At 74.9% G+C, this 224560-nt stretch carries 225 protein-coding genes, 4 tRNA genes, 1 pseudogene and 1 riboswitch; of the genes and pseudogenes, 119 read left to right on the top strand and 111 right to left on the bottom strand.

The annotated features are described in order from the left end of the window. Nucleotides 1-131: 131 nt before the first annotated feature. From ACI79W_RS09065 to ACI79W_RS09050, 4 genes are read right to left on the bottom strand one after another with little or no spacing between them, the layout of a single operon-like run. Nucleotides 132-764, bottom strand: coding sequence for a response regulator (locus tag ACI79W_RS09065; RefSeq protein ID WP_456561747.1), 633 nt, complete (start codon nt 762-764; stop codon nt 132-134). Continuing rightward, complete coding sequence (locus tag ACI79W_RS09060) at nt 761-2011, bottom strand: sensor histidine kinase (RefSeq protein WP_456561746.1); 1251 nt, start codon at nt 2009-2011, stop codon at nt 761-763. Before ACI79W_RS09060 ends, ACI79W_RS09065 begins: the two co-directional genes overlap by 4 nt. Then, nucleotides 2008-2850, bottom strand: coding sequence for an ABC transporter permease (locus ACI79W_RS09055; RefSeq protein WP_456561745.1), 843 nt, complete (start codon nt 2848-2850; stop codon nt 2008-2010). Before ACI79W_RS09055 ends, ACI79W_RS09060 begins: the two co-directional genes overlap by 4 nt. Beyond that, complete coding sequence (locus ACI79W_RS09050; protein WP_456561744.1) at nt 2847-3755, bottom strand: ABC transporter ATP-binding protein; 909 nt, start codon at nt 3753-3755, stop codon at nt 2847-2849. The genes ACI79W_RS09055 and ACI79W_RS09050 overlap by 4 nt, the downstream gene beginning before the upstream one ends. A gap of 154 nt (nt 3756-3909) precedes the next feature. Between ACI79W_RS09050 and ACI79W_RS09045 the strand changes: the two genes are divergently transcribed. The 4 genes from ACI79W_RS09045 to ACI79W_RS09030 all read left to right on the top strand — a co-directional run bounded on the left by ACI79W_RS09045 (nt 3910) and on the right by ACI79W_RS09030 (nt 7985). Next, the gene (locus ACI79W_RS09045) at nt 3910-5388 is read left to right on the top strand and encodes an AlkA N-terminal domain-containing protein (protein WP_456561743.1); all 1479 of its coding nucleotides are present in this window, start codon (nt 3910-3912) and stop codon (nt 5386-5388) included. Continuing rightward, nucleotides 5388-5921: a methylated-DNA--[protein]-cysteine S-methyltransferase gene (locus tag ACI79W_RS09040; RefSeq protein WP_456561742.1), complete on the top strand. Its 534-nt coding sequence runs from the start codon at nt 5388-5390 to the stop codon at nt 5919-5921. The genes ACI79W_RS09045 and ACI79W_RS09040 overlap by 1 nt, the downstream gene beginning before the upstream one ends. A 118-nt stretch (nt 5922-6039) precedes the next feature. Continuing rightward, a complete protein-coding gene (locus tag ACI79W_RS09035) occupies nt 6040-7122 on the top strand; it encodes a DNA recombination protein RmuC (RefSeq protein ID WP_456561741.1) in 1083 nt (360 codons plus the stop codon). A gap of 188 nt (nt 7123-7310) precedes the next feature. Then, nucleotides 7311-7985 carry a DUF6542 domain-containing protein gene (locus tag ACI79W_RS09030; protein ID WP_456561740.1) on the top strand — a complete coding sequence of 225 codons (675 nt, stop codon included), beginning with the start codon at nt 7311-7313 and terminating at the stop codon, nt 7983-7985. Between the two features lie 64 nt (nt 7986-8049). Here the strand turns inward: ACI79W_RS09030 and ACI79W_RS09025 are convergent, their stop codons facing one another. After that, the gene (locus ACI79W_RS09025; RefSeq protein WP_456561739.1) at nt 8050-9021 is read right to left on the bottom strand and encodes a 4-hydroxy-3-methylbut-2-enyl diphosphate reductase; all 972 of its coding nucleotides are present in this window, start codon (nt 9019-9021) and stop codon (nt 8050-8052) included. 128 nt (nt 9022-9149) lie between these two features. Here ACI79W_RS09025 and ACI79W_RS09020 point away from each other — a divergent pair, with 128 nt between their 5' ends. From ACI79W_RS09020 to ACI79W_RS09010, 3 genes are all read left to right on the top strand, one after another. Continuing rightward, nucleotides 9150-10394: a lipid droplet-associated protein gene (locus tag ACI79W_RS09020; protein ID WP_456561738.1), complete on the top strand. Its 1245-nt coding sequence runs from the start codon at nt 9150-9152 to the stop codon at nt 10392-10394. Between the two features lie 154 nt (nt 10395-10548). After that, complete coding sequence (gene xseA, locus ACI79W_RS09015) at nt 10549-11811, top strand: exodeoxyribonuclease VII large subunit (RefSeq protein ID WP_456561737.1); 1263 nt, start codon at nt 10549-10551, stop codon at nt 11809-11811. Continuing rightward, on the top strand, nt 11808-12026 hold the full coding sequence (locus tag ACI79W_RS09010; protein ID WP_091930682.1) for an exodeoxyribonuclease VII small subunit: 219 nt from the start codon (nt 11808-11810) through the stop codon (nt 12024-12026). The genes xseA and ACI79W_RS09010 overlap by 4 nt, the downstream gene beginning before the upstream one ends. A gap of 27 nt (nt 12027-12053) precedes the next feature. Here ACI79W_RS09010 and ACI79W_RS09005 read toward each other — a convergent pair whose 3' ends face one another. Together ACI79W_RS09005 and ACI79W_RS09000 are read right to left on the bottom strand one after the other, a co-directional pair. Beyond that, nucleotides 12054-12341 carry a hypothetical protein gene (locus ACI79W_RS09005; protein WP_456561736.1) on the bottom strand — a complete coding sequence of 96 codons (288 nt, stop codon included), beginning with the start codon at nt 12339-12341 and terminating at the stop codon, nt 12054-12056. A gap of 115 nt (nt 12342-12456) precedes the next feature. Then, the gene (locus tag ACI79W_RS09000) at nt 12457-13083 is read right to left on the bottom strand and encodes a DUF4245 domain-containing protein (protein WP_456561735.1); all 627 of its coding nucleotides are present in this window, start codon (nt 13081-13083) and stop codon (nt 12457-12459) included. Between the two features lie 101 nt (nt 13084-13184). On the opposite strand from ACI79W_RS09000, the gene glpX reads away from it, so the two are divergent. After that, complete coding sequence (gene glpX, locus ACI79W_RS08995; protein ID WP_456561734.1) at nt 13185-14237, top strand: class II fructose-bisphosphatase; 1053 nt, start codon at nt 13185-13187, stop codon at nt 14235-14237. Here glpX and ACI79W_RS08990 read toward each other — a convergent pair. Both ACI79W_RS08990 and ACI79W_RS08985 read right to left on the bottom strand, forming a co-directional pair. Then, nucleotides 14204-14848: a DUF1707 domain-containing protein gene (locus ACI79W_RS08990; protein ID WP_456561733.1), complete on the bottom strand. Its 645-nt coding sequence runs from the start codon at nt 14846-14848 to the stop codon at nt 14204-14206. The genes glpX and ACI79W_RS08990 overlap by 34 nt on opposite strands. Before the next feature lie 45 nt (nt 14849-14893). After that, entirely contained in the window at nt 14894-15556 is a 663-nt protein-coding gene (locus ACI79W_RS08985) for a hypothetical protein (RefSeq protein ID WP_456561732.1), read from the bottom strand. A gap of 172 nt (nt 15557-15728) precedes the next feature. Between ACI79W_RS08985 and ACI79W_RS08980 the strand changes: the two genes are divergently transcribed. The 4 genes from ACI79W_RS08980 (at nt 15729) to ACI79W_RS08965 (ending at nt 21106) form a co-directional block, all read left to right on the top strand. Then, entirely contained in the window at nt 15729-17144 is a 1416-nt protein-coding gene (locus tag ACI79W_RS08980) for a class II fumarate hydratase (RefSeq protein WP_456561731.1), read from the top strand. A 94-nt stretch (nt 17145-17238) separates the two neighbouring features. Then, nucleotides 17239-18528: a citrate synthase gene (locus ACI79W_RS08975; protein ID WP_456561730.1), complete on the top strand. Its 1290-nt coding sequence runs from the start codon at nt 17239-17241 to the stop codon at nt 18526-18528. Nucleotides 18529-18644: 116 nt separating this feature from the next. Next, nucleotides 18645-18836 carry a hypothetical protein gene (locus tag ACI79W_RS08970; RefSeq protein ID WP_091930692.1) on the top strand — a complete coding sequence of 64 codons (192 nt, stop codon included), beginning with the start codon at nt 18645-18647 and terminating at the stop codon, nt 18834-18836. 170 nt (nt 18837-19006) lie between these two features. Continuing rightward, nucleotides 19007-21106, top strand: a complete 2100-nt coding sequence (locus ACI79W_RS08965; protein WP_456561729.1) for an NlpC/P60 family protein — start codon at nt 19007-19009, stop codon at nt 21104-21106. Between the two features lie 19 nt (nt 21107-21125). Here the strand turns inward: ACI79W_RS08965 and ACI79W_RS08960 are convergent, their stop codons facing one another. From ACI79W_RS08960 to ACI79W_RS08920, 9 genes are all read right to left on the bottom strand, one after another. After that, nucleotides 21126-21896: a hypothetical protein gene (locus tag ACI79W_RS08960; RefSeq protein WP_456561728.1), complete on the bottom strand. Its 771-nt coding sequence runs from the start codon at nt 21894-21896 to the stop codon at nt 21126-21128. Further along, nucleotides 21893-22240: a hypothetical protein gene (locus tag ACI79W_RS08955; protein WP_456561727.1), complete on the bottom strand. Its 348-nt coding sequence runs from the start codon at nt 22238-22240 to the stop codon at nt 21893-21895. Before ACI79W_RS08955 ends, ACI79W_RS08960 begins: the two co-directional genes overlap by 4 nt. A 309-nt stretch (nt 22241-22549) precedes the next feature. Further along, complete coding sequence (locus ACI79W_RS08950) at nt 22550-23653, bottom strand: flagellar biosynthesis protein FliA (RefSeq protein ID WP_456561726.1); 1104 nt, start codon at nt 23651-23653, stop codon at nt 22550-22552. Between the two features lie 70 nt (nt 23654-23723). After that, nucleotides 23724-24230 (bottom strand): hypothetical protein, encoded by a 507-nt coding sequence (locus tag ACI79W_RS08945; protein WP_456561725.1) that lies wholly within the window; start codon nt 24228-24230, stop codon nt 23724-23726. Nucleotides 24231-24434: 204 nt separating this feature from the next. Next, nucleotides 24435-24737, bottom strand: a complete 303-nt coding sequence (gene csrA, locus ACI79W_RS08940; protein ID WP_456561724.1) for a carbon storage regulator CsrA — start codon at nt 24735-24737, stop codon at nt 24435-24437. Nucleotides 24738-24827: 90 nt separating this feature from the next. After that, nucleotides 24828-25268: a flagellar assembly protein FliW gene (gene fliW, locus ACI79W_RS08935; protein WP_456561723.1), complete on the bottom strand. Its 441-nt coding sequence runs from the start codon at nt 25266-25268 to the stop codon at nt 24828-24830. Beyond that, nucleotides 25268-26155: a flagellar hook-associated protein FlgL gene (flgL, locus tag ACI79W_RS08930; RefSeq protein WP_456561722.1), complete on the bottom strand. Its 888-nt coding sequence runs from the start codon at nt 26153-26155 to the stop codon at nt 25268-25270. Before flgL ends, fliW begins: the two co-directional genes overlap by 1 nt. A 5-nt stretch (nt 26156-26160) precedes the next feature. Further along, nucleotides 26161-27561, bottom strand: coding sequence for a flagellar hook-associated protein FlgK (flgK, locus tag ACI79W_RS08925; RefSeq protein WP_456561721.1), 1401 nt, complete (start codon nt 27559-27561; stop codon nt 26161-26163). Next, nucleotides 27558-28043 carry a flagellar protein FlgN gene (locus ACI79W_RS08920; RefSeq protein WP_456561720.1) on the bottom strand — a complete coding sequence of 162 codons (486 nt, stop codon included), beginning with the start codon at nt 28041-28043 and terminating at the stop codon, nt 27558-27560. The genes flgK and ACI79W_RS08920 overlap by 4 nt, the downstream gene beginning before the upstream one ends. Nucleotides 28044-28299: 256 nt before the next feature. Between ACI79W_RS08920 and ACI79W_RS08915 the strand changes: the two genes are divergently transcribed. From ACI79W_RS08915 to ACI79W_RS08765, 31 genes are all read left to right on the top strand, one after another. After that, a complete protein-coding gene (locus ACI79W_RS08915; protein ID WP_456561719.1) occupies nt 28300-29217 on the top strand; it encodes a sigma-70 family RNA polymerase sigma factor in 918 nt (305 codons plus the stop codon). 139 nt (nt 29218-29356) lie between these two features. Further along, a complete protein-coding gene (locus tag ACI79W_RS08910) occupies nt 29357-30541 on the top strand; it encodes a flagellin N-terminal helical domain-containing protein (protein WP_456561718.1) in 1185 nt (394 codons plus the stop codon). A gap of 108 nt (nt 30542-30649) precedes the next feature. Further along, nucleotides 30650-32047 carry a flagellar filament capping protein FliD gene (gene fliD, locus ACI79W_RS08905; RefSeq protein WP_456561717.1) on the top strand — a complete coding sequence of 466 codons (1398 nt, stop codon included), beginning with the start codon at nt 30650-30652 and terminating at the stop codon, nt 32045-32047. Nucleotides 32048-32087: 40 nt separating this feature from the next. Beyond that, entirely contained in the window at nt 32088-32480 is a 393-nt protein-coding gene (gene fliS, locus ACI79W_RS08900; RefSeq protein WP_456561716.1) for a flagellar export chaperone FliS, read from the top strand. Continuing rightward, a complete protein-coding gene (locus ACI79W_RS08895) occupies nt 32477-32827 on the top strand; it encodes a hypothetical protein (RefSeq protein ID WP_456561715.1) in 351 nt (116 codons plus the stop codon). Before fliS ends, ACI79W_RS08895 begins: the two co-directional genes overlap by 4 nt. A 315-nt stretch (nt 32828-33142) precedes the next feature. Then, on the top strand, nt 33143-33490 hold the full coding sequence (flgB, locus tag ACI79W_RS08890; protein WP_456561714.1) for a flagellar basal body rod protein FlgB: 348 nt from the start codon (nt 33143-33145) through the stop codon (nt 33488-33490). 2 nt (nt 33491-33492) lie between these two features. Further along, nucleotides 33493-33897, top strand: coding sequence for a flagellar basal body rod protein FlgC (locus tag ACI79W_RS08885; RefSeq protein ID WP_456561713.1), 405 nt, complete (start codon nt 33493-33495; stop codon nt 33895-33897). After that, nucleotides 33897-34211, top strand: coding sequence for a flagellar hook-basal body complex protein FliE (gene fliE, locus ACI79W_RS08880; RefSeq protein WP_456561712.1), 315 nt, complete (start codon nt 33897-33899; stop codon nt 34209-34211). Before ACI79W_RS08885 ends, fliE begins: the two co-directional genes overlap by 1 nt. Further along, on the top strand, nt 34211-35800 hold the full coding sequence (fliF, locus tag ACI79W_RS08875) for a flagellar basal-body MS-ring/collar protein FliF (RefSeq protein ID WP_456561711.1): 1590 nt from the start codon (nt 34211-34213) through the stop codon (nt 35798-35800). Before fliE ends, fliF begins: the two co-directional genes overlap by 1 nt. After that, nucleotides 35797-36846 (top strand): flagellar motor switch protein FliG, encoded by a 1050-nt coding sequence (gene fliG / locus ACI79W_RS08870; protein WP_456561710.1) that lies wholly within the window; start codon nt 35797-35799, stop codon nt 36844-36846. Before fliF ends, fliG begins: the two co-directional genes overlap by 4 nt. Next, the gene (locus tag ACI79W_RS08865) at nt 36830-37702 is read left to right on the top strand and encodes a FliH/SctL family protein (protein WP_456561709.1); all 873 of its coding nucleotides are present in this window, start codon (nt 36830-36832) and stop codon (nt 37700-37702) included. The genes fliG and ACI79W_RS08865 overlap by 17 nt, the downstream gene beginning before the upstream one ends. Beyond that, on the top strand, nt 37699-39009 hold the full coding sequence (locus ACI79W_RS08860; protein ID WP_456561708.1) for a FliI/YscN family ATPase: 1311 nt from the start codon (nt 37699-37701) through the stop codon (nt 39007-39009). Before ACI79W_RS08865 ends, ACI79W_RS08860 begins: the two co-directional genes overlap by 4 nt. Next, a complete protein-coding gene (locus ACI79W_RS08855) occupies nt 39006-39470 on the top strand; it encodes a flagellar FliJ family protein (RefSeq protein WP_456561707.1) in 465 nt (154 codons plus the stop codon). The genes ACI79W_RS08860 and ACI79W_RS08855 overlap by 4 nt, the downstream gene beginning before the upstream one ends. Then, entirely contained in the window at nt 39458-40414 is a 957-nt protein-coding gene (locus ACI79W_RS08850; protein ID WP_456561706.1) for a transglycosylase SLT domain-containing protein, read from the top strand. The genes ACI79W_RS08855 and ACI79W_RS08850 overlap by 13 nt, the downstream gene beginning before the upstream one ends. After that, nucleotides 40411-41757 (top strand): flagellar hook-length control protein FliK, encoded by a 1347-nt coding sequence (locus ACI79W_RS08845; RefSeq protein ID WP_456561705.1) that lies wholly within the window; start codon nt 40411-40413, stop codon nt 41755-41757. The genes ACI79W_RS08850 and ACI79W_RS08845 overlap by 4 nt, the downstream gene beginning before the upstream one ends. Nucleotides 41758-41772: 15 nt before the next feature. Continuing rightward, entirely contained in the window at nt 41773-42195 is a 423-nt protein-coding gene (locus tag ACI79W_RS08840; RefSeq protein WP_456561704.1) for a flagellar hook assembly protein FlgD, read from the top strand. A gap of 67 nt (nt 42196-42262) precedes the next feature. Then, nucleotides 42263-43489, top strand: a complete 1227-nt coding sequence (locus ACI79W_RS08835; protein WP_456561703.1) for a flagellar hook protein FlgE — start codon at nt 42263-42265, stop codon at nt 43487-43489. 164 nt (nt 43490-43653) lie between these two features. Beyond that, nucleotides 43654-43935 carry a flagellar FlbD family protein gene (locus ACI79W_RS08830; RefSeq protein WP_456561702.1) on the top strand — a complete coding sequence of 94 codons (282 nt, stop codon included), beginning with the start codon at nt 43654-43656 and terminating at the stop codon, nt 43933-43935. Between the two features lie 3 nt (nt 43936-43938). After that, complete coding sequence (locus ACI79W_RS08825; protein ID WP_456561701.1) at nt 43939-44709, top strand: motility protein A; 771 nt, start codon at nt 43939-43941, stop codon at nt 44707-44709. Nucleotides 44710-44713: 4 nt separating this feature from the next. Further along, entirely contained in the window at nt 44714-45616 is a 903-nt protein-coding gene (locus tag ACI79W_RS08820; RefSeq protein ID WP_456561700.1) for a flagellar motor protein MotB, read from the top strand. Next, nucleotides 45613-46086: a flagellar basal body-associated FliL family protein gene (locus tag ACI79W_RS08815; protein WP_456561699.1), complete on the top strand. Its 474-nt coding sequence runs from the start codon at nt 45613-45615 to the stop codon at nt 46084-46086. The genes ACI79W_RS08820 and ACI79W_RS08815 overlap by 4 nt, the downstream gene beginning before the upstream one ends. A 155-nt stretch (nt 46087-46241) precedes the next feature. Beyond that, nucleotides 46242-47243 (top strand): flagellar motor switch protein FliM, encoded by a 1002-nt coding sequence (locus tag ACI79W_RS08810; RefSeq protein ID WP_456561698.1) that lies wholly within the window; start codon nt 46242-46244, stop codon nt 47241-47243. Continuing rightward, nucleotides 47240-47980, top strand: a complete 741-nt coding sequence (gene fliN, locus ACI79W_RS08805; protein ID WP_456561697.1) for a flagellar motor switch protein FliN — start codon at nt 47240-47242, stop codon at nt 47978-47980. Before ACI79W_RS08810 ends, fliN begins: the two co-directional genes overlap by 4 nt. Further along, nucleotides 47977-48408, top strand: coding sequence for a FliO/MopB family protein (locus ACI79W_RS08800; RefSeq protein ID WP_456561696.1), 432 nt, complete (start codon nt 47977-47979; stop codon nt 48406-48408). Before fliN ends, ACI79W_RS08800 begins: the two co-directional genes overlap by 4 nt. Continuing rightward, on the top strand, nt 48405-49250 hold the full coding sequence (gene fliP / locus ACI79W_RS08795) for a flagellar type III secretion system pore protein FliP (protein ID WP_456561695.1): 846 nt from the start codon (nt 48405-48407) through the stop codon (nt 49248-49250). The genes ACI79W_RS08800 and fliP overlap by 4 nt, the downstream gene beginning before the upstream one ends. Nucleotides 49251-49332: 82 nt before the next feature. Continuing rightward, complete coding sequence (gene fliQ, locus ACI79W_RS08790) at nt 49333-49608, top strand: flagellar biosynthesis protein FliQ (protein ID WP_456561694.1); 276 nt, start codon at nt 49333-49335, stop codon at nt 49606-49608. Nucleotides 49609-49612: 4 nt separating this feature from the next. Beyond that, nucleotides 49613-50377, top strand: a complete 765-nt coding sequence (gene fliR, locus ACI79W_RS08785) for a flagellar biosynthetic protein FliR (RefSeq protein WP_456561693.1) — start codon at nt 49613-49615, stop codon at nt 50375-50377. An 11-nt stretch (nt 50378-50388) separates the two neighbouring features. Continuing rightward, nucleotides 50389-51534, top strand: coding sequence for an EscU/YscU/HrcU family type III secretion system export apparatus switch protein (locus ACI79W_RS08780; RefSeq protein ID WP_456561692.1), 1146 nt, complete (start codon nt 50389-50391; stop codon nt 51532-51534). 162 nt (nt 51535-51696) lie between these two features. Further along, nucleotides 51697-53742, top strand: a complete 2046-nt coding sequence (gene flhA / locus ACI79W_RS08775) for a flagellar biosynthesis protein FlhA (protein WP_456561691.1) — start codon at nt 51697-51699, stop codon at nt 53740-53742. Beyond that, nucleotides 53723-56617 (top strand): hypothetical protein, encoded by a 2895-nt coding sequence (locus ACI79W_RS08770; RefSeq protein ID WP_456561690.1) that lies wholly within the window; start codon nt 53723-53725, stop codon nt 56615-56617. Before flhA ends, ACI79W_RS08770 begins: the two co-directional genes overlap by 20 nt. After that, nucleotides 56614-56862: a hypothetical protein gene (locus tag ACI79W_RS08765; RefSeq protein WP_456561689.1), complete on the top strand. Its 249-nt coding sequence runs from the start codon at nt 56614-56616 to the stop codon at nt 56860-56862. Before ACI79W_RS08770 ends, ACI79W_RS08765 begins: the two co-directional genes overlap by 4 nt. Nucleotides 56863-57277: 415 nt before the next feature. On the opposite strand, the gene ACI79W_RS08760 is transcribed toward ACI79W_RS08765, so the two are convergent. The 6 genes from ACI79W_RS08760 to ACI79W_RS08735 all read right to left on the bottom strand — a co-directional run bounded on the left by ACI79W_RS08760 (nt 57278) and on the right by ACI79W_RS08735 (nt 63145). Next, nucleotides 57278-58570 carry a PhoH family protein gene (locus tag ACI79W_RS08760; RefSeq protein ID WP_456561688.1) on the bottom strand — a complete coding sequence of 431 codons (1293 nt, stop codon included), beginning with the start codon at nt 58568-58570 and terminating at the stop codon, nt 57278-57280. Nucleotides 58571-58894: 324 nt separating this feature from the next. Next, entirely contained in the window at nt 58895-59653 is a 759-nt protein-coding gene (locus ACI79W_RS08755) for an ABC transporter permease (protein WP_456561687.1), read from the bottom strand. Beyond that, complete coding sequence (locus ACI79W_RS08750; RefSeq protein WP_456561686.1) at nt 59650-60651, bottom strand: ATP-binding cassette domain-containing protein; 1002 nt, start codon at nt 60649-60651, stop codon at nt 59650-59652. The genes ACI79W_RS08755 and ACI79W_RS08750 overlap by 4 nt, the downstream gene beginning before the upstream one ends. Nucleotides 60652-60707: 56 nt before the next feature. Continuing rightward, nucleotides 60708-61121, bottom strand: coding sequence for a hypothetical protein (locus ACI79W_RS08745; RefSeq protein ID WP_456561685.1), 414 nt, complete (start codon nt 61119-61121; stop codon nt 60708-60710). A 3-nt stretch (nt 61122-61124) separates the two neighbouring features. Continuing rightward, nucleotides 61125-62342, bottom strand: a complete 1218-nt coding sequence (locus ACI79W_RS08740) for a DUF885 domain-containing protein (protein WP_456561684.1) — start codon at nt 62340-62342, stop codon at nt 61125-61127. 23 nt (nt 62343-62365) lie between these two features. Further along, a complete protein-coding gene (locus tag ACI79W_RS08735) occupies nt 62366-63145 on the bottom strand; it encodes an isoprenyl transferase (protein ID WP_456561683.1) in 780 nt (259 codons plus the stop codon). 129 nt (nt 63146-63274) lie between these two features. Here ACI79W_RS08735 and trhA point away from each other — a divergent pair, with 129 nt between their 5' ends. Continuing rightward, the gene (gene trhA, locus ACI79W_RS08730; RefSeq protein WP_456561682.1) at nt 63275-64087 is read left to right on the top strand and encodes a PAQR family membrane homeostasis protein TrhA; all 813 of its coding nucleotides are present in this window, start codon (nt 63275-63277) and stop codon (nt 64085-64087) included. Nucleotides 64088-64174: 87 nt separating this feature from the next. Here trhA and ACI79W_RS08725 read toward each other — a convergent pair whose 3' ends face one another. Then, the gene (locus ACI79W_RS08725) at nt 64175-65425 is read right to left on the bottom strand and encodes a geranylgeranyl reductase family protein (protein WP_456561681.1); all 1251 of its coding nucleotides are present in this window, start codon (nt 65423-65425) and stop codon (nt 64175-64177) included. 46 nt (nt 65426-65471) lie between these two features. Beyond that, the gene (locus ACI79W_RS08720; RefSeq protein WP_456561680.1) at nt 65472-66059 is read right to left on the bottom strand and encodes a hypothetical protein; all 588 of its coding nucleotides are present in this window, start codon (nt 66057-66059) and stop codon (nt 65472-65474) included. A gap of 162 nt (nt 66060-66221) precedes the next feature. On the opposite strand from ACI79W_RS08720, the gene ACI79W_RS08715 reads away from it, so the two are divergent. Together ACI79W_RS08715 and katG are read left to right on the top strand one after the other, a co-directional pair. Next, the gene (locus tag ACI79W_RS08715) at nt 66222-66686 is read left to right on the top strand and encodes a Fur family transcriptional regulator (protein WP_456561679.1); all 465 of its coding nucleotides are present in this window, start codon (nt 66222-66224) and stop codon (nt 66684-66686) included. Continuing rightward, entirely contained in the window at nt 66683-68902 is a 2220-nt protein-coding gene (gene katG / locus ACI79W_RS08710; RefSeq protein WP_456561678.1) for a catalase/peroxidase HPI, read from the top strand. The genes ACI79W_RS08715 and katG overlap by 4 nt, the downstream gene beginning before the upstream one ends. Nucleotides 68903-69137: 235 nt before the next feature. Here the strand turns inward: katG and ACI79W_RS08705 are convergent, their stop codons facing one another. Genes ACI79W_RS08705 through mca form a run of 3 tightly spaced genes read right to left on the bottom strand, consistent with a single transcriptional unit; the run spans nt 69138 to nt 71015 of the window. Continuing rightward, a complete protein-coding gene (locus ACI79W_RS08705; protein ID WP_456561677.1) occupies nt 69138-69758 on the bottom strand; it encodes a fibronectin type III domain-containing protein in 621 nt (206 codons plus the stop codon). A gap of 55 nt (nt 69759-69813) precedes the next feature. Continuing rightward, nucleotides 69814-70131: a hypothetical protein gene (locus ACI79W_RS08700; RefSeq protein WP_456561676.1), complete on the bottom strand. Its 318-nt coding sequence runs from the start codon at nt 70129-70131 to the stop codon at nt 69814-69816. Further along, entirely contained in the window at nt 70128-71015 is an 888-nt protein-coding gene (gene mca / locus ACI79W_RS08695; RefSeq protein WP_456561675.1) for a mycothiol conjugate amidase Mca, read from the bottom strand. Before mca ends, ACI79W_RS08700 begins: the two co-directional genes overlap by 4 nt. 247 nt (nt 71016-71262) lie before the next feature. Between mca and greA the strand changes: the two genes are divergently transcribed. Both greA and ACI79W_RS08685 read left to right on the top strand, forming a co-directional pair. Continuing rightward, nucleotides 71263-71766: a transcription elongation factor GreA gene (greA, locus tag ACI79W_RS08690; RefSeq protein ID WP_456561674.1), complete on the top strand. Its 504-nt coding sequence runs from the start codon at nt 71263-71265 to the stop codon at nt 71764-71766. A gap of 7 nt (nt 71767-71773) precedes the next feature. After that, a complete protein-coding gene (locus ACI79W_RS08685; protein ID WP_456561673.1) occupies nt 71774-72106 on the top strand; it encodes an RNHCP domain-containing protein in 333 nt (110 codons plus the stop codon). Between the two features lie 120 nt (nt 72107-72226). Here the strand turns inward: ACI79W_RS08685 and ACI79W_RS08680 are convergent, their stop codons facing one another. The 5 genes from ACI79W_RS08680 to ACI79W_RS08660 all read right to left on the bottom strand — a co-directional run bounded on the left by ACI79W_RS08680 (nt 72227) and on the right by ACI79W_RS08660 (nt 77043). Next, entirely contained in the window at nt 72227-74278 is a 2052-nt protein-coding gene (locus tag ACI79W_RS08680) for a M3 family metallopeptidase (RefSeq protein WP_456561672.1), read from the bottom strand. A 196-nt stretch (nt 74279-74474) separates the two neighbouring features. After that, the gene (locus ACI79W_RS08675; RefSeq protein ID WP_456561671.1) at nt 74475-75281 is read right to left on the bottom strand and encodes an ABC transporter permease; all 807 of its coding nucleotides are present in this window, start codon (nt 75279-75281) and stop codon (nt 74475-74477) included. Then, nucleotides 75278-76276, bottom strand: a complete 999-nt coding sequence (locus tag ACI79W_RS08670; RefSeq protein ID WP_456561670.1) for an ATP-binding cassette domain-containing protein — start codon at nt 76274-76276, stop codon at nt 75278-75280. The genes ACI79W_RS08675 and ACI79W_RS08670 overlap by 4 nt, the downstream gene beginning before the upstream one ends. Before the next feature lie 147 nt (nt 76277-76423). After that, the gene (locus ACI79W_RS08665; protein ID WP_456561669.1) at nt 76424-76738 is read right to left on the bottom strand and encodes an ACT domain-containing protein; all 315 of its coding nucleotides are present in this window, start codon (nt 76736-76738) and stop codon (nt 76424-76426) included. Then, nucleotides 76735-77043, bottom strand: a complete 309-nt coding sequence (locus ACI79W_RS08660; protein ID WP_456561668.1) for a pyridoxal-phosphate dependent enzyme — start codon at nt 77041-77043, stop codon at nt 76735-76737. The genes ACI79W_RS08665 and ACI79W_RS08660 overlap by 4 nt, the downstream gene beginning before the upstream one ends. 169 nt (nt 77044-77212) lie before the next feature. Here ACI79W_RS08660 and ACI79W_RS08655 point away from each other — a divergent pair, with 169 nt between their 5' ends. Together ACI79W_RS08655 and ACI79W_RS08650 are read left to right on the top strand one after the other, a co-directional pair. After that, nucleotides 77213-78679 (top strand): sigma 54-interacting transcriptional regulator, encoded by a 1467-nt coding sequence (locus ACI79W_RS08655; protein WP_456561667.1) that lies wholly within the window; start codon nt 77213-77215, stop codon nt 78677-78679. 1 nt (nt 78680) lies between these two features. After that, nucleotides 78681-80660 carry a VWA domain-containing protein gene (locus ACI79W_RS08650; RefSeq protein ID WP_456561666.1) on the top strand — a complete coding sequence of 660 codons (1980 nt, stop codon included), beginning with the start codon at nt 78681-78683 and terminating at the stop codon, nt 80658-80660. Between the two features lie 91 nt (nt 80661-80751). On the opposite strand, the gene ACI79W_RS08645 is transcribed toward ACI79W_RS08650, so the two are convergent. Then, nucleotides 80752-82077 carry a DUF2252 domain-containing protein gene (locus ACI79W_RS08645; RefSeq protein ID WP_456561665.1) on the bottom strand — a complete coding sequence of 442 codons (1326 nt, stop codon included), beginning with the start codon at nt 82075-82077 and terminating at the stop codon, nt 80752-80754. A 95-nt stretch (nt 82078-82172) separates the two neighbouring features. Here ACI79W_RS08645 and ACI79W_RS08640 point away from each other — a divergent pair, with 95 nt between their 5' ends. Next, nucleotides 82173-83213 (top strand): SGNH/GDSL hydrolase family protein, encoded by a 1041-nt coding sequence (locus tag ACI79W_RS08640; RefSeq protein WP_456561664.1) that lies wholly within the window; start codon nt 82173-82175, stop codon nt 83211-83213. Nucleotides 83214-83335: 122 nt separating this feature from the next. After that, complete coding sequence (locus tag ACI79W_RS08635; RefSeq protein WP_456561663.1) at nt 83336-84556, top strand: acetyl-CoA C-acetyltransferase; 1221 nt, start codon at nt 83336-83338, stop codon at nt 84554-84556. Nucleotides 84557-84757: 201 nt separating this feature from the next. On the opposite strand, the gene ACI79W_RS08630 is transcribed toward ACI79W_RS08635, so the two are convergent. Further along, nucleotides 84758-85603 (bottom strand): Bax inhibitor-1/YccA family membrane protein, encoded by an 846-nt coding sequence (locus tag ACI79W_RS08630; protein ID WP_456561662.1) that lies wholly within the window; start codon nt 85601-85603, stop codon nt 84758-84760. Nucleotides 85604-85882: 279 nt separating this feature from the next. Between ACI79W_RS08630 and ACI79W_RS08625 the strand changes: the two genes are divergently transcribed. Continuing rightward, nucleotides 85883-87118 carry a MalY/PatB family protein gene (locus ACI79W_RS08625; protein ID WP_456561661.1) on the top strand — a complete coding sequence of 412 codons (1236 nt, stop codon included), beginning with the start codon at nt 85883-85885 and terminating at the stop codon, nt 87116-87118. Nucleotides 87119-87129: 11 nt separating this feature from the next. On the opposite strand, the gene ACI79W_RS08620 is transcribed toward ACI79W_RS08625, so the two are convergent. From ACI79W_RS08620 to ACI79W_RS08570, 11 genes are all read right to left on the bottom strand, one after another. After that, nucleotides 87130-87203: transfer RNA gene (locus ACI79W_RS08620), tRNA-Leu, on the bottom strand. 44 nt (nt 87204-87247) lie between these two features. Beyond that, nucleotides 87248-88012 (bottom strand): uracil-DNA glycosylase, encoded by a 765-nt coding sequence (locus tag ACI79W_RS08615; RefSeq protein WP_456561660.1) that lies wholly within the window; start codon nt 88010-88012, stop codon nt 87248-87250. Between the two features lie 75 nt (nt 88013-88087). Beyond that, nucleotides 88088-89038 (bottom strand): Ppx/GppA phosphatase family protein, encoded by a 951-nt coding sequence (locus ACI79W_RS08610; protein WP_456561659.1) that lies wholly within the window; start codon nt 89036-89038, stop codon nt 88088-88090. Continuing rightward, the gene (locus tag ACI79W_RS08605) at nt 89035-89595 is read right to left on the bottom strand and encodes a DUF501 domain-containing protein (protein WP_456561658.1); all 561 of its coding nucleotides are present in this window, start codon (nt 89593-89595) and stop codon (nt 89035-89037) included. The genes ACI79W_RS08610 and ACI79W_RS08605 overlap by 4 nt, the downstream gene beginning before the upstream one ends. Then, entirely contained in the window at nt 89595-90182 is a 588-nt protein-coding gene (locus ACI79W_RS08600) for a septum formation initiator family protein (RefSeq protein ID WP_456561657.1), read from the bottom strand. The genes ACI79W_RS08605 and ACI79W_RS08600 overlap by 1 nt, the downstream gene beginning before the upstream one ends. Before the next feature lie 10 nt (nt 90183-90192). Beyond that, complete coding sequence (gene eno, locus ACI79W_RS08595; protein WP_456561656.1) at nt 90193-91470, bottom strand: phosphopyruvate hydratase; 1278 nt, start codon at nt 91468-91470, stop codon at nt 90193-90195. 62 nt (nt 91471-91532) lie between these two features. Further along, nucleotides 91533-92684 (bottom strand): mechanosensitive ion channel family protein, encoded by a 1152-nt coding sequence (locus ACI79W_RS08590; RefSeq protein WP_456561655.1) that lies wholly within the window; start codon nt 92682-92684, stop codon nt 91533-91535. A 259-nt stretch (nt 92685-92943) separates the two neighbouring features. After that, a complete protein-coding gene (locus ACI79W_RS08585) occupies nt 92944-93879 on the bottom strand; it encodes a MazG family protein (RefSeq protein ID WP_456561654.1) in 936 nt (311 codons plus the stop codon). A 31-nt stretch (nt 93880-93910) separates the two neighbouring features. After that, on the bottom strand, nt 93911-94888 hold the full coding sequence (locus tag ACI79W_RS08580; RefSeq protein ID WP_456561653.1) for a SurA N-terminal domain-containing protein: 978 nt from the start codon (nt 94886-94888) through the stop codon (nt 93911-93913). A gap of 109 nt (nt 94889-94997) precedes the next feature. Next, complete coding sequence (mfd, locus tag ACI79W_RS08575; RefSeq protein ID WP_456561652.1) at nt 94998-98531, bottom strand: transcription-repair coupling factor; 3534 nt, start codon at nt 98529-98531, stop codon at nt 94998-95000. Between the two features lie 158 nt (nt 98532-98689). Beyond that, nucleotides 98690-99370: a hypothetical protein gene (locus ACI79W_RS08570; RefSeq protein WP_456561651.1), complete on the bottom strand. Its 681-nt coding sequence runs from the start codon at nt 99368-99370 to the stop codon at nt 98690-98692. 204 nt (nt 99371-99574) lie between these two features. Between ACI79W_RS08570 and ACI79W_RS08565 the strand changes: the two genes are divergently transcribed. Further along, nucleotides 99575-100615 carry a sulfite exporter TauE/SafE family protein gene (locus ACI79W_RS08565; RefSeq protein WP_456561650.1) on the top strand — a complete coding sequence of 347 codons (1041 nt, stop codon included), beginning with the start codon at nt 99575-99577 and terminating at the stop codon, nt 100613-100615. A gap of 275 nt (nt 100616-100890) precedes the next feature. Here the strand turns inward: ACI79W_RS08565 and pth are convergent, their stop codons facing one another. From pth to ACI79W_RS08535, 6 genes are all read right to left on the bottom strand, one after another. After that, nucleotides 100891-101460 carry an aminoacyl-tRNA hydrolase gene (gene pth, locus ACI79W_RS08560; RefSeq protein WP_456561816.1) on the bottom strand — a complete coding sequence of 190 codons (570 nt, stop codon included), beginning with the start codon at nt 101458-101460 and terminating at the stop codon, nt 100891-100893. A gap of 86 nt (nt 101461-101546) precedes the next feature. Then, the gene (locus tag ACI79W_RS08555; RefSeq protein ID WP_456561649.1) at nt 101547-102260 is read right to left on the bottom strand and encodes a 50S ribosomal protein L25/general stress protein Ctc; all 714 of its coding nucleotides are present in this window, start codon (nt 102258-102260) and stop codon (nt 101547-101549) included. A 144-nt stretch (nt 102261-102404) separates the two neighbouring features. Further along, nucleotides 102405-103433 (bottom strand): adenylyl-sulfate kinase, encoded by a 1029-nt coding sequence (gene cysC, locus ACI79W_RS08550; RefSeq protein WP_456561648.1) that lies wholly within the window; start codon nt 103431-103433, stop codon nt 102405-102407. Between the two features lie 62 nt (nt 103434-103495). Next, nucleotides 103496-104476 (bottom strand): ribose-phosphate diphosphokinase, encoded by a 981-nt coding sequence (locus tag ACI79W_RS08545; RefSeq protein ID WP_456561647.1) that lies wholly within the window; start codon nt 104474-104476, stop codon nt 103496-103498. A 13-nt stretch (nt 104477-104489) separates the two neighbouring features. Then, the gene (gene glmU / locus ACI79W_RS08540; protein ID WP_456561646.1) at nt 104490-105998 is read right to left on the bottom strand and encodes a bifunctional UDP-N-acetylglucosamine diphosphorylase/glucosamine-1-phosphate N-acetyltransferase GlmU; all 1509 of its coding nucleotides are present in this window, start codon (nt 105996-105998) and stop codon (nt 104490-104492) included. Between the two features lie 31 nt (nt 105999-106029). Further along, nucleotides 106030-106102 (bottom strand) — tRNA-Gln (locus ACI79W_RS08535). A gap of 233 nt (nt 106103-106335) precedes the next feature. On the opposite strand from ACI79W_RS08535, the gene ACI79W_RS08530 reads away from it, so the two are divergent. Further along, nucleotides 106336-107301 carry an acyl-CoA desaturase gene (locus ACI79W_RS08530; protein WP_456561645.1) on the top strand — a complete coding sequence of 322 codons (966 nt, stop codon included), beginning with the start codon at nt 106336-106338 and terminating at the stop codon, nt 107299-107301. A gap of 27 nt (nt 107302-107328) precedes the next feature. Here the strand turns inward: ACI79W_RS08530 and ACI79W_RS08525 are convergent, their stop codons facing one another. From ACI79W_RS08525 to ACI79W_RS08495, 7 genes are all read right to left on the bottom strand, one after another. Further along, nucleotides 107329-108255, bottom strand: coding sequence for a 4-(cytidine 5'-diphospho)-2-C-methyl-D-erythritol kinase (locus ACI79W_RS08525; protein ID WP_456561644.1), 927 nt, complete (start codon nt 108253-108255; stop codon nt 107329-107331). Then, nucleotides 108252-109163 (bottom strand): 16S rRNA (adenine(1518)-N(6)/adenine(1519)-N(6))-dimethyltransferase RsmA, encoded by a 912-nt coding sequence (gene rsmA / locus ACI79W_RS08520; protein WP_456561643.1) that lies wholly within the window; start codon nt 109161-109163, stop codon nt 108252-108254. The genes ACI79W_RS08525 and rsmA overlap by 4 nt, the downstream gene beginning before the upstream one ends. Beyond that, nucleotides 109130-110221, bottom strand: a complete 1092-nt coding sequence (locus ACI79W_RS08515; RefSeq protein ID WP_456561642.1) for a ubiquitin-like domain-containing protein — start codon at nt 110219-110221, stop codon at nt 109130-109132. Before ACI79W_RS08515 ends, rsmA begins: the two co-directional genes overlap by 34 nt. Nucleotides 110222-110567: 346 nt before the next feature. Further along, entirely contained in the window at nt 110568-111407 is an 840-nt protein-coding gene (locus ACI79W_RS08510; RefSeq protein ID WP_456561641.1) for a hypothetical protein, read from the bottom strand. A 181-nt stretch (nt 111408-111588) separates the two neighbouring features. After that, entirely contained in the window at nt 111589-112467 is an 879-nt protein-coding gene (locus ACI79W_RS08505; protein ID WP_456561640.1) for a TatD family hydrolase, read from the bottom strand. Further along, entirely contained in the window at nt 112464-114260 is a 1797-nt protein-coding gene (gene metG / locus ACI79W_RS08500) for a methionine--tRNA ligase (protein ID WP_456561639.1), read from the bottom strand. Before metG ends, ACI79W_RS08505 begins: the two co-directional genes overlap by 4 nt. Before the next feature lie 47 nt (nt 114261-114307). Continuing rightward, a complete protein-coding gene (locus tag ACI79W_RS08495; protein ID WP_456561638.1) occupies nt 114308-114976 on the bottom strand; it encodes a hypothetical protein in 669 nt (222 codons plus the stop codon). 174 nt (nt 114977-115150) lie between these two features. Between ACI79W_RS08495 and corA the strand changes: the two genes are divergently transcribed. Both corA and ACI79W_RS08485 read left to right on the top strand, forming a co-directional pair. Continuing rightward, nucleotides 115151-116254, top strand: a complete 1104-nt coding sequence (gene corA / locus ACI79W_RS08490; RefSeq protein ID WP_456561637.1) for a magnesium/cobalt transporter CorA — start codon at nt 115151-115153, stop codon at nt 116252-116254. A 160-nt stretch (nt 116255-116414) separates the two neighbouring features. Next, nucleotides 116415-117338: a DUF559 domain-containing protein gene (locus ACI79W_RS08485; protein WP_456561636.1), complete on the top strand. Its 924-nt coding sequence runs from the start codon at nt 116415-116417 to the stop codon at nt 117336-117338. Between the two features lie 78 nt (nt 117339-117416). Here ACI79W_RS08485 and rsmI read toward each other — a convergent pair whose 3' ends face one another. Then, nucleotides 117417-118256 (bottom strand): 16S rRNA (cytidine(1402)-2'-O)-methyltransferase, encoded by an 840-nt coding sequence (gene rsmI / locus ACI79W_RS08480; protein WP_456561635.1) that lies wholly within the window; start codon nt 118254-118256, stop codon nt 117417-117419. Between the two features lie 101 nt (nt 118257-118357). On the opposite strand from rsmI, the gene ACI79W_RS08475 reads away from it, so the two are divergent. Then, nucleotides 118358-119893 (top strand): dolichyl-phosphate-mannose--protein mannosyltransferase, encoded by a 1536-nt coding sequence (locus tag ACI79W_RS08475; protein ID WP_456561634.1) that lies wholly within the window; start codon nt 118358-118360, stop codon nt 119891-119893. 16 nt (nt 119894-119909) lie between these two features. Here ACI79W_RS08475 and ACI79W_RS08470 read toward each other — a convergent pair whose 3' ends face one another. The 7 genes from ACI79W_RS08470 to galU all read right to left on the bottom strand — a co-directional run bounded on the left by ACI79W_RS08470 (nt 119910) and on the right by galU (nt 125527). Continuing rightward, on the bottom strand, nt 119910-120434 hold the full coding sequence (locus ACI79W_RS08470; protein ID WP_456561633.1) for a DUF4396 domain-containing protein: 525 nt from the start codon (nt 120432-120434) through the stop codon (nt 119910-119912). Nucleotides 120435-120748: 314 nt separating this feature from the next. Continuing rightward, nucleotides 120749-121198 carry a TetR family transcriptional regulator gene (locus ACI79W_RS08465; RefSeq protein ID WP_456561632.1) on the bottom strand — a complete coding sequence of 150 codons (450 nt, stop codon included), beginning with the start codon at nt 121196-121198 and terminating at the stop codon, nt 120749-120751. A 134-nt stretch (nt 121199-121332) separates the two neighbouring features. Further along, a tRNA-Ala gene (locus tag ACI79W_RS08460) sits at nt 121333-121409 on the bottom strand. Nucleotides 121410-121518: 109 nt separating this feature from the next. Next, nucleotides 121519-122235, bottom strand: a complete 717-nt coding sequence (gene sepX / locus ACI79W_RS08455) for a divisome protein SepX/GlpR (protein ID WP_456561631.1) — start codon at nt 122233-122235, stop codon at nt 121519-121521. A gap of 178 nt (nt 122236-122413) precedes the next feature. Continuing rightward, a complete protein-coding gene (locus ACI79W_RS08450) occupies nt 122414-123046 on the bottom strand; it encodes a GNAT family N-acetyltransferase (RefSeq protein ID WP_456561630.1) in 633 nt (210 codons plus the stop codon). A gap of 11 nt (nt 123047-123057) precedes the next feature. Next, the gene (glp, locus tag ACI79W_RS08445; RefSeq protein WP_456561629.1) at nt 123058-124491 is read right to left on the bottom strand and encodes a molybdotransferase-like divisome protein Glp; all 1434 of its coding nucleotides are present in this window, start codon (nt 124489-124491) and stop codon (nt 123058-123060) included. A gap of 115 nt (nt 124492-124606) precedes the next feature. Continuing rightward, nucleotides 124607-125527, bottom strand: coding sequence for a UTP--glucose-1-phosphate uridylyltransferase GalU (gene galU, locus ACI79W_RS08440; RefSeq protein ID WP_456561628.1), 921 nt, complete (start codon nt 125525-125527; stop codon nt 124607-124609). Nucleotides 125528-125554: 27 nt separating this feature from the next. Here galU and ACI79W_RS08435 point away from each other — a divergent pair, with 27 nt between their 5' ends. The 18 genes from ACI79W_RS08435 to mscL all read left to right on the top strand — a co-directional run bounded on the left by ACI79W_RS08435 (nt 125555) and on the right by mscL (nt 141404). Next, the gene (locus ACI79W_RS08435; protein WP_456561627.1) at nt 125555-126148 is read left to right on the top strand and encodes a 5-formyltetrahydrofolate cyclo-ligase; all 594 of its coding nucleotides are present in this window, start codon (nt 125555-125557) and stop codon (nt 126146-126148) included. Nucleotides 126149-126190: 42 nt separating this feature from the next. Beyond that, complete coding sequence (locus tag ACI79W_RS08430) at nt 126191-127528, top strand: SLC13 family permease (RefSeq protein WP_456561626.1); 1338 nt, start codon at nt 126191-126193, stop codon at nt 127526-127528. Nucleotides 127529-127613: 85 nt separating this feature from the next. Next, entirely contained in the window at nt 127614-128801 is a 1188-nt protein-coding gene (locus tag ACI79W_RS08425; protein ID WP_456561625.1) for a CaiB/BaiF CoA transferase family protein, read from the top strand. Beyond that, the gene (locus ACI79W_RS08420; RefSeq protein WP_456561624.1) at nt 128798-130318 is read left to right on the top strand and encodes a carboxyl transferase domain-containing protein; all 1521 of its coding nucleotides are present in this window, start codon (nt 128798-128800) and stop codon (nt 130316-130318) included. The genes ACI79W_RS08425 and ACI79W_RS08420 overlap by 4 nt, the downstream gene beginning before the upstream one ends. A 79-nt stretch (nt 130319-130397) precedes the next feature. After that, a complete protein-coding gene (locus ACI79W_RS08415; RefSeq protein WP_456561623.1) occupies nt 130398-131117 on the top strand; it encodes an AAA family ATPase in 720 nt (239 codons plus the stop codon). 37 nt (nt 131118-131154) lie between these two features. Further along, nucleotides 131155-131604, top strand: coding sequence for a DUF5313 family protein (locus ACI79W_RS08410; protein WP_456561622.1), 450 nt, complete (start codon nt 131155-131157; stop codon nt 131602-131604). A 32-nt stretch (nt 131605-131636) separates the two neighbouring features. After that, a complete protein-coding gene (locus ACI79W_RS08405) occupies nt 131637-132086 on the top strand; it encodes a helix-turn-helix transcriptional regulator (RefSeq protein WP_456561621.1) in 450 nt (149 codons plus the stop codon). Between the two features lie 5 nt (nt 132087-132091). Then, nucleotides 132092-132502: a VOC family protein gene (locus ACI79W_RS08400; RefSeq protein WP_456561620.1), complete on the top strand. Its 411-nt coding sequence runs from the start codon at nt 132092-132094 to the stop codon at nt 132500-132502. A gap of 95 nt (nt 132503-132597) precedes the next feature. Continuing rightward, nucleotides 132598-134973: an ATP-binding cassette domain-containing protein gene (locus tag ACI79W_RS08395; protein ID WP_456561619.1), complete on the top strand. Its 2376-nt coding sequence runs from the start codon at nt 132598-132600 to the stop codon at nt 134971-134973. A gap of 38 nt (nt 134974-135011) precedes the next feature. After that, a complete protein-coding gene (locus ACI79W_RS08390; RefSeq protein WP_456561815.1) occupies nt 135012-135380 on the top strand; it encodes an ArsR/SmtB family transcription factor in 369 nt (122 codons plus the stop codon). Next, nucleotides 135377-136072 (top strand): cation diffusion facilitator family transporter, encoded by a 696-nt coding sequence (locus ACI79W_RS08385; protein WP_456561618.1) that lies wholly within the window; start codon nt 135377-135379, stop codon nt 136070-136072. Before ACI79W_RS08390 ends, ACI79W_RS08385 begins: the two co-directional genes overlap by 4 nt. Then, nucleotides 136069-136992: a cation diffusion facilitator family transporter gene (locus ACI79W_RS08380; protein ID WP_456561617.1), complete on the top strand. Its 924-nt coding sequence runs from the start codon at nt 136069-136071 to the stop codon at nt 136990-136992. Before ACI79W_RS08385 ends, ACI79W_RS08380 begins: the two co-directional genes overlap by 4 nt. Nucleotides 136993-137033: 41 nt before the next feature. Further along, nucleotides 137034-138290: an APC family permease gene (locus ACI79W_RS08375; RefSeq protein WP_456561616.1), complete on the top strand. Its 1257-nt coding sequence runs from the start codon at nt 137034-137036 to the stop codon at nt 138288-138290. 116 nt (nt 138291-138406) lie between these two features. Next, on the top strand, nt 138407-138910 hold the full coding sequence (locus tag ACI79W_RS08370) for a DUF2243 domain-containing protein (protein ID WP_456561615.1): 504 nt from the start codon (nt 138407-138409) through the stop codon (nt 138908-138910). 1 nt (nt 138911) lies between these two features. After that, on the top strand, nt 138912-139757 hold the full coding sequence (locus ACI79W_RS08365) for a cytochrome c oxidase assembly protein (protein ID WP_456561614.1): 846 nt from the start codon (nt 138912-138914) through the stop codon (nt 139755-139757). A 112-nt stretch (nt 139758-139869) separates the two neighbouring features. Continuing rightward, complete coding sequence (locus ACI79W_RS08360) at nt 139870-140193, top strand: FmdB family zinc ribbon protein (protein ID WP_456561613.1); 324 nt, start codon at nt 139870-139872, stop codon at nt 140191-140193. 96 nt (nt 140194-140289) lie between these two features. Continuing rightward, on the top strand, nt 140290-140958 hold the full coding sequence (gene cpaB / locus ACI79W_RS08355) for a Flp pilus assembly protein CpaB (protein WP_456561612.1): 669 nt from the start codon (nt 140290-140292) through the stop codon (nt 140956-140958). Next, a complete protein-coding gene (mscL, locus tag ACI79W_RS08350; RefSeq protein WP_456561611.1) occupies nt 140955-141404 on the top strand; it encodes a large conductance mechanosensitive channel protein MscL in 450 nt (149 codons plus the stop codon). Before cpaB ends, mscL begins: the two co-directional genes overlap by 4 nt. Here the strand turns inward: mscL and ACI79W_RS08345 are convergent. After that, nucleotides 141401-142102, bottom strand: coding sequence for a YbaK/EbsC family protein (locus ACI79W_RS08345; RefSeq protein WP_456561610.1), 702 nt, complete (start codon nt 142100-142102; stop codon nt 141401-141403). The genes mscL and ACI79W_RS08345 overlap by 4 nt on opposite strands. A gap of 107 nt (nt 142103-142209) precedes the next feature. On the opposite strand from ACI79W_RS08345, the gene ACI79W_RS08340 reads away from it, so the two are divergent. Together ACI79W_RS08340 and ACI79W_RS08335 are read left to right on the top strand one after the other, a co-directional pair. Then, on the top strand, nt 142210-142569 hold the full coding sequence (locus tag ACI79W_RS08340) for a VOC family protein (protein ID WP_456561609.1): 360 nt from the start codon (nt 142210-142212) through the stop codon (nt 142567-142569). After that, complete coding sequence (locus ACI79W_RS08335) at nt 142566-142970, top strand: PaaI family thioesterase (RefSeq protein ID WP_456561608.1); 405 nt, start codon at nt 142566-142568, stop codon at nt 142968-142970. The genes ACI79W_RS08340 and ACI79W_RS08335 overlap by 4 nt, the downstream gene beginning before the upstream one ends. On the opposite strand, the gene ACI79W_RS08330 is transcribed toward ACI79W_RS08335, so the two are convergent. Genes ACI79W_RS08330 through ACI79W_RS08320 form a run of 3 tightly spaced genes read right to left on the bottom strand, consistent with a single transcriptional unit; the run spans nt 142967 to nt 145054 of the window. After that, nucleotides 142967-143881: an MSMEG_6728 family protein gene (locus tag ACI79W_RS08330; protein WP_456561607.1), complete on the bottom strand. Its 915-nt coding sequence runs from the start codon at nt 143879-143881 to the stop codon at nt 142967-142969. The genes ACI79W_RS08335 and ACI79W_RS08330 overlap by 4 nt on opposite strands. A 31-nt stretch (nt 143882-143912) precedes the next feature. Next, nucleotides 143913-144212: a biopolymer transporter Tol gene (locus ACI79W_RS08325; RefSeq protein WP_456561606.1), complete on the bottom strand. Its 300-nt coding sequence runs from the start codon at nt 144210-144212 to the stop codon at nt 143913-143915. After that, the gene (locus ACI79W_RS08320) at nt 144209-145054 is read right to left on the bottom strand and encodes an NAD-dependent protein deacetylase (RefSeq protein WP_456561605.1); all 846 of its coding nucleotides are present in this window, start codon (nt 145052-145054) and stop codon (nt 144209-144211) included. The genes ACI79W_RS08325 and ACI79W_RS08320 overlap by 4 nt, the downstream gene beginning before the upstream one ends. A gap of 147 nt (nt 145055-145201) precedes the next feature. Between ACI79W_RS08320 and ACI79W_RS08315 the strand changes: the two genes are divergently transcribed. Next, nucleotides 145202-146218 (top strand): hypothetical protein, encoded by a 1017-nt coding sequence (locus tag ACI79W_RS08315; RefSeq protein WP_456561604.1) that lies wholly within the window; start codon nt 145202-145204, stop codon nt 146216-146218. Between the two features lie 12 nt (nt 146219-146230). Here the strand turns inward: ACI79W_RS08315 and ACI79W_RS08310 are convergent, their stop codons facing one another. From ACI79W_RS08310 to ACI79W_RS08295, 4 genes are all read right to left on the bottom strand, one after another. Then, on the bottom strand, nt 146231-146677 hold the full coding sequence (locus ACI79W_RS08310; protein ID WP_456561603.1) for an SRPBCC family protein: 447 nt from the start codon (nt 146675-146677) through the stop codon (nt 146231-146233). A gap of 29 nt (nt 146678-146706) precedes the next feature. Continuing rightward, the gene (locus tag ACI79W_RS08305; protein WP_456561602.1) at nt 146707-147063 is read right to left on the bottom strand and encodes a hypothetical protein; all 357 of its coding nucleotides are present in this window, start codon (nt 147061-147063) and stop codon (nt 146707-146709) included. Nucleotides 147064-147105: 42 nt separating this feature from the next. Next, on the bottom strand, nt 147106-147801 hold the full coding sequence (locus ACI79W_RS08300) for a LuxR C-terminal-related transcriptional regulator (RefSeq protein WP_456561601.1): 696 nt from the start codon (nt 147799-147801) through the stop codon (nt 147106-147108). 305 nt (nt 147802-148106) lie between these two features. Further along, nucleotides 148107-148179, bottom strand: a tRNA-Arg gene (locus ACI79W_RS08295). 181 nt (nt 148180-148360) lie between these two features. Here ACI79W_RS08295 and ACI79W_RS08290 point away from each other — a divergent pair. The 3 genes from ACI79W_RS08290 to ACI79W_RS08280 are packed head-to-tail and all read left to right on the top strand — an operon-like array spanning nt 148361 to nt 150432. Beyond that, nucleotides 148361-148681: a GNAT family N-acetyltransferase gene (locus ACI79W_RS08290; protein WP_456561600.1), complete on the top strand. Its 321-nt coding sequence runs from the start codon at nt 148361-148363 to the stop codon at nt 148679-148681. Between the two features lie 49 nt (nt 148682-148730). After that, nucleotides 148731-149540: an Fpg/Nei family DNA glycosylase gene (locus ACI79W_RS08285; RefSeq protein ID WP_456561599.1), complete on the top strand. Its 810-nt coding sequence runs from the start codon at nt 148731-148733 to the stop codon at nt 149538-149540. Between the two features lie 43 nt (nt 149541-149583). Beyond that, nucleotides 149584-150432 carry a hypothetical protein gene (locus tag ACI79W_RS08280; RefSeq protein ID WP_456561598.1) on the top strand — a complete coding sequence of 283 codons (849 nt, stop codon included), beginning with the start codon at nt 149584-149586 and terminating at the stop codon, nt 150430-150432. Here ACI79W_RS08280 and ACI79W_RS08275 read toward each other — a convergent pair. Beyond that, on the bottom strand, nt 150429-150737 hold the full coding sequence (locus ACI79W_RS08275; protein WP_456561597.1) for a putative quinol monooxygenase: 309 nt from the start codon (nt 150735-150737) through the stop codon (nt 150429-150431). The two genes, ACI79W_RS08280 and ACI79W_RS08275, sit on opposite strands and share 4 nt — an antisense overlap. Nucleotides 150738-150819: 82 nt before the next feature. On the opposite strand from ACI79W_RS08275, the gene ACI79W_RS08270 reads away from it, so the two are divergent. Beyond that, nucleotides 150820-152229, top strand: coding sequence for an FAD-dependent oxidoreductase (locus tag ACI79W_RS08270; protein ID WP_456561596.1), 1410 nt, complete (start codon nt 150820-150822; stop codon nt 152227-152229). A 1-nt stretch (nt 152230) separates the two neighbouring features. On the opposite strand, the gene ACI79W_RS08265 is transcribed toward ACI79W_RS08270, so the two are convergent. From ACI79W_RS08265 to ACI79W_RS08240, 6 genes are all read right to left on the bottom strand, one after another. Continuing rightward, the gene (locus tag ACI79W_RS08265) at nt 152231-153304 is read right to left on the bottom strand and encodes an inositol monophosphatase family protein (protein WP_456561595.1); all 1074 of its coding nucleotides are present in this window, start codon (nt 153302-153304) and stop codon (nt 152231-152233) included. Then, nucleotides 153297-156101, bottom strand: coding sequence for a phosphoenolpyruvate carboxylase (gene ppc, locus ACI79W_RS08260; protein ID WP_456561594.1), 2805 nt, complete (start codon nt 156099-156101; stop codon nt 153297-153299). Before ppc ends, ACI79W_RS08265 begins: the two co-directional genes overlap by 8 nt. Nucleotides 156102-156207: 106 nt before the next feature. Continuing rightward, entirely contained in the window at nt 156208-157065 is an 858-nt protein-coding gene (locus ACI79W_RS08255) for a tetratricopeptide repeat protein (protein WP_456561593.1), read from the bottom strand. 114 nt (nt 157066-157179) lie between these two features. Continuing rightward, nucleotides 157180-158160: a TIGR03557 family F420-dependent LLM class oxidoreductase gene (locus ACI79W_RS08250; protein WP_456561592.1), complete on the bottom strand. Its 981-nt coding sequence runs from the start codon at nt 158158-158160 to the stop codon at nt 157180-157182. Between the two features lie 38 nt (nt 158161-158198). Further along, a complete protein-coding gene (locus ACI79W_RS08245) occupies nt 158199-159383 on the bottom strand; it encodes an ABC transporter permease (RefSeq protein WP_456561591.1) in 1185 nt (394 codons plus the stop codon). After that, complete coding sequence (locus ACI79W_RS08240) at nt 159380-160294, bottom strand: ABC transporter ATP-binding protein (RefSeq protein WP_456561590.1); 915 nt, start codon at nt 160292-160294, stop codon at nt 159380-159382. The genes ACI79W_RS08245 and ACI79W_RS08240 overlap by 4 nt, the downstream gene beginning before the upstream one ends. A 138-nt stretch (nt 160295-160432) precedes the next feature. Here ACI79W_RS08240 and ACI79W_RS08235 point away from each other — a divergent pair, with 138 nt between their 5' ends. Further along, the gene (locus ACI79W_RS08235) at nt 160433-161101 is read left to right on the top strand and encodes a UdgX family uracil-DNA binding protein (protein WP_456561589.1); all 669 of its coding nucleotides are present in this window, start codon (nt 160433-160435) and stop codon (nt 161099-161101) included. 114 nt (nt 161102-161215) lie between these two features. Here ACI79W_RS08235 and ACI79W_RS08230 read toward each other — a convergent pair whose 3' ends face one another. Together ACI79W_RS08230 and pdxH are read right to left on the bottom strand one after the other, a co-directional pair. Then, nucleotides 161216-162541, bottom strand: a complete 1326-nt coding sequence (locus ACI79W_RS08230; protein WP_456561588.1) for an MFS transporter — start codon at nt 162539-162541, stop codon at nt 161216-161218. Nucleotides 162542-162557: 16 nt separating this feature from the next. Then, entirely contained in the window at nt 162558-163205 is a 648-nt protein-coding gene (pdxH, locus tag ACI79W_RS08225; RefSeq protein ID WP_456561587.1) for a pyridoxamine 5'-phosphate oxidase, read from the bottom strand. A gap of 153 nt (nt 163206-163358) precedes the next feature. On the opposite strand from pdxH, the gene ACI79W_RS08220 reads away from it, so the two are divergent. The 3 genes from ACI79W_RS08220 (at nt 163359) to ACI79W_RS08210 (ending at nt 168446) form a co-directional block, all read left to right on the top strand. Then, entirely contained in the window at nt 163359-164480 is a 1122-nt protein-coding gene (locus ACI79W_RS08220; protein ID WP_456561586.1) for a citrate synthase 2, read from the top strand. Nucleotides 164481-164578: 98 nt separating this feature from the next. Continuing rightward, nucleotides 164579-165691 carry a phosphoserine transaminase gene (gene serC, locus ACI79W_RS08215; RefSeq protein ID WP_456561585.1) on the top strand — a complete coding sequence of 371 codons (1113 nt, stop codon included), beginning with the start codon at nt 164579-164581 and terminating at the stop codon, nt 165689-165691. Between the two features lie 70 nt (nt 165692-165761). Next, nucleotides 165762-168446, top strand: a complete 2685-nt coding sequence (locus ACI79W_RS08210; RefSeq protein WP_456561584.1) for an ATP-binding protein — start codon at nt 165762-165764, stop codon at nt 168444-168446. Nucleotides 168447-168458: 12 nt separating this feature from the next. On the opposite strand, the gene ACI79W_RS08205 is transcribed toward ACI79W_RS08210, so the two are convergent. Beyond that, complete coding sequence (locus ACI79W_RS08205; RefSeq protein ID WP_456561583.1) at nt 168459-169907, bottom strand: circularly permuted type 2 ATP-grasp protein; 1449 nt, start codon at nt 169905-169907, stop codon at nt 168459-168461. Further along, nucleotides 169904-171802, bottom strand: a complete 1899-nt coding sequence (locus tag ACI79W_RS08200) for a prolyl oligopeptidase family serine peptidase (protein WP_456561582.1) — start codon at nt 171800-171802, stop codon at nt 169904-169906. The genes ACI79W_RS08205 and ACI79W_RS08200 overlap by 4 nt, the downstream gene beginning before the upstream one ends. Before the next feature lie 249 nt (nt 171803-172051). Between ACI79W_RS08200 and sepH the strand changes: the two genes are divergently transcribed. Both sepH and ACI79W_RS08190 read left to right on the top strand, forming a co-directional pair. Then, the gene (gene sepH / locus ACI79W_RS08195) at nt 172052-172954 is read left to right on the top strand and encodes a septation protein SepH (protein WP_456561581.1); all 903 of its coding nucleotides are present in this window, start codon (nt 172052-172054) and stop codon (nt 172952-172954) included. Between the two features lie 46 nt (nt 172955-173000). After that, nucleotides 173001-173474, top strand: a complete 474-nt coding sequence (locus ACI79W_RS08190) for a general stress protein (RefSeq protein WP_456561580.1) — start codon at nt 173001-173003, stop codon at nt 173472-173474. A gap of 3 nt (nt 173475-173477) precedes the next feature. On the opposite strand, the gene ACI79W_RS08185 is transcribed toward ACI79W_RS08190, so the two are convergent. After that, nucleotides 173478-174278: a TrmH family RNA methyltransferase gene (locus ACI79W_RS08185; protein WP_456561579.1), complete on the bottom strand. Its 801-nt coding sequence runs from the start codon at nt 174276-174278 to the stop codon at nt 173478-173480. Between the two features lie 53 nt (nt 174279-174331). Between ACI79W_RS08185 and ACI79W_RS08180 the strand changes: the two genes are divergently transcribed. From ACI79W_RS08180 to ACI79W_RS08165, 4 genes are all read left to right on the top strand, one after another. After that, complete coding sequence (locus ACI79W_RS08180; protein WP_456561578.1) at nt 174332-174703, top strand: FAD-dependent oxidoreductase; 372 nt, start codon at nt 174332-174334, stop codon at nt 174701-174703. 420 nt (nt 174704-175123) lie between these two features. Continuing rightward, nucleotides 175124-175846: an ABC transporter ATP-binding protein gene (locus ACI79W_RS08175; RefSeq protein ID WP_456561577.1), complete on the top strand. Its 723-nt coding sequence runs from the start codon at nt 175124-175126 to the stop codon at nt 175844-175846. Continuing rightward, a complete protein-coding gene (locus ACI79W_RS08170; protein WP_456561576.1) occupies nt 175843-176634 on the top strand; it encodes an ABC transporter permease in 792 nt (263 codons plus the stop codon). The genes ACI79W_RS08175 and ACI79W_RS08170 overlap by 4 nt, the downstream gene beginning before the upstream one ends. A 59-nt stretch (nt 176635-176693) precedes the next feature. Then, complete coding sequence (locus ACI79W_RS08165; RefSeq protein WP_456561575.1) at nt 176694-177248, top strand: TetR/AcrR family transcriptional regulator; 555 nt, start codon at nt 176694-176696, stop codon at nt 177246-177248. Between the two features lie 99 nt (nt 177249-177347). On the opposite strand, the gene ACI79W_RS08160 is transcribed toward ACI79W_RS08165, so the two are convergent. Then, complete coding sequence (locus ACI79W_RS08160; protein WP_456561574.1) at nt 177348-178175, bottom strand: thioesterase family protein; 828 nt, start codon at nt 178173-178175, stop codon at nt 177348-177350. Between the two features lie 27 nt (nt 178176-178202). On the opposite strand from ACI79W_RS08160, the gene ACI79W_RS08155 reads away from it, so the two are divergent. Then, nucleotides 178203-179171: an aldo/keto reductase gene (locus ACI79W_RS08155; RefSeq protein WP_456561573.1), complete on the top strand. Its 969-nt coding sequence runs from the start codon at nt 178203-178205 to the stop codon at nt 179169-179171. Nucleotides 179172-179248: 77 nt separating this feature from the next. Here the strand turns inward: ACI79W_RS08155 and thpR are convergent, their stop codons facing one another. From thpR to ACI79W_RS08130, 5 genes are read right to left on the bottom strand one after another with little or no spacing between them, the layout of a single operon-like run. After that, nucleotides 179249-179794, bottom strand: coding sequence for an RNA 2',3'-cyclic phosphodiesterase (gene thpR, locus ACI79W_RS08150; RefSeq protein WP_456561814.1), 546 nt, complete (start codon nt 179792-179794; stop codon nt 179249-179251). A 20-nt stretch (nt 179795-179814) separates the two neighbouring features. Beyond that, nucleotides 179815-180198 (bottom strand): hypothetical protein, encoded by a 384-nt coding sequence (locus ACI79W_RS08145; protein ID WP_456561818.1) that lies wholly within the window; start codon nt 180196-180198, stop codon nt 179815-179817. Nucleotides 180199-180253: 55 nt separating this feature from the next. Next, nucleotides 180254-181573, bottom strand: coding sequence for an MFS transporter (locus ACI79W_RS08140; protein WP_456561572.1), 1320 nt, complete (start codon nt 181571-181573; stop codon nt 180254-180256). Between the two features lie 47 nt (nt 181574-181620). After that, nucleotides 181621-182055 carry a MarR family winged helix-turn-helix transcriptional regulator gene (locus ACI79W_RS08135; protein ID WP_456561571.1) on the bottom strand — a complete coding sequence of 145 codons (435 nt, stop codon included), beginning with the start codon at nt 182053-182055 and terminating at the stop codon, nt 181621-181623. 26 nt (nt 182056-182081) lie between these two features. After that, the gene (locus ACI79W_RS08130) at nt 182082-183641 is read right to left on the bottom strand and encodes an NCS2 family permease (protein ID WP_456561570.1); all 1560 of its coding nucleotides are present in this window, start codon (nt 183639-183641) and stop codon (nt 182082-182084) included. A 105-nt stretch (nt 183642-183746) separates the two neighbouring features. On the opposite strand from ACI79W_RS08130, the gene ACI79W_RS08125 reads away from it, so the two are divergent. After that, on the top strand, nt 183747-183971 hold the full coding sequence (locus tag ACI79W_RS08125; protein WP_456561569.1) for a DUF2530 domain-containing protein: 225 nt from the start codon (nt 183747-183749) through the stop codon (nt 183969-183971). Between the two features lie 7 nt (nt 183972-183978). On the opposite strand, the gene ACI79W_RS08120 is transcribed toward ACI79W_RS08125, so the two are convergent. Then, on the bottom strand, nt 183979-184770 hold the full coding sequence (locus ACI79W_RS08120) for a DUF3027 domain-containing protein (RefSeq protein ID WP_456561568.1): 792 nt from the start codon (nt 184768-184770) through the stop codon (nt 183979-183981). A 205-nt stretch (nt 184771-184975) separates the two neighbouring features. Between ACI79W_RS08120 and ACI79W_RS08115 the strand changes: the two genes are divergently transcribed. After that, on the top strand, nt 184976-186352 hold the full coding sequence (locus ACI79W_RS08115; RefSeq protein ID WP_456561567.1) for an MFS transporter: 1377 nt from the start codon (nt 184976-184978) through the stop codon (nt 186350-186352). Continuing rightward, nucleotides 186349-186813 (top strand): DUF2771 family protein, encoded by a 465-nt coding sequence (locus ACI79W_RS08110; protein WP_456561566.1) that lies wholly within the window; start codon nt 186349-186351, stop codon nt 186811-186813. The genes ACI79W_RS08115 and ACI79W_RS08110 overlap by 4 nt, the downstream gene beginning before the upstream one ends. A 6-nt stretch (nt 186814-186819) precedes the next feature. Here the strand turns inward: ACI79W_RS08110 and ACI79W_RS08105 are convergent, their stop codons facing one another. Continuing rightward, nucleotides 186820-187212, bottom strand: coding sequence for a cold-shock protein (locus tag ACI79W_RS08105; protein ID WP_091929399.1), 393 nt, complete (start codon nt 187210-187212; stop codon nt 186820-186822). A gap of 138 nt (nt 187213-187350) precedes the next feature. Here ACI79W_RS08105 and ACI79W_RS08100 point away from each other — a divergent pair, with 138 nt between their 5' ends. Beyond that, a complete protein-coding gene (locus tag ACI79W_RS08100; RefSeq protein WP_456561565.1) occupies nt 187351-187692 on the top strand; it encodes a YidH family protein in 342 nt (113 codons plus the stop codon). Beyond that, nucleotides 187689-188009 carry a DUF202 domain-containing protein gene (locus ACI79W_RS08095; protein ID WP_456561564.1) on the top strand — a complete coding sequence of 107 codons (321 nt, stop codon included), beginning with the start codon at nt 187689-187691 and terminating at the stop codon, nt 188007-188009. Before ACI79W_RS08100 ends, ACI79W_RS08095 begins: the two co-directional genes overlap by 4 nt. On the opposite strand, the gene ACI79W_RS08090 is transcribed toward ACI79W_RS08095, so the two are convergent. Then, complete coding sequence (locus ACI79W_RS08090; protein WP_456561563.1) at nt 187996-188562, bottom strand: nucleotidyltransferase family protein; 567 nt, start codon at nt 188560-188562, stop codon at nt 187996-187998. The two genes, ACI79W_RS08095 and ACI79W_RS08090, sit on opposite strands and share 14 nt — an antisense overlap. A gap of 75 nt (nt 188563-188637) precedes the next feature. Between ACI79W_RS08090 and ACI79W_RS08085 the strand changes: the two genes are divergently transcribed. Both ACI79W_RS08085 and ACI79W_RS08080 read left to right on the top strand, forming a co-directional pair. Then, nucleotides 188638-189405 carry an endonuclease/exonuclease/phosphatase family protein gene (locus ACI79W_RS08085; protein WP_456561562.1) on the top strand — a complete coding sequence of 256 codons (768 nt, stop codon included), beginning with the start codon at nt 188638-188640 and terminating at the stop codon, nt 189403-189405. Nucleotides 189406-189449: 44 nt separating this feature from the next. Further along, nucleotides 189450-189764, top strand: coding sequence for a hypothetical protein (locus ACI79W_RS08080; RefSeq protein ID WP_456561561.1), 315 nt, complete (start codon nt 189450-189452; stop codon nt 189762-189764). On the opposite strand, the gene ACI79W_RS08075 is transcribed toward ACI79W_RS08080, so the two are convergent. The 3 genes from ACI79W_RS08075 to ACI79W_RS08065 all read right to left on the bottom strand — a co-directional run bounded on the left by ACI79W_RS08075 (nt 189761) and on the right by ACI79W_RS08065 (nt 192268). Beyond that, nucleotides 189761-191416 (bottom strand): AMP-binding protein, encoded by a 1656-nt coding sequence (locus ACI79W_RS08075; RefSeq protein WP_456561560.1) that lies wholly within the window; start codon nt 191414-191416, stop codon nt 189761-189763. The two genes, ACI79W_RS08080 and ACI79W_RS08075, sit on opposite strands and share 4 nt — an antisense overlap. Next, a complete protein-coding gene (locus tag ACI79W_RS08070; RefSeq protein WP_091929393.1) occupies nt 191413-191640 on the bottom strand; it encodes a hypothetical protein in 228 nt (75 codons plus the stop codon). Before ACI79W_RS08070 ends, ACI79W_RS08075 begins: the two co-directional genes overlap by 4 nt. Before the next feature lie 115 nt (nt 191641-191755). Further along, nucleotides 191756-192268: a hypothetical protein gene (locus ACI79W_RS08065; protein ID WP_456561559.1), complete on the bottom strand. Its 513-nt coding sequence runs from the start codon at nt 192266-192268 to the stop codon at nt 191756-191758. A 52-nt stretch (nt 192269-192320) separates the two neighbouring features. Here ACI79W_RS08065 and ACI79W_RS08060 point away from each other — a divergent pair, with 52 nt between their 5' ends. Continuing rightward, nucleotides 192321-194564, top strand: coding sequence for a helicase-associated domain-containing protein (locus ACI79W_RS08060; RefSeq protein WP_456561558.1), 2244 nt, complete (start codon nt 192321-192323; stop codon nt 194562-194564). Between the two features lie 40 nt (nt 194565-194604). After that, the gene (locus tag ACI79W_RS08055) at nt 194605-194916 is read left to right on the top strand and encodes a DUF1905 domain-containing protein (RefSeq protein WP_456561557.1); all 312 of its coding nucleotides are present in this window, start codon (nt 194605-194607) and stop codon (nt 194914-194916) included. On the opposite strand, the gene ACI79W_RS08050 is transcribed toward ACI79W_RS08055, so the two are convergent. Next, the gene (locus tag ACI79W_RS08050; RefSeq protein WP_456561556.1) at nt 194882-195382 is read right to left on the bottom strand and encodes a DUF1648 domain-containing protein; all 501 of its coding nucleotides are present in this window, start codon (nt 195380-195382) and stop codon (nt 194882-194884) included. The two genes, ACI79W_RS08055 and ACI79W_RS08050, sit on opposite strands and share 35 nt — an antisense overlap. A 69-nt stretch (nt 195383-195451) precedes the next feature. Here ACI79W_RS08050 and ACI79W_RS08045 point away from each other — a divergent pair, with 69 nt between their 5' ends. After that, nucleotides 195452-195913, top strand: a complete 462-nt coding sequence (locus ACI79W_RS08045; protein ID WP_456561555.1) for a PaaI family thioesterase — start codon at nt 195452-195454, stop codon at nt 195911-195913. Between the two features lie 3 nt (nt 195914-195916). On the opposite strand, the gene ACI79W_RS08040 is transcribed toward ACI79W_RS08045, so the two are convergent. Then, the gene (locus ACI79W_RS08040) at nt 195917-196408 is read right to left on the bottom strand and encodes an SRPBCC family protein (protein WP_456561554.1); all 492 of its coding nucleotides are present in this window, start codon (nt 196406-196408) and stop codon (nt 195917-195919) included. Nucleotides 196409-196565: 157 nt separating this feature from the next. Here ACI79W_RS08040 and ACI79W_RS08035 point away from each other — a divergent pair, with 157 nt between their 5' ends. Beyond that, entirely contained in the window at nt 196566-198251 is a 1686-nt protein-coding gene (locus ACI79W_RS08035) for a DNA repair helicase XPB (protein WP_456561553.1), read from the top strand. Nucleotides 198252-198391: 140 nt separating this feature from the next. Here the strand turns inward: ACI79W_RS08035 and ACI79W_RS08030 are convergent, their stop codons facing one another. Then, the gene (locus tag ACI79W_RS08030; protein ID WP_456561552.1) at nt 198392-198595 is read right to left on the bottom strand and encodes a hypothetical protein; all 204 of its coding nucleotides are present in this window, start codon (nt 198593-198595) and stop codon (nt 198392-198394) included. A 303-nt stretch (nt 198596-198898) separates the two neighbouring features. Here ACI79W_RS08030 and ACI79W_RS08025 point away from each other — a divergent pair, with 303 nt between their 5' ends. The 4 genes from ACI79W_RS08025 (at nt 198899) to ACI79W_RS08010 (ending at nt 204486) form a co-directional block, all read left to right on the top strand. After that, nucleotides 198899-199414 (top strand): 2Fe-2S iron-sulfur cluster-binding protein, encoded by a 516-nt coding sequence (locus ACI79W_RS08025; protein ID WP_456561551.1) that lies wholly within the window; start codon nt 198899-198901, stop codon nt 199412-199414. Next, on the top strand, nt 199411-200427 hold the full coding sequence (locus tag ACI79W_RS08020; protein WP_456561550.1) for an FAD binding domain-containing protein: 1017 nt from the start codon (nt 199411-199413) through the stop codon (nt 200425-200427). The genes ACI79W_RS08025 and ACI79W_RS08020 overlap by 4 nt, the downstream gene beginning before the upstream one ends. Continuing rightward, nucleotides 200424-202511, top strand: coding sequence for a xanthine dehydrogenase family protein molybdopterin-binding subunit (locus ACI79W_RS08015; RefSeq protein ID WP_456561549.1), 2088 nt, complete (start codon nt 200424-200426; stop codon nt 202509-202511). The genes ACI79W_RS08020 and ACI79W_RS08015 overlap by 4 nt, the downstream gene beginning before the upstream one ends. A 199-nt stretch (nt 202512-202710) precedes the next feature. Continuing rightward, nucleotides 202711-204486, top strand: a complete 1776-nt coding sequence (locus ACI79W_RS08010) for a DEAD/DEAH box helicase (RefSeq protein WP_456561548.1) — start codon at nt 202711-202713, stop codon at nt 204484-204486. 138 nt (nt 204487-204624) lie between these two features. Here the strand turns inward: ACI79W_RS08010 and ACI79W_RS08005 are convergent, their stop codons facing one another. Both ACI79W_RS08005 and ACI79W_RS08000 read right to left on the bottom strand, forming a co-directional pair. Continuing rightward, nucleotides 204625-207615 carry an ATP-binding protein gene (locus ACI79W_RS08005; protein ID WP_456561547.1) on the bottom strand — a complete coding sequence of 997 codons (2991 nt, stop codon included), beginning with the start codon at nt 207613-207615 and terminating at the stop codon, nt 204625-204627. Nucleotides 207616-207677: 62 nt separating this feature from the next. After that, nucleotides 207678-207803, bottom strand: coding sequence for a hypothetical protein (locus ACI79W_RS08000; RefSeq protein ID WP_456561546.1), 126 nt, complete (start codon nt 207801-207803; stop codon nt 207678-207680). Between the two features lie 224 nt (nt 207804-208027). Between ACI79W_RS08000 and ACI79W_RS07995 the strand changes: the two genes are divergently transcribed. Then, entirely contained in the window at nt 208028-208273 is a 246-nt protein-coding gene (locus ACI79W_RS07995; protein ID WP_456561545.1) for a DUF6458 family protein, read from the top strand. A 363-nt stretch (nt 208274-208636) separates the two neighbouring features. Here the strand turns inward: ACI79W_RS07995 and ACI79W_RS07990 are convergent. Further along, nucleotides 208637-208879 (bottom strand): annotated as a pseudogene (locus ACI79W_RS07990) (phospholipid scramblase-related protein); the annotation flags it as partial. 228 nt (nt 208880-209107) lie between these two features. Between ACI79W_RS07990 and ACI79W_RS07985 the strand changes: the two are divergent. Both ACI79W_RS07985 and ACI79W_RS07980 read left to right on the top strand, forming a co-directional pair. Beyond that, nucleotides 209108-210373: an ArgE/DapE family deacylase gene (locus ACI79W_RS07985; protein WP_456561544.1), complete on the top strand. Its 1266-nt coding sequence runs from the start codon at nt 209108-209110 to the stop codon at nt 210371-210373. Continuing rightward, nucleotides 210370-211002, top strand: a complete 633-nt coding sequence (locus ACI79W_RS07980; RefSeq protein WP_456561543.1) for an HD domain-containing protein — start codon at nt 210370-210372, stop codon at nt 211000-211002. The genes ACI79W_RS07985 and ACI79W_RS07980 overlap by 4 nt, the downstream gene beginning before the upstream one ends. On the opposite strand, the gene ACI79W_RS07975 is transcribed toward ACI79W_RS07980, so the two are convergent. Continuing rightward, nucleotides 210968-211243: a DUF4031 domain-containing protein gene (locus tag ACI79W_RS07975; RefSeq protein WP_456561542.1), complete on the bottom strand. Its 276-nt coding sequence runs from the start codon at nt 211241-211243 to the stop codon at nt 210968-210970. The two genes, ACI79W_RS07980 and ACI79W_RS07975, sit on opposite strands and share 35 nt — an antisense overlap. Before the next feature lie 38 nt (nt 211244-211281). Between ACI79W_RS07975 and ACI79W_RS07970 the strand changes: the two genes are divergently transcribed. From ACI79W_RS07970 to ACI79W_RS07960, 3 genes are all read left to right on the top strand, one after another. Further along, nucleotides 211282-212277, top strand: a complete 996-nt coding sequence (locus ACI79W_RS07970; protein ID WP_456561541.1) for a Gfo/Idh/MocA family protein — start codon at nt 211282-211284, stop codon at nt 212275-212277. Further along, nucleotides 212274-213110 carry an SDR family oxidoreductase gene (locus ACI79W_RS07965; protein WP_456561540.1) on the top strand — a complete coding sequence of 279 codons (837 nt, stop codon included), beginning with the start codon at nt 212274-212276 and terminating at the stop codon, nt 213108-213110. The genes ACI79W_RS07970 and ACI79W_RS07965 overlap by 4 nt, the downstream gene beginning before the upstream one ends. Nucleotides 213111-213213: 103 nt before the next feature. Next, nucleotides 213214-213873 carry a hypothetical protein gene (locus ACI79W_RS07960; RefSeq protein ID WP_456561539.1) on the top strand — a complete coding sequence of 220 codons (660 nt, stop codon included), beginning with the start codon at nt 213214-213216 and terminating at the stop codon, nt 213871-213873. A 9-nt stretch (nt 213874-213882) separates the two neighbouring features. Here the strand turns inward: ACI79W_RS07960 and ACI79W_RS07955 are convergent, their stop codons facing one another. Next, a complete protein-coding gene (locus ACI79W_RS07955; protein ID WP_456561538.1) occupies nt 213883-214680 on the bottom strand; it encodes a DUF72 domain-containing protein in 798 nt (265 codons plus the stop codon). Nucleotides 214681-214997: 317 nt separating this feature from the next. Here ACI79W_RS07955 and ACI79W_RS07950 point away from each other — a divergent pair, with 317 nt between their 5' ends. The 3 genes from ACI79W_RS07950 (at nt 214998) to ACI79W_RS07940 (ending at nt 219780) form a co-directional block, all read left to right on the top strand. Beyond that, nucleotides 214998-216989, top strand: a complete 1992-nt coding sequence (locus ACI79W_RS07950) for a fibronectin type III domain-containing protein (protein ID WP_456561537.1) — start codon at nt 214998-215000, stop codon at nt 216987-216989. Between the two features lie 301 nt (nt 216990-217290). Then, nucleotides 217291-219390, top strand: a complete 2100-nt coding sequence (locus ACI79W_RS07945; protein WP_456561536.1) for a fibronectin type III domain-containing protein — start codon at nt 217291-217293, stop codon at nt 219388-219390. A 72-nt stretch (nt 219391-219462) separates the two neighbouring features. After that, nucleotides 219463-219780 (top strand): VOC family protein, encoded by a 318-nt coding sequence (locus tag ACI79W_RS07940; protein WP_456561813.1) that lies wholly within the window; start codon nt 219463-219465, stop codon nt 219778-219780. 70 nt (nt 219781-219850) lie between these two features. On the opposite strand, the gene groL is transcribed toward ACI79W_RS07940, so the two are convergent. The 3 genes from groL to thrC form a co-directional block, all read right to left on the bottom strand. Further along, nucleotides 219851-221479 carry a chaperonin GroEL gene (gene groL / locus ACI79W_RS07935; protein ID WP_456561535.1) on the bottom strand — a complete coding sequence of 543 codons (1629 nt, stop codon included), beginning with the start codon at nt 221477-221479 and terminating at the stop codon, nt 219851-219853. A gap of 247 nt (nt 221480-221726) precedes the next feature. Continuing rightward, the gene (locus tag ACI79W_RS07930) at nt 221727-221927 is read right to left on the bottom strand and encodes a cold-shock protein (protein WP_040337424.1); all 201 of its coding nucleotides are present in this window, start codon (nt 221925-221927) and stop codon (nt 221727-221729) included. 175 nt (nt 221928-222102) lie between these two features. After that, nucleotides 222103-223404, bottom strand: coding sequence for a threonine synthase (thrC, locus tag ACI79W_RS07925; RefSeq protein ID WP_456561534.1), 1302 nt, complete (start codon nt 223402-223404; stop codon nt 222103-222105). 12 nt (nt 223405-223416) lie between these two features. Next, nucleotides 223417-223551: riboswitch (SAM riboswitch) on the bottom strand. Nucleotides 223552-223609: 58 nt separating this feature from the next. Here thrC and ACI79W_RS07920 point away from each other — a divergent pair. Continuing rightward, nucleotides 223610-224431, top strand: a complete 822-nt coding sequence (locus tag ACI79W_RS07920; protein ID WP_456561533.1) for an HAD family hydrolase — start codon at nt 223610-223612, stop codon at nt 224429-224431. The last annotated feature ends 129 nt before the right edge of the window (nt 224432-224560 follow it).

The raw sequence follows: 224560 nt of genomic DNA, 5'->3' as shown, positions 1-224560 counted from the left end.
GCTACCGCGGATCAACGACGCCCGCGACGTAAATCCGCAGCTCAGAAGCCTGTCCACGGATGACCGGTGGCCATCGACAGCCTCGCCGGCGTGGGGTCTCCAGCCGCCGCGATCATCGACGACCGACCGCGTCAGCGGCCCGGTGGCGGCAGCAGCCCGCGCTCGACGGCGACCAGCACCGCCCGCGTCCGGTCGTCCACGCCCAGCTTGGCGAACACCCGCAGCAGGTGGGTCTTCACCGTCGCCTCGCCGATGAACAGCTCCCGGCCGATCTCGGCGTTGGTCAGCCCGCGCGCCACCCCGCGCAGGACCTCCAGCTCGCGAGCGGTGGGCGCCTCGGCCGCCGGCGCCCGCAGCCGCGACACGAGCCGGGCGGCGACCGGCGGCGCCAGCACGGTCTCCCCGCGCGCCGCCGCCCGGACGGCGTCGGCGAGCTGGGGCAGCGGCACGTCCTTGAGCAGGTAGCCGGTCGCCCCGGCCTCGACCGCCCGCACGATGTCGGCGTCGGTGTCGTAGGTGGTCAGCACGAGCACGCGGACGCCCGGGTGCGACGTGGCCAGCCGCTCCGTCGCGGTCGCGCCGTCCATCCGCGGCATGCGCAGGTCCATGAGGACGACGTCGGGCGCCGTCCCCGCCACCACGGCCAGCGCCTCGAGGCCGTCGCCCGCCTCGCCGACCACCGCGAGGTCGTCCTGCGCGTCCAGCCACCCGACCAGCCCCCCGCGGACGACGGGGTGGTCGTCCACCACCACGACGCGGATCACGAGCCCGGAACCCGGACCGTCACCCGCGTGCCGGCCCCCGGCGCCGAGGCGACGTCCACCTCGCCGCCGACCGAGGCGACCCGCCCGCGCAGCCCGTCCAGCCCGGTCCCCTCCGCGCGGGCGGGGTCGAAGCCCACGCCGTCGTCCTCCACGTGCACCGACACGTGCCGAGCGTCCCCCTCCCCCACCGCGGAGATGCGGATCGCCACGCTGCGGGCGTCGGCGTGCCGACGGACGTTGGTGAGCGCCTCCTGGGCGCCGCGCAGCAGCACGACCTCCTCATCGCGGCGCAGCGCCACCCCGCCGTCCAGCGCGGCGGTGTCCACCCGCACCGCCAGCCCGGTCTCGCGGCCGAACCGCTCGGCGAGCCGGGCCAGCGCCTCGACCAGGGTGGAGCCCTCCAGCGCCACCGGCGCGAAGGCGGCCACCACCGCCCGCGCCTCCTGCAGGTTGTCCCGCGCCACCTCCTCGATGACGGCCAGCCGGTCGCGGGCGGCGTCGGCGCCCTCCGGCAGCTGGGCGGCCGCGGTCTGCGCCAGGACGACGATGCTCGTGTAGCCCTGCGCGAGGGTGTCGTGCACCTCGCGGGCCAGCCGCTCGCGCTCGGCCAGGACCCCGCGCTCCCGTTCGGCGGCGGCCAGCTCGGCGCGGGTGCGCTCCAGCTGCTCGATGAGGTCGGCGCGCCGCGCGCTCTGGTGCAGCACCCGGCTGACCCACAGCCCCAGCGCCAGGCTGAAGACCATGCTCACCCCGGTCGAGAGCAGCACGTCGCGCGCCTCGTCGCCCGACCCCGCCCGCACCACCGGTCCGACGGCGCTGGACACGGCGAGCAGCACGGTCCAGGCGATGCCGGTCGCCGTCCCCTGGACGACGAACCACACCTGCGGGTAGGCGAGGAAGAGCATGAAGAACAGCACGGGCGCGGTGAAGCCCAGCGCGGCGAACGACGCGACGAGCACGCTCAGGTACACCACCGCGTGCACCGGTCGCCCGCCGCCGATCGCCCGGGCGCCGAAGAGGACGTAGGCCGCGGCCAGGACTCCGAGGACGGTGAGCGAGGCGACCCGCCGGCCCCCGCCGTCCTGCAGGCCGACCGCGGTCACGACCGCCAGCACCCAGACGGCGGCGGCGACGACGTGCAGGCCGGCCAGCGTGGCCTGCCAGCCGCGCTCGGTCAGCGGCTCGCCGCCGCCCTCCTCCACGGGCTCGGGGAGGAAGGCGGCGGCCAGCCGGTCGCGCAGCGTCATCCGGCGTTCCTGCGCCAGCGGAAGGTCCGGGCCACCACCACGACGCCGATGATCACCCATGCGGCCAGCACCGCGGCAGTCATCGGGTGCTCCCAGCTGCCGGCGGGCTCGGCGGCCGCCGCCGCATCGGGAAGGAACACCGACCGCATGCCCTGGGTCATCCACTTCAGCGGGAAGAGCGCCGCCACCTGCCGCATCACCTCGGGGAGCTCCGAGTAGACGAAGAAGACACCCGAGATGAACTGCAGCACCACCGCGATCGCGGGGATCCCGGTGCCCGCCGACCGCGCGCTGCCGACGAACGCCGACACCGCGATGCCGAGCACCGTGCCGGCGAGCGCGCCGAGGAGGGTGATCCAGGCCAAGGTGAGCCACCGGCCGGCGTCGGTGGGCAGCGGGATGTCGTACACGAGCGCGGCCACCGTGAGCAGCACGGCCAGCTGGACGACGGTGGTCACCAGCACCTGGCCGGCCTTGCCGATCGCGTAGGCGGCCGGCGGGGTGCCGAGCACCTGCAGCCGCCGGAGGTCGCCGCGGTCCCGCTCCTCGGCGATGGCGATGCCCACCGCCTGGAAGCTGGTGAGCATGATGCCGGTGGCCGCCATGCCGGCCAGGAAGTACCGGTCGAAGCCCACCCCGGGCGACACCTCCTGGTCGCCGAACACCGAGGCGAAGATCAGCAGCATCACGACCGGGTAGGCGAACGAGAAGACGAGCTGGCCGGAGTCACGGGCGAAGAGCCGGAGCTCCAGGCCGATGCGGGCCCGGCCGATGGTCGCCGCTCTCGGCGGTGCGGGGCGGGTGCCGGGGGCGGCCGGGCGCGTCGTCGCGGTGGTCATCGGGGGTCTCCCTCGGAGGCGCCGCCGACGAGCCGGAGGTACACGTCCTCCAGGTTCGGGCGGGTGACGGACAGGTCGGGGATCTCGCCGGTGGGGGTCGCGGCCAGCAGGTCGCGCAGGACGGCGGACGGTTCGGGTGTGACGACCGCGCGCGGCGCGCCGTCCTCGGTCCAGCGCACGGTCGCCTCGCGCCGCAGCGCGGCCCCGAGCGCGTCGGGCGGGGCGACCTCGACGAGGCGCCCGGCGGCGATCACGCCCACGCGGTCGGCCAGCCGGGCGGCCTCGTCGAGGTAGTGGGTGGTGAGGAGGACGGTGGTGCCGGCCTCGCGCAGCCCCTCCACCAGCGTCCAGAACTGCCGGCGCGCGGCGGGGTCCAGGCCGGTGGTCGGCTCGTCGAGGAAGAGCAGCTCGGGCCGCCCCTGGACGCCGAGCGCCACCTCGAGCCGACGTCGCTGCCCGCCGGACAGCGCATCGACGCGGGTGCGCGCCGCGCCCTGGAGCCCGACCGCCGCCAGCAGCTCGTCACTGCCCTGGGGCTGCGCGTGGTAGCGCGCGTAGTGGTCCACGGTCTCCCGGACGGTGAGCGCGTCGCCGGCGCCCGTGGTCTGCCCGACCACTCCGACGCGATCGCGCCAGCGGCGGTCGCCGGTGGCGGGGTCCTCTCCCAGCACCGAGACGTCGCCGGCGTCGCGGCGGCGCAGCCCGGCGAGGATCTCGACCGTCGTGGTCTTCCCCGCCCCGTTGGGCCCGAGCAGCGCGAACACCTCGCCGCGCCGGACGTCGAGACCCACGTCGTCGACCACGGCCGTGCCGCCGTAGCGCTTGACCAGCCCGCGCACCCGCACGGCCGGTGCTCCCTCGGTCGCCGTTTCCCGGAGGAGCGGCGCCGGTCCTGTCGTCGTCATGCCAGGAGCCTCGCCGCGGACGCCGGCGCCAGGGACGACCGACCTGCTGGGCCGCCGTCCACCGACCGGTGGACACCGGGCACCGACACCGAGCACCACGGCCGTGTCCGAAAACCGCCGGAGCAGGTCCGCCCGCACTGGCATGCTCGACCTCGTGAGCGAGCCCCTGGACCACGAACGCTGCTACCGCGCCGTCGCCGGCCGGGACGCGCGCTTCGACGGCTGGTTCGTCACCGCGGTGCGCACCACCGGCATCTACTGCCGCCCGTCGTGCCCGGCCCGCACGCCGCTGGCCCGCAACGTCTCCTTCTTCTCGACGGCCGCCGCCGCGCAGGGCGCCGGGTACCGGGCGTGCCGCCGCTGCCGCCCCGACGCCGTGCCCGGGTCACCCGAGTGGGACGTGCGGGCCGACGTGGTCGCCCGGGCCATGCGGCTGATCGCCGACGGCGAGGTCGAGCGGTCCGGGGTGCCGGGCCTGGCCGCCCGGCTCGGGTACTCCGAGCGGCAGCTGCACCGGCTGCTCGCCGGCGAGCTCGGCGTGGGGGCGCTCGCCCTCGCCCGCGCCCGGCGTGCGCAGACCGCCCGCGTGCTGCTGGAGACCACCCGCCTGCCGGTCACCGACATCGCCTTCGCCGCCGGGTTCGCCAGCGTGCGGCAGTTCAACGACACCGTCCGCGAGGTGTTCGCCACCACGCCGACCGAGCTGCGCCGCGCCCGCCGGAGCAGCCCCGGCGGGCAGCCCGGCTGGCTCACGCTCCGACTGGCCGCCCGTGCGCCCTACGCCGCCGACGAGGTGCTGCTCTTCCTGGGCGCCCACGCCGTCCCCGGCCTGGAGGAGTGGGACGGGACCACCTTCTCGCGCGTGCTCGACCTACCGCACGGCCCGGCGGTGGTCCGGCTCGCCCCGTCTGCGGACGGCGACGCGGTGACCGCGCAGCTGCGGCTGACCGAGCTGCGCGACCTGGGCGCCGCGGTCTCCCGGTGCCGCCGGATGCTCGACCTGGACGCCGACCCGGCCGCGGTCGACGACGCCCTGGGCACCGACCCGGCGCTCGCCCCGCTCGTCGCCGCCGCCCCCGGGCGCCGGGTGCCGGCCTCGCCCGACGCGGCGGAGCTGGCGGTCCGAGCCGTGCTGGGGCAGCAGGTCTCGGTGGCGGGGGCGCGCACGCTCACCGCCCGGCTGCTGACCGCCGGCACGCCGCTGGCCGAACCGTTCGGGTCGCTCACCCACGCCTTCCCCCGCCCCGCAGCCCTCGCCTCGGCCGACCTCGGCGCCGTGGGGCTCACCGGGGCGCGCCGCCGCACCGTGTCCGCCCTCGCCAGGGCGCTCGACCGGGGCGGCATCGCCCTCGACCCGGGTGCCGACCGCGAGGAGGCCGCCCGCGCGCTGCTCGCCATCCCCGGCATCGGCCCGTGGACCGCGGCCCTCGTCGGGCTGCGCGGCATGGGCGACCCCGACGTCTGGCTCCCCGGCGACCTGGCGCTGCGCCGGTCGCTGGCCTCGCTGGGCAGCTCCGACGCCGAGGCCGCCACCCGCTGGCGGCCGTGGCGGTCCTACGCCGTGATGCACCTGTGGGCGCTCGCCGCGCCGACCCTCTTCACCCGCACCCCCACTCTCCCGAGGAGCGCCTGATGACCGCACCGGCCCGGCACGCCACCGTCGCCACCCCGCCCGGCCCGTTCACCGTCGTCGTCGAGACCGACCCCGAGGGCCGGGAGGTCGTGCTCGCCAGCGGGTGGACCGCCGACGTCGCCGACCTCCTGGCGGTCGTGCACCCCGCCCTGCGGCCCGCGCGCAGTGAGATCTCCCCCGGCCTCGCGGTGCTGGACGCGGTGGAGGAGTTCCACGCCGGCCGGGTGGGTGCGATCGACGGCGTCGCCGTCCGGCAGCGCTCCGGCCCCTTCCTGCAGGATGCCTGGGACGTGCTGCGCACGGTGCCGGCCGGGCGGCCGGACACCTACGCCGCCTTCGCCGCCCGCTGCGGCCGGCCGGCCGCGGTCCGGGCGGCGGCCAACGCCTGCGCACGCAACGCGGCGGCCCTGTTCGTGCCCTGCCACCGGGTGCTGGGCTCCGACGGCGGGCTGGGGGGCTTCCGCTGGGGGACGCCGGTCAAGCGCTGGCTGCTGGACCACGAGGCGGCGCACGCCGGCGTGCCAGCCGCCTGATCGAGGCACAGGAAGCCATGCATGCGTCTGCCGACCCGCATCCGCATGCATGGCTTCCTCTGCCCCCACGCGCGGGTCTGACGCCGAACTGTCGGACCCCTCCGGCAGGGTCCTGCGCATGGACGCCGCTTCCCTCCTCCTCGGGCTCCTCGTCGGTGCGCTGCTCGGCGCCGCCATCACGCTGGGCGTCGTCACCCTGCTCGCCCGGCGGCGCCCGGAGGAGGCGGGGCTGGAACCGGTGCACGAGTCGCTCGACCACCTGCACCGGCTGCTGGCCGGCATGGAGCGGGCCCGCGCCACCGCGCACGGGGAGCTGCGGGAGCAGATGGGCACCGTGGGCCAGGCCTCGGCGCAGCTGAAGCACGAGACGGCCGCGCTGGTCACCGCGCTGCGCACTCCGCACGTCCGCGGCCGCTGGGGCGAGGTGCAACTGCGGCGGGTGGTCGAGGTCGCCGGCCTGCTCGAGCACTGCGACTTCGTCGAGCAGCCCGCCGGTACCAACGACGAGGGCGCGGGGGTCCGCCCCGACCTCGTGGTCACCCTCGCCGACGGCCGGCAGGTGGTCGTCGACGCCAAGGTGCCCTTCACCGGGTACATCGAGGCGGTCCAGGCCGAGGACCGCGACGTCCGCGCCCAGCGGGTCGCCGCGCACGCCCGGCAGCTGCGCACCCACGTCGACCAACTGGCAGCCCGCCGGTACCCCACCGCGTTCCGCCCGGCGGCCCCCTTCACCGTCCTCTTCGTGCCCTCCGACGGGTTCCTGACGACGGCGCTGGAGGCCGAGCCCGGCCTGCTGGAGTACGGCTTCGCACGGGACGTCGTGCTGGCGACACCGAGCACCCTGCTGGCGCTGCTGCGCACGGTCGCCTACTCCTGGCGGCAGGAGCGGCTGGCCCGTGACGCCGACCAGGTGCTCGAGGTAGGCCGGCGCCTGCACGCCCGCCTCAGCACGCTGTCCGGGCACCTGACCCGGCTGGGCTCGGCGCTCTCCACCACGCTGACCCGCTACAACGAGACGGTGGGTTCCTACGAGCGCTCGGTGCTGACCGCCGCGCGGCGCTTCGACGACCTCGGGGTGGCCGAGTCGCCGGTGCCGGAGCCCGATCCGGTCGAGGCGACGATCCGCGCGCTACGGCCGTCCGGCGACCTCGGACACCTCGGGCCGGCACCGGAGGAGGAGCGGAACGGCACCTCCGGCTGACGCCGCACGCACCTGCCCGACGGGCTCGTCCACCCCGCGCGTCACAGCCATAACGCTGCGTTGCTGGATCACCACCGGTTGCCTGCGACGCGACGACGTCCTCCCACGAACTGCCAGCTCGGGTCGCTACCGTGGCCTCCGTCGGTCGGCCAGTCGGGCCGTCCAGCGGAGCGGGACGGAGGTGCGCCATGGCCACGGCGAGCACGGCGGGCGCATGGCAGGGCGACGGACGCCCCGAGCGGCCGTACCCCGCGCGCGCACCGCGCCCGCCGGCCGGCAGCGAGCGCCCGGGCCGACCGGCCCGCCACGTCCGCTCCGCCCGCCCCCCGGTGCCCGGCCGCGCCGGTGAGCGCCTGCGCGCCGTCGAGCGCGAGCACGCCGACGACCGGTACGACCGCCGCGAGCCCTCCGGCCCACGCCGGCGCGAGCCCGTGCCGCCGCGGCCGACCGCCGGCCGGCCCGCGCAGGAGCGCACCAGGTCGCGCACCGCGTCGCCGGCGGCGGCGCAGGGCAGCCGGCTCCGCGGCTCGATCGCCGTCCTCGGCGTCTTCCTGCTGACCCTCGCCGGCGGCGCCGTCGACTCCTTCGTCGGCATCGGGCTCGGCATGACCACGCTGGCGGTCCTGGCTGCGGGCACCGCGGCAGCGACCCTGCTGGTGCGGCGCCGGGACCTGCTCACCGTCGTCGTCGCGCCGCCGCTGGTGTTCGCGCTGGTCGCGGTGGTCAACATCGTCCTCGCGCCGTCGGCGACCCTCAACCTGCCCACGATGGCCACCCTGCTGGTCCGCGGGTTCCCGACCATGGCCGTCGCGACCGCCATCGCGGCCGTGCTAGCCGTCGTCCGCCTGGTCAGCCGGCGCTGACCCTGCTGCACGACGAAGCCCCGGTCCACGCCGTAGCGCGGGCCGGGGCTTCGCCGTTCCGGGGTCAGTCGCCGGTGCTCTGCTTCGCCTTCTCGGCGCGGCGCAGCTCGTGCGGCAGCGCGAAGACCAGCCGCTCCTCGGCGGCCTTCACCGTCTCGACGTCGGGGTAGCCGCGGGCGGCGAGCCAGTCCAGCACCTCGCTCACCAGGATCTCCGGGACCGAGGCCCCGCTGGTGACGCCGACGGTCCCGACGCCCTCGAGCCAGGCCTCGTCGATCTCGGACGCGTAGTCGACCAGGTGCCCGGCGCGGGCGCCGGCCTCGAGCGCGACCTCCACCAGCCGCACCGAGTTGGACGAGTTCGTCGAGCCGACCACGAGGACCAGGTCGCACTCGGCGGCCATCTGCTTGACGGCCTGCTGGCGGTTCTGGGTGGCGTAGCAGATGTCGTCGCTGGGCGGCGACTGCAGCCCCGGGAACCGCGTCTTCAGCTGGTCGACCGTCGCCAGCGTCTCGTCGACCGACAGGGTCGTCTGCGACAGCCACACGACCTTCTCCGGGTCGCGGACCTGGACGTTGGCCACGTCCTCGGGGCCGTCCACCAGCTGGATGTGCGCCGGCGCCTCGCCGGAGGTGCCCTCGACCTCCTCGTGCCCGCGGTGGCCGATCAGCAGGATGTCGTAGTCGTCGCGGGCGAAGCGCTTGGCCTCCTGGTGCACCTTCGTGACCAGCGGGCAGGTGGCGTCGATGGTGCGCAGCTGCCGGGCGGCCGCCTCCTCGTGGACCGCCGGGCTGACCCCGTGCGCGCTGAACACGACGACCGAGCCCTCGGGCACCTCGTCGGTCTCGTCCACGAAGATCGCCCCCCGCCGCTCCAGCGTGGCGACGACGTGCTTGTTGTGGACGATCTGCTTGCGGACGTAGACCGGCGCACCGTGGATCTCGAGCGCCCGCTCGACGGCGACCACCGCCCGGTCGACGCCGGCGCAGTAGCCCCGGGGATCGGCCAGCAGGACACGTCCGCGCTGATCAGCCATACCCACCACTGTAGGTGGGCTCGCGGGCCGGGACCCGTGCGCCGAGGTGGGACCGGACACGCCACCTCCCCGGGTGGATCTGCCCACATCGCGTGTCGGGCCGCGGGTTGTGGGGCACGCTGTGCGGCATGGCCCGTGAGATCCCCGAGGTTGTCCGCGCCGCTGCCGGTCTGGCGGCGACCGTGCTCGACGAGGCGCGCAAGCTGCCCCAGACCCTGCCCGGCCTGCCGGTGCGCGCCATCGGCGTGGCCATGCAGCACGCGATGAAGGTGCAGCAGACCTACGCCGGGCTGGTCGCCCGCGGCGACGAGCTGCTCATCGGGCTCCGCGGCGAGGGCGAGCCGGGGCTGGCGACGTTCGACGACGACGGGCCGGACACGGGCTTCCGCGGCTCCGCGTTCGACCGCGCCGGTGGCATCAGCGACGAGGAGGTGGCCGACCTCCCCGACGACCCCGCCGCCGATGCGGTGGTGGCCGCTGTCGACGACCTCAGCCGCGACCTGGTCGAGGACCTGGCCGACGGCGCCGCGGACCTCGCCGACGGGGCCGACCGCGCCCAGGAGGTGCTCGCCGAGGAGCCGGTGGAGGCGCCGGGCACCGAGGAGGTCCTCGAGGAACTGGCGATCGACGAGGTCGTCCCCGAGGTGGCCGAGACCGACCCGCTCGACCAAGGGTCCGTCGGGACGACGGCCGCCGACGACGCGGTGGTCACCGAGGACTCCGGCGCCCTGGAGCGGGCGCTCCTGGAGTCCGAGCCGGCGCCGGCGGCCGCTGCCGAGGAGCCGGACGGCGGCGAGACAGTCGACGTGCTCACCCCCGACGGCGAGGTGGCGACCGTCGAGGCGGCGATCACCGACGAGGGCATCGCCGCGGTCGAGGAGCCCCAGGAGGGCGCCGGCACGGACGAGACCGTCGCCGCCACCGACGGCACGGCCACCGCGGCGACGGGCACCGGCGCCGGCCCGGACGTCGCCGTCGACGAGAGCGGCAGCCCGGTCGCCGCAGCCACCGGCGTGCGCACCGACGTGGGCGGCCCCGACACCGACGAGACCGACGCCGCCATCGCGGAGGGCGCGACCGTCGACGCCGTCGGGGAGACCTCCGCGGCGCCGACGGACGACCCGCAGGGCGGCAGCGAGGTCTCCGGCGCGCAGGCCGCCGGCGCCGCACCGGTCGAGGGCTACGACAGCTTCTCGATCGCCCAGCTGCGCGGCCGCCTGCGCGGTTACCAGCTCTCGACGGTCTCCGACCTGCTGGCCTACGAGGAGGCCACCCGGGCGCGTGACCCCTACCTGCGGATGCTGCGCAACCGGCTGGAGAAGCTCGAGGAGCAGGCGGTCGAGTCCAGCCCGCTGGCCCCGCGCGGCGCCTGAGGCACGGCCTCCCTGCCGCAACCTCGGGCGGCCACCCCCGCGAGCGGCCTCGCACGCCAGGGCCCGGGACGTCGTCATCGTCCCTGGGCCCTGGCGTGCCCTGCTGCGGGTGGGTCGACGGGGCCGTGTCGGTGCCGTCTGACACCCTCGGGGCATGACCGCGCCGTCGTCCCCCGAGTCGCCGTGGCCGGTCCGCACGGTGGCCCGCAAGGTGGCCGACTGGATCGGCCGGCTGGGTGAGGTGTGGGTCGAGGGGCAGGTCGCGCAGCTGTCGCGGCGCGGCGGGGCGGCCACCGTCTTCCTCACCCTGCGCGACCCGGCGGCCGACCTGTCGGTCCCGGTCACCTGCCACCGCGACGTCGCCGAGCGCCCCGGCCTGGAGCTGGCCGAGGGTGCCCGCGTGATCGTGCGGGCCCGCCCCGACTACTACGTCGCCCGCGGGTCCTTCTCGTTGCGCGCCACCGAGATCCGCGCGGTCGGGCTCGGCGAGCTCCTCGCCCGCATCGAGCGGATCCGCCGGCTGCTCGCCGCGGAGGGCCTCTTCGACCCCGCGCGGAAGCGGCCGCTGCCCTTCGCCCCCGGGGTGGTCGGGCTGATCACCGGCCGGGACAGCGCCGCCGAGCGGGACGTGCTCGTGACCGCGCGCCGGCGCTGGCCCGCGGTGCGCTTCGCGGTGCACCACTGCGTCGTGCAGGGGCCGCAGGCGGCGGGCAACGTCATCGAGGGGCTCCGCAGGCTCGACGCCGACCCCGTTGTCGAGGTGATCGTCGTCGCCCGCGGGGGCGGCTCGGTGGAGGACCTGCTCCCCTTCTCCGACGAGGGGCTGGTCCGTGCCGTCGCCGCCTGCCGCACCCCCGTGGTGACCGCCGTCGGGCACGAGACCGACACCACGCTGGTCGACCACGCCGCGGACGTCCGGGCCGCCACACCCACCGACGCCGCCCACCGGATCGTCCCGGAGATCGGCGAGCAGCGCCGGCTCGTCGACGCGCTGCGCGCCCGCGCCCGGCACCTGGTCGCCACGCGGCTCGAGCAGCAGGAACGCTGGCTGGAGTCGGTGCGCACCCGCCCGGTGCTCGCCTCCCCCGACCGGCTGCTGCACGGCCGTGAGGACGACGTCCTCGGGCTGCGCACCCGCGCGCGCCGGACCCTCGTCCACCGCGTCGAGGGCGCCGAGCGCGACCTCGAGCACGCCCGGGCCCGGGTGGCGGCGCTCTCCCCCGCGGCGACCCTGGAACGCGGCTACGCCGTCGTGCAGCGGGCGGACGGCGCGCTGGTGCGCGACCCCGCCGAGGTCGCCGACGGAGAGCTCCTCCGCGTGCGGGTCGCCGGCGGCCGGCTGCCCGTCCGCGTCGACCGGAGCGCAGCCCCCGATCCCGGCCCCGTCGCCGCCACCGTCCAGGAGGAGCCCGCATGAGCGCCGACGAGCGCACCCCCGAGCCGACGACGACCTACGAGCAGGCCCGGGAGGAGCTGGCCGACGTCGTGCGGCGGCTCGAGGCCGGCGGCCTCACGCTGGAGGAGTCGCTGACCCTCTGGGAGCGCGGTGAGGAGCTGGCCGGGGTGTGCCAGCACTGGCTCGACCGGGCCCGCGAGCGACTGGCGGCCGCCGCCCCCGCCGACGAGGGATGAAGCCCCGGGGCAGCCGTCGCCGGTGGCTCAGGCCGGGCGGCTGAGGCGGGCCTCCTGCGTCACCGCGAAACCGGCGTCGGCCAGGGCCGCCAGCACGCGGTCCACCCGCTGGTCCAGCGAGGCCGCACCGGCGGCCGCGGCCCCCTCCGCGCCCTCGGCTCCCTCGTCCAGGCAACGCGCGAGCACCGTGCGCACCTGCACCGGCTCGGCGGCCGGGATCCCCACGGGGATCCGGGTCACCATCCCGCAGTCGCAGGCACCCCCGTCGGCCGGAGGCCGGTGGTCGCTGCCGGGGCAGTCCTCGCGTGCGGGCATGCGGGTTCTCCTCGCTGCGGTGGTTTCCACGGGCGTCCCCGCCAGACTGCCGCCGGTGGACGCCCACCGCCGGGTGGACGCACCGGGCGTTCCCATGTCGTGACCTCGTCGCGGTTCAGCCCGCGAAGGGCTCCACGGCCGCGGCCACCTCGCGCAGCTCGCCGTCCCGGGCCGAGCCGGTGACGACCACGGTGACGCCGTCGGCGACCCGCGTGAAGGCCGTCTCCCCGCGCTGCGTCGTCGACCGGGTCCACTGCTCGCCGTCGATGTCCACCGTCCCCTTCTCCGCGGCGCCGTCGAGGACGTCGAGTGCCTCGGCGTCGGCATCGTCGGTGACCACGTATCCGGCGTAGTTGCCCGCCGGCGTGACGTAGCCGAGCTGCACCGTGACCGGTGCCCCCTCGGCGTTCGTGCCGGCGTCCGTGCGCACGCTGGTGGGGCGGTACCCCTCGTCGAGCTCCGGGACCAGCAGCGGGTAGACCGCGCGCGCATCGGCGAGCCGCAGCGTGCTCGTCGGGTCGATCTCCCGCACCGGGTCGTCGGGGTTGTTGCGGAAGGCCTGCCACCCCACGACCAGCAGGCAGATCACGACCAGGGGCAGCAGCGAGCGGAGCATGTTCGCCGCGCTCAGCCGGTTGGCGCGCTCGGCGGCGGAGACCGGAGGCGGCAGGGCCTCTTCCGCGTGCCCGGCTGCGTCCTGGGGGTGCAGGGGATGCTGGCTCGACGGGCCGGATCCGGTCATGCCCCTAGGATCGCAGGCGAGCTCTCCCCACCTCGCCGCCCATGGGCCCGCCCGAGCGCCCCGGGTGGGCGGGCCGGGGTCCAACTCCTGCGGAGGTCCCCGTGTCGCTGCCCCTTCCCGACGGCCCGCTGCCCGCCACGGCCGGGCACCCCTTCAACACCGGTCGCCCCGCTCCCGACCGCAACCTGGCCCTGGAGCTGGTGCGGGTCACCGAGGCCGCCGCCATGGCCGCCGGCCGATGGGTGGGCCGCGGCGACAAGAACGGCGGCGACGGCGCGGCGGTCGACGCCATGCGGGCGCTCATCGGCACGGTGAGCATGAAGGGCGTCGTGGTCATCGGCGAGGGCGAGAAGGACGAGGCGCCCATGCTCTACAACGGCGAGCAGGTGGGCGACGGCAACGGCCCGGAGTGCGACGTCGCGGTCGACCCGATCGACGGCACCACGCTGATGGCCAAGGGCATGCCCAATGCCATCGCCGTCATGGCCGTCGCCGAGCGGGGCGCCATGTACGACCCCTCGGCCGTCTTCTACATGGAGAAGCTCGCCACCGGCCCGGCCGCGGCGGACGTCGTCGACATCACCGCGCCGGTCGCGGAGAACATCCGCCGCATCGCGAAGGCGAAGAAGAGCTCCGTCGGCGACGTCACCGTCTGCATCCTCGACCGACCCCGCCACGAGCAGCTGGTGCAGGAGGTCCGTGAGGCGGGCGCCCGGATCAAGTTCATCACCGACGGCGACGTGGCCGGCGCGATCGCCGCCGCGCGCGAGGGCACCGGTGTGGACCTGCTGCTCGGCATCGGCGGCACGCCGGAGGGCATCATCACCGCCTGCGCGCTCAAGTGCATGGGCGGTGCGCTGCAGGGCCGGCTGTGGCCCAAGGACGACGACGAGCGGCAGAAGGCCCTGGATGCCGGGCACGACCTGGACCGGGTCCTGCACATCGACGACCTGGTACGCGGCGACGTCTTCTTCGTCGCCACCGGCATCACCGACGGCGAGCTGCTGCGCGGCGTGCGCTACAGCGCGGGCGGGTGCACGACGCAGTCGCTGGTCATGCGCTCGCGGTCGGGCACCATCCGCTCGATCGACAGCCTGCACTCGCTGGAGAAGCTGCGGGCCTACTCGGCGGTCCCCTTCGACCGCGAGCCCTGAGCGAGCCGTTCCATCAGGGCGCGCCAGCGGCTGGGCGACTCACCGGGGGCCAGGCTGCGCAGCCGGAGATCGCCGAAGACGGCCCGCGCGTGGACGACGACCAGCGGCGTGCCCGCCAGCCTCGGCACCGGGGCCAGCTCGACCTTGCGGTCACCGAAGACCGTCCGGCCGTGCAGCTCCCCGTCCACGCCCTCGGCGAGGATGACGTCGACGTCGCCGAAGACGGTGGTCAACGTCAGGTCGATCCGGTCGGCGTCGGTGCGCAGACCGCGCAGGTCGATGCGGACGTCGCCGAACACCGTGCCGACCCGCTGCGGCGGGGCCGCCGCGACCGTCAGCGTGATGTCGCCGAAGACGCTCGTCACCTCCCGGGCCGGGCGCTGCCCCACGATCTGCACCGGCGACGGCGCGTCCGGCGGCAGGTCGGCCACCAGCCCGTCGAGCTCCGCGCGGGCGACCGCGGCGTAGGCCGCCTCCGCGCGCTGGCCGAACTCGTCGAGGTCGAGCCGCCCCTCGCCGACGGCCTTCTGCAGCCGCGCCACCACCGCCTCCCGCTCGGCGTCGGAGACGCGCACGGCCGGCGGCGGAGCGGGGTCCTCGGGAGTGCTCACGCAGCCGGAGGCTAGCCGAGGAAGGGCCCGCGCCGGCGCCCTCGCTCACCCCAGCTCGGTGCAAACCATGACCGCGTAGGCCTTGACCCGGCCACCGCAGGTGCTGGCGTACTCCTCGTAGGCCGACAGCGGCGGCGACTCGTACATCAGGTCGTCGCAGGCCTGCAGCTCACCCCCGAAGCAGCTGTCCGCGTAGGCGTCGAGGGTCTCGTCCGGTCCGAGGTCCACGGGCTCCACCGGGGGGAACTGCTCGACGGCCCCGCCCGGCATCCCGCCGTACCAGCCGGCGCCGCCCTCCTCGCCGTACGCGTCCACGGCGTCCTCCATCTGCGCCCGGGTGCCCTCGACCATCCCCTCGCGGATGCCGTCGGTCAGGGCGGGCCCGAGCTCGGCCGCCACGGCGCGGCCGACGTCCTCGGCACCCCCGGCGACGACGGCACCCAGCAGCAGGGCCGTGGCCGCGGTGCCGACCACCAGCCCGCCCAGGGCGGCGCCGGCGAGCACCCAGCGGCCGCGCTGCGCCGGCGCGGCACCGGCGGGCGCGGGGACCGGCGGCGCGGCGGGCTGCCACGACGCTCCCCCGGCCCAGTCCGGCACCGGCACGGCGCCCGGCGCCGGCCAGCCCGCAGCGGGCGCCGGCCAGGCGGGCTCGCCCTGCTGCGGCGGTGCGGACGGTCCGGTCTCCGGCGGCAGGGGCGGCTGGGACATGGGGCCCTCCTCGGGGCTCGTGCCGGCTCGGCACCGTGGCTCGCGCGCACACCTCCGGCGCGCACGCCCCTCCTCGGCGGCCCCGGGCGAGGGCGGGACCGGCAGCCTCCCCCACGGGTGTCTAGGGTCCCGTGCGGAGCACTGTCACCATCCACACCACCGGGAGCACAGCGTGGCCCAGCAGAACGGCGCAGCGCAGGACGGCGGGGACTTCCGCACCGAGCACGACTCCATGGGGGAGGTCCGCGTCCCCTCCTGGGCCAAGTGGCGGGCGCAGACCCAGCGCGCCGTCGAGAACTTCCCCATCTCGGGCACGCCCATCGAACGTGAGCTGATCGGCGCCCTCGCCGCGATCAAGGGCGCCGCCGCCGCGGTCAACGCCGACCTCGGGGTGCTCGACCGCGGGATCGCCGACGCCATCGGCACCGCCGCCTCCTCCGTGGCCCGCGGTGACTGGGACGAGCACTTCCCGATCGACGTCTTCCAGACCGGCTCCGGCACGTCGAGCAACATGAACACCAACGAGGTCATCGCCACCCTGGCCACCGAGTCCCTCGGCGCCCCGGTGCACCCGAACGACCACGTCAACGCCTCGCAGTCGTCCAACGACGTCTTCCCCTCGGCGATCCACATCGCGGCGACGCGCGCCATCGTCGTCACGTTGATCCCGGCGCTGCGCCACCTCGAGGCCTCGCTCACCCGCAAGGCCGAGGAGTTCGCGGAGGTCGTGAAGAGCGGCCGCACCCACCTGATGGACGCCACCCCGGTCACCCTCGGCCAGGAGTTCGGCGGGTACGCCGCCGCCGTCCGGTACGGCGTGGAGCGGCTGGAGGCCTCGCTCCCGCGCATCGGCGAGCTGCCCCTGGGGGGCACGGCGGTCGGCACCGGCATCAACACCCCGCCCGGGTTCGCCGCCGCGATCATCGAGAAGCTCGCCGCCGAGCTCGACCTGCCGCTGTCCGAGGCCCGCGACCACTTCGAGGCGCAGAGCTCCCGCGACGCGCTGGTCGAGGGCTCGGGCCAGCTGAAGACCATCGCCGTCGGCCTGGTCAAGATCGCCAACGACCTGCGGTGGATGGGGTCCGGCCCGCGCACCGGCCTGGGCGAGATCCAGCTGCCCGACCTGCAGCCGGGCAGCTCGATCATGCCGGGCAAGGTCAACCCGGTGATCCCCGAGGCGGTCATCCAGGTCGGCGCCCAGGTCATCGGCAACGACGCGGCCGTCACCTACGCCGGCACCACCGGCGTCTTCGAGCTCAACGTGACGCTGCCGCTCATGGCCCGCAACGTGCTCGAGTCCATCCGCCTGCTGGCCAACGTCAGCCGGCTGCTGGCCGACCGCTGCGTCGACGGGATCGTCGCCAACGTCGAGCAGTGCCGCACCTACGCGGAGTCCTCGCCCTCGATCGTCACCCCGCTGAACAAGTACATCGGCTACGAGGAGGCGGCCAAGGTCGCCAAGCAGTCGCTGGCCGAGCAGAAGACGATCCGCCAGGTGGTGGTCGAGCGCGGGTACGTCGAGCAGGGCAAGCTCACCGAGCAGCAGCTCGACGAGGCCCTCGACGTCCTCTCGATGACCCACCCGTGACGCCGGGCGGGAGCGGCACGGACCGGTGCCGCTCCCGCTCCACCGCGCCGGGTCGAGCCGCGATCCTGCGGCCGAGGGTCTAGCGTCGTCCCCGATGAGCGAGACAGACGTATCCCTGCGCTACCCCGGTGGCGAACTGCCCTTGGCCGTCAAGCACGGGACCGAAGGGTCCGACGGCATCGACACCAGCAAGCTGCTGGCCACGACCGGCAAGGTCGCGCTGGACATCGGCTTCGTCAACACCGCCTCGTGCACCTCGGCGATCACCTACATCGACGGCGACGCAGGGATCCTGCGCTACCGCGGGTACCCGATCGAGCAGCTGGCCGAGAAGTCCAGCTTCCTCGAGGTCACCTACCTGCTGATCTACGGCGAGCTGCCCACCGCCGACCAGCTCGGCGAGTTCGACCAGCGGATCCGGCGCCACACGCTGCTGCACGAGGACCTCAAGCAGTTCTTCAACGGCTTCCCGCGCGACGCCCACCCCATGCCGGTGCTCTCCTCGGCGGTCAGCGCGCTGTCGACCTTCTACCAGGACTCGCTGGACCCGTTCGACCAGGAGCAGGTGGAGATCACCACGCTGCGCCTCCTCGCGAAGCTGCCGACGATCGCCGCCTACGCGTACAAGAAGTCGGTGGGCCAGCCGTTCCTCTACCCGGACAACTCGCTGGGCCTGGTCGAGAACTTCCTGCGCATGACGTTCGGGTTCCCCGCGGAGCCCTACGACGTGGATCCCGAGCTGGCCAAGGCGCTGGACATGCTCTTCGTCCTCCACGCCGACCACGAGCAGAACTGCTCCACCTCCACGGTGCGGCTGGTCGGGTCGTCGCACGCCAACCTGTTCGCGTCCGTCTCCGCCGGCATCAACGCGCTGTTCGGCCCGCTGCACGGCGGCGCCAACCAGTCGGTGCTGGAGATGCTGGAGGCCATCCGCGCCGACGGCGGTGACATCCCGCGCTTCGTCGAGCGGGTGAAGAACCGGGAGCCCGGCGTCAAGCTCATGGGCTTCGGGCACCGGGTGTACAAGAACTACGACCCCCGGGCCGCCATCGTGAAGGCGACGGCCGACACCGTGCTGGACAAGCTGGGCGGCAACAACGAGCTGCTCGACCTGGCCCGCCAGCTCGAGGAGATCGCGCTGAACGACGAGTTCTTCATCCAGCGCAAGCTCTACCCGAACGTCGACTTCTACACCGGGCTGATCTACCAGGCGATGGGCTTCCCGACGCGGATGTTCACCGTGCTGTTCGCCCTGGGCCGGCTCCCCGGCTGGATCGCGCAGTGGCGCGAGATGATCGCCGACCCGTCCACGAAGATCGGGCGCCCCCGGCAGATCTACACCGGCGAGACCGCACGGGACTACGTCCCCGTCGGCGCGCGCTGAGCAGCGCCCCGTCGTCCTCCGCAACGGGCCGGGTGACCCCGCAGGGTCACCCGGCCCGTTGCGTCCCCGGCCGGGGTCCCTACGGTGGGTGCGCCACCATCTCGAGAGGACCGCGCATGGCCGAGCTCCCCGACGAGGACCTCCTCGTCCTGCCGCCCATGCCCTTGGCGACCGGCCGGCTGCTGGAGCCCGACGGCGAGGGCCCGCCCGTCCGCATCACGAAGCTGGAGTTCGTCGTCTCCACCGAGGACGGCGGCGAGCTGCGGATCCCCCTCGAGCACCGGCACGGCGCCTGGTGGGCACCCTGAGCCACCTGCCCGGCTCCTCCCCCGAGGTTCACCCCACCCCGTACGGGTGACCCCTTCCCGACGTCTTCTTCAAGCACCGCCCCCGGCGTGTCGATGGATGTGCGGAGAGCTCCCGACCACAGCGGTCCCAGGAGCCCCATCCGTACCGACTCGACCGCCCGGGGGACGCAGTGCCTGCATCGCGGACACCTGGGCGCGCGACTGCCCCCCGCACCGCGTCGTCGACATCGGGCACCGCCGGCCGCACCCCGGCGGGCCGGAGCGCCACCGGCCGCACCCCGGCCGGCCGGACGGCAGGGAACCGTGCCGGTGCACCCGGCGCGAAGCGCTCCCCGGCCCGACCGCCCCTGACCCCGGCGGAGGCCGACGCGCTGCGGGAGGCCCTGGCGCTGCGCCAGGCCGCAGCGGCCCGTCCCGGGACCACCCCCGAGCAGCTGGCCGCGGCCCGCGCAGCCCTCGCCGCCCGCTCCGGCGGCTCCGGTGCCCGGCGACCCTCGGGATCGGCGCGCACGCGCGGCCGCCCGGCCGCGGGCCGGACCGCTGTCCGGCGCACCGACACCCGGTCCCGGCGCACCCGCGTCCGCGCCCCGCGCACCGGTTCCCGCTGGTCGACGCGCCTGGGCGTCGTCGCGACCAGCGCCCTGCTCCTCCCCGCCGCGCTCGCGGTGCTGCTGCCGGCGGCGCAGGCCCCCGACGGCGGTGGCCTCGCCCTCGACCCGACCACGCTCGCGCTCAGCGCGCGCAGCTCGCTGCTGGAGCAGGCCGACCTGTACCAGCAGCTGGCCGACGAGGCGGACCAGCGCCGGGCCCTGCTCCAGGAGGCGCTGGCCGCCGGCGAGGCGGCCCGCGCGGAGCTCGCCGCCCAGCAGGCTTCCGTCGGCTCCGGCGCGGCGCAGCTGTACCGGGCCGACCCGACCAGCCGGTACCCCGTCCTCGGGCTCGACCTCGGCCAGCCACGCAGCACCGCGACGGCCCTCGCCCGGCAGGCGGTGGCCGACCAGGCCGGGCGCACGCTGCAGGGCGACGTGGTCCGGGCCGAGCGCACCGCCACCCGCCTGCGGGCCACCGCCACGCGCGTCGAGGACGCCCGCGCCGCCCTGGCCGCGGCCGAGCAGCGCGCCGCCGAGGTGCTCGCCGCCGTGCGCGAGGAGGTGGGCGGCCTCCCCGCCGAGGTCACCGGACGGCTCGCCGGCCTCGGCGCGCTCCCCGCAGCCGGTCCGCAGCAGCAGCGGAACGAGGCCGCGACGCGGCGCTGGCAGGAACACCTCGGCCGGTTGGCCGCGGCCGGCATCGCGCCGCCGCCGGCAGCCGCGCTGACCGATCCGGCCGCCTTCCCCGCGGGGCTGTCCCCGGCGCTGGACGCCGACGGGAGCCCCGTGCCGGGCGTGGCGTGGGCCGTGATCGGCAGCGAACCGGTGACGGTGCCTGCGGCGGAGACCGTCGCGGCGGTGAGCAACGCTCTGTCCCAGCTCGGCAAGCCCTTCGTGCCGGGCACCGCCGGACCCGAGGCCTACGACTGCGGCGGGTTCACGGCCGCCTCCTGGCTGCTGGCCGGGTACGCGCTGCCCGGCGACCCCGGGGCCCAGTGGGCCGCCGGAGCGGCGGTCCCGGTGCGCGACGTGCAGATCGGTGACCTGGTCTTCGCCCCCGGCGGCCGGGACGTCGGCATCTACCTCGGCGACGGGGAGGTCGTCGGCGCGTCCGCTGCATCGTTCCAGGTGGCCGTCACATCGATGCCCGCCGCCTCGTCCGCGGTCCGGGTCACCCTGCCGCGCCCTGCCGAGCCGAACCCGGCGCTGCCCGGCGTCGGCGGGACCGGCGCGTGCGGGGCTCCCCTGCCCGCGCCGGGGCCGGTGAGCGCGGCCTGGGGCGGTTGGTCCAACGGCCGGATACCGGCCGAGGCGCTGTGCCGGCTCGGCGTGGGCGGGCACGCGCTGCGGTGCGACGCGGCCGCCGCGTACGCGGCGCTGGACGCGGCCTACACGGCGGAGTTCGGCACACCGCTGCGCATCACCGACTCCTACCGCTCCTTCGGCGCCCAGGTCGCGGCCGCCAGGGCCAAGCCCGCCCTGGCCGCCACTCCCGGCACCTCGAACCACGGGTGGGGGCTGGCGGTCGACCTCGGCGGCGGCGTGCACGTGGCCCACAGCCCCCAGTGGAGCTGGATGACGGCGAACGCCGCCCGCTTCGGCTGGGTGCAGCCCGAGTGGGCCCGGCCCGGCGGCGAGAAACCCGAGCCCTGGCACTGGGAGTTCGGCTACATCTCCTGAGCCCCCGGCGGGCCGGCCGTCAGATCCAGGGCAGGTCGACGACCGAGCGCCAAGGAAGGGTCACGCTCGCCTCGCTCGTCTGCCCCGCCAGCCGTCGCGCGACCCCTGGACCCGCGCAGGCCACCGGGTGGTGCGGTGTCACGACCACGTGCATGTCCGGCAGCGCCAGACCGCTGGCCGCGATCCGCTCGAGCATCAGCTCGGGAGCGACCAGGGCCGCCGACGCGAGCACCGGCACCTGGCGGTGGGAGAAGAGCGCCAGCGGGCCCTCGACCCGCACGTGCAGCGGCACCTCGTGCGCCCGGCCGGTCGACGCCGAGCGCACCCGGTGCAGCTCGGCCGGACCCGCCGCAGGCGAGGGCACCCAGGCCACCGCGAGGTCACCGCGCAGGACGACGACGGTCCAGCCCACCGCGGTCTCGGTCCGGTCCGCCCAGTCCAGGACGGCGACGCCCGACGCGGCGGCGGCCGCGTCGGTCACCGGGCGCCGCTCGACCCAGCTGCGCAGGGCCGCGGTGATGCCCGCGGTCGTGCCCGGCACACCCGCCCGGCTCATGTCGTCGGCGAGGTCAGTCAGCGCGACGCGCTGCACCCGCTCGTCCTCCTCGACGTGCACCACCGTGCCCGCGCCCGGACGCCGGGCCAGCCCCAGGTGCAGACGGCCGGAAGCCAGCCGCGGCAGCACCTGGGTGGCCACGTCGTGCAGGTCGGCGACGTCCACGGGCGCGGCGCGCAGGCGCTGCAGCACCCCCCGCGGAGCGGTGGTGGTGCCGAAGGGGCTGGGGGTCACGCGCGCCCCCCGGTCACCAGGAGCGCACGCAGCCGAGGAGGCAGGGCGGGCAGGGCCAGCACCGCACCGAGCTCGGCCCGGCTGAGCCGGACCGGCAGGACGTCGTCGTCCCAGCCCGTGGCCAGCCGCACGCGCGCGGTGGAGGCGGGCCACACCGCCTCCCGGGCGGCGGCCACGTGCAACTCGGTCAGCACGTCCTGGAGGTGGATGGCGGCCACCGGGTGCACCGGCGAGGCGTCGAGGGCGGACCGCACGGCTGCGGCCAGCAGCTCGCGGGCGGGCGCGTCGAGCCAGTGCGGGACGAGCATCGGGGAGCCGGCGTCACCGGCGGGCAGCGCGCTCACCGGGCACCGCGCCGGTACCGCGCTCCGGACCTCGCCCACGGCGGGCCGGCCGGGCGGCGGGTCCTCGGGCGGGGGGTCACGCAGTGGATATCGGCAGGCGCGGGGCCTGTCCGACCCTGGGGCAGGGCCTTTTCCGTATCGGAACGCCGGGCGCGCCCGCCCCGTCCCGCGCGTCACGTCGGTTCGGAGCAGCCATGGACGACGAGATCCCGCGACCCCGCACGCCGGGCGTGCAGGGTCGCGGGATCCACCGGCTCGTGCGGAGGTTGACCGCGAGCACGGCGACGTGCGGGGGCAGGGAGGTTCCCCTCAGTCGGCGAGCTCGGCCAGCCGGTCCTTGAGCGCCTTCTCGACGCGATCGGCGTAGACGTTCATGTTCCGGACCGAGGTGCCGAGGTCGGCCGAGAGCTGCGTCTTCGTCCGCCCGCCCCAGGTCGTCAGGTACCAGGTCGCCCAGCCGAGCACGTTGGGCTGGCCGGCCCGCTGGTCGCGGCGCGCGTCGGGGTCGGGTGCGCACGCCGCGGTGAGCGCGTGCGAGAGCAGCGTCTGCTCGGCCTCGCCCATGATCTCGTCGGGCGCCTCGGAGGAGTCCGGCAGGAGGATCTCGGTGGCCTCGGGCGCACCGTCCAGCGACTGCAGGTTGCGCAGCCCGTTCAGGGTGGCCACCGTCTGGGAGTTGCGGCGCAGGGTGGCGACGCTCTGGCCCATGTAGGCGGCCAGCTCCTTCTCGCTGGGCCGCCGCTGGTGCTCGGCCATGAAGGCGGCGATCGCCTTCTGCTGCTTGTGCTCGGTGTCGGCGGCGGTCCGCCCGTGGGCGTTGCGCCCCAGGTCGTGCACCCACTTGGAGAGCTGGGTGGCGAGGAAGGCACCGAACGGGACCGACTTGGTCTCGTCGTACTGGGCGACGGCCTTGAGGATCCACTCGTAGACCTGCTGCCCGAGGTCGTCGGGGTCGGGCAGGTGCAGGCGGATGGTGCTCATGTTCCGCTGCAGCCGCTTGAGGCTGACCGGCCCGTAGTGCCGGCAGAGGTCGTCGAGGAACGCCGGCGGCAGGTCTCGCGGGGCGCGCCGGCGGACGTCGGTCTCCGCGCGCAACCCGATGGTCGTGGTCCCGCGGCCGGCGCACCAGGCCTTCACCCAGTCGGCGAGCACGGCGGCCGAACCACGCGCGCCGTCGACGCGGTAGAGGCCCTCACCCTGGTCGTAGCTGGCCGTCACGCCGTCGGGCAGGGCCTGGCGGAACTCCTCGAGCGGCAGCTCGCGGTCCACGCGGAAGTGCACCCGGTCGCGCGGGGTGATGGGCGCCAGCGCCCACCCGTCGGCCTCGGGGATCCCCCCGAAGACCAGGGGCTGCCGGACGCGGGCCCGGTCGTCGGCGGAGGTGGCGGTCGGGGCGGGGATGCGGTCGGGCATCGGTACTCCTGGCACTACGGGGAAGAAGGAGGTGCCGGACGCCCGGCACCCCGCACTGCACGGGAGGCCGTCAGGCCGGGATGCGCTCCCCCGGACCGGGGCGGCGCGGTGAGGGGACGAGCGGGACCGGCACACCGGCCTCGGGCAGCGCATCGAGCGCATCCCCGGCCAGTCCGTCGGCGCGGGTCCCCCCGGCGACGGCGTGCTCGAGCAGGGCCGTGGCCGCGGCGCGCTCGGCGCTGCTGGGCTCGGCCGTGTACACCGGCATGTGGTCGTACAGGGAGGTGAAGACCGCCGACACGAAGGCGTACGCCGCCTGCGCCTGCGGCGAGAACCGGGCCACGGCGGCGCGGGGGCCGAGGTCGACCCCCACGGTCACGCGGACGACGCGGTCGTCCTTGCTCAGGCCCGTGACGGCGACGACGACGTCCTCGTGCTCGGCGGCCAGCGCCGCCAGCGCCGCGAGGCACTTGCGGATGGCGCCCCGGCGGGGTCGCAGCTGCACGTGGACCACCACGGACTCCTGGTCGCCGGTCTGGTCCCCCGCCACCGAAGCGGTGAATGCGTTGCGTGCCATCTTGATCGCCCCCTGTCACTTGCTTGAGGAGGAATCTGCCGCATGCACGCAGCGGACACGGCACACAACTCGCTGTGTCCAGCGCAGTTGTGACGGGGAAGCTTCGGCAATAGTTGCCCGTGTCGGAGCTCGGTCAGCCGCTCGCCACGTCAGATTGGCACGGTCTGCCGAGGTCACCCCCGGGTCGACCGTCCACATCTGCCGCTAGCGCGAGGTGCCACCCTCCGCCGGCGCCGCATCGGCCGGGACGGGAGCGCCAGCGTCCACCCCGTCGGCCGTCCCGGTGGGCGCGAACGCCGCGAGGGCCCCGAGCGTGTCGGCGGTCACCTGGGCGGCCAGCAGGTTGGCCTCGGCGATCTGCCGGTAGACCTCCTCGCGGTGGATCGCGACCTCGCGGGGAGCCTTGAAGCCCAGGCGGACGGTGCCGCCCCGGACCTCGACGACGTGGACCTCGATGTCGTCGCCGATGCGGATCGTCTCGCCGACGCTGCGGGTGAGTGTGAGCACGTGTACCCCTCCGTGGGTTGTGTGGTGGCCATCCGTGGCGTCGCCCGCCGGGGCGGGCGTCGAGGCCGCGTCGGGACGCGGCCACTGAGGTTATCGGCGCAGGCGCCGCCGAAGGGGAAGCGAGCCGTCGGTGAGCACCACCTGGCGGGCACGGGAGGTCGCGGGGGCGACGACCACCGGGGCCCGCAGGTTCGCCGTCGCCTCGGCCGCGTCGCCGTCCGGGACGGTGACCAGGCAGAACACCTGCGCCTCGGCCGGGTCGGCCAGCCCCAGCTCCGCCCGCACGGCGGCGGGCACGGCGGGGGCGTAGCCGGGGAAGAACTCCCGCGCCGGCACGGCGAGGAACCGGGGCCCGTCGGGAGCGACCGCCTGGAGCCAGAAGAGCAGCCCGGCGCTGTCCCCGGCGACCAGGACGTAGTCCCGGTGCCGGGGGAACCCCGGGAGCGGCTCCGCGAACGACAGCACCTGGACCGGGGGCGGAGCCGGTGCCGTCGTCGGGGCTGCTGCGGGGTGGTCGGCGAGGGTGGTCATCAGCGCAGGTAGTCGAGCAGCGTCGGGGTGATGGTCTTGGCGGTCGCGGCCAGCGCCGCCTCGTAGCCCGTTCGCTGCATCTCCAGGCGCATGATCGTGTTGGGCAGGTCGATGTTCTCCACCTCGGCCAGCCGCGTCTCCAGGGTGAGGCTCTGGTCGGCGGTGATCTGCGCCTCGCGCTCGATCCGGGCGGACCGTGCTCCGACGCTCGCGATGGCGGACATCATGTCGTTCATCAGGACGTCCAGGTCGGTGAGGTCCGTGGCCAGCGCGTCCGGCGCGGTCTCCAGGTTCGTTGCGATCCTCTCGACCACGGCGAACAGGTCGTCCCCCAGCGGGTCGCCGAAGGCCTCGGCGCCATTGACGTCGATGCGGACCTCTTCGGTCGCTGACACCCGCCGGAACACCTCCGTGCCGGTCGTCCCGCGGTACTCACCCGTCTCCGCGTCGTAGGCGTGCGGCCCGGCGGTGATCCCGCCGAAGAGCGGCCGCCCGGCGACGGTGGTGTTCGCCAGGCCTAGCAGGCTCTCCCGGAGCGAAGTCACCTCCGTGGCGAGTGCCTGGCGTGCGGTGTCGGACATGGCACCGGTGTTGGAGCCCTGCACCGTCAGATCCCGCACTCGCCGCGTGACGTCCATCATCTGCTGCAGGGTCGAGTCGGTCTGGTTGAGCCAGCTCTGGCCGTCGGAGATGTTGCGCGCGTACTGCGCCACCGCCTCCTGGTCCGACCGCGTCTGCATCGCGCGGTTGGTCCCGGTCGGCGAATCCGACGGCGCGCTGAGCATCCGGCCGGAGGTGAGCTGCTGCTGGAGCTTGCCCAGGGCGTCGAGGTTGGAGTTGAGGCCCTGGAGGCTGGTGAGCGCGACGGCGCGCTGGGTGATCCGCATCCCGCTCAGCGCCCGACCAGGCCGGTGCGGTTGATGAGGACGTCGAGCGCCTCGTCGATCGCGGTGATCATGCGCCCGGCGGCCGCGTAGGCGTGCTGGTACGAGAGCATGTTGGTGAGCTCCTCGTCGAGGTTGACGCCGGCGACCGAGTCGCGTGCCGCGTCGACCGTGGTCGTGATGCTGCTCTGGATGGTGAGGTTCCGCTGGGACACCGCCGACTGGACGCCGAGCTCGACGATCATCGTGCGGTAGCCGGCGTCGACGCCGGTGACGGATGCCCCCAGCTGCGCGATCGCGTCGGCGTTGCCGTGGTCGAGGTTGGGCGTGCCCGGCCCCACGGAGGAGGCGGCGATCCGCTTGGGGTCGGTGATCAGCACCTGGATCGACGAGGCGGTGACCGGGCCGCCTGAGCTGCCGAGCACCGCCGTCCCGGAGGTCCCGTAGAGGTCGAAGCCCGCGGTGTGGGCGTCGTTGAGCGCCGACGCCAGGTTCGCGGCGACGCCGTCCAGCTGCGCCCGGTAGCCGGGGATGATCGTGTTGAGGGCCGCGAGCTGCCCGGCCGTCGTGCCGCCGGGGCGCACGGTGAAGTCCCCTGCCGCCGTCGCGATCCGCAGCGGGTCCGCGGCGGCGCCCTCCGGGTCGGTGGCCCCGGCGAGCACCAACGTCGCCGCCGATCCGCCCGAGACCAGGCTCATCCCGCCGACGACGACGTCGAGCACGCCGTCCTTGCCGTGCCGGACCGTGGCGCCCACCTGGTCGGCGAGCTTCATGATCAGCAGGTCGCGCTGGTCGGCGAGGTCGTTGCTGGGCAGGCCGCTCTGCGTCGCGCGCTGGATCGCCACGTTGAGCTCGGCGATGTTGCCGGCGGCTGCGTTGACGTCGTCCACCAGGACCGCGAGGTTCTCCCGGGTCTGGTCCCACTGCCCGCCGAGCTGCTGCTGGCTGAAGTGCAGGCCCCCGACGAGGGTCTCCAGGCGCTTGAGCACCTGCCCGCGGGCGGCGTCGTCGTCGGGCCTGTTGGCGACGTCCTGCCAGCCGCTCCACATCTCCGACAGCATCTTCTGGATGCCGGTGTCCCCGGGCTCGCGGAATGCCTGCTCGACCAGTTGCAGGGCGTCGGTCTCGGCGACGAGCCGGGCCTCGTTCGCGTGCTCGGTGTGCCCGCGCCCCTCCAGGAAGGAGTCGCGGATGCGCATGACGTCCTCAGCGCTGACGCCCTGGCCGATGCCCGAGCTGGTGGAGAAGAACGCCGGCACCGTGCTGCCGCTCACGGCTGCCAGGTCGACCCGCTGGCGCGAGTAGCCCTCGGTGTTGACGTTCGCGATGTTCTGGCCGGTGACGTCGAGGCCGCGTCGCTGCGCCCACAGCGCGGTGGTCGCCGTGTTGAGGCCGGAGAAGGTGCTCACAGCGCACCGTCCAGGGTGACCGCGCGGTGGCTGCCGTCGGCGTGCCGACCGCTGGCGCCGTAGGTGCCGGCCGACGGGGTGCGCACCTGCAGCAGGGCGTCACCGATGGCGGCCAGGCCACCCTCGATCAGCTCGCGGTTGGCGTCGGAGAGGCTGCGCAGCTCGGTGACCAGCACGAGCAGCGCCTCGTGGTGCTTGGCGTACAGGTCGTTCCACGGCGCGGGGGCCACCTCGGCCACCTGCCGGAGCGAGGGGTTGGTCTCGATGCCGAGTCGCTGGGCCAGCACCTCGGTCGCCGCGGCGCGCTCCACCTCCAGCGTGCGCAGCTGGTCGAGCACCACCTCGATCTCGTGCGCGATCCGCTGCAGCCAGCGGGTCTTGCCGGTGAGGATCAGGTACTGCTTCTCCTCGGCCTTGAACAGCAGCAGATCGAGAAGCTCCTGCTCCCGCCACAGGAACGTCGACAGGTGCTGGTAGTCCACGTGTCCACCGCCTTCCGTCGTCTCGTGCTCGCGGTCGCCCCGGCCGGAGGGCCGGGCGCCGCCGTCGGAGCTGCCATCGGCACCGGTTCGGAGGGGGTTGAGCCGAAGCACGGAAGTGGCGCTCACGTTCGTGCGGATTTGTGCCGTCGGGTGGTGCCGACCCCACCCGGGACCGCCGAGAGATACGGACGTGACCCCAGTCCGCGCCCTCGCGACCGAGCGACCCCTGCGTGAGCGGTCCGCACACGACCGGCCGTTGCGCGAACGCCCCCAGAACGGCCGGGTCCCCCACCCGGTCAAGGGACGGTCCCCGCAGGAGGTCGACACCCTGGTGACCGAGCACCTGCCGCTGGCCGCCTTCGCCGTCAACGCCGTCGCCTCGCGCATCTCGCTGCCGAGCCACGTGAGCCGCGAGGACCTCCTCTCCTGCGCGCACGTGGCCCTCGTCGAGGTGGCCCGCCGGTTCGACCCCGCAGCCGGCGCCTCCTTCGCGACGTACGCGCTGGCCCGCTTGCAGGGCGCGGTCCTCGACGAGCTGCGCTCCGGCGACTGGGCGAGCCGGTCGGTGCGGGCTGCGGCCCGGCGGACCGACGCCGCCGCCGACGCGCTGACCATCAGCCTCGGCCGGCCGCCCACGCGCGAGGAGCTGGCCGCGAGCCTGGGCGTCGCCCGCAGCGAGCTGGACCACCTGCAGGTCGACGTTCACCGGGCGGTCATGGTGAGCATCGACGCGGAGAGCGGACCCGACGGCGGCACCCTGGACCTGCCCGACACCGGGGAGTCGCCCGAGCGCGCGGTCCTCCGGAGCGAGCGGGCACGCCACCTGCACGAGGCGATCCGGGCGCTGCCCGACCGGCTGGACGAGGTCATCGAGCGCAATTTCTTCGGTGATGATTCGCTGACCGACATCGCGGAAGACCTCGGTGTGACGCTGTCCCGCGTCTCCCAGATGCGTGCGCGGGCGCTGACCCTCCTGCACGCCGCCATGGGCGAGATCTGGGAGGGCACCCCGGTACCGGCCACCGGCGGGGTGCGGGCGCGCAACCAGCAGCGCAACTACCTGGAGCGGCTGACCGGCCGCACGGGTAGCGCGCTGCCGCCCCAGGTGCCGGCACCACGCGCCCGCGCGGGCGCGTGGATCACCCCGGAGCCCGCCGCGGCCCGACCCGCCTGAGTGACTCGCGGCCGAGAAAAAGTCTCGTTCGCCTCAAGTCCCACCCGCCCCAGGCCGAAACCAACTCTGCGACACCAGCACGGCCCGCAGCACGGATGCAGCGGGAACCCCAGTACGACCCCGTCCAAGGAGGATCACCATGGGTCTGCGCGTCAACAACAACATCGCGGCGCTCAACGCGTACCGCAACCTGTCCGTGACCGACGGTCAGATGAGCAAGTCGCTCGAGAAGCTCTCCTCGGGCTTCCGCATCAACCGCGCCGCCGACGATGCGGCCGGGCTCGCCATCTCGGAGGGCCTGCGCTCGCAGATCGGTGGCCTGAAGGTTGCCGTCCGCAACACCCAGGACGGCGTCTCGGTGGTGCAGACCGCTGAGGGTGCTCTCACCGAGACGCACAGCATCCTGCAGCGCATGCGCGACCTGTCGGTCCAGGCTTCCAACGACGGTGGCCTGAACACCGACGCCAAGAAGAACATCCAGTCCGAGCTGACCCAGCTCAAGAGCGAGTTGGACCGGATCGCCGACACCACCACGTTCAACGGCACCAAGCTGCTCGACGGCAACTACAACAAGACCTTTCAGGTGGGTGCCAACGCCGGCGAGACCATCAAGCTGGCCGTTGGTTCGGTCGGCAAGGGTATGAACGCCTCGGGTCTGGGCGTCACCGGGGTGGACGTCACGCTGGCGACCGCAGCCGACGCCCTGTCCGGCACGGATGCCGCTGCGACCGCGACCGCGGTTGGCAAGACCACGGTTGCCGGCACGTTCGACCTCGCCGAGGGCTTCGACAAGCTGAACGGAACGGTGACGACCCAGGGCAAGAGCCTCGATCTGTCCACCGTGAAGTTCGAGCCCGGGTCCACGGCCACTCAGCGTCTGGCCGCCGTCAACACTGCCCTCGACGCAGCCGGCGTCAAGGCGACGGCGACCGTCGACGCCACCTCGAAGGACCTGGTCTTCACCAGCGACGTGACCTATGCGGCCGCTGGTGCAGGTACGGCCGCTGAGCAGGAGCAGTCCAAGGTTTCGTTCACCGCCGCGACCGGCGCCTCGTCGGCGATCACGGCGCTGGACGCGGCCATCAAGACGGTGTCGACCACTCGCGCCGACCTGGGTGCCATCCAGAACCGGTTCGACCACACCATCAACAACCTCAACGTCACGGTCGAGAACCTGACCGCGTCCGAGAGCCGCATCCGTGACGCCGACATGGCGCAGGAGATGGTCCAGTTCACCCGGAACCAGATCCTGTCGCAGGCCGGCACCTCGATGCTCGCGCAGGCCAACCAGGCCTCGCAGGGTGTCCTCTCGCTGCTCCGCTGATCCCAGCTGAGTAGCTGAGGAGAAACCTCAGCACCACCCGGGTGAGGGGGGAGGCTCTGCGGCCTCCCCCCTCACTCACACCCGCAGTCCCAGACCCGGAGGAACCGCATGGCAGGGATGGCCGTCGACGGTCTGGTGTCCGGCCTGGCCACCACGGACCTGATCAACCAGCTCGTGGCCGCAGAGGGCGCGAGCCAGACGGCGTTGAAGACCCGCCTCAAGACGACCGAGAGCGCGGCCTCCGCCTACCGCACCGTGAACACCACCTTCCTGGCCATCACCGCAGCCGCCGAGGCGCTGATGAAGCCGGGCGCCTGGGCCCCCACCAAGGCCGCCAGCACGTCGTCGAGCGTCGCCGTGACCGCGGACTCCGGCGCTCCGACGGGCTCGCTCTCCTTCAGCGTCGAGCAGCTGGCCACCGCCCACGGCGTGGTGAACCGCGCCGCCGCCGGTACCTGGACCAGCGCCACCTCCGTCTACGGCGCCTCGCAGCTGGAGATCCGCGACGCGCAGGGCGTCAGCAAGGGCGTCGTGCAGATCGGGGCGTCCGGCACGCTCGCCGACGCCGCCAAGGCCATCAACGCCGACAGCGAGCTCGGCCTCACCGCCTCGGTCGTCCAGATCAAGGGTGGGACCGACCCCGAGTACGCCCTCCAGCTCAACGCCAAAGGCACCGGGGAAGCCAGCTCCTTCTCGGTGACCGGTGCCGGGACGTTCACCACCACGGCCACCGGGCAGGACGCCAAGCTGCGCATCGGCAGCGCCACGAGCGGCTACGACGTCTTCTCCGACACGAACACCTTTGCCGCGCTGATGTCCGGCGCGACCCTCACCGTCAGCAAGGCCGAGCCCGGCGTCACGGTCACCGCCAGCGTGACCGACGACCCCGACGCGGTCGCCGGCCAGGTCCAGAAGCTGGTCGACGCGGTGAACGCCGCCATCAAGACGGTCAAGGACTACACGAGCAACGCGACAGGCAGCACCGCCGCGCTCCGCGGGGACTTCTCGGTCACCCAGCTGGCCGGCCGCCTGCTCGACTCGGTCTCGAGCGCCGTCGGACCCAACGGCTCCCCCGCCCAGGCCGGCTTCTCGCTGACCAAGGACGGCAAGATCGCCTTCGCCAAGGACACGTTCCTCACCGCGCTGAAGGACAAGCCGGACCTGGCGCAGGCGCTGGTCCTCGGTACCCCGGCCAGCACGGGCGTCGACGGCGTCGCCGGTGGAGGGGACGACGTCGCCGCGGTGACCGGCCTCGCCGGGCGTGTGCTCGAGGTGGCGAAGGCTGCCTCCGACGCCACCACCGGCTCGCTCGTCGCCCTGGCCAAGGGGCAGGACGCCAACGCGAAGGACATCCAGGCCCGCATCGACGCCTGGGATCTGCGCCTCGAGAAGCGCCGCGAGACCCTGACCCGCCAGTTCACCGCCATGGAGACGGCGCTGAGCTCCCTCAAGAACCAGTCGACCTGGCTCGCCGGACAGCTCAACTCCCTGCCCAGCTGGTCCTGATCCTCCCCGCATCGCCCCCCACGCTCCAGGAGATCCCCCGATGAGTGCCGCCTCCCTCCGCGCCCGCTACCTCGGCGACACGGTCGCGACCGCCTCGCCGCAGCAGGTGCTGGTCATGCTCTACGACCGGCTGGCCCTCGACCTCGAGCGCGCGCAGCTGGCCGTGGCGTCCGGTGACCGCCAGGAGGCCGGCGAGCAGCTGCAGCACGCGCAGGCGATCGTCTACGAGCTCCTCTCCAGCCTGAAGGTCGACGTCTGGGAGGGCGGCCCCCGGCTGGCCTCCCTGTACAACTGGCTGATCAGCGAGCTGGTCCAGGCCAACGTCAAGCTCGACGGCAACCGCATCGCCTCCTGCCGCCAGGTGGTCGAGCCCCTGCGCGACGCGTGGCGCCAGGCGGCGGCCTCCCTGGCCGGCGCGGCGACGGCCTCGTGACCGGGAGACGGGCGGGGGACGGCGCACCGCAGCCCGTCGACTGGACCACGGTGCTCACCCACCTCGAGGGCGAGGTGGTCGCCGCGGAGCAGACCATGGCGCGGGGCCGGGCCGAGGAGATCGCCTCCTGGGGCCGCCGCATCGACGACTGGATCCCGCCGTCGAGCCTCGGACCGCTCCCGGACGACCTGCGCGAGCGCGCCGCCCGGCTGCTGCAGCACCAGCTCGCCGTCGCCGAGGAGCTCGTGGAGCGGATCATGCAGTCCCAGCGCCAGCGCGACCTGGCCGCCCGCATGTCCTACGCGCCGAGCCGGCCCGTCGCCTCGTTCGTCGACCGGGCCCTCTGACCCCGGCGCACCGCGCCTCCGGAGCCCCGCTCCCCCACCCCGGGGGGCGGGGCTCCGGCGCGTCCGGGACGGGCACGCTCCGCCAACGGACGCAGCCCGGCGGTGGTCACAGGAGTCACCACCGTCCCGCCCGGCGCGCCCGGCCCTCCCGTGCCAGGCGCGCGGTCATGCCGGTACCGGGACGTGCCGATGAGGTCTGTGCACGGAGAGCACCACCCTTCGCCACGGATCGGCGGCCCAGCACTCGCTCGCGAGTGCCTTCCGCGTACCCCGGAGGTCGATCGTGTCCTGCTCCACCCGCCGGCGAGCCGCCCGATGATCCCCGACGCCACGTCGTCGGTCCTCAAGGCAGCCCTCGCCGGGCTCGCGCAGCGGCAGCGCGTCACGGCCGACAACATCGCGAACGTCAACACCCCCGGCTTCCTCGCCGGGCGGACCGACTTCGAGACGTCGCTGCGCGGGGCTGTCCGCAGCGGCTCCACGCCGGCGATCTCCGGCGGCACGACCGTCCGCTCGCTCGAGCCGACCAACACCAACGGCAACAACGTGAACCTCGACGCAGAGACCGTCATCGCCACCGAGACCGGCCTGCGATACCAGTTGGCGCTCAACGCGCTGGACGGCCGGTACAACTCGCTCCGCACCGCCCTGAGGACGTCCTGACCATGAGCATGTTCCAGGCCCTGAGCATCTCCCAGTCCGGGCTGATGACCCACCGGAAGTGGCTCGACGCCGCCGCCGACAACATCGCCAACATCAACACCGTCACCCGGACCGACGAGGACGCCTTCCAGGCGCGGCTCGTCGTGGCCCAGGCCGTGGACTACGGCTCCGGTGAAGGCGGCGTGCGCGTCGCCCGCGCCGAATTCGGCGACCCCGAGGGCCGGCTGGTCTACGAACCCGACCACCCGCTGGCCGACGAGGGCGGCTACGTGAAGTACCCGGACATCGACCTCGGTGACCAGATGACCCACATGATGATGGCCCAGCGCGGCTACCAGGCGAACCTCGCCGTCGTCGAGCGGGCCACCAGCGCGTACCAGGCCGCCCTGCAGCTCGGGAAGCGCTGATGACGATCCCGCTCGGCGGCATCACCCCCGTCGGGGTCGGTGCGGTCACCGGTGTCGCCGGCAGCACCCGCGGCACGACCGCGACCGAGGGCGCCGACGGCTTCGCCGCCGTCCTCGCGACCGCCTTCGACAAGCTGCAGGCCACGCAGTCGGTCACCAGCGAGCTCGCCGTGCAGGCCGCCACCGGCGACCTGAAGGACGTCCACGACTACATGATCGCCAGCGCCGAGTCCGGCCTGGCGACCGAGATGGTCGTGACGATCAAGAACCAGGCCGTCGCGGCCTTCAACGAGATCATGAGGATGCAGATCTGATGAAGTCGGCACTCGCCGGGACGCTGGAGCGTGCCCGCTCCTCGTTCGACACGATCAGCCTCGGGCAGAAGGTCGTCATCGGCCTGCTGCTGGCGGGGCTGACCCTCGGCGGGTTCTTCTTCTACAGCTGGATCACCACGCCGACCCAGGCCCCGCTGTTCTCCAACCTCGCCGCCAGCGACGCCTCCGCGATCGTCGAGGAGCTCAACGCCCAGGGCGTGGCCTACGACCTGGCCGACGGCGGCAGCACGATCATGGTCGCCAAGGACAAGGTGTACGACCTGCGGCTGGCCATGAGCGGCCAGGGTCTGCCGGCGGGCAATGACACCGGCTACGCGCTGCTCGACGAGCAGGGCATCACCACCAGCGAGTTCCAGCAGCAGGTGACCTACCAGCGGGCCCTGGAGGGCGAGCTGGCGAAGACGCTGGAGTCGCTGGCCGGCGTCAACTCCGCCGTCGTGCACGTGGCGCTGCCCGAGGACGAGGTCTTCGTGAGCGACAAGGCGGAGCCCACCGCCTCGGTGCTCCTCGACCTGGCCCCCGGCACAGCGCTCGCCGGCGAGCAGATCCAGGCGGTCACCAACCTGGTCTCCTCGAGCATCCAGGGCATGGACCCCGACCAGGTCACCGTCGCCGACTCGACCGGCCAGGTCCTCTCCGCCGCCGGCACCGGCGTGACCGCCGCCGCCGGCGACGCGCGGTCGCAGGTGGAGCAGGAGTACGAGAACCGCTTGTCGGCCAGCGCGCAGCGGATCCTCGACTCGGTCGTGGGCCCAGGGCGCTCCGTCGTCTCCGTGCGCGCCGACGTGGACCTCTCCGAGCGCAGCACCACCTCGAAGACCTACCAGTTCGACGAGGGCATCCCGCCGATCTCGGAGCAGACGACCACCGAGGAGTACGTCGGGACGGGCGCACCGGTCGGCGGCGTCCTCGGCCCGGAGAACATGCCCGACGCCGCGGAGAACGCCGGCGGCGAGTCGACCTACAACAAGGAGTCGACGACGGCCAACAACGCCGTCGGGGAGACCACCGAGGTCGTGCAGGGCGCTCCCGGGGAGCTGAACCGCCTCACCGTCTCCGTCGTCATGGACGCCGACGTCGCCGGCAACCTCAACCAGCAGCAGATGACCGACCTGATGGTCACCGCCGTCGGCCTCGACGAGGCGCGCGGCGACGACATCACCGTCGCCGCGCTGCCCTTCGACGCCACCGCGGCCGAGGCTGCCGCCGCGGCGATGGAGGCGGCGCGCGAGGCGGAGGCCAGCGCGCAGATGTGGTCGTTGATCCGCACCGGCGGCATCGCTGCCGGCATCGCGCTGGTCGTCCTCATCGTCTGGCTGCGCTCCCGCCGCGGCGCCGACGAGGAGGAGGAGTACGAGCCGCTGGAGCTCGACGAGGAGATGCTCGCCGAGCTCGACCGCCTGCGGGTGGCCAGCACCCGCGAGGAGGTCCCGCTCACCGACGCGGCCCTGGAGCTGGAAGCGGCCGAGCGGGCGAAGGTCCGGGGGGAGATCTCCACGATGGTCAGCGAACGCCCCGACGAGGTCGCGGCGATGCTGCGCGGCTGGCTCAGCGAGAGCAAGTCATGACGCTCGCCAGCATCCAGCCGGGCACCGTCGCCGCTCCCCCGCGGCCGGAGATGCCCGGCCTGCGCAAGGCCGCCGTCTTCCTCGCCCAGATGAGCAAGGAGGAGGCCGGCGTCCTGCTCGCGCAGCTGCGCCCCCGCGAGGTCGAGGCGCTCACCCGCGAGCTGATGAAGCTGGGCTCGGTGGAGCTCGAGGACGTCGACGGCGTCATGCGCGAGTTCCACGGGCTGATGACCGCGCAGCAGTTCGTCGGCCGCGGCGGCGTCGAGTTCGCCCGCGAGATCCTCGCCGCGGGCCTGGGGCAGGACAAGGCCGAGGGCATCCTCTCCCGGCTGAACGTCGTCTACACCGAGGTGCCGTTCGCCTCGCTGCGCAACGCCGACGTGCGCCAGCTCGTCACCTTCCTCAAGGACGAGCACGCGCAGATCATCGCCCTGGTGCTGGCCCACCTCACGGCCGCGCAGTCGGCCGAGGTGCTCTCCGGGTTCGCCCCCGAGCAGCAGGCCGAGGTGGCCCACCGCATCGCCACGATGGACCGCACCTCGCCGGAGATGGTGCGGCTGGTCGAGGAGGAGCTCGGCCGCCGGATGGGCTCGATCCTGGCGCACCAGGACATGACGACCGTGGGCGGCGTCGAGACCCTCGTCGAGATCATCAACCGCTCCCCGCGGCCGACCGAGCGCTCCATCCTCGAGTGGCTGGACAACACCGACCCGGAGCTGGCCGACCAGGTCCGCTCGCAGATGTTCGTCTTCGAGGACATCGTCACCATCGACGACCGCTCCCTGCAGCTGGTGCTGCGCGAGGTGGAGGCCAACGACCTTGCCACCGCGCTCAAGGGTGTGCGGCCCGACGTGCAGGACAAGATCAAGCGGAACCTCTCCGAGCGCGCGGCCGAGAACCTCACCGAGGAGATCGAGCTGCTCGGCCCGGTGCGCACCCGCACGGTCGAGGAGGCGCAGGCCAAGGTCGTCGCGGTCATCCGCACCCTGGAGGAGCAGGGTGTGCTGACCATCAACCGCGGTGGGGACGATGAGTTCGTCTCCTGACGGCCACCGGCCGCCGCGGGAGGGCGCGGTCCTGCGCGGCGGCTCGGCCGCGCTGGCCCGCCCCTACCGGGAGGTCATGGCCGAGCACGGCGCCGGCACCCGTGTCGCCGCGGTCGTCCCGGCCGCCCGCTCGGCCGGCAGCCCCCTGCCCGCTGCGCCGCCGGCGGTCCCCCCGGCGCCACGCTCCCCCGCCGTCCCCGCTCATCCCTCGCCGGTCGAGCGGCGGACGACGGTGCGCCGGGCCGAGGACCAGCCGGTCGCCGGCAGCAAGCCCTCGTTCCGCCTCGGCGACGTCTACGCCGAGGAGCTCGCCCGGTTGCGGGCCCAGGCGCGCACCGAGGGGTTCGCCGCCGGTCACGCCGAAGGGCTCCTGGCCGCGGAGTCGGTCGTCGCCGAGGCCGAGCGCGAGGCCCGGGAACGGCTGGCCGAGGTGCAGGCCCGCTGGGAGCGCCGGCTGGTCTCCGCCACCGCCGCCCTCGGCGTCGCCGCCCGCCAGCTGGAGGAGCACGCCCGCCCGGTCGCGGACGACATCCGCGACTCGATCGTCGGGACCGCCCTCACCCTCGTCGAGGACCTCCTCGGCCGGGAGCTCGCCCTGGCCACCGACCCGGTCATGGACGCCGTGCGCCGGGCGCTCACCTTCTGCCCCACCGACGCCCCCGCCGTCGTGCGACTGCACCCGGACGACCTCGCCGAGGTGCCCGACGAGGCGCTGGCCGGCCTGCCCGACAGCGTCCGGGTGGTCGCCGACCCGTCGGTGGAGCGGGCCGGCGCGGTCGCCGAGTCCGGTCCGCGGCGGATCGACGCGCAGCTGGGCACGGCGCTGGCCCGCGTGCAGGAGGTGCTGGGGGCATGACCGTCCCCCCGAGCGTCCTGGAGCGCGCCCGCGCCGCCGCCCGCCCGCAGGTGACCGGCGTCGTCACCGGCGCCATGGGCCTCACGCTCAGCGTCGACGGCGTCTCCGCGGCCGTGGGCGACCTGGTGGAGGTCGACCCCACCGGCCGCCCGCTGCTCGCCGAGGTGGTGGCGGTGGGCCGCGAGCGGCTCACCTGCATGCCGCTGGGCGGGCTGTCCGGCGTGCACGCCGGCGCGCCGGTGCGGGCCACCGGCCGCCCGCTGCAGGTGCCGGTCGGCGAGGCGCTGCTCGGCCGCGTCCTCGACGGCCTCGGCCGGCCGGTCGACGGGGGCCCGGCGCTGGACGGCCGCGTGTCCTGGGTCGACCTGGCGACGACGACGCCGCACGCCCTCTCCCGCGCCCGCGTCGCCGAACCGCTCACCTTCGGCGTCCGCGCCCTCGACACGCTGGTGCCCTGCGGCAAGGGGCAGCGCCTGGGCATCTTCGCCGGCTCCGGCGTCGGCAAGTCCAGCCTGCTCGCCCAGATCACCCGCGGCACCGACGCCGACGTCCGCGTCATCGGCCTGATCGGCGAGCGCGGCCGCGAGGTGCGCGAGTTCATCGAGGAGAACCTCGGTTCCGAGGGCCTGGCCCGCACGGTCGTCGTGGTCGCCACCTCCGACGAGCCGCCGCTGGTCCGCCTCAAGGCCGCCTTCGTCGCCACCCGCATCGCGGAGGCCTTCCGCGACGAGGGCCGCGACGTGCTGCTGCTGATGGACTCGATCACCCGCACCGCGATGGCGCAGCGCGAGGTGGGCCTCTCCGCGGGCGAGCCGCCGGCCACCCGCGGCTACCCGCCGAGCGTCTTCGCGATGATGCCGCAGCTGCTGGAGAAGGCCGGCACCGGCGCGGTCGGCTCGATCACCGGCCTCTACACCGTCCTCGTCGAGGGCGACGACCACAACGAGCCGATCGCCGACACGGCCCGCTCGATCCTCGACGGGCACGTCGTGCTGACGCGCAAGCTGGCCACCACCGGGCACTTCCCCGCCATCGACGTGCTCGAGTCGATCTCCCGCGTCGCCGGCGCCGTGGTGCCCCCGGCGCAGATGGCCGACGCGCGCGAGATCCGCCGGCTCATGGGCGCGCTCCGCGACGTCCGGGAGCTGATCGAGATCGGCGCCTACCAGGCGGGCAGCGACCCGCTGGTCGACCGCGCCCGGCAACTCGCCCCCCAGATCGACGCGTTCCTCCAGCAGCCGCTCGGTGAGTCGACGTCGGCCCCCGAGGCCTGGGCCTGGCTGCAGCGCATCGCGAGGGCCGCGTGAAGCGCGCCGCCTTCCGGCTGCAGCCGGTCCTGGAGCTGCGCCGGAGCGAGGAGCGGGCGGCGGCGGCCGCTGCTGCCGCCGCCGCGCACGTCGCCGGCGAGGCCGCCCGGCGGGCCAGCGAGCAGGAGACGGCGCTGGCCGGCGCGGTGCTCCCGCCGTCGCTGCCGGCCGGGTCGTTCGTGGCTGCCATGGTGCTGCTGCGGACGGCGGCCACCGACGCCGCCGACGCGCGGGCGCTGGCCACGGCGCAGGCCGAGCAGGCCGAGGCGGTGCGCGCCGAGTGGACCGCCGCCGCGCGCCGGACCAAGGCCCTCGAGCGGCTCGCGGAGCGGCACCGGCTGGCCCAGCAGCACGCCGCCGACACCGCCGAGGAGCGGGCCACCGACGACCTGGTCACCGGCCGCGCGGTCCGCGGCACGGGCACCGACGACAGCGAGAGGGGGACGGCGTGGAGGGGTTGAGCGCGGTCCAGTCGCGGATCGCCGAGATCCAGGCCCGGTTCCAGCCGACGACCGCGCGGACCGCGTCGTCCTCCGCATGGGCCGCGGCCGCCGGCGCCGCCGGGCTCACCGGCAGCTCCGCCGTCGGCACCGTGGCCACCGGGGCCACCTCCGCGTCCGAGAGCGCGGTGGTCGCCGAGGCCCAGAAGTACCTCGGCGTCCCCTATCTGTGGGGCGGCACCGACCCGCGCAAGGGCCTGGACTGCTCGGGCTTCACCAAGCTGGTGTTCGGCAACCTCGGCATCGAGCTGCCGCGCACCTCGTCCCAGCAGGCGACCGCCGGGAGGGCGGTCGCCTCGCTGGCCTCCGCGCGCCCCGGCGACCTGGTCTTCTTCGACCACTCCTCGTCCCGCGCGGGCATCGACCACGTGGGCATCTACCTCGGCAACGGCCAGATGATCGCCGCCCCGCAGGCCGGCGAGGACGTGCAGGTCCAGGCGGTCGGCAACCCGACCGTGATCCGCCGGGTGCTGCCCGAGGCCACCACCCTCCCGGCCGCCGCCCCGGCGGCCGCGGGCGCGCTGGCCGGGGTGCCCTACGCGGACCTGTTCCAGCGCGCGGCCAGCAAGCACGGCGTCGACGCCGCCCTGCTGGCCGCCGTCGCCAAGCAGGAGTCCGGTTTCAACACCTCGGCGGTCTCCCCGGCGGGCGCCCAGGGCCTCATGCAGTTCATGCCGGCGACGGCGAGGGGGCTGGGCGTCGACGCGCTCGACCCGTCCTCGGCCATCGACGGTGCGGCCCGCTACCTCAGCTCCCTGACCCGCCAGTTCGGTTCGACCGAGCTGGCGCTGGCGGCCTACAACGCCGGGCCCGGGACGGTGAGCCGCTACGGCGGCATCCCGCCCTACCCGGAGACCCAGAACTACGTCCGGTCCGTGATGAGCAAGGCGGAGGCCTACAGATGACCGCTCCCGTGACGGCCGCCGCTCCGGCTGCGCGTACCGCGCCCGCCACCTCGACCGCGGGCGGGTCCGGCGAGACCGCGGCGCCGTTCGCCTCCGCCCTGGACGGCGCGCTGGCCGGTGGTGTGCGCGACGCCGGCGCCGAAGGCCGGGAGCACCCCTCGGGGCAGGCGCCGGATGACCAGACCGCCGCTGCGGAGGAGCAGGCCACGGCGCCGGTCGTGGCCACCGGCGCGGCGGCCGTGGCCGCCGGGTTGTGGGCCCTGCTGCGCGGCGCGACGGCCACACCTCCGGCCGAGGACGCCGCCGGACCCGCCGTCGCCGCGAGCGCGGCCGCCACCTCGACAGCGCCCGCGGTCACCGCACCGGCCCTGACGCCGACCGGGACCGTGGACCCGGCCGGCGCCGCACCCGCCCCCGGTGCACCCGCCGCCCCGACCGCCGGACCGGTACCCGGCACCCCCGCCGCGGGCCGGCCCGGGCCCGAGCTGCCGGCCACCGCCTCGACCCGTGCCGCGGCCGCCACCACCGTCATCGGCGACGGCGCGGAGCACGGCCGGGCGGCCGGGCGCGCGGAGACACCGGGGATCGCCGTCGTCGCGGACACCCCTGCGGCGTCGCGGAAGGCCGGGGCACAGCTCCCGGCAGCCGCCGGCACGTCGGTGGCGACCCCGGCGACCGGCACCCCGGGGCTGCCGGTCGCCGGAGCCCCCGCCGCGGCGGTCGGTGGGCAGCAGGCATCCGGTGATCCCGGCACCGGCCGGGAGGGCGCCGCCGGCGTCGCACCCGTCCCCGCCGTGGAGGCCGAGGTCCCGCCTGCGGTCACCGGCGCCCCGGCACCGGCCCCGGCACCGCTGCCCGCGACCGGTGCGGCGACCGGCACCGGCGCAGCGACCCCGGTGTCGGCGCAGGTCTCCCGCCAGGTGGCCCTCCTCAGCGACGCCGGCACCGGGTCGCACACGATGACCCTGGTGCTCACGCCCGAGAACCTGGGCCCGGTGCAGCTGCAGGTCACCGTTGCCGAGGGCGTGCTCGACCTGACCCTGCGGGGCGCCCACGAGCTCGGCCGCGCGGCCCTGCTGGAGGCGCTCCCCGAGCTCCGCCGCGATCTGGAGGCCGCCGGCCTCAGCCCGTCACGGGTCGAGGTGGACGCCGACGCCGGCGGCTCGTGGCTGTCCCGGCACGCCGCCGAGCAGCAGGCCCGGCAGGACACCGGGAGCCGCGGCGGGTCGCACGAGCCGGCCGGCGGGTGGTCACGACCGGGCGGTCGCCCTGCCGATAGCGGAGAGGGGCGCGCTGCCCCCCAGAACCGATCCACGTCGTCCGGCGTGGACGTGCGCGTCTGAGAGCGAGGAGCCCACATGCCGGACGCAGTGAGCGGTGCCACGGGCGCGACCGCGACGTACTCCGCGACGAGCTCCGTCGACCGCGGTGACCAGATGGGGAAGGACACCTTCCTCAAGCTGCTCGTCGCCCAGATGAAGTACCAGGACCCCGGCAACCCGGCCGACACCAACCAGCTGATGGCGCAGACGGCGACCTTCAGCCAGGTGGAGAAGCTCGAGGAGATCGCCAAGCAGAACGCCTCGATGCTGGCCCTGCAGCGCTCCAGCAGCGCCGGGGCGATGGTCGGCCAGACCGTCACCTACACCGACTCGACCGGCGCCTCGAAGACCGGCGTCGTCACCTCCGTCCGCCTGGCCACCGACAAGGCCGAGGCCGAGGCCACGATCGGCGGCGTCGCCGTGCCCGTGGGCCGGATCACCGACGTCGGCACCCGCTGACGCCTCCCCATACCCCGCGCCGACCCGCGCTCCCCCAGCCCGAGCCCCCACCCGGAGGAGATCCCCGATGCTCCGCTCCATGTTCTCCGCCATCTCCGGTCTGCGTGCCCACCAGACCAAGATGGACGTCACCGGCAACAACATCGCCAACGTCAACACCGTCGGCTTCAAGAGCAGCGCCACCGTCTTCCAGGACACGCTCTCCCAGGTCGTGCGCGCGGGCGGTCAGCCGGCGGCCGACCGGGGTGGCACGAACCCCGCGCAGATCGGTCTCGGCGTGAAGCTCGCCGGCATCACCACCAACTGGACCAACGGTGCGGCGCAGTCCACCGGGCGGTCCACCGACTTCATGATCGAGGGCGACGGCTTCTTCGTCGTCAACGGTGCGGGCGGGCAGCAGCTGTTCACCCGGGCCGGCTCCTTCGACTTCGACGCCACCGGCAAGCTGGTCACCCCGGACGGCTCCGTCCTGCAGGGCTGGGTGGCCGACGCGAACGGCGTCGTGAACGCCAACGGTCCCATCCGCGACCTGGTGGTGCCCTACGGGCAGATCGTGAACCCGAAGCCGACGACGGCGGGCAGCATCGTCGGCAATCTGCCCTCCGACGGCGCCACCACCTTCCAGGTGGGGGCCGACATGTACGACAGCCAGGGCGTGCTGCAGAAGGTCGCGTACAACCTCGAGAAGACCGGCCCCAACACCTGGGACGTCAGCGTCGTCCACGCCGACGGCACCCCGCTCATGGCGCCCACGGGCATCGTCTTCGACGCCGCGGGCAACCTGACGACGCCGGCCGGCCCGGACTTCGAGCTGGCGCCCTTCACGCCGGCCGGCTACCCGAGCTGGACCAACCCGGTCACCATGAGCCTGGCCGGGCTCACGCAGTTCGGCGGCGCGAACACCCTTGCCGCCCCCGAGCCCGACGGCTACGCCCTGGGATCGCTCCAGTCGTTCACCCTCGGCAACGACGGGACGATCACCGGGATCTACTCCAACGGGCTGCGCCAGCCGCTGGGTCAGCTCGCCATGGCCTCGTTCAACAACCCCAGCGGCTTGGAGAAGGCCGGCAACTCCGCCTTCCGCGTCGGCGACAACTCCGGCGTCGCGATGATCGGCCTGGCCGGGCAGGGCGGCCGCGGGGTGCTGAGCTCCGGCGCGCTGGAGATGTCGAACGTGGACCTCAGCGAGGAGTTCACCGGGCTGATCGTCGCCCAGCGCGGCTTCCAGGCCAACAGCCGGGTGATCACCGCCTCCGACGAGATCCTCCAGGACCTCGTGAACCTCAAGCGCTGATCAAGGGCCTCACCGGCGGCGGCCCGGTCACCCGAGGGGTGACCGGGCCGTCCGTCACACGCCCCCCGCCGGCACCTTCGGCTCAAGGAGGTCCCGGCCGGGGCCGATGACAGAACTGCCGTTCCCGCCCGTTGCACGGGCACCCCGAGCAAGAGGACCGACCCGTGATCCGAGTGACGCGCCTGAACGGCGACGAGTTCGCGCTCAACCCCGACCTGATCGAGAAGGTCGAGGGTCACCCCGACACGGTCGCCTTCCTGGTGGACGGCACGAAGTACCTGCTCAAGGAGAGCGTGGCCGAGGTGCTGCAGGAGATCCGCGAGTACCGCGCCGGCATCCTCGCCCTCTCCTACGAGATGGACCGCGGCACCTACCGGCCGCACGTGCCCGAGCAGCCGGCCGGTGACTCGTCCGTCGTCCCCTTCCCGACCCGAGAGGAGCGCTGATCCGTGGATCCGGCCACCCTGATCGGGTTCGCCATCTCCCTCGTCGCCCTGGTCGTCTTCATGATCCTCGAAGGCGCCGACCCGACCTCGCTGATCTTCCTGCCGGCGATCGTCCTGGTCGTCATCGCGACTTTCGGCGCGGCAGCGGCCAGCCAGACGATGGACGACCTGAAGAACGTCGGCAGCTGGTTCAAGATGGCCGTGATGCCGGCGAAGGTGCCGCCGCCGACCGACCAGATCCAGACCCTGGTCAGCCTCGCCGAGAAGGCCCGCAAGGAGGGGCTGCTCGCGCTCGAGGCGCAGGTCAAGCAGATCGAGGACCCGTTCCTCAAGCGCGGGCTGCAGATGGGCATCGACGGCACCGACCCCGAGGAGCTGCGCGCCGTCCTGGAGAGCGAGATCGCGGCCAAGAAGGCCGAGGACAAGGTCGCCGCCAAGTTCATGAACAACATGGGCGGCTACGCGCCGACCATCGGCATCCTGGGCTGCATCGTCGGCCTGATGAACGTCATGGGGAACCTGAACGACCCGGAGTCGCTCGGCCCGATGGTCGCCGCGGCGTTCATCGCCACGCTGTGGGGCGTCATGGCCGCCAACTTCTGGTTCCTGCCGATGGGCGCCAAGATCCTCCGGGTCAGCGAGCTGCAGGCCGCGCAGATGGAGCTGCTGGTCGAGGGCATCGCCGAGATCCAGGCCGGCACCAGCCCCCGTGCCGTCCGGCTCAAGCTGACCTCGCTCGTGCCACCGGGCTCGGTGGCCAAGGAAGCGGCGTGACCGGGTGAGCAGCGCTCACGGCCGCCGCCGCGGCAAGAAGCACGAGGAGCACGAGGAGCACGAGAACCACGAGCGGTGGCTGGTGTCGGGCTTCGACATGATGACGCTGCTGTTCGTGCTCTTCGTGGTCCTCTTCGCGATGAGCAAGGTGGACGAGCAGAAGTTCGCCGCCCTGGCCAAGGGCATGGCCGAGAGCTTCGGCGGGCCGATCACCGTGCAGCCCGGCCCGACGCCGGAGGGCTCCGTCCTCGACGGGCTGCCCGTCGTGGTGGACATCGCCTCGGCGATACCGCAGGACCCGACCGTCCAGCAGGCCGAGATCGACAAGGCGGCCGCGCAGGCCGCGGCCGAACGGGCCGAGCGCGTCGCCGCCGAGGCGGCGGCCGCGTACGACGAGCTGGCCGCCGCGCGCGACAAGATCGAGGCGGCGCTCACCGCGGCGGGCCACGCCGGCGCCGCCCGCTACGAGATCGACGAGCGGGGGCTGGTGGTGCACATCGTGGCCGACCAGGTGCTCTTCGACGCCGAGGAGGCCGTCCTCCGCCCGGAGGGGCGTGCCATCCTCAGCGCGGTGGCCCCCACCCTCGGCGAGCTGCCCAACCAGCTCGGGGTCGAGGGCCACGCCAACCACCTCCCGGTCACCCCCGGCGGCCCGTGGCCGTCCAACTGGGAGCTGTCCGCGACCCGCGCGACCACGGTCGTCCGGTACCTGGCCGCCGACGGGGTCCCGCAGCCGCGCCTGTCGGCCACCGGCTACTCGTCCACCCGGCCGCTGGTGCCCGAGTCCGACCCCACCGCCCTCACCGTCAACCGACGGGTCGACGTCGTCGTCCTGTCCACCGCGTCGGCGGAGGCCAACGCCCTCCTGCCCGGCCTCGACGCCGCCCACCGAGGAGTGACCGAATGAGCAAGAAGGACAAGAACGCCCCCGCCGAGGGCGAGGAGACCGAGGCCAAGGGCGGGAAGAAGAAGCTCTTCCTGGCGCTCGCGGTCGTGCTGCTCGCCGGGGCCGGTGCCGCCTACTTCTTCCTCTTCGCCGGATCGGGCGAGGCGGAGGCCGCGGCACCCGAGCACGGCGGCTACACCGCGCTGGAGCCGATCGCGGTGAACCTCGCCGGCGGCGGCTACCTGAAGATCGGCATCACCCTCGAGTACACGCTCGAGGCCGCCGGTGGTGGCCACGGCAGCGGCGGTGTCGACGGCGCCAAGGCCTACGACGCGATCATCTCCACGTTCTCCCAGGCCAACCCCGCGGACGTGACCAACGCCCGGGACGCGCTGAAGGAGTCCCTGGAGCAGAAGATCATCGAGGCCTACACCGAGCACGAGGTCCCGATGGTCATGGGCATCTACTACACGGAATACGTCACCCAGTAGCGCCTGTCCTCCCGACCACGCAGGGGTGTCCTCCGATCACGGAGGGCACCCCTGCTGCGCTCCACCCGCACCACCCGCCACAGGCCTCCCGGCCGGCACGGGAGACGCTCCGCGCCCGGTCAGGGTGCTGCCGGTCTCCGCCGATGAGGGGTTGCGTGACCACTCCCGAGACCGGACCGGCCCCGGCCGCCGCGCCGGCCCCGGCCCCCGCCGCCCCGGGTCCCGCGGCCCCGGTCACGAGCAGCCGCAGCCGCCGCGGGGCGCCGCGCACCTACGACTTCCGCCGGCCGACGAAGCTCTCCCGCGAGCACGTGCGGGTCATGCAGATCGCGCAGGAAAACTTCGCGCGGCAGGCGACGACGCTCCTCACGACCCTCCTCCGCGCCGGCGCCCGCATGGAGCTCGGCGGCATCGAGCAGTTCTCCTACGACGACTACGTCGGGACGCTGCCCAACCCCAGCTTCATCTCGACCTTCTCCCTGGAGCCGCTGGCCGGCAAGGGGCTGCTGGCTTTCCCCCTCGACATGGCCATGGCCATGGTCGACCACATGCTCGGCGGCTCCGGGACCGCCGAGCAGCCGAACCGGCCGATGACGGCGATGGAGACCACCATCACCAACCACCTGCTCGACCGGCTGCTCGACGAGTTCGCCGTGTCGCTGGCGCCGGTGACGGAGATCCAGCCGGTGCTCGTCGGGCGGGAGTACAACCCGCAGCTCGCCCAGGCCGCGGCCGGCTCGGACACCGTGATGGTCGCGACCTTCACCATGCAGGTCGGCAACCGCGAGGGCGAGGCCACGGTCGTGCTGCCGTTCTCGTCCTTCGCCCAGTCGCTGAACAACGCCGCCTCCCCGCAGCTCTCGGAGTCCGCGCTGCGCAAGCGCCAGCGCGCCCGCGAGGCACTGATCGACCGGCTGAACCTGGTGCCGGTGGACGTGAGCGTCCGCTTCTCCCCGCTCACGGTCTCCTCCTCCGACCTGCTCTCCCTCGCCGTCGACGACGTGCTGCTGCTCCGCCACCCGCGGGACAGCCCGCTGGAGGTCACGACGAACGACGTGACGTTCGCCTACGCCATCGCCAGCAACCACCGGCGCCGCCTGGCCGCCTCGATCGTCCCCACCCCGCACGCCCCGCACGCCGCGAAGGACTCCGCATGACCGCGCCCCGCACCGACTCGCAGGACTCCCAGACCGTCACGGCGGTCGTCGCCGCGGCCGCCCGGGCGGCCGCCGCCCTGGTCCCCTCGACCTCGGCGCTGACTGCCGGTGCGCCGGTCAGCGACCCGGACACCGTCCCGCTGCCGCCGGCGGCAGCGCTCGCGGTCACCGCCGGGCTGTCCGGTGAGGTCTCCGGCGACGTCGTGCTGGTCGTCTCGGGCGACGTCGTCGACGCGCTGCAGAACTCCCCCGTCGGGCAGATGGACGTCTCGGCCGCGCTGCGTCCCGCGCTGGAGGCGGCCGCGGCCGCGCTCGGCCGGGTCCGGGTCGCCTCGGAGCGCACCGAGGAGCCGGTCGCCGCCCTCGACGGGCTGCGCGACAAGGGGATGTTCGTCGCCGTCCCGCTCCTGGGCGACGGCGAGCACCAGGCCACCCTCGCGCTCCAGGTGACCCTGCCCGCGGCCCGCGAGCAGCGGGGCAGCCTCGAGCTCCTGCGCCACGTGGCCATGGAGGTCACCGTGGAGATCGGTCGCACCCGGATGACGGTGCAGGAGCTGCTGTCGCTGCACCCGGGCGAGGTCGTCGAGCTCGACCGCGCCGCCAGCGCCCCCGCCGACCTGCTGGTCAACGGCACGCTGATCGCGCGCGGTGAGGTCGTCGTCGTGGACGAGGACTTCGGGCTGCGGATCAGCGAGATCGTCACCGACGCCGCCGAGCTGGGAGCCGCGGCCTCATGACGTGGATGATCATCCGGCTCTTCCTGTCCCTGGCCCTCATCGGCGGCGTCCTGTGGTTCGCCGCCCGCCTGGCGAAGAAGAAGGGCCTGGGTCAGGGCAACGGCCTCATCCAGGTGGTCGCCCGGCAGCGGCTGGGCCGCGCCAGCACGGTGAACGTCGTCCGCATCGCCGACGTCGTCCTCGTCATCGGCGCCACAGAGGAGCAGGTCACCCTGCTGGCGGAGGTCGACGGCGAGGCGGTCGACGCAGCCCTCGCCGAGCGCTCCCCCGCGCGGCTGCGGCCCACCGGCGAGCCGTCCGACGACGCCTCCGCGGTCCCGGCCGCCCGTCCCGCGTCGGAGGGCGCGCTCGCCGGCTCGGTCCTGGACCGGAACGGCTGGGGCACGCTGGTGGACGAACTGCGCGAACGCACGGTCCGCCGGTCATGACCCCCACCACCGCGTGCCCGCCCCGCGCGGGCAGCCGGCGGGCTGCGAGCCGCGCGCTCGTCGTCCTGCTCACCCTGCTGGTCGCCTCCCTGGCGGCGGTGGTCCTCGCCGGCCCGGCCGCAGCCGCCCCCACGGCGCCCACCGCGCCGACGGCGCCGACCGCCCCCGAGGTCGGCGGAGCCGTCGACATCTCCATCGGGAACGGCTCGCCCAGCAGCTCCATCACGCTGATCCTGGCGATCACGGTGCTGTCGGTCGCGCCGTCGGTGCTCCTGCTCGCGACCTCGTTCACCAAGATCATCGTGGTGCTCGGCCTGACCCGGAACGCGCTCGGCATGGCGACGTCGCCGCCGAACCAGGTGCTCACCGGCATCGCGCTGTTCCTCACGCTCTTCGTGATGGGCCCGGTGTTCTCCGACATCAACGAGGTCGCCGTCCAGCCGTACATGGACGGCGCGATGTCGGTGTCGCAGGCCTACGACGCCGGCGCCGTGCCGCTGCGCGAGTTCCTCCTCGACAACACCCGCGAGGACGAGCTGAAGCTGATGATCGGGCTCTCCGGCGAGGAGGCCCCGGCCGATGCGACGCAGGTCAGCATGACCACGCTGATCCCGGCGTTCGTGCTCTCCGAGCTCAAGAGCGCCTTCATCATCGGCCTGGTCATCTTCATCCCGTTCCTGGTGCTGGACATGCTCGTCAGCGCCGCCCTCATGGCGCTCGGCATGATGATGGTCCCGCCGACCATCGTGTCGCTGCCCTTCAAGCTGCTGCTCTTCGTCGTCGTCGACGGCTGGGCGCTGATCACCACCGCCCTGGTGGGTTCCTACGGGGGGGCGGGTTAGCGATGAGCCACGCGAGGACGACGCCCGAGCGGGCATCGCAGCGAGGAACGAGCGAGGAGCGGAACGAGGACGGAGTCGAGCCATGAGCGACGCCGACGTCACCGAGATCGCCGCGCAGACCATGATGGTCGCCGCCAAAGTCGCCGCGCCCATCCTGCTGACCGCGCTGCTGGTCGGTTTCCTGATCTCGCTGTTCCAGGCGGCCACCCAGATCCAGGAGGCCACGCTCTCCTTCGTCCCGAAGATGATCGCCGTCGCGATCGCCCTCCTGGTGACCGGGAACTGGGTGCTCTCCGAGCTGGTCAGCTTCACCCACGCCCTGTTCGACCAGCTCCCGGCACTGCTCGACCGGACGTAGCCGCGTGGACCTCTCGGTCCCGGCGGTCACGCTCGCGGCCCTGCTCCTCGGCACGGCGCGGGCCGCCGGCTTCGTCCTGCTCGCCCCGCCGTTCAACTCGCGGGTGATCCCCGGCCCGGTGAAGGGCGCCCTCGCCCTGGCCCTCGCGGTGCTGCTGTCCACCCAGATCGCGCCCACCCTGCCCGAGCCGACGGCGGCATTCCTGCTGGTCACCGCCGTCACCGAGGTCGTCATCGGCGCGGCGCTCGGGTTCGTCGTCCAGGTGCTGTTCACGGCGGTGCAGATGGCCGGTGACGTCCTCGACCTCGCCGGCGGCTTCTCCCTGCAGCCCGGCTACGACCCGATGGCGATGACCCAGAACGGCTCCCTGGGCAAGCTGCACTACCTGCTGGCGACGACGTTGCTGTTCACCAGCGGCGGGCACCTGCTCATGGTCAAGGGCTTCGCCACCTCGTACGAAGGTCTGCCCGTGGGCGGCGACGTGCCCACCGACCAGATCGCCTCGGTGCTCATCACCGCGTTCTCGATGATGTTCCTGGCCGCGATGCAGATCGCCGGGCCGATGGTGGCGGTGCTGCTGCTCGCCGACGTCGCGCTGGCCCTGCTCAGCCGAGCCGCTCCCGCGCTCAACGTCTTCGCCCTCGGGTTCCCGGTGAAGATCATGCTGACCCTGGCGATGCTCGGGCTGACCTTCCCGCTGCTGCCCCCGGCCCTGGACTCGCTGCTCGAGCACGGCGCCCGCGCCATGACCTCGCTGCGCGGCGGCTGAGGAGGTGACGCATGGCCAAGGACGGACCGGGTGGTGAGAAGACCGAGGCGCCCACTCCCCAGCGCCTCAAGAAGGCGCGCAAGGACGGGCAGATCCCGCGGACCCAGGAGCTGGGGACGTGGCTGGGCGTGGCGGCGGCCAGCTTCCTGCTGCCGGTGCTCGTGGGCGCCGCCTTCGACGCGGTGCGGCAGCTGTTCGTGCACGTCGGGACCGTCGTGCACGACCCGCAGGTCACCACCGTCACCGCGCTGCTCGGGCAGGCGCTGATCGCCTTCCTGACCACGCTGCTGCCGACCGCGCTCGCGCTGATGCTGGTGGGCATCGTGTCCTCCGCGTCCCAGGGCGGGGTGCACCCGACCACCAAGCCGTTGCAGCCCAAGCTGAAGAAGTTCAACCCGCTGCCCGGCCTCAAGCGCATGTTCGGCACCCAGGGCCTCTGGGAGATGTCGAAGGCGCTGATCAAGACGGCGGCCCTCGGCACGGTCGTCATCGTCACCAGCGAACGGGCCCAGGCGCTGGTCTCCTCCGCGGGCGCGCTGCCGCTCTCCGCCGTCGCGGCCACCTTCACCGACTCCGCCGTGCTCATGTTCCGCGTCGTCGCGGTCACCGGCCTCGTCATCGCCGTCGCCGACTACGTCGTCGTCCGGAAGAAGATGATGAAGGAGCTGAAGATGAGCAAGTACGAGATCCAGCAGGAGCACAAGCAGGCCGAGGGCGACCCGCACATGAAGGCCCACCGCCGCGGCGTGCAGATGGCGATGTCGCGGAACCGGATGATGGCCGAGGTCGCCGACGCCGACGTCCTGCTGGTCAACCCCACCCACGTCGCCGTCGCGCTGAAGTACGACGCCGCCCAGGGCGCGCCACGGGTGGTCGCCAAGGGCGCCGGGGAGGTCGCGACGAAGCTGCGCCAGCGGGCCACCGAGGCGCGCGTCCCGCTGGTGCAGGACATCCCGCTGGCCCGCGCCCTGCACGCCTCGTGCGAGCTGGGCCAGGAGGTGCCGCCGCAGCTGTTCACCGCCGTCGCCCGCGTGCTGGCGTTCGTCATGCACCTGGGTGCGCGCGGCGTGCGGGGTGGCTTCCACCGCCCCGGGTTCGAGGCCCCTGACGTCACCGACCTGCCCAAGGCCGGCCGCCGCCGTCCCGTCGCCGCCTGAGGACCGACCCGCGGCCACGATCAGAACCTTGGTCATGACGCGTCCTACCTCACGGTGAGCGGTGAGGGAGGACGGCGTCGGTGGCGCGGTACCGGGCGCCCGCCGACCTGCCGATGAGGGAGGGGTGAGCCAGCGTCCCTCGTGCGAGCCCGGAGCGGGCGAGTGAAAGGCCTGGGCAAGGCCGCCGTCCCGATCGGCGTCGTCGCCATCGTCCTCATGCTGGTGGTGCCGCTGCCCGCCGGCGCGATGGACATGCTCATCGGGCTCAACCTGACGATCTCGCTGCTGGTGCTGCTGGTCGCCATGCAGATCAAGAAGCCGCTCGACTTCGCGGTCTTCCCGTCGCTGCTGCTCATCGCGACGCTGTTCCGCCTCGCCCTCAACGTCTCCTCGACCCGGCTGGTGCTCACCGACGGCTACGCCGGCAAGGTGATCGAGGCCTTCGGCCACATCGTCATCGGCGGCTCGCTGATCGTCGGCCTCGTGATCTTCCTGATCCTCACCATCGTGCAGTTCGTGGTGATCACCAACGGTGCCGGACGGGTCGCCGAGGTCGGCGCCCGCTTCACCCTCGACGCCATGCCCGGCAAGCAGATGGCGATCGACGCCGACCTCAACGCCGGCCTGATCAACGAGGCGCAGGCCCGCAAGCGGCGGCACGAGGTCACCGCCGAGGCCGACTTCTACGGCTCGATGGACGGCGCCTCCAAGTTCGTCAAGGGCGACGCCATCGCCGGCATCGTCGTCACCCTGGTCAACCTCATCGGCGGCTTCGCCATCGGCATGATGCAGCGCGGGATGGCGCCGGCGGAAGCGGTGAGCACCTACTCGCTGCTCACGGTCGGCGACGGGCTCGTCTCGATGATCCCGGCGCTGCTGATGTCGACCGCGACCGGCATCATCGTGACGCGCTCGGCCAGCGAGGGCGACATGGGCACCGACCTGATCGCCCAGCTGGGGCGGTTCAAGCAGCCGGTGCGCATCGCCGGCGGCGCCGCCCTGGCGCTCTGCCTCATCCCCGGCCTGCCCAAGCTGCCCTTCCTCCTCGTCGGCGTGGCCTTCCTCGTCATGGCCAGCCGGATGACCGAGCCCGAGGAGGTCGACGAGGACGCCGAGGGCGCCGCAGCCGCCGCCGAGCTGGAGCCCGCCCCCGACTCGCCCGAGGCGATCGCGGAGAAGATGCGCGTCGACCCGCTCGAGCTGGAGGTGGCGTTCGACCTGGTCGACCTGGTCGACACCGCCCGCGGCGGCGACCTGCTGGACCGCGTCAAGGCGCTGCGGCGGAAGGTCGCCATGGAGACCGGCCTCGTCATCCCGCTGGTGCGCACCCGCGACAACCTCGACCTGCCCTCCTCGCAGTACGTCATCTGGCTCAACGGCGTGCCGGTCGCCAAGGGCAGCTCTCCGGTCGGCACCGTCCTTGCCATCGGCGACGCGCTGGACGGGCTGCCCGGCAAGCCCACGCGCGAGCCGGTGTTCGGGCTGGCCGCCAAGTGGGTGCCCGCCGAGCTGCAGCGCGCCGCCGAGATGGCCGGCGCCACCGTGGTCGACCGCTCGTCGGTCATCACGACGCACCTGGCCGAGGTCGTCCGGCAGAACGCCGCGGACCTGCTCGGCCGGGAGGACGTCCGCCTCCTCGTCGAGATGGTGCGCCGCTCCCACCCGGTCGTCGTCGAGGAGCTCACGCCCGCCCTGCTCACCCTGGGAGAGGTGCAACGCGTGTTGCACGCGTTGCTCGCCGAGGGTGTGTCGATCCGCGACCTCGTCCGCATCTTCGAGGCACTCTCTGTACGTGCCAAGCACTCCTCCGACCTCGACGGACTCGTCGAGGCGGCCCGGACGGCGCTGGGGTCGGCGATCAGCCAGCCCTACGTCACGCCGGACGAGCGCCTGCACGTGTTCACGCTGGAGCCGGGGTTCGAGCAGCGCCTGCTCGAGTCGGTCCGCCAGACCGAGTCGGGTGCCGTCCTGGCCCTCGACGCCGGCGCGGTGGACGCTCTCGTCCACGGCTGCAGCGGCATGCTCGAGGACGCCGAGCGGCAGGGCCTGTCCCCCGTCCTCGTCTGCTCGCCTCAGGTCCGTGCGGCGCTCGCGCGGCTGATGCGCCAGATCCTGCCCCGGCTGCCGGTCATCTCCTACGCGGAGGTGTCCCGGACGGCCCAGATCGAGTCGCTGGGAGTGGTGAGCGGTGCCGTTGCGATCCGTTGAGGCCGCCACGCGCGACGACGCGATCGCGGCGGCCCGCGAGCAGTTCGGTCCGCACGCCCGGGTCGTCGGCGTGCGCCGGGTCCGGTCGGGCGGCGTCCTGGGCTTCTTCGCGACCGAGCGCTACATCGCCGAGGTCGCGCCCGACCAGTTCGCGCGCCCCGGCGTGCCGTCGCCCTCGGCGGGTCCCGCCCAGGCCACCCCCGTCGCCGCGTACGACTCCCCGCTCGCGGCCGCAGCCCCCGCGCGGGCGCGCGCCACCGCGCCCGCCCGCAACGGCGCCGCCGCCTGGGCCGCGGAGGCCGCCCGCCCGGCCGCGGCCGAGCCGGTCGCCCGGCGGGTCACCCCGCGGTCGGGGTCCACGGACTCCGGCGTCACGCCATCTTGGTCGGCCGCGCCGTCGGCACGCCCGGCCCGGGACGACGAGCGGATCGACGAGCTGGCCGGTCTGCTCGGTGGCGGCCCGTCGGCCGCGGCAGCCCCCGCCCACGCCCACGCCCACGCCCACGGTCGCTCGTCGCCGGCCCGCGCCACCTTCCCCAAGGCGACGCGCGAGCCCGCGGCCGCCCCGCGCGCGCACGCCACCGTCCTGGTGGCACCGGCGGAGCAGCCGGACGCCGGCGTCGCGCCCTCGCCCTTCACCGCGGCCCTGGCCCGCATGGTCTCCGGGGACCGGGACGTGCGGCAGGCCGTCGACCACGCGCTGGCCCAGCCGGAGGAGCCCTTCCCGGCCGCGCCGGCTCACGACCCCTTCCCGGCCGCGTCCGCGCCGGCACCCCGGCCGTCGCTGGCCGCGGCCATCCGTTCAGCAGATCCGTCGAAGCGGTCCCAGGCCGTGCAGCAGGAGGAGACCCCGGTGAGAGATCAGGCCACCGCGCCGCCCTCCACGCCCACGACCGGTGCCCGCGAGCTGCCCAGGTGGGCGGCTGCACCGCAGGAGCCCGCCGCCCCGGCACCGTCCGCCCGGCAGGAGGAGATCGCCGAGGCGCTGCGTGACGCCCTGGCCCGTGGGCACTCGGACGAGGCGCTGGCCGGGATCCTGCGCAAGATGCTGGCCGGGGACTCCCCCCGGGACGCGCTGGCCGAGCCGGTGCTGCCGGTCGCGGCCCTCGACGAGCCCGCGCCCCCGGCCGCGGTCCCCGACGAGCCGGCCGCGCCGGCCCCGCTGATCGACGAGCCGGTCGCCCCGGCCCTGGAGATCGAGGAGCCGGCGGCCTCGGCCCTGGAGATCGACGAGCCGGCCGCGCCGGCCCCGGTGATCGACGAGACCGCCGACCCGCTCTTCCCCCCCGTCGGCGCGCTGCCGGTGTCGCCGGCGCCGCGGGTCGTCCGGCCCGTCGTCGAACCGGTCGTCGGCGCGTCGTTCCCGCTCTTCGGCACCCCGGCCGCGCCCGCGCCGGCGCCCGTCGACCTCGGGTGGGGCAGCTCCGCCGGCAGCACCACGCTGTGGGGTGAGCCGACGCCTCCCACCGCGGCCACCGATGGCGCACCCATCTGGACGGACGTGCTCGTCACCGCTGCGGGGCCGACCGCTGGTGTCGCAGCGCCGGTCCAGGAGCTCCCCGTCCACGAGCCGGTGGCCGAGGCCCCGGTCCCCGCGGAGCTGCTCCACGAGGGGCCCGTCGCCGAGGAGCCCGTCGACGAGGAGGCCGTCGACGAGGAGGCCGTCGACGAGGAGGCCGTGGCGGACCAGCCGGTCGTCGAGGCCTTCGTGGCGGCGGAAGCCGAGACGGAGGGCGCCCCGGTCGCGGAGGTCGCGGCCGAGGAGACCGTCGTCGAGGACGCGCGGGCCCACCTCGCCACGGACCTGGTCGAGGCCGCCCCGTTGCTGGCGCGAACCGCCAGCGACCCCGCTCCCCTGAGCATGTCCCTGGACGCCACCACCGTCATGCCGCCGGTCTCCCTCCTGCCGCCCCTGGCCGGTGCCCGTGGTCGCGGCCTGCCGCCGGTGCCTCCGTCGTCGGGGCGTCCGGCGGTCCCGCCGTCGCGTCCGGCACCGTCCCGCCCGCGCGACGAGGTCGCCCCCGCGCCGGCGGAGGCGAGCGGGACGGCCCCGTCGCCCGCGCCGACCCGCACCCTGGCGACCGTCACCCGACTGCCCGTCGCCCCCCTGCCCGGCGGCGACGACCACCCGGACGTGCCCGGGCTCGGGAACTCCGCCGCCGACGTCCCGGCCGCACCGCGGACCGGGGCGGCTCCCGCGTACCCGCACGAGGTCGTCGCCCGGCTGCGCGAGCTCGGCGTGCCCCGTGAGCTGCTCGGGGAGGACGTCGTCGACCGCATCGGGGCCGACGGCACCTATGCGGCGCTCACCCGCGCGCTGGCCGAGCGGCTGCCCGAGGCGCCGCGGCTGCCAACCGGCGCCGGCGAGGTGCTGTTCGTGGTCGGTCCGGGCGTCGAGACCCTCAGGGCCGCACGGGCCCTGGCCGCGTCGCTGCGGCTGGACCCCGACCGCGTGCAGTGGGCCACCCGTGGCGACCTCGCCGGCCTCGCCCCCAAGGGCAGCCGGATGACCACGATCGACGCCGCCATCGACCGCCGGCAGGAGGCGGCCGACTCGGGCACGCTGACCATCGTCGCGGTCGACGCGCCGCTGCGCAGCGATGTCTACTGGGTGTCCCAGATGCTGGCCATCTGGTCGCCGGCCGCGGTCTGGGCCGTCGTGGAAGCGACCCGCAAGCCCGAGGACCTCGAGGTCTGGCTCGACGGGCTGACCCGCGTCGACGCCCTCGTCGTCCAGGACACCGACCTCAGCGCCGACCCCGCCGCGGTGCTGCAGCGGCTGACGGTGCCCGTGGCCCTCCTCGACGGCGTCCGCGCGACGCCGCACCGCTGGGCCTCGCTGCTCTGCGAGCGCCTGGACAGCCCGCAGGCATGAGCCCGTTCCGCTGGGACGTCCTCCTCGTCGGGTTCGTGCTGGCCGTGCCCGTGCTCGCGCTCGGGCTGCGCGGGGACCTCACGACGGAGGAGATGGTGGGCCGGCTGCCCTGGTGCCTGCTCGCCGGCTGGGTCGTGGTGGCGCTGGTACGGGCCGTCGCGGCCCCGCCGAAGCCGGCTCCCAAGGCCCGGCGCCGTCCCGCGGCCCGGCCACCGGAGGAACCCGAGCCGGCCGACGCCGGCTAGGCCCGAACCGCCCTGTGCCGGGGCCCTCCTCGTTTGTGCGGGTGCTGCAGTACCCGCACACCACGAGGTCGCCCCGGGGGCTGTGGCCGTCCACACCCGGCGGCCCCGTCCACGGATCCACCCCGCCCCTCCCGCGGCGACGCGCGGTACCGGGCCGTCCGCCCATGCCCGAGCCCCGGGAACCCTGGAACCCGCGCCTCCTGCGCCGTGACGCCGTCACCAGCGGGGGGTCCGACGACGTGCTGGCCCGGGCGCTCCGCAGGGGCGAGCTGAGGGAGCTGCGCCGGGGCACGCCGGCGGTGCGCCAGCCCCGCAGCCCCTTCCAGCCGACGCCGCACCCCTCCCGGGGTGTTCCTCGCGGCCCCGCCGTCCTGCTGGACCGGCAGGGCAGGAGGAGCACCCGGGAGCGGCGCGGTCAGAGCGGCAGGTCCTCGAGCATCTCGGTCACGAGCGCGGCGATCGGCGAACGCTCGGACCGGGTCAGCGTCACGTGCGCGAACAGCACGTGCCCCTTGAGCTTCTCGATGACCGCGGTGACGCCGTCGTGCCGGCCCACGCGCAGGTTGTCGCGCTGGGCGACGTCGTGGGTGAGCACCACGCGCGAGTTGCTGCCCAGCCGGGACAGCACGGTGAGCAGCACGCCCCGCTCGAGCGATTGCGCCTCGTCCACGATCACGAACGAGTCGTGCAGCGAGCGGCCGCGGATGTGGGTCAGCGGGAGCACCTCGATCAGGTCGCGGGCGGCGATCTCCTCGAGCACCTCCTTGGACACCAGCGCGCCGAGGGTGTCGTAGACCGCCTGCGCCCAGGGCGACATCTTCTCGCCCTCGCTGCCCGGCAGGTAACCGAGCTCCTGCCCGCCGACGGCGTACAGCGGCCGGAAGATGACCACCTTCTTGTGCGCCCGCCGCTCCATGACCGACTCCAGCCCCGCGCAGAGCGCCAGCGCCGACTTGCCGGTGCCCGCGCGGCCACCGAGCGAGACGATGCCGATCTCCGGGTCCAGCAGCAGGTCCAGCGCCACCCGCTGCTCGGCCGAGCGCCCGTGCAGCCCGAAGGCCTCGCGGTCGCCGCGTACCAGCCGCACCTGCTTGTCCGGCAGGACTCGGCCCAGGGCGGAACCGCGGGAGGAGAGCAGGACCAGACCGGTGTGGGTCGGCAGCTCCGCCGCGGCCGGCACGAACGCCTGCCCGGTCTCGTACAACTCGTCGAGCTCGGAGTCGTCCAGGGATAGCTCGGTCATCCCGGTCCAGCCGGCGTCCACGGCGTCGAGCACGCGGTACTCGTCGGTCTCCAGCCCGACGGCCGCCGCCTTGACCCGCAGCGGGACGTCCTTGGTGACCAGGCAGACGTCCCGTCCCTCGGCCCGCAGGTTGAGCGCGACCACCATGATCCGGCTGTCGTTGCTGTCGTTGCGGAACCCGGCCGGCAGCACCGAGGGGTCGCTGTGGTTCAGCTCGACGTGCAGCGTGCCACCGCTCTCCCCGACCGGGACCGGCGCGTCCAGCCGGCCGTGGGTGACCCGCAGGTCGTCGAGGATGCGCAGCGCCTGACGGGCGAACCAGCCCAGCTCGGGGTGGTTCCGCTTGTCCTCCAGTTCCCCGATGACGACGAGCGGCAGCACCACGTCGGCGTCGCCGAAGCGCAGCAGCGCCCCGGGGTCGGAGAGCAGGACGGAGGTGTCGAGGACGAAGGTGCGGCGAGTCATCACGAGTCGGCTCCCGTGGGGCGGCGCCACGCGGACGTGGCGGACCCCTGCTCGAAGGTGGCCGGGCCCCGGCGCAGGGGCCGGGTACCGGCCCCCCTGGACGACGTGCGCAGTCGCACCAACCGGGCCTCCCGTGGACGACGAGGACAGCTCGGCGTCCACAGCGGACGCTAGGCCCAGGGGGTGACATCCGCGTGACGTGCACCCCACGAGGAGGGGGCGATGTCACCCGGACGGCTCAACCGCACCAGCCGTACCACCGGTGCGGCTCCCCGAGCAGGGTCCGGCGCGCACCGGCGGGTGCCGCGGGCACCGGGACCTCGCTCAGCTGGACTCCCGGCGGAACCGGCGCACCCCGAACAGCCAGCCGAGCACCGCCAGCAGCACGGTGAGGACGACGCCCCACCAGGCGGTCGCGGTTCCGTAGCCGCCGATGAAGAACTCGCGCGCCGCCTCGACGACGTGCTTGAACGGGTTCACGTCGCTGAGGGTCTGCAGCCAGCCGGGCGCCAGCGTCATCGGCAGCAGGATGCCCGAGAGCAGCACGACGGGGAACACCACCGCGTTGAGCAGCGGGGCGAAGGCGTCCTCGCTCTTGAGCGTCAGCGCGAGGGCATAGGAGACCGCGGCCAGCGCGGCTCCCAGCAGCGCCACGACGAGCAGGGTCAGGGCCACGCCGGCCACCGGGGCCCGCAACCCGAGCGGGATCGCGACCAGCACCAGCAGGACGCCCTGCGTGAGCAGTACGACGACGTCGCGCAGCACCCTCCCGAGCAGCAGCGCCGTGCGGCTGGCCGGGGTGACCCGCTGGCTCTCGATGACCCCGGCCCGCCACTCGGCGATGAGCCCGAAGCCGACGAAGAGCGCGCCGAACATGCCCAGCTGCACCAGGATGCCCGGCACGAAGATCTGGTAGGCGTCGCCCGGACCCAGCTGCTCCGCCAGCGGCTCGAGCAACGGCCCGAACAGCACGATGTAGAGGATCGGCTGCATGAGGCTGATCAGCAGCCAGGCGGGGTTGCGCAGGGACATGCGCATCGCCCGGGCGAAGACGGTGCCGGTGTCGCGCAGCATGGTCCTCATCGCGCCGCCACCGCCTCGGCCTCCACCGGTGCGGCCCCGGACTCGCGCAGCGACCGGCCGGTCAGGCCGAGGAAGACGTCGTCCAGGCTGGGCCGGCGGCTCTCGATCCCGGTCACGGCGACGTCGGCGGCGTCCAGCGCGCGCACCAGCTCCACCAGCGCGCGGCCGCCGTGCGGCACCCGCCCCACGACCCGGTCGGCGAGCAGCTGCGGCGGCTCGGCGCCCGGCAACGCGCCCACCAGGCGTGCCACCTCGGCCAGCTGGTCGGGCCGCTCCGCCCTCACGGTCAGCACGTCGCCACCCACCTGGGACTTGAGCTCGTCGGGGGTGCCCTCGGCGACGATGGCGCCGTGGTCGATGACCATGATCCGGTCGCAGAGGGCGTCGGCCTCGTCGAGGTAGTGGGTGGTGAGGAAGACCGTGGTGCCGCGGTCCTCGCGCAGCCCGCGGATGTGCTCCCACAGGTTCGCCCGGGCCTGCGGGTCCAGCCCGGTGGTCGGCTCGTCGAGGAAGACCAGCTCCGGCACGTGGACGAGGCCGACCGCGATGTCCAGCCGGCGGCGTTGGCCCCCCGACATGGCCTTGGGCTGGCGCTCCCAGAGCCCGTCGAGGTCGAGCTCGGCGAAGACCTGCCTGCCGCGCTCGGTGGCCTCGGCGGTGGTCATGCCGTAGAGCCGGGCGTGGTCGACCACCTCCTCGCCCGCCCGCGCCTCCGGGGCCGTGGAGCCGCTCTGCGAGACGTAGCCGATGCGGCGGCGCACCCCGACCGGGTCGGTCCGCAGGTCGCAACCGGCCACCGTGGCCGTCCCCGCGGTGGGCTCCAGCAGCGTGGTGAGCATGCGCAGGGTCGTCGTCTTCCCGGCACCGTTCGGGCCCAGGAAGCCGACGATCTCACCGGGCGCGACGTCGAGGTCGACGCCGACGACCGCGTGGACCTCCTGCTTCCGCTTGCGGAAGGTGCGGGCGAGACCGCGGGCGTGGATCACGCGCGACAGCATCCACCGGTCCACCGACAGCTTCCACCGGTTTCGCCGAGGGCCTCAACGCCCGCCGGTCACCATCGGCCGTCGGTCCCGTCGGAGCGCCGGCGCACCGCGGGGCGCTCGACGGTGTCGGTCCGGTCCCCGGGCGGGGGCCACCGGTGCGGCTCCCGGTCGGCGCGGTAGTCGCCGGCGGGCCAGCCGTCGTCCCACCGGCCCTCGGCCCACCGGTCTTCCGCCCAGCCGTCGTCCACCCGCTCGTCGTCCGGCCACGCGTCGTCCGCCACCCGGCGCCGCTCCGCCCGGCCGGTCCGCGCCGCCCGGCGGGGGCGCAGGGCGACCAGCGCCCACAGGGCCGGGACCAGCAGGACGGGCCACTGCACCGCGGGGTCGCCGAACCGGACCACCCCGAGGACGAGGAACAGGGCGAGCCAGCCCGCGGTCCAGAGTCCGAGGGACCGCGCCTGCGCCGGGGTGCGGGCGGCCACGGGTCAGGCGGCCGCGATCTCGGCGGCGATCCGCTGCGGGGTCAGCGGCTCGTCGAGCAGGCGGACGAAGCGGTCGGCGACCGGCTGCTCCACCGGCCGGGCGTCGAGCCAGCGCGTGAGCAGGTCGAACCCCTCGACGTAGGTGGAGATGTAGGCCCGCCACAGCGGGTCGGTGAGGAAGCGGATCTGCTGCCGGGCGCGCTCCGGGCTGACCAGCGCCCAGCGCTGCAGGTACGCCGCCACCTCGTCGGCGTCGGCCCCCCGGTCGTGCAGCAGCACCGCGGCGTCCTGCCGGACCCGGTTGAGCGGGCCGGCCGCGACGGCGATCCGCTCGGCCAGCGCACCGTCGAAGCGCAGGCCGAGGTCGCCGAGGATCTCCTCCGACCAGGCCCCCCAGCCCTCGCCGATCGCCGCCGGGACGCCGAGGTCGGCCAGCCCCTCGGCCATCAGGCACTCGGGGGTGTTCACCAGGAAGACGGTGTGCTCGAGCCGGCCCGACCGCTCGACCAGCCCCTGCTCCTTGCGGCAGTGCTCGGTGTGGTGGCCCGGGTACGACTCGTGCGCCACCAGGTGCGCGAGCTGGGAGAGCCGGTGCGGGAGGTCGGCGTTGATCGCGACCCGGGACCGGTAACCGCCCTCGTAGTAGTTGAAGCCCGACCACGGCTTGTCGGTGACCACCTCGTACCGGACGGTCTCGACCTCGGGGAGCCCGTACCGGCCGCGCACCCGGTCGCGCAACGCGCTCGACAGGGCCTGCACGGCGGGCTCCAGCCGGTCCGGCGGGCACTCCTCGCGCCGCCGGTGGGCGGCGTACCGGTCGGCCAGGGAGCCGTCGCCGGGCAGCAGTCGGTCCAGCTCCGCGTGCGCCGCGGCGTACGCGGCCTCGTCGCCCAGCTCGACGTCGACCTGGAAGTAGGCCCGCACCTCCTCGACGAAGCCGATCGGCTCGCCGCTCATCTTCCGCGCGCTGCACTCCAGGCCGGTCAGCTGACCGCGCAGGAAGGCGGTGCGGTCGGCCGGCAGGTCGGCGGCGTCGAGCTCCCGCAGCAGCTCCCGGGCGCGGTCGCGCAACTGCCGCGGGGTGGGGGCGGGCTCGTCCAGGACCTGCGCCCGCACCCGCGGGTCGCCGGTGTAGGCGTCGACGAAGCCGGCCTCCACACGGTCGAAGCGCAGCCCGAGGCGCACGTACTCCAGGGCGACGTCGAGGGCTCCCGCGGTCATGGCGGCCAGTCTCGCAGCCGCCGTCACCCGCCGAAGCGGCGGTGCCGGGCCGAGTAGTCCCGCAGCGCGCGCAGGAAGTCGACGCGGCGGAAGTCCGGCCAGTAGACGTCGGTGAAGTGGAACTCGGCGTTCGCCGTCTGCCACAGCAGGAACCCCGACATGCGCTGCTCACCGCTGGTGCGGATGACCAGGTCCGGGTCGGGCTGCCCACGCGTGTAGAGGTGCTCGGCGATGTGCTCGACGTCGAGCACCTCCACCAACTCCTCCAACGAGGTGCCCCGGGCGGCGTGCTCGCTCAGCAGCGAGCGCACGGCGTCGGCGATCTCCCGCCGCCCGCCGTAGCCGACCGCCAGGTTGACCGTCGCCCCCGGACGGTCGGAGGTGTCGCGCTCGGCGTGCTCCAGGACGGCGACGGTGCGCTCCGGCAGCACCTCCCGGGCCCCCATGCTCCGGATGCGCCAGCGCCGGCCCGGCCGCGACAGGTCCACGGCGACGTCCTCGATGATCGCGAGCAGCGCGTCGAGCTCCGACGCGGGACGGCGCAGGTTGTCGGTGGAGAGCATGAAGAGGGTGACCACCTGCACCCCGGCGTCGTCGCACCAGCCGAGCAGGTCGGCGATCTTCGCCGCCCCCCGGCGGTGCCCGTGCGCGACGTCCTCCAGCCCGATGGCGCGCGCCCACCGCCGGTTGCCGTCCATGATCACGCCCACGTGCCGCGGCACGTCCGCGCCCTCCAGCGCCCGCGCCAGGCGGCGCTCGTAGACCCGGGTGAGCGCGTCACGGACCCGCCGGCGCACCCCCACGACGGTCACCCTAGTGACAAGGGCCCCCTCCTACCCGCCACTCGCGGGCTCGCGGCGAGCCTCGGACGGGCCGCGCAGGTCACAGCCGGTCCGGATGACGCCGCACCGGGTCCTCCGTAACCTCGGAGCATGAGCGTCCCTCCCCACGATCGCGCAGCAGTACGGGTGGAGGCGGACGGCGCAGAGCTCGAGGCTCCCGCCGAGCAGGCGCTGTCGACGGTCGTCGCCGAGGGCGAACGGGTCGAGCAGACCTGGGACGCCAGCCACTTCGGCGACGCCGACTGGGAGCACCCCGACACCCGTCCGCGGGCGCGTGGCTGGATCCACCTCTTCTCGTTCTTCGGCGCCATCGTGGCCGGCGCGGTGCTCATCCCGCTGGCCTCGGTCCAGGGCGCCCGCGCCGGGTGGTCGGTGGCCGTCTACTGCCTCACCATCTGCGGCCTCTTCGGCATCAGCGCGCTCTACCACCGACGGCGCTGGTCACCCCGCGGCTGGAAGATCATGAAGCGGCTCGACCACTCGATGATCTTCCTCTTCATCGCCGGCACCTACACACCGTTCGCGCTGCTCGCCGTCGACCAGCCCCTCGGCTTCTGGGTGCTCGCCGGCGTGTGGGCCGGCGCGCTGGCCGGCGTCACGCTGAAGATGACCTGGCCGACGGCGCCGCGCTGGGTGGGTGTCCCGCTCTACATCGGGCTGGGCTGGGTGGCGGTCTTCGTGCTCACGGACATCCTGCACATCGCCGGGGTCGCCTCGATGGTGCTGCTGGCCGTCGGCGGCGTGCTCTACACCCTGGGCGGGGTGGCCTACGGCATCAGGAAGCCCGACCCGTGGCCGGGCACCTTCGGCTACCACGAGGTCTTCCACGCGATGACCGTCATCGCGGCGATCTGCCACTACATCGCCGTGTACTTCGCGGTGTACAGCTCTCCTTTCGTCTGACCTCCGGTCAGACACCGCCACCAGGTGCCGCCCCGGCCCGCGTCGAGCCGCTGATCCGCGCCTGCGCGGGACCCTCCGGGAGCCCGCTCAGCTGAAGGGCTTGCGGTCGTCCAGGCGGACGGACAACCGTCCTGCCGCGCGCCAGGCGCGGGCGACGAGGTCGCGGTCCTCGTCTGAGACGAGGTTGCCCATGACGCGGAGCGCCACGGTCATCAGCGGGCGGGAGCGCATGCCGACCGGGCCGGCCAGGGGCAGGAACCGCGGCACCGTGAGGAGCCCGGCCAGCCGCCGCGCGATGGAGAACGCCTCGCCGTAGTGCCGCCGCAGGGTCGCCGGCCACGCCGCCGTCCAGTCGTCCTCGGCGAGCAACCCGGCGAGCGTCCGGCCGGTCTCCAGGCCGTAGTCGATCCCCTCGCCGTTGAGCGGGTTCACGCAGCCGGCCGCGTCACCGACCAGCGCCCAGTTGCGGCCGGCCACGCCGGACACCGCCCCGCCCATCGGCAGCAGCGCGGAGGTCACGTCCCGCACCGGGCCGTCCAGGTGCCACTCCGCGCGCCGGGTCCCGGCGTAGAACTCCAGCAGCGCCTTCAACTGGACCCCGGCCGGCCGGCGGGCGGTCGCCAGGGTGCCCACGCCGAGGTTGACCTCGCCCGCCTCACGCCCCAGCGGGAACACCCAGCCGTAGCCCGAGAGCAGCTCCCCCTCGGTGCCGCGCAGCTCCAGGTGCGAGCTGATCCACTCGTCGTCGCTGCGGCCCGAGCGCACGTAGCTGCGCGCCGCCACCCCGTAGGCGGTGTCGCGGTGCCACTCCCGGCCGAGGAGCCGGCCCAGCGGCGAGCGGACGCCGTCGGCCACGACCAGCCGCCGGCAGGCGATCTCCCGCGTCGCGCCGTCGGCGTCCTCGAACACCACCGCGCGCACGCGGTCGCCGTCGCGCTCGACGTCCACCGCCCGGGCGCCGTCGACCGGGGCCGCCCCGGCGTCGACCGCGACCTGCCGGATCCGGGCGTCCAGCTCCGTGCGGGGCACGGCGCTGCCGTGGTCGGGGAACGCCCCACCGGGCCACGGCAGCTGCCACTCCCGGCCGAAACCGGCGGCCCGGAGGCCGCGGTTGCGCGTCCTGGACCGGGCCCACTCCCCCAGGCCGAGCTGGTCGAGCTCGGCGATGGCCCGTGGCGTCAGCCCGTCACCGCAGGTCTTGTCCCGCGGGAAGACCGCGGCGTCGGCCAGCACGACGTCGGCCCCGGCCCGGGCCGCCCAGGCCGCGGCCGCGGCCCCGGCCGGGCCGGCCCCCACCACGAGGACGTCGGTGGTCGAGGAGCGGGTGGCATCGGGCACGCCGCCCAGTGTCCCTGCCCGCCGGCGACCTCCCGCGGACCACCTCCTACCGCGGTCCCCGACCCCGGACCTCCTCGACCGAGGCCATGGCGTCGCGGAGCTCGGTCAGCCAGTCGTCGGCGTGGCGGCCCACCAGGCGCACGGCCCAGGCGAGCGCCTCCGACCGCGACCGGGCCACCCCGGCGTCGACCAGCGTGTCGAGCACCAGCCGCTCGGGCTGCCGGAGGCGGGTCATCACCGGCACGGACGCGTGGGTGAACAGCTGGCGGGTGTCCCCGCAGGCCGCGCCCCACGCCACCGAGCGGCCGTAGCGCTCCTGCGCGGCGTCCGCGATGGCCATCCGGCGGCCCCGGGTCTCCTCGCGGAACCGCTCGATCCGGCCGGTGCGTGCGGCGGCGGCGTCGCCCTCACCCGCCGCCGGCTCCGGCAGGGTGCCGACGACGGTGATCTCGTCGCGGTCGATGGTGAGCTCGACGGGGCCGGTGAACCAGTCGTCGGGCAGCCGCCCGGCGAACCAGCCGGCGACCTCGGCCCGGTCGACGGGGGCCGGGACGTCCTGACCCCGGCCCCGCGGCCCGCGGCCGCGGCCGAAACCGGCACCCAGGGGTGCGTCGGCGAAACGATGCCCGTGCATGGCGACCTCCCGGTGCGCGTTGATTACACGGTTGCAGCGTAATCAGCGCAACGCTCGCCGGCCAGCCCCACGGCTGCGCCCAGAGCGGACAACAGCGCCCGCCGGCGCGCGGCGCCGGAAGAAAGACTGGATCCGATCAAGAGAAGCCGTCAGGATGACCCCGTGCCCGACCCCGTGGAACTCGGCCGCGAACTGCGCGCCGTGGGCCTGCGCGTCACCCGCCCGCGGCTGGCGGTGCTGGACGCCGTCCACGCCCACCCACACCTGGACACCGACGCGCTGATCGCCGCCGCCCGGGAGCGGCTCGGTGCGGTCTCCCACCAGGCGGTCTACGACGTCCTGCGGGCCCTCACCGACAGCGGGATCGTGCGCCGGATCCAGCCGCAGGGATCGGTCGCGCGCTACGAGGCCCGCGTGGGCGACAACCACCACCACCTCGTCTGCCGCGACTGCGGCGCCATCGTCGACGTCGACTGCTCGGTCGGCGCCGCCCCGTGCCTCGCCCCGTCCGACGACGCCGGCTTCGTGATCGACGAGGCCGAGGTCGTCTTCTGGGGCCGCTGCCCCACCTGCGCCACCGCCCGACCCGCTGACCGATCCCCCCACCCCGAGGAAGGCACACCGTGAAGGACGAGACCGACAAGGTCGTCACCGACAGCACCAGCGAGAGCGAGAACCCGGCGATCCCGTCGCCGACGCAGGTCACCAACCGCCGTCCGCAGAGCAACCGCGACTGGTGGCCCAACCAGGTCGACCTGTCGGTGCTGAACAAGCCCTCGAAGGACTCCGACCCCCTGGGCGACCTCGACTACAGGGCCGCCGTCTCGGCGCTGGACGTCGAGGCGGTGAAGCGCGACCTCGTCGAGGTCATGCGCACCTCGCAGGAGTGGTGGCCGGCCGACTGGGGCCACTACGGCCCGCTGTTCATCCGCATGTCGTGGCACGCCGCCGGCACCTACCGCATCGCCGACGGCCGGGGCGGCGGCGGCCAGGGGGCCCAGCGCTTCGCGCCGCTGAACAGCTGGCCGGACAACGCCAACCTGGACAAGGCCCGCCGCCTGCTGCTGCCGGTCAAGCAGAAGTACGGCCGCGCCCTGTCCTGGGCCGACCTGCTGGTGCTCGCGGGCAACGTCGCCCACGACGACATGGGCCTGAAGACCTTCGGGTTCGCCTTCGGCCGCGAGGACACCTGGCAGCCCGAGGAGGTCTTCTGGGGCCCGGAGGACACCTGGCTCGGCGACGAGCGCTACGCCGACAACGCGCCGCTCGACCTCGACGAGGGCCACCTCGCCGCCGTGACCATGGGCCTGATCTACGTCAACCCCGAGGGCCCGAAGGGCCAGCCCGACCCGGTCGCCTCCGCGCACGACATCCGCGTCACCTTCAGCCGCATGGGGATGACCGACGAGGAGACCGTCGCCCTCATCGCCGGCGGCCACACCTTCGGCAAGACGCACGGGGCCGGCAACCCGGAGCTCGTCGGCCCCGAGCCCGAGGGCTGCCCGGTGCACGGCAACGGCCTCGGCTGGATCAGCCAGCACGGCACCGGCAAGGGCGCCGACACCATCACCAGCGGCCTCGAGGGCGCCTGGACGCCGACCCCCACCACCTGGGACAACACCTACTTCGAGATGCTGTTCAGCTACGAGTGGGAGCTCACCGAGAGCCCCGCCGGCGCCAAGCAGTGGAAGCCCAAGAACCCCGAGGCGCAGGAGCTCGTCCCCGACGCGCACATCGAGGGCAAGAAGAACCCGCCGATGATGGCGACCACCGACCTCGCGCTGATCATGGACCCCGGTTTCCGCGCGATCTCGGAGCGGTTCCACAACGACCCCGAGTACTTCGCCGACCAGTACGCCCGCGCCTGGTTCAAGCTGCTGCACCGCGACATGGGCCCGAAGAGCCGCTACGTCGGGCCCGACGTCCCGGCCGAGGACCTCATCTGGCAGGACCCGGTTCCCCCGGTCGACCACGAGCTCGTGGGCGAGGCGGAGATCGCCGACCTCAAGCAGCGGTTGCTCTCCTCCGGCCTGACCGTGCCGCAACTGGTGCACACCGCCTGGTCCGCGGCGGCGTCCTACCGCGGCACCGACAAGCGCGGAGGTGCCAACGGCGCCCGGTTGCGGCTGGAGCCGCAGATCGGCTGGGCGGTCAACGAGGGCGTCCGGGACGTGCTCCCGGTGCTCGAGCAGGTCAAGGAGTCCTTCGAGTCCGAGACCGGCGCGAAGATCTCGCTCGCCGACCTCATCGTCCTCGGCGGCTCGGCCGCGGTGGAGAAGGCCGCGGCGGACGCCGGGGTGCAGGTCACCGTCCCGTTCCACCCGGGCCGCACCGACGCCTCGCAGGAGCAGACCGACGTCGACAACTTCCGTTGGCTCGAGCCGCGGGCCGACGGCTTCCGCAACTGGGTCGCCCCGGGCAGCAAGCTGGAGCCGGAGACGCTGCTGGTCGACCGCGCCTACATGCTCGAGCTCACGGCCAAGGAGATGACGCTGCTGGTCGGCGGCCTGCGCGTGCTCGGCGCCACCACCGGCGGCGTGCAGCACGGCGTCTTCACCGACCGCCCGGGCGTCCTGTCCCAGGACTTCTTCCGCAACCTGCTCGACCTGGGCATCCAGTGGCGCACCTCGGTCGACACCGAGGGCGTCTACGAGGGGCTGGACGCCGACGGCGACGTCGTCCGCACGGCCACCGCGGCCGACCTGGTGTTCGGCTCCAACTCGATCCTGCGCGGGATCGTGGAGGTGTACTCGGCCGACGACGCGAAGGAGAAGTTCGTGCAGGACTTCGTCGCCGCGTGGGTCAAGGTCATGGAGCTCGACCGCTTCGACCTGCACGCCTGATCCGCCCCACCGGACGCCCCGGCCCGCCGCGCGCGGGCCGGGGCGTCCGCGCGTGGCGAGGTCACGGAGCCTCGTAGACCTCGATCTCGGCCGCACCCGTCTCGCCGCCGCTGGTGCTCACCGCGTCGATCCGCGGGAGACCCGGCCTCGTGGACCACACCGGCCTCCAAGGGGCCTGAGCTCCGCCCGTGGTCGACGGTGACGGCGATCGTCTCCACGACCGACGTGCCGTCGCTCATCGACCGGCTGCGCAGGGCCAGCCCCACCACGTCGACGGCCCGCCCCAGGTCGAGGGGGATCGACGCGTCGTCACCGTCCCGTCGCTGGACCACTCCCGTGCCCAGATCACCGTCGACGGCGTTCCCCGCGGTGAAGGCCCGGAGAACTCGGAGCTGACGTCGACGACCTCGGCGCCGAGCGCCACGTCCTCCCCCGGCACCTCGGCGGCCTCCGCCTCCGGCGTCCGGAAGGTCATCAGCTCGCTGCGGTAGAGGCGGCCGCGGCCGTCGGTACCGGACCCCCGGACGCGGTAGAAGTGCTCGGTGCCGGGCTCGACCCCGCGCATCACCGCCCGGTGCTCGGTGTGGGCGCCGCCACCCATGTCGGCGTCCGTGGCGATGCCGTCACCGAGGGACTCCTCCCGCCCGAACACCACCGCGCAGGCCATGTCGATCGCGGTGGCGACCTGCGGCGTCGCCGACGCCCCCGACGGATCCGGCACCACGACCGGGGCCTCGGTGAACACCCGCTCGGCCGCGAGCACCACCGGCCCGGCGGGCGTCGGCCCGCCGCCGCACCCGGCGAGGGCGACGACGGCGAGGGGCACCGGCGTGAGCCGGCGCACGACGGGGGTCACACCCCGGTCGACGGGACGGAATCGGCACGCGTTCCGCCGCAGCGGGCCTGCGAGGTCAGCCCCGGTCGCCCTCCTCGCGCCGGGGGGCCTCGATGGCCAGCGGCGCGCGGCGCAGGGTGTCGAGGATCTGCTGACCGGGCTCGCGGGGCTCCTCCAGGCCGGCCGGCGAGTCCGGGACGACCACCCGGGGCTCGCGGTCGTCCGCGTCGAAGCTGCGCGGCAGCCGCTTCAGGTGGCCGCTCATCGACTTCACCAGCAGGGCGCTGGCGACGAGCAGCAGGACGAGCAGCAGCAGGCCGAACGGGCCGGACTTGCCGACGTCCTGGGGGGCCTGCTGCTGGGCCACGACGAGCAGGCTCAGGGCGGTGGTCATCGGGTGGTCACCTCGCTGCGGATGCCGGCGAACAGATCGTCCTCCGGGGTGGGCGTGTCGACCAGCGAGCGGGCCAACTCGTAGTCCTCGGTGGGCCACACCTGCTGCTGGGTCTCCACCGGGCAGGCGAACCAGCGGCCCAGCGGGTCGATCTGGGTGGCGTGCGCGATCAGCGCCGCGTCGCGCACCGGGAAGTACTCGGCGCACGGGACGCGGGTGGTGACCCGGTGGGAGATGTCGTGCGCCGGGTCCCAGTTGGCCAGCCACTCGGCGTAGGGCGAGTCCGAGCCGGTCGCCAGGATCGCCTCGTGCAGCGCCTTGGTGCGCGGCAGCGTGAAGCTCATGTGGTAGTAGAGCTTGCTCACCTGCCACGGCTCGCCGAGCTCGGGGTACCGGTCGGGGTCGCCGGCCGCCTCGAAGGCGTGCACCGAGATCTGGTGGGTCTTGATGTGGTCGGGGTGCGGGTAGCCCCCGCGCTCGTCGTAGGTGGTCATCACCTGCGGCTTGAACCGGCGGATGAGCGCGACCAGCGGCGCCGCGGCCTCCTCGACCGGCACCAGGGCGAAGCAGCCCTCGGGCAGCGGGGGCAGCGGGTCGCCCTCGGGCAGGCCCGAGTCGACGAAGCCCAGGAACTCCTGTTCGACCCCGAGGATCTCGCGGGCCCGCGCCATCTCCTCGACCCGGATCTGCGGGAGCCGCTCCCACACCTCGGGCCGGTCCATCGCCGGGTTGAGCACCGAGCCGCGCTCGCCCCCGGTGGCGGTGGCCACCAGGACGCGAACACCCTCGGCCACGTACTTCGCCATCGTGGCGGCGCCCTTGCTCGACTCGTCGTCCGGATGGGCGTGCACGGCGAGCAGGCGCAACTGGTCGGGATCGGTCACGCGCACAGTGTCCCTCGCCGGGCGGCGGTGGTGGCGGACGCCCACCCGGGTGTGGCCGAGGACGCGCAGGTCAGCCACCCGTCCGGGCGGAACGTGTCGTCGATCACGCACCGGTGGGCTACGGTGCCGCAACCAGCCAGGACCGCAACAGCGGTGCAGCCGCCCGCGCCGCGGTGTTAGCTTGGCCGTTCGACCAGCGGCCGCTCCCACACGGGGGCGGCCTCCCGAGTTTTCAGGAGTACCCCACGTGTCCACCCCCACTGACGAGCAGGACCAGGGCATCTGGCTCACCCAGGAGGCCCACGACCGGCTGAAGGCCGAGCTCGACCAGCTGGTGGCGAACCGCCCGGCGATGGCCGCCGAGATCAACGCCCGCCGCGAGGAGGGCGACCTCAAGGAGAACGGCGGCTACCACGCCGCCAAGGAGGAGCAGGGCAAGCAGGAGGGTCGGATCCGCCAGCTCACCGACCTGCTGCGCAAGGCGCGCGTGGGTGATGCGCCGAAGACGGCCACGAACGCCGCCCTGGGCACGGTCATCACCATCCGGTTCGCCGGGGACGACGACACCGAGAAGTTCCTGCTCGGGTCCCGGGAGATCGCCGGCACCACGGAGCTCACCGTCTACTCCCCCGAGTCGGCGCTCGGCTCGGCGATCATGGGCGCGGCACCGGGCACCTCGGTCACCTACCAGGCCCCGAACGGCCGGGACATCACCGTCGAGGTCGTCGCGGTCGAGCCGTTCGTCCCCTGAGCGGCCGGTGAGCGCGCCGCGCGCCCGCTCCCGGCGGGCGGAGAACACCGGCTTCGCGTGCGTGCACTGCGCGGCGCCGGTGCCGGCCAACACCGACGGGCACTACCGCAACCACTGCCCGTACTGCCTGTGGTCCCTGCACGTCGACGACCTGCCCGGTGACCGGGCCAGCGAGTGCCGGCAGCCCATGGAGCCGGTCGGGCTGGTGGAGAAGTCGGGCAAGGGCTGGCAGGTGGTCCACCGCTGCACGGCGTGCGGCCACCGCCAGCCCAACCGGCTGGTCCGCGACGGTGAAGCCCCCGACGACCTGGACCTGGTGCTCTCGCTGCCCTGGCTCTGACCTCGCGATCGTCCGAAACGCACCGCGGCCACGTGCCGTGCCCCAGCGGCGCCGAGCCGCTGCGTCGTGCCTGCGCGGACCCCTGCGGCGCCCACTCGTCACGACCCGGGGAGCGCCGCCTCAGGCGGCCAGACCGCGGCGGCGCAGCAAGGGCATCGGGTCGGCGTCGCGGCCCCGGACGGCGCGGAAGGCCTCCAGCGGGTCGACCGAGCCGCCGACCGCGAGCAGCCGCTGCCGGAACACCTCCCCGTTCTCCCGGCGCAGCCCGCCGTTCTCCTTGAACCACTCCACGGTGTCGGCGTCGAGCACCTCCGACCAGATGTAGGAGTAGTAGCCGGCCGAGTAGCCCCCGGCGAAGACGTGCTGGAAGTAGGTCGTGCGGTAGCGCGGCGGCACCAGCTCCGACGCGACGCCGGCCTCGGCGAGGGCAGCCCGCTCGAACTCCACCGGGTCGCCCACCTCGGTCCCCGGGGTGAGCCGGTGCCAGGCCTGGTCGAGCAGGGTGGCAGCCAGGTACTCGAGGGTCGCGAAGCCCTCACCCCACAGCCGGGCGGCGTCGATCGCCTCCACCACCGAGGCCGGCAACGGCTCCCCGGTGTCGACGTGGCGGGCGTAGTGCGCGAGCACCTCGGGCCAGAGCGCCCACATCTCGTTGACCTGGCTGGGGAACTCGACGAAGTCGCGGGGCACGGCGGTGCCCGCGAAGCGCGGGTAGGTGACCGCGGAGCTCAGCCCGTGCAGCGCGTGGCCGAACTCGTGGAAGAGCGTGTTGACCTCGTCGAGGGTGAGCAGCGTGGGCCGGCCGGCGGGCGCACGGGTGACGTTGAGGTTGTTGACGACGACCGGGCGGGTGCCCAGCAGCCGGGACTGGCGGACGAAGGAGCTCATCCAGGCCCCGCCGCGCTTGCCCTCCCGGGCGAAGAAGTCACCCAGGTACAGGCCGACCGCGGCACCGTCGGCGTCGGTAACCTCCCAGACCCGGACGTCGGGGTGGTAGCCGGCGAGGTCGGCCCGCGGGGTGAAGCGGAACCCGTACAGGAGCTCGGCGGCGCGGAAGACGCCGTCGACCAGCACCCGGTCCAGCTCGAACCACGACCGCAGCTCGGTGGTGTCGACGGCGTACCGCTCGGCGCGCACCCGCTCGCTGTAGAACGCCCAGTCCCACGCCGCGAGCTCGACACCGTCGCGGCCGGCCACCTCCCGCAGCACCGCGGCCTCGGCCTCGGCGTTGGCGACGGAGGCCGGAACCATCGCGCCCAGCATCTCGTCGACCGCGGCGTTGCTGCGCGCGGTCGAGTCGGCCAGCACGAGCTCGGCGTGGGTGCCGAAGCCCAGCAGCCGGGCCCGTTCGGCCCGCAGCCGGGCGATGCGCTCGGCGACCGGCCGGTTGTCGTGCTCACCCGCGGACGCCCGGCCCACGGAGGCCTCGAACACCCGGCGGCGCAGGTCCCGGTCGCGCAGCTTGGTCAGCGCCGGCTGCCCGGTGGGCAGCACGAGGGTGAGCAGGTACCCCTCGACCCCGCGGTCGGTGGCCGCGCGCGCCGCTGCGGCGACCTCCTCGTCGCTCAACCCGTCCAGTTCCGCGGCGTCGGCCACCCGCACCGCAGCGGCCTCGGTGGCCAGTTGCAGGTTCTGCCCGAACGTCGTCGACAGCTCGGACAGCTGCTGGTTGAGCTCACCCAGGCGGGCCCGGCCGGCGTCGTCGAGGCGCGCGCCCGCCAGCACGAAGTCGAGGTGGTACCGCTCCACCAGCCGCACCGACTCCGCGTCGAGGCCGGCGGCCTCCCGGGCGGCGTGCACGGCATCGATGCGGGCGAACAGCGCAGGGTCGAGCCGGAGGGCGTCGTCGTGGGCCGCGGCCAGCGGCGCGATCTCCCGCTCGATCTCCCGCAACCGGGGCGTGGCGATGGACGACGACAGGTTGCCGAACACCGACCACGCGCGGTCGAGGAGCGCGCCCGACCGCTCCAGCGCCACGATGGTGTTCTCGAAGGTCGGCTCCTCGGCCGCGGCCAGCAGCGCGGCCACCTCCCGGCGTTGCTCGGCCATCCCCGCCAGCAGGGCCTCCCGGCAGTGCTCGAGGGTGATGTCGGCGAACGGGGGCAGCCGGAACGGCAGCCCGGACGGGGAGGCCAGGGGGTTGTCGGCGGAGAGTGCCACTGCGGTGCTCATCGCCGCCCATTAGATCGCGATGCCCCTCACCGCACCGGCCTCGCACCGCGATGACACCGCGATCCTCCGGATCGCGCCGCGGCCAGGAGCTGTCCCGACCTGCGCCGAGCCGAACAGTCGGCACGTCGGGGACCCTGCGGGCCCCGCTCCGCGCCGACCTCTGGCCGGAGCGGAGCGGGGAACCGGGTGCCGTACCTCAGCGGCCGGCGGCGTGGCGGTAGGCGCGGACCGACAGCGGCACGAAGACCGCCAGGATCAGGACCACCCAGATCAGCGTGTACAGCACCGGGTTCTGCAGCGACCAGGCGTCCGGCGCCGGCGCCAGCGGCGAGGTGTTGCCGAACAGGTTCCGCGCGGACTGGACGACCGCAGAGACCGGGTTCCACTCCGCGAAGGCGCGCAGCACCGAGGGGAAGGACTCCAGCGGGACGAAGGTGTTGGCCACGAACGTCAGCGGGAAGATCACGATGAAGCTGGCGTTGTTGACCACCTCCGGGGTGCGCACGAGGAGGCCGACCATCGCCATGAGCCACGAGATGGCGTAGGCGAAGAGCAGCAGCACGGCGAAGCCGAGGACCGCCTCCCCCACCGACGAGTTGATCCGCCAGCCGACCACCAGGCCGGTCAGCGCCATCACCGTGATCGAGATGACGTTCAGCCCGGCGTCGGCGACCGTGCGCCCGATCAGCACCGCCGAGCGGGACATCGGCAGCGACCGGAACCGGTCGATGAGCCCCTTCTGCAGGTCCTCGGCCAGGCTCGCCCCGGTGGTCGTGCTCCCGAGCACGATCGTCTGGGCGAAGATGCCCGGCAGCAGGAACTCCCCGTAGCTCGTGCCCGGCGGTAGCTGGATGGCGCCGCCGAAGACGTAGCGGAACAGCAGCACGAACATGATCGGCGACAGCGTCGCGAAGACGATCAGGTCGGGCACCCGCTTGACCTTGATCAGGTTGCGCTTGGTGATGACGGCGCTGTCGGAGAGCGTCGCGGCCAGGCTGCTCATCGGGCACCTCCGGTGGTGACCGGCTGGGCCGTCGGGGCGTCGTCGGTGGCGACCTCCTCGGCCACGCGGCCGGTGAGCGCGAGGAAGACGTCGTCCAGGTCGGGCCGGCGCAGGCCGACGTCGAAGATCTCCGCCGTCGCACCGTCCAGCCGCCGCAACGCCTCGGCGAGGACCTCCGCACCGCCGCTCACCGGCAGCGACAGCCGCCGGGCCGCCGCGTCGACGACCGGGTCCTCCACCGCCAGGGGGCGCAGCCGCTCCAGCATGCCGGGCAGCACGGCGGCGTCGGTGACGGTGAACTCCAGCCGCTGACCACCGACCTGCGCCTTGAGCTCGTCGGCGGTGCCGCGGGCGATGACCCGGCCGCGGTCGATGACCACCATCCGGTCGGCGAGCCGGTCGGCCTCCTCCAGGTACTGGGTGGTGAGCAGGATCGTCGTCCCGCCGTCGGCGAGGTCGGCGATGAACTCCCACATCGACAGCCGGCTGCGCGGGTCCAGGCCGGTCGTGGGCTCGTCGAGGAAGAGCACCCGCGGCCGGGCGATGAGCGAGGCGGCGATGTCCAGCCGGCGGCGCATGCCGCCGGAGTAGGTCTTCGCCGGACGGTTCGCCGCAGCGGAGAGGTCGAACCGCTCGAGCAGCTCACCGGCCCGGCGGCGTGCCTCGGTGCGGCCCAGCCGGTACAGCCGGCCGACCATCTCCAGGTTCTCGAACCCGGTGAGGTACTCGTCGACGGCGGCGTACTGGCCCGTGAGCCCGATCGCGGCCCGCACCCGGTCGGCCTCCCGCGCCACGTCCAGGCCGACGACCTCGACCCGGCCCGCGTCGGCCTCCAGCAGCGTGGTCAGGATGCGCACCACCGTCGTCTTGCCCGCGCCGTTCGGGCCCAGCAGCCCGAGCACCGACCCCTCGGCCACCGTCAGGTCCACACCGTCGAGCGCGGTGGTCGCGCCGAAGCGCTTGACCAGCCCCTCGACCACGATCGCGTCCGTCATGGCCCTGACGCTAGGCCCGCCCACCGACAGTCCGCCGCCGCTCTTCTCCGTCGCGTACACCCGCACGCCCTCCGTCCCGGTCCCGCCAGGTGCGGGACGCTAGCTAGGACCGCCGGGCACAGCCGGTCTCATCGGTCGGACCGGCAGCTACTCCGGGGTGACCGCGTAGCCGGCGTCGCGCATCGCGTCGATCACCTCACCGGCGTGCGCCGGCCCCCGCGTCTCCAGGACGACGAAGACCTCCACCTCGCCGATGCCCAGCCGGGTCGCCGTCCGCTCGTGCTCGACCTCCAGCACGTTGGCCCCGACCGTGGCCAGCTCGGCCAGCAGGGCGGCCAGCGATCCCGGGCGGTCGGGGATGCGCAGCCGCAGCGAGAGGTAGCGGCCGGCTGCCGCCATGCCGTGCTGCACCACCTTCAGCAGCAGGACCGGGTCGATGTTCCCGCCGGAGACGACGGTCACCAGGGGCGGCTCGAACGCGCGCGGATCGGCCAGGACGGCGGCGACCGCGGCCACCCCCGCCGGCCGGCGCTGGCGGCGACGACGCCGCGGGCCCGCTCCTCGCCGGTCAGCCGCGCGATCCGCGTGTAGGCGCCGCGGATCTTGAACGAGCCGGTGCGCTGGAGGTTCTCGCACTTGAGCCAGACCGGCCCGCCCACCCGGTCGGCCAGCCCCCGCGAGTGCTCCAGCGGGGTGCGCCGGACGACGCCGGCGAGGAGCTCCGCCGCCGCCGCGACGTCGGCACCGGTGACCAGGGGGACCGACATGCGTTGATCATGGCAGGCCCCCGCGCCCGCGACGGCAGGTCGCGCCGAGTGGGCCCCGGAGGGGTCCGCGCAGGCGCGACAGAACGGCTCCGCGCAGCAGGGGGACGGAAATCGATCGCGGTGTCGTCCGGAGAACGACAGGGTGCGCAGTCGTCGTACCGTGGCTGAGGTGACGGACACGCCCGTACCGGCTACCCCCTCCCCCGCACCCACCACCCTCGGCGAGCTCCGCGCGACCGGCGCCACCGCCCGCCCGGTCAAGGCCGAGATCCGGGCCAACCTGCTCGCCCGCCTGGCCGAAGGCTCGCCCACGCTGCCCGGCATGGTCGGCTTCGAGGACACCGTCCTGCCCGAGGTCGAGCGCGCCCTCATCGCCGGCCACGACCTCGTCCTGCTCGGCGAGCGCGGTCAGGGCAAGACCCGGCTGATCCGCACGCTGGTCGGCCTGCTCGACGAGTGGACCCCGGTGCTCGTCGGCAGCGAGCTGAACGAGCACCCGCTGCAGCCCATCAGCGTCTGGGCCCACCGGCAGATCGCCGAGCACGGCGACGCCACCCCGGTCGGCTGGTTGCACCGCAGCGACCGGTTCGGCGAGAAGCTCGCGACGCCGGACACCAGCGTCGGCGACCTGATCGGCGACGTCGACCCGATCAAGGTGGCCGAGGGGCGCACGCTGGGCGACCCGGAGACCGTGCACTACGGCCTGGTGCCCCGCACCAACCGCGGCATCTTCAGCGTCAACGAGCTGCCCGACCTCGCCGAGCGCATCCAGGTGGCGCTGCTCAACGTGCTCGAGGAGCGCGACATCCAGATCCGCGGCTACCGCGTCCGGCTGCCGCTGGACCTGCTGCTGGTCGCCAGCGCGAACCCCGAGGACTACACCAACCGCGGCCGGATCATCACCCCGCTCAAGGACCGCTTCGGCGCGGAGGTGCGCACCCACTACCCGATCGAGCTCGCCGACGAGATCCGGCTCCTCGAGCAGGAGGCACGCACCAGCGGGCTGGGCGCACCGGGCGGGCAGGACGCCCTCGACGCCCCCGTCGTCCCGCAGCACCTGGTGGAGATCGTCGCCCGGTTCACCCGGCTGGTCCGCGAGTCCAGCCACGTCGACCAGCGCTCCGGCGTCAGCGCGCGGTTCGCCATCGCCGGGCTGGAGACCGTCGCCGCCTCCGCCGTCCGCCGCGCCGCCGTGGCCGGGGAGACCCGGCCGGTCGCACGGGTGGTGGACCTGCCGAGCATCGTCCCGGCCAGCCGCGGCAAGGTCGAGTTCGCCGACGCGGGCTCCGACCCCGACGACGACCGGGAGCTGGAGATCCTGGAGCACCTGCTGCGCCAGGCCACCGCCCAGACGTTCCGCGCGCGGTGCGCAGGCCTGGACCTCACCGGGTTGCAGGAGCACTTCACCGGCGGGGAGACCGTCGAGTCCGGCGACCTCGTCCCCGCCCCGGCCCTGCTGGGGCAGCTGGGCACCGTCCCGCGGCTCGCCGAGCTGCTGGGCCGGCTCGGCGTCCCCGAGGGCGACCAGTCCGCCGAGCAGGCCGCGGCCGCGGTCGAGTTCGCCCTGGAAGGCCTGCACCTGACCCGCCGGCTGGCCAAGGACACCGACGGCGGCCGCACCGTGTACGGGGCCTGAGGTGGGCACGCGCCGCCCACGCGGCTACCGGTACGGCGCCTGGCGGGGCGGCCCCGACCCGCTGGCCCCGCCCTACGACCTCGGGAACGCCGTCGACGAGATCGGCGACTCGGTGCTCGACGGCAGCGGGGTCCGGGAGGCCCTGCGCGAGCTGCTGCGCCGCGGCACCCAGGGTCGCCGCGGCCTGGACGAGCTGCGCCGGCAGGTGCGCGATCGGCTGCGCCAGGCCCGCACGGCCGGCCGGATGGACGGCACGCTGCAGGAGGTGCGCGAGCTGCTCGACCGCGCCGTGCAGGCCGAGCGGCGGGAACTGTTCCCCGATCCGGACGACATGGCCCGGCTGAAGGAGGCCGAGCTCGACGCGCTCCCCGAGGACGCCGCCGGGGCCGTCCGGGCGCTCAGGGACTACGAGTGGCGCTCGGACGACGCGCGGCAGGCCTACGAGCAGATCCAGGACCTGCTGCGCCGCGAGGTGCTCGACAGCTCCTTCGCGTCCATGAAGCAGGCGCTGGAGAACGCCTCCGAGCAGGACATGCAGGCGGTCAAGGACATGGTCGCGGACCTGTCGCGCCTGGTGGACGCCCACAACCGCGGCGAGGACACCGACGAGCAGTTCGCCGACTTCATGGAGAAGCACGGCCAGTTCTTCCCCGACCAGCCCGGGACGGTCGAGGAGCTCATCGACTCGCTGGCCCGCCGGGCGGCCGCGCAGCAGCGGATGATGGCCGGCCTCTCCCCTGAGCAGCGCGCCGAGCTGGCCGACCTCATGGCCCAGACGATGGAGGACATGGGGCTGGCCAGCGAGATGGCCCACCTCTCCGACGCGCTGCGCCAGGCCCGTCCCGACCTGCCGTGGGGCCAGCGCGGCCAGGTGCCCGACGGCGAGCAGGGCCTCGGCATGGGTGACGCCACCACCGCGGTCGCCGAGCTGGCCGACCTGGAGGCGCTCTCCAACCAGCTGTCGCAGGGGTACGCCGGGGCGTCGCTGGCCGACGTCGACGAGGAGCTGCTGGAGCGGGCGCTGGGCCGCTCGGCCGCCGACGATCTGGCCGCCCTCCGGCAGCTGGAGCGCGAGCTGGAGCGGCAGGGCTACCTCAACCGTTCCGGCGGCACCCTGGAGCTCTCGCCCAAGGCGGTCCGCCGGCTGGGCGCCACCGCGCTGCGCCGGGTGTTCGCCAAGCTCGACGCCACCGGGCGCGGCGAGCACGACGTCGCGGACGCCGGTGCGGCCGGGGAGCTGACCGGGAGCTCGCGGGAGTGGCGGTTCGGTGACGAGCAGCCGCTGGACGTCGTCCGCACGGTGCGCAACGCCGTCCTGCGGACGGCCGGGGAGCCGCGCACCGGCAGCCGGGTGCGGATCGCCGTGGAGGACTTCGCGGTCGTGGAGACCGAGCGGCGCACCGGTGCGGCGGTCGCCCTGCTGGTCGACCTCTCCTACTCGATGGCGCTGCGCGGCACGTGGGGTGCGGCGAAGTCGACGGCGATGGCGCTGCACTCGCTGGTGACCACCCGCTTCCCGCAGGACGCGATCGAGATCATCGGTTTCTCCTCCACCGCGCAGGTCCTGCGTCCGGAGACCCTCGCCGAGCTCTCCGTGGACACGCTGCAGGGCACCAACCTCCAGCACGGGCTGATGCTGGCCCGGCGGTTCCTGGCCCGTCACCGGGACGCCGAGCCCGTCGTCCTGGTGGTCACCGACGGTGAGCCGACCGCCCACCTGGAGGACGACGGGACGCCGTTCTTCTGCTGGCCACCGATGCCGGAGACCATCGCCCGCACCGTCGCCGAGGTGGAGCGCGTGGCCCGATCCGGTGCGACGGTCAACGTCTTCGCCCTCGACCCCGACCCGGGGCTGGTGCACTTCGTGCACGACCTCACCCAGCGGGCCGGCGGCCGCGTGTTCGAACCCGACGCCGACCGCCTGGGCGCGTACGTCGTCGCCGACTACCTGCGCTCCCGCCGCGGCCGGCGCGCCCGCTGACTGCGCCACCGGGGCCGGCGAGATCGGCGATCTCGCCCACTTCAGCGACGTGGAGCGGACAGGATCGCCGATCTCGCCATCGAGGGGTCCTTCAGCCGCTGGAGCTGATGCCGGGGATGCGCCCTGCGCGGAAGGCGTTGACGAACAGCCGGTGGTCCTCCTGCGTGCGGTGCGCGTAGTCGTGCGCGAACGCGACCAGGTCGGCGACGAACTCCTCGTCGTGGCCGTCCAGCATCGCGGTGATGGCCTCCTCGGTCTGGAACGGGACGAGGGTGTGGTCGCTGTCGGCGTCGCCCACGCAGTGCAGCTTCGCCGTCGCCCGCCCGAGCTGCTCCAGCACCGGGCGGATGTCGGCGGGCTCCGTGAGGTCCTCCCACTCCAGGTCGAGCTCGTAGGGCGAGAGCTCGGCGACGACGAAACCGGCGCCGCGGATGTCGGTGTAGCCGAGGAACTGGGAGGCGTGCGACTGCAGCGCGCGCCGGCTCACCGCCGTCCGGTGGCCCTCGTGCTCGAAGTAGCCCCGGATCCTCGAATCGGTGACGACGCGGCCGGGAGCCGGCACGTTGCCCTGCTTCACCGACAGGACGACGTCGTTCTCGAGCGCCTGGTCGTAGCCCTCGAGCAGCACGTTGTAGGCTGGCAGACCCGCGCTGCCGATGCCGAAGCCGCCCGTGCCGATGAGGTCCTTGACGTCGTAGGCCACCTCCCGCCGCCACGGCCGCGGCGGCAGCGTGGCCTTGTACCGCTCCAGCGCCTCGAGCACCTCCGCCCGCTCGGCGTCGTCCAGCCGGCGGTTGCGCGGGGACTCGGCGAAGCGGCGTTCGTCGTCCTCCACCACCGTCATGCGCTGCAGCAGGCCCAGCCGGGTGCGGGTGGCCGTCCGGCGGATCAGGTCGTGCACCGCGCCGTGGGTGTTCCCGGCCAGCAGGGCGTACTCGCGGTCGGCGTCCGAGCGGGCGAAGGCCGCCACCTGGTCGAGCCAGGCGTGCAGGTAGACGGCGAGCAGCTCGCTGATCACCTCGTCGGAGAGAGCCTTGCGCCAGGCCATGAGGGCGAAGCTGGCGACGAAGCGGCGCAGGTCCCAGCTGACGTGCCCGAGGTAGGCCTCGTCGAAGTCGTTGACGTCGAAGACGATGCGGCCGTTGGCGTCCATGTAGGTGCCGAAGTTCTCGGCGTGCAGGTCACCGTGGATCCACACCCGGGACGTCTGCTCGTCACACCAGCGGTCCTCGGTCGTCGCCATGTCCGCGTAGAACAGGGGGGCACTCCCCCGGTAGAAGGCGAACGGGTCGGCGGCCATCTTGCGGAACTTGGTGCGGAAGGCCAGGGCGTCGGCGTCCATGAGGTCACCGAAGGCCTCGACGAGGACGTCGACGATCTGCCGCGTCCGCGCGTCGGGGTCCGGGGACGAGGTCACACCAGGGAGGGATGGGGGCACGAGGTGCACCGTAGGGGGCCGATAACGTCGGTGGTGCCCCGACGACGCAGGCATCGACCAGGGACGGAGGGACCATGATCCGCACGGACACGGCCCGACGGCTGGCGACCGGTGCCGCCTACGGCGGCGGCGGGGTCGGTCTCGCCGGGGCCGCTCTCGTCGCCCTCCTGCGCGAGGAGGCGCGGTCGGCCCGCCGCAAGGTCGAGGCCCGCAACCTGAAGCAGGACCCCCCGTCGGGCGACGGCGTCTACGGCCGAGGTGGCGGCACGCCCATCGTGCTCACCGTCCTGGGCGACTCCAGCGCCGTCGGGCTGGGCGTGCACCGCGCCGCCGAGACCCCGGGCGTGCTCGTCGCCGCCGGGCTGGCCGAGCTCGCCGAGCGCCCCGTCCGGCTGGTGCGGCTGGCCCGGTCCGGGGCCCGCGCCGCGAACCTGGAGGAGCAGGTCGACCGCGCGCTGGCCGAGCGGCCGACCGTCGCGGTGATCATGATCGGCGCCAACGACGTCACCGCCCGCACGCCGACGTCGGTCTCGGTGGGCCACCTCACCGACGCCGTCCGCCGGCTCACCGCGGCCGGCTGCGAGGTCGTCGTCGGCACCTGCCCCGACCTGGGCACCATCCGCCCGATCGCCCAGCCGCTGCGCACGCTGGCCCGGCGCTGGAGCCGGCAGATGGCCGCGGCGCAGACGATCGCCGTCGTGGAGGCCGGCGGGCGCACGGTCTCGCTCGGCTCGCTGCTCGGCCCCGCCTTCGCCTCCGACTCGAGCATGTTCAGCGCCGACGAGTTCCACCCGAGCGCCGCCGGCTACGCCGCCGCGGCGGCGGTGCTGCTCCCCTCGGTCGCCGACGCCCTGGGCGTCTGGCCGGCCGCGGCCGACCGCGGGCTGCGGACGCTGCGCCGCGACACCGCCCGGCCGGTGGCCCGCGCCGCCGCCCGCGCCGTCAACCGGCCCGGTACCGAGGTGCAGCCGGCCGAGGTGGCCGGGTCGGAGACCGGCCCGTGGGGCCCCTGGGCGCTGCTGCGCCGGCGCCGGCCGACGGAGATGCCCACCCCCGAGGAGGCCGAGCACGCCGGCGACGCGGCGGGCAGCCCGCTCGCCGACCGCCCGGGGTGACCTGTACCACACGGGCGTCCTCCTGACCTGCGGCCGGTCACCCGGCCGCCGCGCGGGGGTAGTTTCCGAGGTGACCGACGTCCGGCGACCTGCGCCCGGACCCCCTCACCGTGGAGGAACCCATGCCAGAAGCCGTCATCGTCTCGACCGCACGCTCGCCGATCGGGCGCGCGTTCAAGGGGTCGCTGAAGGACATGCGGCCCGACGACCTCGCCGCCGCGGTCATCCGGGCCGCGCTCGACAAGGTGCCCGCCCTCGACCCGCGCGACATCGACGACCTCATGCTCGGCTGCGGGCTCCCCGGCGGCGAGCAGGGCCACAACATGGGCCGCGTCGTCAGCGTGCTGCTGGGCATGGACCACCTGCCCGGCGCCACCATCACCCGCTACTGCTCCTCCTCGCTGCAGACCACCCGCATGGCCATGCACGCCATCAAGGCCGGCGAGGGTGACGTCTTCATCTCCGCCGGGGTGGAGACCGTCTCCCGGTTCGTGAAGGGCAACAGCGACTCGCTTCCCGACTCGCACAACCCGGTCTTCGCCGACGCCGAGGCCCGCGTCGCCAAGACCGCTGAGAGCGGCGCCGACTCGTGGACCGACCCGCGCGAGAACGGCGACATCCCCGACGTCTACATCGCCATGGGGCAGACGGCGGAGAACCTGGCGCTGCTCAAGGGCGTCACCCGCCAGGAGATGGACGAGTTCGCCGTCCGCAGCCAGAACCTGGCCGAGGAGTCGATCAACAACGGCTTCTGGGAGCGGGAGATCACCCCGATCACCCTCCCCGACGGCACCGTGGTCTCCAAGGACGACGGCCCGCGGCCCGGCACCACGCTCGAGGGCATCTCCGGCCTCAAGCCCGTGTTCCGCCCCGACGGCCGGGTCACCGCGGGCAACGCCTGCCCGCTGAACGACGGCGCCTCGGCCGTGGTGGTCATGAGCGACACCAAGGCCCGCGAGCTCGGCCTCACCCCGCTGGCCCGCGTGGTCTCCACCGCCGTGACCGGCCTCTCGCCGGAGATCATGGGCTACGGCCCCGTCGACGCCTCCCGCCTGGCGCTGAAGCGGGCCGGTATGACGATCGACGACATCGACCTCGTCGAGATCAACGAGGCCTTCGCCGCACAGGTCATCCCGAGCTACCGCGACCTGGACATCCCGATCGAGAAGCTCAACGTGCACGGTGGTGCCATCGCCGTCGGGCACCCCTTCGGCAGCACCGGCGCCCGCATCACCGGAACGCTGATCAACGGCCTGCAGACGAAGGACAAGACCTTCGGCCTGGAGACCATGTGCGTCGGTGGCGGCATGGGCATGGCGATGGTCCTGGAGCGCCTCTCCTGAGGAAGGACCCCGCTGGCTCGCACGCTCGGCGCGGGTCCCTGCGGCGGGGTCAGACGTGACAGCGGCCCGGTCCCCTCACGGGGCCGGGCCGTCGTCCGTTCCCAGCGCGGCACGTCGGCCGACGGCAGCGGCCCGGCTCCCCTGACGGGGAACCGGGCCGCTGTCGTCGTCACCCCGACCCGGTGGGCCGGGGTGCTGCGACTAGTCCTCCTGGAAGTAGGAGAGCAGGCGCAGGATCTCCAGGTACAGCCAGATGACCGTCACCAGGAGGCCGAAGGCGATGTACCAGGCGAACTTCGCCGGGGCGCCGCGGCGGATGGCCTCGTCGGCCATGTCGAAGTCGAGCAGCAGCGAGAACGCCGCCACACCGATCACGACCAGGCTGAAGACGATGGCCAGCGGGCCACCGTCGCGCAGGCCAAGCCCGCCCTCGACGAAGAACCCGGCGACCAGGTTGACCACCACGAGGACCAGGACACCGATGAGGGCGCCCACGATCCAGCGGGTCAGCTTCGGGGTGACCCGGATGGCACCGGTCTTGTAGATGACCAGCATGCCGGCGAAGACGCCGAAGGTGCCGATCACCGCCTGCATGACGATGCCGTCGTACACCGAGTTGAACGCCTCGCTGATCGCACCCAGCGCGACGCCGTAGAGCGCGCCGTAGGCGAGGGTGGCGACCGGGTTGGCGATCTGCTTGAAGGCGATCACCAGGCCGAGCACCAGCGCGACGAGCACGGCCGGGATCGCGAGACCCCAGGCGGCGTCGCCGGGCAGCGCCCAGGTCAGCGCGGCGGAGACGACGGTGACCAGGAAGGCCAGTCCGGTCTTCTGGACGACGTCGTCCATCGTCATGTAGCGCGTGGCCTCGCTCGTCCCGTACGGGGACGGCGCGGCGTACGGGTCCTGCTGGGGTGCGGGGGCGCCGTACTGCGGGGCCCCGTACTGCGGGGCGCCGTACTGGGGCTGGTTGCCCCAACCGGCGTACTGCTGGCCGGGGCCCGCGTTGCCGAACCCACGGCTGAACGCCGGGTTCCTACTGGCCATCGTCATCTCCTCGAGGTGACTCGTCGGTCGTGGAGCCTGATCACGCACTCCACTCGGTCAGGTCAACGCCCGACACGCCCACAGCGTTCCACAGCTGCCGGCAATCCGGATCACCCCCGCGGGGGCGAGCCGGATCCGGCGCGGGCGGGAGCCTTCCGGCGGGCTCCGGCCCCGGCCCGGTCGGGTGCTCGCCGAGCGGACTACGCGGCGGCTGCCCGATGCTGTCCTGGCCCGGCCCCCGTCGAGCGGCCGGCCGACCGCGCCCGATCGGAGCCGCCCATGACCGCCGACGCACCACGCACCGCCGCTGACGGGTCGCCGCCGAACCCGTTCCTGCAGGTGACCCTGGACGAGCTGCGCCGCCGGACCAGCGTCAAGTGGCGCACCTACCCGGCCGACGTGCTCCCGCTGTGGGTGGCGGAGATGGACGTGCTCCTCGCACCGCCCGTCCGGGAAGCGCTGCACCGGGCGGTCGAGACCGGCGACACCGGCTACCCCGCCGGCCAGGAGTACCCCGAGGCGGTGGCCGCCTTCGCCGCCGAGCGGTGGGGCTGGTCCGGCGTCGACCCGGCCCGCACGGCGCTCGTCCCCGACGTGATGACCGGCATCGTGGAGGTGCTGCGGCTCCTCACCGGCCCCGGCGACGTCGTGGTGGTGACCCCGCCGGTGTACGCGCCCTTCTACGCCTTCGTCGAGCACGCGGGCCGCGCGGTGGCGGAGGCGCCGCTGGACGCGGACGGCCGGCTGGACCTGCCGACGCTGGAGGCGGCCTTCGCCGGGGCCCGCGCCCGCTGCGCCCACCCGGTGTTCCTGCTGTGCAACCCGCACAACCCCACCGGCGCCGTGCACACCCGCGCGGAGCTCGAGGCCGTCGCCGCGCTCGCCCGGCGGCACGGGGTGCGGATCGTCTCCGACGAGATCCACGCGCCGCTCATCCTCCCCGGCGCCCGGTTCGTGCCCTGGCTGAGCGTCGCCGACGACGGCTTCGCCCTGCTCTCGGCGTCCAAGGCGTGGAACCTCGCCGGGCTCAAGGCGGCCGTGGTGGTCGCCGGGCCGGACTCGGCCGATGACCTGGCCCGCCTGCCCGAGGAGGTCGGCCACGGGCCCAGCCACCTCGGCGTCCTCGCCCACACCGCGGCGTTCCGCGAGGGCGGCGGGTGGCTCGACGCGCTGCTCGCCGCCCTGGACGACAACCGCCGGCTGCTGCAGCAGCTGGTGGCCGAGCACCTGCCGGCGACGACCCTGCGCGCCCCGGAGGGCACCTACCTGGCCTGGCTGGACTGCCGCCCGCTCGGGCTCCCACCGGAGGCACCCGGAGGCGGCCTCGCCGTCGTCAGCGACCTCGACGGCCCGGCCCGCTTCTTCCTCGACCACGCACGGGTGGCGCTGAGCTCGGGCCACGTCTTCGGCACCGGCGGCGCCGGGCACGTGCGCATCAACCTCGCCACCTCACCCGCCGTGCTGACCGAGGCGCTGACGCGGATGGGCCGGGCGGTGGCGGCCGGGGCCGGCTAGGCCTTCGGTCGTGCCCCCGGTCGGGTTCGAACCGACACTGGGACCCTTTTAAGGGGCCTGCCTCTGCCAGTTGGGCTACGGGGGCGCGGGAGGCACGGTAGCGGGGCCGGGCACCCGGGCACCCGCCGGTCAGCCGGCGGCGAGCTCCGTCGCCCGGGTCAGGACGGCGTCCAGCATCGGCTCGGTGAGCTTGCCGGTGAAGGTGTTCTGCTGGCTGACGTGGTAGCTGCCCAGGAGGGTCAGCGGACCACGGGGGCCGGTCAGCGCCACCTCGACGCCGTGCCCGAACGCCGGCCGCGGGCGGGGCAGCGCGTACCCGGCGGCGGCCAGCACCGGCCACAGCGCCGTCCAGCCGAAGCCACCCAGCACCACGACCACCCGCAGCCGGGGGAGCAGCTCCAGCTCGCGGGCCAGCCACGGCGAGCAGGTGTCCCGCTCCTCGGGGGTGGGCGCGTTGGCCGGCGGGGCGCAGCGCACCGCGGCGGCCACCCGCACGTCGGTGAGCTCGAGCCCGTCGCCGATGTGCGTCGACGTCGGCTGGTTGGCCAGCCCGGCTCGCCACAGCGCGGCGAAGATCCAGTCCCCGCTGCGGTCGCCGGTGAAGACCCGGCCGGTGCGGTTGCCGCCGTGCGCGGCCGGGGCGAGCCCGACGACGGCTATGCGCGCGTCGGCCGGGCCGAGGCCCGGCACCGGACGCCCCCAGTACTCCTCGTCGCGGAACGAGGCGCGCTTGACACGGGCCACCTCCTCGCGCCACGCCACGAGCCGCGGGCAGGCGTAGCAGCCGGAGATGCGCTCGTCGAGGACGGGCAGCTCGCGGGCCCCCCGGGCGCTGCGCATCACGCCGGGCGGGGTGCGGGTGACGGGGAACCCGCCGGCGTCCCGGGACGTCATGGAACGGCCCCGGTGCAGGGTCCCGCGGCGAGCCTGCGAGTCGTGGGGGGGCACCGGGGTCCTCGTCCTATGCCCCTACGAGCGGGCGAGGCGCAGGGCGATGCCGTCGAGGATGTCGTGCTCGCTGACGCTGACCTCGGCCAGCCCGAACTCGTCCATGAGCACGCGCAGGATGAGCGCGCCCGCACCGATCACGTCGACCCGGCCCGGGTGCATCACCGGCTCGGCGGCGCGGCGCGCCCGCGTCGCGGCGAGCAGGTGCCCCGAGACGCGGCGGACGTCGGCCACCGGGATGCGCGAGCCGTGGATCGCCACCGAGTCGTAGGCGGGCAGCCCCAGCGCGAGCGCCGCCACGGTGGTCACCGACCCGGCCAGCCCGACCAGGCTCGCCGCCTTCCCGACCGGCACCTCCTCGGTGACCCGGGCCAGTGCGGCGCGGATGTCGCGCTCGGTGCGGGCGATCTGCTCGGCGGTGGGCGGGTCGTCGTGCAGGTGCCGCTCGGTGAGCCGCACGCAGCCGATGTCGACCGAGCGGGCCGCGATCACGCCCTCGTCGTCCCCGAGCACGAACTCCGTGGAGCCGCCGCCGATGTCGACGACCAGCCAGGGAGCGGGCGCCGGTCGCAGGCCGTGGGCGGCGGCCGCGGCCGCGACCGACCCGGTCGCGCCGAGGAAGGAGAGCTCCGCCTCCTCCCGGCCGGTCACGACGTCGGCCCCGCGGCCCAGGGTGGTGCGCACCATGTCCTCGAAGTCCGCGCGGTTGGCCGCGTCCCGGGTGGCGCTGGTGGCGACCATCCGGACCTCGGTGGCCCCCAGCTCCCGGGCCTGCGACGCGTACTCGGCGAGCACCACGCGGGTGCGCTCGATCGCCTCCGGCGCCAGCCGGCCGGTGGCGTCGACGCCCTGGCCGAGCCGCACCACCTCCATGCGCCGCAGCAGGTCGGTGTGCCCGCCGTGCGGCGGGACGTCGGCGACGAGCAGCCGGATGGAGTTGGTGCCGCAGTCGATGGCGGCCACCCGCCTCACGCGTCGTCCTCGGGGCGGGCGCAGGGGCCCTTGGCCCACCACTCCCCCATCTCGGCGACCGCGCGGTCGCCGACCGGGTTCACGCCGGGGCCGGCGGCGAGCGCGTGGCCGGCCAGCGCGTGCAGGCACTTGACCCGGTCGGGCATGCCGCCGGCGGTGTTGCGGGTGGGCAGCACGTCCTTGGCGTCGCGGGCGGCGAGGTAGGCCTCGTGCGCGGCCCGGTAACCGGCCGCGAGCTCGGGGTCGGTGGCGAGCTCCTCCTGCCACTCGCGCATCCGGCCGGTCGACTCCAGCCGGCTCGCGGCGGCCGAGGCCCGCGGGCAGGTGAGGTAGTACAGCGTCGGGAACGGGGTGCCGTCCTCGAGCCGCGGCGAGGTCTCGACGACGTCCGGCTGGCCACAGGGGCACCGGTGCGCGACGCCGACCAGCGCGCGGGGCGGGCGGCCGAGCTGCCGGGCGACGACCTCCCGGTCCTCCTCGCTGACGGGGCTGGAACGACCCCGGGGCGGGGGCCCGGGTCGAGCTCGCGAGGTCCGGGGGGCGGCAGGGTCCTCCATCACTCCGCCGCCCCTTCGTCGTCCTGGCCGCCGTCGGCCTCGGCCAGCGACCGCATCAGGCCCTCGTACCAGGGCAGCGGCTCCGGGTCGACGGCGGCCGCCGCCAGCGTGCCGGCGTCGCCCTCGACCGCCTCGCCGTCGACGACGAGCACCAGCCGGTCACCGGGCAGCACGTAGGACAGCCGCTCCCGCGCCTGCCGCTGGGCGTAGACCGGGTCGGACTGCAGCTCCAGCTGCCCCTGCAGCGCGGCGACCCGCTCGTCGAGCTGCCGGCCCTCCGCGGCCAGCCGCGCCAGCTCGGCCTGGCCGGCCAGGTACTGCCGGATCGGCCCGGCCAGGGTCAGCGCGAGCAGCAGCACCAGCCCGACGAGCACCACGGCGCGGCCGGTGAACAGCGGGCGCCGCCGCGGCGCGGCGGCCGCGGACAGGCGGCGCTCCGGGCGGCGGTTGGGCCGCCGCTGCGCGGGGCGGCTCGACGCCCCCGAGCGCAACCCGGTGCGGACCGGTCGCGAGTGGTGCACGCGCGGCACCCGGCCGGTCGCGCGCCGCCCCTCGCTGCCGCCCCGCCGGCCGCGGACGCTGCTCATCGCCCTCCGCTCAGCCGTTCAGCCGCGGGAAGGCGGCGGCGCCGGCGTAGCGGGCGGCGTCGTCGAGCTCCTCCTCGATGCGCAGCAGCTGGTTGTACTTGGCCACCCGCTCGCTGCGCGCCGGGGCACCGGTCTTGATCTGCCCGCAGTCGGTGGCGACGGCGAGGTCGGCGATCGTGGTGTCCTCGGTCTCGCCGGAGCGGTGGCTCATCATGCAGCGGTAGCCGTTGCGGTGCGCCAGGTTGACCGCATCGAGGGTCTCGGTCAGCGTGCCGATCTGGTTCACCTTGACCAGCAGGGCGTTGGCGGCCCCGCGCGCGATGCCGTCGGCCAAGCGGACCGGGTTGGTGACGAACAGGTCGTCGCCGACCAGCTGCACCCGGTCGCCGAGGGCGGCGGTCAGGGCGATCCAGCCGTCCCAGTCCTCCTCGTCGAGCGGGTCCTCGATGGAGACGATCGGGTAGGCGTCGGCCAGGCCGCGGTAGTAGTCGACGAGGTACTCGGCCGAGCGGCTCTGGCCCTCGAAGTCGTAGCCGCCCTCGGTGTGGAACTCGGTGGCGGCGACGTCGAGCGCGAAGGCGATGTCGGTGCCGACGGAGTATCCGGCCTTGTCGACGGCCTCGGCGATGAGGTCGAGCGCGTCGCGGTTGCTCGGCAGGTCCGGGGCGAAGCCGCCCTCGTCGCCCAGCCCGGTCGAGAGGCCGCGGCCCTTGAGCACCGCCTTGAGCGCGTGGTAGGTCTCGGTGCCCATGGCCAGCGCCTCGGCGAAGGTCGCCGCGCCGATGGGGGCGATCATGAACTCCTGCACGTCGACGTTGCTGTCGGCGTGGGCGCCACCGTTGAGGATGTTCATCATGGGCACCGGCAGCAGGTGCGCCGAGGGGCCGCCGACGTAGCGGAACAGCGGGAGGCCGGTGGAGTCCGCGGCGGCGCGCGCGACGGCGAGGCTCACGCCGAGGATCGCGTTGGCGCCCAGGCGGGACTTGTCGGGCGTGCCGTCGAGGTCGAGCAGGCGCTGGTCGACCAGCCGCTGCTCGGTCGCCTCGTAGCCGACCAGCTCGGGGCCGATGACGTCGAGGACGCCGTCGACGGCCTTGGTCACGCCCTTGCCGCCGTACCGGTCACCGCCGTCGCGCAGCTCGACCGCCTCGAAGGCGCCGGTGGAGGCGCCGCTGGGCACGGCGGCCCGGGCGATCGTCCCGTCGTCGAGGGCGACCTCGACCTCCACGGTGGGGTTTCCGCGCGAGTCGAGGATCTCCCGCGCGCCTACGGCATCGATGCTCGGCACGGGGGCAGCCTAACCAGCCCGGACGGCCGGCGCGGTGCTCACCCGGCCACGTCCCGCACGCATCAGGGCGCCGGCTGCTGCTCCGCGGTCCCCCCGTCGGCGGCCGAACGGTCGTGGCGGGCACGCTCGGCCTGGTCCTCCTCGCTCGGTCCGGTGAACGCCTGGGAGCGCCGCCGCGCCTCCAGGCTGCCGGTGAACAACCCCTCGCTGGTGGCCGGCGCCCGGTCGGCCGGGCGGGCCGGGCGCGGTGCGGTGCGGGGGTCGGGAGCGGGGCGCGGCCCCCGCCGGCCGGCGGTCTCGTAGCCGGGTGCCCCCTCGTTGCGGACCCGGGGCAGCGCGTGCGGGGCCTCGCGCTGCAACCAGCCGACCAGCCCCTCCCGGACGGTGCAGCGCAGGTCCCAGAGCGTGCCCGCGTCCTGGGCGCTGACCAGCACCCGCACCCGCACCAGCGCGCCGACGGCGTCGGTGACCTGGAGGACCTTGACCCGCTGGTCCCAGTTCTCGTCACCGGCGAGGAGGCGGTCGAGCTCCTCGCGCATCCGGTCGAACGGCGTCGTCCAGTCCACGTCGAGCTCGACCGCGCCGAGGACGGCGGACTCCTTGCGCGTCCAGTTCTGGAACGGGGTGGTGGTGAAGTAGGTCGACGGCAGCACCAGGCGCCGGTCGTCCCAGAGGTGCACGACGACGTAGGTGAGGGTGATCTCCTCGATCCGCCCCCACTCCTCCTCCACGACGACGACGTCGTCGACCCGGATGGCGTCGGTGAAGGCCAGCTGCAGGCCGGCGAAGACGTTGGCCAGCGAGGTCTGCGCGGCCAGGCCCGCGACGATGGAGATGACCCCGGCGCTCGCCAGGATGCTGGCGCCGGCGGCGCGGGCGCCCGGGAAGGTCAGCAGCATCGCGGCGAGGGTGAGCACGGCGACGAGGACGACGACGAGCCGGCGGAGCAGGGAGATCTGGGTGCGCACCCGCCGGGCGTGCCGGTTGTCCGCGACGTCGACGTCGTAGCGGGCCAGCCAGACGTCGGCCGCGACGAAGACGCCCACGGCGACCAGCCAGCCGATCGTCGCGATCACCGCCAGGGCCAGCACGTGGACGACGACCTCCGTCCAGTCCCCCAGGTCGTCGGCCGCCTCGAGCACGACGGTCAGCGCCACGAGCACGAGGAGCGCGCGCATCGGGGTGCGGCCCCGGCGGGAGAGGTCTGCGGTCACCGGCGAGGCGCGGCCGACCCGGCGGACGACGACGCCGATGAGGACGCCGAGCAGCCAGGCCGCCAGGGCCGCGCCGAGCAGGACCAGGGCGACCTGCCAGGGCTCCGACGGGATCAGGCCGGAGACACCTTCGACGGCCTCGTCGGGACCGACCGGGTCGGTGGCGGGGGCGGACAGCGTGGCGGGCAGCGGACCGGCTCCTCTCCGGGATCAGCGCATGTGGGCCGGTGGCCCACGCTAGTGAGCCGGGACCCGCCCGTCAGGCCGAGGTCCCCCCGTCGGGTCGGTGCCCGGCGGCGGCGTCGAGCTCCCCGGCGTAGCGGCGCACCGCCTCCCGGAGGGCGTCCTCCACGTCCCACCCGCGCGCCTCGGCGGCGGCCACGACGGCCAGCAGCCGCTCACCGAGCGCCTCGGGGCTCGCGTCGGCCAGCTCGGCGGGCTCGGGGGTCGGCAGCCCGGCCCGGCCGGCCCGGCGCACCAGGGCCGCCCCCCACGAGGCGGCGGGCTGCGAGCGGGAGACGCCCTCGGTCGGCGATCGGCGCTGCTTCTCCGCCTTCTTGATCTCCTCCCACCCCGCCTCGACCTGCGCGACGTCCCGCGGTCCCGCGTTTCCGAAGACGTGCGGGTGGCGGCGGACCAGCTTCTCCACCAGGTCGCCGGCGACGTCGTCGACGTCGAAGCGCCGACCGTCCGCCGCCTCGGCGGCGACGCGGGCGTGGAACACCACCTGGAGCAGGACGTCGCCGAGCTCCTCGCGCATCGCCACCGGGTCGTCGTCGACGATCGCGTCGTAGGCCTCGTGCGCCTCCTCGAGCAGGTAGCCGCGCAGCGAGGCGTGGGTCTGCTCGGCGTCCCAGGGGCACCCGCCGGGCGAGCGGAGCCGGTCCATGACCCGGACGACGTCGAGCAGCCGCGCGCCGGGTGGCTCCGGCGCCCCGGCCACCGCCGGCACGCCGGGGAAGGCGGTCGCCTCGTCCGGGGACGCCAGGCAGACGACGTCGTCCTCGCGGGCTGCCGCAGCCGCCGCCCCGGGCAGCTCCCCGACCTCGACGCCGGCCGCTCGCAGCATCGCCGCCCCGGCCCCGGCGCCCGGCAGAGCGACGACCGCGCGGCCTCCGGTCACCGCCCTCCAGCCCTCTGCGCCCAGCAGGGCGGGGAGCCGGGGGTTGACGGTGACGACCAGGGCGACGGGCACCCGCCCAGTCTCCGGGAGGTGGCGCCGGCGGCTACTCGGCGGGGGTGGTCTCGTCGCCGAGGATGTCGACGACGCCGACCCCGGCCGGCAGCAGCCGCCCGTCCTCGTACACGCCGTAGCGCGGGTTGACCGTGACGTCGAGGTCGGCCCGCACCTCCTCGAGCAGCGGCTGGGCCGCAGCCTCCACCTGCTCCCCGGCCTCCTCCACCAGCTGCGGCCGGAGCTCCTCGAACGACGGGTACGCCGTCCCGGCGCGGAAAGCGACGACGATCCCGCCGGCCTCGGGCACCGGCACGGCGACCGCCGTCCCCGGGGCCGCGGCGGCGAGCGGGCCGGCCAGCGCGCCCGGCAGCTCTCCGGGTGCACGCCGGTCGAGCTCCGGCAGCGTGAACTGGCCGGGGAACCGCGCGGCCACCTCGGGGTAGCTCGCAGGGGCGGCGGCGAGCTCGGCGACCACCGCGTCGGCCGTGGCCTGGTCGGGCACCGTGACGTAGCCGTACTCGACCTGGCCCAGCCCCTCGCGGACCTCCTCGTAGCGGGCGCGCAGAGCCGCCTCGTCCAGCGGCTCCGCCCCGCCCTCGTCGGTCGCGATCTCCTGGCGCACGAGCTGCTGGCGCACGCTCTCGCGGACGTCGACCGGGGCGATCCCCTGCTCGGCGAGCCGGCCGTACACCGCCTCGGGGTCGTCCGCGCCCAGCAGCTCCTCGATCCGGCGGGTCACCTCGGCGTCGGTGACCTGCACGTCGTAGCGCTGCGCCGCGGCGTCGTGCACCTCGGCCTCGACGAGCAGGCCGAGCACCTGGGCGGTGAGGTCCTCCTCGCGCCCCTCGACGGCGGCGGCGATCCCGGGGTCGGTCAGCCGGGCGTCGACCTGCGCCCGGAGCTCGTCCACGGTGATCCGCTCGTCACCGACGTAGGCGGCGACGTCGGGCGCGGACCGGCACCCGCTCAGTGCGACGACGGCCAGCGCGACGGCGGCACCGGCCCGGGCAGCGCGGGAAGTCAGCACGGCCGGAGCGTGCCACATCGGGTGTGCAGAAGGACTCCGCTGCCTCCCACGCCTCGCCCGCTCGGCGCGGGCCCCTGCAGCAGGGCCGCCGGCAGCCGCCCCGGTCGGGCTAGGCGGCGACAGGCTGCTCCAGCACGGCGCGCAGCGTCGCGTGCAGGTTCTCCAGGAGGGCGACGTCCCGCAGCGGGGTGCGGCGGTCGGGGCCGACCGGCACCTTGAGCGACACCATCCGGACCGCCGCCTTGTAGGAGGCGCCGTCGGCCAGCCGGGCCAGCCGCATCTGCTTGGACTCCGGCAGGTCCACCGGGCCGACCCGGATGGTGCGCCCCTGCAGCGAGACCTCGGTGATGCCCAGCGCCCGCATCGCGACCCGGAACCGGGCGACGGCCAGCAGGTTGAGCACCGGCGCCGGCGGGGCGCCGTACCGGTCGGTGAGCTCGTCGAGCACGGCCTGCGCCTGCTCGTCGTCCTGGATGGAGGCGACCTTGCGGTAGGCCTCCATCCGCAGCCGCTCGCCGGGCACGTAGTCGTGCGGCAGGTGCGCGTCCACCGGCAGGTCCACCCGGACCTCCACCGGCTCGGCGGGCGCCTCCTCGCCGGTCACCTGCGCCCGGTAGTCGGCCACCGCCTCGCCGACCAGCCGCACGTAGAGGTCGAAGCCCACACCGGCGATGTGCCCGGACTGCTCACCGCCGAGCAGGTTGCCCGAGCCGCGGATCTCCAGGTCCTTCATCGCCACCGCCATGCCGGCGCCGAGGTCGGTGTTGTTGGCGATGGTGGTCAGCCGGTCCACCGAGGTCTCGGTGAGCGTGCGCGTGGGGTCGTAGGTGAAGTAGGCGTAGGCCCGCTCCCGGCCGCGGCCGACGCGGCCGCGGATCTGGTGCAGCTGGGAGAGGCCGAAGGTGTCTGCGCGGTCGACGATCAGGGTGTTGGCGTTCGGGATGTCCAGGCCGGACTCGACGATCGTCGTCGCCACCAGGACGTCGTACTCCTTCTCCCAGAAGCCGACCATGATCCGCTCGAGCTCGTGCTCCTTCATCTGGCCGTGCCCGACAGCGATGCGGGCCTCGGGAACGAGGTGGCGGATCTTCGCCGCGGCCTTGTCGATCGACTGCACCCGGTTGTGGATGACGAACACCTGGCCGTCGCGCAGCAGCTCACGGCGGATCGCCGCCGCCATCTGCTTGTCGTTCCACGCACCCACGTAGGTGAGCACCGGGTGCCGCTCCTCGGGCGGGGTGAGGATCGTCGACATCTCGCGGATGCCGGTGAGGCTCATCTCCAGGGTGCGCGGGATCGGGGTGGCCGACATCGAGAGGACGTCGACCGCCGTCCGCATCGTCTTCAGGTACTCCTTGTGCTCGACGCCGAAGCGCTGCTCCTCGTCGACGATGACCAGGCCGAGGTCCTTCCACCGCGTCGTCGGCTGCAGCAGCCGGTGCGTACCGACCAGCACGTCGATCGACCCGTCGGCGAGCTCGGCGAGGATCTGCCGGCTCTCGGCGTCGGACTGGAACCGGGAGAGCACCTTCACCGTGACCGGGAACTGGGCGAACCGCTCGGAGAAGGTCTTGAAGTGCTGGTTGGCCAGCAGCGTCGTCGGCACCAGGACGGCGACCTGCTTGCCGTCCTGCACGGCCTTGAACGCCGCACGCACCGCGATCTCGGTCTTCCCGTAGCCGACGTCGCCGCAGATGATCCGGTCCATCGGCACCGACTGCTGCATGTCGGCCTTGACCTCGTCGATCGCGGCCAGCTGGTCGGGGGTCTCCTGGAAGGGGAAGGCGTCCTCCAGTTCGCGCTGCCAGACCGTGTCCGGGCCGAACGCGTGGCCCTTGGTGGCCATCCGGGCCGAGTACAGCCGGATCAGCTCCCCGGCGATCTGCTTGACCGCCCTGCGGGCCTGGCTCTTGGTCTTCTGCCAGTCGGCGCCCCCCAGCTTCGACAGCGCCGGCGACTCACCGCCGACGTACCGGGTGAGCTGGTCGAGGGCGTCGGTGGGCACGAACAGCCGGTCCGGCGGCTGGTTCCGCCGCGACGGCGCGTACTCGACGATCAGGTAGTCGCGCTGCCCGCCGTTGACGGTGCGGCTGATCATCTCGATGTAGCGGCCCACGCCGTGCTGCTCGTGCACCACCAGGTCACCCGGCTGCAGCTGCACCAGGTCGACGGCGTTGCGCCGGCGGGCGGGCATCTTCACCGCGTCGCGCATCGTCGTGCCGCGCTGGCCGGTCAGGTCGTGCTCGGTGACGAGCGCCAGACCGACGCCGGGGAAGGCGAACCCCGCCTCCAGGTTGCCCTGGGTGACGTGGGTGAGCCCGGGGTCGGGGGCGGTGGCGACGTCGGGCACCAGCCGGACGCCGAGCTCGGCCTCGGTGAGCTGGTCGGCGGCCCGCTGGGCGGGACCGGGGCCGGCGAAGGTGACGACGACCCGCCACCCGTCGCGGTGCCACTCCCGCATGCGCTCGACGGCGGCGCCCTGGTCGCCGTGGAACCGCTCGACCGCCGTCGCGTCGAGGGTCACCTGGCCCTCGTCGTCCTCCGCCTGGAGGGTGAAGGCGCCGGTGGTCCACCAGGGCAGCCCGCGGCCGCGGGTCGCGGCCTCGACGTCGGCGAGCTCGCGGAACGACGACGCCCCGAGGTCCAGCGGCGCCTCCCCCGCCTCGGCGGCGGTCGCCCACGACGCGGCGAGGAACTCCTCAGCGGTGCGGACCAGGTCCGCCGCGCGGCTGCGCACCCGCTCCGGGTCGCAGACCAGCACGTGCGTGCCGGCCGGCAGCAGCTCGGTGAGCAGCTGCAGCCGGCCGGGCACGAGCACCGGGGTCAGCGACTCCATGCCCTCGACGGCGATGCCCTCCGCCAGCTTGCCCAGGACCTCCAGCAGGCCGGGGTGCTCCACGGCCAGCGCCGCCGCGCGGGCCCGCACCTCCTCGGTGAGCAGCAGCTCGCGGCAGGGTGGTGCCCACAGCCGCTCGGGGCGCTCGTCCAGCGAGCGCTGGTCGGCGGCCGAGAAGTAGCGCAGCTCGTCGACCTCGTCACCCCAGAACTCGACCCGGACCGGGTGCGGCTCGGTGGGCGGGAAGACGTCGAGCAGCCCGCCGCGGACGGCGAACTCGCCGCGCTTCTCGACCAGCTCCACGCGGGTGTAGGCGGCGTCGGACAGCGCCTGGGCGACGCCGTCCAGGTCGGCGGAGTTCCCGGGCTGCAGCTCGACCGGCACCAGGTCACCGAGCCCGGGGGCCAGCGGCTGGAGCACGCTCCGCACCGGGGCGACCAGCACGTCGATCGCGCCGTTCTGCCCCGGGTGGGTGAGGTCGCGCAGGACCGCGAGCCGGCGCCCGACGGTGTCCGCCCGCGGGCTGAGCCGCTCGTGCGGCAGCGTCTCCCAGGCGGGGAAGGTCTCCACCCGGCGGTCGGGCAGGAAGCAGCGGAGCAGGTCCGCCGCGGCGTCGGCGTCGCGCTCCCCCGCCGTCACCAGCAGGACGGGCACCCCGGCGCCGCCCCGCGCGGCCAGCGCGGCGGCGACCAGCGGCTGCACGGGCGGCGGCGCGGTGACCGCCAGCTCGGCGTTCCCGGCGGCAGCGACCACGCGGGACATGCCGGGATCGGTGAGGACGACGTCGAGCACGCCGCGCAGGGTCACGCTTCTTCTTCTCCCGGGGATCGGATCGGGCCGCCGAGTGCGGCGACGCCCCGCACCAGGCTAGACGGCGGCCCGGCTCGCCGCCGCCGGCGCCGGGGCAGCACGGCGACGGGCCCCCGACCGGTCCGGTCGGGGGCCCGCTGCGGTGCGCCGTCGCGTCAGGCCTGGGCGAGGACCAGCGTGATCATGGTGGCTCGGTTGCTGGGCGTGGGCACGGTGGCCGTCAGCCCACCGACCTGGCCGGCCGCGACCGGACCACCGCTGTCGGCCAGCAGCGTGGCGATGTCGCCGCTGCCCACGCCGGCGATGTTGCTGCGCTCGGTCACCCCGGTCGCCGGGGCCGTCCACTGCCGCTCGTCGCCCTGCTTGTCCGACCAGACCGACAGCACCCAGTTGCCCTCCGCCGCCGCCGCGACCGGGGTGGTGTGCGCGGTGCCCGCACCCGCGGTGGCCGCCGTGAACGACCCCACCGGCCCGGCCGTGGAGGTACCGGAGTAGGCCATGAGCTGCAGGGTCACCTTCGCCTGCCCGCTGAGCACCACGGCGACCGCCGTCCCCGCGTCACCGGCGCCGGCCACGCGGGAGAACACCTGGGTGGTCGGGTTCTGGTCGTTCGCGGACACCCGCCCGACCTCGACCCAGCCCGCGGGGGCCGCGCCGGTCACCGTCGAGTTCGTCGAGAGCACCAGCACCAGCCCGTCCCCGGCCTGCACCGACGCCGGCACCTCGAGCGCCGCGCTCGTGACGACCCGGTCGGAGGAGCCCGCCGATCCGCGCAGCCCGATGCCGGCGGTCGGGGGCGGCGGCGGCGCGGCCACCGTCACCGTCGAGGTCGCCACCGCGGTGGCGCCGCCGTCGTCGGTGACGGTGAGCGTGACCTCGTACTCGCCGGCGTCCCCGCGCGCCCGTGCCGCCCCGGACCCGAACCACCCTCGGGGTTGACGGCGGGACGCGGTCCGGGGACACCGGTGGGCGCCCCGGCCTACCGTGGCACGGCCACCCGTCGCCACGGGTGGTCACCACGGTGGACAGGGGGACGGGGCGTGGACGTGGACGTCGCGCTCGTCGTGGCCGGGTTGCTGATCGGCGTCGTCGTCGGCATGACCGGCATGGGTGGCGGCGCGCTCATGACACCGGTGCTCGTGCTGTTCTTCGGTGTCCCGCCGCTGGCCGCCGTCTCCAGCGACCTGGTGGTCTCCGCGGTGATGAAGCCCGTCGGCGGGGTCGTCCACCTGCGCCGGGGCACGGTCGACATGCGCCTGGTCGGGTGGCTGACCCTCGGCTCGGTGCCCGCCGCCTTCTGCGGGGTGCTGCTCACCCGTGCCCTGGGATCGGGTGACGAGGTGCAGGAGTGGACCAAGTTCGCGCTCGGCATCGCGCTGCTCCTGGCGGCTGCGGGCCTGATCGGCAAGGCGTACCTGGCGATGGTCGACCGCGGCCGGCGGGCGGCCGAACGGGCCCGGGTCCGTCGCGGCGGCCTGCCCGCCCCGGTGCGCGAGGAGCCGGCGGACACCCCGCTGCGCACCCGGCCGCTGGCCACCGTGCTCGTGGGCGTCGTCGGCGGCGTGATCGTGGGGATGACCTCGGTCGGCTCCGGCTCGTTGATCATCATCGCCCTGCTCGCGCTCTACCCACGGCTCAGCGCGGCCTCGCTCGTCGGGACCGACCTGGTCCAGGCCGTGCCGCTGGTCGCCTCCGCCGCGTTGGGCCACCTCCTCTTCGGCGACTTCCGGCTCGACCTGACCACCTCCCTGCTGATCGGCTGCCTGCCCGGCGTCTACCTCGGCGCGCGGCTGTCCTCGCGGGCGCCCGGCGGCCTGGTCCGCCGCGCGCTGGCCCTGGTGCTGCTCGCCTCCGGGCTCAAGCTGCTCGGCCTGGGCAACCTAGCCATGGTCGTCGTGCTGGGGGGCGCCGTCGTCGTCGGCCCGCTGCTGTGGTGGGCGGCGCGCTCCCGGCACGGGCTCCCGGCCCGTCCCCGCTACCTCCGGGACGCGTGGGCCACCCGGCGGCGTCCGGACCGCGCCGCCCCACCGGCTCGCCGGCGGGCAGCGGACCACCACGCGGCCACCCCGACCGACCGCTGAACCGGGCGCCCGGCGGTGCCCCGCGGCCGGCCTCCCCAATAGGGGTGGCGGTCCGCCCGCGAACCCCCCGCGGGGCGTCGGCGCGTCCGCTGACGGCCACCGGCAGATTCACGCGTACGCCGGGGCCGACCGAGGCGTGGGCCGCCGCCGGACGTGGCGGCCCGGAAGCAACGAACTTGGAGGGACGACCACGGTGCCGACCGACGACGGGCTGTCCACCGCGTTCCGTTTCACCCCAACGGGGGCGCCGGTCGACGGTCCCGGCCGGCGGGGGTTCAGGTGCGCGGGTGGACCTGGTTCTGCGCTGCCTCGAGCCCGGAGGCCAGGAGCGCCTCGGTGGCGTCCGCGGCCTCGACCAGCAGCAGGTCCAGCTCCTTGCGCTCGGTGCCGGAGAAGTCCTTGAGGACGAAGTCGGCCGGGTCCTGGCGACCGGGCGGGCGGCCGATGCCGACGCGCACCCGGAGGTAGTCCTTGGTGCCGGTCGAGCGGGTGATCGAGCGCAGGCCGTTGTGGCCGCCCTCCCCGCCGCCGCGCTTGAGCCGCACGGAGGCGAAAGGGATGTCGAGCTCGTCGTGGACGACGACGAGCTGCTCGGCGGGCAGCTTGTGGTAGTCCAGCAGGCCGCGGACCGGGCCGCCGGACTCGTTCATGTAGGTCGACGGCACCGCGAGCACGACCCGCCGGCCAGCGAGCCGCCCCTCACCGGAGACCGCCCGGGCCCGCGCGCCCTTGCCGGCGGCCAGCCGGACCCCCGCCCGGCGGGCCAGCTCCTCGAGGACCATCGCCCCCACGTTGTGGCGGTTGCCGGCATAGGTGGGCCCGGGGTTGCCGAGGCCGACGACCAGGTAGGGCCCCTCGGGCGGCGGGGACGCCGCAGGGGCGCCGGCGGTGCCGGCGCCCCTGCGGTCCGTGCTCTCGGTCAGCGGATGCCTCAGTCGTTCTTGCTGTTCTCGGCGGCGTCCATCGACTCGCCGCTGCCCTGGTCGAGCGGCTCGGGGACGACGTCGCCCTCGCCGGCGCCCTCGGCGGCCTCGTCGGACTCCTCGCGTTCGATGCCGGCCTCCGCCTCGGCCTCGGCGAGCTCGGCCTCGAGGGCCTCGGCGGAGGGCGCCCCCAGGAAGCCGATGACCAGCGCCTCCGGGTCGGTGACCAGGGTGGACCCGGCCGGCAGGACCAGGTCGCCGGCGGTGATGCCCTGCCCGGCGTCGCGGCCGGTGACGTCGACCTCGATGCTGTCGGGGAGCCGGGTCGCGTCAGCCTCGATGGAGACGGTGTTCAGCTGGTGGTTCGGGATGGCGTCCGGCGCCGGCTCACCGACGACGACGATCGGCACGTCGACGGTGGTCTTCTCGCCGCGACGGACGAGCAGCAGGTCGACGTGCTCGTGGACGCGGGTCAGCGGGTCGCGCTGGACGGCCTTGGTCAGCGCCAGCTGCTCCGTGCCGTCCAGGACGATGGTCAGCAGGGCGTTGCTGCCGCCGTTGCGCAGCGCCGCGGCGAACTCCCGGGCCGGCAGGGACAGGTGGACGACGTCCTGGCCGTGCCCGTAGAGGACGGCGGGGACGCGGCCGGCACGCCGGGTGCGGCGGGCGCTGCCCTTGCCGAACTCGGTACGGGTCTCGGCCTCGAGACGGAAGTCAGCCACGGTGGTGTGCTCCTCGGAAGTGGATCGGTCTGCGGGCCGGCGACCGGGCGCAGCACACCCCACGGGGCACACGCACGTCGATCACGGAGTACGGCTGGACCGTCTCCCTCGCCGGGCAACGGACAACAGGCTACCCCAGCCCGATCAGCCGCCGAGCACCGCGTCGAGCACCTGCCGGGCGCAGTCGTCCACCGTGCGGCCCGCGGTCGCCACGGTGACCTCGGCGTCCACCGGCGCCTCGTAGGGATCGCTGACCCCGGTGAACGCGGGTATCTCGCCCCTCCGCGCCTTCGCGTACAGGCCCTTGCGGTCCCGGGCCTCGCACTCGGCGAGCGGTGTGGCGACGTGGACCAGCACGAAGCTGCCCCGCCCTGCCTGCGCCTCCACCTCCCGCCGGACGTCGGCGCGCACCGCCGCGTACGGGGCGATCGGCGCGCAGACGGCGGTCCCGCCGTGCTTGGCGATCTGCGCGGCCACCCAGCCGATCCGCCGCACGTTGGTGTCGCGGTCCTGCTGCGAGAAGCCGAGCCCCGCCGACAGGTGGTGGCGCACCTCGTCGCCGTCCAGCAGCGTGACCGCCGAGCCCGCCTCGAGCAGCAGCTCGACCACCCGTCCGGCGATCGTCGACTTGCCCGCCCCCGACAGACCCGTGAAGAACAGCACCGTGCCACCCGTCCGGGCGGGTGCGGGATCGACCCGCTCCCCGAGCAGGGTCGCGCCGTACCGGGCGGCCAGCTCGCTCCAGGGCAGCTCCGGGTGGGCGGCCGTGACCGGCACCAGAACGAGCTCGACCTCGCGGCCGGTCGCGCGCACGCCCGCCCAGGCGGCGGCGCCGGTGGAGACCGAGGCGGAGTCCGCCGGCGCGCCGGCCACGGGCAGCAGCGCCAGGACGCGGCCGGGCAGCTCCGCGGGGTCGGCGGGGGGCCGGCCGACCCAGGCGGTGGGCTCGGTCCAGCCGAGGTCGGCGAGCCGCCGGGCCACCGCCGCGGGCGAGCGCCAGCGCGGGATCTCGGCCACCGCCAGCCCGTCGCCCTCGCGGACGGCCACCGGCACGCCCTGGGCGTCCTCGAAGGCCTCCGCGGGCGGCAGGTCCGGCACCGCGGCCACCAGTCCGAAGTGGTAGCGGGCCACGGCGGCCACCTGGGCGTCGGTCAGTCGGGCGCGAGCGGGCACGCCGGCCATCCTCCCAGGGGACCGGCCGCGGACCGCGGGGCCGCTCACCCCGCCGGGTGAGCTCAGCTGGCGCCGTCGAACAGGCTGGTGACCGACCCGTCCTCGAATACCTCCTTGATCGCCCGTGCGAGCAGCGGGGCGATCGAGAGGACGGTGAGCTTGTCGAACTGGCGGGCCGGCTCGATGGGCAGCGTGTTGGTCACGATGACCTCGCTGATCTTGCTGTTGGACAGCCGCTCGACGGCGGGCCCGGACAGCACGCCGTGCGTGGCGGTGACGATGACGTCGGCGGCGCCGGCGTCGAACAGCGTCTCGGCGGCCTTCACGATCGTCCCGCCGGTGTCGATCATGTCGTCGACCAGGATGCAGACCCGGCCCTCCACCTCGCCGACGACGCGGTTGGCGACGACCTCGTTGGCCACGAGCGGGTCGCGGGTCTTGTGGATGAAGGCCAGCGGGACGCCACCGAGCTTGTCGCTCCACCGCTCGGACACCCGGACTCGGCCGGAGTCGGGCGACACGACGGTGATGTCGCGGTCGCCCCAGCGCTCGCAGACGTGGTTGACCAGCAGGTCGAGGGCGAAGAGGTGGTCGACCGGGCCGTCGAAGAAGCCCTGGATCTGGGCGGTGTGCAGGTCGACGGTCATCAGCCGGTCGGCGCCCGCGGTCTTGAACATGTCCGCGACCAGGCGGGCCGAGATGGGCTCGCGGCCGCGGTGCTTCTTGTCCTGGCGGGCGTAGGGGAAGAACGGCGCCACCACGGTGATCCGCTTGGCCGAGGCGCGCTTGAGCGCGTCGACCATGATCAGCTGCTCCATGAGCCAGGTGTTGATCGGTGCGGTGTGGCTCTGCACCACGAAGGCGTCGCAGCCGCGCACCGACTCCTCGAAGCGCACGAACAGCTCGCCGTTGGCGAACTCGTAGGCGGCGGTGGGGGTCGGCGTCACGCCCAGGTGACCGGCGATCTCCTCGGCCAGCGCCGGGTAGGCCCGGCCGGAGAAGAGCATCATGCTCTTGTTCGTCGTCTGCCGGATCGCACTCATCGGCTCGGTGTCCCTAGCTGTCGTGGGCCGCACGGGAGGACTCGGACGGGCCCGCCCCGGGTGCCTCGGTCCGGCCCTCGGCCGCTGCCGCGGCCTCCGCAGCGGGCGTTCCGGACCGTCGGCGACGCACCCAGCCTGCCACATTCCGCTGGGGTGCCCGCGCGACGGCCATGGCCCCGGGGGGCACGTCCGAGGTGATCACCGACCCCGCCGCGGTGTAGGCGCCGTCCCCCACCGTGACCGGCGCCACGAACATGTTGTCGGCACCCGTGCGCGCGTGCTCCCCGATCGTGGTGCGGTGCTTGGCCACGCCGTCGTAGTTCACGAACACCGTGGCCGCCCCGATGTTGGTCCCGCGCCCGATCGTCGCGTCGCCCACGTAGGACAGGTGCGGGATCTTCGCGCCCTCCCCGACCTGCGCGTTCTTGGTCTCCACGAAGGTGCCGACCTTGGCCCCGGCGGCGAGGTCGGTGCCCGGTCGGAGGTAGGCGTACGGGCCGACCGAGACCCGCGCACCGATCCGCGCCCCCACCGCGTGCGCCCGCACCACGGAGGCCCCCTCCCCCACCACGGTGTCCTCCAGCGTGGTGTCGGGGCCCACGTGGGCAGCATCACCCACCGAGGTCACCCCGCGGAGGTGGGTGCCGGGTTCCAGGACGGCGTCCCGGCCCACCGTCGCGGTGACGTCGACCCACGTGGTGAGCGGGTCGACGACGGTGACGCCGCTGCGCATCAGCGCCTCGAGCACGCGGTCGTTGAGGGTGCGGCGGCGGGCGGCCAGCTCGACGCGGTCGTTGCAGCCGAGCACGTCGTCGGGGTCCTCGGCGCGGACGGCGGCCGTCGGCGCCCCCTCCTCGACCAGCGGCGCGAGCGCGTCGGTCAGGTACTGCTCGCCCTGCGCGTTCGACGTCCCGAGACCGGCCAGGACCCGGCGCAGGGTGGCGGCGTCCGCGACGTAGACGCCGGCGTTGACCTCGCGGACGGTGCGCTGCTCGTCCGTGGCGTCCCGCTCCTCCACGATCGCCCGGGGGGCGCCGCGCTCGTCGCGGACGATCCGGCCCAGGCCGGTCGGGTCCTCGACCTCGGCCGTGAGCACGGTGAAGACGCTGCCGGCGGCGTCGTGCGCGGCCACGAGCCGCGTGAGCGTCCCGCTGGTCAGCAGCGGCGCGTCCCCGTTGAGGACGAGCACCGGGCCCTCGAGGTCGGGCACGGCGGCCAGGGCGACGCCGGCCGCGTGGCCCGAGCCGAGCTGCTCCTCCTGCACCACCGCCAGGGCCTCGGGTGCGATCTGCGCGAGGTGCGCCGCCACCTGCTCGCGGCCGGACCCGACGACGACGACGGTCCGGCCGGCCGCCAGCGGCCCGGCCGCCGCCAGGACGTGCCCGAGCATGCTCCGCCCGCCCAGCGGGTGCAGCACCTTGGGGGTGGACGAGCGCATGCGGGTGCCCTGCCCGGCGGCCAGGACCACGACGGCGGCCACCGTCGGCGCGTCAGGGGCGGGGACCGGCTGCACGTGGGTCACGGAACTCCTCGGGAGGCGACGGCTGGTTGCGCTGGGGGACTCGGACTCGAACCGAGACTTCCCGGCTCCAAAGGCCGGCGGGCTGCCGATTACCCCATCCCCCATCCCCGGGCCGGTGCCGCCCGGAGGGCGCCGGGTGGACGGCGCCCTCCGCGAGCCTAGGGCCCCGCCGGTGCCGGGAGCACGCGCGCGGGCACCGGTCGCACCGCGGCCCGGTCGCCGGGTCCCCGGCGGTGGCGTACGTTACGGCCACGCAGCCGGGCCCAGCGGGCACCGGCCCACTCCCCCACCGGTCGCCCTCGGAGGCCCCTTGTCCGCTCCTGCCCGCACCCGGCCCATGGCTCCTCCGCGTCCCGCGGACCCGCACGCCGGGCTCCCGGCCAACGCGATCGGCCGGCGCAAGAGCGTGCTGGAGATCGTCACCCTCTACGTCTTCGTGGTGGTGCCGTTCCTCGCCCTGGCCGCGGTCGTCCCGGCGGTGTGGGGCTGGGGGCTCTCCTGGCTGGACGTGGGCCTGGCGGTCGGCTTCTACTCCGTCACGCTGCTCGGCGTCACCGTGGGCTATCACCGCTACTTCACGCACGGCTCGTTCAAGGCGAAGCGGCCGCTGCGGCTCGCGCTCGCCGTGGCCGGCTCCATGGCCATCCAGGGCCCGGTCGTCCAGTGGGTGGCCGACCACCGGCGGCACCACGCCTTCTCCGACCGCGAGGGCGACCCGCACTCGCCGTGGCGCTACGGCACCGGCGCCGGCGCGCTGCTCAAGGGCATGTTCCACGCCCACCTGGGCTGGCTGTTCGAGCGTCGCAAGACCAACGCCGAGCGCTACGCGCCCGACCTGCTCAAGGACCCCGCGCTGGTCATGACCGGCCGGCTCTTCGTGGTGTGGGCGGCGGTCAGCGTGTTCCTGCCCGCCCTCCTGGGCGGCGTGGTCACCGGCAGCTGGGCCGGGGCCTGGTCGGCCTTCTTCTGGGCCGGCCTGGTGCGCATCGCGCTGCTGCACCACGTCACCTGGTCGATCAACTCGGTCTGCCACGTGGTCGGCGACCGCCCGTTCGTCTCCCCCGGCCGCGACCGGGCCACGAACTTCTGGCCGCTGGCGATCCTGAGCGCGGGCGAGTCATGGCACAACCTGCACCACGCCGACCCGACCTGCGCCCGCCACGGTGTGCTGCGCGGGCAGATCGACATCAGCGCCCGGGTGATCTGGGTGTTCGAGAAGCTCGGCTGGGTCTGGAACGTGAAGTGGCCCGACCCCGTGCGGCTGGCGGCGAAGCGCCGCGTGCCCGCGGCCGCCGGCGCCTGACCCCTGTCCCCGGCGGCCCGGCTCCCGTCAGCCGACGAGCCGGGCCCCCGGGACGGGGCCGGTCACGGCCCGCACCGTGCGGAAGACGCCGACACCGGCCAGCTCCGCCGCGAGCCGGACGGCTGACTCCTCGTCGTCCGCCAGCGCGGCCACGGTCGGCCCCGAGCCGCTGAGCAGCGCGGCGCGGGCACCCGCGTCCTCGGCCGCGCGCAGCGCCCGCCGCAGGTCGGGCCGGAGCGCCAGGGCGGCCGGTTGCAGGTCGTTGGCCAGCGCGGCGCCGAACTCCGCGGTCGACCCCGCGCGCAGCGCGGCGAGCAGCGGGTCGGCGGGGCTCGGCCCGCTCACGTCCGGCACCCGCCCGTCGGCCCGCATCCGGTCGAGCTCGCCGTAGACGGCGGGCGTGGAGAGCCCCTCACCCGCGATGCCCAGCACCCAGTGCCACTGCCCGGCGGCCAGGACCGGGGACACCTGCTCCCCCCGGCCGGTGCCCAGGGCGACCCCGCCGACGAGGCCGAACGGCACGTCGCTGCCGAGCTCGGCGGCCAGCCGCAGCAGCTCCTCGCGCCCGGCGCGGGTGCCCCACAGCGCGTCCAGCGCGACCAGCGTCGCCGCTGCGTCGGCGCTGCCCCCGGCCAGCCCGCCGGCCACCGGGATCCGCTTCACCACGTCCAGGTCGGCGTCGGCGGGGACGCCCGCGTGCCGGGCCAGCAGCTCCGCGGCCCGCCACACCAGGTTGGTGCGGTCGGTGGGCACCTGCCCAGCGCCGGCGCCGCCCTCCCCGGCCATGCGCAGGGACAGCCCCTCGCCCGGCCGCGCCGTGACGGTGTCGTGCAGCGAGACGGCCAGGTAGACCGTGTGCAGCGCGTGGTAGCCGTCCTCGCGCAGGGGCCCGACGCCCAGGTGCACGTTGATCTTCGCCGGCGCGCGGACGACCACCGCGTCGTGGTCGCTCACGGCTGCACCGCCTCGGTGGCCGCGAGCCGGGCGAAGTCGGTGACCGAGAGCTGCTCACCGCGGGCGGTGGGGTCGATGCCGGCCGCGCGGAGCCGCTGCTCCGCCGCCGCGGGGCTGCCTGCCCAGCGCGCCAGCGCTGCCCGCAGGCCCTTGCGGCGCATGCCGAAGGCGGCGTCCACGGCGGCGAAGGTCGCCACCCGGTCCCCCGCCGGCGGCGGCCGGCGGACGAGGGCGACCAGGCCGGAGTCCACGTTCGGCTCGGGCCAGAAGACGCGGCGCCCGACGTTGCCGGCCCGGCGCACCTCGCCGTACCAGGCGGCCTTGACCGACGGGACGCCGTAGGCCGGGGTCCCCGGCGCGGCGGCCAACCGCTCGGCCACCTCGGCCTGCACGAGCACCAGCGCCCGGTCCAGCGTGGGCAGGAGCTCGAGCAGGTGCAGCAGCACCGGGACGGCGACGTTGTACGGCAGGTTGGCCACCAGCGCGGTGGGCGGCGGCCCGGGCAGCTCTCGCACCCGCAGCGCGTCCTCGCGGACGACGGTGAGCCGGTCGGCCAGGTCGGGGCGGCGCTCGGCGACCGTCTCGGGCAGCAGCTCGGCCAGCCGCGGGTCGATCTCCACCGCCGTCACGCGTGCGACCGCCGGCATCAGCCCGAGGGTGAGCGACCCCAGCCCGGGGCCCACTTCGAGCACGACGTCGTCCGGCCGCAGCCCGGCGGTGCGGACGATCCGCCGGATGGTGTTCGCGTCGTGCAGGAAGTTCTGCCCCAGGGTCTTGGTCGGGCGCAGGTCCAGGCGCTGGGCCAGCTCGCGGATCGCGGCCGGGCCCAGCAGCCCGTCCGACGGGTCGGGTGCGGTGCTCAGGGGGATCCCGATCAGCCGAACAGGCGCGGGCCGCAGTGCGGCCACTGGCCGGCGCCGGAGCGCTGGTACAGCAGCTGGGCTCGGTAGGTCTGCTCGTCGGGCGTGGCGGCCGACGGAAGACCCGATCCGCCGACCCCCTGCCAGGTCGCGACAGAGAACTGGTACAGCCCGTGGTACTTGCCGGTGGAGCTCACCGCGGTGGGGCGGCCACCGGACTCGCAGGCGGCGAGCGCGGCCCAGTTCAGGCCGTCGGCGGCGGGCCGGTTCGTCGGGCGCGCCTTGGTGCCCACCGTGACCTGCTCGTCGACCGGCTCGCGGGTGACCGAGGTGGACAGGGTCTCGCGGCTGGTCTCGGTCCCGTCGACGACGGTCACGCGGTAGGTCGTCACCTGCTCGCCGTCGGCACCCGGCACGGTCACCGTCTCGTCGCCCTGGAACGCCTCGGCATCCTGCGTCTCGACCCGCCCGTGCGGCACGGCGGTCGTCTCGGTCACGTCGGAGACCTGCACCCGGTACACCTGCAGGCGCATCCGGTTCAGCAGCGCCTGCTCCAGGCGCAGGCTGGTGCGGTCGGTCGCGCTGAGGGCGATGCCCTGCTCGGCGAGCAGGTCGCCGGCCGTGGCGGCGGTCGTGGTGACCACCCGCTCCTGGCCGTCGGTGACGAGCACGACGTCCTTCGGCGTGGTGATGCTCAGCCGCATCCCCTCGAGCGGCAGGCGCTCGCTGCGGCTGGCCGAGACGACCAGCCCGTCGGTGCGGAAGCCGAGCTGCTGCAGCGCCTCCTCCACCGACAGCGCCGTCACCCGCACCTCGCGCGAGACGCCGTCGACGGTGAGCTCCAGCGGCCGGGCCCGGGTGAGGACGACGGCGTCACCGTCGGCCACCGCCTGGTCCGCCGCCGGCAGCACGACGTCGTGCGCGGTGAGGGTGAGCCCCTCCTCCTCCAGCACCTCGGCCACCGTGCCGGCGTAGGTGCCGACCTCCTGCGTCTGACCGTCCACGGTCAGCGCGACGGACTTCTGGGCGAGGAAGAAGGCCAGCGTCCCGCCCACCAGTCCGAGCAGGACGAGGGCGAAGAGGCTGAGCTGCAGGGAGCGGCGCACGACACTTCCAGGGGTCACAGAACCCGGGCAGGAGAGCGGCGGGACCGCCGGAGCGGACCCGGTCGCGTCGGCGGCTCGGGCGGCTGCGGCCAGGTCCCCCCGGCGCGGCGCCACCCGGGTCGTCGCTCCACCCCGGCTGTCGGTCACGACACGATAACGAACGCTCTGCGCTCGGCTTCAGCGCACGACGAGTGAAGCAGAGGGCGTCGACTGCTCCGTGTCGACTCGCCGACACGTGGAGTCACGACCACGCCGACGTCGGCCGCTCGCCAGGACGCCGTGTCCCACGGCCGGGGGTGACCAAGCGCACGGGTGGATCGGCACCCGAGGGGCCAGGACGGCGCACTCAGCCCGCTAGCGCAGGTGTGCTGGCGGGCACCGGCCGCAGCCAGCGCAGGAGGAACGCCGCCACGGCGACCCCCGCGGCCAGCGCGGAGAACCCCCCGGCCACGAAGGCGACCGGCAGCACGTCGAACCCCTCGCCCACCCGTTCGCCGAGGTCGAGCCCCACGCGCAGCAGCAGCGAGCCGAGCGGAAGGAGGGCGCTCACGCTCGCGGCCGCGACGACGAGGTGCACCGTCCACGTCCGCAGCGCCTCGTCGACGGGCACGTCGGCGCCCTCGGCGGGCAGCGGCCGGAGCAGGGCGCGCAGCAGCGCCACCTCGGCCAGCCCCCACGCCAGCAGCGGCACGGCCACCAGGGCCCAGGCGACCGGTCCGTCCAGGTCACCCGAGGACCACGACCACCCGGCGAGCACGAGCTCGGCGGCGACCACCGCGCGCATGGTCCACACCAGCCACCCCGAGATCTGCTCCCCCTGGCGCGGACGGCGCGCCGGCGAGCTCAGCTGCCACCGCGGCCGCGGCCGGGTGACCTCGGCGAGCAGGACACCCGCGAGCGATCCCAGCACGAGCAGGGGCACCCAGAGGAACACCGACGCCTCCGCGAGCACCACCACGCTCGCCACGACCGCGGCGATGCCCAGCAGCAGGCCCAGCCGGCGCCAGCGACGGCCGTGCTGCGCCTGGCGGTGCAGCGTCGCCGACCCCTCGGGGGTCGGGGTGGCGAGCTCCACCGCCGCCCCGGCGACCGCGCGCCGACCAGCCGCCAGCCCCCAGGCACGGGCCAGCAGCACGCCCGGCACCAGGAGAGCCACGAACAGCACGACGGCGATGAGACGACCCACGGTGTTGATTGTCGTCCTACCGGACGACACCGCCACCAATTGCCGTCCCCATTTGCGCGGAGCCCTTCCCGTCCTTCCTCCGGGGAGCCTCCGGCCCCCCTTCCGCGGTGACGGGATGGAACGGCCACCCTGCAGGGACCCCCACCGAGCGGAGCGAGGTGCGGGGGGAAGGGTGGTCCTCCTACCAGGAGCCGAAGACGCGCTCGGCGGTGGTGGTGAGCGCGGCGCAGAGCTGGGTGAGGTCGGTCCGGGTCACCTCGGCGAGTACGCGCACGGTGTGCGGCACCAGCCGTGAGGCGTTCGGCCTGCCCCGGTGCGGGACGGGCGTGAGGAACGGTGAGTCGGTCTCCACGAGCAGCTGGTCGAGCGGCGTCAGCGCCGCGGCCTCCCGCAGGTAGCCGGCGTTGCCGAACGTCACCGTGCCGGCGAACGAGAGCACGAACCCGCGCTCCACGCACGCCCGCGCGAACGCCGCGTCACCGGAGAAGCAGTGCATGACGACGTGCTCGGGCGCGCCCTCGTCGTCGACGACCCGGAGGATCTCGCCGTGCGCGTCCCGGTCGTGGATGACCAGCGCGACGCCGTGCTCCTTGGCGATGCGGATGTGCGCGCGGAAGGAGGCCTCCTGCGCCGCCCAGCCGTCGGGGCCGGTGCGGTACCGGTCCAGCCCGGTCTCCCCCACCGCCCGCACCCGCGGCAGCGCAGCCAGCCGGTCGATCTCGGCGAGTGCGGCCTCGTCGGCCTCCCCGGCGCCGGCCTCGTTCGGGTGCACGGCCACCGCGGCGAGGACGTTCGGGTGCCGGGCGGCGAGCTCCGCGGACCACCGGGACGAGGCGACGTCGACACCGACCTGCACCAGCCGCGGCACGTTCACGGCCACCGCGGCGGCGATCTCCGCGTCCACGTCGTCGTCCGTCGACGTCGGACCGCCGTCGGGGCGGAAGCCGTCGAGCACGATGTCCAGGTGCGTGTGGCTGTCGACCGCCGGCGCCGGCAGCGGCTCGGGGGACGGCGTGGGCTCACCCCGCCGGTTGGCGCGGGAGGCGGCGCTCCGGCTCATTCCCCTTCTTCCAGCCGCCGCAGCTCGTCGGCGACCACCGACTCGTCGAGCTTGGTGAAGATCGGCGTGGGCGGGGCCAGTGGGGTGCCCGGCGCGGCGAGCGGGGTGGACGCCCAGACGGCCTGCCCCTGGTCGTAGGCGCCGGTGATGACCGGGTACGGCGACCCGTCGTCGAGGTCGGTGACCTCCTGGATCTCCGGCGCCACCGACCACACGCCCTCACCGCCGAGCAGCTCGTGCACCTTCTGCGCCGAGTGCGGCAGGAACGGCGTCAGCAGGCCGTTGCAGTCCTTGATCGCCTGCAGCGCCGTGTGCAGCACGGTGTCCCGGCGGGCCGGGTCCTCCTTCAGCTTCCACGGCGCCTGGTCCGAGAGGTACTTGTTGGCCTCGCCGACCACCCGCATCGCCTCGGCGATGGCCGCCTTCTGGCGGTTGCGCGACAGGAGCTCGCCCACCGCGCCGAAGGCACCGGAGGTGGTGGCCAGCAACGCGCGGTCGTCGTCGGTCAGGTCACCCGGCGTCGGCACGGCGCCGACGTTCTTCGCCGCCATCGAGACGCTGCGGTTGACCAGGTTCCCCCAGCCCGCGACGAGCTCGTCGTTGTTGCGACGGCGGAACTCCGACCAGGTGAAGTCGGTGTCCTGGTTCTCCGGGCCGGCGACGGCGATGAAGTACCGCAGCGCGTCGGCGTCGTACCGGGCCAGGAAGTCGCGGACGTAGATCACGACCTGGCGGCTGCTGGAGAACTTGCGGCCCTCCATGGTCAGGAACTCGCTGGAGACCACCTCGGTGGGCAGGTTGAGCCGGCCGAGCGAACCCGGCGTCCCGCCCTTGTCGCCCTCGCCGTTGTAACCGAGCAGCTGCGCCGGCCAGATCTCGGAGTGGAAGACGATGTTGTCCTTGCCCATGAAGTAGTAGGCGTCGGAGTCCGGCGACTGCCACCACTGCCGCCAGGCGTCCGGGTCCCCGGAGCGGCGGGCCCACTCGATGGACGCCGACAGGTAGCCGACGACGGCATCGAACCAGACGTAGATGCGCTTGTCGGGCCGGTCGCGCCAGCCGTCCAGCGGCACCGGCACGCCCCAGTCGATGTCGCGGGTGTAGCTGCGCGGCTTGAGGTCCTCGAGCAGGTTGACGCTGAAGTTGAGGACGTTGGGGCGCCAGCTCTTGCGGGTGGCCAGCCAGTCGCCCAGCGCGCGGGTGAAGGCGGGCAGGTCCAGGAAGTAGTGCTCCTCCTCGACGAACTTCGGGGTCTCGCCGTTGATCTTGCTGACCGGGTTGATCAGGTCGACCGGGTCCAGCTGGTTGCCGCAGTTGTCGCACTGGTCGCCGCGGGCGCCGTCGTAGCCGCAGATCGGGCAGGTGCCCTCGATGTAGCGGTCGGGCAGGGTGCGGCCGGTCGACGGGCTGATCGCGCCGAGCGTCGTCTTCGGGAAGACGTACCCGTTCTTGAGCAGCCCGAGGAAGATCTCCTGGCTGATCTGCGCGTGGTTCGCCGTCGTCGTCCGGGTGAACAGGTCGTAGGAGAGCCCGAGGGACTGCAGGTCGCCCACGATGATCCGGTTGTTCCGGTCGGCGATCTGCCGGGGCGTGATCCCTTCGGCGTCGGCCGCGACCGTGATCGGGGTGCCGTGCTCGTCCGTGCCGCTCACCATGAGCACCCGGTCGCCGGCCATCCGGTGGTAGCGACTGAAGACGTCGGAGGGGACGCCGAAGCCCGAGACGTGGCCGATGTGCCGCGGGCCGTTGGCGTAGGGCCACGCGACGGCGGTCAGGATGTGCCGATCACTCACGTGGAGAGACTAGGCCGAGCGCCCGGACGGGTCGCCCGGCAACCCGCCTAGGGCTGCGAGACCACGCCGGCGACCGGGCCGACCGGATCCCCCTCGACCGGGTGGAGCACGGCGAAGGCGGTCAGGACGAGGGCGATCGCGCCGAGGGTGAGGGCGCACAGCGGGCGGTGCACGGCCACCGGGTCGGGCCGGCGGTTCCGGACCTGCGGCCCCTGCTGCAGCCAGGCGCGGGCCGAGGGCGCGTCCACGAGCAGCAGCTTGCCGACCGCCAGCGCGACCGCGCCCGCGAAGAGCAGGGGCACCGGCAGCCCGCCGGTGAGCGCGGCCGGCAGCGGCAGCAGGACCGCGACGCCGCCGAGCAGCGACACCACGGCCAGCTCGACGACCGAGGTGGCGACCAGGAGGGCGCGGGTGGAGCCGTCGACCAGCGCCGCACCGGCACCCGCGGTGAGCACGATCCAGCCGGCCAGCACGAGCAGCGCGAGGGCGACGACCCAGCCGGCCGGGCGCACCGGGGACGACAGCACGACGTCGGCCCGGGCCAGGCCGAGGGCGAGCAGGCCGACGGCCTCGAGGACCGACAGCGCGCCGGCGGCCAGCGCCGGCACCGGGATGCGACGCAGCCCGGCGGACGGCGTCGTCCCGGAGGCCGGCCGCTCCGGGCGGACGGCGGACGGCGGACGGGTTCCGCGGACGTCGAGGACGGTGCTCGCCACGAAGGATCTCTCCTGACCGGTCGGGGGCTCTCCCGTCCCGACGGCCGGTCCGGGGAGCGGCTGGAGCACCGCTCCCGGCCGCCTCACCCCGTGGGGTGGGACGGCGCCCGGGGCCCCGGGTACACCTAGGCTGCTGGTCCCGGACGACGACCCGCGAGGAAGGCGGCACCCGCGATGACCACCCGGGAGGAGCCCCCGGCCGCGCCCCTCGGCCCGCGCACGCCGCCGACGCTGCGCCCGCAGCCGGCCGGCCCCCAGCAGCGCCGCGCCACCCACCGCCCCGCCGAGGGCGCCGTCGTCGACTGCGCGGTCTACGTCGCCGGGGAGCGGCAGGAGGCGGTGGCCCCCGCCGACGCGCTGCGCATCGCCGAGGAGCGGGACGGCTTCGTGTGGCTGGGGCTCTACTCGCCGAGCGAGGAGGAGCTGGGCGAGATCGCCGCGCGCTACGACCTGCACCCGCTCGCGGTCGAGGACGCCGTCTTCGCCCACCAGCGCCCGAAGCTGGAGCCCTACGACGACGCGCTCTTCATGGTCCTCAAGACGGCGACGTACGTGGAGCACGAGGAGCTGACCGCCACCAGCGAGGTCGTCGACACCGGGGAGGTGATGGTCTTCCTCGGCCGGCGTTACGTGATCACGGTGCGGCACGGCGAGCACGGGGGGCTGACCGGGCTGCGGAAGCGGCTGGAGGAGCAGCGCGACCTGCTGTGCCTCGGCCCGTCGGCGGTGCTGTACGCGGTCGCCGACCTCGTCGTGGACACGTTCGTGGAGGTGGCCGCCGCCGTCGAGGAGGACGTCGAGGAGCTCGAGGCCTCGGTGTTCAGCCCCGAGCGCACCGACGACATCGGACGGCTGTACCAGCTGAAGCGGGAGCTGATGGCGCTGCGGCGGGCGGTCTCCCCGCTGGAGGTCCCGCTGCAGAAGCTCGCCGAGCGGCCGGTCGACGTCGTCCCGGACGCGATGCGCTCCTACTTCCGCGACGTGCTGGACCACGCCATCCGCGTGCGGGACCAGGTCGGCGGGATGGACGAGTTGCTGACCTCGATCCTCCAGGCGTCGCTCGCCCGCACGACGATGGCCGACAACGAGGACATGCGGAAGATCTCCGCCTACGCCGGCATCATCGCCGTCCCCACCGCGATCGCCGGCATCTACGGCATGAACTTCGAGTACATGCCCGACCTGGAGTGGCGGTACGGCTACCCGCTGGTGCTGCTGGTGATCCTCAGCGCCATCGTGCTGCTGTACCGCGGCTTCAAGCGCAACGGCTGGCTGTAGCCCTCGATCACCGCCACCCCGAGGCATAGGAAGCTGTACATGCGTACAGCGGGCCGGAGGCGCCGGTAGAGCTTCCTATGCCCCCGAGGGCTCCCTCGTGAGGCGGCCCGTTGTCCACAGGCCGTCCCGACGGAACCGTGGTCCACGGCACTCTCCACATGTGGACTGGCGACAGGTGATCCGGCAGGCGCTGCAGCTCGGCGGGGGCCTCGCGACGAGGCAGCAACTGCTCGAGCACGTGCCGAGCGTGGTCCTGGACGGGCACATCGGCCGGGGCCACCTCGTCCGCGTCTTCCCCCACGTCTACCGCCTGCGCGACGCAGTAGAGGACGACGCGACACTCCTCCGGGCCGCCTTGCTGCACGTCGGACCGTCGGCAGCGTTGAGCCACACCACCGCCCTGGCCGTCTGGGGCGTCCGCCCGCTCGAGCGACCGCTCCACGCCACCGTCGACCAGGGCATCCGGCGAGCGGGAGCGCCGGACCTGCGGGTGCACCGCCGGCTCCGCTTCGACCCCGGCTCGCCCCAGTGCGTGGACCGCCTCGGCCTGCGGGTGACCGTCCTCGCACGGAGCCTCGTCGACGCCTGGCCACTGCTCCCTCCGACCGAACGTCGCCCGCTCGCACTCGACATCGCCCGCAGGGGGCTGGTCACCGCCGGTCGACTGGACGAGGCCCTGGCCGAGCGTCCGAACGTCGCGGGACGGCGGAGTCTCCGCCAGACCATCGACCTCATCGCGGACGGCTGCCAGAGCGAACTCGAGGCGATGGGCGTCCTGCACGTCTTCCGGCACCGGTCCCTGCCGCCGAGCGTCGGCCAGCACCGCACCGATCTGCCCACGGGCACGATCCGACTCGATCGCGCCTGGCCGGAGGTCAAGCTTGCCGTGGAGCTCGACGGAGCTCGGCACCACACCTCACCTGAGGACCGGCGCAGAGACCTGGCTCGCGACAGCGCACTCGCCGCGCTGGGGTGGGTGGTCCTCCGGTTCACCTACGCCGACGTGCTGCGCGACCCGGACGGGGTGAGGGCATGCGTCCTCGCGGCCTACCGCACCCGGATGGCGCAACTGCGAGTCGGCTGACCCGCGGGGGCATTGGATGCTTCCCATGCGTTCGGGTGGCTCCAGACGCACGTATAGCTTCCTATGCCTGTGCCACCGTCAGGTGTGCTTGGCGGCGACGACGGCGTCGAAAACGGTGCGCTTGGGCAGGCCGGTCCGCTCCACGACCGCCCGGATGGCGTCCTTGCGGGTGGCGCCCGCGGCCTCCTCCTCGGCGACGGCGGCGGCGAGCTCCGGCCCGGTGAGCGCCACCGCCCGCTGCGGCGCACCGGCGACCACGAGCGTGATCTCGCCCTTCACGCCGTCGGCGGCCCAGGCGGCCAGCTCCCCCAGCCCGCCGCGCCGCACCTCCTCGTAGGTCTTGGTCAGCTCCCGGCACACCGCGGCCGGCCGGTCCTCGCCCAGGACCGCGGCGGCGTCGGCCAGCGCGCCGGCCAGCCGGTGCGGCGACTCGAAGAAGACCATCGTCCGCCGCTCGTCGGCCAGCGCGGCGAAGGTCGCGCGCCGCTCCCCCGGCTTGCGCGGCAGGAAGCCCTCGAAGCAGAACCGGTCCACCGGCAGCCCGGACACCGCCAGGGCCGTCGTCACCGCCGAGGGCCCGGGCACCGAGGTGACGTCGATCCCCGCGTCGATCGCCGCCCGCACCAGCGTGTACCCGGGGTCGGAGACCGAGGGCATGCCGGCGTCGGTGAGCAGCAGCACCGTGGCGCCGGAGCGCAGCGCGTCGAGCAGGCCGGGCAGCCGCGCCCGCTCCACCGACTCGTGGAAGGTGACCACCCGCCCGGTCAGCGTGACCTCCAGGTCGGCGGCCAGGCGGTGCAGCCGGCGGGTGTCCTCGCACGCCAGGACGTCGGCGCCGGCCATCGCCGCACGCAGCCGCGGGCCGACGTCCCCGGGTTGCCCGAGGGGCGCCCCGCCCAGCACCAGCCGTCCGCTCACCCGTCGAGCCTGCCACGACCGGGCCGCCCGGCTCCCCGTCAGGTCCCGGCGCGGGCCCGCGGGTGCCGGGGTCGGGCGGGCGCCTTCACTACCCTGGCCGCATGGTGGTGCTGGCACCCGGGCGGGCGGAGCCCGACCCGGAGGTGCCCCCGCGCCGGCCGGCGCCCCGGCTGCGCCGGCCACCGTTCCCCGCGCGGCGCCGCGACGTCCTCCCACCGCTGCCGGACGACCGGCGGACGGCGTGGACGATCGCCGCGGTCCTGGGCGCCCTGGCGCTGACCCTGCGGCTCTGGGGCATCGGCTACCCGCGGGAGCTGGTGTTCGACGAGGCCTACTACCCGCCCGAGGCCCGCGAGCTGCTCACCTGGGGCTTCGAGTACAACCGCGGCTACTCGTTCATCGTGCACCCGCCGCTGGGCAAGTGGTTGATCGCGCTGGGCGAGCAGGTGTTCGGCTACGACTCCTTCGGCTGGCGCTTTCCCTCCGCCGTGGCCGGGTCCATCGCCGTGGTGCTGCTGTTCCGGCTCGCCCGGCGGCTCACCGGCTCCACGCTGGTCGGCCTGTTCGCCGGGGTGCTGCTGCTCGTCGACGGCTTCCAGTTCACGCTGTCGCGGATCGGGCTGCTCGACATCTTCCTGCAGGTCTTCGTGCTGGCCGCGGTCTCCTGCCTGGTCGTCGACCGGGACGTGGTGCGCGCCCGGGTACGGGCGGCCGCCGAGGTCGGCGCGAGCGGCTTCCGGCTCGGGCCGCGCGGCTGGCGGATCGCGGCCGGGGTCCTGTTCGGCTGCGCCTGCGCGGTGAAGTGGAGCGGCGTCTGGTTCCTCGCGTTCTTCGCCGTCCTCTCGCTGTGCTGGGACCGGGCCGCCTGGCGCGCGACCGGGGTCCCCAGGCCGACGTGGACAGCGGCCCGCCGGGGGCTGCCCGGCGCGCTGTGGGCGCTGGCCGCCGTCCCGGTGCTCACCTACCTGGCCAGCTTCACCGGCTGGTTCCTCGGCGAGACCTCGCAGGGGCGGTCGTGGGCGCAGCGCAACCCGGAGACGGCGTTCCCGTGGGTGCCGGACGCGCTGCGCTCGCTGTGGCACGAGCACGCCGAGTGGCTGCGCTTCCACAGCGGCCTGTCCAGCCCGCACCCGTGGGAGTCGGGGCCCTGGTCGTGGCTGGTCACCGGCCGGCCGATCCTGCTCTGGAACCCGCAGGGCCTCACCGACGCCGACGGCGAGCAGGTGATCCGCTACATCCTGATGGTCGGGACGCCGACGCTCTGGTTCCTCTTCGCCCCCGCCATGGTCTGGCTGGTCTGGCGGATCGTCGCCCGCCGGGACCCGGCCGCGGTCCCCGTGGCGGTCGGCATCGCGGCCGGCTGGCTCACGTGGTTCCTCAACCCCGAGCGCACGATGTTCCTCTTCTACATGGCGCCGGTGCTGCCGTTCTTCGTGCTGGCGATCGCCCTGCTGCTGCAGGACGTCGTCGGCCGGCCGGGGACCGGGTCGTGGCGACGCCGCATCGGGCTGGTCACCGCGTGCGGCTACGTGGCGGTCGTGGCGGCGACCTTCGCCTTCTTCTGGCCCGTGCTCACCGGCCAGCCCCTCTCGTACGCCGAGTGGGTGCAGCGGATGTGGTTCCCCTCCTGGTTCTGAGCGGCGGGCGGCCCGCTCAGGAGTGGTACCGGTGGACGACGGCGTGCCCCCGCCCCCGCGCGATCAGCGCGCGGTTGACCGGGACGGTGACGACGAAGGCAACCGCCAGCGCGACGGCGAGCGCGCCCCAGAACAGGGGCGAGGCCAGCCCCGCTTCCATCGCGCCCGGGACGAGCAGCATGATGCCGTTGTCGACGACCTCCATGACGAGGATGGAGAGGGTGTCCGCGGCCAGGGCCACCCGCACCGCCGCGCGCAGCGGCAGCCCCGAGCGCAGCACGGGCGTGATCGTCAGGGAGTAGCCGAAGAGGAAGGCCAGGCCCACCGCGAGGGCGATGGTGGCCCCGTCGGACCAGCCCAGCGCGGTACCGATGACCATGCCGAGCACCTCGCCGATCGCGCAGCCGGTGAGGCAGTGCAGCGTGGCGCTGACCGCCAGCCTGGTGAGGGCCCGGCCGGTGACCGGGTCGTCGTGCCGGTGCCCGCCGTGGCCGTCTGCGCCCGCGGGCCGGGCCATCTGGTCGTGCCGTTGCTCGGTCATCACGCCTCCTCTCCTCAGGAACACGGTGACTATACCCCCGGGGGGTACACGTGTCCACCCCCGCGGGACCGCTCGGCCCGGACGGCGGGGTGGCCGCCCGGCCGGGCGCCCCCGCGAGCGGCTCAGGCGGGGGCTGGGGGCAGAGCTGCGGGAGGACCAGCGCCCAGAAGGGGTCCAGCCGCCCTTCAGGTCGCGCCGCGCGCTCAGCTCCTGCGACACCTGCTGCTGCATGCCGGAGGAGCTGGCGACGACCACCTGCGCGGTCCCGGCCGGGCCGGCGCGGTCGATCTGGCCGCGCCCCTGGCCCTGGGTGATCAGCCGCGTGAGCGCGTGCTGCCAGCCGACGTAGGCTGCGGCAGCTTCGCCAGCGCCTCGGGGGGCAGCTCGGACATGAGCCGCTTCGACGCGCGGGTGACCGGGTCGGTCGCGAACTGCCGCCCGGCGACGCAGGTGGCCGTGACCAGGGCGTCGAGCGCGTCGTCGCGGAACTCCCCGACGCCGCGCAGCAGCGCCGGCCAGGTCTCGAACATCTGGGGGACGACGGCGACGGCGACGCTCCTCTTGGACTCGACGTGCCAGTGGAGCGCGCCCTTGGTCATGCCGGTACCCGCGACGATGCCGCTCAGCGAGGTGGTCGCGTAGCCGCGCTCGCCGAACTCCCGGGCGGCGACGTCGATGACGAGCTGCCGGGTGGCGGCGCTGTCGCCGGCCCGCCCACGGGCGCGTCGCGGCGCCGGGGAGGCCCCGACCGGTGACCCAACCATCGAACCGACTCCCGCGGGGACGCCCTGTCCCGTGCCGCGGGGCGGCCTAGCGGCACGGGACGGCCCGATCAGCCCTGGCCGCGGACGACGACGGCGCCGCCGGGGAGGTTCCCCGACGGCGCCGATACGTCGTGTGGTGGAGCTGAGGGGATTTGAACCCCTGACCCCCTCGATGCGAACGAGGTGCGCTACCGGTCTGCGCCACAGCCCCTTGTGCGGGTGAAAGACTACCGCCCGCGCTCCCCGGCCCCGCCACCGGGGCGGGGCCGCCCCCTGCCCATCCCGCCGCGAGCGCGCGGCCGGGGCCTGGGGGTGCCCCCTCAGCCGTTGGCCGCCCGGGCGGCGGGGTACTCGTCGATGTCGGCGAAACCGATGTCGTCGTCGTCCAGCCCGACGACCGCGCTGTTCTGCCACCCGGCCGGAGCCGGGGTGCGCGCGGCGACCACGCGGCCGGGGCGCAGGGCGCGCACGGGGGCCAGCGGGAGACTGGGGTGCGACAGGACCGGCAGCGCCTCCTGGGCGACCGTCTCGTGCACCTCCGGCGACGTCCGCTGCACGGGCGCCGGCGCGGGCCGGGCGGCCGGCCGGGCCGGCGCGCGGAGCGACTGGCGGGCCGCGGCGCGGGCGGCCCGGCGGGCGGCCAGCCGCTCGCGGCGGGCGACCTTGCGCAGCACCAGCACGTAGCCGGCGGTGGCGAGGGTGGCGAGCGCCTGGAGGGCCCACAGCCACGGCGTGAGCAGCAGGGCACCGACCAGCGAGGCGAGGGTGAGCAGCACCAGGCCCCCCAGCACCCGGCGGCGCAGCGCGTGCACGTCCACCTTCAGCTCACCGGAGGTGCGCAGCACCTCGCGGTCGATCGACACCCGCTCGGTCTCCGCGTGCCGCACGGGGTCCACCGCGCGACGCCGCTGCAGCGTCCGCCCCGAGTCGGCGGCCTCGAACCGGCCGTCCTGCCCGTCGCCGCGGGTCACCACCATGGGCACCAGCACGACGAACCACAGCACGACCAGAGCGGCCAGCAGCACACCCGATCCCATACGACACCACCTGTCACATCAGTCACTCGCCGGGCGAGGTTATGCACCGCGGAGGATGGCGTCGGGGAGGCGCGCGGGCGTGTCGCCGATGTGTTGTGGGACCGGTGTGGCAGGAGCCGGCGTGTCCGCCGCGACCACCCCGGCGCCGGCCACCGTGCGTGCTATGCCGACGTGCCGATCAGTCGACCGGTCGACCCGGGGCCGACCGCTCCCAGCGGTCCAGCACCCCCCGCGGCAGGTCCTCCGCGAGCAGCGCGTAGCTCACGTGGTCCCGCCAGTCGCCGTCGATGTCGAGGTAGCGGCGCAGCAGCCCCTCGCGCTGGAAGCCCAGCCGCTCGACCAGCCGCTGGCTGGGGCCGTTCTCGGGGCGGATGTCGGCCTGGAGCCGGTGCAGCCCGGCCGGGCCGAAGGCGTGGTCGCACACCAGGGCCACGGCCAGGGAGGCGATCCCGCGGCCGGCCACCGACCGGTCGACCCAGTAGCCGAGGTACCCGGCGCGGAGCGCACCGCGCACGACGTTGTCCACGGTGACCTGACCGGCCAACCGGCCCTCGACGCGGATCGCGAAGGGCAGCGAGGTGCCCATCCGCGCGCGGCGGGCCATCACCCGGCGCATCGCCCGATAGCTCGCGGGGGTGTGCCGGGCCTGCCAGGAGACGGCGGCCGTGGGCTCCCAGGGGCGCAGCCAGTCCTCGTTGGCCAGCCGCAACCGGCTCCACTCCGCGGCGTCCCGGCGGCGCAGCGGGTGCAGCTCCACCGGCCCGCGGACGAGCCGGGCGGGCCAGCCGGGGTGCAGCAGCGGGTCGGTCATGACAGGCGCCGTCAGCCGCCGAGCAGCAGCGGCATGACGGTGACCAGCCCGCCGGCGGCCACCTCGGTGACGTCCTCGTCGATGACGATCAGGCAGTTCGCGCGCGCCATCCGGGCCAGCAGGGCGTCGGTGGCCTCCCCCACCGGCTCGACGACGTAGCCGCCCTCGGGGTGGCGCATGACGGTGCCGTGCAGGTACTGGCGGTATCCCAGCGGCGAGAGCAGGTGCTGGCCGGAGATCGCCTGGACCGTGCGGCGGAACAGCTGCCGCTTGCCGAGCATCAGCCGGATGGCGGGCCGGACGAACACCTCGAAGGCGACCAGGGCCGCAACCGGTTCCCCCGGGACCACGATGACCGGCACCTGGTCGCGCCCCAGCCGGCCGAAGCCCTGCGCCGGGCCGGGGTGCATGGCCACCTGGCTGACGCGCATGCCCCCGAGGGAGGCGAGCGCCTCCTGCACCATGTCGAAGGCAGGGCCGGTGAAGGTGCCCGAGAGCAGCACCAGGTCGCTGCGCAGCAGCTGGCTCTCGAGTACCTCGGCCAGCCGGCGCTGGTCGCCGGGGAGGATGCCCCAGCGGTAGGCGTCGGCCCCGGCGTCCCGGGCGGCGGCGGCCAGCGCGTAGCTGTTGACGTCCACCACCTGACCCGGCGCGAGGGGGGAGCTGATGTCCACCAGCTCGGTGCCGGAGCTGAGCACCGCCACGCGCGGCCGGGGCCGGACGGAGACGCGGTCGCGCCCGACGGCGGCCAGCAGGCTGATCTGCGCCGGGCCGATCGGGGTGCCGACGTGCACGGCCGGATCACCCGGGGCGACGTCGTCACCGGTCCGGCGCACGTAGCTGCCCACCGGGGGTGCGGCCTGGACGGCGACCCGGGCCGCACCGTTGTCGGTCCACACGGCCGGGACGACGACGTCGGCGCCGGCCGGGAGCATCGCCCCCGCGGCGACCCGCATCGCCAGCCCCGGGCCGATCGACGACGGCTCGCTGGCCCCCGCCGCGCTCTCCCCCACGACGGGCAGCTCCACCGGCCGGGCGACGGTCGCCGCGGCGACGTCCTCGGCCCGGACTGCGTAGCCGTCGAGGGCCGCCTGGTCGAACGCCGGCAGCGCCCGCTGGCTGACGACGTCCTCGGCGCAGAGCAGCCCCTGCGCGTCGAGGACGGCCAGCTCGATTGGGTCCGGCTGCGGCACGGCCGCGAGGATCTCGTCGAGGTGCCGCTCGACGGTGCGCACGAGGGGCGAGGCGTCGGAGCGGCCGTCGGCCGGCAGCGGCACCGGCCCGGTGAGCGCCCGCTGCGCCGGCAGCGGACCCGAGGCGGGGGCCGGCGGGCCGCCGCCCGGGCCGGTCCGCCGGGGCGGGGCCACGGGGACGTCGACCTGGGCGGTGTCCCGGTGACCCGGGAACCCCCCGCCGTTGCTGCCGTCCTCGCTCTGCCCGGGCATCCTCACCACCGTCGTCCCGCCGTGCCGTCCGCCGGCACCGCCCCGTGCGGCAGCGCCGGCCCCGGACGGGGCCGGCGTCGTGCCGCAGGTCCGATCGTGCCCTCGCGGGCGCCGGTCAGGACGGCGACGCGCCCTCTGCGGGCAGCTCGGTGACGAAGTCGCGCAGCCACCCGCGCAGCGGCGGGCCCAGGTCGTCGCGCTCCGCGGCCAGCCGGATGACCGCCTTGAGGTAGTCGAGCTTGTCGCCGGTGTCGTAGCGGCGGCCACCGAAGACGACGCCGTGCACCGGCTCGCCGCGCTCGACGAGGGTGGCCAGGGCGTCGGTCAGCTGGATCTCGCCGCCGCGCCCGGGTGCGGTCTCCCGCAGGACGTCGAAGACCTCCGGCGCGAGCACGTAGCGCCCGATGATCGCCAGGCTGCTGGGAGCCTCGTCGACGGGGGGCTTCTCCACCAGACCGGTGACCGCCACGACGTCACCGCCGTCGCCGGTCGGCTCGACCGCCACCGCGCCGTACTTGTCGATGTTCTCCCGCCCGACGTCGAGCAGGGCGATCACCGAGCCGCCGTGCTCGGCCTGGACGGCCAGCATCTGCTCCAGCAGGTGGTCGCGGGCGTCGATCAGGTCGTCGCCCAGGAGCACCGCGAACGGCTCGTCGCCGACGAAGGCGGCCGCCTGCAGCACCGCGTGGCCCAGCCCGCGGGCCTCGCCCTGCCGCACGAAGTGCACCTGCGCGACCTCGGTCGACTCGCGCACGGCGGCGAGGCGCCCCTCGTCGCCCTTCTTCTCGAGGGCGGTCTCGAGCTCGGGGGTGCGGTCGAAGAAGTCCTCGATGGCCCCCTTGCCGCGGCCGGTCACCATGAGCACCTCGGGCAGCCCGGCGCGGGCGGCCTCCTCGACGATGTACTGGAGGGCCGGCCGGTCCACGACCGGGAGCAGCTCCTTCGGGACGGCCTTCGTGGCCGGCAGGAAGCGGGTGCCCATGCCTGCGACGGGGATGACCGCCTTCCGGGCCGGACGGGTGCTGGGCGTCGACATGCAGCGCAGCCTAGCTAGCCTGCGCCGGTGAGCACCTCGCCGCAGGGGGCCACCGCCAAGGCCGCTCTCCGCGCGGAGCTGCTGCGACGCCGCGCGGAGCGCCCCGCCCACGAGCGGGCGGGGGCCGCCCGGTCGGTCGCCGCGACGCTGTCCGGGCGGCTCGCGGGGCTCCCCACCGTCGCCGCGTTCGTCCCCGACGCGACCGAGGCCGGCCACGGGCATCTGCCGGGTGCGCTCTCCGCGACCGGCGCCCGGGTGCTGCTGCCCGTCGTCCCCGCCCGCGGCCGGGAGCTGGACTGGGCGGTGCACACCGGGGAGCTCGCCCCCGGCCGGTTCGGGCTGCTCGAACCGGTCGGCCCACGGCTGGGCCCGGGCGCGCTCGCCGCGGCCGGCGCCGTCGTGGTACCGGCGACCGCGGTCGCCCGGGACGGCGCTCGGCTGGGCCGCGGTGGCGGGTACTACGACCGCGCACTGCGGCACGTCCCGGCCGGCGCGGTGCTGGTCGCCGTGGTCTTCGACGACGAGCTGGTCGACCGGCTGCCCACCGAACCGCACGACGTGCGGGTGACGGCGGTGGTCACGCCGTCCGGCGGATGGCAGGCGCTACCGGCGGGTCACTGACACAGTGGGCGCACCCCAGCCCCCCGACGCCGTGGAGTGACCGTGTCGCCCGAGATCGTCACCATCGTGGCCCTCGTCGTGATCTTCGCGATCGCGACCGTCCTGCCGATCAACATGGGTGCGCTCGCCTTCGTCGCCGCCTTCGTCGTCGGCACCCTCTCGGTCGGGCTCACGACCGACGACATCATCGCCGGCTTCCCCGCCGGCCTGGTGCTGACCCTGATCGGGGTCACGTACCTGTTCGCGATCGCGCAGAACAACGGCACCGTCGACCTGCTGGTCCGGGGCGCGGTCAGGCTGGTCGGCGGCCACGTGGCGGCCATCCCCTGGATCATGTTCTTCGTCACCGCCGTGCTCACCGCCATCGGCGCGCTCTCGCCGGCGGCGGTGGCGATCATCGCCCCGATCGCGCTCACCTTCGCCGCCCGGCACGACATCAGCCCGCTCCTGATGGGGATGATGGTCATCCACGGCGCCCAGGGCGGCGGCTTCTCCCCCATCAGCGTCTACGGCGTCACGGTGAACTCGATCGTCGAGGGCGAGGGCCTGCCCGGCAGCCCGCTGGCGGTCTTCCTCGGTGCGCTGTTCTTCAACATCGCCATCGCGCTGGTGCTGTTCTTCGTCCTCGGCGGCCGCAAGCTGCTGGGCCGCAAGGTCGCCGCCGAACCCGTCCCGCACAGCGAGCACGCTCACGGCACCCTCGTGCGCGGCCACGGCGCCGCACCCGGCCCCGGCGTCGGTGGGGACGACGACGAGCACATCCACCCGGACCGCCCGGCGCCCGTGCGCTTCGAGCAGGTCCTGACGCTCGTCGGGTTGGTCGTCGTCGCCGTCCTGGCGCTCGCCTTCGACCTGGACATCGGCTTCGTGGCGATCACCGTCGCCGTCGTCCTGGCGCTGTTCTCCGCGCAGCAGCACAAGGGCGCGGTCAGCCAGATCAGCTGGTCGACCGTCCTGCTCATCGCCGGTGTGCTGACCTTCGTCTTCGTCCTCGAGGAGGCCGGCACGATCGACTACGTCGGCGACGCCGTCATCGGCTTGGGCGTGCCGCTGCTCATCGCGCTGCTGCTGGCCTACATCGGCGGCGTGGTGTCGGCGTTCGCGTCCTCGACGGCGATCATCGGCGTCGCGATCCTGCTCGCGGTGCCGTTCCTCGAAGCCGGCTCGATCAGCGCCGTGGGCGTCGTGGTCGCCCTCTCGGTGGCCTCGACGATCGTCGACGTGAGCCCCTTCTCGACCAACGGCGCGCTGGTCCTGGCCAACGCCCAGGCCGTCGACAAGGACCGCTTCTACAAGCAGATCCTCGGGTACGCGGGGATCGTGGTGGCCGTCGGACCGCTGCTGGCGTGGCTGGTGTTCGTCGTCCCCGGCTGGCTGTGACCCGGCTGGCCAGGAATACCTCAGCGCTGAGACACTTCCGGAGCGCAGCCACCGGAGCCGCGCCCCCCGAGCGAGGGAGCAAGCCATGCCCGGACCGCTGGACGGCGTCCTCGTCGTCGACCTGACCCGCGCCCTCGCCGGGCCGCACGCCGCGATGATGCTGGGCGACCTCGGTGCCCGGGTCATCAAGGTGGAGACGCCGGGCACCGGTGACGACACCCGGAGCTGGGGGCCGCCGTTCGTGCAGCCCGAGCACGGGGACCGCGAGTCGACGTACTTCCTGTCGACGAACAGGAACAAGGAGTCGATCACCCTCGACCTCAAGGCCGAGGCCGACAAGACGGTGCTGACCGGCCTGCTCCAGCGCGCCGACGTGCTGCTGGAGAACTTCCGGCCCGGCACGCTGGCCCGCCTGGGTTTCGGCACCGACGTGCTGGCCGAGCTCAACCCGCGGCTGGTGACCCTCGCGATCAGCGGCTTCGGCCACGACGGCCCCGAGGGCGGTCGCGCGGGGTACGACCAGATCGCCCAGGGCGAGGGCGGGCTGATGTCGCTCACCGGGTCCGGGCCGGACGACCCGCAGCGGGTCGGCGTCCCGATCGGCGACCTGCTGGCCGGGATGTACGGGGCCTACGGCGTGCTCGCCGCCCTGATCGAGCGGGGCCGGACCGGTCGTGGCCAGGTGGTGCGCACCTCGCTGCTCGCCGCCATCGTCGGCGTGCACGCGTTCCAGGGCACGCGGTGGACCGTCGCCGGGGAGGTCGGCGCCGCGCAGGGCAACCACCACCCCTCGATCGCGCCCTACGGGTTGTTCCACTGCCAGGGCGGCAGCGTCCAGGTCGCATGCGCCAACGACTCGCTCTGGCGCAAGCTGTGCGCCGAGTTCGGGTTCGACCCCGAGGCACCCGGGATGGCGACCAACGGAGACCGCGTGGAGCACCGCGCCGAGGTGATCGCGCTGCTCGAGGGCGCGTTCGCCGACATCCCCGCCGAGGACCTGCTGGCCCGGCTGGCGAAGGTGGGCATCCCCTCGGGCAAGGTCCGCACCATCGACGAGGTGTACGGCTGGGACCAGGCGCTGTCCCAGGGGCTGCTGGTCGACGTCGACCACGCCACCCTGGGCCGGCTCCAGCTGCCCGGCCCGCCGCTGCGCTTCTTCGCCCCGGGCGCCGACGGCGAGACCGAGACGACCCGCCGCGAGCACACGGCTCCCCCGGTGCTGGGCGCCGACGGGGATGCCATCCGCGCCTGGTTGAACGGGCCCCGCGCGTGAGCGGTCGCCCCGACGCCCGGACGCTGCGCGACCTCGTCCTCGACCCCGGCTCGTGGCGGTCCTGGGACTCGCCGGTCCCGGACCGCGACGTCCCGGCCGACTACGCCGCCGAGCTCGCCCGCGCCGCCGAGAGGTCACGGCAGGACGAGTCGGTGATCACCGGTGAGGGCCGCCTGCGCGGGCGCCGGGTGGCCGTCGTCGCCGGCGAGTTCGGCTTCCTCGCCGGGTCGATCGGGGTCGCCGCCGCGGAGCGGCTGATCGCGGCGGTGGAGCGCGCCACCGAGGAAGGGCTGCCGCTGCTGGCGGCCCCGGTCTCGGGCGGCACCCGGATGCAGGAGGGCACCGTGGCCTTCCTGCAGATGATCGGCATCACCGCCGCCATCGCGCGGCACAAGGAGGCGGGCCTCCCCTACCTGGTCTACCTGCGCCACCCCACCTTCGGCGGCGTGCTCGCCTCCTGGGGGTCGCTCGGGCACGTGACCATCGCCGAGCCCGGGGCCTCGATCGGCTTCCTCGGCCCCCGGGTGTTCGAGGCGCTGTACGGCGAGCCGTTCCCGGCCGACGTGCAGACCGCCGAGAACCTGGCCGAGCACGGACTGATCGACGCGGTGGTACCGCCGGAGCAGATCGCGGAGGTCGCCGACCGCGCGCTGCGGGTGCTCTCGGCCCGGCAGACCTGGCACCTCGACGTCCGGGACGCCGAACGGCCCACCGCCGAGGACGGCACCGATTCCGACGACCCGGAGGACGGGCGCACCGCGTGGGAGGTCGTGACGGCGTCGCGGCGGGAGGACCGCCCCGGTGTCCGGCGGCTGCTGCGGACGGCGGCGACCGACGTCGTCGGGCTCTCCGGCACCGGCGCCGGCGAGAAGGATCCCGGGCTGCTGCTTGCACTGGCCCGCTTCGGCGGGGCGCCGTGCGTCGTGCTCGGGCAGGACCGGCGCGGCCAGTCGCTGTCCGCGCCGCTGGGGCCGGCGGCGCTGCGTGAGGCGCGCCGCGGCATGCACCTGGCCGAGCAGCTGCGGCTGCCGCTGGTCACGCTCATCGACACTCCCGGCGCAGCGCTCTCCCGCGAGGCGGAGGAGGGCGGGCTGGCCGGGGAGATCGCGCGCTGCCTGCACGACCTGGTCGTGCTCAAGGCGCCGACCCTCGCGGTGCTGCTGGGCCAGGGCACCGGTGGTGGTGCGCTGGCCCTCGTGCCGGCCGACCGGGTCCTCGCCGCCGCGAACGGGTGGCTGGGGCCGTTGCCGCCGGAGGGCGCCAGCGCGATCGTGCACCGCACCGTCGACCGCGCCGGCGAGATGGCCGCGCACCAGGGGGTGCGGGCCACCGACCTCTGGCGGGCCGGGATCGTCGACCGCGTGGTGCCCGAGCGGCCCGACGCCGCCGACGAGCCGGCCGAGTTCTGCCTGCGGCTGGGCCGGGTCCTGGGCGAGGAGCTGGCCGGGCTGCTCGGCCGCGACGACACCGAGCGCTTCCGCACCCGGCTGCACCGCTACCGCCACCTCGGCCGCTGATGAAGGACCCCCTCCTCCCCACTCCTCGCGAGCTCGGGGCGGTGCCCGGGAGGGGCCGGACTGAGCCAGGATGGCCCGCGTGGACCGCCGACCCGTGCGCCGGCTCAAGCCCGACCCCGCCGCGCCGCCGCAGCCTGCGGGCACCTGGCCGGCGACCGTGCCGGCGGTCGCGCAGATCCTCCGCGAGGGGCTGGAGCTCGCGGCGGGCGCGACGGTGTTCGTGGGCGAGAACGGCTCGGGCAAGTCGACGGTGCTGGAGGTGCTGGCGGCGGCTCTGGGGCTCAACTCCGAGGGTGGGTCGGCCGCCGCCCGGCACCGCACCCGGACGAGCGAGCCGGGCGGTCTCGACCTGGTGGTGGAGCGCAGCCCCGGGGCTCCCCGCTGGGCGTACTTCCTGCGGGACGAGACCCTGCACGGGCTCTACAGCTACCTGGAGGACAACCGGAACCCCCACCGCGCCGAGACGGCCTTCCACGAGCTCTCCCACGGCGAGGCGTTCCTGTCCCTGCTCGGCGACCGTGCGCGCGGTCCGGGCCTGTACGTGCTCGACGAACCGGACGCCGCCCTCTCCTTCACCGGCGCGCTCTCCCTCGTCGCCCGGCTCGGCGATCTCGTCTCGCAGGGCGCGCAGGTCGTGGTCGCCACCCATTCCCCCGTGCTGGCCGCCCTGCCGGGTGCCCGGCTGCTGGAGGTCGGCCCGTGGGGTCTGCGGGAGACCACCTGGGACGACCTCGAGCTGACGGCCCACTGGCAGCAGTTCCTGACCGATCCCCGCTCCTTCCTGCGCCACCTGGGGTGACCGCCCCCGCAAGAGGCGGCACTGGGACCATGGCCCCGTGGACCGTGACGCGGACAGGACGCCCGACCCCGTGGTGCGCCCGGCTCCGCACCGGTGGTTCTGGTACGCCCTCGGTGGCGGGCTGCCCGAGCGGCACCGCGGCTGGGTGCTGCACGACACGACCACGGGCACGTGGTGGGCCCGGCACCTCCTCCGGACGCTGGTCCAGCTGGCGGTCCCCATCGCGCTCGTCGTCGCGTTCCTCCCCGCGCCGCTGGAGCTGCGGCTGGCGGTGGCCGGAGGCGGGATCTTCCTCGCGCTGATCTTCTCCCTGGCCTACATGCCCGAGACCACCGAGAACCGGGTCGTGAAGGCCGGTTACCCCGCCGGCACCGCGACCGCCGCCCGGGAGCGCGCCGGGCTGGCCGGCCAGCGGGCCGAGACCGAGCGCAAGCGCGCCGCGGCCGCCCGGCGGGCCGCCCGCTACCGGGAGCGCCAGGGCCGCTGACGCGGGAGCGGTCCCGTGGCACGATCCGGCCCGTGACCAGCGGAGCGGCCGCCGACCCGCACCTGCGCGACCTCGCGCGGTTGCGCCGGGTGAAGGACCGCATCGACCGCGAGTACGCCCGGCCGCTGGACATCGCCTCGCTCGCCCGGGGCGCCCACATGTCGGCCGGGCACCTGAGCCGGGAGTTCAGACGGGCTTACGGCGAGTCCCCCTACGCCTACCTGATGACGCGGCGCATCGAGCGCGCGATGGCGCTGCTGCGCCGGGGCGACCTGACGGTCACCGAGGTCTGCTTCGCGGTGGGCTGCTCGTCGCTGGGCACCTTCAGCACCCGCTTCACCGAGCTGGTCGGGTTGCCGCCGAGCACCTACCGGCGGGAGGCCGCGGCGGCCACGGCGGGAATCCCCTCGTGCACCACCAAGCAGGTGACCAGACCGGTCAGGAATCGAGAAGCGCCGGCACCGGCGCCGTCCCTAGCGTGACCGGCATGGACCTCAGCATCCACCACACCTTCCTCCCACACGACGACCCGGAGGCCTCCCTGGCCTTCTACCGCGACGCCCTGGGCTTCGAGCTGCGCAACGACGTCGGCTACGAGGGCATGCGCTGGCTCACCGTCGGCCCCGCCGACGGCTCCGCGACCTCCCTCGTGCTGCACCCGCCGGCCGCGGACCCCGGCATCACCGAGGACGAGAGGCGCACCATCGCCGAGATGATGGCCAAGGGCACCTACGCCTCGGTCGTCCTCGCCACCGAGGACGTCGACGCCGCCTTCGAGCGCATCCAGGCCACCGGCGCCGAGGTCATGCAGGAGCCGACCGACCAGCCCTACGGGGTGCGCGACTGCGCGTTCCGCGATCCGGCCGGCACCACCGTCCGCATCCAGGAGCTGCGCTGAGGAGTCGTGGCCCGGACGGTCATCCCTGTCGGACGCCCCTGGTAGACACCGGGCCCTCGCCGGACCGGCGGGGCGCCCGGACGGACGGAGAGACGATGAGCACGCTGACCGAGCGGATCGCGGTGCACGCCGCCGACGCCCACGACCTGATCCGGGTGGTCGGGGCGCGGCAGAACAACCTCAAGGACGTCAGCGTCGAGATCCCCAAGCGGCGGCTCACCGTGTTCACCGGCGTCTCCGGGTCCGGCAAGAGCTCGCTGGTGTTCGGCACGATCGCCGCCGAGTCGCAGCGGATGATCAACGAGACCTACAGCGCCTTCGTGCAGGGCTTCATGCCCTCGCTCGCCCGGCCCGACGTCGACGTCCTCGAGGGCCTGACGACGGCCATCATCGTCGACCAGGAGCGCATGGGGGCGAACCCGCGCTCCACCGTGGGCACCGCCACCGACGTCAACGCGATGCTGCGGATCCTGTTCAGCCGGCGCGGGGAGCCCTCCCTCGGCTCGCCGAACGCCTACTCGTTCAACATGCCCTCGGTCTCGGCGAGCGGGGCGATCACGGTCGAACGCGGGGCCGGGACCAAGGCCGAGAAGGTGACGTTCACCCGGCTCGGCGGCATGTGCCCGCGCTGCGAGGGCATGGGGTCGGTCAACGACATCGACCTCACCGCGCTGTACGACGACTCGAAGTCGCTCGCCGAGGGCGCCCTGACGGTGCCCGGCTACAGCATGGACGGCTGGTACGGCCGCATCTTCGCCGGTGCCGGGCTGCCCATGGAGAAGCCGATCGCGGAGTTCACGAAGAAGGAGCTGCACACGCTCCTCCACGCCGGGCCGACCAAGGTCAAGGTCGAGGGGGTCAACCTCACGTACGAGGGCCTGATCCCCAAGATCCAGAAGTCGATGCTCAGCAAGGACGTCGAGGCGATGCAGCCGCACGTCCGCCGGTTCGTCGAGCGGGCCGTGACCTTCGAGACCTGCCCCGACTGCGACGGGACGCGGCTGAGCGCCGAGGCCCTGTCGTCGAGGATCCGCGGCAAGAACATCGCCGACCTCTGCCGCATGCAGATCAGCGACCTCGCCGCCTGGCTGCGCGACCTCGACGACCCCTCCGTCGCACCGCTGCTGGCCGGGTTGCAGCACACCCTCGACTCCTTCGTCGAGATCGGTCTGGGCTACCTCTCCCTGGACCGCCCGGCGGGGACGCTGTCCGGCGGCGAGGCGCAGCGCACGAAGATGATCCGCCACCTCGGGTCGTCGCTCACGGACGTCACCTACGTCTTCGACGAGCCGACCATCGGGCTGCACCCGCACGACATCCGGCGGATGAACGACCTGCTCCTGCGCCTGCGCGACAAGGGCAACACCGTGCTCGTCGTGGAGCACAAGCCGGAGACGATCGCCATCGCCGACCACGTCGTCGACCTCGGTCCCGGCGCCGGCAGCGAGGGCGGCGAGGTGGTGTTCGAGGGCAGCGTCGAGGGGCTGCGCCGCAGCGGCACCCGCACCGGCCGCCACCTGGGCGACCGGGTCGCGCTCAAGCCGCAGGTGCGCACGCCCGAGGGCGCGCTGGAGATCCGCGGGGCGCGGCAGAACAACCTGCAGGGCGTCGACGTCGACATCCCCACCGGGGTGCTCACCGTGGTCACCGGTGTGGCCGGGTCGGGCAAGAGCTCCCTCGTCCACGGCAACCTCGCCGGCCGCGACGGCGTGGTCGTCGTCGACCAGTCCGCGATCCGGGGCTCGCGCCGGTCGAACCCCGCCACCTACACCGGCCTGCTGGAGCCGATCCGCAAGGCGTTCGCCAAGGCCAACGGCGTCAAGCCCGCGCTGTTCAGCGCCAACTCCGAGGGCGCCTGCCCGACGTGCAACGGCGCCGGCGTGATCTACACCGACCTCGGCGTCATGGCAACGGTGGAGTCGACCTGCGAGGAGTGCGAGGGCAAGCGCTTCCAGGCCGCGGTGCTGGAGTACCGGCTGGGCGGGAAGGACATCGCCGAGGTGCTCGCGATGAGCGTCGCCGAGGCCGAGGAGTTCTTCGGCGGCGGCGAGGCGCGCACCCCGGCCGCGCACGCGATCCTCGACCGGCTGGCCGACGTCGGGCTGGGATACCTCACGCTGGGCCAGCCGCTCACCACCCTCTCCGGCGGCGAGCGCCAGCGGTTGAAGCTGGCCACGCGCATGGCCGAGAAGGGCGGCGTCTACGTCCTCGACGAGCCGACGACCGGCCTCCACCTGGCCGACGTGGAGAACCTGCTCGGGCTGCTCGACCGGCTGGTCGACTCGGGCACGACGGTGATCGTCATCGAGCACCACCAGGCGGTCATGGCCCACGCCGACTGGATCGTGGACCTCGGCCCCGGCGCGGGCTCGGAGGGCGGCCGGGTGGTGTTCGAAGGCGTCCCGGCCGACCTGGTCGCCGCACGGTCCACCCTCACCGGGGAGCACCTCGCCGAGTACGTCACCGGCTGACCGTCGCTTCCCGGCGGCGCTATCATCGCCGGGTGACGATGATGACCGACCCGTCGACCGCCCCCCCGGTCGACGAGGCGGCGGCGCTGTCGGCCGCCGCCTGCTTGTTCCGCAGCCTCGGGGACCCCAGCCGGCTGGCGATCGTGCGACACCTGGCGCTCGGCGAGCACAAGGTGGTGGAGCTGACCCGCCACCTCGGGCTCGCCCAGTCGACCGTGTCGGCGCACCTGGCGTGCTTGCGGGACTGCGGCCTGGTCAGCTCCCGTGCGCAGGGGCGGGCGTCGCTGTGGTCGCTGGCCGCGACGCCGGAGGTGCTCGGGCTGCTCGCCGCCGCGGAGCGGCTGCTGGCCGCCACCGGGGACGCGGTGACGCTGTGCCCGGCCTACGGCGAGGAGCCGGCCCGATGAGCGCCGGGACGACCGCCCGTCCCGCGCCCACCGCGGCCGAGCGCGCCCGCCTCGGCCGGCGCGCGCAGCTGCTCGCCGGCACCGCCGTCGCCTACAACCTCGTCGAGGCGGTCATCGCCATCGCCGCCGGACTGGTCGCCGGGTCGGTCGCGCTGGTCGGCTTCGGGTTGGACTCCGTGGTCGAGGTGTCCAGCGGGCTGATCATCCTGTGGCAGTTCCGGCACCACCTGCCGGAGACCCGGGAGCGGCAGGCGCTGCGGCTGATGGCCGTCTCCTTCTTCGCCCTGGCCGCCTACGTGGCGTTCGAGTCGGTGCGTGCGCTGGTGGCCGGCGGCGACCCGGACGCCTCCCCGGTCGGCATCGCACTGGCCGCGGTCTCCCTGGTCGTCATGCCGTTCCTCTCCTGGGCCCAGCGGCGCACCGGCCGGGCCCTGGGCTCGGGCGCCGTCGTCGCCGACTCCACCCAGACGCTGCTGTGCACCTACCTGAGCGCCGCCGTCCTCGCCGGGCTGGTGCTCAACGCCTGGCTGGGCTGGAGCTGGGCCGACCCGGTCGCCGGGGTGGTCATCGCGGCCGTGGCCCTGCGCGAGGGGATCGAGGCGTGGCGTGGCGAGGGCTGCTGCGCGCCCGGCCGCCCCGGCCCGGAGGGGGCGGTCGACACCTGCTGCGGGGGCCCGGGGACGCCACGGTGAGCAGCGGGCACGACCACGGCCACGGCGCGGCGACGGGCGACCGGCGCCGCCTGGCGGTGGTGCTGGCCCTGACGGCGGGCGTGCTCGTGGTGCAGCTGGTCGGGGCGCTGGTCTCGGGCTCGTTGGCGCTGCTCGCCGACGCCGCGCACGCCGCCACCGACGCCGCCGGGCTGGTCATCGCGCTGACCGCGGCGACCCTCGCCGCGCGGCCGGCCACGTCCCGGCGCACGTGGGGCTACCGGCGTGCCGAGGTGCTGGGGGCGACGCTCCAGGCCGCCGTGCTGCTGGCCGTCGGCGGCTACATCGCGGTCGAGGCGTTCTCCCGGCTGGCCGACCCGCCGGAGATCGCCTCCACCGCCGTGCTGGTGTTCGGCGGCATCGGGCTGGCCGCCAACCTCGCCGGCATCGCGGTGCTCACCCGGGGCGGGCACGGCGGGAACGTGAACATGCGGGCCGCGCTGCTGGAGGTGGTCAACGACGCGCTGGGCTCGGTCGCGGTGCTGGCGGCGGCGGCCGTCGTCGCGCTGACCGGGTGGCTGCAGGCCGACGCCGTCGCCTCGCTGGTCATCGTCGCGCTCATCGTGCCGCGGACGATCCGGCTCCTGCGGGAGACCGTCTCGGTGCTGCTGGAGAGCACGCCACCGGGACTGGACCTCGACGCCGTGCGCGCGCACCTGCTCGCGTTGCCGCACGTGATCGGGGTGCACGACCTGCACGCCTCGCAGATCACCAGCGGGCTGCCGGTGCTGTCGGCACACGTCGTCGTCGAGGACGGCTGCTTCCACGACGGGCACGCCCCGCAGGTCCTCGACCAGCTCCAGGCCTGCCTCGCCCAGCACTTCCCGATCGGCATCGAGCACTCCACCTTCCAGCTGGAGACCGCCGCCCACACCCACCACGAGGCCACCGCGCACCGCTGACCGCCCCGCTATCGTCGGCCGACGCCGCAGCGAGGAGCACCGTGAGCACAGGTCCCACCCTGGTCCGCCGGCTGGGCACCACCGACGCCGTGGTCATCGGGCTCGGCTCGATGGTCGGCGCCGGGGTGTTCGCCGCCTTCTCCCCCGCGTCGCAGGCGGCCGGCGCCGGCCTGCTCGTCGGGCTGGCGCTGGCCGCGGTGGTCGCCTACTGCAACGCGACCGCCTCGGCGCAGCTGGCCGCGCAGTACCCCACCTCCGGCGGCACCTACGTGTACGGCCGCGAGCGGCTCGGCCCGTGGTGGGGCTTCCTCGCCGGGTGGGGCTTCGTCGTCGGCAAGACGGCCAGCTGCGCGGCGATGGCGCTCACCTTCGCGGCCTACGCGGCACCGGCGGGCTGGGAGCGGCCGGTCGCCGTGGCCGCGGTGCTGGGCCTCACCGCGGTCAACTACCGGGGCGTCACCCGCACCGCCGGGGTGACCCGGGTCATCGTCACCGTCGTCCTGGTCGCCTTGGCCGTGGCGGTCACCGCGAGCCTGCTCGGCAGCGGGGCGACCACGGACGGCCTGGCCGGGTGGACGGTCACCGGGGGCGGCGTGCACGGCACCCTGCAGTCGGCCGGCCTGCTGTTCTTCGCCTTCGCCGGTTTCGCGCGCATCGCGACGATGGGCGAGGAGGTGCGCGACCCGGCACGCACCATCCCCCGGGCGATCCCCCTGGCGCTCGGCATCGCCGTCGCCGTCTACGCGGTGGTCGCCGTGGCGGTGCTGGTGACCCTCGGCCCGGACGGCGTCGCCGCCACCTCGGCGCCCCTGGCGGCGGCGGTGGACGCCGGCGGGTGGGCGTGGGCGGAGCCGGTCGTGCGGATCGGCGCCGCCGCTGCCTCGCTCGGTGCCCTGCTCGCGCTGGTCGCCGGGGTCGGCCGCACCGGGCTGGCGATGGCCCGGCAGGGCGACCTCCCGCGCTTCCTGGCCGCCGTGCACCCGCGCTTCTCCGTCCCGCACCACGCCGAGCTCGCCCTGGCCGCGGTCGTCTGCCTCCTGGTGGTCACGGTCGACCTGCGCGGCGCGATCGGCTTCTCGTCCTTCGGCGTGCTGCTCTACTACGCCGTCGCCAACGCGGCCGCCTTCACCCAGGAGCGCGCGCACCGCCGCTTCCCCCGCCCGTTGCAGGTGCTCGGCGTGGTCGGCTGCCTGGTGCTGGTCGCCTCGCTGCCGGTGGAGGCGGTGGTCGGCGGCGTCGTCGTGTTCGCCGTGGGCGTCGCCTACCGGGCGGTCCGGCTCCGGCTCGCCACGCGCTAGGCGGGACCGCACGGTCGGGGGCGCCGTGCGGCCGGCCCGTGCGCGGGGAGGCGGGCGTCACGTGCCCGGTACAGGATGGGTCCGGGCAGCAGGGCTGGGGCGGGGAGGCGGGCAGCATGGCAGCGGACCCGGGCCGGACCCGCGCGGACGTCGCCCGCCCGGACCGCCGGCGGTCGATGCTGGTGGCGGCGGTCATCGGGGTGGGCCTGATGGCGGCGGTCGACGAGATCGTGTTCCACCAGGTGCTCGCCTGGCACCACTTCTACGACCGCTCCACCGGCAGCGTCGCCCTGATGTCCGACGGGCTGCTGCACGCCGCCGAGCTCCTCCTGCTCGTCGCCGGCTTCTTCCTCTTCGCCGACCTGCGACGACGGCAGGCGCTCGCGCCGCGGTCCGCCTGGGCGGGGCTGTTCCTGGGTGCCGGCGGTTTCCAGCTGTTCGACGGTCTGGTCGACCACAAGGTCCTGCGGGTGCACCAGGTCCGCTACGGCGTCGACCTGCTGCCCTACGACCTGGCCTGGAACGCCGCAGGCGGCATCCTGCTGCTGATCGGCATCGTGCTGGCCGTGCGCAGCCGCGACGAGGGCCGCACGGCGGGAGCTGCCGGCCGGGCCGGCTGACGTGCAGCACCAGCACGCCCCGGCGGCCGCCCTCGCCACCGGGCACTGGCTCGCCACCGTCCTCCTGGCGGGCGGGGCGATCGCGGTCTACCTGGCCGCGACCGGGCGCGCGCAGCGCCGGCTGGAGCGGCCGTGGCCCCTCGCGCGGACGACGAGCTGGGCGGCGGGCGTCGTCCTCGTCGCCGTCGCCGTCTCCCCGCCGCTGGTGGCGTTCGCCCACCGGGACCCGACCGGGCACATGGTGCAGCACCTGATGCTGGGCATGTTCGCGCCGCTCGGGCTGGTCCTGGCCGCGCCGGTCACGCTGCTGCTGCGCGCGTCCTCGACACCGGTGCGCCGGCGCATCGGCGCGGTCCTCGGCAGCCGGTACCTGCACGTGCTCGGCCACCCGTTCACCGCCGCGGCGCTCGCCACCGGCTCCCTCTACCTGCTGTACCTCACGCCCCTCTACGCCGCGACCACGGGCAACACCCTGCTGCACACCCTGCTGAACGTCCACTTCGTCCTCGCCGGCAGCCTGTTCGTCTGGGCAGTCGCCGGCCCCGACCCGGCACCGGGGCGGCCGGGCATGGTCACGCGGTCGGCCGCCCTGTTCGCGTCCACCGCCGCGCACGGCTACCTCGCCAAGCTCCTCTACGCCCATGCCCCGCTGTTTCCGCCCGGGGCTGGGCACACCGTGGCGCGGGGCGAGCTGGCCGCCCGGTGGATGTACCACGGAGGCGACCTCGCCGAGCTGCTCCTGGCCGTCGCGCTCTTCACGGCGTGGTACCGCGGCCGCGTGCCGGCCAGGTCAGGGGCCGCGCGACCAGCCGGCGCAGCGGCACCCGCTCGGGCGGCACGGAGGTGATGCTCGTCGTCAGACGTGGACGACGGGTCCCAGCATGGCGCATCATTGGCAGTCTCCGGGTGCGAGTGCCAACCCGGGCCCCTACCTCCGCACGACCAGGGAGAGCCACGCCGTGCCCACGTACCAGTACGCCTGCACCAACGCCGAGGGCAAGCACGAGTTCGAGGTCGTGCAGTCCTTCACCGACGCCCCGGTGACCGAGTGCCCCGAGTGCGGCGCCGCGGTGCGCAAGGTCTACGGCTCGGTCGGCGTGGTCTTCAAGGGGTCGGGCTTCTACCGCACCGACAGCCGCTCCAACGGCAAGGCGTCGGAGAAGGCGGGCAGCAACGGCTCCTCGTCGAGCACCTCCTCCACGCCCGCCAAGGAGAGCTCCTCCGCCGCCCCCGCCTCGACCCCGGCGTCCACCTCCGGCAGCGCGGCCAAGGCCGCCAACTAGCGCGACGACGGCGGGCTCCTCCACAGCCCCGCCGCCGCTCCACAGCCCGCGCCCGACCGCTTCCGCGCGCCCACCGCGCCGGGCAGGGTCAGGAGCGTGTCCCGTCTGCGCCGCCCCCGCTTCCCTCTGCTGACCGCCCGCCGGCTGGTCGCCGCGCTGCTGGCCGCGCTCGCCCTCGGCCTGGCGCTGCGCCCCGCGCCGGCCCCGGCCGGCGGAGCGGAACCACGCGGGGTCGACGTCGTTGTGGCGGCCGGCGACCTGCCCGCCGGCACGGCGCTGGACCCCGACCACCTGGCGCTCGTCCGGCTGCCCCCCGGCGCGGTGCCCGACGGCGCGGTGTCCGCCCCGGAGGAACTCGTTCAGCGGGTGCTCGCCGGGCACGTCCGCCGCGGCGAACCGCTCACCGACGCCCGGCTGGTCGGGGCGGGGCTGACCGCCCAGCTGCCCGCCGGCCAGGTCGCCGCCCCGGTGCGGCTGGCCGACCTCGCCGTCGCGGCGCTGCTGCGCGCCGGTGACCGGGTCGACGTGCTGGCGGCCGGCCCGGACGCGGGCCCCGCCGAGCGGGTGGCGGCCGGCGCGCTGGTGCTCGCCGCGCCGGCCGGGGACGACGGCGACGCGGATGCCGGGCTGCTGGTCCTCGCCGTCGACGGGGACACCGCGGCGCGGCTCGCCGCGGCCGCGGCCACCGCCACGCTGACCGTCAGCCTGCCGCCACCCCGATCCGGCGAGACCTCCGTCGCGGGCCCCGGGGAGCAGGTTGGATGACCCCCATGCTGAAGGGATTCAAGGACTTCCTGCTCCGCGGCAACGTCGTCGACCTCGCGGTCGCGGTCGTCATCGGCGCCGCGTTCACCGCGGTGGTGAACTCGTTCACCGAGTCGTTCCTGGAGCCGCTGATCGGCCTGGTCGGCGGCGGCGGGGTGGACGGGGGCACCGTCACCGTGGACGGCCAGGTGTTCACCTGGGGCAGCTTCGTCAACCAGGTGATCACCTTCGTGCTGACCGCGGCCGTCGTCTACTTCGTCGTCGTCACCCCGATGAAGAAGCTGCTGGAACGGGGTGCGACGGGCGAGGAGCCCGGCCCGGTGGCGCCGACGGAGGTCGAGCTGCTCGTCGAGATCCGCGACCTGCTCCGCGCGCAGCAGCAGAAGGACCCTCGTGCCCCCCACCACTCGCAAGCTCGCGGCGAGACCCTGCACGAGGGCCGTTAGTCGCTGCCCCAGTGCGGCGGCCGGTCCTCGTAGTAGCGCCGGTCGTCGTCGGACCCCTCGGCGGGCCGCTCCCCCCAGCCGACGTCGGTGTCGTCCGGCGCCCGGTCCAGCCGCAGCGGCTGCGCAGGCGGCGCCGGCGCCTCGGCGGGCAGCGGCTGTCCCAGCCCCTCCAGCACCTGCGCGGCAGGCAGCGCGGCCAGCACCGCCCCGGGGACGGCCAGCTTGCTGCCGCGGGTCCCCGAGCCGATGACGACCAGCTCGGCGGCGGCGACGGCGGCGTCGACGAGGACCGGCCAGGCGGCGGGCAGCCCGATCGGGGTGATCCCGCCGTAGGCCATGCCGCTCTCGGCGACGGCGACGTCCTGCGGTGCGAACGACGCCTTGCGGGCGCCCAGGTGCCGCCGCACCAGCCCGTTGACGTCGGCGCGCGTGGTGGCGAGGACCAGGCAGGCGGCCAGCGTCGTCTCCCCTCCCCGGCGGGCCGCGACGACGACGCAGTTGGCCGACGCGGCCAGCGGCACCCCGTAGGCGTCGGTGAAGGCGGCGGTGTCGGCGAGGTCGTCGGCGATCTCCGCGACCCACGCCGGACCGGCCAGCACCGGCAGCGCGGTGGCCACCGGCGGGGCCAGCAGCTCGGGCCGGTCGGCGGCGGGCGACCAGGTCAGCGAACCGAGGACGGGTGCGGCGGGGTCGGGCATGCCCCCGATCCTGCGGTACGCCCCCCGACGGCGTCCCGGCGGGATCCCCGCGGTCCGGGGCCGTGCTCCGGCTGTCGGCCGTCGGTGCGGCGGGCCAGGATGGCGCCATGATCGGTCAACTCCACTCCGTCGTGCTCGACGCACCTGACGCGCACGCCCTCGCCGGCTTCTACGCCGACCTGCTCGGCATGCAGATCAGCCGGGGCGGGCCCGGGGACGACTGGGTCGTCGTCACCGGCGCCGGTTACCGGCTGGCCTTCCAGCAGGCGCCGGACCTCCAACCGCCGGACTGGCCCGACCCCGACCGCCCGCAGCAGTTCCACCTGGACATCCGCGTCGCCGACATCGAGGAGGCCGAGCCGAAGGTGCTGGCCCTGGGCGCCCGGAAGCTGCCCGGGGGCGGGGGCGACTTCCGCGTCTACGCCGACCCGGCGGGCCACCCCTTCTGCCTGGTGTGGGACGCGTGAGCGAGCCCGTCGAGCGCCGGGCCGCGAGCGCCTTCGTCGCGGCGGCCGGCTTCGAGGTCACCGAGGCCAGCGGCACCCGCGTGGCCGGGTACGTGGAGCTCGGCCCCGACCACCACACCCCCTGGGGCGTCGTGCACGGCGGGCTGTACTGCACGGTGGTCGAGTCCGCGGCCAGCATCGGGGCGAGCCTGGCCGTCCGTGAGAGCGGCCGGTTCGCCGTCGGGGTGAACAACAGCACCGACTTCCTGCGCAGCGTCACCGGCGGCCGGGTCGACGTCGTGGCCGAGCCGGTCCAGCAGGGCCGCACCCAGCAGCTGTGGCAGGTCTCGCTCACCCGGGAGGACGGCAAGCTGGTGGCCCGCGGGCATGTGCGGCTGCAGAACGTGCCGCGCCCGGGCTAGCGCAGGACGGCGGGGTCGAGCGTCACCTGGAAGAGGGCCCGCGGGTCCTGGAGGGTCGCCGGCGGCCGGGCGGCCGCCCGCGGCACCACCCGGTCCCAGCGGGCCGGCCGGCGGTGCGGCAGGAGCTCGCGCCCCTGGAACAGGTACTCCCCCACCACCTCGCCCAGCAGCAGACCGGCGCCGTGCTCGACCGGCAGGGCCACCGGGTCGCCGGGTCGCACCTGGTCGAGGAAGGCCGAGAGCTGGCGCAGGTCCTTCGCGGGGCGGCGGCCGGAGATCTCCTTGGAGAGCGCCCGCAGCTCCGCGGGTTCCATCCCGCTCGCGTCGACGTCGATGCCCGACTGGGTGCCCAGCCCGACCACACCCGCCGCCAGGCAGGCACCGAGCTCGTTGTGCGAGCGCGGCCGCACCACCCACACCCGCACCCCCTCGGGCGCGGGTGCGGGCGGGACGTCGTCCGGCCCCGGCCAGAGGTAGGGCAGGTCGTCGGGCTCCGGGCCGAAGAGCTCGGCGAACCGGCCGCGGTAGAACTCCGGGTCCTTCGCGATGAGGTTCGACCGGTGCGAGCGGTGCAGCTCCTCGTCGCCCACCCAGGAGGGCAGCAGGCCGGCCGCGGCCAGCTCGGCCTGGGGGACACCGACGACCTCCGGGGCGAACTCCCCGATCAGCGTCTCGGTGCTGTCGGCGAAGCCGCGTTCCCGCCAGACCCGCACCATGGCCAGCCCGTAGCTCACCAGCGCGGGAGTGCGCCCCCGCCACATCGCGACCACCGGGTGGCTCGCCCAGCCGTAGTCGGGCAGCTCCAGCGCGCGCAGGATCTGCAGGGTCTCCACCCGCTGCTTGCCCAGCCGCGGGGAGTCGAGCAGCCGCGCGCTCTCCTCGAAGTCGGCCACCGGCACGAAGGTCTGCATCGTGGGGCTACCTGCCCTGCCGGGCAGGTGGTCAACCTTCGAGCGCCCGCAGCGCCGCCTTCCAGCGGTCGCGCCGCGCTGCGGCGTCCTGCTCCCACCAGGGGGTGCCCCGCTCCCCGAGCCCCGTCTTGACCAGCTGCACCCGGGCCCGGGCAGCGGCCACCGCGTCGTGGTCGCCCCGGCCGGTCCGGACCGCGGAGCGGGCCACGCCCAGGTGGTGCAGCAGCCGGGCGCGGACGTCGTCGGGCAGCGCGGGGTCGGCGGTGCGCCACCGGCGGCCGTCCACGACGATCCACCGGCCGTCGTCGGTGTGCCCGACCTCCCGCGTCACGACAGCCGGCGGGCCAGCTCGGGCAGCACCACGCCCAGTGGCGCGTCGACCTTGAGCGACGCCTTCGCATCGCCGCGGGTCGGCCCGGAGTTGACGATGGCGACGGGGATGCCCCGCTTGGCGGCGTGGATCACGAACCGGTAGCCGCTCATCACGGTCAACGAGGAGCCGAGCACCAGCAGCGCCCGGGCGTCGTCGACCAGCGTGAAGCAGGTGTCGACCCGGTCCCGCGGCACGGTCTCGCCGAAGAACACGACGTCGGGCTTGAGCGGACCCCGGCCGCAGGCCAGGCAGTCCACCATCACGAATCCGTCGAGCACCTCCTCGGGCAGCTCGACGTCGCCGTCGGGGTTGACCTCGTCGATGGGCTCGGGGCGGAAATTCGGGTTGGCCGCCCGCAGGCGCAGGTCCAGCGCCGCGCGCGAGGCGACGTCGCCGCAGGCCAGGCAGACGGTGCGGTCCAGGCCGCCGTGCAGCTCAAGGACGTCCCGCGCGCCGCCGGCCTGGTGCAGCCCGTCGACGTTCTGGGTGATGACGTCGGCCACCGCCCCGCTCCTCTGCAGGGCCGCGACCGCCCGGTGGCCGGCGTTGGGCCGGGCCTCGGCGATCTGCCGCCACCCGACGAAGCTGCGCGCCCAGTAGCGGTGCCGCCCCCGCGGGTCGCGGGTGAAGGTCTGGTACGTCATCGGCCTGTGCCGGCGGAGCGAGCCGGTGGCGCCCCGGTAGTCGGGGATGCCGGAATCGGTGGACAGCCCGGCGCCGGAGAGGACGAGCGCCCCACCCCCGGCGAGCAGGCCGGTCAGCTCGGAGAGGCCGTCGACGGCGGGTGGCGCTGCGGTCACCCGCCCATCGTCCCTGGCGGACGGCGTGCGCGCCGCCGTCCGCAGTGTGTAGCCCGCCGCCTCCCCGGTCACCCTTCCCCTGACCACGCGCCGATCCGAGGAGGCGGCCATCGACCGCAGCACGTCCGCACGTCGCCGGAGCACCGCGTGACCGGCGGGTGGTGGTGGGACGTCCTCGGCCTGGCGATCGTGGCCTTCGCCATCGTCGACGAGGTGCGCACGACGCTCGCCGTCGCCAGCGGACCCGGTCCGCTGACCCGGCTGATCACCGGCGCGGTGTGGCGGCTGGCCCGGCGGCCTGCGGTCGCCGACGCCGCACCGGTGCGCGCGGTGGGCGGCCCGGGCGTCATCGTCATCGGGCTGACCGTCGGCGCCTGGTTCACGTTGCTCTGGCTCGGCTGGTCGCTGGTCTTCCTGGGCGGCCAGAAGGCGGTCGTCGGCTCCTCGACCGGGGCGTCGGCGTCGGTGTGGGAGCGCTTCTACTTCGCCGGGTACAGCGTCGCCACCCTCGGCAACGGCGGGTTCCAGCCCGCCGGCGCCGGCTTCCAGCTCGCCACCGTGGCCGCCGCGCTGAGCGGGATGCTGCTGATCACCCTCGGGGTCTCCTACCTGACCTCGGTGATCTCCGCGGTGGTCGTCAAGCGGAGCTTCGCGGCGCAGGCCACCGGGTTCGGCAGCACCGGCGCGGAGGTGGCGGCCGGCCTGGCCACGCCGGGCTCCGTGGTCACGGCGGTCGTCCCGCTGTCGTCGCTGTCGTCGACGCTGACGACGCTCGCCCAGCAGCACCGGGCCTACCCCCTGCTGCACGCCTACCGCCCGCGAGCGGCCGAGCTGGGCACCGCACCGGCGGTCGCCCTGCTGCTCGACGCAACCCTCGTCCTCTCCGCCTCGGCCGACCCGGCCGACCGGCTCCCGGCCGGCCTGCGTCGCTCGGTGGTCTCGGCCGTGCAGCAGTACGTGTCGCACGCGCCCGTGACCGGGAGCGAGCACGCCCGCCCGGCGCCCGAGCCGGACCCCGCGGCGACCGGGCGGGCCGCGCTGCGGGTCGACACCGGGCAGCTCGCCGCGCTCACCGAGGAGTGCGCCGGGCTGCGCGAGGAGCTGTCCCGGCGGATCGAGGCGGCCGGTTACCGCTGGCCGGGCGAGGAGCGCTCGCCGTCCTGACGCCGTCCGGGCTCAGCCGGCGGAGACCTCCTGCTCCAGCCGGTCGAGCATCGCGTCCTGGATGCGGGCCAGGCCCTTGGGGGCGAAGGTGCGCTCGAAGAAGCCGCCGATGCCGGTCGCGCCGGTCCAGGTGGTGCGCGCCCGCACCGTGCTCACCCCGGCGTCGGCGGCGCTGACGGTCCAGGTGGTGACCATGCTGGAGTTCGTGTCGGTCTCCACGAGCGCCCCGTCCGGGGTCTCGGTGACGACGACGTCCTGCTCGCGCGCCCGCTTCGAGGTGGCCTGCAGGCGCCAGTGCACCTTGGTGCCGGCGCCCTGCCCGCCGGCGTCCACGCGGTACTCGCTGAACTGCTCGGGGAGCACCTTCGGCCGGGTGACGGCGTAGTCGGCGAGCGCGGCGCGGACGACGTCCGCCGGGGCGCGCAGGACACGTTCGGTGGTGGCGACGACCTGACCCATGCCACCCATCCTGCCCTCCGCCGGACCGGCTACTCCCGCCCCTCCTCGGTGTTGAGGTAGGAGCAGCGGAACCGGGCGCCCGCCATCGCCTCGGTGAAGCGCGCCTCCCACAGCGGGTCGTCCGCCGGGAACGTCTCGAACACCCGCTCCTCGAGCACCTCGGGGTGCCCGTCCGGCCCGGGGCAGCTGCGGCGCAGCAGCACCCGGGTCACGCCGCCGACCTCCTCGTGGCCGGCGTGCCAGCGGGCCGCGGCGACGGCCCGCTCCCGCAGCCCCCGTTCGCGCGCGGGCAGCGCGCGGCCGGCCGGCTGCGGCACCGAGACCCACCAGACGACGATCCCGGCCAGCAGCACGACCAGCAGCAGCGCGGTCAGGACGCCGACCATGCCCAGCACGGTAACCCCCGGCGGGGCCGGCGGGGCGTCCCGTCAGACCTCGACGGAGGTGGCGGTCAGGTCGTGCGACCCGCAGGTGCAGCCGTTGCGCGCCGACAGCACCATCGAGACGGCGTGCGCGCGGTCGCGGGCGCCCAGCTTGCGCAGGATCGCCTTGACGTGGGACTTCACCGTGTCCTCGGAGATGAACAGGTTCTCGCCGATCCGCCGGTTGGACTGTCCCTGCACCAACTCGTCGAGCACGTCGGACTCGCGGCGGGTCAGCGGCACGGCGGGGGTCAGCTCGCGGGCGACCGGCGCGGCCGTCCCGGGCTCCACCCGGCGGATCTGCGGGTCGACGACGGTGCGCCCGGCGCGGGCGGCCAGCACGGCCCACCCCAGCAGCGTGGCGGAGGCGTTCATGAGCAGGTAGCCGCGGATCCCGGCGGCGAGCGCCTCGTTGACCACGGCCGGGTCCTCCGACGTCGCCACGGCGACGACGGCGGTGCGCGGGAAGCGGCGGCGCAGGTCGCGGACGGCGGTGAGCGTGGCGCTGCGGCCGGAGCCGAGCTCCACGACCACCGCGTCGGGGCGGGCGGACTCGGCCAGCACCAGGGCGCGGCGCGGCTCACCGGGCGCACCGACGACCTGCAGTCCGGCGGTCTCGTCGATCATGCCGACCAGGCCGCGACGCAGGACGGGCGCGTCGGCGAGGACGAGGACCCGGGTGACGCCGGTGGAGATGGACACGCTGGTTGCTCCGCTCACGTTCGGTGACGACCTGACCTGCACTCCATCGGTCGGGTGAACGTGGTGCTTGAGCGGCGTCTCGAGATCTCCTCCCGCCGCGCCGCAGGTCAGCGACGGAGCGAGGCGGTGCGCGTCATCAGCCTCAGGGCGGGATCCCGTGCTCCGGTCGGACCGGGGCCCGCTCGTCGGGGCCCCTCGTGTGCCGGGCCCGGCACGTCCCGCCCCCGGCGCACTGCCGTGTCGCGGGGGGCTGCGGGCGTCGCACCACCTGCGGCCCGGCCCGCCGCGCGGGCACGACGATGCGGTGCCCCCGGCAGGATTCGAACCTGCGACACACGGTTTAGGAAACCGATGCTCTATCCCCTGAGCTACGGGGGCCACGGCGCGCATCACCACGCCGGACCGACGCCCGAAGGCTAACGGGTGCCCCGCCGGAACCCCCGCAGCACCCGACTCGTCGGTACGGGAGAGAGAGCGGACGCTTCCAGCGGGTTACGGTGCTGGGAACGAGCCGAGCCCCGGCAGCGTCGCCGGGGGTCAGGAGAGGTGGGTCGCAACCATGGAGACCACGGTGGTCGACGTCCCCGAGCGGGGGCGCTTCGAGGTCCGGCAGGGCGAGCGCGTCGTCGGACTGGCCAGCTACCACGTCGACAACGGGCAGATGACCCTTCCGCACACCGAGGTGGACCCGGCCGTGGGTGGGCAGGGCATCGGCAAGCTCCTGGTCGCCGGCGTCCTCGACGCGGCGCGCGAGCGCGGGCTGACCGTGCTCCCGTACTGCTCCTTCGTGCGGCACTACATCCAGCAGCACCCCGAGCTGGTCGACCTGGTCGCGGCCGAGGACCGGCCGCACTTCGGACTGAACCCCGCCGACCGCTGAACCGGTCGGCCGGCGGGCGGGTGATCCGAGGGCCACCTACGCTGCGCGAGTGCCCGAAGGCCACACCCTGTACCGGCTGGCGCAGCACCTGCAGCTGCCCTTCGCCGGCCGCCCCGTGCACGTGACCAGCCCGCAGGGCCGGTTCGAGGCCGGCGCCGCGCTGCTCGACGGCCGGGTGCTCGACGAGGTGTTCTCCTACGGCAAGCACCTCTTCGCCCGCTTCGGCGGTGACCACCTGCACGTACACCTGGGCCTCTACGGCACCTTCCTCACCGGTACGGGGACGCCCCCGGTCGCCAAGGGCGCGCTGCGCATGCGCTGGGTGGGCGACGGGCCCGACGGCGGCGGCGTGTGGGGCGACCTGCGCGGCCCCACGGCCTGCGAGGTGCTGCCCACCCCGGAGGTCGCGCGGATCCTCGACCGCCTGGGCCCCGACCCGCTGCGACCCCGCGCCGACGGCTCGCTCGCCCACCGGCGGATCGCGGGTAGCCGCACCGCCGTGGGTGCGCTCCTCATGGACCAGTCCGTGCTCGCCGGCGTCGGCAACGTCTACCGCGCCGAACTGCTGTTCCGGCACCGCGTCTCGCCGTTCCGCCCCGGCAAGGGGATCGGCGCCGAGCTGTGGGCCGCCATGTGGCGGGACCTGGTCACCCTGATGCGGTCGGGGGTGCGCATGGGCCGCATCGTGACCACCCGCCCCGAGGACCGCTCCCGCCGCCGCGGGGCGGTGACCCGCGAGGACGCGCACTACGTCTACCGGCGCACCGGGCTGCCGTGCCGGATCTGCGGCACCCCGATCCGCACGGAGGTCATGGTCGGCCGCAACCTCTACTGGTGCCCGGTCTGCCAGGCCACCTGAACGCCGGCGGCCCCCACGCCGGGCGCGTGTACCGTCGGGGAGGATGAGACACCGGTCACTTCGGGCGATCACGGTGACCGCGGTGGCCGGGCTGGTCGGACTGCCCACCGCGGCCTCGGCCGCGCCGGTGGACCGCGAGCCCCCGCGGAGCAGCACCGGCTACGACGTCTCCCACCCGCAGTGCGGCACCGACCTCCCCGATGACGCCGCGTTCGCCGTCGTCGGCGTGAACGGGGGGCTGGCCACCCGCACCAACCCGTGCCTGGCGCAGCAGCTGGAGTGGGGCGCCGGCTCGTCCGGCGCGGTGCCCGGTCAGCCGCCCCTGCAGCTCTACCTCAACACCGCCAACCCCGGCCAGGTGCGCGACCAGGTGGTCACGTGGCCGTCCGCGGGCGAGACGCCGTACGGCGAGTGCGACGCCGCCAACTCGATGGCCTGCAGCTGGCAGTACGGCTGGGAACGGGCGCGCACCAGCGTCCAGTGGTTCTTCCGGCCCGCCGCGCGGTCGGTGCCCCTGAACAGCCGCCCCGAGCACTACACCTGGTGGCTCGACGTCGAGACGATGAACACCTGGCAGCAGGGGTCCGGTGACGCCCGCGCACGCAACCGGGCGACGCTGGAGGGCATGACCGAGTACCTCACCGAGCGGGACGGCCGGGTGGGCGTGTACTCGACCGGCTACCAGTGGGGCCGGATCGTCGGCGAGGTTCCCGAGGGGAGCAACCTCGCCGACCTCGACAGCTGGCTCGCCGGCGCCGACGACCGGGCGGACGCCCGCGAGCGCTGCGCCGAGGAGCCGCTCGTGCCCGGCGGCAGCGTGGTGATGGTCCAGTGGGTCGAGGACGACCTCGACCACAACCACGCCTGCCGCGCGGGCACCGCGCGGGGCTAGAGCGCGCCCTTGCCCGGCTCCCCCGCCGGGACGGCGGTCAGCCTGCGGACGTCCAGCGGGGCGGCAAGCTTGCCGGCCAGCGCCGCGCCGAGGGTGGTCAGCGCCTCGGCCTTGCCGTGGGTGCGCAGCGCCTCGGGGCTCTCCCACCGCTCCACCATGACGAAGACGCCGTCGCCCTCGTGCAGCGCGTAGAGCTCGCAGCCGGGCTCGGCGTGGACCTGCGGCACGGCGGCGAGGATCGCCTCGCGGACGGCGTCCACCGCCTCGGGCTTCGGGGTGATGGTGGCGACGACGACGACGGACACGGGACCTCCTGAGGACGACGGGGATCGAACAACCCGGGCGGTTGCCCTGGTGGCGCGGCCCCGGCCGGGCCAGGATGCCAGGGTGGTCGACGACGGTGCTCCCCCTCCCCCGGCCGCTGACCACCCGCTGCGGGTCGCGGTCATCGGCGCCGGACCGGCCGGCATCTACGCCGCCGACGCCCTGACCCGCCAGAGCGAGGTGCCGGTCGCCGTCGACCTGGTCGACCGGCTGCCCACCCCGTTCGGCCTGGTCCGCCACGGCATCGCCCCCGACCACCCCAAGATGCGGGCGATCCGCGACACGCTGCACCGCAGCCTCGATCACCCGCTGGTGCGGTTCGTCGGCAACGTCGAGGTGGGCACCGAGCTCTCGCTGGACGACCTGCGCGCGCACGTCGACGCGGTCGTCTACACCTACGGCGCCGCCCTCGACCGGCACCTCGGCATCGAGGGCGAGGAGCTGCCCGGCAGCCTGGCCGCCACCGACCTGGTGGCCTGGTACACCGGCCACCCCGACGCCGACCGCGCCACCGTGGAGGCGGCGCTGGCCGGGGTCCGGCGCGCGGTGGTCGTCGGGGTGGGCAACGTCGCCCTCGACGTCGGGCGCATCCTCGCCCGCACCGCCGAGGAGCTCGAGCCGACCGACATGCCGCAGCACGTCATCGACGTGCTGGCGGCGGCACCCGTCGAGGAGGTGACGGTGCTGGGCCGCCGCGGCCCGGCGCAGGCCACCTTCACCACCCAGGAGCTGCGCGAGCTGGCCGAGCTCGCCGAGGCCACCGTGCTGGTCGACCCCGCCGACCTCGAGCTCGACGCCGAGACCGAGGCCCGGGCCGCGGCCGACCGCAACGCCACCCGCAACCTCGCCGTCCTGCGCGAGTGGTCCGCCCACGCGCCGGAGCCCGGCCGCACCCGGCTGCGGCTGCGCTTCTTCTCCCGCCCCGTGCGGCTGCTGGGCACCGACCGGGTCACCGGCGTCGAGGTGGAGCGCACCGCCGTCGACGGTGACGGCCGAGCGATGGGCACCGGCCGCTTCGAGGTGCTCCCGGCCGACCTCGTGGTCCGCTCGGTCGGGTACCTCGGGACCCCGCTGCCCGGGCTGCCGGTCGACGAGCGCACCGGCACGGTCGCCCACGACGGCGTCGGGCGGGTGCTGCGCGACGGGCGCCCGTCGCCCGGTGAGTACGCCGCCGGGTGGATCAAGCGCGGGCCCACCGGGGTGGTCGGGCACAACAAGCACGACGCCCGGGAGACCGTCGCCGCGCTGCTGGCCGACGCCGCCGACGGCACGCTGCGGGTCCGCGGCCCGGTCGACGACCTGGTGCGCACCCTGCAGGCCCGCGGCGCGGAGCCGGTGCTGCTGGACGACTGGCGGGCCATCGACGCCGCCGAGCGGGCGCTGGGCGCGAGCCGCGGCCGGGCCCGCACGACCCTGCACGAGCGCGAGTCGCTGCTGGCCGCCGTCCGGGCGGCCGCGGCCCGGGGGCGCTGAGTCAGCGCAGCGCGGCCAGCAGCTCGCGCGCCGACGCCTCGTCGGCGGCGGCGACGAACCGGATGAGCGCGCCCGTGTCGGGAACGAGCCGGAGCGGCTCTCCGCCGACGGTGAGGACCGCGCCCCCGGCCGCCAGCAGCACCGCCAGCCCACCGGCGACGTCGTGCACGTGGGTTCCGCTGCGGTCCAGGTCGTGCCAGGCCGCCGCCGCACCGTCGGCGACCAGGCAGAGGTCGACGGCGGTGCAGCCGGTGATCCGCACCCGTCGGGCGGTCGCCGGCACCGCCACCGCGGCGCCCCGCGGCCCGCTGGGGACGACGACGGTGCCGCCGGCCCGGGTCCGCACCGGCACCCCGTCCCGCACCGCGCCGCACCCCTCGACCGCCGCCCAGCGCCGGCCGGAGGAGAGGTCGGCGACCAGCCCGGCCACCGGCCGCCCCTCGTGCACGAGCGCGGCGGAGAACGCCCAGGGCGGCAGCCCGGCGGCGAAGTTGCCGGTGCCGTCGAGCGGGTCGAGCACCACCCACGGCCGCCCGGCGGCCACCGCGGTGTCGCGGCTCTCCTCGCTGAGCACCGGCACGCCCAGCGCACCGAGCACCTCGACGGCGGCGTCGTGCGCGGCGGCATCGGCGGCCAGCACGGGGCTGCCGTCGCGCTTGGTCCGCGCATCGCCGGTGCCGTGGGCCAGCGCGACCGCCGTCTCCACCCGGGTGGCCGCCAGCGCCGCCAGGTGGGCGAAGCGCAGCGGCAGCGGCGCATCCGCCGGCGGCGCCGGCACGTCGACGCACCGGCCGGTCGCCAGGTGCCGCACGCCGTCGCAGCCCCACCCCGCCGCCGCGGCGAGCACGACCGGGTGGTCCAGCGGCACGCCGGCCCGGCGCACCACGACGGCGGCGGCGGAGGCCTCGTCCGTCCACTGCCGGCGGACCAGCACGCCCTGCCCCTCCTCGCCGACCAGCACCCGCGCCCAGGGGTCGAGCACCGCCGGGGCCAGCGCGGCCGGCGACAGGCCCAGCGCCTCGGCCGCCGCCGGCAGGTCGGCGCTGGTCGCCGTGCGCAGCCCCGGGTCAGCCACTGTTGCGCAGCGCGGTCGCGATGCCGTTGATGGTCAGCTGGATGTTGCGACTGGTGAGCTCGTCGTCCTCCCCGCCCCGCCGTCGCCGCAGCATCTCCACCTGCAGGTGGTGCAGCGGTTCCAGGTAGGGGAACCGGTTGCGGATCGACCGGGCCAGTGACGGGTTGTCGGCCAGCAGGTCGTCGTCGCCGGTGACCGCCAGCGCCATCCGGCAGGTGCGCTCGTGCTCGGCGGTGATCCGGTCGAACACCCGCGCCCGCAACTCCTCGTCCGGCACCAGCTCGGCGTACCGCGCCGCCAGCCCGAGGTCGGTCTTGGCCAGCACCATGCCCATGTTGGACAGCACCGTGCGGAAGAACGGCCAGCGCCGGTGCAGCTCGCGCAGCCGCTCCAGGCGCTCAGCGGAGTCCCCGACCCAGCCTTCCAGCGCCGACCCGGTGCCGTACCAGCCGGGCAGCATGATCCGCGTCTGCGACCAGCTGAACACCCACGGGATCGCCCGCAGGTCGGCGATGGAGTCCCCGGCCTTGCGCGAGGGCGGGCGGCTGCCGATGTTCAGCTCGGCCAGCTCGCCGATCGGCGTGGCGGCCCGGAACCACTGCACGAACCCCGGGGTGTCGTGCACCAGCTCCCGGTACGCCCGCTGCGCGCGGGCGGCGAGGTCGTCGAGCAGGGCGTAGGCCTCCTCGGCGTCCGGACCGAGGCCCTCGACGTCGAGCAGCGTCGACTCCAGGGTCGCGGCCACCAGCGCCTCCAGGTTGCGCCGGGCGAGGTCCGGATCGGCGTACTTCGCGGCGATGACCTCGCCCTGCTCGGTGATCCGCAGCGCCCCGGCCACCGCGCCCGGCGGCTGCGCGCGGATCGCCTCGTAGCTGGGGCCGCCGCCCCGGCCGACGGTCCCGCCGCGGCCGTGGAAGAGCCGCAGCCGGATGCCCTCGCGCCGGGCGAGCTCCACGAGATCGAGCTCGGCGCGGTAGAGCGCCCAGTTGGCCGCGAGGTAGCCGCCGTCCTTGTTGCTGTCGGAGTAGCCGAGCATGACCTCCTGCACGTTTCCCCGGTTCGCCAGGAGCGACCGGTACAGGGGCTGGTCGAGCACCGCGCCGAGCGTCGTCGCCGCGGCCTGCAGGTCGCCGATCGTCTCGAACAGCGGCGAGATGCCCACCGGGCAGGTGGGCCCGTCGGCGCCCGCCGGGTCCAGCAGGCCGACCTCCTTGAGCAGGACGGCGACCTCGAGGACGTCGCTCACCGACTCGCACATGCTGATCACGTAGTTGGGGATCGTCCGCGGACCCAGCAGCGCCACCCGCTCGGCGGCGGCGAGGAGGACGTCGAGCTCCTTGCGCGTCTCGTCGGACAGCTGCGCGTCGGGCCGGACCAGCGGGCGGCGCAGCGTCAGCTCGCCGGCGAGCAGCTCCACCCGTGCAACCTCGTCCAGCGCGGCGTAGTCGTCGCACACCCCGGCCCAGGCGAGCAGCTCGGCGACGACCTGCTCGTGCACCGACGAGTTCTGCCGCAGGTCCAGGCCGCACAGGTGGAAGCCGAACACCTCGACCGCCTCGCGCAGCCGCAATAGGCGGTCGTCGGCGAGCGCCCCGGCCCCGTGGCTGCGCAGCGACGCGTCCACCACGTCGAGGTCGGCCCGCAGCTCGTCGGGGCCCTCGTACGGGGGCAGCGCGGGCAGCGGCCCGGTGTCGGCGGCCTCGGCGCCCGGCACCCGGGCGGCGGTGGCCGCCAGCCGCGCGGAGATGCCGGTGAGCGCCCGCCGGTAGGGCTCGTCGGCGCGGAACGGGGAGTCGTCCCGCGAGACCTCCGCGAGGTGGTAGAGCCCGGGGGTCGGCGTCACCAGCCGGTCGGACATCGACAGCTCGCTGCGCAGCGCCGCCAGCTCGGCCAGGTGGTGGGCCAGCGCCGTGCCGGCCTGCCGGGAGGTCGCCCGGCGCAGCGCCTCCGCGGTGACGAACGGGTTGCCGTCGCGGTCGCCGCCGATCCAGGACCCGGGCAGCAGGACCGGCCGGCGCAGCACCCCGGCCCCGGGCCAGCGCTGCTCGACCGCGCGGCGCACCTCGGCGTTGATCGCCGGCACCACCTCGAACAGCGAGAGCTCGTAGTAGCGCAGCGCCTCGTCGATCTCGTCGGTCAGTCGCAGCCGGGAGAGCCGCAGCAGCGCCGTCTGCCACAGCGTGAGCACCGAGCGCCAGAGCCGGGCCGACCACTGCGGGTCGACGTCGCCGTCGGCGGCGCGGTCGCGCTGGCGGATCAGCTCGGTGACCTGCCGCTGCACCTGGAAGACGGTCTTGCGGCGCACCTCGGTGGGGTGGGCCGTGACGACGGGGCAGACCAGGGCACCGGCGAGCTCGCGCGCCACGGTGTCCTCCGCGACGCCGGCCTCGTCCAGCAGGGCGAACGCCGCTGCCAGGCTGCCCTGCTGCGGCGGGGACCCCGCACGCCGGTGGTGCCGGCGGCGGCGCTCGTGGTGGATGTCCTCGGCCAGGTTGGCCAGCAGCGAGAAGTGGCTGAAGGCCCGGATGACGTGGTTGGCCGAACGGACGTCCAGCCCGGCGAGGCGCGCCGCGAGCCCGGCGCGGTCCACCTCGGAGCGGCGGATGCGGAAGGCCTCCACACGGGTGGACTCGACCAGCTCGAGCACCTCGGGCCCGGCCTGCTCGCCGATGACCTCGCCGAGAACCCGCCCCAGCAGCCGGATGTCCTCCCGCAGCGGTTCGTCGTCCGCCCGGTCGGCGGCACCCGGGGCACCGTGGCGGCGGAGATCGGCGACGTCGACAGTGGCTTCGCTCACACCGCGAGTATCGGCGACGCAGGTGACGCGCCGGTGTCCCCCCTGCTACAGGCCCCGTCCAGAGGCTCACCGCGAGCCTGCGAGCGGTGAGGAGGACCGGGTCCTCTCAGTGCTCGAGCTCCCGCAGGCACTGCGCCGCGAGCTGGTCGCCGGCCTCGGCGCCCAGGCGGAACTGCTCCACGGCGCCCTCGAGGTCCCCGCGGTCGGCCAGCAGCACGCCGAGGTTCTGGTGGCAGTAGGCGTCGCCGGCGGCGATGCCGCTGCGGTAGGCCTCCTCGGCGGCCTCCTCGTCGCCGAGCTCCTCGCGGTAGAGGTTGCCCAGCGGCAGCCACGCCACCTGCTCACCGAGCTTGGCCCCGCGCTCGAGCACCGAGCGGGCCTCGGCCGACCGGCCGCTCTCGCGCAGCAGGTGCGCCAGGTCCGCGCGGGCGGCCGGGAAGTGGTGCTGGCCGGTGCGCAGGTCCTCCTCCAGCGCCGGGTCCAAGGTCGAGCACCAGCGCCAGCAGGCGACGACGGCCGCCGCCTCCGCGTCACCGGCGGCGGCGAACTCCTCCGCGACCGCCATGGCGTGCTCGCGCTCGCCCTGCTCCCGGAGCAGGAACGCCAGCTGCAGCCCGCCCTCCAGGTCACCGGCGGCGGCCGCGCCCCGGTAGGCGCGCATCGCGCCGGCGAGGTCGCCCAGGTCCTCCAGCACCAGCCCCAGGTTGCGCCAGGCGTCGGCCTCGCCGCCGCGCAGGGCGACCTCGTAGGCGTCGACCGCCTCCTCCCAGCGCTGCTGCGCGGCGAGCGAGTTGCCGAGGTTGAACGCAGCGACCGAGTCGCCCAGGTCGAACGCGCGGCGGAAGCATGCCTCGGCGTCGGTCTGCCGGCCGGCGTCGGCCAGGTCGCAGCCGAGGTCGATCAGCGCGTCGGCGTCGTCGGAGGCGAGCAGCCGCCGCAGCCGCACGTCCAGGTCCTCGGTCATGCCGCCGATGATCGCGGCGAGGGGACGCGCTGCGCGCCCCCTCGCGCCCGGACCTCACCCCAACGGAGCGGCCCGGGGCCGGCCGGTCACCCGATCAGCCGACCCCGCCGCCGATCAGCTGCCGAACGCCTCCCGCCAGGCCGGCATCAGCGAGCCGCGCACCCAGTCGAGGTAGGGCTCCTGCTGGTCGCCGCCGATCTGCACGAGGGCCAGGTGGGTGAACCCCGCCTCGGCGTACTCCTTGGCGCCCTCGATCACCGCCTCGACGTCGTCACCGCACGGGATGGACCCGGCGACGTCGTCGGGGGTGACGAACTGGCTCGCGGCGTCGAAGGCGCTGGTGCCGGGCAGCTCGGCGTTGACCTTCCAGCCCAGCCCGAACCAGCGGAACAGGCTGTGCGCCCGCTGCACGGCGGCCTCCCTGTCGGTGCCGAAGCTGATCGGCATCTGCGCGACCTTCGGCTTCCCGGCGCCGCCGGCGCTCTCGAACTGCTCCACGAGCTCGCTCATCGGGTCGGTCGCGATCAGGACGTCGGCCAGCTCGCCGGCGATCGTGGCCGCCTGCTTGCCACCGGCCGCGAAGCCGATGGGCACCCGCTTCTCCGGCAGGTCCCAGAGCTTCGCGGACTCGCAGTCGAAGTGCTCGCCGCGGAAGTTGGTGTAGCCCACCCCGTCGAAGAGATCGCGGATGATCTGCAGCGCCTCCACGATCCGCTCGTGCCGCACGTCGGCCGGCGGCCACCCGCCGCCGACCACGTGCTCGTTGAGGTTCTCCCCGGCGCCGATGCCCAGGGTGAACCGGCCCTCGGAGAGGATCTGCAGGGTCGCGGCCTGCTGGGCCACGACCGCCGGGTGGTAGCGGAAGGTCGGACAGGTCACGTACGTCATCAGCGGGATCCGGCTGGTGGCCTGCGCCGCCGCCCCGAGGGTCACCCAGGCGTTCGGCGAGTGCCCCATCTCGTCCAGCCACGGGAAGTAGTGGTCGCTGCTGACGGCGAAGTCGAACCCGACCTCCTCGGCACCCACCACGTGGCGGACCAGGTCCCTCGGCCCGGCCTGCTCGGTCATCATCGTGTAGCCCAGCTGCATCGCCATGCCGCGCGGCTACCCGGAGCCGGCCGGGCCCGAACCCGCTACGAACGCTCCGCGGCCAGCGCCTCCCGGAGCTTGGTCTTCCCGTTGGTGCGCAGGAGCGCCCCGGAGTAGATGCGCCCGCCGAGGCGCACGACGGCGGCGATGGCGACGACCATGAGGGCGACCGACAGCGCGATCTCCCAGCCGGCCACCTCGCCGGCCGCCTGCCGCACGGGCATGACCAGCGGTGAGAGCCCCGGCACGTAGGAGGTGACCACGGCCAGGAGGCTGGCCGGGTCGCCGGCCGCCTGGAGCCCCACCACGAACGCCGCCACGAGGACGAGCGTCGTCGGGGTCAGCACCGACCCGAGGTCCTCCTGGCGGCTGACCAGCGACGCGGCGACCGCGAACACCGCCGCGTAGAACGCGTAGCCCAGCACGAACCAGGCGACGACGGAGACGGCGGTGCCGATCAGGTCACCGGGCACCTCGACGATGTCGAAGGTCAGCGCGCCGGCCACGCCGACGACCGCGACGAGCACGATCTGTGCGAGGCCGAGCAGGCCGAGGCCGAGGATCTTGCCGGCGAGCAGGTGCCAGGGACGCATGGTCGCGAGGAGAAGCTCCACCACGCGGCTGGACTTCTCCTCGACCACGCCCTGGGCGACGAACTGGCCGAACATGATGAGCAGGCCGTACAGGATGCCCACCCCGATGATGGCGGCGACCACGCGCTGCCCGTCCGCATCGGCGTCGGGATCGAGCGCGGTGACGGCGACCTCGGGGACCTGCAGCCCCGGGACGCCCGCCTCGGCCAGCTGCTCGGCGACGGCGAGCTGGCCCACCGCCCCCTGGACGACCGCCCCGAGCGACCCGCCGGCGCTCTGGCGGACCAGCAGCTCGGGCTGCCCGCCGCCGGTGAGGAGGGCGCCGTCGACCTCGTCCTCCTCGACCGCGGTGCGGGCGGCGGCCTCGTCGGTCAGGTCGACGACGCTGACGTCCACGTCGAGGGCGTCGCCCTGGGCCTCGAGCGCCTCCTCCAGCGCGGCGGAGGAGCCGACGACGCCGACGCGGGTCGCCTCGCCGCCGGAGCTGACGGCCACCTGGAACCCGAGGAGGCCGATCAGCACCACGAGGATCACGACGGAGCTGATGATGAAGTTCTTGTCGCGCAGCCGGGCCGAGACCTCCCGGCCGGCCACCAGCCTGACCAGCGCCGCGCTGCCCAGCTCCCGGCCGCTCACGCCGCCACCTCCTGCGCCTCGGGAGCCGCCACGGCCTCGCGGAAGAGCTCCACCAGGGTGGGTTCCTGCCACGCGAAGCGGGTCACCCGCCCGGTGCGGATCGCGGCGGCCAGCACGGCCTGGTCGTCGGCGCTGCCGTCGAGGTCGAGCAGCGTGTCGCCGGCGGACTCCGAGACCACCCGGACGCCGGGCAGCGCGGCCGCCCAGCCGGCCGGGGCGTCGGGGACGACGACGCGGAGCAGCCGGCCCGCCTCGCGGCGCTTGAGCTCGGGCACGGTGCCGCTGGCCACCATCCGACCGCGGGCGAGGATGCCGACGGAGTCGCACAGCCGCTCGACGAGGTCGAGCTGGTGGCTGGAGAAGACCACGGGGACGCCGGTGCGCACCTGCTCGAGGAGCGCATCGGCCAGCGAGTCGACGCCGACCGGGTCCAGGCCGGAGAACGGCTCGTCGAGGATGAGCACCTCGGGCCGGCTCACCAGCGCGGCGGCCAGCTGCACCCGCTGCTGGTTCCCCAGCGAGAGCTTCTCCACCTGCTCCCCGCGGCGTGGGCCGAGCCCCAGCCGCTCCACCCACTCCGCCGAGGCCTCCGCCGCCGCGGCGGCGTCGAGGCCGTGCAGCCGCGCGAAGTAGGTGACCTGCTCGCCCACCTTCATCTTCGGGTAGAGGCCGCGCTCCTCCGGCATGTAGCCGATCCGGGTGCGGGCGGCCGCGTCGAGCGGGGCACCCCGCCAGCGCACCTCACCGGCGTCGGGCCGCAGCAGGCCCATCGCGATCCGCATCGTCGTCGTCTTGCCGGCGCCGTTGGCCCCGCAGAACCCGAACATGGTGCCGGGGGCGACCGTGAAGCCGACCCCCTCCAGCACCCGCACGTCGCCGAAGCTCTTGTGGAGCCCGTCGAACTCGAGCACCCGTCCTCCTGCCGTCGTCCTCACCGGTGGACCGACCGTATCGGTCGGTGGCGTGCGGGACGACGACGTCCCGGGAACGTGTCCGCGAACGGCGCGCGACCGGTCGCGCCCGGGCGCCTCCTGCGGTCTCATCGGCCCATGAGCGAGGAGAACGGCGTCGCCCGGCCGCCCGCCGGGGTCGGGCTGGCGCAGCTGCGGTCGGCCGCGGCCCGGTGCCGGGCCTGCGAGCTGTGGCAGGACACCACCCAGACGGTGTTCGGGGAGGGGCCGGAGACCGCCCGGGTGGTCTTCGTCGGCGAGCAGCCGGGCGACCAGGAGGACCGGAAGGGCGAGCCCTTCGTCGGCCCCGCGGGGCGGCTGCTCGACAAGGCCCTGGCCGACGCCGGCATCGACCGGCGGGACAGCTACGTCACGAACTCGGTGAAGCACTTCTCGCACACCGTGAAGGGCAAGCGACGGATCCACCAGACGCCCCGGCCCGAGCACCTGCGGGCCTGCCGGCCGTGGCTGGAGGCGGAGTTCGCCGTCCTGCAGCCCGAGGTGGTCGTGGCGCTCGGCGCGACGGCGGCCAAGGGCCTGATCTCGCCGTCGTTCCGGATCACCCGCGACCACGGCCGGCTGCTCCCCTGGACCCCGCCGGGCGCCCCGGCGCCGACGGAGGACGACGACGAGGACGCCGCGCACCAGACGTGGATCCTCGCGACCACGCACCCGTCGGCGATCCTGCGCACCCCCGACGAGGCGCGCGCCGCCGCGTACGACGCCCTGGTCACCGACCTGCGCACCGTCGCCGGGGCGCTCGCCTGATCCCACTGCGTGGACTACCGGTGAGTAGGAACGGCGGGTACCGGTTACGGGGTCGGACGTCCGGCCGGCCTCGCCACTCTCGGGGGCGGGCGAGCCCGGCCGGGCCCCCGCGCCTCAGCCGGTCCGGTCGACAGCCGCCTGCGAGGCGCGGAAGAACCAGAACGAGGGCACCAGCAGCGCGACGGCGACCATCGCGACCAGCACCACGACGCCCCCGGACGCCATGGCGAAGGTGACCCCGGCCGCGCTGGCCAGGCCGCCGGCGCGGAGGTCACCCAGCCGGGGGCCGCCGGTGACCACGACGATGAAGACCCCCTGCATCCGGCCGCGCATCTCCTCGGGCGCCGCCGTCTGCAGCATCGAGCTGCGCAGCACCGCGCTCACCATGTCCCCCGCGCCCGCGACGGCCAGGCACAGCACCGCCAGCCACAGCGTCGGGGCGAAGCCGAAGCCGATGATCGCCACCGCCCACACCGCGATCGAGACGATCACCACCGCGCCCTGCCGGTCGACCTTCGACACCCAGCCCGACGTCAGCCCCATGGCGAGCGCACCGATCGAGATGCCCGCGAAGAGCCAGCCCAGGCTGTTGGGCGACTCGGCGTACCGGGTCTCGGACAGCTCGGGGAAGACCGCCTGCGGCCAGGCGAAGAGCATCGCGACGATGTCGACGACGAAGGTCATGAGCAGCACGGGCTGGGTGCGCAGGAACGCGAAGCCCTCCCCCACCCCGCGCACGGCGGCGCCCAGCCGCAACGTGCCGGCGTCGCGCCCCGGTGGTAGCGGCGGCAGCCCCCGCAGCAGCACGGCGGCGACCACGAAACCGGCGGCGTCGATGGCGTAGGCGGTGAACAGCGAGCCGAGCCCGATCAGCAGCCCCGCGAGCAGCGGGCCCACGATCACGCCGATCTGCCGGACGGTCATGGCCAGCGCGTTCGCGGCGGGCACGCCGGCCGTGCCCACCAGCGCCGGGATGACGGCGTAGCGCGCCGGCGAGTTCACCGCGGTGAAGGCGGAGACCGCGGCCGTCAGGACCCACAGCAGGACCAGGTTCCCGCCGCCCGGGAGCAGCGCCTGCGCCGCGAGCAGCGCGCTGGTCACCGCGGCACCGATCGAGGTGACCACCAGCAGCCGCCGGCGGTCCATGGCGTCCGCGATCGCGCCGCCGAGCAGCCCGAAGACGATGAGCGGGACGAGCGCGACCACCGAGGTCACGCCCACCATGAACGAGGAGCCGGTCAGCAGGTAGACCTGGAAGGGGACGGCCACCAGCGTCATCTGCTGGCCGACCGTGGTGGTGGCGATGCCCCAGAACAGCCGCCGGTAGCGGGGATCGCGCAGCGGCGTGGTGTCGATCGCCCAGCCGCGCCGGCGCACCCGCTCCGGGACCGGCTCCTCGACCGGCGCGCCCCCCTCGACGGGGTCGACCGGCTGGCTCATGGCGTCCGCCGCCGGCTCACGGGGCGAGCCGCTGGACGATCCAGCCCCCGCCCTCGGCCGTGTCGCGGACGAAGCGCAGCCGGTCGTGCAGCCGGTCCGCCCCGCCCTGCCAGAACTCCACCCGCTCCGGAACCACCCGGTAGCCGCCCCACACCTCGGGGCGGGGCACCGGCCCCTCCGGCGTCTGCGCGTCCAGCAGCCGCACCCGCTCCTCGAGCTCCTGGCGGGAGTCGACGACGGTCGACTGCACCGAGGCGACCGCGGCGAGCTGCGAGCCGCGCGGCCGCGGGTCCCACAACCCGTCCGAGGCGGCGTCGCCGATCCGCTCCACCCGGCCGGTCACCCGCACCTGCCGCTGCAGCGCGTGCCACGGGAATACCAGCGCGGCGCGCGGGTTCACCGCCAGCTGCGCCCCCTTGGCCGAGGCGTAGCTGGTGCCGAACACGATGCCGTCGGCGTCGTACCCCTTCATGAGCACGATCCGCGCGTCGGGGGCCCCGTCGGCGTCGGCGGTCGCCACCACGACGGCGTTGGGCTCGGGGATCTCCGCGGCGACGGCGTCGGCGAACCAGCGGTCGAACTGCTCGACCCACGTGGGGGCAAGCTCCTCCTCGCGCAGCCGCCCGAGCGTGTAGTCGTTGCGCATGCGGGTCAGGTCGGGCACCCCGCCATGCTGACACCGGCTCCGCCGGACGGCTCGGGAGGGCGTCCGCACCGCCCCGCTTGCGCCAGGACGGGTCGGACGGCCTAGGGTCGGCAGGCAATCGTGCGCCAGTTCCTGCGCGCACGTGGGTCCGCGCGCAGAGGAGCTTGCGAGATGGCCGACGACTTCGTACCCGGCCTGGAAGGCGTCATCGCCTTCGAGACCGAGATCGCCGAACCGGACAAGGACGGCGGTGCGCTGCGCTACCGCGGTGTCGACATCGAGGACCTGGTCGGCAAGGTCACCTTCGGCAACGTCTGGGCACTGCTGGTCGACGGCAAGTTCGGTCCCGGGCTGCCGCCGGCCGAGCCGTTCCCGATCCCGGTGCACAGCGGCGACGTGCGCGTCGACGTCCAGGCAGCCCTGGCGATGCTGGCCCCGTTCTGGGGCTACCGCCCGCTGCTGGACATCAGCGCCGAGGAGGCGCGCGACCAGCTGGCCCGCGCCGCGGTGATGGCGCTGTCCTACGTCGCGCAGTCCGCCCGCGGCATCGGCGTCCCCGCCGTCCCGCAGAGCCGGATCGACGAGGCGGCGACGATCGTCGAGCGCTTCATGGTCCGCTGGCGCGGCGAGCCCGACCCCCGCCACGTGGCCGCGGTGGACGCCTACTGGACCTCCGCCGCCGAGCACGGCATGAACGCCTCGACGTTCACCGCCCGCGTCATCGCCTCCACGGGCGCCGACGTCGCGGCCGCGATGTCCGGTGCGATCGGCGCCATGTCCGGCCCGCTGCACGGCGGCGCCCCCTCCCGGGTGCTGCACATGCTCGACGACGTCGAGAAGACCGGCGACGCCGAGAAGTACGTCAAGGACCTGCTCGACCGCAAGGAGCGGTTGATGGGCTTCGGCCACCGGGTCTACCGCGCCGAGGACCCCCGCGCCCGCGTGCTCCGCCGCTCCGCCCAGGAGCTCGGCGCCCCGCGCTTCGAGGCCGCCCTGGCTCTCGAGAACGCCGCCCTCAAGGAGCTGCGCGAGCGGCGTCCCGACCGGCCGGTCGAGACGAACGTGGAGTTCTGGGCGGCCATCGTCCTCGACTTCGCCGAAGTCCCCAGCCACATGTTCACCTCGATGTTCACCTGCGCCCGCACCGCCGGCTGGTGCGCGCACATCCTCGAGCAGAAGAACACCGGCCGCCTCGTGCGCCCGTCCGCCCGCTACATCGGCCCCGCGCCGCGCAAGCCCGACGCCGTCGAGGGCTGGGACACCATCAACACCAAGGCCGCCCAGCCGGCCTGAACGAGGACCACTCTCCAGGGCCCCACGCCTCGCGAGCCCGGCGCGGGGCCCTGACGGGTGGCCGTTCCAGCACGTCACCCCGAGAGGCCCTCAACGGCATGACCCTCACCATCCCCCCGGCGCTCCTGCCGGCCGACGGCCGGTTCGGGAGCGGGCCGTCCAAGGTGCGCCCCGAGGCGTTGCGCGCCCTGGCCGGCGAGGGGGCCGCGGTCATGGGCACCTCCCACCGCCAGGCGCCGGTGAAGGCCCTGGTCCGCCGGGTCCGGGAGGGGCTGACCCAGCTGTTCGACCTCCCGGACGGCTACGAGGTGGTGCTCGGCAACGGCGGGACGAACGCGTTCTGGGACGCCGCCCTGTTCGGGCTCATCCGCGACCGCGCCGCCTTCGGCAGCTACGGGGAGTTCTCCGCCCGGTTCGCCGCCGCGGCGGCGGAGGCGCCGTTCCTCGGGGAGCCGGTGGTCGTCACCGCCGAGCCGGGCTCGCTGGCGCTGCCGGCGGCCACCCGGGGCGTCGACGCCTACGCCTGGGTGCACAACGAGACCTCGACCGGCGTCATGGCGCCGATCTCGCGGCCCAGCGGCACGGAGGACGCCCTGGTGCTCGTCGACGCCACCTCCGGTGCCGGGGGCCTCCCCGTCGACGTCTCGCAGACCGACGTCTACTACTTCGCCCCGCAGAAGTCCTTCGGTTCCGACGGCGGGCTCTGGGTGGCGCTGATGTCGGCCGACGCCCTGCAGCGGATCGCCGAGATCAAGGCGTCGGGGCGCTGGGTGCCCGCCTTCCTCGACCTGTCGATCGCCGTGGACAACTCCGCGAAGGACCAGACGTACAACACCCCGGCCGTCGCCACGCTGTTCCTGCTGGCCGACCAGATCGACTGGCTGCTCTCCCTCGGCGGGCTGTCCGCCGCCGTCGAGCGCACCCGCGAGTCCTCGTCGCGGCTCTACGGCTGGGCGGAGCGGTCGGCGTACGCCACGCCGTTCGTCGCCGAGCGGGAGCACCGCAGCTACGTCGTGGGCACCGTCGACTTCGCGGGCTCCGTCGACGCCGCGGCCGTCGCGGCGACGCTGCGCGCCAACGGCATCGTCGACGTCGAGCCCTACCGCCGGCTCGGCCGCAACCAGCTGCGCGTCGGCATGTTCCCCGCGGTGGACCCGGACGACGTGCAGGCCCTGACGGCATGCATCGACCACGTGGTCGAGCGGCTCTAGGAGGAGCCCCTGCCCCACCGCACGCGAGCTGGGGACGGGTCCGCACAGGGGGCCGACGACTTCGTGACGCATGGATCTCACGCTGGAGGTGGACGTGGGCCGCGGTAGGTCGTCGGGCGCAGACGGCGGCGAGCTCTTCGCCGCCGGGGGCGAGGCCGGCCGCATCATGGCCGGGTTCGACTGGGCGGGCACCCCGCTCGGCCCGGTCGCCGGCTGGCCGGCGAGCCTGCGGTTCGCCGTGCGCACGGTGCTGGTGTCCAAGTTCCCCATGGTCCTGACCTGGGGCCCGGACTTCCTGCAGTTCTACAACGACGCGTACGCACCCCTCATCGGCGCCAAGCACCCGGCGATCGGCCAGGACATCCGGCAGACGCTGGCCGAGGGGTGGGACGCCCTCGGCCCCCCGGTCGAGCACGCGATGGCCGCCCGCGAGGGCTCCTGGCTGCCCGGGCTGCTGCTGCTGCTCGAGCGCGCCGGCTACCGGGAGGAGACCTACTTCACCGTCTCCCACGCACCGGCCTTCGACGACGACGGCGGCGTCGCCGGCATGCACGCCGTCTGCACGGAGGTGACCGGGGAGCTGCTCGCCGCCCGCCGCCAGCAGCTGCTGCACTCGCTGTCGGTCGTCGGCGGGCAGCCGGACGACGCGCGGCAGACGGTCGCGACCATGTGCGCCGCCCTGGGCGAGAACCCGATGGACGTCCCCTTCGCCGCCGTCTACCTGGCCACCGGGGAGGGCACGTACGGCCGCGTGGCGGTGACCGGGGTCGAACCGGGGCTGCTCCCCGAGGGGGGCGGTGCCGGCACCGTCCTGCCACCGGTCGCCTCCCTGGGCCTGACCGGAGGCCCGTGGGGCGATCCGGTGACCGAGGCGGTCGTGCTGCCGCTGCGGGTCGGCCGGGACACCGAGCCCGCGGGTCTGCTGGTGCTCGGCAAGTCACCCAACCGGGCCCTGGACGCCGACTACCGCGCCTTCCACGAGCTGGTGGCCGGCCAGTTCGCCGGCGCGCTGGGCACCGTCCGCGCCTTCGAGAGCGAACGCCGGCGGGCGGAGTCGCTCGCCGAGCTCGATCGTGCCAAGACGACCTTCTTCGCCGACGTCAGCCACGAGCTGCGCACGCCGCTGACGCTGCTGCTGGGGCCGCTCCAGGACGTGCTCGAGGACCCGGACGCCGGGTTGACCGAGGACGTGCGGGAGCAGGTCACCCTCGCCGTGCGCAACGGGCGCCGGCTGCGCCGCCTGGTCGACGACCTGCTCGACTTCGCCGGCATCGAGGCCGGGCGGGCCGCGCCGGTGCGGGTCGCGACCGACGTGGCCACCTTCACCGCCGAGCTGGCCGGCATCTTCCGGTCGGCCACCGAGCGGGCGGGGCTGCGCCTGACCGTCGACTGCCCGCCCCTGGGTCGGCCGGCCCACGTGGACCCGCGGATGTGGGAGAAGATCGTCGTCAACCTCCTCGCCAACGCGGTGAAGTACACCTTCGTGGGCGGGATCGACGTCGTCCTCCGCGACGTCGACGACCGCGTCGTGCTCACCGTGGCGGACACCGGCGTGGGCATCGTCGCCGAGGAGCTCCCCCAGCTGTTCCAGCGCTTCCACCGCGTCGCCGGTGCCGCCGCCCGGACCCGTGAGGGCACCGGCATCGGCCTGGCCCTGGTGCAGGAGCTGGCCGCGCTGCACGGCGGCACGGTCACCGTGACCAGCGAGCCGGGCCGGGGCAGCACCTTCACGGTCTCGCTGCCGTTCGGCGAGCCCGACGCCGCAGCCGACGGCCCGGCGGCGGCCCCGTCCGACGCCGCTCGCGGCGAGGCCGAGAGCTGGGAGCAGGAGGGGACGCGACCGGCGGGCCGGCCGGACGGCTCCCCGGACGCCGCCGACGTGCTGGTCGTCGACGACAACGCCGACATGCGCAGCTACCTCACCCGCCTGCTGCGGCCCTTCTGGGCGGTGCGCACGGCGGCCGACGGCGAGGAGGCGCTCGCCGCGGTGGCCGCGCGGCGCCCGGCCCTGGTGCTGACCGACGTGATGATGCCGCGGGTCGACGGGTTCGAGCTGCTCCGGGCGCTGCGGGCGGACCCGGCCACGCGCGACGTCCCGGTGATCGTGCTGACCGCCCGCGCCGGGCAGGAGGCCTCCGTGGAGGGGCTGGAGGCCGGCGCCGACGACTACCTCGCCAAGCCCTTCCGCGCCGCGGAGCTGCTCGCCCGCGTGCGGGTGGCGCTCGAGCGGGCGGCCGGCCGCGCGGTGGAACCCGCCGGCCCCCGCGACGTCGCCGCCCCGCCGCAGGCGTCCCTGGTCGCCGCCCACGTGGAGCGGCCGGGGCACGCAACCGAACCGGTGCCGGCTCCCCGTGCCGGCGGCTCCTCCGACGACGGCTCCCGCGCGCACTGGCGGCTGCCGTCGGCGCTCTCGTCCATCCCCGTGGTGCGCCGGCGGCTCCGCGCGCTGCTGGCCGGCGCCGGGGTCGGCGAGGAGCAGGCCTACGACCTGCTCGTCGCTGCCTGCGAGGCCACGAGCAACGCGATCGAGCACGCCCAGGACCCGATCGAGCCGGTCGTCGAGGTGTCGGCCGTCGTGGAGGACGGGGTCGTGGAGATCACCGTCCGCGACCACGGCCAGTGGCGGGAACGGGTGCCCAGCATGGACCGCGGCCGCGGCTCCACGCTGATGAGCGCCTTCGCCGAGGTCACCGCCGTCCCCAGCCCCGAGGGGACGACGGTCCGCATCCGGTCGGCGGTGCGCCCGCCCGCCTGACCCGGGGCCTGCTCAGCGCAGCAGCCAGGTGTCCTTGCCGACGAGGACTTCCCCGGCCAGCCGGGTGAGCGCCAGCGGCAGCGTGGTCGTCGTGCGCCCGGCGACGGAGAACAGCCGCAGCCCCACCGGCCGGGGGCGCAGGAACCCGTCGACCAGCGCGGGCGAGGTGGAGGGGGCCAGGGGCTCGCGGGCGACGAACCGGTGCGGGGCGGCGGCGATCTCGGCCCGCAGCGCGGCCAGCCCGGCCGCCGAGCAGGACGGGCCGTGCACGACGCGCCGGCCGCCGTACCCGGCGAGGGACTCCACCTCGAGCTCGTGCAGCCGCTCGGCGACCTCGGCCCACGCGGCCGGGTCGGCGAGCACCCACGTCCGCGCGGATGCCAGCAGGGGCTCCTCCCCGAGGTAGAAGCGGACCATGGCCGGCACCCAGGCGTACCCGGCCGCGTCGTCGGCCACCCCGTTGCCGGGCACGTTGGCCACCCCGAGCCTCCGGGCCCGGACCGCCTCGGTCAGCGCCAGGTCCAGCGGCACCCCGGCGCCGGTCGGGTAGGCGCCGAGCAACGCGTCGTCGAAGCGCCGGTAGAGGACGTCGACGGGCACCCGGCCGCCGTCGACGACCGCCTCCACTCCCCCGTCGCTGCGCGGCCACAGGTCGCCGGCGCGCACCAGCGGGGCGTCGAGGACCTCGGCGAGCACCCGGTGCTCGAACCAGGCGCCGTCGCTCTCGCCCTGGGTGAGCACCGCGGTGCGCGGCGCCCCGTGCACGCCGGGCGGTGCGGCGTCGGCCAGCGCGGCGGCCAGCAGCGGGACGGCGTCGGCGGGGTCGCGGAGCCGGTCGCCGGCGCCGGCGACCAGCTGCGGCAGCACCGCGCGGGTGCACTCCCGGTCTGCCAGCGCGTAGCCGATGCCCGACGGCGCGCGCAGGTGGTCGCGGACCACCGCCCAGCCGCCGTCCGCGGCCCGCACGAGGTCGGCCGCGGCGACGGTCGCGCGCGCCTGGCCCGGCCAGGCGCGGGAAACCGCCTCGGGGTCCCGGCCGGGGCCGTGCGCGACCGCCCACTCGGGCACCGCACCGGCCCGGACGATCTCCGCCGCCCGGTCGGGGTCGCCCCGCCGGCGGCCGGCCGGCCGGTAGGCGTCGGCGAGGAAGGCGTTCAGCGCCCGGTGCCGCTGGGCCACCCCGGCGGACAGCGCCCGCCAGGTCGCGGCGTCGAGCAGCCGCGGCACCGGGTCCAGCGGCACCGGCCGCAGCTGCTGCCGCCCGTCCACCCAGGTGCCGACGACGACGCCCCGCTCCTGCCGCAGCCGCGCCAGCTCCTCTTCCGCGACCGCGAGCCCGGTGGCGCCCAGCCGCTCCAGGACGGCGACCGGCCCGGCCCACCCGTCACGCAGCCGGCCGTCGGCACCGACGGCCTCGTCGGTGCGGTCGGTGGGGTAGCCGGCGAAGAGTTCACCGCTCACAGCCACCGATCGAACCAGGCGGCGAGCCGCTCGCCCAGTTCCACGAGGTGCTCGCGTCCCACGATCGCGTGGCCCTCGCCGGTGAACAGCAGCAGGTCGGCGCGCGCACCCCGCGCCTGCAGCGCCTGGTGCGCCTGCACCGACTCGGCCACCGGCACGTTCGTGTCGCGGTCCCCGTGGGCCAGGAGCACCGGGGCGGTGATGCGGTCCAGGGCCGTCATCGGCGAGAGGCCGGCCAGCATGTCGCGGTCGGCGACGGGGTCGCCGTACTCGGTCACCGAGGCCGCCGCCATCCACGGCTCGGTGCCGGCGAAGAAGGTGCGCAGGTCGCTCATCCCGGCCAGCGAGGTGCCGGCGGCGAACAGCTCGGGCCAGCGGGTGAGCGCAACCAGGGTCAGGTACCCGCCGTAGGACCAGCCGTGGGCACCGACCCGGCCGGGCGCGGCGATGCCGGCGGTCACCAGCTCGTCCACCGTCGTCCGGACGTCGGCGAAGGAGGACTCCCGCGCCGGCCCGTCGTCCGCGGTCATGAAGGCCCGGCCGAACCCGCCGGAGCCCCGCACGTTCGGGGCGAACACCGTGAATCCCGCGGCCACCATGCTCTGCGTGATCGGCGACCAGTTCGGCCGCGCCTGCCCCTCGGGCCCGCCGTGGAAGCTGACCACCGTGCGGTTGGGCCCGCGGCTGCCCTGGGGGACGTACAGCCAGCCCGTGAGCCGGACGCCGTCGGGGGCGAGGTACTCGTGGCGCACCGGCTCGACCAGCCCCGGCACGTCCGGCCGCGGGAGGGAGCAGGGCAGCGGCTCGGCGCCGGCGCCGTCCAGCGGCACGCGCCACAGCCGCCGGGGGGTCCGGGGGCCGGAGAGCTCGGCGACCAGCGCGTCGCCGCCGGGCGCCGGTGCCCAGCCGGAGAGAACCGGCTCGGGGAGCGCGATCCGCCGGACCACGGCACCGTCGGAGCGCGCGTGCAGCCACAGCTCGCTGACCCCGTCGGCGTTCCACACCGCGAGGACGGTGCCGTCGGCGCGCACCACGTACCCGTCGAGATCGGCGTCGGCGCGCTGCAGCACGACCCGGCCCCGGCCCGGCACCCCGTCGCCGTCGAGCGGGACGGCGACCAGGCCGGCCCGGTCGGCACCGGGCGGGCCTGGGAGGGCGGCCCGCACGTGCACGGTCGTCCCGCCGTCGGCGAACCGGCCGTCCTCCGAGGCGATCCCGCCGGGGGCGTCGAGCGGCACCACCCGCCGCTGGATGCCGGTCGCGACGTCGATCGCGACGATGTGCCGGTAGGCGCGCGGACCGCGCCGGGCCAGGACCGTGCGCCGGTCGGCGGAGACGGCGGTGACAGCGAGGAAGCCGCCGGAGGCCAGCGTCCGCTGCCCGCCGGTGACCACGTCGACCAGCACCACGTCGGCGTCGGGCCCCGAGCCCGGGGCGATCGAGCACGCGTAGTCGCGCGGCCCGACCCAGCAGCCGGCGAAGACCGCCGCCCGCGGATCGGCACCGGCGACCAGCCGGCGCCCCGAGCCGTCCGGTCGGACGACGTGCAGCTCGGCGCAGATGGAGCCGCCGGGGCTCACCAGGTAGGCCAGCCGCTCACCGTCGGGGGACCAGGAGACGGAGATGACCTCCTCGTCGGCCCCCGACAGCTGCACCGGCGGCGTGCTGCCGTCGACTGCGGCCACCTCCAGCCGCGGCAGCCCGGAGCGGTCGGTGACGTAGGCGACGCGGCGGCCGTCGGGGGCCGGCGCGGGGCACCAGGCGGCGGTGGCACCGGCGATCGCGGCGACGGCGCGGCGGACCGCGGCCGGCAGCGCCTCCGGGGGCGCGAGCGCCGTGACGGCGGGGCAGCCCGCAGGCGCGGCCGTCCACTGCTGGGTCACGGGGCTGGCCATCGCTCCTCCTCGGCTCGGTGCGGCGCCGCCGGCGAGCCCCCCACTGTGGCGGGGGCTCGTTTCAGGCAGGTTTCAGCGCTCTCATCGGCGTGGCTCGGGGCCAGCCGCACCCCCCTCCGGGGGACGGGCCCCGGCCTGCGGCCTGGCGCGCCACGCCGGGGCGCCTGCGTGCTCCGGCCGGCCGGTCCGGATAGCCTCGGGGACCGGGGTCTCGTCCGGGCCCGCCGCGCCGGCTGCAGGAGGTCGCCCATGCGCACGCTGCGCCTCGTGGCACTCTCCGACGACGGGAAGAACCTCGTCCTCGTCGCCGACAGCCCCGACCACCCCGAGGGCGAGCGCTTCGAGCTCCCGATCGACGAGCGCGTGCGCGCCGCCGCCCGGGGGGACGCCCGCCGGCTGACCCAGATCGACGTCGACCTCGGCACCGAGCTGCCGCCCCGGGTGATCCAGTCCCGCATCCGCGCCGGCGAGACGCCCGAGCAGGTCGCCGCCGCCACCGGCGCCCGGGTCGAGCGCATCATGCGTTTCGCCCACCCGGTGCTGCAGGAGCGCGAGCGGGTGGCCACGCAGGCCCGCGAGGCGCGCGTCCGGCTCACCGAGGGCGCGCCGGGTGCGGTGCTCCAGCAGTTCATGGTCGAGCGGATGCGGCTGATCGACACCGACGTCGACGCCGTCCGGTGGGACGCCTTCCGCGACGAGGACGGCACCTGGGTGGTCACCGGCGAGTGGCGCGCGGGGGCGAAGGCCGGCACCGCCCGGTGGAACTTCGACCTCGCCTCCCGCACGGTCACCCCGCACGATGCCGCGACGACCGACTTCGCCGAGGGCACCCGCCTGGTGCGCGTCGTCCCCGAGGTGCCGGCCGGCCAGCCCGCACCGGTGCACCGCAGCCGCCCCGTGCAGGTGGTGCGCAGCCCCGAGCCGCCGCCCGCCCCGGCCGACGACGTGCACGTGCGCGACGTGCACGCCCCCGACGGCACCCCGGCGGACGACGAGTCGATGGCCGCGCTGCTGGACGAGGTGGCCGAGCACGACACCGTGGTGCTCGGCCGCGGCCGCGGCGGCGGCGACGGCACCGACGACGACGAGGACCCGCGCGCCCGCATCCCGGCGTGGGAGGACATCGTCTTCGGGGTCCGACGCAACCGCTGAGCCGGTCCGCGTGGAACACAGCGCCCGGGTGGGTAGTCGATCCGGCATGAGTGCTTCGGTGTCGATGCCGCTGGGCGGCGTGCAGGTCGGGTCCTTCGACAGCTACGAGCGAGCCCAGGCCGCCGTCGACTACCTCTCCGACGAGAAGTTCGCGGTCGAGAACGTGACCATCATCGGAACCGACCTGCGGATGGTCGAGACGGTGACCGGCCGCATGACCATGGGCCGCGCGATCGCCGCCGGCGCCGCGGCCGGTGCGTGGTGGGGTCTCTTCGTGGGGCTCCTGCTGGGCATCTTCGCCCCCGACGGCAGCGGGTGGATCGGGTCGGTCCTGACCGGCCTGCTGATCGGTCTGGCCTTCGGCGCGGCGTTCGGCGGGATGGGGTACGCCGCCACCCGCGGCCGGCGCGACTTCACCAGCACCAGCAAGATCACCGCGAGCCGGTACGACCTGATGTGCCACCCGGCGCACGCCGAGCAGGCCCGCGCCATGCTGGCCCGCTTCTCGCTGCGCGGCTGACGGCTAGCGGAGGGCCGCGAACGCGACCGCCGCCGCGGCGGCCACGCCCAGGGAGTCCACGCCGCTGCGCATCGGGATCCGCGCCCGCACCCGCGCGGCGGCCTGCGCCTCCGGGGTGAGCCCCGGCCCCTCGGCCCCCAGCAGCACCGCGGTGCGCGGGTGCGCCGCCGGGTCGACGCCGGCCAGGTCCACCGCATCGGCGGCCGGGGTGAGCGCGACGGTGAGGTAACCGGCGTCGTGCAGCCGGTCGAGGCCGGCCGGCCAGTCGGGCAGGACGGCGAACGGCAGGGACAGCACGTGCCCCATCGAGACCCGCACCGACCGGCGGTAGAGCGGATCCGCGCAGCGCGGGTCCAGCAGCAGGCCGTCCACGCCCAGGGCCACCGCCGAGCGGGCGATCGAGCCGAGGTTCTCGGCGTCGTTGAGCGCCTCGAGGACGGCCAGCCGGCGCGGCGCGGCCGGGTCCGGCCCGGTGAGCAGCGCGTCCAGGTCGGCCGGTGGCCGGCGGTCGGCCGAGGCGACGACACCCCGGGTCAGCCGGAACCCGATGACCTCCGACAGCACCCACTTGTCCGCCTCGTAGGCGGGCACGCCGTCGGGCAGCCCCAGCGCGGCCACCCGCCCGGGCACTCCCAGCACCGCCCGCACCCGGTACGGGGAGGCGAGCAGCCGCTGCACCGCGGGGACGCCCTCGACGATCACCGGGCCGGTGCCGCGCGGGGTGCCCGCGGGCCGGTCACCCGCCTTCAGGTCGCGGAAGTCGGCCACCCGTGGGTCGGCCGGGTCGGTGATGGTCTCGGGCACCCGATGATTCTGCCGGGCGGGCGCCGGCGGGTCGCGGCCCCCAGGATCGGGCCGTGGCTCCCGACAGCGCGCCCCTGACCGTCATCGGCGCCGGCATCGCCGGACTGGCGTGCGCCCGCGCCCTCCAGGAGGCCGGCCGCGACGTCCAGGTGCTGGACCGGGGGCGGGCCCCGTGCGGACGGCTCTCCTCCCGGACGGTGCGCGGCCGCCCGGTCGACCTCGGCGCCTCCTCCCTCACCGCCGGCGACGGCTCCTCGTTCGCCGCCGTGGTGGCCGGCTGGGTCGACCGCGGCCTGGCCCCCCCCTGGACGGACACCTTCGCGGTGCTCGGGCCGGACGGGTTCCGGAAGCGGAAGTCCGGGCCGCTGCGGTACGGCACCCCGGCGGGTTCCGCAGCCTGGCCGCCGACCTCGCCACCGGGCTGACCGTCCGGTCCGGGACGATCGTGCGGGAGGTGACCGCCGGGCCCGCGGTCGACGGGCGGGCGGTACCGGCCGCCGTCCTCGCCATGCCCGGACCCCAGGCCGCCCGGCTGCTCGACCCGGCCGGCCCGGCCGGGCGCCTGGCCGCCGCGGAGACCTGGCAGCCGGCCCTCGCGGTGGTGCTCGGCTGGGCGGGGGGCGGTGGCCGCCCGATCTGCACGGCGCCTTCCTCCACGACGACCCGGCCGTGGAGTGGATCGCCGACGACGGCGACCGCCGCGAGGACGGCTGGCACGCCCCGGCGAAGGTGGAGAGCGCCTGGTGCTCGGGGACGGCGCTGGGCCGCGCGCTGACCCGTTGACGGGTCCACGGCAACTCATCTACCGTTGAATTCATCAGCCGTTGAATCATCGGAGGCCGGACATGGATGCCGCCGTCACCGTCACCGATCTCGTCGTCGACCGCGGGCACCGCCGGGTGCTCGACGGTCTCTCCACCGCCGTGCCGCCGGGGCAGGTCACCGGCCTGCTCGGCCCGAGCGGCAGCGGGAAGTCCACGCTGATGAGGGCCGTCGTCGGCGTGCAGGTGGTCCGCTCCGGCACGGTCACCGTGCTCGGGGAGCCGGCCGGCTCCTCCGCGCTGCGCAGCCGGGTCGGGTACGTCACCCAGGCGCCCAGCGTCTACGCCGACCTGACCGTGCGCGAGAACGCCCGCTACTTCGCCGCCCTGTACGGCCGCGGCGGGAAGGAGGCCGACGCCGCCGTCGCCGCTGTCGGCCTCGCCGGCGCCGCCGGGCAGCTGGTCGAGAACCTCTCCGGCGGGCAGCGGGGGCGAACCTCCCTGGCGTGCGCGCTGGTCGGCGCCCCGGAGGTGCTGGTGCTGGACGAACCGACCGTCGGGCTGGACCCGGTGCTCCGGGTCGAGCTCTGGGAGCGGTTCCACGCGCTGGCCGACGCCGGCGCGACCCTGCTCGTCTCCAGCCACGTGATGGACGAGGCGGCGCGCTGCGACCGGCTCCTCCTGCTGCGCGACGGGGCACTGCTGGCCGACGCCACCCCGGCCGAGGTCCGCGCCGAGGCGGGCACCGAGGACCTGGAGGAGGCCTTCCTCCGGCTCATCCGCGCCCGCGAGGAGGTGGCGGCGTGACCACCGCGACCCGGACCCGGGCCCCGGGCCGGCTGAGCCCCCGGCTCACCGCCGCGACGACCGGCCGGGTGCTGCGCCAACTGCGCCACGACCACCGGACGATCGCCATGATGCTGGTGCTGCCCAGCCTGCTGCTGGGCCTGCTCGCGCTGCTGTGGGCCGACCTGCCCGCGCCGCCCGGGCAGCCGAGCACGTTCGACCGGGTCGGGCTGACGATGCTGGGGATCTTCCCGTTCGTCGTGATGTTCCTGGTCACCAGCATCGCCATGCTGCGCGAGCGCACCTCCGGCACGCTCGAGCGGCTGCTCACGACACCGCAGTCGCGGCTGGACCTCCTGCTGGGCTACGGGACGGCGTTCGGGCTGGCCGCCGCGGTGCAGGCGGTGGTGACGGTAACCGTGGCGGTCACCCTCTACGACCTCGACGTCGCGGGGCCGCTGGAGCTGGTGGTCCTCATCGCCGTCGCCGACGCCGTCCTCGGCGTGGCCCTGGGGCTGCTGGCCAGCGCGTTCGCGCGCAGCGAGTTCCAGGCCGTCCAGTTCATGCCGGTGATCGTGCTGCCGCAGTTCTTCCTCTGCGGGCTGCTGGTGCCGAGGGAGCAGATGGCCGGGTGGCTCCAGGCGATCAGCGACGTCCTGCCGCTGACCTACGCGGTCGAGGCGCTGCAGGAGGTCGGCGGCTCCCTCGAGGCGACCGGCAGGATGTGGGCCGACGTCGGCATCGTGACCGGCGCCGCGCTGCTCGCCCTCGCGCTGGCGGCGGCCACGCTGCGGAGGAGGACCAGCTGACCCCCCGTTCCCGTCGTCCTCCCGGCCGGCGCCCGGGCCGGCCCGACACCCGCGAGGCGGTGCTGGCTGCGGCCCGCGCCGCCTTCGCGGAGCGGGGCTTCGACGGTGCGTCGATCCGGGCCATCGCGACCGCTGCGGGGGTCGACCCGGCCCTGGTGCACCACTACTTCGGCAGCAAGGACCAGCTCTTCCTGGCCGCGATCGAGGCGCCGGCGGACCCGGCGGACCTCCTCCCCGAGGTGCTCGCCGGCGGCCGTGACCGGCTCGGCGCCAACATCGTGGCCCTCCTGCTCCGCGTCTGGGACGGGCCGACCCGCCCGGCAGCGCTCGCGCTGGTCCGGTCGGCCGTCGGCAACGAGTGGACGGCGAAGCTGCTGCGCGAGTTCCTGGTCTCGCAGGTGCTCCGCCGGGTCGTGGCCACGCTGGACGCACCCCCCGCGGAGCGCGAGGCACGCGGAGCCCTGGTCGCGAGCCAGCTCATCGGCCTGGTCATGGCCCGCTACGTGCTCCGGGTGGAGCCACTGGCCTCGGCCGCCCCCGAGGAGCTCGTCGCGGCGATCGGCCCCACCGTCCAGCGCTACCTCACCGGTGACGTGGAGCTCCCCCGCCGCTGAGTCGGCGTCCTGGCTCACGCGGGCCCGTCCGCAGGCTCACCCCGCGCCTGCGAGGAGTGGGAGGGACGGGATCCTTCCACTGACCATCCCGGGGCCAGGTCAGCGCGGGGCGCGAGCGAGCTGGCGGCTCTGCGCGACGAGCCGGCCGGTGGAGTCCCAGATCCGGTACTCCTCGTCCAGCCAGCCGCCGGCGATCTCGTTGGCCCGGGCCTCGGCCAGGCACCACCCCGGGGCCGGCCGGGCGCGCACCAGCACCTGCAGCTGCACCGTCGGCGCCCAGCCCATGAGCCCCATCGACCAGCTCGTCGGCGGCAGCACGTCCGCGAACAGCAGCAGCGCCAGCGGGTCGGGCTCGCGGCCGTCGGCGAGCCGCAGCCACGCCCGCATCACCGGATCTCCCGACGGCGTGCCCAGTGCCCACCCGGCGGTGGCGGGGTCCAGGCGGGTCTCCACGCGGTGCCGCAGGCCCACGGCGGGAACGGGGTGGCCGCCCATCTCGGCGCCCGGCCCGGCCTCCAGGCACTGCTCCACCGGCGGCACGTCGGGGGCCGGGACCGAGCGCAGCGGGGCGTCGTCGCCGAGCGCCGCCGTCGTCACCTGGACGCTGAGCGTGGGCCCCGCCGAGCCGCTGAGGACGACGCCGGTGTGCGCCAGCGTCCGGCCCGCCGGGCCGGGCGTGACCGCCAGCGAGGCCGGGCCGGGCGGGGTGGCGCGCAGGTAGCTGGCCGAGACCGCCACCGGGTCCGGGTGGGGGCTGTCCGCTAGCGCCGCCCGGGCGGTGACGGCGAGCAGGTAACCGCCGTTGAGGATGCCGCTGCCGACGTCCCAGCCCGGGTGCAGGTCGGCGACGAAGCCGCCGCCCTCGGACTGCCGGACGGCGGTGGCGGCGTCGAACTCGGAGAGCCCCTGGTCATCCTTCTGCGGCACGTCCGACAGGGTGCCAGGGTGGTCGGCGTGGACTACACCCACCTCGGCCGCAGCGGCCTGACGGTGTCCCGGCTGTGCCTGGGGACGATGAACTTCGGCTGGAAGACCGGGGAGGGTGACTCGCACGCGATCCTCGACCGGGCCCTGGCCGAGGGGGTCAACTTCTTCGACACCGCCAACGTCTACGGCTTCGACGCCGGCAAGGGCCGCACCGAGGAGGTGCTGGGCAGCTGGTTCGCCCAGGGCGGCGGTCGCCGGGACAAGGCGGTGCTGGCCACCAAGGTCTACGGCGGCATGACCGACTGGCCGAACGACACGTTCCTCTCCGCCCGGAACATCGTGCGCGCCTGCGAGGGCTCGCTGCGCCGGATGGGCACCGACTGGATCGACCTCTACCAGTTCCACCACGTCGATCTCCGGACCCCGTGGGAGGAGATCTGGCAGGCCTGCGAGACGCTGGTCGCCCAGGGCAAGGTGCTCTACGTCGGGTCCTCCAACCACGCCGCCTGGCAGATCGCCGCCGCGAACGAGGCGGCCGCCCGGCGGAACTTCCAGGGCCTGGTGAGCGAGCAGTCGCACTACAACCTGCTCACCCGGCACGTCGAGCTGGAGGTGCTCCCCGCGGCGCAGCACTACGGCATCGGCATCCTCCCGTGGAGCCCGCTCGCCGGGGGCCTGCTCGCCGGCGCCCTGGAGGGGACCGAGGGCGGCCGGCGCGGCGCGCAGCGCAACCGGGACCGGGTGGAGCAGCACCGGCCGGCGCTGGAGGCGTACGAGGCGTTCTGCCGCGAGCTCGGCCAGGCACCGGCGGACGTCGGGCTGGCCTGGCTGCTGCACCAGCCGGCCGTCACCGCGCCGATCGTGGGCCCCCGGACGATGGAGCAGCTCGAGGGCGGCCTGCGGGCGCTGGGCATCGGGCTGGACGACGCCGCCCTGACCCGCCTCGACGAGATCTTCCCCGGCTACCGCGCCGCCCCCATGGAGTACGCGTGGTAGGAACCCCGTCGCCCCCTGGGCAAAGGAAGCTCTACGTGCGGCGTGGGGCCCGATGCCGCATGTAGAGCTTCCTTTGCCTAGGTCGCCAGGGGCCAGGCGGCGAGCACCGTGTACGCGGGGGCCGGGCCGAGGCGGCTCTCCCACAGGCGGATCTCCTGCACCGGCCACCCGGGCCCCCGGTAGCCGGCCAGCCGATCGGTGAGGGTGCCGTCGGCGGGCCGCCCGGGGCGCCACCGGCCGAGCGTCAGGTGCGGCCGGAACGGCCGGTCCTCCACCGCGAGCCCCAGGCCGCGGGCGACCGCGCCGAGGCGGCCGGCCAGCGCGACCAGCGGCTCGACGTCGCCCTCCAGCCCCGTCCAGGCCACCTGCGGGCGGCGCAACGAGCCGAACCGCCCTCCCCCGGCCAGCCGCAGCACCATCGGGGGCGTCGCGGCGACCGCCGGCGCGGCCGTGGTCACCAGCTCGGGCACCAGCGGCTCGGGCACGGCGCCGAGGAACAGCAACGTCAGGTGCCAGCGCTCGGGCCGGCCCCAACGCGGCGCACCCGGGAGATCGCGCAGGGGCCCGAGGGCGCGGTCGAGGTCGCGGCGGGCCTCATCGGGCGGGTCGACGGCGAAGAACAGCCGGCGGGTGCCCCCGGTGCTCAGAGGGGCACCTGCAGCCCGGCGGCGCGCAGCTCCGCGGCCAGCCGCAGCCGCTCGACCTCGCGCGGCCGGCCCTCCGGCAGCTCCCCGAGCGCCGCGGTCACCCCGAGCATGCGTGCCGCCTCGGTGAGGACGTCGTCGTATGCGGCCAGCAGCGCCCGCCGGCGGGCCATGGGCATGCCGGCGGGCACCAGCGCGACCTGCCGGCCGAGCCGGCGCAGGTCGGCGGCGACGACCTCCAGCGACCGCCCGGGCGGCGACGGGTGGCGGGACGCTCGGCGGCGGGCCGACCACGCCTCGATCCGCCGGATCAGCGGCCCCAGGCCGGCGACCAGGCCGGCGAACGCGGCGAGCAGGGCGACGAGCTGGAGGAGCGCGGCCATGGTGGCCCCCTCTGCACGGGCGGTTCGGGTGCAGCGAACGGTACGCGCGGACGGCTCAGCGCGACTGCTGACCGGGGGCCTTCTGGCTGAGCTGCTCCTCCACGGTGCGCACCTGGGCGGAGGGGACGGCGGGGCGGATGCGCACCCGCACCGGCGAGCGCTGAACCGTGAGCCGCAGCGAGCCGCGGTGCGCCAGCCACGCCGCCGCGACGAGGCCCGCGACCACGCACACACCGCCACCGAGGACGAGGCCCCACGGGGCGCCGAAGTGCTCGGAGACCCAGCCGATCAAAGGGGCCCCGACCGGCGTGCCGCCCATGAAGCACATGAAGTACAGCGCCATCACCCGGCCGCGCATCTGCGGGTCGACGCCGAGCTGGACGAAGCTGTTGTTGGCCACGCTGAACACCAGCGCCGCGGCCCCGGTGGGCACCAGCAGCGCCGCGAACGCGAGGTAGGTGGGCATCAGCCCGGCGACGACGGTGCAGGCGCCGAAGAGCACCGCCGAGCCCACGAGGAACCGCTGCCGGGGCCGGACGCTGCGCCGGGTCGAGAGCAGGGCGCCGCTGAGCGACCCGACCGCGAAGCACGTGGAGAGCAGGCCGAAGGCCTCCGCGCCGAGGTCGAAGGTCTCCCGGGCCATCAGCGCGATCGTGACCTGGTAGTTGAAGCCGAAGGTCCCCACGACGAAGGCCAGCCCCATCGCCAGCAGCAGGTCGGGGTGGGCCGAGGTGTAGGCCAGCCCCTCGCGCAGCTGCCCCCGCCCCCGCGCGACCGGCGGGCTCGGGGTGAGCTCCTCGGTGCGCATGCCGGCGATCGCGGCGATGGTGAAGGCGAAGCTCGCCGCGTTGAGGAAGAACGCCGGTGCGGTGTTGCCCGATGCGGCACCGATGAGCAGCCCGGCCAGCGCCGGGCCGATCAGGCGGGCGCCGTTGAAGATCGTCGAGTTGAGGCTGACCGCGTTGGTGATCAGCGCCGGGCCGACCATCTCCGGCACGAACGCCTGGCGCACCGGCACGTCGACGGCGGAGACCGAGCCGAGCAGCCCGGCCAGCACGAACACGTGCCACAGCGCGACCGTCCCGGTGGCCACGAGGACGCCCAGCGCGAGGGCGAGCAGGCCCATGAGGGTCTGGGCGACCAGCAGCAGCCGGCGCTTGGGATAGCGGTCGGCGAGGACGCCGCCGTAGGCGCTCAGCAGCAGCGACGGGCCGAACTGAAGCGCGGTGATCAGCCCCAGGGCGACACCGCTGTCGCCGGAGAGCTGCAGCACGAGCCAGTCCTGGCCGATCCGCTGCATCCAGGTACCGGTGAGGCTGAGCAGGTTGGCCGAGGCGTAGCGGCGGAAGTTGCGCACCCGGAGGGCCCGGAACATGCCCCGCCCCTGCTCGGGCGGCGTCCGCTGGTCAGTGCTCGTGCAGGTCACCCACCGGCCAGCTTGTCCATGATGTCGGCCGCCTCGCGCAGCACCGCCCGCTCCTCGGCGGTGAGCTCCTGCAACCGGGAGGCCAGCCAGGCCTCGCGGGCCTGCGCCTCCGCCGACAGCATCTCCTCGGCGGCCGGGGTCAGCCCGATGATCACCTGGCGCCCGTCGGTGGGGTGCGGCGTCCGGGTGACCAGGCCCGCGTTCTCCAGGGCGACGACGACACGGGTCATCGACGGCGGCTGCACCCGCTCGTGGCCGGCCAGCTCCCCCGGGCTCATCGGGCCGTGCCGCTTGAGCGTCGAGAGCGCCGCCAGGTGCGTGAGCGTCACCGACGTGTCCACGCGCTGGTTGCGCAGCCGCCGGGAGAACCGCATGACCGCGAGCCGCAGCTCGTGGGCGAGCGCGGCGGTGTCCAGCGTCGTCCGGCCCACGATCGTTAGCCTAACTCAGCGCCTGGTCAGAACAGCTGCTGGAGCGGCTCGAGCGCGAAGTAGACCAGGAACAGCAGCGCCACCACCCACATGAGCGGGTGGATCTCCCGGCGCCGCCCGACGGCCAGGCGCAGCAGCACGAAGCTGATGACACCGGCCCCGATGCCGTTGGTGATCGAGTACGTGAACGGCATCAGCGCGATGGTGAGGAACGCCGGGATGACCAGGGACATGTCGTCCCAGGTCAGGTTCTTGATCTGGCTGATCATCAGCGCGCCGACGATGACCAGCGCCGGGGCGGCCGCCTCGGACGGGACCACCGCCACCAGCGGGGTGAAGAAGACCGCGACCAGGAAGAGCACGCCGGTGACGATGCTGGCCAGCCCGGTGCGCGCGCCGTCGGCCACACCGGCGGTGCTCTCGATGTAGGTGGTGTTCGAGGAGACGCTGCCCGCGCCACCCGCGGCGGCGGCCAGCGAGTCGACGAGCAGGACCGGCTGCGACTTGGGCAGGTTGCGGTTCTCGTCGAGCAGGTCACCCTCCGCGCCCACGGCGGTGACCGTGCCGACGGTGTCGAAGAAGTCGGCGATCATGATCGAGAAGACGATCAGCAGGGCGGCGACGACGCCGATGCGCTCGAACCCGCCGAACAGGGAGAAGTTGCCGAGCAGCGAGAAGTCGGGGCTGCCCACGACGTCGTCGGGGAGCTCGGGCACCTGCAGCGCCCAGCCGCGGGGGTTCTCCCCGTCGTCGCCGAAGCGCGGGCCGACGCCGGCGATCGCCTCGACGACGATCGCGAGCACCGTCGTCGCCACGATGCCGATGAGCAACGCACCCTTGACGCGGCGGACCACCAGCAGGCTCATGAGCAGCAGGCCGATGACGAAGACGAGCATCGGCCAGCCGGCGAGCTGGCCGCCCACACCGAAGCTGATCAGCGGGTTGCCCGGGCGGATGATGCCGGCGTCGGCAAGCCCGATGATCGCCAGGAAGAAGCCGATGCCGACGGCGATCGCGGTCTTGAGCTGCGCCGGGATGGCCTCGAAGACCGCCTTGCGGAAGCCGGTCAGCACCAGCACGGTGATCAGCAGGCCCTCGAGCACGACCAGGCCCATGATCTCGGGCCAGGTGAGCTGGGTGGCCGCGAAGACGGCGACGATCGCGTTGATGCCCAGCCCGGTCGCGAGCGCGAACGGGTAGCGCCCGACGACACCCATCAGCAGGGTGAGCGCGCCGGCGAGCAGCGCGGTGACCGCGGCGATCGACCCGAACGGCAGGACCGTGCCCTCGACGTCGGCACCCGGCGTGCCGTCGGGGCCGGCGATGCTGGTCAGGATGATCGGGTTGAGCACCACGATGTAGGCCATCGTGAAGAAGGTGGTGATCCCGCCGCGCACCTCGCGGCTCACGGTCGACCGGCGGGCGCTGATCTCGAAGTACCGGTCCAGCCCGTTCTTCGGGCGGACCCGCGGCCCCTCGCTGCGGCGTGGCGTGGTGGGCGGCGTGCCCGCCGAGACGTCGGCGGGGGTGCTGCCGTCGGCGGCCGAGGCGCTGGCGCCACCGGAGGGACGGGACTTCTGCGGCATGCTGGTTCTCCGGGCGGTGCGGGTGTCCATCGAGCGGCGACAGCGTGCCACACGCGCGGGCCGGGCACGTCGACCCGTGCCCGGGGCGGGATCTAAGGTGCCGTCGTGCACCGTCCCGCGAAGCAGGCTCCCCCGCCGTTGCAGGTCGACACGGCGCGCGTGGTGATCGCCGGCATCGGGCTGTGGGCGGTGGCCCTCGTCGTCCTCCTGCTGCTGGGCGACCGGGTGGACCGGATGTGGACCTGGACCTGCATCGCCGCCATCGGGCTGGCGGTGCTCGGCCTCGGCGTCATGAAGCTGCAGGGGCAGCTGGGCCCCCGCGACCGCTGATCGGCGGTCAGTCGGCCAGGACGTCGTACTCCGAGGTGTCGTAGCGCGCCGAGGTGACCACCTCGGTGTCCTGGAGGACGACGAGCGTCGCCTGGCTGTGCGCACCGCAGCCGTAGTCGGCCGTGACGACCCGCCCGTCACCCGGGGCGTAGGCGTTGCCGCAGGCGCCTACCATCTGCCGGAGCGAGCCGGCCAGCGGGAGGTAGAAACCGCAGGTCGCGCAGGGGCCGGGGGCCTGGCGCGCCATCGGCGAGGTCGGGCCGAACTCCCCCGCCGACCAGCGGGCCACGGCCTCGGCCCGTCCCTCGCGGGACATCACCCGCTCCCGGCCGAGGCCGATCTCGCGGGCGACGACGCGCCCCTCCGGGTCGTCGGCGGAGTCGTCGTCGGCGGTGTAGGCCGGGACCAGCCGGGGATCGTCCTCGGTGGCCGGCAGCACGTCGCCCACCGAGAGGTCGCCCGGGCGCAGCCGCTCGTGCCACGGCACCCACGCCGGCGCGAGGAGCGCCTGCTCGCCCGGGAGCAGGACCACCTCGTCGACGGTGACCCGCTCCTCGCCGGGCACGCGGGCGATGGTGACCGCCCAGTGCCAGCCGACGTAGCCGGGAAGCCGGCTCGCGAAGGTGTGGGTGAGCACCTCGCCGAGCTCGGCCGGGCCGATGTGCTCCACCATCGCGCCCAGGTGCTCGCCCACCAGGTCGGCGGCGCCGGCCGTCTCGACGGCGGCCGCCCGGGCCGGCTCGATCGCGGCGGTCAGCGGCTCGGCCGGTGCGGGGACGGGCGCGGGTGAGTCGGGCACGCCCCCATTGTGGCGGACGGCCGGCCCGGCGTCTCGGACCGCACTGCCAGGCCGGTGCGGCACCATGGGCGGCGTGTCCTCCTCCCGCCGTCCCGCCGGTGCGCGCCGGTGGTCGCGGACGGGCGGGCAGGGGGCGGCGCGACCGGCGGGCAGGACCACGCCGGAGACCACCCCGCTGGGCGTCCCCCGGCCGCAGACCCGGCCGATGCCCGCGCCCACGCCCGCACCTGCCCCCAAGGTCACCGTGACCCGGGTCGCCGCCGCCCGCAGCCGTGAGCTGACCGTCGCCGCCGCGCGCCGGGTCCGCACCGCGAGCAGGGCCGACGGCGCGGGCGAGAGCGGGCTGACCCAGCTGCTGTGGGTGAACGCCCTGCACATGGCCGGCGACGCGATGATCGCCGTCTCCCTGGCCGGGACGCTGTTCTTCGCCGCCACGACCGACGCCCAGCGCGGCAACGTCGCCCTCTACCTGCTGGTGACCATGGCGCCGTTCGCGCTGCTGGCGCCGGTCATCGGCCCGGCCCTGGACCGGCTCCAGCGGGGGCGCCGGTGGGCGCTGGCGGTCTCGCTGGGCGGGCGGGCGGTGCTGGCCCTGGTCATGGCCAGGCACTTCGACGACATCTGGCTCTACCCGGCGGCGCTCGGGGTGCTGGTGCTGTCCAAGGCGCACAACGTGCTGCGGGCCGCGGTGGTGCCCCGTGTGCTGCCCGGGGCGATGTCGCTGACGTCGGCGAACGCCCGGTTGTCGGTGTTCGGGCTGGTCACCGCCGGCGTCGCCGGCGGGCTGGGCGCCGGGGTGGCCGCGCTGCTCGGCTTCGACTGGGAGCTGTGGGTGACGGCGGCGGTCTTCCTGGCCGGCGCGGTGCTCGCCGTGAGGCTCCCCCGGCACGTCGACGTGCCCACCGGCGAGGAGCCCGCCGACGTGCTCACCACCACCGAGATCCCGCTGCCGGGCCACCGCCGGCGGGTGACCCCGCACGTGGTGCTGGCGCTGCGCGCCAACGCGGCGCTGCGCGGCCTCGGCGGGTTCCTCACCATCTTCGCGGCATTCCTGGTGCAGGCCACGTTCGCCGACGGCTGGTCGGCCACCCTTGCCCTGGGCGCGCTGGCCGCAGCCGCCGGGCTCGGCAGCTTCACGGGGACGGCGGTCGGTTCGCGGCTGCACTCCGCGGCCCCCGACCGGCTGGTGCTGCACGCCGCGTCCGCGGCCGCGGTGGTGACGGTGCTGGCCGCGGTCTTCTACGGCTTCGGCATGGCGGTGCTGGTCGCCGGGGTCTCCGCCGTCGCCAACGCGCTGGGCAAGGTGTCGCTCGACGCGATCATCCAGCGAGAGGTGCCCGAGAGCCTGCGCGCCTCGGCGTTCGCCCGCTCCGAGACGGTGCTGCAGCTGGCCTGGGTGGTCGGCGGGGCGTTGGGCATCGCGCTGCCGCCCACCGGATGGATCGGGTTCGCCGTCGCGGCGGCGTTGCTCGTGCTGGCCGTGGCGCTGATCCTGTGGAGCCTCTACCGCAGCCGCCCCGCTCCGGGGACGGCGGGGGCCCCGGATGCGCCGACGACGCCGGTGGGACCGTCGTGGTCGTGAGAACGCCCCGCGCCGCCCTGCTGCTCGTCCTCTGCACCGCCGGGTCGCTGACCGCCTGCGCCGGTGAGCCCGCCACCCCGCAGGACGTCCGGGTGCAGGCCGGCGGCCAGGACGTCACCGCGGCACCGACCCAGTACTGCCTGGACGGAGAGGGGCAGCGCTACAGCACGCGCCCACCGGTCGTCGAGGTCTCCCCGGACACCGCGATCACGCTGACCGTGCCGGATGCGATCGCCGAGCGCGGGTGGCAGGTGCAGGTGTTCGACGAGTCGCTCGAGGAGCTGATCGGCGAGGTCGACGTCCCCGCGGGCACGGTGACGTTCGACCGGATCAACTCCTCCGACGTCGTCCCACCCGCCTTCTACCTGGTGGTGGTCGAGGACGCCGGCGGTGACTGCGGCGAGTTCACCGCGGCCTGGCCGGTCGGCTTCCTGCGCGCCGGTGGCGACCTGGGGAGCTGAGCGCGCTCAGCCCTCCAGGTCGGTGGCGACCGCGCGCAGCACGGCGGCCACCTTCCGGGCGTGCCCCCGGTCGGGGTAGCGGCCGTGCCGCAGCCCCTCGGAGACGTCGTCGAGCAGCTTGATCAGGTCCTCGACGATCGGGACGAGCTCGTCGGGCTTCTTCCGCGACGCCGCGGCGACGGTGGCCGCCACCGACGGCAGCGGGTCCAGCAGGCGGACCTGCAGCGCCTGGTCGCCGCGGCGACCGGCGACGATCCCGAACTCCACCCGCTGGCCGGGCTTGAGGTCGGTACCGGCCGGGAGCGCGTCCTTGTGCACGAAGACGTCGGGACCGTCCTCGCGGGACAGGAAGCCGAAGCCCTTCTCCGCGTTGAACCACTTCACTCTGCCGGTGGGCACGGTGGATCCCTCAGTTCCTCGCTGTGGCGCGGCGCGCTGGCCGGACGGTCGACGCGGCAGGACGCCGCTGCTGGACAGGTTAGCCGCCGCGGCGCCGCGCCGACCTGCCGATTCCGGGCGGGTCCCTACGCTGGGCCGGTGCCCGACCACCCCGACTACCGCTTCACCCTCGCCAACGAGCGCACGCTGCTGGCCTGGCTGCGGACCGGGCTGGCGCTGGTCGCCGGCGGGGTGGCCGTCGCCACCTACGCCCCCGACCTCGGGGTGCGCTGGGGCAGCGCCGCGGTCGCGCTGGCGCTCGTCCTCATCGGCCTGGGCGTCGCGCTGGCCGGCTACCGCCGCTGGCAGGCCAACGAGGCGGCGATCGGGGCCGGGCGCGCGCTGCCGGCCAGCCGGCTGGTCCCGGCCGCGGTCGCGGCCGTGGCGGCGGTGGTGGTCGTCGTCGGCGTCCTCGTGGGCGTGGAGGTGCTGCGCGGGTGACCGGTCCCGTGGAGACCCAGCCCGAGCGGACGGTGCTCGCCTGGCAGCGCACCGGGCTGGGCCTGCTCGCCGTGGCCGGCCTGGTCGGGCACCGGGCGGTGCACCTGGCCCGGCCGGCCCTGCTGCTCCTCGCGGGCGTCGCCGCTCTGCTCGGGCTCGTGGTCCTCGGCGGGCTCTCGCCGGCCCGCTACCGCCAGGTCCGGCGACGGCTGGCCGCGGACGAGGCCGTGGCCAGCCCGGCGGTCGCCCGCGCAGCGACCGCGACCGTGGCCCTGACCGCGCTCGCCGCCGCGGCCGCGGTCGTCATCCCCGGCTGACCCCCGGCACGATCTCCAGCCGGTCCAGCAGGTGCAGGAAGACGACGGCGAAGTCGTTCTCCGCCACCTCGGCCGCCACCTGGCCCCAGTCGACCTGCTCGCGCAGCGCCCGGGCCACCGGGAGCAGCCGGGCGAAGTCGCAGTAGTGCTCGTCCAGCGCCATCAGCTTGGAGACGACGATGTCGGTCGGCGCCATGACCGGCATCTGCACGGAGAGCACCGGCAGCACCTCGGCCCGGTCGACCAGGTCGGTCTCCACCGGCCGCCCGCAGGTGCGCCAGATGACGTCCACGAAGACGCCGTCCCGCACGACCTTGAGCAGCCAGTCCTCCGCGGGGTCGACGACCTGCAGGCCGGCGTCGGCCAGCGCCTTCGCCGCCCGCTCGGCCTCGCCCGCCGGCACCAGGAAGTCGGCGTCGTGGTCGGGCTCGGGGGCGCCGCGCACCCAGGCGGCGTAGCCGCCGCAGAGCGCGAACGGCACATCGGCCTGCTTCAGCGCGACGGCGGTGCGCTTGAGGAGGTCGCGCACCTGCTCGCGGGGGGACGTCTGCACCCAGCGCCTGCTACCCGCACCGGCCGCCGGCACACGGAGGGGTAGATGCACCGGGCGGCGGGGCACAGGGACCGGGTGCGCATCGCGACCTTCAACATCCTGCACGGACGCTCGCTCGACGACGGCCGGGTCGACGTCGACCGGCTGGCCGCGGCGGTGAAGAGCCTGGACGCCGACGTGCTCGGCCTCCAGGAGGTGGACCGCGACCAACCGCGCTCGCTGGGCGCGGACCTCACGGCCGTCGCCGCCGAGGCGATGGGGGCGGTCGACTCGCAGTTCGTCGCCGCGCTCTCCGGGACACCCGGCGGCACCTGGATGGCGGCCACCGGCGACGAGCAACCCGGCTCGGCGAGCTACGGGATCTCCCTGATCTCCCGCCACCCCGTCCTCTCCTGGCGGGTGATCCGGCTGGCGCCGCTCCGGGTGAGCGTGCCGCTGTGGTCGCCGGACTCGCACCGCCCGTTCCTTGCCCGCGACGAACCGCGGGTCGCCGTCGCCGCCGTCGTCGACGGGCCGGCCGGGCGGTTCACCGTGTGCAACACCCACCTGTCCTTCATCCCGCGGTGGAACGGCCACCAGCTGCGCACCCTGGTGCGCTCGCTCGAGGGGACGCCGGAGCCGCTGGTGCTCATGGGGGACCTGAACATGCAGCAGCGCGCCGCCGCGCGGCACAGCGGGCTCACGCCGATCGCGACGGCGGCCACCTTCCCGGCGCCGCGGCCGTCGCGACAGCTGGACCACGTGCTGGTGCGCGGCGATCTGCGGGCGGACGGCCCGGCCGAGGCGGTGCGGCTGCCGCTGTCGGACCACCGGGCGCTCGTGGTCCGCGTCGCGGCCGGCTGAGGGGACCGGTCGCGGCGGCGCACCGCGCAGTGGATCATGACCGCATGCCCGCAGCCGCTCGGATCCTGACGCTGGTCGCCACGATCGTGCGCACGGTGTTCGCGGTGATCGCCGCGGTCATCGTCGTCCACGCGGTCTTCGTGCTCTTCCAGGCGAACCCGGGCAACGTCCTCGTGCAGTTCGCGGCTGACTGGCGCGACTCGTTCGGCTGGTTCACCCGCGACCTGTTCACGCCGTCGGACCCGGAGGTCGCCGAGGCGGTCAACGCCGCGCTCGCCGCGCTGATCTGGGTGGTCGCGGGCTCGTTGCTGTCGAAGCTGATCGTCCGGCTGGCGCCCAGCAGCACCGCCGGCGTCTAGGCGTTCCGCACCGCCGCCGCGGACTCGAGCCCGAGCTCGGCGACCGCGACCTGGCGCATCTCGACCTTGCGCACCTTGCCGGTGACCGTCATCGGGAACTCGTCGACGACCTTGACGTAGCGGGGCACCTTGTAGTGCGCCAGCCGGCCGGCGCAGAACTCCCGCAGCGCCTCGGCGGTCAGCGGCTCGGCGCCCTCGCGCAGCCGCACCCAGGCCATCAGCTCCTCGCCGTACCGCTCGTCGGGGACGCCGATCACCTGCGCGTCGACGATGTCGGGGTGGGTGTAGAGGAACTCCTCGATCTCCCGCGGGTACACGTTCTCCCCGCCCCGGATGACCATGTCCTTGATCCGGCCGACGATGTTCAGGTAGCCGGCCTCGTCCATGACCGCGAGGTCGCCCGTGTGCATCCAGCGCGCGGCGTCGATCACCTCGGCGGTCTTCTCCGGCTCCTCCCAGTAGCCGAGCATCACCGAGTAGCCGCGGGTGGAGAACTCCCCCGGCGTGCCGCGCGGCACGGTGAGCCCGGTGGCCGGGTCGACGACCTTGACCTCGAGGTGCGGGTGCACGCGGCCGACCGTGGAGGTGCGGCGGTCGAGGTCGTCGTCGGCACCGGTCTGGGTGGAGACCGGCGAGGTCTCGGTCATGCCGTAGCAGATGGTCACCTCGGTCATGCCCATCTCGGCGACGACGCGCTTCATCACCTCCACCGGGCACGGGGAGCCGGCCATGATGCCGGTGCGCAGGGTGGAGAGGTCGTAGTCGGCGAAGTCCGGCAGCCCCAGCTCGGCGATGAACATCGTCGGGACGCCGTACAGCGAGGTGCAGCGCTCGTCCTGGACGGCCTGCAGCGTCAGCGCGGGGTCGAAGCCGGGTGCGGGGATGACCATCGTGGCGCCGTGGCTGGTCGCCGCCAGGTTGCCCATGCCCATGCCGAAGCAGTGGTAGTAGGGAACCGGGATGCAGATCCGGTCGGCCTCGGTGTAGCCGCAGCCCTCGCCCACGAAGAACCCGTTGTTGAGCAGGTTGTGGTGGGTGAGCGTGGCGCCCTTGGGGAAGCCGGTCGTCCCCGAGGTGTACTGGATGTTGATCGGGTCGTCGGCCGACAGCTCGGCGGCCCGCTCGGCCAGCCGGCCCCGGTCACCGGCGCGGCCCGCGCCCATCACCCGCTCCCACTCCGGGGAGCCCAGGAAGACGACCTCGCGCAGCGCGGGGCAGTCACCCCGGACCTCGGCGACCATCGCGCGGTAGTCGCTGGTCCTGAACTCCGGTGCGCTCACCAGCACCGAGATGCCGGCCTGCTGCAGCACGTAGGCCAGCTCGTGGGTGCGGTAGGCCGGGTTGATGTTGACCAGGATCGCGCCGAGCTTCGCCGTCGCGTACTGGACGAAGACCCACTCGGCGCAGTTCGGCGCCCAGATGCCGACCCGGTCACCCTTGCCGACGCCGAGCGCGTCCAGCCCGAGGCCGCAGGCGTCGACCTCGTCGACCAGCTGCGGGTAGCTCCAGCGGCGGCCCGAGGCGCACTCGACGAGCGCCTCGTGGTCACCCACCCGCGCTGCCGTCCGATCCAGGTTCGCCCCGATCGTGTCGCCCAGCAGGGGAACCGTGGCGGTCCCGCTGCTGTAGGACGGCAGCGCGGGCGCGCTCACCGCCGCCGGCCCTCGGCGGTCTGGACGCCGGCCCGGTTGGGCTTGTCCGTCGGGTGGGCGTAGCGCAGCCGGTCGGCCGGGAGCGGGAAGCCGTGGTCCTCGCCGAACGGGGACAGCCCCCCGGCGACCGAGGCGGAGAGCTCGGTGATCGGCGGGCCGCCGCCGTCGGACTCGCCCCAGGTGGGTTCCACCAGGTGGGCGTGCTTCTCGTTGCGCTTGGCCATGACGCCTCCGTGTGCGGTAGCGGGTGCACCGCGCGGTGCACTGTTGCCGACATCTTCTCCTGACCGGGCTGCCGACCGCGCGCCACCGCCCCCCGTGGCGGCGGTGGTGTCGCGGTCAGCGCCCGCGCGGGACGACGCGGGCCCCGTACAGGGTGCCCGCTCCCTCGGCGGTGAACACCCACTGACCGGGTGCGACCGGTGCCGCGAGGACGGCGGCCCCGTCGAGGTCCTGCACCGCGCGGGTCCGCCAGATCGCGGTGCTCAGCAGCCGCAGGTGCACGGCGTCGTCCCCGCCGTCCGGCTCGAAGGAGAGCACCGCGGGCCCGGCGACGTAGAGCTGCCCGGAGCGCCAGGTCGTGCCGGTCAGCGCCCGCCGCCAGCGGTTCGTGCGCAGGAGCGCCCCGGCGCCGACGACGACGGCGGCCAGCCCGCCCAGGACCAGCGCGAGGACCACCAGCCCGGCACCCGGCACCCGCCGGCCGTCCTCACCGGCCACCGTGACGGTGGCGACGCCGAGCAGGACCCCGAGGACGACGGCGATCGCGCCGCCACCCAGCCAGCGCAGCGCCCCGACCTGGAGGGCGGCCAGGGCGGTCCGGGTGTCGGGGTCCTCACTCGCCGGGTGCATGCGCACATGCTGGCAGCAGCGTCCGCCGGGGCGGCGACGTAGCGTGGACCGGATGTCCACGGAAGCCCCTGCGACGCTCGCCGCCTGGTTGCGCACCCGCAGCGACGAGCAGCTGCGCGCGTTGCTGGCGGCCCGGCCCGACGTCGCCCGCCCCGCACCCTCCGACGTCGTCGCGCTGGCCAGCCGGCTCGCCGTCCCGGTGTCGGTCGACCGCGCCCTCGACGAGCTCGACGCCGCCACCCTGCAGGTGCTCGACGTCGTCCTGCTGGCGCCCACCGACGGGATGCCGCCCGACGCGCTCGTGGACGCGCTGCCCGAGGTGCCCGACGAGGTGGTCGAGGCCGCGGTGGAGGCGCTCACCACGCGGGCGCTGCTGTGGGGCGACGACGTCCTGCACGCCCCCGACCCGGTGCGCCGCGCCGTCCGCCACCCCGCCGGGCTGGGCCGCCGGGCGGTCGACCTGCGCCTGCAGCTGCCCGCGGACCTCCCCGCCGCCGTGGCCGAACTCGACCCCGAGGAGCGCGCCGTCCTGGAGCGGCTGGCCGGCGACCGCCCGGTCGGGCACCTCCCGGAGGCGCCGAACGGCGGCGCCACCCCGGCGCGACGGCTGCTGCAGCGGGGGCTGCTGGCCCGCATCGACGCGCTGAACGTCGAGCTGCCCCGCGAGCTCGGGCTGCTGCTGCGCGGCGACCGGCCCTACGGCCCGCCGCGGCGGCGGCCGGAGCCCGCCGTCGTGACGCGCGACCCGCAGGTCGTGGACCGGCAGGCCGCCGGTGCGGCGCTGGAGCAGGTGGGGCGGGTCGGCGAGCTGCTGGCGCTGCTGGAGGAGGAGCCCGCCGGGCTGCTGCGCAGCGGCGGGGTGGGTGTCCGCGACCAGAAGCGGCTGGCGAAGACGCTCAAGGTGGCCGAGCCCGACGCCGCGTGGCTGCTGGAGCTGGCCCACGCCGCCGGGCTGCTCGACGTCGGCGGGCCGCACCGCGACGAGTGGCTGCCCACCCGCGCCTACGACGTCTGGCGGGAACAGGACCTCGCCGACCGCTGGGCGGTGCTGGCGGCCGGGTGGCTGGGTGCGGTCCGGCTGCCCTCGCTGGTGGGTGTGCGCGACGTGGCCGGCAAGGCCGCCAACCCGCTCTCCCCCGACCTGGTGCGGCACACGGCGCCGGCGATCCGCCGCTCGGCGCTGGCCGTGCTCACCGAGCAGCCGCCGGGCTGCGGGCTGGTGGCCGAGGAGCTGACCGCGCTGCTGCGCTGGCGCACCCCGCGCCGGGCCGACCGCCTGGCGCCGGTGCCCGACGTGCTGGCCGAGGCGGCGCGGCTCGGCGTCGTCGTGGGCGGGGTGCTCTCCACCGGTGGCCGCGGCCTGCTCACCGCCGGCGAGGACGGCGCCGCCGACGGGATGCGCGGGCTGCTGCCCGAGCCGGTCGACCACGTGCTCGCCCAGCCGGACCTGTCGCTGATCGCCCCGGGGCCGCTGGTGGCCGAGCTGGCCGACACGCTCTCGGTCGTCGCCGACGTCGAGTCCTCCGGTGGCGCGACGGTGTTCCGGGTGTCGGACTCCTCGGTCCGCCGGGCGCTGGACGCCGGCTGGTCGGCTCCCGACCTGCACGACTTCTTCGCCAGGGCGTCCCGCACGCCCGTCCCCCAGGCGCTGGACTACCTCGTCGACGACGTGGCCCGGCAGCACGGGCGGCTGCGCGTGGGCGCGATCGAGTCCTACGTGCGCTCGGACGACCACGGGCTGCTCTCCCAGGTGCTCAGCGACCGGCGCACCGCCCCCGCCGAGCTGCGCAGGCTGGCCCCGGGCGTGCTCGTGAGCGGGCTGGGCGCCGACGAGGTGCTGACCGTGCTCCGGGAGGCCGGTTACGCCCCGGCCGGCGAGCACCCGGGCGGGGCGGTGCTCACCCGGCCGCCGGCCCGCCCGCGCGCCGCCGGCCGCCGCGGCACCGAGCCGCCGGCCGCGCCGCGGCCGCTGAGCGCGACCGACCTGGACACGACGGTGCGGGAGATCCGCGCCGGTGACGCGGCGCTCGCCGCACGCCGCGGCGAGGCGGTGCGCCAGGTGCCCGGGGTGACGACTGCGTCGACGCTGGAGCTGCTCTCCCGGGCGGTCCGGGAGGGCGTGCCGGTGTGGCTGGGCTACGTGGACGCCCAGGGCAGCGGCAGCCAGCGCGTGGTGCAGCCGGTCTCGCTCGCGGGGGGTTTCCTGCAGGGTTACGACGAGCGCCGCGGCGAGAGCCGCACCTTCGCCGTCCACCGGATCACGTCGGTGGCGCTGGTGGAGGACGACGGCGCCTGACCCGCGCCGTTCCGTCGGTGAGGCGGCCTACCGTGCCGCCGTGACCGAGACGTTCACCGCCGTCCTCTGGGTGCACGACGGCCCCGCCGGGTGGCACTTCCTCACGCTGCCGCCCGAGGTCGCGGACGACGTGCGCGAGGCCGGCGCCCGCGCCGGGTTCGGGTCCGTGCGGGTCACCGCCACGGTGGGCGGCACCTCGTGGCAGACGTCGGTGTTCCCCGACGCGCGGAGCGGCTCCTACCTGCTGCCGGTGAAGAAGCCGGTGCGGGCGGCCGAGGGGCTGCGGGCCGGCGACCGGGTGCGGGTGGGGCTCGCCGTCAGCCGGGGGCCGGCACCGCGTACCGGCGGGTGAGCATCCAGCCGACGCGGCCGAGGACCGCCAGCAGGTAGAGCCCCAGGACGGCGAACGCCCAGCCGTCGAGCCGGGGATCGGCCAGCTGCGCGGCGCGGACCACGAGCACCTGCACCGCGGCGATCAGCAGCAGCGTCCACGCGCCGATCCACCACAGGTCGTCGGCGACGAGGGCCCGCAGGTGCGGCAGGTGCTCGGGCCGCTTCCAGTGCTCGGGAGGCGGCACGTTGAACAGGTGGGCGGGCGCCCGGTGGACCAGCCGGACCAGGCCCGCGAAGAGCAGCGCCATGCCCACCGCGAGGAGCCCGGAGGTCCACAGCGCCTCGGCGCGGCCGACCCAGCGGTCCGGGTCGCCGGCGCCCCCGAAGTGGACGGGGACCCGGTCGGGCAGCCGCACCAGCGACCACCCCCAGGCCGCCGCGGAGGAGACGGCGCCCCCGAGGAACCACCACCGGCCCGAGCCCATGCCGCTCAACCTATCGGCGCCGGCCCCCTCGATCGGGGTGCCCGCTGCCCGGCCCGGCATGCTCCCCCCGTGATCGACGGCCTCCCGAGCATCCAGGAACGACTGGTCCCCACGCTGACGTGCTTCGGCTGCGGGCCGGCCAACGAGGGCGGCCTCGGGCTGCGCAGCCACCCCGGGGAGGACGCCGTCACCGCGACGTTCACCCCGTGGCCGGAGCACGACAACGGCCTGGGCTACCTCAACGGCGGCATCATCTCCACGCTGCTGGACTGCCACAGCGCGGCCGCCGTGCTCCACGAGGCCGACCTGCGCGGCTGGGGGCCGCTGCCGGGGGCGGCGCTGGCCTACGTGACGGCGGGGCTGGACGTGCGGTACCTGCGGCCGGCGCCGCTGGCCGATGCGGTGACGCTGCGGGCGGTGGTGACCGAGGCCGGCGAGGGCCAGATGACCGTGGACGTGGGGCTGCACTGGGACGGCAAGCCGCGCGCCACGGCGGTCGCTCTCTGGAAGCGCTGGCGCCCGCGCACCTGAGCGTCACCGCGCCCGGGCCGCGGCCTCCTCGGCCACGGCCTTCAGCCGCGCCAGCGTGGTCTCCATCCCCGCCCGCAGCTCCTCGCGCCGGTTGCCGCCCTTGAAGACCCTCTCGATCACGAACCAGCCCACCCGGGTCACCGGCCGCTCGACCTCGTACCCCTCCACGACGCGGGTCCGGTCCCCGGCCTGCTCCAGGCGGTAGCGCCAGAGGACGGTGCCGGCCATGGGCTCCGTGCGGGCGAACGCGAACTCCCGGCCGGGATCGGCCACCCGGACGACGGGCCGGTTCTTCCACGTCCGGCCGGACCGCGACGCGTTCACCGCCTCGAAGCGGGCCCCGACGGCGGGCCCGGTGGCGCCGTCGAGCCACCGGCAGCTCCGGACCTCGGGGCTGAACTCCGGCGTCCGGGTCACGTCGGAGAGGAGGGCGTAGACCTGGTCGGGCGGGGCAGCGATCAGCGTGCTGACCTCGTCGCGGTCGAGTTCCTGCACGACTCCTCCTCGGGATGCTGGTCCAGGCCGCGTCCGGAGCATGGAGCCGTCCACCGCCGGTGGCCAGGGACGGAAGGCCTCGTCGTCCGTCGGCGTTACCGTGGAGAGTCCGGCGCGCTCGTCCGCGCCGCAGTTTTCGAGCGAAGGATGCGTACGCGTGCCTGACGGCCCTCTGATCGTGCAGTCGGACAAGACCCTGCTGCTCGAGGTCGACCACCCGCTGGCCCGTGACTGCCGCGCTGCGATCGCGCCCTTCGCGGAGCTGGAGCGGTCGCCCGAGCACGTGCACACCTACCGGGTGACGCCGCTCGCGCTGTGGAACGCCCGCGCCGCGGGGCACGACGCCGAGCAGGTCGTCGACGCGCTGGTGCGCTACTCGCGCTACCCGGTGCCGCACGCGCTGCTGGTCGACGTCGCCGACACGATGGACCGGTTCGGCCGGCTGACCCTGCAGAACAACCCGGTGCACGGACTGGTGCTCAGCTCGACCGACCGCGCGGTGCTCGAGGAGGTCATCCGGTCCAAGAAGGTCGCCCCGATGCTGGGCGCCCGGATCGACGACGACAGCGTCGTCGTCCACCCGTCGGAGCGCGGCCGGCTCAAGCAGGCGCTGCTGAAGGTCGGCTGGCCGGCCGAGGACCTCGCCGGGTACGTCGACGGGCAGGCGCACCCGATCCTCCTGGAGCAGGACGGCTGGCACCTGCGCGACTACCAGCAGGAGGCCGTCGACGGGTTCTGGGCCGGCGGCTCGGGCGTCGTCGTCCTCCCCTGCGGGGCCGGCAAGACGCTGGTCGGCGCCGCGGCGATGGCCGAGGCCAAGGCGACCACGCTCATCCTGGTGACCAACACCGTCTCCGGTCGGCAGTGGAAGCGGGAGCTCCTGGCCCGGACCACGCTGACCGAGGACGAGATCGGCGAGTACTCCGGGGAGCGCAAGGAGATCCGGCCGGTCACCATCGCGACCTACCAGGTGATCACCACCCGCCGGAAGGGCGAGTACCGGCACCTGGACCTGTTCGACGCGCAGGACTGGGGCCTGATCGTCTACGACGAGGTGCACCTGCTGCCGGCGCCGATCTTCCGGCTGACCGCCGACCTGCAGTCCCGCCGCCGGCTGGGGCTCACGGCGACGCTGGTGCGCGAGGACGGGCGCGAGGACGACGTCTTCTCGCTCATCGGGCCCAAGCGCTACGACGCGCCGTGGAAGGACATCGAGTCCCAGGGCTACATCGCGCCCGCCGAGTGCGTGGAGGTGCGGGTCGCGCTCGACGACGAGGAGCGGATGACGTACGCCGTCGCCGAGCCCGAGGAGCGGTACCGGATCGCGGCGACCGCGAAGTCGAAGCTGCCGGTGATCCGCCGGGTGCTGGACCGGCACCCCGACGAGCAGAAGCTCGTGATCGGCGCCTACCTGGACCAGCTCGAGGAGCTCGGTCAGGCGCTGGACGCCCCGGTGATCCAGGGGTCGACGACGAACCGGGAGCGGGAGAAGCTGTTCGACGCCTTCCGGGCCGGTGAGGTGAAGACGCTGGTGGTCTCGAAGGTCGCCAACTTCTCCATCGACCTGCCCGAGGCCGCGGTCGCCGTGCAGGTGTCGGGGACGTTCGGGTCGCGGCAGGAGGAGGCGCAGCGCCTCGGCCGGGTGCTGCGACCCAAGGCCGACGGGCGGCAGGCGCACTTCTACACCGTGGTCAGCCGCGACACCCTCGACAGCGAGTACGCCGCCCACCGGCAGCGCTTCCTCGCCGAGCAGGGCTACGCGTACACGATCGTCGACGCCGGCGACCTGGCCGGCCCCGGTGAGGTCAACGGCCCCGACTGGGTGGACGAGCCCGCCGACTGATCAGCACCGCCCTCTGCCGGCAGAGGTGGCTGCCGGCAGAGGACGACGGTTGCCGACGGGCCGACGGCGGTGCTGTCGCCGACGACGGTTGCTGTGTGCTGACGGGCTGAGGGCGGGACCCGCGGCCCGCCGGGCCGGGTTCAGCACGGCGGCGGGGTCGTCCAGGCGACCAGGCCGCTGGGCGTGGTCACGGTGAGGGTGCCGTCGGCGGCCAGGCGGTGCCGCCAGCCCGGGGCTTGGTGCTTGTCGCGGTGGTGGGTGGCGCAGTAGCCGACCAGGTTCCCCGCGCTCGTCTCCCTCTCGGGCCAGGGCCGGTCGTGGTCCAGTTCGCCTCGCCTGGGCACCGGCCGGCGGCAGCCGGGCTGCCGGCACCGGCGGTCGCGGGCCCGCAGGAACCGGTCGAGCCGGGCGCCCGGGCGGTAGCCGTCGGTCGACGGCGGCGCCCCGAGGCCCGGCAGGGCGCTCAGGTCGTGGGCACAGCCGCCTTGATCCCGCCGGCATGCGCTGTCCCCGCACCGGGACCGCCGGCGGAGCTCGTCGGCGTCGGTAAGCGCCACCAGAGCGCCCGTCAGCGGCCGAGGCCCGGCCGCGGGGCGGACACGCCGCAAGGGTTTGACTCGGTCGCGCCGCCGGGCACGGTGGGTGCCATGGACGCGGACATCACGCTGCGGGTCGATGGCGAGACCCGCCGGCTGACCGTCGACACCCGCACCTCGCTGCTCGACGCGCTGCGCGAGCGGCTGGGCAACACCAGCCCCAAAAAGGGCTGCGACCACGGCCAGTGCGGAGCCTGCACGATCCTGCTCGACGGGCAGCGGGCGCTGTCCTGCCTAGCGCTGGCCGTCGCGCACGACGGTGCGGAGATCACCACCGCGGACGGGCTGGTCCGTGACGGCGAGCTGCACCCGGTGCAGCGGGCCTTCCTCGAGCGCGACGCCTTCCAGTGCGGCTACTGCACGCCGGGTCAGGTCTGCTCGGCCGTCGGCGTCATCGACGAGTTCGAGCGCGGCTGGCCCAGCCACGTCACCGAGGACCTCACCGCCGAACCGGAGATGACCCACGACGAGGTCGCCGAGCGGATGAGCGGCAACCTGTGCCGCTGCGCGGCCTACGTGAACATCACGCCCGCGGTCCAGGACGCGGCGGGGCGGGCGGCACGGTGAAGCCCTTCGCCTTCGCCCGACCCGGCGACGTCGCCGAGGCCGTCCGCGACGTCGCCGCCGAGCCGAACGCCGTGTTCCTGGCCGGCGGGACCAACCTCGTCGACCACCTCCGCCTCGGCGTCGCCCGCCCCGACCTGGTCGTCGACGTCCGGACCCTCACCTCGCGGGAGATCACCGACCTCGACGACGGCGGCCTCCGCCTCGGCGCGGCCAGCACGAACAGCGAGGTCGCCGCCGACCGCCGCATCCGCGAGCGGTACCCCGTGCTGGCCCAAGCCCTGCTCGCCGGCGCGACCGGGCAGCTGCGGAACATGGCCACCACCGGCGGCAACCCGCTGCAGCGCACGCGCTGCCCCTACTTCCAGGACGTCACGACGCCGTGCAACAAGCGGAAGCCGGGCACCGGTTGCTCAGCCGTCGGCGGCTACGTGCGGTACCACGCGATCCTCGGGACGCCGGGCGCGCTGCCCGACCCCACCGCGCCGGAGACGTGCATCGCCACGCACCCCTCGGACATGGCCGTCGCCCTGGCCGCGCTCGACGCCCGGGTGCAGACCGTCGGCCCGGCCGGCGTCCGCACCATCCCCTTCCCCGACCTGCACCGGCTGCCCGGCGACGACCCGTCGCGGGACACGGTGCTGGAGCACGGCGAGCTGATCACCGCGATCGACCTCCCGCCGCTGCCGGACGGCGCCCGCTCGGCCTACCGCAAGGTGCGCGACCGCGCGTCCTACGCCTTTGCGCTGGTGAGCGTCGCGGCCGTGGTGCACGACGGCGAGGTGCGCATCGCGCTCGGCGGTGTCGCGCACAGGCCGTGGCGGGCGCACCGCGCGGAGGAGGTGCTCCGCGGCGGGCCGCTCACCGAGCACGCGGTCCGCGTGGCCATGGACGCCGAGCTCGCGGCCGCGCAGCCGCAGCCGGGGGTCGAGGGTGGCAACGGCTTCAAGATCCCGCTCGCGGCCCGCACCGTCGCCGCGACCCTGCGCGACCTCGTCCCGGAGGAGACCTCGTGACCGACCTGCTGGAACCGCGCGCCATCGGTCAGGGGCTGGTCCGCCGCGACGGCGCGGACAAGGTCCGGGGCACCGCTAAGTACGCCGTCGAGACGCCGGTGGAGAACCCGGCGTACTGCCACCCGGTGCAGGCGACGATCGCCCGCGGCCGGGTCACCGCCGTGGACACGACCGCGGCCCGGGCGCTCGACGGGGTGCTGCGCATCCTCACCCCGTTCGACGCCGAGCAGCTCGCGAGCACCGAGGACGCCGAGTACGCCGTCCTGCAGAGCCCCGAGGTGGCCTTCCGCGGGCAGGTGGTGGGCGTGGTGATCGCCGAGACCTCGGAGGTCGCCCGCCAGGCCGCCGACGCGGTCCGGGTGACCTACGACAAGAAGCCGCACGACGCGGAGCTCGCCGTCGACCGGGACGACCTGTACAAGCCGGAAAAGGTCAATGCCGGCCACGAGACCGACACCGCCGAGGGCGACGTCGCCGCCGCGATGGCCGCCGCCGACGTCACGCTGGAGCGCACCTACTCCACCGCGATGTACCACAACAACCCGCTGGAGCCACACGCGTCGACGGCGCTGTGGGACGCCCAGGCGGAGTTCCTGACGCTCTGGGACTCCACCCAGGGCGTGCACCCGGACCGGGCTGCGGTCTGCGAGGTGTTCGGCCTCGAGCAGGACCAGGTCCGGGTCGTCTGCCCGTACGTCGGCGGCGGGTTCGGGTCCAAGGGGCAGCCGCACGCGAACGTCATGCTCGCCACGATGGCCGCCCGGGCGCTGCCCGGCCGGCCGGTGAAGCTGGCGCTCACCCGGCAGCAGATGTTCTTCCTGGCCGGCTACCGGACGCCCACGATCCAGAAGCTGCAGCTCGCCGCCGACCGCCGCGGCCGGCTGCAGGCGATCGCGATCGACGTCGTGGAACAGACGTCGCGGATCAAGGAGTTCGCGGAGCAGACCGGCGTCCCGACCCGAATGATGTACGCCGCACCCAACCGGCGCAGCACCCACCGACTGGCCGCGCTCGACGTCCCGGTGCCCTCCTGGATGCGTGCCCCCGGTGAGTGCCCCGGCATGTTCGGCCCCGAGGTCGCGATGGACGAGCTCGCCGAGGAGCTCGGCATCGACCCGGTCGAGCTGCGCATCCACAACGAGCCGGAGGTCGACCCGGAGACGAAGAAGCCGTGGTCCAGCCGCAACCTGGTGCGCTGCCTGCGCGAGGGCGCGGAGCGGTTCGGCTGGGCCGACCGGCCGCGCGGGCGGCGGGAGGGCGACTGGCTGGTCGGGTACGGGGTCGCCTCCTCGGTCTACCCCACGATGCGCCAGGCGACGTCGACGGCGGCGCTGCGCTACGAGGACGGCCGCTACGTCGCCGAGATCGGGGCCGCCGACCTCGGCACCGGGGCCTGGACGATCCTGCCGCAGATCACCGCCGACGCCCTCGGTGTGGACGTCGGCCACGTCGACGTGCGGATCGGCGACACCCGCTACCCGGTCGCCTCGGTGGCCGGCGGTTCGTCGGGCACCAACACCTGGGGCTCCGCCCTGGTGGTCGCCGCCCGCGCGTTCCGCGACAAGTTCGGGGGGGCACCGGCGGACGGCGACGAGGTCTCCGGGGACGTCGACCAGGCCGCCAAGGACGACATGCACGCGCCGTACGCCTTCGGCGCGCAGTTCGTCGAGGCGCGGGTGCACGCCGACACCGGCGAGATCCGCGTCCCCCGGCTGCTCGGCGTCTTCGGGGTCGGCCGCGTGATCAACGCCCGCACCGCCCGCTCGCAGCTGATCGGCGGCATGACGATGGGGCTGTCGATGGCGCTGCACGAGAACAGCGTCTGGGACCCGCGGATCGGCCAGGTCGCCAACCACGACCTCGCCGAGTACCACATCACGGTCAACGCCGACGTCGGTGAGATCGAGGCGGTGTGGCTCGACGAGCACGACCCCTACGTCAACGCCATGGGGTCCAAGGGCATCGGCGAGATCGGCATCACCGGCACGGCCGCGGCCGTCGTCAACGCCGTGCACGCGGCGACGGGCGTGCGGGTCCGGGACCTGCCGGTGACCCTGGACAAGCTGCTGCCGGGGCTGCCCTGACCCGTGCGGCGGACGTGACCCGCGTGGCGTGACGGGTCGGTCCCGCACGGGCATGACGAGTGCCACAGCGGCCGGGCACTGTCCGCGTAACTGCTGCTCAGCGGCTCGCGCACGCGTCGCCATACGTGCCGACGGCGAGGGCGCGCGGGAGGGGCCCGTTGGGCGTGTTGCCCGGCCCCCGATCAGAATGGGCCCCGACATGGCGACTGCAGCAGCAGCGGCGGCCCGGGCCCCGCAGACGACCAGCCGACCGCTCCGGGCATGGCAGCAGGCCGCCCTGGCCCAGTACGAGGAGGCCTCCCCCAAGGACTTCCTCGTCACCGCTACGCCGGGCGCCGGGAAGACGACCTTCGCCCTGACGCTGGCCGCCCGGCTGCTGTCGCGCCGGGAGGTCGCCCGCGTCGTCGTCGTCGCCCCCACCGACCACCTCCGGCTGCAGTGGGCCGAGGCCGCGGACCGGATGGGCATCGTCCTGGACCCGAACCTGACCAACGCCGTCGGCCCGGTGCGCGCCGGCACCCAGGGCTACGTGACCACCTACGCGCAGGTGGCCGGCAAGCCGATGCTGCACGCTGCCCGCGCCACCGCCGTGAAGTCGCTGGTCATCCTCGACGAGGTGCACCACGCCGGTGACGGCCTCTCCTGGGGGGAGGCGGTCGAGGAGGCGTACGGCATGGCCGCCCGCCGGCTGTGCCTCACCGGGACGCCGTTCCGCACCAAGCCCGACGAGCGCATCCCCTTCGTCCGGTACGAGGAGGACACCTTCGAGGGCGAGGCCGGCGGGCTGGTGAGCCGCGCCGACTACACCTACGGCTACAAGGAGGCGCTGGCCGACAACGTCGTCCGCCCGGTCGTCTTCGCTGCCTACACGGGTACCTCGCGCTGGCGGAACTCCGCCGGGGAGGTGGTCGCCGCGTCGCTCAGCGAGGCCGGCACCAAGTCGGTGGAGATGCAGGCCTGGCGCACCGCCCTGGACCCCAAGGGCCAGTGGGTGCCGCACGTCATCGCCGCGATGGACGACCGGATCACCCACCTGCGCGAGGAGGGCGGCATGCCCGACGCCGCCGGGCTGATCCTCGCCAGCGACCAGGACGACGCCCGGGACTACGCGAAGATCGTGCGGCGGGTGACCGGCAAGGCGCCGGAGCTGATCCTCTCCGACGACCCGAAGGCGTCGAAGAAGATCGAGCGCTTCGCGACCGGCTCGGCCCGCATCGCCGTCTGCGTCCGCATGATCTCCGAGGGCGTCGACGTGCCGCGCGCCGCCGTCCTCGCGTGGATGACCTCCTACCGGACGCCGCTGTTCTTCGCCCAGGCCGTCGGCCGCGTCGTCCGCTCGCGGGCCGCGCACGAGTCGGCCACGGTGTTCCTCCCCGCCGTCCGCCCGCTGCTGACGCTGGCCGCCTCCATGGAGGAGCAGCGCAACCACGTCATGCCGCCGCCGAAGACGGTCCAGGGCGACGAGCTCGACCTCGAGCCGCTGCCGCCCAAGGAGAAGGACCCCAACGGCATGAAGCAGTGGGAGGCCCTGGAGGCCGACGCCCGCTTCGCGCACGTGCTCCACGGGGGGACGGCGCACACCGGCGAGGGGCGCGCGGCGACCGTCGTGGCGCCCGAGGAGGAGGACTTCCTCGGCATCCCGGGCCTGCTCACCCCCGAGCAGACGGCGTCGCTGCTCGCCAAGCGCGACGAGGAGCTGCGGCTGCGCATCGCGCAGAGCCACCGGGACGACACCGACGACTTCATGGTCGTCGAGGAGCACCCGGACGAGGACGACGCCGGCCGCTCGTGGCGGGACGCGGCGGAGCTGCGCCGGGAGATCAACAAGCTGGTCAACCGCGTGGCCGCGCGGACCTCGCAGCCGCAGGCCGTGGTGCACACGCAGCTGCGCCAGCAGGTGCCCGGCCCGCCGTCGGCGTCGGCGTCGGTGGACGTCCTGCGCGCCCGCCGGGAACGCCTCCGCACGATGCTGTGACACTGCGGTCTCCGGACCGCACCCCGGTGACACCGTCGTCCTCCGGACGACACCGCGTCCAGAAGCCGTCTCCCTACGCCGTGGAGCCGCTGCCTCACGCCTGCCCGGACCCCTTCGGTGCCCAGTCGGCGCGAGAGTTCAAGCGGTCGGCAGGAGGCCACGGGCGGCGGCGATGGCGACGGCCTCGGTGCGGCCGTTCGCGCCCAGCTTGGCCAGGATGTTGCTGACGTGCACGCTGGCGGTCTTCTCGCTGATGTAGAGCTCCGCGCCGATCTGCCGGTTGGTGCGGCCCTTCGCCAGCAGCGCCAGCACCGACTGCTCGCGCGGGGTGAGCACCGCGGCCGGGTCGACCAGGCGGACACCGGGCAGGTCGACGTCCAGCCGGCCCCGGCGGACCAGCGCCTCGACGGCCTCGCGCAGCGGCGTGGCACCGAGCCGGACGGCGACCTCGTGCGCCGCCCGGGCCTCCACCGCGGCGCCGGCACGGTCGTCGGCCGCCAGCAGCGCCTCGGCCAGCCGCCACCGCGACCGGGCCTGCTCGTAGACGTGCCCGTAGCCGAACGCCTCGACGGCGGCCCGCCACAGCTCGGGCGCGGCCTTCCCCGCGAGCCGGGCGTGCTCGGCGTCCACCCGCGCCCGCCAGGCGAGGCCCTCGACGCCCATCCCGCCGACCGACCGCTCGAACACCTCGACCGCCGAGCGGGCGATCTCACCCAACTCCTCGCCGCGGTGCACCCAGCCGTCCGCCGTCGCGCGGTCCCCCACCAGCCGGGCGGCGGCCGCGGCGTCGGCAGCCGCACCCAGCGCCGTCGCGACCAGCCGCAGCACCCCCAGGTGGTCGAACCGCCACACCTCCCGCAGCCGGGCGCTGGTCGTGACCGCGACGTCGACCGCTCGCTGCGCGTCGCCCGCCCCGGCGGCCAGGTCGATCTCCGCCGCGCCGGTGACCAGCGACAGCAGGTAGTGGGCGATGACCCGCTCGACCAGCGACCGCGCCCAGGCCAGCCGGTCCCGCGCCGCCGGGTCGCCTCGGCCGACCAGCACCAGGAGCGCCGCGGCCCGCACGTGCGCCGCCATCTCGGGCACCCGCGACAGCGCGTCGGCCTCGGCCAGGCTCGCGTCCCACTCCCCCACCGTGTACAGCGCGGTCACCCGCAGGTGCCGCAGCCCGGCCGGGTAGGTGGCCCACTCGACGCCCAGCGCCCGGGCACGCCCGGTCGCCTCCCCGGTGAGGGCCACCGCGCCCGGCACGTCCCCGGCCTCGAACCGGTCGACGGCGAGGTTGAACCAGGCCCGCATCTCGACGTCGACGTCGCCCGAGCGCCGCCCCCGCTCCAGCGCCTCGTCCAGCCGGCGCCGCACCGCCTCGACGTCCGCGGCCGGGCGGGACCGCACCTGCGAGACGGCGGTGTCCGACCAGGCGGCGTCCAGGCCGAGGACGTCGGCCGCCGCCAGCGCCTCCTCGGCGGCCGCGTCGCCCTCGGCGAGCAGGTTGAGGCTGAAGCACATGCGCGCGTGGGTGGCCGCCGCCCAGGTGCGCACCTCCGACGGCGGCTCCGCGGGGACCAGCGCCATCGCCGCGCTGCTCTCCCGGTAGCCGCCGGGGTGGTCCTCGAGCCGCACCAGCGCCTGCGCGAGGGTGTAGTGCAGCCGCGCGCGGGACACCGGGTCGCCGTCCGGCCCCGCCAGCTCCAGCGCGGCGCGCAGCAGCCCGGCGGCGCGGTGGAGCTCCCCCGACGTCCGGGCCGCGGCGGCGGTCTCGACCATGAGCGCCACCTGGTCGCGGCCGGCCCGCTGGGCCGCGTCGGGCACCGCCGGCCACAGCGCGAGCGCCGACTCCAGGTGCTGCAGCTGCTCGGCGGGAGCTCCTACGCGGCAGGCCTCGGATGCAGCCTCCAGGGAGGCGCTGAACGCGCCCGGCAGGTCGTTGCTCTCCCGCGCGTGGTGGGCCCGCTCGGCGGCGGTGCCGGCCTCCGGGTGCGCGGCGAGGTAGCCGGCGACCGCAGCGTGCAGCCGCACCCGCTCGCCGGGCAGCAGGTCGGCCAGCACGGCCTCCCGCAGCAGCGCGTGCCGGAAGCGGTAGCGGCCGTCCTCGGAGACCACGAGCAGGTGGTGGTGCACCGCCTCGGCGAGGGCCCGCTCCAGCTCGTCAGGCGGCAGCTGCCCGATCGCGGCGACCAGCTCGTGGCGCACCCGCCGGCCCGCCACCGCCGCCACCCGCAGCACCCGCTGGACGGCCGGGGAGCGCTGCTCGACCCGGGCCAGCAGCACGTCGGCCAGGGCCAGCGGCAACGCCTCGCCCTGCAGCCCGGCGGCGAGCAGCTCCTCGGCGTAGAAGGCGTTGCCCTCCGCGCGGGCGACGACGTCCTCCACGGTGCTCTCGGGCAGGCCGGCGCTCGCCAGCCCCCGGACCAGGTCGCCGACGGCCGCATCCGGCAGCGGCGCCAGGTCCAGGCGCTCGACGCCCGGCAGCCGCACCAGCTCGGCGAGCAGCGGGCGCAGCGGGTGCCGGCGGTGCAGGTCGTCGGCGCGGTAGGAGGCGACGACGGCGACCGGTTCGTCGACCAGCCGGGCCAGCAGGTAGCGCAGCAGGTCGCGGCTGGACCGGTCGGCCCAGTGCACGTCCTCGAGGACGACGAGCACCGGGCCGGCGGCGGAGAGCTCGCACAGCAGCCCGGCGACCGACTCGAACAGCTGGAGCCGGCCGTCGTCGACCGGCTGCGGCGCGGCCCGGTGCGGGAGCGGGCGGCCGAGGTCCAGCCCCTCGCCCGGCGGCGGCACGGGGACGACCGCGCCCGGCCGGCCGGCCAGGAAGCCGGTCAGGACCGGGTTCGACCGGGCCGCCGGCACCAGATCGGGGTCGGCGGCGAGCGGGCGGAGGAGGTCGACGAAAGGCAGGTAGGGCAGCCCGACGTCGCCGAGGTCGACGCAGTGGCCGGTGAGCACCCGCAGCCCGCGCTCGGCCGCCCGCCGCCCCAGCTCGTCGAGCAGGCGGGTCTTGCCGACGCCGGCGTCGCCGGCGAGCAGTGTCGCGCACGCCCGGCCGGCGACGGCCCGCTCCACCTGCGCGAGCAGGCGGGCGAGCTCCTCGGCCCGGCCCACGAGCGGGGCGTCGTCCCAGCGTGACACGGCTGGGATCGTGGCACGCGGGGCTGACCGATCGGGGCCGGCGCCACCCGGCCGGGGTGTGCTCAGCGCAGACGCCGGTGGCGGCGGAGCCAGGGACCCCGCCTGGTGCCGGTGGTGCGGCCGATCCCCTGCAGGACCTCGCGGCGGTAGGCGAGCTCGGCCTCGAGCCCGGGGTTGGGGTAGGTCATCGTCGTCCCTCTCTCGTCGGTGGTGACGGGAGGAACGGTCCTGCTGAGGGGGCGGGCCGGGCATCGGGCGATCACGCCGTCCCCGGTGGCGTTCCCCGCCTGAGGGGCCTCAGACGCACCCGTCAGGGTGACATCGCGGCCGGGACCGGTTGACCGGCCGGCGCGCGGGAACCCGCTGCGCCCGCGAGCCGGCGCCCCGCCGGCCGCCACCGGAGGAGTTGGTCATGCGACTCGGAACCGCCATCGTGCTGCTCGCCCTCGGCGCGATCCTCACCTTCGCCCTGCGCGTGGACGTCAGCGGCGTCGACCTGCAGGTCGTGGGCTGGATCCTGATGATCGCCGGAGCGCTGGGCATCGTCCTGGAGCTCGCCGTCTGGGGCCCGCGCCAGCGCCGGGTCACCCGGACCGACGCCCACGGCGACCCGGGCGGCGCCCCGATGCGCCGCAGCACCACGGAGGAGACCTACTGAGCCGACACGCTCGGGAGACGCGAGAGCCCCCGCCCGGGCAAGGCGGGGGCTCTCGTGCGCGTTCAGGTCCGGACCGGATGACGGCCGCCTCGCGGCGAGAAGCACAACACGGCTCCAGGCCCCCGACCGAGGTCGGGGCGGTAGTCCGTGAAGGCGTAACCAAATGGCACCCGGGGGCACGATGCACCCGGCCCGGACTCGTCCCACCGTACGCGCCGGACGTACCGGCGTCATGTCGCGGGACGTGGCCGTGGACACGGGCGCGCAGGTCTGGTTGAGCCCGCGCTCGTCCTGCCCGAGGGCGGTGTCCACGGTGAGCGCCGAGGCGATGACCATGCTCGCCAGCGGCTCGGGCAGGCGGTGGTGCACCAGGACGACGTAGCGGTCGGCCGTGGTGAACACCGTCCGGGCCAGGCCCTCCCACGTCTTGGTGACCCGGGCGACCTCGACACCGGCGGCGTCGGTGATGGCGAAGTCCCACGCCCGCCAGTTCTCCGCCTGGACCGCGCCGACGTGCTGCCCGCCCGCCACCAGGTCGAAGCGGATCTTCCCGAACACGTTGGCCTGCACGATCTCGCCGACCGGTGCGCCGTCGGGCCGCTGCACGACCACCCGCGCCTTCACGAGCTTCGCCGGCCGGGTCAGCACCAGCACCGGACGGCGCCGTGGGCTGCTGCGCGTGCTCGCTCCAGCCCTGGCCGTCCCACTACCGGGTGCCCGGCCCTCGGGCTGGATCGGGGTACCAACCAGGCGGCGGCGCGGGCTGCGTCACGGTGGTGGACGCTAGCGCCGCTGCCCCGCGGGGCCGCGCACCCCCGTGCCAGACTCCGGTCCGTGGCCGAGCTGACCGACGTGGAGGCCCGCGTCCTCTCCGCCGTCGACGAGCGGTGGGCGGTGGACCGGCTCGCGGCGATGATCACCGTCCCGTCGGTGGGCGGCACGGCGGCCGAGAGCGAGGTGCAGCACCTGCTCGCCGGCTGGCTCGACGAGCTCGGCTGCGACGTCGACTGCTGGCCCGTCGACCTCGCGGAGGCGGCCACCGCCGCCGACGCCCCCGGCCAGGAGGTGGTGCGCACCGAGGCGTGGGGGGTCGTCGGCACCGTCGGCGGCGAGGGCACCCCGGCGCTGGTGCTCTCCGGGCACACCGACGTCGTCCCGCCCGGTGACCTCGGCCTCTGGCCCGGCGACCCCTTCGTCCCCCGGTTCGCCGACGGCGCGGTGCACGGGCGCGGGGCCTGCGACATGAAGGCCGGCGTCGTCGCCACGCTCGCCGCCGTGCAGGCCCTGCGGACGGCGGGGGTGCACCTGGCCCGCCCGCTCGCCGTGCACGGGGTCATCGGGGAGGAGGACGGCGGCCTGGGCGCCTGGGCCGCGCTGCGCCGGGGCCACACCGGCGAGCTGTGCGTCATCCCCGAGCCCACGGCGCAGGCCGTGGTGACCGCGCACGCAGGCGCGCTCACCTTCCGGCTGGAGATCACCGGCCACGCCGCCCACGCCGCGATGCGCGACCGCGGGGTGAGCGCCGTCGAGCTGTTCGCCCACGTGCACGCCGCGCTGCTGGGGTTCGAGGCGGAACGGCAGCGGGACGCCGACCCGCGCTTCGGCGATGCCCCCTTCCCCTACGGCATCTCGATCGGGCGGGTGCGCGCCGGTGACTGGGCGAGCTCGGTGCCCGATCGGCTGGTCGCCGAGGGCCGCTACGGGGTGCGGGTCGGCGAGCCCGTGGAGGTCGCCCGCGCCGCGCTGGAGAGCCGGCTCGCCGAGGTGTCGGCCGGCCACCCCTGGCTGGCCGACCACCCTGTCCGGCTGACCTGGGTCGGCGGCGCGTTCGCCAGCGGGCAGCTGCCGGTCGGCTCACCCCTGCTGCCGGCGGTGCGGGCCGCGGTCGTGGACGCCGGTGGGCCGCTCCCGGCCGAACGCGCCCTCCCGGCGGGCACGGACCTGCGGCTCTATGCCGCCGCGGGCATCCCGACGCTGCACTACGGGCCGGGCGACCTGCACCTGGCCCACGGGCCGCAGGAGCGCGTGCCCGTCGCCGAGCTGGTCACCGCCGCCCGGGCCTTGGCCCTGCTGGCGCTGCGCACCTGCGGGGTCCGGTGAGCGGCCCGGTCGGGTTCGGGGCCTGGGCCGCGCTGGCCGGGGACTCCCCCATCTCCCGCACCGAGTGGGCCGCCGTCGTCGCCGCCTGGAGCGAGCCGCACCGCCGCTACCACGATCTCGCACACCTGGCGGCCGTGCTCGGCGTGGTCGAACGGCTCTCCGCCGACGTCCCCGACCCGGCCGCCGTCGCCCTGGCCGCCTGGTACCACGACGTCGTCTACGACCCGCTGCGCCCGGACAACGAGCGGGTCAGCGCCGAGCGCGCCCGGGCCGGGCTGCGCGGGCTGGTCCCCGAGGAGCGGGTGGAGGAGGTCGCCCGGCTGGTGCTGCTCACCGCCGCGCACGACCCCGAGCCCGGTGACGCGAACGGCGCGGCCCTCTGCGACGCCGACCTGGCCGTGCTCGCCGCACCCCCCGCCGCGTACGCGGGCTACGCCTCGGCGGTGCGCGCCGAGTACGGGCACCTCTCCGACGAGCAGTTCACGGCCGGGCGGATCGCCGTCCTGGAACGGCTGCTCGGCCTGCCCTGCCTCTACCGGCTGCCCGCTGCCGCGGAGTGGGAGCCGGTGGCGCGGGCGAACCTGACCGCGGAGCTCACCCTGCTGCGCTCCCGCGCTTCCGGAGCCTGAGCCCTGCGGCGAGCAGCCGCTGCAGCAGCTCCCGGGACCCGACCGGCAGGGCCCCCGCGGCGACGGCGATCTCGTAGAGGTCCGCGGGGACGTCGTAGTGGTCGCCCTGGAACGCCCGGCGCGGGATGCCGAGCTCCGCGGCGACGAAGGCGTGCAGTTCGTCGTAGGAGACGTCGCTGACCAGGTGGGACCACATGCGCCCCCGCCACGGCCACACCGGGGAGTCGATCAGCACGGCCACGGCGAGCAGTCTGCCGGGCCGCGACTAGCGTCTGCCCGGTGAGTGCAGAGATCCGCTGGGGAATCGTCGGGCCGGGCCGCATCGCCGAGAAGGTGGTCGAGGACTTCGCGGTCGTCGACGGCGCCCGCGCGGTCGCCGTCGCCTCCCGGTCGCAGGAGCGCGCCGACGGGTTCGCCGCCCGGCACGGCCTGGAGCGCGCCTACGGGTCCTACGGCGAGATCCTGGCCGACCCCGACGTCGACGTCCTGTACGTCGCCACCCCGCACCCGCACCACCACCAGTTCGCGCTGGCCGCGCTGCGCGCCGGCAAGGCGCTGCTGGTGGAGAAGGCGTTCACCGCGACCACCGCCGGGGCCGCCGAGGTCGTCGACCTCGCCCGGGAGACCGGCACCTTCGTGATGGAGGCGATGTGGACCCGGTTCCAGCCGGCCGTCGTCGCGCTGCAGGAGCTGGTGGCCGACGGCGCGATCGGCGAGGTGCGCTCGGTGCAGGCCGACCTGGGCGTCTCCCGCGAGTACGACCCGGTCGACCGCCTCTTCGCGCTGGAGCTCGGCGGCGGTGCCCTGCTGGACCTGGGCGTCTACGTCGTCTCCTTCGCCCAGATGCTGCTGGGCACGCCCGACCGCGTCGTCGCCACCGGCTCGCTGTTCCCGTCGGGGGCCGACGCGGAGGCGGCGATACTGCTCGGCTGGGAGGACGGCCGCAACGCCGCGCTCACCACCTCGCTGAAGTACGCCCTGCCCGGGACGGCGCGCGTCGTCGGCACGAAGGGCTGGATCGACGTCCTCCCCCGCTTCCACCACCCGCGGACCATCGTGCTGCACCGCGACGGCGCCGGGCCCGAGGAGATCACCCGCCCGCAGGCCGGCGCCGGGTACGCCCACGAGCTGGTCGAGGTGACCGAGTGCCTGCGCGCCGGGCGCACCGAGAGCGCCGTGATGCCGCTGGCCGACACGCTGGTGGTGCAGGACGTGCTCGGGCAGGCCGCCGACCAGCTCGGTGTGCGGCACGCGGAGGCGGTGGACGTCCTGTGATCGTCGTGACCGCGGCGGGCGGGGCCACCGGCACCGCCGTCGTCCGGGCCCTGCGGGCGCGCGGTGAGCGGGTGCGCGCGGTCGTGCCCTCGCCGAAGCCGCGCCCGGAGCTGGACGGGCTCGGCGCCGAGCTCGTCGTCGGCGACCTCACCGGCGACCTGTCGGGCGCGCTGGCCGGCGCCGACGCCCTCTACCTGATCTGGCCGAACTTCGACCCGGGCGAGGCTGCCGGCGCCCCCGCGGTGCTGACGGCCGCGGCCCGCGCGGGGGTGGCCCGGCTCGTGTACCACTCGGTGCTGCGCCCGCAGGCCCGCGCGATGCCGCACCACGCCGCCAAGGACCTGGTCGAGGAGGCGCTCGACGGCGCCGTCGCCGGTACGGGCGCGCGGTGGCGGGTGCTGCAGCCCTGCGCCTACGCCGACAACCTCGACGGTGCGGTGGAGACGGCCGTCGTGACCGGGGAGCTGCCGAGCCCGTGGGGTCTGCAGCGGGCCCAGTCCTTCGTCGACCTGCGCGACGTCGCCGAGGCGGCGGCCGTCCTGCTCACCGAGGACGGCCTCGACAGCGGCACCTTCGAAGCCGTGGGCCCCGAGGCGATCACCGCCCCGGAGGTCGCCGCGCTGCTCGGCGAGCGGGCCGGGCGGCACGTCACCGCGGTCGACGTCCACGCCCAGGACGACGGAACCTACGCCGGCCGCTGCCGCACCACGATGTTCGACTGGTACCGGGCGCACGGCTTCACCGGCAGCCCGCGGGTGCTCACCGCCCTGCTCGGCCGGGCACCCCGCACGTTCGCCGAGCACCTCGCGGACCGGGTACCGCCCGGGCGCTGACGTCCCCCGACCGGGTGGCTCGGCTCCAGCCGTCCCCGGTACCTGCCGAAGTGGAACGGGAACGGCCGCACCGACGGCCATCTGCCCGAGGGGAACGTCTTCCATGGCACTGCTCGAAGGTCTGGCCGCGCTGGCGGCGAAGTTCGCCGGCGCGAGCACGGTCGCCCAGGTGGCGACCGGCGTCGGGATCGCCACCGCCGGCGTCACCGGCGCCGGCGCGGTCGGCGTCCTGCCGGCGCCGGTGCAGGACGCCGTCGCCAGCACGGTGGAGGCGGTGACCCCCTTCGAGGTGCCGGACTCCGGGGACGGCGCGACGACGGAGCCCACCGCAGACCGCGAGGCCGGGGACGCCGCGGAGCCTGAGGTCGTCGAGGAGGAGGCCGCCGACGAGGAGGCCACCGAGGACGAGGAGGCCACCGACGAGGAGGCCACCGAGGACGAGGAGGCCACCGACGAGGAGGCAACCGAAGACGACGCGACCCAGGAGGAGACCGGGCTCCGCGGCCTGGACAACGCCATCGCGCACGCCGACGAGCACGCCCAGGGGGCACTGGCGGCGGCTCAGGCCCGCCAGGCGGCCCACGACTCGGACAAGGCCGCACGGGAAGCGGCCAGGGAGGCGGAGAAGTCCGCCCGCGACGCGGCGAAGGCGGCGCGCGCCGTCACGACCCCGGTCGAGGAGCCGGTCGAGCAGGTCGACGGCGCCGGCGCCGCGCAGCCCGCCGACCAGGGCCGGGGCAAGCAGGGGCGCGGCGGCAACTGACCCGCGGGGTCAGACCGGGGGCACCTCCACCGGCACCCACGCCAGGCCCGTCGCCTGGTCGGCCGTGGGCACGCGGGTGGGCGTCCCCCCGGCCCGGCGCACGGCGTCGGCGAAGTGGACCGCGTCGATCACCGCCGCGCAGCCGGGGTCGTTGTTGAAGTACACGAGGACGTCGTCGTCCCCGTAGGCGGCCGCCACCCGGTCGGCCCACAGCTGCAGCGTCTCGGAACGGTAGCCCCAGGCCTCGAACCCGTGGTGCAGCCGCAGGTAGCCCCAGCCGGCCGTCCGCCAGAGCGGCGCCACCGGGCGCTCGTCCCGGTCGGCCCAGCACAGCGCCGCCCCGTAGCGCTCCAGGAGCGCGCGCACCTCGTCGGTCCACCACGACTCGTGCCGCGGCTCCACGGCCACCCGCGTCCCGGCCGGGAACTGCGCCAGGCACTCGCGCAGCAGCTCGGGGTCGGCCTTCAGCGTGGGCGGCAGCTGCAGCAGGACCGCGTCGAGCTTGTCCGCGAGCCCCTCCGCACGGCCCATCAGCCGGGCGACCGGCTCCTCGGGCTCGCGCAACCGCTTGATGTGCGTCAGGAAGCGGCTCGCCTTGACCGCCCACCGGAAGTCCGGCGGGGTGCGCTCCCGCCACTTCTCGAACGTTCCCCGCTCGGGCAGCCGGTAGAAGGCGTTGTTGCTCTCGACGGTGGCGAAGTGCTCCACGTAGTGCTCCAGCCAGAGGCGCTGGGGCAGCTTCTGCGGGTAGAAGGCCCCGCGCCAGTCGCGGTACTGCCACCCCGACGTCCCGATGATCACCGCCATCCCCGGCCGCTACCCCGTGGGACGGCGGCTGACGCGAGGGCGGGTTGCGTCCCCCGCATTGGGGGACAGGCGCACCCCCCTGCTCGGCTGCCCGGGTTTCCGGACGGCGACGACCGTAACGGGCACCAGACCTGGCCCACGACGGGGTGGGCAGGGCGGGAACAGCGGAGTTCCACATGACCAGCACAGCAACGACCCCAGCAGGTGGTCGCGGAGGAGCGCACCGAGCCGCTCCTCTGCCCACGCCCCGATCGACCCGCAAGCGCCTCGCGGCCGGAGGGCTCAGCGCCGTCCTGGCCACGGGCGCGGTTGTCACCTTGGCCGCCACGGCCGAGGCGGGCACCCCGCCGCTGGGCCCCGGGAACGTCGAGGCGTTCCCGGCCCGGGACATGGTGGCGATCGACGGGTACGTGGACCAGGCCGGCCAGACGGCCACCGTCACCGCGACCCGCGAGGGTCAGGTGATCGGCCGCGGCACCGGCACCGTGGACGCCAACGGTTTCCTCGAGTTCAACCACGCGGGCGCCGCATGCTGGGGTCCGCTCGACCCGAACGACCCGAGCACCGCGGTCACCCCCGACCTCAAGGGCGGCGACCGCATCGACGTGTCGTTCAGCGGCGCCACCTTCAGCGACGGCATGGTCATCGCCTCCTCGGTCATCACCGGGTACACGACCGCCGGTCCCGACCTGTCGGGGGCCTACTCCGTCACCATCGAGGGGACCTACGGTGCTGACGTCGACCTGGACCGCTTCATGGTGGAGGTCGTCAACCCCGACATGCGCGAGGAGCCCGGCGGCATCGAGGACCGCGCCATCTCCTGGGACCCCACCCTGGCCGACGGCGAGACCAACGGCGGCACGGGTTACACGGCCATGGGGACGGCGGCGGACGGCGCGTTCTCGGCCACCTTCGGGGGGCTGTCCGAGGCCGACCAGCACCACGTGGCCGCCGGTGAGCACGTCGTCCTGAGCTGGATGGCGGACCACCCCACCGTGGAGCAGCAACTCGGCCTCACCTTGTGGGAGAGCGGTCAGGTCAACGGCCCCGGCGACCCCTCGTGCCCGTCCGGGGCGGCCGACGGCATGCCGGTGCCCCCCACCACGGCCGAGGTCACGGGTCTGTCGACGGGTGCCACCGGGTTCACCGTCACCTGGCCCGTTCCGCAGCAACCGGTCGACGCCCCCGCGGTCAGCCAGTACCGGGTGTCGGCCTACGACGCCGCGACCGGTCAGGAGGCCGCCATCCGCACCGCCGGCACCACGGCGACGTTCCAGGGACTGGACGGGACCAAGAGCTACGAACTGCTGATCGAGGCGTTCAGCGGCACCGTCGTCCCGTTCGACGGCCGGTGGAGCGAGGCGGCCCCGCTCGGTTCCGTGGACCTCGCCGCAGGGACGTACACCCCGCGGACCTCACCGGGCGCCGGGGACGGCGGCACCGGTGGGGAGACCCCGCCGCCAACGTCCGTGGAGCCGACCGGCGTGACCGCCACGGCCACCGGGACGACGTCGGTGGACGTGAGCTGGACGGCCGCGCTCGACGCCGTCTCCTACGACGTGAGCCTGACCCCGCCCACCGGTGACCCCATCAGCCAGACGGGTGTCACGGCGACGACCGCCTCGTTCACCGACCTCGCCCCGGGCACCGCGTACGGCGTCTCCGTCACCGCGGTCGACAGCGCGGGGACCCGCACCACCTCGACCGAGTCGGTGTCGGTGACCACGCTCAGCGACGCACCGAGCACCACGACGGTGACCCGCGTGGTCGGGGGCCACGAGCGCGTCACGCTGGAGTGGCTCGCGGCCACCCCGGGCAACCCGGCCACCCCGGTGACCGGCTACGAGCTCGCGGCCACCCCGGTCAACGCGGACGGCACGCTCGGGACCCCGGTGACGGCCACGGTCGGCACCGTCACCACCGGCACGATCCCCGGTCTGAGCAACGGGACCACCTACCGGCTCGACGTGGTCGCCCTGGCCGGCGAGTCACGGGGCCCGGCAGCGACGTTCGCCGACGGCCACCCCGGGACGGTCGTGCCGAACGACGTGCTCACCGTCGGCCGGGCCCAGTTCCGGGACGACCGGAACGAGTACCGGATCAGCGGCACCGCCCAGGACACCACCGCCAACACCGTGACCGTCCGGCTCAGCACGGGCGAGCTCGTCGCGCAGAACGTCGCCGTCACCGCTGACGGGGCGTGGTCGGTCAGCACCCGCAACGGCCCGCAGGCGACGGCTGCGGCGACGCTGACGGTCACCTCGTCCTCCGGGGGGAGCCTGACCGGGGTGCCGATGGAACGCCGCTGATCACCACGGTCGTGGCAGCGGTCGCGTCGCCGCTGCCACGACCGGGCACCCGAGGGCCCGTCACCGGACCGGTGACGGGCCCTCGGCGCGTCCACGCCCCCCTCCGGGACGACCGGCAGGACGCCGGCGCCCTCCACCTTTGGGGGGTCCGCGGCCCCCACCCCTCGGCTGCCTCGTGGCAGCCGGCTGAACGACCGTGGGTGCGTTCCCTCGACCGAGGCGACCACTGCTCACTGCGGAGACAGCCATGAACAGGACAGGACCGACCACCGGGCGTGGTCGCAGCGGAAGGCACGGACCGGTGACCGCCCCCGCCACCGGAGCCCTCCACCCCACCACCAGGACCCGTCGCGCCGCGATGGCGGGCGGGCTCGCCTTCGTCACCGCCGCGGGCGTCGTGACGACCCTCGCCGGCGTCGCGAGCGCCGGCACCCCACCGACCGGGCCGGGCAACATCGAGGTGTTCCCGTCCCGCGACATGGTCGCCATCGAGGGCTACACCGCCCAGGCCGGCCAGACCGCCACCCTGACCGTCACGCGCGGCGGTCAGACGGTGGGCACCGCGACCGGCGTCGTCGACCCGACAGGTTTCATGGAGTGGAACCACGAGGCGACCCCGCGCCCGGGCGGCGGCTTCGACGGCTGCTTCACCGACGTCACGCCCGACCTCCAGCCCGGCGACCAGGTGTCGGTCCGGTTCAGCGGCTCGCCGCTGGTCGACGGCATGACGGTCAACTCGGCCCAGGTCACGAACGTGACCGCGAGCGAGCCGGCCGAGGGCAACGTCAACTCGGTCACGATCTCGGGTACCTACGGCCCCGAGGTGAGCCTCGACAGGTTCGCCGTCGAGGTCGTCAACCCGGCGATGCGCGACGAGGGCGCCATCGGGGAGCGTGCGATCGGCTGGAGCCCGAACGAGGTTCCTGACGAGGTGCCCACCGGCTACACCGTCTCGGGCACCGCGGCGAACGGCGAGTTCTCCGTGACGTTCGACGACATGTCGCCGTCGGACCAGCAGCTCGTCTTCGACGGCGAGAAGGTCGCGCTGAGCTGGATGGCCGACGCCACCACCGTGGAGCAGCAGCTCGGCCTCACCCTGTCCGAGTACGGTCTCGTCGGCGGCGGGGCCCCGGGTTGCCCGGCCGGACCCGACGGCGCCGAGCCCCCCGTCGGCGAGTTCTCCGTCGTCTGGAACAACCAGTCGCAGGCCACGGTCACCTGGGCGTCCGCCCAGCCCGTCGCCGGGGGCGCGGCCGTCGACGGCTACAGCGTCGAGGCGATCGACCAGACCGCGAACGCCGCGGGCGCGCAGCGGCTCGCCGGCTACCGGGTGGGCGCGAGCGCGACCCAGGTGGTCCTGGACGACCTCGACCCCGGCGCGCTGTACGACATCGAGGTCCGCTCGATCGTCGACGGCGAGCTCGGGGCGCCCTTCCCGCTCGCGGGGACGACGTCACCGCCGCCCCCGGACGGCGGGACCGACACCACCGACCCGTTGTTGACCACCGACCCGGTGCTGAACGGGACCACGGCGGTGATCGCGCCCAACCGGACCCTGACCCTGTCCGCGGACGAGGGCACCGTCTACTACACGGTCGACGGCTCGCCGGTCACCACGGAGGCCGACGGCAACGTGCCCTCGCCGACGGCGATCATCTACCAGGAGCCGATCCCGATCACGGCCGACAACACCCCCGTCAACGTCGCGGTGATCGACGCCGCCGGCAACGCCACGCACGCCTCCGGCGTCGTGTCGCCCCAGCCGGCTGCCGCGGCTGTCGCGCCCACGGGGCTGGCGATCACCGGTACCGGCGGTGCCGGACCGGACCCGGCCGCCCCTCAGGGTCGGGTCAGCCTCGGGTGGAGCCCCGTGGAGGACGCGGTCTCCTACCGAGTCCGGGTGTGGTTGCGCGATGACGCAACGGCCACGAACACTCTGGTGCCCGAGCACGACGTCGTCGTCACGGGCACCACGGCGGACGTGACGGGCCTCGCGAAGAGCGCGGAGGGCCAGCGGTACGTCTTCCGGGTCCAGTCCCGGACGGCGACCACCACGCCGTACAGCTCGTTCTCCACGCCGGTGAACCACCGGGTCGTGGGTGACGACATCGCGATCGGGCTGGCGCAGTTCCGGACCGGGGACGAGTTCCGCATCAACGGCTCGGGCACCGTGCCCGGGGCGACGATCACGGTGCACCGGACCAACGCCGCGGGCACCGGGCCGGCCCTGAACCCGATCTCCGGGTACCCGACCGGTGTCGTCGGCGCCCTGGAGGCCCCGGAGAACGTCGGAGCCTGGGACGCCAGCGTCGACCCGGCGCCGGCGACCGCGCCGACGGAGATCTGGATCAAGTCGAGCGAGGGCGGGGTCTTCGGTCCCTTCCCGGTCGAGGTTCGCTGACCGCTCCACCAACCGAGGGCCCGTCACCATCCGGTGGCGGGCCCTCGGCCGTGTGCCGGGGTGGTGCCATGACTGCTGCACCGGCCACGTTCGAGGACCTCTGCCGCGACGCCCGCGACCGTCCCGGCCGCCGGTGCGGCGCTGGTGCGCACCCGGGACGAGGGCGTCTCCCGGGACGTGCTGGCCGACCCCGAGGGCAACGAGTTCCGCGTGTCGGCACCGGAGCGACCGTGCGGCCGGCCGGCCCGGCCCCCGTTCCGCGGAAGTAGGGCCCCGGCCGGCGCGGGAGAGCCTGCTTCCCCGGGAGCCGGCCCCCGTGCGGACGCCCCGGAGACGCCGCCAGGGGCGGCCCCGCGATGCGGGACCGCCCCTGGCGGGTCGTGCTGGTGAGGGACCTGGAACGGCCCCTCTGCCGGGTCCCACGCCGAGCGTGCGAGGCGTGGGGAGCAGAGGGGTCCTTCTAGAAGTCCATGCCGCCCATGCCGCCGTCGCCACCGGGCATGGCCGGAGCGGCCTTCTCCGGCTTGTCGGCGATGACGGCCTCGGTGGTGAGGAAGAGCGCCGCGATGGAGGCGGCGTTCTGCAGCGCCGATCGGGTCACCTTGGCGGGGTCGATGATCCCCGCGCCGACGAGGTCCACGTACTCGCCGGTGGCGGCGTTGAGGCCCCAGCCGGTCTCCGAGTTGCGGACCTTCTCCGCGACGACGCCACCCTCGAGGCCGGCGTTGATGGCGATCTGCTTCAGCGGCGCCTCGAGCGCGACGCGCACGATGTTCGCACCGGTCGCCTCGTCACCCTCGAGCTCGAGCTTGTCGAACGCGACGGCCGTGGCCTGCGCGAGAGCGACGCCACCACCGGCGACGATGCCCTCCTCGACGGCGGCCTTGGCGTTGCGCACCGCGTCCTCGATGCGGTGCTTGCGCTCCTTGAGCTCGACCTCGGTCGCAGCGCCGGCCTTGATGACGGCGACGCCACCGGCCAGCTTGGCCAGGCGCTCCTGCAGCTTCTCCCGGTCGTAGTCGGAGTCCGACCGCTCGATCTCGCTGCGGATCTGGTTGACCCGGCCGGCGATCTGGTCGGTGTCCCCGGCACCCTCGACGATCGTCGTCTCGTCCTTGGTGACGACGACCTTGCGGGCGCGGCCCAGCAGCTCGAGGCCGGCGGTGTCGAGCTTGAGGCCGACCTCCTCGCTGATGACCTGGCCACCGGTGAGGATGGCGATGTCGCCGAGCATGGCCTTGCGGCGGTCACCGAAGCCCGGGGCCTTGACGGCGACGGACTTGAAGGTGCCACGGATCTTGTTCACGACCAGGGTCGCGAGGGCCTCGCCCTCGACGTCCTCGGCGATGATGGCCAGCGGCTTGCCCGACTGCATGACCTTCTCCAGCAGCGGGAGCAGGTCCTTGACCGAGCTGATCTTGCTGTTGACGACGAGCACGTACGGGTCGTCGAGGACGGCCTCCATGCGCTCGGCGTCGGTGACGAAGTAGGGCGAGATGTAGCCCTTGTCGAAGCGCATGCCCTCGGTGAGCTCGAGCTCGAGGCCGAAGGTGTTGCTCTCCTCGACGGTGATGACACCTTCCTTGCCGACCTTGTCCATCGCCTCGGCGATGAGCTCACCGATGGCGGGGTCGGCGGCGGAGATCGACGCGGTGGCGGCGATCTGCTCCTTGGTCTCGACGTCCTTGGCCGTGGAGAGCAGGTACTCGCTGACCGAGGCGACGGCCTTCTCGATGCCCTTCTTCAGGGCCATCGGGTTGGCGCCGGCGGCGACGTTGCGCAGACCCTCGCGGACGAGGGCCTGGGCGAGCACGGTGGCGGTGGTGGTGCCGTCACCCGCGACGTCGTCGGTCTTCTTCGCGACCTCCTTGACGAGCTCGGCCCCGATCTTCTCCCACGGGTCCTCGAGCTCGATCTCCTTGGCGATGCTCACACCGTCGTTGGTGATCGTGGGGGCGCCCCACTTCTTCTCCAGGACGACGTTGCGGCCCTTGGGGCCGAGGGTCACCTTGACGGCGTCGGCGAGGGTGTTCATGCCCCGCTCGAGGCCGCGGCGCGCCTCTTCCTCGAAGGCGATCATCTTGGCCATGTGGTGATGTCCTCCATGCGTTGATCGCTGCACGGCCGGGTGCGGCGCCCGCGACGGACGACACCTGCGGTGCGGGCGCTCCTTCGGCCCGCGCGCCGGTGCCTCACCGACCGACCTGATTGGCACTCAGAGGGTACGAGTGCCAGGTCCGAGTCTGGCACTCGGGGCGGGCGAGTGCAAGAAGCGCCGGAGGCCCGGCTCCCCCGCTGGGGGAACCGGGCCTCCGATCGGTGCTGCTGGGTGGTCCTCAGGCGCTGCGGACGGCGTCGGCCTGGGGGCCCTTGGCGCCCTGCACGACCTCGAACTCGACGCGCTGACCCTCGTCGAGGCTCTTGTACCCGTCCATCTGGATGGCCGAGTAGTGGACGAAGACGTCCTGGCCGCCGTCGACGGCGATGAAGCCGAAGCCCTTCTCGGCGTTGAACCACTTCACGGTGCCCTGTGCCACGTGTGCTCCCACGTTTCGTGCGTGCGGACGGTCCCTCTGGATCGGGGGACCGGGCCTAGCTCTTCCGCCCGCATGTCACGAACATGGAACTGGATCCGCGCGAGAAGGTACATCAGCACCGGCCAGGTGCAAGAGCTTCCCCGCCGTCGTGTTGCCGGATCGGGCGACCAGCGGCTCAGCCGATGAGCCCCGCGGCCCGCACCGACTTCAGCGAGGGCTCCACGCGGTGCGTCGGGCCGACGACGGGCTCCAGCGGGTCGAGGGTCTTCAGCCCCTCCCCGGTGTTGAGGACGACGGTCTCCTTCGCCGGGTCCAGCCGGCCGCTCTCGACCAGCTTGCGGAGCACCGCGACGGTCACCCCGCCGGCGGTCTCGGCGAAGACGCCGGTGGTGCGGGCGAGGTCCCGGATGCCCTGGACGATCTCGTCGTCACCGACCCGGGCGACCGCACCCCCGGTGCGCCGGATCGCGTCGAGGGCGTACGGCCCGTCGGCGGGGTTGCCGATGTTGAGCGACTTCGCGATCCCGGTGGGCTTCACCGGCTTGACGACGTCCCAGCCGTTGTCGAACGCGGTGGCGATCGGGTCGCAGCCGGCCGACTGGGCGCCGTAGATCGTCCACTCGGCGGCCTCGACGATGCCGGCCGCGGTCAGCTCCCGGAAGGCCTTGTCCACCTTGGTCAGCAGGGACCCGGACGCCATGGGGATGACCACCTGCGCGGGGATGCGCCACCCGAGCTGCTCGGCGATCTCGTAGCCCATCGTCTTGGAGCCCTCGGCGTAGTACGGCCGGACGTTCTGGTTGACGAAGGCCGTGTCCTCGAACTCGTCGGTCTCGCCGAGCTCGCTGGTCAGCCGGTTGACGTCGTCGTAGGAACCGTCGACGGCGACCAGCGTCTGCCCGTAGACCGCCGACTGCACGACCTTCCCGGGCTCCAGGTCGCTCGGGATGAAGACGAACGAGGGCAGGCCGACGCGGGCGGCGTGCGCGGCGACCGAGTTGGCCAGGTTGCCGGTGGAGGCGGCGGCGATCTTCTTGTAGCCCAGGCCCTTGGCGGCGGTCGCGGCGAGGCTGACCACGCGGTCCTTGAAGGAGTGGGTGGGGTTGGCCGAGTCGTCCTTGACCCACAGCCCGCCGGTGAGGCCCAGCTCGGCGGCGAGGCGGTCGGCGCGGACGAGCGGGGTCATCCCGGGGTCGAGCGAGACGCGGTCGGCCGGTTCCTGGCCCACGGGCAGCAGGGCCACGTACCGCCAGATGTTCTGCGGCCCGGCCTCGATCTGCTCGCGGGTGACGGCCTTCATCAGCTCGGGGTCGTAGTCGACCTCCAGCGGGCCGAAGCACTCGGCGCAGGCGTGCTGGGCGATGAGCCCGAACGTGGCGCCGCAGTTGCGGCAGACCAGCCCGCGGGCCGGACAGGGGGGCACAGGACCGCCGGCGCTGGAGTCGGCCTGGACGGATCCGGGAGCGGTGAGGGTCATGCGACGACTACCTCCTCATCTTCCCCGCTGCGGGCCGTCGAGCCGCGCGGGACGGAATTGGCACCTCTCGCCCGTCGCGCGGAGCGCTGCAGGCGGCGGTTGCCGGGGCTTCGTCGGGCCGTGTCCCTCTGCCCCTCTGGATGAGTGAACGGCGTGGACTCTACCCAGTCGCGGCGCGCGACCGGCGGCGGGACAGGATGGGCCGGTGAGCGCTCGCGTCGTCTACACCGACCTCGACGGCACGATGGTGGGCCCGCGGGGCTCCTTCTGGCACACGGCGGGGCGGGAGCTGACCGACGGACCGGCCGGTGCGCTGCTGGACCTGCACCGCGCCGGGACGGCGCTGGTGCTGGTCAGCGGCCGCACCTACGAGCAGGTGGTGGAGGCGGCGCGCATCTTCGCCGCCGACGGCGCCATCGCCGAGCTGGGCGCGACGATCGGCTGGGGTTCGGGGCGGAACACCCACCGGCTGCGCGGCGAACTGCCCGCGGAGTACGGGGATCGGACGCCCATGGACGTCATGGCCGAGCTCGGCGTCGTCGAGGACCTGGTCGCCGAGCACCCGGGGCGGCTGGAGTGGCACGCCCCGTGGCACGCCACGCACGCCACGGACGCGCTGCTCCGCGGGCGGGTGGACGCGCTCGCCGTCGACGCCTGGCTGGCCGAGCGGGGCACGGGCTGGCTGACGCTGAAGGACAACGGGGCGATCCCCGCCGCCCCGTGGATGGGGTTGGCCGACGACGCCGCGCCGCCGCGGGTCTACCACCTGATGCCGCGCGGCATCTCCAAGGGTGCCGCGATCGCCTGGGACCTGGAGCGCCGCGGCCTCTCCCCCGACGACGCGGTCGCCATCGGGGACAGCGTCAGCGACCTGGACATGGCGCCTGCGGTGGGCCGGCTCTGGATCACGGCCAACGGCGCTGCCGTCGACGGCATGGCCGACGCGCTGGCCGCCGTCCCGAACGCCTCGGTCACCGGTCTCGCCATGGGTGAGGGCTGGGCCCAGGCGGTGCGGGCCTCGTTGTGAGCGCGCCGCCGGGCCGGCGCCCCGGTGGTCACCTGGGCGCAGTTGCGGGGGGGGGGGGGGGGGGGGGGGGCGGGCGGGGGGGCCGGGGGGGGGGCCCCCGCGGGGGGGGGGGGGGGGGGGGGGGGGGTC

It is taken from the genome of Blastococcus sp. SYSU DS0533 (assembly GCF_054050775.1).
The sequence above is the reverse complement of the archived record's forward strand: the minus strand, read 5'-3'. Positions and strand labels throughout refer to the sequence as shown.

Bases quoted from the DNA above. Each gene is read 5' to 3' on its own strand.
- ACI79W_RS08370 (WP_456561615.1), top strand. From the start codon at position 138,407: ATGGCAGCGGACCCGGGCCGGACCCGCGCGGACGTCGCCCGCCCGGAC.
- ACI79W_RS08425 (WP_456561625.1), top strand. From the start codon at position 127,614: ATGCCCGGACCGCTGGACGGCGTCCTCGTCGTCGACCTGACCCGCGCC.
- fliW (WP_456561723.1), bottom strand. From the start codon at position 25,268: ATGACCACCCTCGCCGACCACCCCGCAGCAGCCCCGACGACGGCACCG.
- ACI79W_RS08340 (WP_456561609.1), top strand. From the start codon at position 142,210: ATGATCGGTCAACTCCACTCCGTCGTGCTCGACGCACCTGACGCGCAC.
- ACI79W_RS08635 (WP_456561663.1), top strand. From the start codon at position 83,336: ATGCCAGAAGCCGTCATCGTCTCGACCGCACGCTCGCCGATCGGGCGC.
- ACI79W_RS08740 (WP_456561684.1), bottom strand. From the start codon at position 62,342: ATGACCGCGGGAGCCCTCGACGTCGCCCTGGAGTACGTGCGCCTCGGG.
- sepX (WP_456561631.1), bottom strand. From the start codon at position 122,235: ATGGGATCGGGTGTGCTGCTGGCCGCTCTGGTCGTGCTGTGGTTCGTC.
- ACI79W_RS08065 (WP_456561559.1), bottom strand. From the start codon at position 192,268: ATGCACCCGGCGAGTGAGGACCCCGACACCCGGACCGCCCTGGCCGCC.
- ACI79W_RS08815 (WP_456561699.1), top strand. From the start codon at position 45,613: ATGAGCAAGAAGGACAAGAACGCCCCCGCCGAGGGCGAGGAGACCGAG.
- ACI79W_RS08010 (WP_456561548.1), top strand. From the start codon at position 202,711: ATGGCGACTGCAGCAGCAGCGGCGGCCCGGGCCCCGCAGACGACCAGC.
- ACI79W_RS08760 (WP_456561688.1), bottom strand. From the start codon at position 58,570: ATGACTCGCCGCACCTTCGTCCTCGACACCTCCGTCCTGCTCTCCGAC.
- ACI79W_RS08720 (WP_456561680.1), bottom strand. From the start codon at position 66,059: ATGCACGGGCATCGTTTCGCCGACGCACCCCTGGGTGCCGGTTTCGGC.
- ACI79W_RS08625 (WP_456561661.1), top strand. From the start codon at position 85,883: ATGACCGCCGACGCACCACGCACCGCCGCTGACGGGTCGCCGCCGAAC.
- ACI79W_RS09020 (WP_456561738.1), top strand. From the start codon at position 9,150: ATGGCCCGTGAGATCCCCGAGGTTGTCCGCGCCGCTGCCGGTCTGGCG.
- fliF (WP_456561711.1), top strand. From the start codon at position 34,211: ATGAAGTCGGCACTCGCCGGGACGCTGGAGCGTGCCCGCTCCTCGTTC.
- ACI79W_RS08190 (WP_456561580.1), top strand. From the start codon at position 173,001: ATGAGTGCTTCGGTGTCGATGCCGCTGGGCGGCGTGCAGGTCGGGTCC.
- ACI79W_RS08465 (WP_456561632.1), bottom strand. From the start codon at position 121,198: ATGGTTGGGTCACCGGTCGGGGCCTCCCCGGCGCCGCGACGCGCCCGT.
- fliG (WP_456561710.1), top strand. From the start codon at position 35,797: ATGACGCTCGCCAGCATCCAGCCGGGCACCGTCGCCGCTCCCCCGCGG.
- ACI79W_RS08210 (WP_456561584.1), top strand. From the start codon at position 165,762: ATGGATCTCACGCTGGAGGTGGACGTGGGCCGCGGTAGGTCGTCGGGC.
- ACI79W_RS08130 (WP_456561570.1), bottom strand. From the start codon at position 183,641: ATGCCGCAGAAGTCCCGTCCCTCCGGTGGCGCCAGCGCCTCGGCCGCC.
- ACI79W_RS08330 (WP_456561607.1), bottom strand. From the start codon at position 143,881: ATGCAGACCTTCGTGCCGGTGGCCGACTTCGAGGAGAGCGCGCGGCTG.
- ACI79W_RS08660 (WP_456561668.1), bottom strand. From the start codon at position 77,043: ATGTCGGTCCCCCTGGTCACCGGTGCCGACGTCGCGGCGGCGGCGGAG.
- ACI79W_RS07955 (WP_456561538.1), bottom strand. From the start codon at position 214,680: ATGGCGGTGATCATCGGGACGTCGGGGTGGCAGTACCGCGACTGGCGC.
- ACI79W_RS08860 (WP_456561708.1), top strand. From the start codon at position 37,699: ATGACCGTCCCCCCGAGCGTCCTGGAGCGCGCCCGCGCCGCCGCCCGC.
- ACI79W_RS09035 (WP_456561741.1), top strand. From the start codon at position 6,040: ATGGACGCCGCTTCCCTCCTCCTCGGGCTCCTCGTCGGTGCGCTGCTC.
- ACI79W_RS08200 (WP_456561582.1), bottom strand. From the start codon at position 171,802: ATGGCCAGCCCCGTGACCCAGCAGTGGACGGCCGCGCCTGCGGGCTGC.
- ACI79W_RS09030 (WP_456561740.1), top strand. From the start codon at position 7,311: ATGGCCACGGCGAGCACGGCGGGCGCATGGCAGGGCGACGGACGCCCC.
- ACI79W_RS08070 (WP_091929393.1), bottom strand. From the start codon at position 191,640: ATGGCCAAGCGCAACGAGAAGCACGCCCACCTGGTGGAACCCACCTGG.
- trhA (WP_456561682.1), top strand. From the start codon at position 63,275: ATGAGCGTCCCTCCCCACGATCGCGCAGCAGTACGGGTGGAGGCGGAC.
- ACI79W_RS08985 (WP_456561732.1), bottom strand. From the start codon at position 15,556: ATGTCCCAGCCGCCCCTGCCGCCGGAGACCGGACCGTCCGCACCGCCG.
- ACI79W_RS08220 (WP_456561586.1), top strand. From the start codon at position 163,359: ATGGCCGACGACTTCGTACCCGGCCTGGAAGGCGTCATCGCCTTCGAG.
- ACI79W_RS08025 (WP_456561551.1), top strand. From the start codon at position 198,899: ATGGACGCGGACATCACGCTGCGGGTCGATGGCGAGACCCGCCGGCTG.
- ACI79W_RS08175 (WP_456561577.1), top strand. From the start codon at position 175,124: ATGGATGCCGCCGTCACCGTCACCGATCTCGTCGTCGACCGCGGGCAC.
- ACI79W_RS08395 (WP_456561619.1), top strand. From the start codon at position 132,598: ATGAGCACGCTGACCGAGCGGATCGCGGTGCACGCCGCCGACGCCCAC.
- ACI79W_RS08755 (WP_456561687.1), bottom strand. From the start codon at position 59,653: ATGAGGACCATGCTGCGCGACACCGGCACCGTCTTCGCCCGGGCGATG.
- ACI79W_RS08835 (WP_456561703.1), top strand. From the start codon at position 42,263: ATGCTCCGCTCCATGTTCTCCGCCATCTCCGGTCTGCGTGCCCACCAG.
- ACI79W_RS08800 (WP_456561696.1), top strand. From the start codon at position 47,977: ATGACGTGGATGATCATCCGGCTCTTCCTGTCCCTGGCCCTCATCGGC.
- ACI79W_RS08280 (WP_456561598.1), top strand. From the start codon at position 149,584: ATGAGACACCGGTCACTTCGGGCGATCACGGTGACCGCGGTGGCCGGG.
- ACI79W_RS08970 (WP_091930692.1), top strand. From the start codon at position 18,645: ATGGCCGAGCTCCCCGACGAGGACCTCCTCGTCCTGCCGCCCATGCCC.
- fliP (WP_456561695.1), top strand. From the start codon at position 48,405: ATGACCCCCACCACCGCGTGCCCGCCCCGCGCGGGCAGCCGGCGGGCT.
- ACI79W_RS08750 (WP_456561686.1), bottom strand. From the start codon at position 60,651: ATGCTGTCGCGCGTGATCCACGCCCGCGGTCTCGCCCGCACCTTCCGC.
- ACI79W_RS08290 (WP_456561600.1), top strand. From the start codon at position 148,361: ATGGAGACCACGGTGGTCGACGTCCCCGAGCGGGGGCGCTTCGAGGTC.
- ACI79W_RS08470 (WP_456561633.1), bottom strand. From the start codon at position 120,434: ATGACCGAGCAACGGCACGACCAGATGGCCCGGCCCGCGGGCGCAGAC.
- ACI79W_RS09050 (WP_456561744.1), bottom strand. From the start codon at position 3,755: ATGACGACGACAGGACCGGCGCCGCTCCTCCGGGAAACGGCGACCGAG.
- ACI79W_RS08305 (WP_456561602.1), bottom strand. From the start codon at position 147,063: ATGGTCGGCGTCCTGACCGCGCTGCTGCTGGTCGTGCTGCTGGCCGGG.
- ACI79W_RS07960 (WP_456561539.1), top strand. From the start codon at position 213,214: ATGGCACTGCTCGAAGGTCTGGCCGCGCTGGCGGCGAAGTTCGCCGGC.
- ACI79W_RS08050 (WP_456561556.1), bottom strand. From the start codon at position 195,382: ATGGGCTCGGGCCGGTGGTGGTTCCTCGGGGGCGCCGTCTCCTCCGCG.
- ACI79W_RS08140 (WP_456561572.1), bottom strand. From the start codon at position 181,573: ATGTTCCGGGCCCTCCGGGTGCGCAACTTCCGCCGCTACGCCTCGGCC.
- fliQ (WP_456561694.1), top strand. From the start codon at position 49,333: ATGAGCGACGCCGACGTCACCGAGATCGCCGCGCAGACCATGATGGTC.
- xseA (WP_456561737.1), top strand. From the start codon at position 10,549: ATGACCGCGCCGTCGTCCCCCGAGTCGCCGTGGCCGGTCCGCACGGTG.
- ACI79W_RS09025 (WP_456561739.1), bottom strand. From the start codon at position 9,021: ATGGCTGATCAGCGCGGACGTGTCCTGCTGGCCGATCCCCGGGGCTAC.
- ACI79W_RS08765 (WP_456561689.1), top strand. From the start codon at position 56,614: ATGAGCCCGTTCCGCTGGGACGTCCTCCTCGTCGGGTTCGTGCTGGCC.
- ACI79W_RS09010 (WP_091930682.1), top strand. From the start codon at position 11,808: ATGAGCGCCGACGAGCGCACCCCCGAGCCGACGACGACCTACGAGCAG.
- ACI79W_RS08345 (WP_456561610.1), bottom strand. From the start codon at position 142,102: ATGCCCGACCCCGCCGCACCCGTCCTCGGTTCGCTGACCTGGTCGCCC.
- ACI79W_RS08505 (WP_456561640.1), bottom strand. From the start codon at position 112,467: ATGAGCCGGAGCGCCGCCTCCCGCGCCAACCGGCGGGGTGAGCCCACG.
- ACI79W_RS09060 (WP_456561746.1), bottom strand. From the start codon at position 2,011: ATGACGCTGCGCGACCGGCTGGCCGCCGCCTTCCTCCCCGAGCCCGTG.
- ACI79W_RS08390 (WP_456561815.1), top strand. From the start codon at position 135,012: ATGATGACCGACCCGTCGACCGCCCCCCCGGTCGACGAGGCGGCGGCG.
- ACI79W_RS08910 (WP_456561718.1), top strand. From the start codon at position 29,357: ATGGGTCTGCGCGTCAACAACAACATCGCGGCGCTCAACGCGTACCGC.
- sepH (WP_456561581.1), top strand. From the start codon at position 172,052: ATGCGCACGCTGCGCCTCGTGGCACTCTCCGACGACGGGAAGAACCTC.
- groL (WP_456561535.1), bottom strand. From the start codon at position 221,479: ATGGCCAAGATGATCGCCTTCGAGGAAGAGGCGCGCCGCGGCCTCGAG.
- flgL (WP_456561722.1), bottom strand. From the start codon at position 26,155: ATGCGGATCACCCAGCGCGCCGTCGCGCTCACCAGCCTCCAGGGCCTC.
- ACI79W_RS09000 (WP_456561735.1), bottom strand. From the start codon at position 13,083: ATGACCGGATCCGGCCCGTCGAGCCAGCATCCCCTGCACCCCCAGGAC.
- glp (WP_456561629.1), bottom strand. From the start codon at position 124,491: ATGCCCGGGCAGAGCGAGGACGGCAGCAACGGCGGGGGGTTCCCGGGT.
- ACI79W_RS08675 (WP_456561671.1), bottom strand. From the start codon at position 75,281: ATGAGCAGCCTGGCCGCGACGCTCTCCGACAGCGCCGTCATCACCAAG.
- corA (WP_456561637.1), top strand. From the start codon at position 115,151: ATGACCACCCGGGAGGAGCCCCCGGCCGCGCCCCTCGGCCCGCGCACG.
- ACI79W_RS08115 (WP_456561567.1), top strand. From the start codon at position 184,976: ATGCCCGCGCCCACGCCCGCACCTGCCCCCAAGGTCACCGTGACCCGG.
- ACI79W_RS08700 (WP_456561676.1), bottom strand. From the start codon at position 70,131: ATGACCACCGCCCTGAGCCTGCTCGTCGTGGCCCAGCAGCAGGCCCCC.
- ACI79W_RS08000 (WP_456561546.1), bottom strand. From the start codon at position 207,803: ATGACCTACCCCAACCCCGGGCTCGAGGCCGAGCTCGCCTACCGCCGC.
- serC (WP_456561585.1), top strand. From the start codon at position 164,579: ATGACCCTCACCATCCCCCCGGCGCTCCTGCCGGCCGACGGCCGGTTC.
- ACI79W_RS08230 (WP_456561588.1), bottom strand. From the start codon at position 162,541: ATGAGCCAGCCGGTCGACCCCGTCGAGGGGGGCGCGCCGGTCGAGGAG.
- ACI79W_RS08615 (WP_456561660.1), bottom strand. From the start codon at position 88,012: ATGACGTCCCGGGACGCCGGCGGGTTCCCCGTCACCCGCACCCCGCCC.
- ACI79W_RS08975 (WP_456561730.1), top strand. From the start codon at position 17,239: ATGAGCGAGACAGACGTATCCCTGCGCTACCCCGGTGGCGAACTGCCC.
- ACI79W_RS08640 (WP_456561664.1), top strand. From the start codon at position 82,173: ATGATCCGCACGGACACGGCCCGACGGCTGGCGACCGGTGCCGCCTAC.
- mscL (WP_456561611.1), top strand. From the start codon at position 140,955: ATGACCCCCATGCTGAAGGGATTCAAGGACTTCCTGCTCCGCGGCAAC.
- ACI79W_RS08945 (WP_456561725.1), bottom strand. From the start codon at position 24,230: ATGGCACGCAACGCATTCACCGCTTCGGTGGCGGGGGACCAGACCGGC.
- ACI79W_RS08145 (WP_456561818.1), bottom strand. From the start codon at position 180,198: ATGGCCGCGCTCCTCCAGCTCGTCGCCCTGCTCGCCGCGTTCGCCGGC.
- fliN (WP_456561697.1), top strand. From the start codon at position 47,240: ATGACCGCGCCCCGCACCGACTCGCAGGACTCCCAGACCGTCACGGCG.
- ACI79W_RS09055 (WP_456561745.1), bottom strand. From the start codon at position 2,850: ATGACCACCGCGACGACGCGCCCGGCCGCCCCCGGCACCCGCCCCGCA.
- thrC (WP_456561534.1), bottom strand. From the start codon at position 223,404: ATGACCCTCACCGCTCCCGGATCCGTCCAGGCCGACTCCAGCGCCGGC.
- ACI79W_RS08680 (WP_456561672.1), bottom strand. From the start codon at position 74,278: ATGAGCACCGCAGTGGCACTCTCCGCCGACAACCCCCTGGCCTCCCCG.
- galU (WP_456561628.1), bottom strand. From the start codon at position 125,527: ATGTCGACGCCCAGCACCCGTCCGGCCCGGAAGGCGGTCATCCCCGTC.
- ACI79W_RS08865 (WP_456561709.1), top strand. From the start codon at position 36,830: ATGAGTTCGTCTCCTGACGGCCACCGGCCGCCGCGGGAGGGCGCGGTC.
- ACI79W_RS08450 (WP_456561630.1), bottom strand. From the start codon at position 123,046: ATGACCGACCCGCTGCTGCACCCCGGCTGGCCCGCCCGGCTCGTCCGC.
- ACI79W_RS08255 (WP_456561593.1), bottom strand. From the start codon at position 157,065: ATGACCGAGGACCTGGACGTGCGGCTGCGGCGGCTGCTCGCCTCCGAC.
- ACI79W_RS08475 (WP_456561634.1), top strand. From the start codon at position 118,358: ATGGTGGTGCTGGCACCCGGGCGGGCGGAGCCCGACCCGGAGGTGCCC.
- ACI79W_RS08670 (WP_456561670.1), bottom strand. From the start codon at position 76,276: ATGACGGACGCGATCGTGGTCGAGGGGCTGGTCAAGCGCTTCGGCGCG.
- ACI79W_RS07995 (WP_456561545.1), top strand. From the start codon at position 208,028: ATGCGACTCGGAACCGCCATCGTGCTGCTCGCCCTCGGCGCGATCCTC.
- ACI79W_RS08400 (WP_456561620.1), top strand. From the start codon at position 132,092: ATGGACCTCAGCATCCACCACACCTTCCTCCCACACGACGACCCGGAG.
- ACI79W_RS08235 (WP_456561589.1), top strand. From the start codon at position 160,433: ATGAGCGAGGAGAACGGCGTCGCCCGGCCGCCCGCCGGGGTCGGGCTG.
- ACI79W_RS08605 (WP_456561658.1), bottom strand. From the start codon at position 89,595: ATGGAGGACCCTGCCGCCCCCCGGACCTCGCGAGCTCGACCCGGGCCC.
- ACI79W_RS08780 (WP_456561692.1), top strand. From the start codon at position 50,389: ATGGCCAAGGACGGACCGGGTGGTGAGAAGACCGAGGCGCCCACTCCC.
- ACI79W_RS08950 (WP_456561726.1), bottom strand. From the start codon at position 23,653: ATGCCCGACCGCATCCCCGCCCCGACCGCCACCTCCGCCGACGACCGG.
- flgB (WP_456561714.1), top strand. From the start codon at position 33,143: ATGATCCCCGACGCCACGTCGTCGGTCCTCAAGGCAGCCCTCGCCGGG.
- ACI79W_RS08060 (WP_456561558.1), top strand. From the start codon at position 192,321: ATGTCCACGGAAGCCCCTGCGACGCTCGCCGCCTGGTTGCGCACCCGC.
- ACI79W_RS08530 (WP_456561645.1), top strand. From the start codon at position 106,336: ATGGCTCCTCCGCGTCCCGCGGACCCGCACGCCGGGCTCCCGGCCAAC.
- ACI79W_RS08385 (WP_456561618.1), top strand. From the start codon at position 135,377: ATGAGCGCCGGGACGACCGCCCGTCCCGCGCCCACCGCGGCCGAGCGC.
- ACI79W_RS08080 (WP_456561561.1), top strand. From the start codon at position 189,450: ATGCCCGCAGCCGCTCGGATCCTGACGCTGGTCGCCACGATCGTGCGC.
- ACI79W_RS08545 (WP_456561647.1), bottom strand. From the start codon at position 104,476: ATGAGTGCGATCCGGCAGACGACGAACAAGAGCATGATGCTCTTCTCC.
- fliD (WP_456561717.1), top strand. From the start codon at position 30,650: ATGGCAGGGATGGCCGTCGACGGTCTGGTGTCCGGCCTGGCCACCACG.
- ACI79W_RS08630 (WP_456561662.1), bottom strand. From the start codon at position 85,603: ATGGCCAGTAGGAACCCGGCGTTCAGCCGTGGGTTCGGCAACGCGGGC.
- fliE (WP_456561712.1), top strand. From the start codon at position 33,897: ATGACGATCCCGCTCGGCGGCATCACCCCCGTCGGGGTCGGTGCGGTC.
- ACI79W_RS08250 (WP_456561592.1), bottom strand. From the start codon at position 158,160: ATGGCGATGCAGCTGGGCTACACGATGATGACCGAGCAGGCCGGGCCG.
- ACI79W_RS08600 (WP_456561657.1), bottom strand. From the start codon at position 90,182: ATGAGCAGCGTCCGCGGCCGGCGGGGCGGCAGCGAGGGGCGGCGCGCG.
- ACI79W_RS09040 (WP_456561742.1), top strand. From the start codon at position 5,388: ATGACCGCACCGGCCCGGCACGCCACCGTCGCCACCCCGCCCGGCCCG.
- ACI79W_RS08310 (WP_456561603.1), bottom strand. From the start codon at position 146,677: ATGGGTCAGGTCGTCGCCACCACCGAACGTGTCCTGCGCGCCCCGGCG.
- ACI79W_RS08840 (WP_456561704.1), top strand. From the start codon at position 41,773: ATGCCGGACGCAGTGAGCGGTGCCACGGGCGCGACCGCGACGTACTCC.
- fliS (WP_456561716.1), top strand. From the start codon at position 32,088: ATGAGTGCCGCCTCCCTCCGCGCCCGCTACCTCGGCGACACGGTCGCG.
- ACI79W_RS08845 (WP_456561705.1), top strand. From the start codon at position 40,411: ATGACCGCTCCCGTGACGGCCGCCGCTCCGGCTGCGCGTACCGCGCCC.
- ACI79W_RS08885 (WP_456561713.1), top strand. From the start codon at position 33,493: ATGAGCATGTTCCAGGCCCTGAGCATCTCCCAGTCCGGGCTGATGACC.
- ACI79W_RS09005 (WP_456561736.1), bottom strand. From the start codon at position 12,341: ATGCCCGCACGCGAGGACTGCCCCGGCAGCGACCACCGGCCTCCGGCC.